This is a genomic window from Natrinema sp. 74, assembly GCF_046097095.1.
Classification (GTDB): Archaea; Halobacteriota; Halobacteria; order Halobacteriales; family Natrialbaceae; genus Natrinema.
Genome location: NZ_CP175698.1, coordinates 2,182,815 through 2,406,474, shown reverse-complemented (window position 1 = coordinate 2,406,474; position 223,660 = coordinate 2,182,815). Strand labels below are relative to the sequence as shown.

At 65.3% G+C, this 223,660-nt stretch carries 224 protein-coding genes and 1 pseudogene (2 of these 225 only partly in view); 101 read left to right on the top strand and 124 right to left on the bottom strand.

Annotation, left to right across the window (positions count from 1 at the left end):
• Positions 1–1,075 carry the 5' portion of a WD40/YVTN/BNR-like repeat-containing protein gene (locus tag ACJ70B_RS11920; RefSeq protein WP_408957210.1) on the bottom strand. It extends 146 nt beyond the left edge of the window, so only the first 1,075 of its 1,221 coding nucleotides appear in the window; the start codon lies at positions 1,073–1,075; the stop codon falls past the left edge of the window.
• A 151-nt stretch (positions 1,076–1,226) separates the two neighbouring features.
• Here ACJ70B_RS11920 and ACJ70B_RS11915 point away from each other — a divergent pair, with 151 nt between their 5' ends.
• The 4 genes from ACJ70B_RS11915 (at position 1,227) to ACJ70B_RS11900 (ending at position 4,208) form a co-directional block, all read left to right on the top strand.
• Positions 1,227–1,796 carry a GNAT family N-acetyltransferase gene (locus tag ACJ70B_RS11915; protein WP_408957209.1) on the top strand — a complete coding sequence of 190 codons (570 nt, stop codon included), beginning with the start codon at positions 1,227–1,229 and terminating at the stop codon, positions 1,794–1,796.
• A gap of 171 nt (positions 1,797–1,967) precedes the next feature.
• Positions 1,968–2,666 (top strand): CDP-alcohol phosphatidyltransferase family protein, encoded by a 699-nt coding sequence (locus ACJ70B_RS11910; protein WP_408957208.1) that lies wholly within the window; start codon positions 1,968–1,970, stop codon positions 2,664–2,666.
• Positions 2,663–3,367 (top strand): CehA/McbA family metallohydrolase, encoded by a 705-nt coding sequence (locus tag ACJ70B_RS11905; protein ID WP_408957207.1) that lies wholly within the window; start codon positions 2,663–2,665, stop codon positions 3,365–3,367. The genes ACJ70B_RS11910 and ACJ70B_RS11905 overlap by 4 nt, the downstream gene beginning before the upstream one ends.
• 181 nt (positions 3,368–3,548) lie before the next feature.
• Positions 3,549–4,208: a metal-dependent hydrolase gene (locus ACJ70B_RS11900; RefSeq protein ID WP_408957206.1), complete on the top strand. Its 660-nt coding sequence runs from the start codon at positions 3,549–3,551 to the stop codon at positions 4,206–4,208.
• A gap of 13 nt (positions 4,209–4,221) precedes the next feature.
• Here the strand turns inward: ACJ70B_RS11900 and ACJ70B_RS11895 are convergent, their stop codons facing one another.
• Complete coding sequence (locus ACJ70B_RS11895; RefSeq protein ID WP_408957205.1) at positions 4,222–4,872, bottom strand: helix-turn-helix domain-containing protein; 651 nt, start codon at positions 4,870–4,872, stop codon at positions 4,222–4,224.
• 135 nt (positions 4,873–5,007) lie between these two features.
• Between ACJ70B_RS11895 and ACJ70B_RS11890 the strand changes: the two genes are divergently transcribed.
• Complete coding sequence (locus ACJ70B_RS11890) at positions 5,008–5,595, top strand: DUF4188 domain-containing protein (RefSeq protein ID WP_408957204.1); 588 nt, start codon at positions 5,008–5,010, stop codon at positions 5,593–5,595.
• Positions 5,596–5,661: 66 nt separating this feature from the next.
• On the opposite strand, the gene carB is transcribed toward ACJ70B_RS11890, so the two are convergent.
• Positions 5,662–8,838 (bottom strand): carbamoyl-phosphate synthase large subunit, encoded by a 3,177-nt coding sequence (carB, locus tag ACJ70B_RS11885; RefSeq protein WP_408957203.1) that lies wholly within the window; start codon positions 8,836–8,838, stop codon positions 5,662–5,664.
• Positions 8,839–9,108: 270 nt separating this feature from the next.
• On the opposite strand from carB, the gene ACJ70B_RS11880 reads away from it, so the two are divergent.
• On the top strand, positions 9,109–11,427 hold the full coding sequence (locus ACJ70B_RS11880; protein ID WP_408957202.1) for a PAS domain S-box protein: 2,319 nt from the start codon (positions 9,109–9,111) through the stop codon (positions 11,425–11,427).
• An 86-nt stretch (positions 11,428–11,513) separates the two neighbouring features.
• Here the strand turns inward: ACJ70B_RS11880 and ACJ70B_RS11875 are convergent, their stop codons facing one another.
• The 3 genes from ACJ70B_RS11875 to ACJ70B_RS11865 form a co-directional block, all read right to left on the bottom strand.
• Entirely contained in the window at positions 11,514–12,050 is a 537-nt protein-coding gene (locus ACJ70B_RS11875) for a DUF5815 family protein (RefSeq protein WP_408957201.1), read from the bottom strand.
• 297 nt (positions 12,051–12,347) lie between these two features.
• On the bottom strand, positions 12,348–12,758 hold the full coding sequence (locus tag ACJ70B_RS11870; RefSeq protein WP_408957200.1) for a hypothetical protein: 411 nt from the start codon (positions 12,756–12,758) through the stop codon (positions 12,348–12,350).
• 332 nt (positions 12,759–13,090) lie between these two features.
• Positions 13,091–14,335 (bottom strand): NAD(P)/FAD-dependent oxidoreductase, encoded by a 1,245-nt coding sequence (locus ACJ70B_RS11865; protein WP_408957199.1) that lies wholly within the window; start codon positions 14,333–14,335, stop codon positions 13,091–13,093.
• Between the two features lie 290 nt (positions 14,336–14,625).
• On the opposite strand from ACJ70B_RS11865, the gene ACJ70B_RS11860 reads away from it, so the two are divergent.
• Complete coding sequence (locus ACJ70B_RS11860) at positions 14,626–15,342, top strand: DUF6149 family protein (protein ID WP_408957198.1); 717 nt, start codon at positions 14,626–14,628, stop codon at positions 15,340–15,342.
• A gap of 370 nt (positions 15,343–15,712) precedes the next feature.
• Here the strand turns inward: ACJ70B_RS11860 and ACJ70B_RS11855 are convergent, their stop codons facing one another.
• Positions 15,713–17,044 (bottom strand): ABC transporter substrate-binding protein, encoded by a 1,332-nt coding sequence (locus ACJ70B_RS11855; protein ID WP_408957197.1) that lies wholly within the window; start codon positions 17,042–17,044, stop codon positions 15,713–15,715.
• A gap of 276 nt (positions 17,045–17,320) precedes the next feature.
• On the opposite strand from ACJ70B_RS11855, the gene ACJ70B_RS11850 reads away from it, so the two are divergent.
• The 3 genes from ACJ70B_RS11850 to ACJ70B_RS11840 all read left to right on the top strand — a co-directional run bounded on the left by ACJ70B_RS11850 (position 17,321) and on the right by ACJ70B_RS11840 (position 21,646).
• Complete coding sequence (locus ACJ70B_RS11850) at positions 17,321–20,266, top strand: methyl-accepting chemotaxis protein (RefSeq protein ID WP_408957196.1); 2,946 nt, start codon at positions 17,321–17,323, stop codon at positions 20,264–20,266.
• 120 nt (positions 20,267–20,386) lie between these two features.
• Positions 20,387–21,274, top strand: coding sequence for a homoserine kinase (locus ACJ70B_RS11845; RefSeq protein ID WP_408957195.1), 888 nt, complete (start codon positions 20,387–20,389; stop codon positions 21,272–21,274).
• Between the two features lie 3 nt (positions 21,275–21,277).
• Positions 21,278–21,646 (top strand): hypothetical protein, encoded by a 369-nt coding sequence (locus tag ACJ70B_RS11840; RefSeq protein WP_408957194.1) that lies wholly within the window; start codon positions 21,278–21,280, stop codon positions 21,644–21,646.
• A 4-nt stretch (positions 21,647–21,650) separates the two neighbouring features.
• Here ACJ70B_RS11840 and ACJ70B_RS11835 read toward each other — a convergent pair whose 3' ends face one another.
• From ACJ70B_RS11835 to ACJ70B_RS11825, 3 genes are all read right to left on the bottom strand, one after another.
• Positions 21,651–22,415: a hypothetical protein gene (locus ACJ70B_RS11835; RefSeq protein WP_408957193.1), complete on the bottom strand. Its 765-nt coding sequence runs from the start codon at positions 22,413–22,415 to the stop codon at positions 21,651–21,653.
• A gap of 93 nt (positions 22,416–22,508) precedes the next feature.
• Complete coding sequence (gene pdxS, locus ACJ70B_RS11830; protein WP_408957192.1) at positions 22,509–23,423, bottom strand: pyridoxal 5'-phosphate synthase lyase subunit PdxS; 915 nt, start codon at positions 23,421–23,423, stop codon at positions 22,509–22,511.
• Positions 23,424–23,538: 115 nt separating this feature from the next.
• On the bottom strand, positions 23,539–24,315 hold the full coding sequence (locus ACJ70B_RS11825) for an acetoacetate decarboxylase family protein (protein WP_408957191.1): 777 nt from the start codon (positions 24,313–24,315) through the stop codon (positions 23,539–23,541).
• Positions 24,316–24,405: 90 nt separating this feature from the next.
• Here ACJ70B_RS11825 and ACJ70B_RS11820 point away from each other — a divergent pair, with 90 nt between their 5' ends.
• On the top strand, positions 24,406–25,110 hold the full coding sequence (locus ACJ70B_RS11820) for a DUF1405 domain-containing protein (protein WP_408957190.1): 705 nt from the start codon (positions 24,406–24,408) through the stop codon (positions 25,108–25,110).
• 34 nt (positions 25,111–25,144) lie between these two features.
• Here the strand turns inward: ACJ70B_RS11820 and ACJ70B_RS11815 are convergent, their stop codons facing one another.
• The 4 genes from ACJ70B_RS11815 to ACJ70B_RS11800 form a co-directional block, all read right to left on the bottom strand.
• A complete protein-coding gene (locus tag ACJ70B_RS11815) occupies positions 25,145–27,850 on the bottom strand; it encodes a valine--tRNA ligase (protein WP_408960107.1) in 2,706 nt (901 codons plus the stop codon).
• A 339-nt stretch (positions 27,851–28,189) separates the two neighbouring features.
• The gene (locus tag ACJ70B_RS11810) at positions 28,190–29,092 is read right to left on the bottom strand and encodes a DUF6293 family protein (RefSeq protein ID WP_408957189.1); all 903 of its coding nucleotides are present in this window, start codon (positions 29,090–29,092) and stop codon (positions 28,190–28,192) included.
• 190 nt (positions 29,093–29,282) lie between these two features.
• A complete protein-coding gene (locus tag ACJ70B_RS11805; RefSeq protein WP_408957188.1) occupies positions 29,283–30,623 on the bottom strand; it encodes an FAD-dependent oxidoreductase in 1,341 nt (446 codons plus the stop codon).
• 91 nt (positions 30,624–30,714) lie between these two features.
• A complete protein-coding gene (locus tag ACJ70B_RS11800) occupies positions 30,715–31,356 on the bottom strand; it encodes a hypothetical protein (protein ID WP_408957187.1) in 642 nt (213 codons plus the stop codon).
• 165 nt (positions 31,357–31,521) lie between these two features.
• On the opposite strand from ACJ70B_RS11800, the gene ACJ70B_RS11795 reads away from it, so the two are divergent.
• The gene (locus ACJ70B_RS11795; protein ID WP_408957186.1) at positions 31,522–32,841 is read left to right on the top strand and encodes a cation:proton antiporter; all 1,320 of its coding nucleotides are present in this window, start codon (positions 31,522–31,524) and stop codon (positions 32,839–32,841) included.
• A gap of 29 nt (positions 32,842–32,870) precedes the next feature.
• On the opposite strand, the gene ACJ70B_RS11790 is transcribed toward ACJ70B_RS11795, so the two are convergent.
• On the bottom strand, positions 32,871–34,349 hold the full coding sequence (locus tag ACJ70B_RS11790) for a sodium:solute symporter (RefSeq protein WP_408957185.1): 1,479 nt from the start codon (positions 34,347–34,349) through the stop codon (positions 32,871–32,873).
• On the bottom strand, positions 34,346–34,627 hold the full coding sequence (locus ACJ70B_RS11785) for a DUF3311 domain-containing protein (RefSeq protein WP_408957184.1): 282 nt from the start codon (positions 34,625–34,627) through the stop codon (positions 34,346–34,348). Before ACJ70B_RS11785 ends, ACJ70B_RS11790 begins: the two co-directional genes overlap by 4 nt.
• A 175-nt stretch (positions 34,628–34,802) precedes the next feature.
• Between ACJ70B_RS11785 and ACJ70B_RS11780 the strand changes: the two genes are divergently transcribed.
• From ACJ70B_RS11780 to ACJ70B_RS11770, 3 genes are all read left to right on the top strand, one after another.
• Positions 34,803–35,567, top strand: a complete 765-nt coding sequence (locus ACJ70B_RS11780) for an ArsR/SmtB family transcription factor (RefSeq protein WP_408957183.1) — start codon at positions 34,803–34,805, stop codon at positions 35,565–35,567.
• 165 nt (positions 35,568–35,732) lie between these two features.
• Positions 35,733–37,220, top strand: coding sequence for a DNA primase DnaG (gene dnaG, locus ACJ70B_RS11775; protein WP_408957182.1), 1,488 nt, complete (start codon positions 35,733–35,735; stop codon positions 37,218–37,220).
• 81 nt (positions 37,221–37,301) lie between these two features.
• A complete protein-coding gene (locus ACJ70B_RS11770; protein ID WP_408957181.1) occupies positions 37,302–37,514 on the top strand; it encodes a hypothetical protein in 213 nt (70 codons plus the stop codon).
• Between the two features lie 92 nt (positions 37,515–37,606).
• On the opposite strand, the gene ACJ70B_RS11765 is transcribed toward ACJ70B_RS11770, so the two are convergent.
• Positions 37,607–38,932, bottom strand: a complete 1,326-nt coding sequence (locus ACJ70B_RS11765) for a DUF92 domain-containing protein (protein WP_408957180.1) — start codon at positions 38,930–38,932, stop codon at positions 37,607–37,609.
• A 157-nt stretch (positions 38,933–39,089) separates the two neighbouring features.
• On the opposite strand from ACJ70B_RS11765, the gene ACJ70B_RS11760 reads away from it, so the two are divergent.
• Positions 39,090–39,695: an undecaprenyl diphosphate synthase family protein gene (locus tag ACJ70B_RS11760; RefSeq protein WP_408957179.1), complete on the top strand. Its 606-nt coding sequence runs from the start codon at positions 39,090–39,092 to the stop codon at positions 39,693–39,695.
• A gap of 9 nt (positions 39,696–39,704) precedes the next feature.
• On the opposite strand, the gene ACJ70B_RS11755 is transcribed toward ACJ70B_RS11760, so the two are convergent.
• Both ACJ70B_RS11755 and uppS read right to left on the bottom strand, forming a co-directional pair.
• The gene (locus ACJ70B_RS11755) at positions 39,705–40,082 is read right to left on the bottom strand and encodes a hypothetical protein (protein WP_408957178.1); all 378 of its coding nucleotides are present in this window, start codon (positions 40,080–40,082) and stop codon (positions 39,705–39,707) included.
• Between the two features lie 78 nt (positions 40,083–40,160).
• Positions 40,161–41,093: a polyprenyl diphosphate synthase gene (gene uppS / locus ACJ70B_RS11750; protein ID WP_408957177.1), complete on the bottom strand. Its 933-nt coding sequence runs from the start codon at positions 41,091–41,093 to the stop codon at positions 40,161–40,163.
• A gap of 175 nt (positions 41,094–41,268) precedes the next feature.
• Here uppS and ACJ70B_RS11745 point away from each other — a divergent pair, with 175 nt between their 5' ends.
• The 4 genes from ACJ70B_RS11745 (at position 41,269) to hemA (ending at position 44,887) form a co-directional block, all read left to right on the top strand.
• Positions 41,269–41,670 (top strand): DUF5778 family protein, encoded by a 402-nt coding sequence (locus tag ACJ70B_RS11745; RefSeq protein WP_408957176.1) that lies wholly within the window; start codon positions 41,269–41,271, stop codon positions 41,668–41,670.
• A gap of 63 nt (positions 41,671–41,733) precedes the next feature.
• A complete protein-coding gene (locus ACJ70B_RS11740; protein ID WP_408957175.1) occupies positions 41,734–42,858 on the top strand; it encodes an Lrp/AsnC family transcriptional regulator in 1,125 nt (374 codons plus the stop codon).
• 29 nt (positions 42,859–42,887) lie between these two features.
• Positions 42,888–43,544 (top strand): bifunctional precorrin-2 dehydrogenase/sirohydrochlorin ferrochelatase, encoded by a 657-nt coding sequence (locus tag ACJ70B_RS11735; RefSeq protein WP_408957174.1) that lies wholly within the window; start codon positions 42,888–42,890, stop codon positions 43,542–43,544.
• Entirely contained in the window at positions 43,544–44,887 is a 1,344-nt protein-coding gene (gene hemA, locus ACJ70B_RS11730) for a glutamyl-tRNA reductase (RefSeq protein WP_408960106.1), read from the top strand. Before ACJ70B_RS11735 ends, hemA begins: the two co-directional genes overlap by 1 nt.
• Before the next feature lie 119 nt (positions 44,888–45,006).
• On the opposite strand, the gene ACJ70B_RS11725 is transcribed toward hemA, so the two are convergent.
• The 8 genes from ACJ70B_RS11725 to ACJ70B_RS11690 all read right to left on the bottom strand — a co-directional run bounded on the left by ACJ70B_RS11725 (position 45,007) and on the right by ACJ70B_RS11690 (position 50,242).
• On the bottom strand, positions 45,007–45,339 hold the full coding sequence (locus ACJ70B_RS11725) for a hypothetical protein (protein WP_408957173.1): 333 nt from the start codon (positions 45,337–45,339) through the stop codon (positions 45,007–45,009).
• Between the two features lie 80 nt (positions 45,340–45,419).
• Positions 45,420–45,617, bottom strand: coding sequence for a hypothetical protein (locus ACJ70B_RS11720; RefSeq protein WP_408957172.1), 198 nt, complete (start codon positions 45,615–45,617; stop codon positions 45,420–45,422).
• A complete protein-coding gene (locus ACJ70B_RS11715) occupies positions 45,614–45,922 on the bottom strand; it encodes a HalOD1 output domain-containing protein (protein WP_408957171.1) in 309 nt (102 codons plus the stop codon). The genes ACJ70B_RS11720 and ACJ70B_RS11715 overlap by 4 nt, the downstream gene beginning before the upstream one ends.
• A gap of 139 nt (positions 45,923–46,061) precedes the next feature.
• Complete coding sequence (locus ACJ70B_RS11710) at positions 46,062–46,544, bottom strand: Lrp/AsnC family transcriptional regulator (protein WP_408957170.1); 483 nt, start codon at positions 46,542–46,544, stop codon at positions 46,062–46,064.
• A 63-nt stretch (positions 46,545–46,607) separates the two neighbouring features.
• Positions 46,608–47,243 (bottom strand): HAD family hydrolase, encoded by a 636-nt coding sequence (locus ACJ70B_RS11705; RefSeq protein ID WP_408957169.1) that lies wholly within the window; start codon positions 47,241–47,243, stop codon positions 46,608–46,610.
• A gap of 93 nt (positions 47,244–47,336) precedes the next feature.
• Positions 47,337–48,305, bottom strand: coding sequence for an ABC transporter substrate-binding protein (locus ACJ70B_RS11700; RefSeq protein WP_408957168.1), 969 nt, complete (start codon positions 48,303–48,305; stop codon positions 47,337–47,339).
• On the bottom strand, positions 48,302–49,312 hold the full coding sequence (locus ACJ70B_RS11695; protein ID WP_408957167.1) for an ABC transporter substrate-binding protein: 1,011 nt from the start codon (positions 49,310–49,312) through the stop codon (positions 48,302–48,304). The genes ACJ70B_RS11700 and ACJ70B_RS11695 overlap by 4 nt, the downstream gene beginning before the upstream one ends.
• Before the next feature lie 36 nt (positions 49,313–49,348).
• The gene (locus tag ACJ70B_RS11690; protein ID WP_408957166.1) at positions 49,349–50,242 is read right to left on the bottom strand and encodes an ABC transporter substrate-binding protein; all 894 of its coding nucleotides are present in this window, start codon (positions 50,240–50,242) and stop codon (positions 49,349–49,351) included.
• A gap of 83 nt (positions 50,243–50,325) precedes the next feature.
• Between ACJ70B_RS11690 and ACJ70B_RS11685 the strand changes: the two genes are divergently transcribed.
• Both ACJ70B_RS11685 and ACJ70B_RS11680 read left to right on the top strand, forming a co-directional pair.
• On the top strand, positions 50,326–50,694 hold the full coding sequence (locus tag ACJ70B_RS11685) for a cupin domain-containing protein (protein ID WP_408957165.1): 369 nt from the start codon (positions 50,326–50,328) through the stop codon (positions 50,692–50,694).
• Positions 50,695–50,802: 108 nt separating this feature from the next.
• Positions 50,803–51,231, top strand: coding sequence for a VOC family protein (locus tag ACJ70B_RS11680; RefSeq protein ID WP_408957164.1), 429 nt, complete (start codon positions 50,803–50,805; stop codon positions 51,229–51,231).
• A gap of 68 nt (positions 51,232–51,299) precedes the next feature.
• Here ACJ70B_RS11680 and ACJ70B_RS11675 read toward each other — a convergent pair whose 3' ends face one another.
• The 4 genes from ACJ70B_RS11675 to ACJ70B_RS11660 form a co-directional block, all read right to left on the bottom strand.
• Positions 51,300–51,854, bottom strand: a complete 555-nt coding sequence (locus tag ACJ70B_RS11675; RefSeq protein WP_408957163.1) for an HTH domain-containing protein — start codon at positions 51,852–51,854, stop codon at positions 51,300–51,302.
• Between the two features lie 233 nt (positions 51,855–52,087).
• Entirely contained in the window at positions 52,088–52,483 is a 396-nt protein-coding gene (lwrS, locus tag ACJ70B_RS11670; protein WP_408957162.1) for an LWR-salt protein, read from the bottom strand.
• Positions 52,484–52,502: 19 nt separating this feature from the next.
• The gene (locus ACJ70B_RS11665; RefSeq protein ID WP_408957161.1) at positions 52,503–52,784 is read right to left on the bottom strand and encodes a 4a-hydroxytetrahydrobiopterin dehydratase; all 282 of its coding nucleotides are present in this window, start codon (positions 52,782–52,784) and stop codon (positions 52,503–52,505) included.
• Between the two features lie 81 nt (positions 52,785–52,865).
• A complete protein-coding gene (locus tag ACJ70B_RS11660; protein WP_408957160.1) occupies positions 52,866–53,525 on the bottom strand; it encodes a helix-turn-helix domain-containing protein in 660 nt (219 codons plus the stop codon).
• A gap of 174 nt (positions 53,526–53,699) precedes the next feature.
• Between ACJ70B_RS11660 and ACJ70B_RS11655 the strand changes: the two genes are divergently transcribed.
• On the top strand, positions 53,700–54,104 hold the full coding sequence (locus tag ACJ70B_RS11655) for a hypothetical protein (RefSeq protein WP_408957159.1): 405 nt from the start codon (positions 53,700–53,702) through the stop codon (positions 54,102–54,104).
• 93 nt (positions 54,105–54,197) lie between these two features.
• On the top strand, positions 54,198–54,470 hold the full coding sequence (locus tag ACJ70B_RS11650; protein WP_408957158.1) for a hypothetical protein: 273 nt from the start codon (positions 54,198–54,200) through the stop codon (positions 54,468–54,470).
• 100 nt (positions 54,471–54,570) lie between these two features.
• Here the strand turns inward: ACJ70B_RS11650 and ACJ70B_RS11645 are convergent, their stop codons facing one another.
• The 4 genes from ACJ70B_RS11645 to ACJ70B_RS11630 all read right to left on the bottom strand — a co-directional run bounded on the left by ACJ70B_RS11645 (position 54,571) and on the right by ACJ70B_RS11630 (position 57,711).
• A complete protein-coding gene (locus ACJ70B_RS11645; protein WP_408957157.1) occupies positions 54,571–54,762 on the bottom strand; it encodes a hypothetical protein in 192 nt (63 codons plus the stop codon).
• A gap of 54 nt (positions 54,763–54,816) precedes the next feature.
• Positions 54,817–56,247 (bottom strand): MATE family efflux transporter, encoded by a 1,431-nt coding sequence (locus ACJ70B_RS11640; protein WP_408957156.1) that lies wholly within the window; start codon positions 56,245–56,247, stop codon positions 54,817–54,819.
• A gap of 90 nt (positions 56,248–56,337) precedes the next feature.
• Positions 56,338–57,429: a geranylgeranyl reductase family protein gene (locus tag ACJ70B_RS11635; protein ID WP_408957155.1), complete on the bottom strand. Its 1,092-nt coding sequence runs from the start codon at positions 57,427–57,429 to the stop codon at positions 56,338–56,340.
• A gap of 102 nt (positions 57,430–57,531) precedes the next feature.
• Entirely contained in the window at positions 57,532–57,711 is a 180-nt protein-coding gene (locus tag ACJ70B_RS11630) for a hypothetical protein (RefSeq protein ID WP_408957154.1), read from the bottom strand.
• A gap of 142 nt (positions 57,712–57,853) precedes the next feature.
• On the opposite strand from ACJ70B_RS11630, the gene ACJ70B_RS11625 reads away from it, so the two are divergent.
• Together ACJ70B_RS11625 and ACJ70B_RS11620 are read left to right on the top strand one after the other, a co-directional pair.
• Positions 57,854–58,681 carry a cyclase family protein gene (locus ACJ70B_RS11625; RefSeq protein ID WP_408957153.1) on the top strand — a complete coding sequence of 276 codons (828 nt, stop codon included), beginning with the start codon at positions 57,854–57,856 and terminating at the stop codon, positions 58,679–58,681.
• Positions 58,678–59,673, top strand: coding sequence for a fumarylacetoacetate hydrolase family protein (locus ACJ70B_RS11620; RefSeq protein WP_408957152.1), 996 nt, complete (start codon positions 58,678–58,680; stop codon positions 59,671–59,673). Before ACJ70B_RS11625 ends, ACJ70B_RS11620 begins: the two co-directional genes overlap by 4 nt.
• Before the next feature lie 21 nt (positions 59,674–59,694).
• Here ACJ70B_RS11620 and ACJ70B_RS11615 read toward each other — a convergent pair whose 3' ends face one another.
• From ACJ70B_RS11615 to ACJ70B_RS11590, 6 genes are all read right to left on the bottom strand, one after another.
• Positions 59,695–60,042, bottom strand: a complete 348-nt coding sequence (locus ACJ70B_RS11615; RefSeq protein WP_408957151.1) for a hypothetical protein — start codon at positions 60,040–60,042, stop codon at positions 59,695–59,697.
• A gap of 108 nt (positions 60,043–60,150) precedes the next feature.
• Positions 60,151–60,732, bottom strand: a complete 582-nt coding sequence (locus ACJ70B_RS11610) for a GTP-dependent dephospho-CoA kinase family protein (protein WP_408957150.1) — start codon at positions 60,730–60,732, stop codon at positions 60,151–60,153.
• 4 nt (positions 60,733–60,736) lie between these two features.
• Entirely contained in the window at positions 60,737–60,934 is a 198-nt protein-coding gene (gene spt4 / locus ACJ70B_RS11605) for a transcription elongation factor subunit Spt4 (RefSeq protein ID WP_408957149.1), read from the bottom strand.
• 2 nt (positions 60,935–60,936) lie between these two features.
• Positions 60,937–61,506, bottom strand: coding sequence for a DNA-directed RNA polymerase (locus ACJ70B_RS11600; RefSeq protein WP_408957148.1), 570 nt, complete (start codon positions 61,504–61,506; stop codon positions 60,937–60,939).
• A complete protein-coding gene (locus ACJ70B_RS11595) occupies positions 61,507–61,899 on the bottom strand; it encodes a PIN domain-containing protein (protein WP_408957147.1) in 393 nt (130 codons plus the stop codon). It lies immediately after the preceding gene.
• Position 61,900: 1 nt separating this feature from the next.
• Positions 61,901–63,133 carry a translation initiation factor IF-2 subunit gamma gene (locus ACJ70B_RS11590; protein ID WP_408957146.1) on the bottom strand — a complete coding sequence of 411 codons (1,233 nt, stop codon included), beginning with the start codon at positions 63,131–63,133 and terminating at the stop codon, positions 61,901–61,903.
• A gap of 209 nt (positions 63,134–63,342) precedes the next feature.
• Here ACJ70B_RS11590 and ACJ70B_RS11585 point away from each other — a divergent pair, with 209 nt between their 5' ends.
• Positions 63,343–64,332, top strand: a complete 990-nt coding sequence (locus ACJ70B_RS11585) for a DUF5787 family protein (protein ID WP_408957145.1) — start codon at positions 63,343–63,345, stop codon at positions 64,330–64,332.
• A gap of 35 nt (positions 64,333–64,367) precedes the next feature.
• Here the strand turns inward: ACJ70B_RS11585 and ACJ70B_RS11580 are convergent, their stop codons facing one another.
• From ACJ70B_RS11580 to ACJ70B_RS11570, 3 genes are all read right to left on the bottom strand, one after another.
• The gene (locus ACJ70B_RS11580) at positions 64,368–65,192 is read right to left on the bottom strand and encodes an MBL fold metallo-hydrolase (RefSeq protein WP_408957144.1); all 825 of its coding nucleotides are present in this window, start codon (positions 65,190–65,192) and stop codon (positions 64,368–64,370) included.
• A 63-nt stretch (positions 65,193–65,255) separates the two neighbouring features.
• A complete protein-coding gene (locus ACJ70B_RS11575; protein WP_408957143.1) occupies positions 65,256–65,585 on the bottom strand; it encodes a hypothetical protein in 330 nt (109 codons plus the stop codon).
• Positions 65,586–65,705: 120 nt separating this feature from the next.
• Entirely contained in the window at positions 65,706–67,121 is a 1,416-nt protein-coding gene (locus ACJ70B_RS11570) for an ATP-binding protein (RefSeq protein ID WP_408957142.1), read from the bottom strand.
• 184 nt (positions 67,122–67,305) lie between these two features.
• Between ACJ70B_RS11570 and ACJ70B_RS11565 the strand changes: the two genes are divergently transcribed.
• Positions 67,306–67,677, top strand: coding sequence for a universal stress protein (locus ACJ70B_RS11565; protein ID WP_408957141.1), 372 nt, complete (start codon positions 67,306–67,308; stop codon positions 67,675–67,677).
• A gap of 2 nt (positions 67,678–67,679) precedes the next feature.
• Positions 67,680–68,267, top strand: coding sequence for a GNAT family N-acetyltransferase (locus ACJ70B_RS11560; RefSeq protein WP_408957140.1), 588 nt, complete (start codon positions 67,680–67,682; stop codon positions 68,265–68,267).
• 56 nt (positions 68,268–68,323) lie between these two features.
• Here the strand turns inward: ACJ70B_RS11560 and ACJ70B_RS11555 are convergent, their stop codons facing one another.
• The gene (locus ACJ70B_RS11555) at positions 68,324–68,782 is read right to left on the bottom strand and encodes a universal stress protein (protein ID WP_408957139.1); all 459 of its coding nucleotides are present in this window, start codon (positions 68,780–68,782) and stop codon (positions 68,324–68,326) included.
• Positions 68,783–68,929: 147 nt separating this feature from the next.
• Here ACJ70B_RS11555 and ACJ70B_RS11550 point away from each other — a divergent pair, with 147 nt between their 5' ends.
• Positions 68,930–69,394, top strand: coding sequence for a universal stress protein (locus ACJ70B_RS11550; protein WP_408957138.1), 465 nt, complete (start codon positions 68,930–68,932; stop codon positions 69,392–69,394).
• Positions 69,395–69,499: 105 nt separating this feature from the next.
• The gene (locus ACJ70B_RS11545) at positions 69,500–70,768 is read left to right on the top strand and encodes a DHH family phosphoesterase (RefSeq protein WP_408957137.1); all 1,269 of its coding nucleotides are present in this window, start codon (positions 69,500–69,502) and stop codon (positions 70,766–70,768) included.
• Between the two features lie 320 nt (positions 70,769–71,088).
• Here the strand turns inward: ACJ70B_RS11545 and ACJ70B_RS11540 are convergent, their stop codons facing one another.
• The 5 genes from ACJ70B_RS11540 to ACJ70B_RS11520 all read right to left on the bottom strand — a co-directional run bounded on the left by ACJ70B_RS11540 (position 71,089) and on the right by ACJ70B_RS11520 (position 74,507).
• Entirely contained in the window at positions 71,089–71,784 is a 696-nt protein-coding gene (locus ACJ70B_RS11540) for a hypothetical protein (RefSeq protein WP_408957136.1), read from the bottom strand.
• Between the two features lie 57 nt (positions 71,785–71,841).
• A complete protein-coding gene (locus tag ACJ70B_RS11535) occupies positions 71,842–72,279 on the bottom strand; it encodes a DUF5807 family protein (RefSeq protein ID WP_408957135.1) in 438 nt (145 codons plus the stop codon).
• Positions 72,280–72,829: 550 nt separating this feature from the next.
• Positions 72,830–73,279 (bottom strand): hypothetical protein, encoded by a 450-nt coding sequence (locus ACJ70B_RS11530; RefSeq protein WP_408957134.1) that lies wholly within the window; start codon positions 73,277–73,279, stop codon positions 72,830–72,832.
• Between the two features lie 18 nt (positions 73,280–73,297).
• Positions 73,298–73,894 (bottom strand): archaellin/type IV pilin N-terminal domain-containing protein, encoded by a 597-nt coding sequence (locus ACJ70B_RS11525; RefSeq protein WP_408957133.1) that lies wholly within the window; start codon positions 73,892–73,894, stop codon positions 73,298–73,300.
• Between the two features lies 1 nt (position 73,895).
• Positions 73,896–74,507 (bottom strand): archaellin/type IV pilin N-terminal domain-containing protein, encoded by a 612-nt coding sequence (locus ACJ70B_RS11520; protein WP_408957132.1) that lies wholly within the window; start codon positions 74,505–74,507, stop codon positions 73,896–73,898.
• Positions 74,508–74,945: 438 nt separating this feature from the next.
• Between ACJ70B_RS11520 and ACJ70B_RS11515 the strand changes: the two genes are divergently transcribed.
• From ACJ70B_RS11515 to ACJ70B_RS11480, 8 genes are all read left to right on the top strand, one after another.
• The gene (locus ACJ70B_RS11515; protein WP_408957131.1) at positions 74,946–76,070 is read left to right on the top strand and encodes a FlaD/FlaE family flagellar protein; all 1,125 of its coding nucleotides are present in this window, start codon (positions 74,946–74,948) and stop codon (positions 76,068–76,070) included.
• 38 nt (positions 76,071–76,108) lie between these two features.
• Positions 76,109–76,540, top strand: coding sequence for a flagellin (locus tag ACJ70B_RS11510; protein ID WP_408957130.1), 432 nt, complete (start codon positions 76,109–76,111; stop codon positions 76,538–76,540).
• Between the two features lie 3 nt (positions 76,541–76,543).
• Positions 76,544–77,008, top strand: coding sequence for a flagellar protein G (locus ACJ70B_RS11505; protein WP_408957129.1), 465 nt, complete (start codon positions 76,544–76,546; stop codon positions 77,006–77,008).
• Positions 77,005–77,733 carry an ATPase domain-containing protein gene (locus ACJ70B_RS11500; RefSeq protein WP_408957128.1) on the top strand — a complete coding sequence of 243 codons (729 nt, stop codon included), beginning with the start codon at positions 77,005–77,007 and terminating at the stop codon, positions 77,731–77,733. Before ACJ70B_RS11505 ends, ACJ70B_RS11500 begins: the two co-directional genes overlap by 4 nt.
• On the top strand, positions 77,734–79,413 hold the full coding sequence (locus ACJ70B_RS11495; protein WP_408957127.1) for a type II/IV secretion system ATPase subunit: 1,680 nt from the start codon (positions 77,734–77,736) through the stop codon (positions 79,411–79,413).
• Between the two features lie 4 nt (positions 79,414–79,417).
• Entirely contained in the window at positions 79,418–81,151 is a 1,734-nt protein-coding gene (gene flaJ / locus ACJ70B_RS11490; RefSeq protein ID WP_408957126.1) for an archaellar assembly protein FlaJ, read from the top strand.
• Between the two features lie 217 nt (positions 81,152–81,368).
• Entirely contained in the window at positions 81,369–81,830 is a 462-nt protein-coding gene (locus tag ACJ70B_RS11485; RefSeq protein ID WP_408957125.1) for a FlaD/FlaE family flagellar protein, read from the top strand.
• 334 nt (positions 81,831–82,164) lie between these two features.
• Positions 82,165–82,665 carry a helix-turn-helix transcriptional regulator gene (locus ACJ70B_RS11480; protein ID WP_408957124.1) on the top strand — a complete coding sequence of 167 codons (501 nt, stop codon included), beginning with the start codon at positions 82,165–82,167 and terminating at the stop codon, positions 82,663–82,665.
• 149 nt (positions 82,666–82,814) lie between these two features.
• Here the strand turns inward: ACJ70B_RS11480 and ACJ70B_RS11475 are convergent, their stop codons facing one another.
• Together ACJ70B_RS11475 and ACJ70B_RS11470 are read right to left on the bottom strand one after the other, a co-directional pair.
• Positions 82,815–83,249, bottom strand: coding sequence for a hypothetical protein (locus ACJ70B_RS11475; protein ID WP_408957123.1), 435 nt, complete (start codon positions 83,247–83,249; stop codon positions 82,815–82,817).
• 29 nt (positions 83,250–83,278) lie between these two features.
• Complete coding sequence (locus ACJ70B_RS11470; protein WP_408957122.1) at positions 83,279–83,677, bottom strand: 30S ribosomal protein S6e; 399 nt, start codon at positions 83,675–83,677, stop codon at positions 83,279–83,281.
• Between the two features lie 356 nt (positions 83,678–84,033).
• On the opposite strand from ACJ70B_RS11470, the gene ACJ70B_RS11465 reads away from it, so the two are divergent.
• From ACJ70B_RS11465 to ACJ70B_RS11455, 3 genes are all read left to right on the top strand, one after another.
• The gene (locus ACJ70B_RS11465; protein ID WP_408957121.1) at positions 84,034–84,312 is read left to right on the top strand and encodes a hypothetical protein; all 279 of its coding nucleotides are present in this window, start codon (positions 84,034–84,036) and stop codon (positions 84,310–84,312) included.
• A gap of 53 nt (positions 84,313–84,365) precedes the next feature.
• Complete coding sequence (locus ACJ70B_RS11460; protein ID WP_408957120.1) at positions 84,366–84,710, top strand: hypothetical protein; 345 nt, start codon at positions 84,366–84,368, stop codon at positions 84,708–84,710.
• 104 nt (positions 84,711–84,814) lie between these two features.
• Complete coding sequence (locus tag ACJ70B_RS11455; RefSeq protein ID WP_408957119.1) at positions 84,815–85,234, top strand: SHOCT domain-containing protein; 420 nt, start codon at positions 84,815–84,817, stop codon at positions 85,232–85,234.
• A 291-nt stretch (positions 85,235–85,525) separates the two neighbouring features.
• On the opposite strand, the gene pepF is transcribed toward ACJ70B_RS11455, so the two are convergent.
• The 3 genes from pepF to truA all read right to left on the bottom strand — a co-directional run bounded on the left by pepF (position 85,526) and on the right by truA (position 89,849).
• The gene (pepF, locus tag ACJ70B_RS11450) at positions 85,526–87,319 is read right to left on the bottom strand and encodes an oligoendopeptidase F (RefSeq protein ID WP_408957118.1); all 1,794 of its coding nucleotides are present in this window, start codon (positions 87,317–87,319) and stop codon (positions 85,526–85,528) included.
• A 430-nt stretch (positions 87,320–87,749) separates the two neighbouring features.
• Positions 87,750–88,874, bottom strand: coding sequence for an NADH dehydrogenase subunit (locus tag ACJ70B_RS11445; RefSeq protein WP_408957117.1), 1,125 nt, complete (start codon positions 88,872–88,874; stop codon positions 87,750–87,752).
• Between the two features lie 129 nt (positions 88,875–89,003).
• The gene (truA, locus tag ACJ70B_RS11440; protein WP_408957116.1) at positions 89,004–89,849 is read right to left on the bottom strand and encodes a tRNA pseudouridine(38-40) synthase TruA; all 846 of its coding nucleotides are present in this window, start codon (positions 89,847–89,849) and stop codon (positions 89,004–89,006) included.
• A gap of 220 nt (positions 89,850–90,069) precedes the next feature.
• Between truA and ACJ70B_RS11435 the strand changes: the two genes are divergently transcribed.
• Positions 90,070–91,584: a family 43 glycosylhydrolase gene (locus ACJ70B_RS11435; RefSeq protein WP_408957115.1), complete on the top strand. Its 1,515-nt coding sequence runs from the start codon at positions 90,070–90,072 to the stop codon at positions 91,582–91,584.
• Positions 91,585–91,839: 255 nt separating this feature from the next.
• On the opposite strand, the gene ACJ70B_RS11430 is transcribed toward ACJ70B_RS11435, so the two are convergent.
• From ACJ70B_RS11430 to ACJ70B_RS11420, 3 genes are all read right to left on the bottom strand, one after another.
• Positions 91,840–92,361, bottom strand: a complete 522-nt coding sequence (locus ACJ70B_RS11430; RefSeq protein ID WP_408957114.1) for a hypothetical protein — start codon at positions 92,359–92,361, stop codon at positions 91,840–91,842.
• A gap of 96 nt (positions 92,362–92,457) precedes the next feature.
• Positions 92,458–93,201: an SDR family oxidoreductase gene (locus ACJ70B_RS11425; RefSeq protein ID WP_408957113.1), complete on the bottom strand. Its 744-nt coding sequence runs from the start codon at positions 93,199–93,201 to the stop codon at positions 92,458–92,460.
• Positions 93,202–93,287: 86 nt separating this feature from the next.
• Positions 93,288–94,820, bottom strand: a complete 1,533-nt coding sequence (locus ACJ70B_RS11420; RefSeq protein ID WP_408957112.1) for a carboxypeptidase M32 — start codon at positions 94,818–94,820, stop codon at positions 93,288–93,290.
• Between the two features lie 307 nt (positions 94,821–95,127).
• Between ACJ70B_RS11420 and ACJ70B_RS11415 the strand changes: the two genes are divergently transcribed.
• Entirely contained in the window at positions 95,128–95,496 is a 369-nt protein-coding gene (locus ACJ70B_RS11415) for a hypothetical protein (protein WP_408957111.1), read from the top strand.
• Positions 95,497–95,532: 36 nt separating this feature from the next.
• Here the strand turns inward: ACJ70B_RS11415 and ACJ70B_RS11410 are convergent, their stop codons facing one another.
• Positions 95,533–96,627, bottom strand: coding sequence for a M20 family metallopeptidase (locus ACJ70B_RS11410; protein ID WP_408957110.1), 1,095 nt, complete (start codon positions 96,625–96,627; stop codon positions 95,533–95,535).
• A gap of 193 nt (positions 96,628–96,820) precedes the next feature.
• Here ACJ70B_RS11410 and ACJ70B_RS11405 point away from each other — a divergent pair, with 193 nt between their 5' ends.
• Positions 96,821–98,698, top strand: a complete 1,878-nt coding sequence (locus ACJ70B_RS11405) for a PINc/VapC family ATPase (RefSeq protein ID WP_408957109.1) — start codon at positions 96,821–96,823, stop codon at positions 98,696–98,698.
• Positions 98,699–99,020: 322 nt separating this feature from the next.
• On the top strand, positions 99,021–99,938 hold the full coding sequence (locus ACJ70B_RS11400) for an NAD+ synthase (RefSeq protein WP_408957108.1): 918 nt from the start codon (positions 99,021–99,023) through the stop codon (positions 99,936–99,938).
• 44 nt (positions 99,939–99,982) lie between these two features.
• Here ACJ70B_RS11400 and ACJ70B_RS11395 read toward each other — a convergent pair whose 3' ends face one another.
• From ACJ70B_RS11395 to ACJ70B_RS11370, 6 genes are all read right to left on the bottom strand, one after another.
• Positions 99,983–100,396: a hypothetical protein gene (locus ACJ70B_RS11395; protein WP_408957107.1), complete on the bottom strand. Its 414-nt coding sequence runs from the start codon at positions 100,394–100,396 to the stop codon at positions 99,983–99,985.
• A 46-nt stretch (positions 100,397–100,442) separates the two neighbouring features.
• A complete protein-coding gene (locus ACJ70B_RS11390; RefSeq protein WP_006180348.1) occupies positions 100,443–100,736 on the bottom strand; it encodes a helix-turn-helix domain-containing protein in 294 nt (97 codons plus the stop codon).
• Positions 100,737–101,029: 293 nt separating this feature from the next.
• Positions 101,030–102,214 carry a DUF5305 domain-containing protein gene (locus tag ACJ70B_RS11385; RefSeq protein WP_408957106.1) on the bottom strand — a complete coding sequence of 395 codons (1,185 nt, stop codon included), beginning with the start codon at positions 102,212–102,214 and terminating at the stop codon, positions 101,030–101,032.
• A gap of 147 nt (positions 102,215–102,361) precedes the next feature.
• Positions 102,362–103,537 carry a signal peptidase I gene (locus tag ACJ70B_RS11380; protein WP_408957105.1) on the bottom strand — a complete coding sequence of 392 codons (1,176 nt, stop codon included), beginning with the start codon at positions 103,535–103,537 and terminating at the stop codon, positions 102,362–102,364.
• Between the two features lie 156 nt (positions 103,538–103,693).
• Positions 103,694–104,839: a CARDB domain-containing protein gene (locus tag ACJ70B_RS11375; RefSeq protein WP_408957104.1), complete on the bottom strand. Its 1,146-nt coding sequence runs from the start codon at positions 104,837–104,839 to the stop codon at positions 103,694–103,696.
• A 46-nt stretch (positions 104,840–104,885) separates the two neighbouring features.
• A complete protein-coding gene (locus ACJ70B_RS11370) occupies positions 104,886–105,239 on the bottom strand; it encodes a hypothetical protein (protein ID WP_408957103.1) in 354 nt (117 codons plus the stop codon).
• A 426-nt stretch (positions 105,240–105,665) separates the two neighbouring features.
• Here ACJ70B_RS11370 and ACJ70B_RS11365 point away from each other — a divergent pair, with 426 nt between their 5' ends.
• From ACJ70B_RS11365 to ACJ70B_RS11350, 4 genes are all read left to right on the top strand, one after another.
• Complete coding sequence (locus tag ACJ70B_RS11365) at positions 105,666–106,235, top strand: hypothetical protein (RefSeq protein ID WP_408957102.1); 570 nt, start codon at positions 105,666–105,668, stop codon at positions 106,233–106,235.
• Between the two features lie 457 nt (positions 106,236–106,692).
• Positions 106,693–107,520 carry a hypothetical protein gene (locus ACJ70B_RS11360; RefSeq protein WP_408957101.1) on the top strand — a complete coding sequence of 276 codons (828 nt, stop codon included), beginning with the start codon at positions 106,693–106,695 and terminating at the stop codon, positions 107,518–107,520.
• 110 nt (positions 107,521–107,630) lie between these two features.
• A complete protein-coding gene (locus ACJ70B_RS11355; protein WP_408957100.1) occupies positions 107,631–107,948 on the top strand; it encodes a hypothetical protein in 318 nt (105 codons plus the stop codon).
• A 1-nt stretch (position 107,949) separates the two neighbouring features.
• The gene (locus tag ACJ70B_RS11350) at positions 107,950–109,764 is read left to right on the top strand and encodes a ribosome biogenesis/translation initiation ATPase RLI (protein WP_408957099.1); all 1,815 of its coding nucleotides are present in this window, start codon (positions 107,950–107,952) and stop codon (positions 109,762–109,764) included.
• A gap of 34 nt (positions 109,765–109,798) precedes the next feature.
• On the opposite strand, the gene ACJ70B_RS11345 is transcribed toward ACJ70B_RS11350, so the two are convergent.
• The gene (locus ACJ70B_RS11345; RefSeq protein WP_408957098.1) at positions 109,799–110,320 is read right to left on the bottom strand and encodes an archaemetzincin family Zn-dependent metalloprotease; all 522 of its coding nucleotides are present in this window, start codon (positions 110,318–110,320) and stop codon (positions 109,799–109,801) included.
• A 39-nt stretch (positions 110,321–110,359) separates the two neighbouring features.
• Here ACJ70B_RS11345 and ACJ70B_RS11340 point away from each other — a divergent pair, with 39 nt between their 5' ends.
• From ACJ70B_RS11340 to ACJ70B_RS11330, 3 genes are all read left to right on the top strand, one after another.
• The gene (locus ACJ70B_RS11340; protein WP_408957097.1) at positions 110,360–110,764 is read left to right on the top strand and encodes a UPF0146 family protein; all 405 of its coding nucleotides are present in this window, start codon (positions 110,360–110,362) and stop codon (positions 110,762–110,764) included.
• An 87-nt stretch (positions 110,765–110,851) separates the two neighbouring features.
• The gene (locus ACJ70B_RS11335; protein WP_408957096.1) at positions 110,852–111,481 is read left to right on the top strand and encodes a DUF3267 domain-containing protein; all 630 of its coding nucleotides are present in this window, start codon (positions 110,852–110,854) and stop codon (positions 111,479–111,481) included.
• 65 nt (positions 111,482–111,546) lie between these two features.
• Positions 111,547–112,428 (top strand): TIGR01548 family HAD-type hydrolase, encoded by an 882-nt coding sequence (locus ACJ70B_RS11330; protein ID WP_408957095.1) that lies wholly within the window; start codon positions 111,547–111,549, stop codon positions 112,426–112,428.
• A gap of 113 nt (positions 112,429–112,541) precedes the next feature.
• Here ACJ70B_RS11330 and ACJ70B_RS11325 read toward each other — a convergent pair whose 3' ends face one another.
• Entirely contained in the window at positions 112,542–113,087 is a 546-nt protein-coding gene (locus tag ACJ70B_RS11325) for a Rieske (2Fe-2S) protein (RefSeq protein ID WP_408957094.1), read from the bottom strand.
• A 154-nt stretch (positions 113,088–113,241) separates the two neighbouring features.
• Between ACJ70B_RS11325 and ACJ70B_RS11320 the strand changes: the two genes are divergently transcribed.
• The 3 genes from ACJ70B_RS11320 to ACJ70B_RS11310 all read left to right on the top strand — a co-directional run bounded on the left by ACJ70B_RS11320 (position 113,242) and on the right by ACJ70B_RS11310 (position 116,215).
• Positions 113,242–113,496, top strand: coding sequence for a hypothetical protein (locus ACJ70B_RS11320; protein WP_408957093.1), 255 nt, complete (start codon positions 113,242–113,244; stop codon positions 113,494–113,496).
• 97 nt (positions 113,497–113,593) lie between these two features.
• The gene (locus ACJ70B_RS11315; protein ID WP_408957092.1) at positions 113,594–115,240 is read left to right on the top strand and encodes an acyl-CoA synthetase; all 1,647 of its coding nucleotides are present in this window, start codon (positions 113,594–113,596) and stop codon (positions 115,238–115,240) included.
• Positions 115,241–115,396: 156 nt separating this feature from the next.
• Entirely contained in the window at positions 115,397–116,215 is an 819-nt protein-coding gene (locus ACJ70B_RS11310) for a GNAT family N-acetyltransferase (RefSeq protein ID WP_408957091.1), read from the top strand.
• A 77-nt stretch (positions 116,216–116,292) separates the two neighbouring features.
• On the opposite strand, the gene ACJ70B_RS11305 is transcribed toward ACJ70B_RS11310, so the two are convergent.
• Together ACJ70B_RS11305 and ACJ70B_RS11300 are read right to left on the bottom strand one after the other, a co-directional pair.
• Positions 116,293–116,997 (bottom strand): type 1 glutamine amidotransferase domain-containing protein, encoded by a 705-nt coding sequence (locus ACJ70B_RS11305; protein WP_408957090.1) that lies wholly within the window; start codon positions 116,995–116,997, stop codon positions 116,293–116,295.
• A 151-nt stretch (positions 116,998–117,148) separates the two neighbouring features.
• On the bottom strand, positions 117,149–117,604 hold the full coding sequence (locus ACJ70B_RS11300; RefSeq protein WP_408957089.1) for a DUF2391 family protein: 456 nt from the start codon (positions 117,602–117,604) through the stop codon (positions 117,149–117,151).
• 178 nt (positions 117,605–117,782) lie between these two features.
• On the opposite strand from ACJ70B_RS11300, the gene ACJ70B_RS11295 reads away from it, so the two are divergent.
• The 8 genes from ACJ70B_RS11295 (at position 117,783) to ACJ70B_RS11260 (ending at position 127,631) form a co-directional block, all read left to right on the top strand.
• Positions 117,783–119,264 carry an SLC13 family permease gene (locus ACJ70B_RS11295; RefSeq protein ID WP_408957088.1) on the top strand — a complete coding sequence of 494 codons (1,482 nt, stop codon included), beginning with the start codon at positions 117,783–117,785 and terminating at the stop codon, positions 119,262–119,264.
• Between the two features lie 108 nt (positions 119,265–119,372).
• Entirely contained in the window at positions 119,373–120,023 is a 651-nt protein-coding gene (locus tag ACJ70B_RS11290) for a helix-turn-helix domain-containing protein (protein WP_408957087.1), read from the top strand.
• A gap of 122 nt (positions 120,024–120,145) precedes the next feature.
• Entirely contained in the window at positions 120,146–122,059 is a 1,914-nt protein-coding gene (locus ACJ70B_RS11285) for an ABC transporter substrate-binding protein (RefSeq protein ID WP_408957086.1), read from the top strand.
• A complete protein-coding gene (locus tag ACJ70B_RS11280) occupies positions 122,056–122,262 on the top strand; it encodes a hypothetical protein (protein ID WP_408957085.1) in 207 nt (68 codons plus the stop codon). The genes ACJ70B_RS11285 and ACJ70B_RS11280 overlap by 4 nt, the downstream gene beginning before the upstream one ends.
• Positions 122,259–123,254: an ABC transporter permease gene (locus ACJ70B_RS11275; protein WP_408957084.1), complete on the top strand. Its 996-nt coding sequence runs from the start codon at positions 122,259–122,261 to the stop codon at positions 123,252–123,254. The genes ACJ70B_RS11280 and ACJ70B_RS11275 overlap by 4 nt, the downstream gene beginning before the upstream one ends.
• Positions 123,251–124,171 carry an ABC transporter permease gene (locus ACJ70B_RS11270; RefSeq protein ID WP_408957083.1) on the top strand — a complete coding sequence of 307 codons (921 nt, stop codon included), beginning with the start codon at positions 123,251–123,253 and terminating at the stop codon, positions 124,169–124,171. The genes ACJ70B_RS11275 and ACJ70B_RS11270 overlap by 4 nt, the downstream gene beginning before the upstream one ends.
• Positions 124,168–126,273, top strand: a complete 2,106-nt coding sequence (locus tag ACJ70B_RS11265) for a dipeptide ABC transporter ATP-binding protein (RefSeq protein ID WP_408957082.1) — start codon at positions 124,168–124,170, stop codon at positions 126,271–126,273. Before ACJ70B_RS11270 ends, ACJ70B_RS11265 begins: the two co-directional genes overlap by 4 nt.
• A 5-nt stretch (positions 126,274–126,278) precedes the next feature.
• Positions 126,279–127,631 carry a hemolysin family protein gene (locus tag ACJ70B_RS11260; RefSeq protein ID WP_408957081.1) on the top strand — a complete coding sequence of 451 codons (1,353 nt, stop codon included), beginning with the start codon at positions 126,279–126,281 and terminating at the stop codon, positions 127,629–127,631.
• 18 nt (positions 127,632–127,649) lie between these two features.
• Here the strand turns inward: ACJ70B_RS11260 and ACJ70B_RS11255 are convergent.
• From ACJ70B_RS11255 to ACJ70B_RS11240, 4 genes and pseudogenes are all read right to left on the bottom strand, one after another.
• Positions 127,650–127,781 (bottom strand): annotated as a pseudogene (locus tag ACJ70B_RS11255) (universal stress protein); the annotation flags it as partial.
• 129 nt (positions 127,782–127,910) lie between these two features.
• Positions 127,911–128,651, bottom strand: a complete 741-nt coding sequence (locus ACJ70B_RS11250; protein ID WP_408957080.1) for a hypothetical protein — start codon at positions 128,649–128,651, stop codon at positions 127,911–127,913.
• A gap of 388 nt (positions 128,652–129,039) precedes the next feature.
• Positions 129,040–130,425 carry a sodium:calcium antiporter gene (locus ACJ70B_RS11245; protein ID WP_408957079.1) on the bottom strand — a complete coding sequence of 462 codons (1,386 nt, stop codon included), beginning with the start codon at positions 130,423–130,425 and terminating at the stop codon, positions 129,040–129,042.
• A 34-nt stretch (positions 130,426–130,459) separates the two neighbouring features.
• Positions 130,460–130,654 carry a hypothetical protein gene (locus ACJ70B_RS11240; protein WP_408957078.1) on the bottom strand — a complete coding sequence of 65 codons (195 nt, stop codon included), beginning with the start codon at positions 130,652–130,654 and terminating at the stop codon, positions 130,460–130,462.
• An 89-nt stretch (positions 130,655–130,743) separates the two neighbouring features.
• On the opposite strand from ACJ70B_RS11240, the gene ACJ70B_RS11235 reads away from it, so the two are divergent.
• Together ACJ70B_RS11235 and ACJ70B_RS11230 are read left to right on the top strand one after the other, a co-directional pair.
• Positions 130,744–131,757, top strand: coding sequence for an LEA type 2 family protein (locus tag ACJ70B_RS11235; RefSeq protein ID WP_408957077.1), 1,014 nt, complete (start codon positions 130,744–130,746; stop codon positions 131,755–131,757).
• 127 nt (positions 131,758–131,884) lie between these two features.
• The gene (locus ACJ70B_RS11230; RefSeq protein ID WP_408957076.1) at positions 131,885–132,349 is read left to right on the top strand and encodes a pyridoxamine 5'-phosphate oxidase family protein; all 465 of its coding nucleotides are present in this window, start codon (positions 131,885–131,887) and stop codon (positions 132,347–132,349) included.
• 36 nt (positions 132,350–132,385) lie between these two features.
• Here the strand turns inward: ACJ70B_RS11230 and ACJ70B_RS11225 are convergent, their stop codons facing one another.
• The 8 genes from ACJ70B_RS11225 to ACJ70B_RS11190 form a co-directional block, all read right to left on the bottom strand.
• Positions 132,386–132,535 (bottom strand): hypothetical protein, encoded by a 150-nt coding sequence (locus tag ACJ70B_RS11225; RefSeq protein ID WP_408957075.1) that lies wholly within the window; start codon positions 132,533–132,535, stop codon positions 132,386–132,388.
• A 137-nt stretch (positions 132,536–132,672) separates the two neighbouring features.
• Positions 132,673–134,037, bottom strand: a complete 1,365-nt coding sequence (locus ACJ70B_RS11220) for a hypothetical protein (protein ID WP_408957074.1) — start codon at positions 134,035–134,037, stop codon at positions 132,673–132,675.
• Positions 134,038–134,098: 61 nt separating this feature from the next.
• Entirely contained in the window at positions 134,099–134,938 is an 840-nt protein-coding gene (locus tag ACJ70B_RS11215) for an ion transporter (RefSeq protein ID WP_408957073.1), read from the bottom strand.
• A gap of 130 nt (positions 134,939–135,068) precedes the next feature.
• Positions 135,069–135,473, bottom strand: a complete 405-nt coding sequence (locus ACJ70B_RS11210; RefSeq protein ID WP_408957072.1) for a hypothetical protein — start codon at positions 135,471–135,473, stop codon at positions 135,069–135,071.
• A gap of 53 nt (positions 135,474–135,526) precedes the next feature.
• Positions 135,527–135,862, bottom strand: coding sequence for a HalOD1 output domain-containing protein (locus tag ACJ70B_RS11205; RefSeq protein ID WP_408957071.1), 336 nt, complete (start codon positions 135,860–135,862; stop codon positions 135,527–135,529).
• 148 nt (positions 135,863–136,010) lie between these two features.
• Positions 136,011–136,778, bottom strand: a complete 768-nt coding sequence (locus ACJ70B_RS11200; protein ID WP_408957070.1) for a helix-turn-helix transcriptional regulator — start codon at positions 136,776–136,778, stop codon at positions 136,011–136,013.
• Positions 136,779–136,790: 12 nt separating this feature from the next.
• Positions 136,791–136,949: a DUF1059 domain-containing protein gene (locus ACJ70B_RS11195; protein WP_408957069.1), complete on the bottom strand. Its 159-nt coding sequence runs from the start codon at positions 136,947–136,949 to the stop codon at positions 136,791–136,793.
• Positions 136,950–137,077: 128 nt separating this feature from the next.
• The gene (locus ACJ70B_RS11190; protein ID WP_408957068.1) at positions 137,078–137,560 is read right to left on the bottom strand and encodes a hypothetical protein; all 483 of its coding nucleotides are present in this window, start codon (positions 137,558–137,560) and stop codon (positions 137,078–137,080) included.
• Between the two features lie 205 nt (positions 137,561–137,765).
• Between ACJ70B_RS11190 and ACJ70B_RS11185 the strand changes: the two genes are divergently transcribed.
• From ACJ70B_RS11185 to ACJ70B_RS11175, 3 genes are all read left to right on the top strand, one after another.
• A complete protein-coding gene (locus ACJ70B_RS11185) occupies positions 137,766–138,116 on the top strand; it encodes a hypothetical protein (protein ID WP_408957067.1) in 351 nt (116 codons plus the stop codon).
• A 130-nt stretch (positions 138,117–138,246) separates the two neighbouring features.
• A complete protein-coding gene (locus ACJ70B_RS11180; protein WP_408957066.1) occupies positions 138,247–139,023 on the top strand; it encodes an SRPBCC family protein in 777 nt (258 codons plus the stop codon).
• Positions 139,020–140,189, top strand: a complete 1,170-nt coding sequence (locus ACJ70B_RS11175) for a zinc-dependent alcohol dehydrogenase (RefSeq protein WP_408957065.1) — start codon at positions 139,020–139,022, stop codon at positions 140,187–140,189. Before ACJ70B_RS11180 ends, ACJ70B_RS11175 begins: the two co-directional genes overlap by 4 nt.
• 184 nt (positions 140,190–140,373) lie before the next feature.
• Here ACJ70B_RS11175 and ACJ70B_RS11170 read toward each other — a convergent pair whose 3' ends face one another.
• From ACJ70B_RS11170 to ACJ70B_RS11160, 3 genes are all read right to left on the bottom strand, one after another.
• Positions 140,374–141,726: a chloride channel protein gene (locus ACJ70B_RS11170; RefSeq protein ID WP_408957064.1), complete on the bottom strand. Its 1,353-nt coding sequence runs from the start codon at positions 141,724–141,726 to the stop codon at positions 140,374–140,376.
• Between the two features lie 129 nt (positions 141,727–141,855).
• On the bottom strand, positions 141,856–142,278 hold the full coding sequence (locus ACJ70B_RS11165) for a universal stress protein (protein WP_408957063.1): 423 nt from the start codon (positions 142,276–142,278) through the stop codon (positions 141,856–141,858).
• A gap of 228 nt (positions 142,279–142,506) precedes the next feature.
• Positions 142,507–143,043: a hypothetical protein gene (locus ACJ70B_RS11160; protein WP_408957062.1), complete on the bottom strand. Its 537-nt coding sequence runs from the start codon at positions 143,041–143,043 to the stop codon at positions 142,507–142,509.
• A gap of 380 nt (positions 143,044–143,423) precedes the next feature.
• On the opposite strand from ACJ70B_RS11160, the gene ACJ70B_RS11155 reads away from it, so the two are divergent.
• Together ACJ70B_RS11155 and ACJ70B_RS11150 are read left to right on the top strand one after the other, a co-directional pair.
• Positions 143,424–144,650 (top strand): AAA family ATPase, encoded by a 1,227-nt coding sequence (locus ACJ70B_RS11155; RefSeq protein WP_408957061.1) that lies wholly within the window; start codon positions 143,424–143,426, stop codon positions 144,648–144,650.
• A 6-nt stretch (positions 144,651–144,656) separates the two neighbouring features.
• The gene (locus ACJ70B_RS11150; protein ID WP_408957060.1) at positions 144,657–146,471 is read left to right on the top strand and encodes a 5-methylcytosine restriction system specificity protein McrC; all 1,815 of its coding nucleotides are present in this window, start codon (positions 144,657–144,659) and stop codon (positions 146,469–146,471) included.
• 245 nt (positions 146,472–146,716) lie between these two features.
• Here ACJ70B_RS11150 and ACJ70B_RS11145 read toward each other — a convergent pair whose 3' ends face one another.
• Positions 146,717–146,929, bottom strand: a complete 213-nt coding sequence (locus ACJ70B_RS11145; protein ID WP_408957059.1) for a hypothetical protein — start codon at positions 146,927–146,929, stop codon at positions 146,717–146,719.
• Positions 146,930–147,208: 279 nt separating this feature from the next.
• On the opposite strand from ACJ70B_RS11145, the gene ACJ70B_RS11140 reads away from it, so the two are divergent.
• A complete protein-coding gene (locus ACJ70B_RS11140) occupies positions 147,209–147,889 on the top strand; it encodes a glycosyltransferase (protein WP_408957058.1) in 681 nt (226 codons plus the stop codon).
• 82 nt (positions 147,890–147,971) lie between these two features.
• Positions 147,972–148,358: a pyridoxamine 5'-phosphate oxidase family protein gene (locus ACJ70B_RS11135; protein ID WP_408957057.1), complete on the top strand. Its 387-nt coding sequence runs from the start codon at positions 147,972–147,974 to the stop codon at positions 148,356–148,358.
• A 41-nt stretch (positions 148,359–148,399) separates the two neighbouring features.
• On the opposite strand, the gene ACJ70B_RS11130 is transcribed toward ACJ70B_RS11135, so the two are convergent.
• The 5 genes from ACJ70B_RS11130 to ACJ70B_RS11110 form a co-directional block, all read right to left on the bottom strand.
• On the bottom strand, positions 148,400–149,539 hold the full coding sequence (locus tag ACJ70B_RS11130) for an NAD(P)/FAD-dependent oxidoreductase (protein ID WP_408957056.1): 1,140 nt from the start codon (positions 149,537–149,539) through the stop codon (positions 148,400–148,402).
• A gap of 370 nt (positions 149,540–149,909) precedes the next feature.
• Positions 149,910–150,974 carry a deoxyhypusine synthase gene (locus ACJ70B_RS11125; RefSeq protein ID WP_408957055.1) on the bottom strand — a complete coding sequence of 355 codons (1,065 nt, stop codon included), beginning with the start codon at positions 150,972–150,974 and terminating at the stop codon, positions 149,910–149,912.
• Between the two features lie 59 nt (positions 150,975–151,033).
• Positions 151,034–151,801, bottom strand: coding sequence for a Nif3-like dinuclear metal center hexameric protein (locus tag ACJ70B_RS11120; protein WP_408957054.1), 768 nt, complete (start codon positions 151,799–151,801; stop codon positions 151,034–151,036).
• A 115-nt stretch (positions 151,802–151,916) separates the two neighbouring features.
• Positions 151,917–154,391, bottom strand: a complete 2,475-nt coding sequence (locus tag ACJ70B_RS11115) for a cbb3-type cytochrome c oxidase subunit I (RefSeq protein ID WP_408957053.1) — start codon at positions 154,389–154,391, stop codon at positions 151,917–151,919.
• Positions 154,392–154,694: 303 nt separating this feature from the next.
• Positions 154,695–155,522 (bottom strand): glycerophosphodiester phosphodiesterase, encoded by an 828-nt coding sequence (locus tag ACJ70B_RS11110; RefSeq protein ID WP_408957052.1) that lies wholly within the window; start codon positions 155,520–155,522, stop codon positions 154,695–154,697.
• A 121-nt stretch (positions 155,523–155,643) separates the two neighbouring features.
• Between ACJ70B_RS11110 and ACJ70B_RS11105 the strand changes: the two genes are divergently transcribed.
• A complete protein-coding gene (locus tag ACJ70B_RS11105) occupies positions 155,644–155,901 on the top strand; it encodes a hypothetical protein (protein ID WP_408957051.1) in 258 nt (85 codons plus the stop codon).
• Positions 155,902–156,174: 273 nt separating this feature from the next.
• Positions 156,175–156,843: an NADPH-dependent F420 reductase gene (gene npdG, locus ACJ70B_RS11100; protein ID WP_408957050.1), complete on the top strand. Its 669-nt coding sequence runs from the start codon at positions 156,175–156,177 to the stop codon at positions 156,841–156,843.
• Positions 156,844–156,938: 95 nt separating this feature from the next.
• Here npdG and ACJ70B_RS11095 read toward each other — a convergent pair whose 3' ends face one another.
• Positions 156,939–157,208, bottom strand: coding sequence for a thioredoxin family protein (locus ACJ70B_RS11095; RefSeq protein WP_408957049.1), 270 nt, complete (start codon positions 157,206–157,208; stop codon positions 156,939–156,941).
• 118 nt (positions 157,209–157,326) lie between these two features.
• Between ACJ70B_RS11095 and ACJ70B_RS11090 the strand changes: the two genes are divergently transcribed.
• Complete coding sequence (locus ACJ70B_RS11090) at positions 157,327–157,488, top strand: preprotein translocase subunit Sec61beta (protein WP_408957048.1); 162 nt, start codon at positions 157,327–157,329, stop codon at positions 157,486–157,488.
• Positions 157,489–157,655: 167 nt separating this feature from the next.
• Entirely contained in the window at positions 157,656–158,270 is a 615-nt protein-coding gene (gene pdxT, locus ACJ70B_RS11085; RefSeq protein WP_408957047.1) for a pyridoxal 5'-phosphate synthase glutaminase subunit PdxT, read from the top strand.
• Positions 158,271–158,531: 261 nt separating this feature from the next.
• On the opposite strand, the gene ACJ70B_RS11080 is transcribed toward pdxT, so the two are convergent.
• Together ACJ70B_RS11080 and ACJ70B_RS11075 are read right to left on the bottom strand one after the other, a co-directional pair.
• Complete coding sequence (locus ACJ70B_RS11080; protein WP_408957046.1) at positions 158,532–160,088, bottom strand: sulfatase; 1,557 nt, start codon at positions 160,086–160,088, stop codon at positions 158,532–158,534.
• A gap of 253 nt (positions 160,089–160,341) precedes the next feature.
• Positions 160,342–161,277: a phosphatase PAP2 family protein gene (locus ACJ70B_RS11075; RefSeq protein ID WP_408957045.1), complete on the bottom strand. Its 936-nt coding sequence runs from the start codon at positions 161,275–161,277 to the stop codon at positions 160,342–160,344.
• A 161-nt stretch (positions 161,278–161,438) separates the two neighbouring features.
• Here ACJ70B_RS11075 and ACJ70B_RS11070 point away from each other — a divergent pair, with 161 nt between their 5' ends.
• Positions 161,439–163,118: an NADH-quinone oxidoreductase subunit D gene (locus ACJ70B_RS11070; protein WP_408957044.1), complete on the top strand. Its 1,680-nt coding sequence runs from the start codon at positions 161,439–161,441 to the stop codon at positions 163,116–163,118.
• Positions 163,119–163,151: 33 nt separating this feature from the next.
• On the opposite strand, the gene ACJ70B_RS11065 is transcribed toward ACJ70B_RS11070, so the two are convergent.
• Entirely contained in the window at positions 163,152–163,475 is a 324-nt protein-coding gene (locus ACJ70B_RS11065) for a hypothetical protein (protein WP_408957043.1), read from the bottom strand.
• Positions 163,476–163,653: 178 nt separating this feature from the next.
• Here ACJ70B_RS11065 and ACJ70B_RS11060 point away from each other — a divergent pair, with 178 nt between their 5' ends.
• Entirely contained in the window at positions 163,654–164,268 is a 615-nt protein-coding gene (locus tag ACJ70B_RS11060) for a trimeric intracellular cation channel family protein (RefSeq protein WP_408960105.1), read from the top strand.
• Between the two features lie 96 nt (positions 164,269–164,364).
• Complete coding sequence (gene trpB, locus ACJ70B_RS11055; protein WP_408957042.1) at positions 164,365–165,516, top strand: tryptophan synthase subunit beta; 1,152 nt, start codon at positions 164,365–164,367, stop codon at positions 165,514–165,516.
• A gap of 47 nt (positions 165,517–165,563) precedes the next feature.
• On the opposite strand, the gene ACJ70B_RS11050 is transcribed toward trpB, so the two are convergent.
• Positions 165,564–166,625, bottom strand: coding sequence for a glycosyltransferase family 4 protein (locus tag ACJ70B_RS11050; protein WP_408957041.1), 1,062 nt, complete (start codon positions 166,623–166,625; stop codon positions 165,564–165,566).
• Between the two features lie 292 nt (positions 166,626–166,917).
• Here ACJ70B_RS11050 and ACJ70B_RS11045 point away from each other — a divergent pair, with 292 nt between their 5' ends.
• From ACJ70B_RS11045 to ACJ70B_RS11035, 3 genes are all read left to right on the top strand, one after another.
• The gene (locus tag ACJ70B_RS11045; RefSeq protein ID WP_408957040.1) at positions 166,918–168,822 is read left to right on the top strand and encodes a S9 family peptidase; all 1,905 of its coding nucleotides are present in this window, start codon (positions 166,918–166,920) and stop codon (positions 168,820–168,822) included.
• Between the two features lie 74 nt (positions 168,823–168,896).
• Complete coding sequence (locus ACJ70B_RS11040; RefSeq protein ID WP_408957039.1) at positions 168,897–169,838, top strand: ABC transporter ATP-binding protein; 942 nt, start codon at positions 168,897–168,899, stop codon at positions 169,836–169,838.
• On the top strand, positions 169,835–170,656 hold the full coding sequence (locus ACJ70B_RS11035) for an ABC transporter permease (RefSeq protein WP_408957038.1): 822 nt from the start codon (positions 169,835–169,837) through the stop codon (positions 170,654–170,656). The genes ACJ70B_RS11040 and ACJ70B_RS11035 overlap by 4 nt, the downstream gene beginning before the upstream one ends.
• Before the next feature lie 14 nt (positions 170,657–170,670).
• Here the strand turns inward: ACJ70B_RS11035 and ACJ70B_RS11030 are convergent, their stop codons facing one another.
• Positions 170,671–171,732 (bottom strand): NAD(P)-dependent glycerol-1-phosphate dehydrogenase, encoded by a 1,062-nt coding sequence (locus tag ACJ70B_RS11030; protein ID WP_408957037.1) that lies wholly within the window; start codon positions 171,730–171,732, stop codon positions 170,671–170,673.
• A gap of 162 nt (positions 171,733–171,894) precedes the next feature.
• Between ACJ70B_RS11030 and ACJ70B_RS11025 the strand changes: the two genes are divergently transcribed.
• Positions 171,895–172,968 (top strand): peptidase, encoded by a 1,074-nt coding sequence (locus ACJ70B_RS11025; protein ID WP_408957036.1) that lies wholly within the window; start codon positions 171,895–171,897, stop codon positions 172,966–172,968.
• Here the strand turns inward: ACJ70B_RS11025 and ACJ70B_RS11020 are convergent, their stop codons facing one another.
• Complete coding sequence (locus ACJ70B_RS11020; RefSeq protein WP_408957035.1) at positions 172,969–173,958, bottom strand: NAD-dependent epimerase/dehydratase family protein; 990 nt, start codon at positions 173,956–173,958, stop codon at positions 172,969–172,971.
• Between the two features lie 148 nt (positions 173,959–174,106).
• Here ACJ70B_RS11020 and ACJ70B_RS11015 point away from each other — a divergent pair, with 148 nt between their 5' ends.
• The 4 genes from ACJ70B_RS11015 (at position 174,107) to ACJ70B_RS11000 (ending at position 178,912) form a co-directional block, all read left to right on the top strand.
• On the top strand, positions 174,107–175,492 hold the full coding sequence (locus ACJ70B_RS11015; RefSeq protein WP_408957034.1) for a PQQ-binding-like beta-propeller repeat protein: 1,386 nt from the start codon (positions 174,107–174,109) through the stop codon (positions 175,490–175,492).
• Between the two features lie 57 nt (positions 175,493–175,549).
• Positions 175,550–176,554 carry an RAD55 family ATPase gene (locus ACJ70B_RS11010; RefSeq protein WP_408957033.1) on the top strand — a complete coding sequence of 335 codons (1,005 nt, stop codon included), beginning with the start codon at positions 175,550–175,552 and terminating at the stop codon, positions 176,552–176,554.
• A gap of 220 nt (positions 176,555–176,774) precedes the next feature.
• A complete protein-coding gene (locus ACJ70B_RS11005) occupies positions 176,775–178,121 on the top strand; it encodes a hypothetical protein (protein WP_408957032.1) in 1,347 nt (448 codons plus the stop codon).
• Between the two features lie 179 nt (positions 178,122–178,300).
• Positions 178,301–178,912, top strand: coding sequence for a peroxidase-related enzyme (locus ACJ70B_RS11000; RefSeq protein ID WP_408957031.1), 612 nt, complete (start codon positions 178,301–178,303; stop codon positions 178,910–178,912).
• A 52-nt stretch (positions 178,913–178,964) separates the two neighbouring features.
• Here the strand turns inward: ACJ70B_RS11000 and gltB are convergent, their stop codons facing one another.
• From gltB to ACJ70B_RS10985, 3 genes are all read right to left on the bottom strand, one after another.
• Positions 178,965–183,524: a glutamate synthase large subunit gene (gene gltB, locus ACJ70B_RS10995; protein ID WP_408957030.1), complete on the bottom strand. Its 4,560-nt coding sequence runs from the start codon at positions 183,522–183,524 to the stop codon at positions 178,965–178,967.
• Between the two features lie 824 nt (positions 183,525–184,348).
• Positions 184,349–185,830, bottom strand: a complete 1,482-nt coding sequence (proS, locus tag ACJ70B_RS10990; RefSeq protein ID WP_408957029.1) for a proline--tRNA ligase — start codon at positions 185,828–185,830, stop codon at positions 184,349–184,351.
• 105 nt (positions 185,831–185,935) lie between these two features.
• Entirely contained in the window at positions 185,936–186,328 is a 393-nt protein-coding gene (locus tag ACJ70B_RS10985) for a hypothetical protein (RefSeq protein WP_408957028.1), read from the bottom strand.
• Between the two features lie 262 nt (positions 186,329–186,590).
• On the opposite strand from ACJ70B_RS10985, the gene ACJ70B_RS10980 reads away from it, so the two are divergent.
• Positions 186,591–187,565 (top strand): zinc-binding alcohol dehydrogenase family protein, encoded by a 975-nt coding sequence (locus ACJ70B_RS10980; RefSeq protein ID WP_408957027.1) that lies wholly within the window; start codon positions 186,591–186,593, stop codon positions 187,563–187,565.
• Between the two features lie 37 nt (positions 187,566–187,602).
• Here the strand turns inward: ACJ70B_RS10980 and ACJ70B_RS10975 are convergent, their stop codons facing one another.
• The 7 genes from ACJ70B_RS10975 to ACJ70B_RS10945 all read right to left on the bottom strand — a co-directional run bounded on the left by ACJ70B_RS10975 (position 187,603) and on the right by ACJ70B_RS10945 (position 193,444).
• Positions 187,603–188,121 carry an 8-oxo-dGTP diphosphatase gene (locus ACJ70B_RS10975; protein ID WP_408957026.1) on the bottom strand — a complete coding sequence of 173 codons (519 nt, stop codon included), beginning with the start codon at positions 188,119–188,121 and terminating at the stop codon, positions 187,603–187,605.
• Between the two features lie 69 nt (positions 188,122–188,190).
• On the bottom strand, positions 188,191–188,430 hold the full coding sequence (locus ACJ70B_RS10970) for a hypothetical protein (protein ID WP_408957025.1): 240 nt from the start codon (positions 188,428–188,430) through the stop codon (positions 188,191–188,193).
• Positions 188,431–188,565: 135 nt separating this feature from the next.
• Positions 188,566–189,414 (bottom strand): agmatinase, encoded by an 849-nt coding sequence (gene speB / locus ACJ70B_RS10965; RefSeq protein ID WP_408957024.1) that lies wholly within the window; start codon positions 189,412–189,414, stop codon positions 188,566–188,568.
• Positions 189,414–189,788: a translation initiation factor IF-5A gene (locus ACJ70B_RS10960; protein WP_408957023.1), complete on the bottom strand. Its 375-nt coding sequence runs from the start codon at positions 189,786–189,788 to the stop codon at positions 189,414–189,416. The genes speB and ACJ70B_RS10960 overlap by 1 nt, the downstream gene beginning before the upstream one ends.
• A gap of 314 nt (positions 189,789–190,102) precedes the next feature.
• The gene (locus tag ACJ70B_RS10955) at positions 190,103–191,191 is read right to left on the bottom strand and encodes a hypothetical protein (RefSeq protein WP_408957022.1); all 1,089 of its coding nucleotides are present in this window, start codon (positions 191,189–191,191) and stop codon (positions 190,103–190,105) included.
• A 140-nt stretch (positions 191,192–191,331) separates the two neighbouring features.
• A complete protein-coding gene (locus ACJ70B_RS10950; protein WP_408957021.1) occupies positions 191,332–193,005 on the bottom strand; it encodes an ABC1 kinase family protein in 1,674 nt (557 codons plus the stop codon).
• A gap of 76 nt (positions 193,006–193,081) precedes the next feature.
• Positions 193,082–193,444 (bottom strand): Hsp20/alpha crystallin family protein, encoded by a 363-nt coding sequence (locus tag ACJ70B_RS10945; RefSeq protein ID WP_408957020.1) that lies wholly within the window; start codon positions 193,442–193,444, stop codon positions 193,082–193,084.
• A gap of 573 nt (positions 193,445–194,017) precedes the next feature.
• On the opposite strand from ACJ70B_RS10945, the gene glp reads away from it, so the two are divergent.
• Positions 194,018–195,313, top strand: coding sequence for a gephyrin-like molybdotransferase Glp (gene glp, locus ACJ70B_RS10940; RefSeq protein WP_408957019.1), 1,296 nt, complete (start codon positions 194,018–194,020; stop codon positions 195,311–195,313).
• A 3-nt stretch (positions 195,314–195,316) separates the two neighbouring features.
• On the opposite strand, the gene ACJ70B_RS10935 is transcribed toward glp, so the two are convergent.
• The 3 genes from ACJ70B_RS10935 to ACJ70B_RS10925 form a co-directional block, all read right to left on the bottom strand.
• Positions 195,317–195,964, bottom strand: coding sequence for a DedA family protein (locus ACJ70B_RS10935; protein ID WP_408957018.1), 648 nt, complete (start codon positions 195,962–195,964; stop codon positions 195,317–195,319).
• 72 nt (positions 195,965–196,036) lie between these two features.
• Positions 196,037–197,164, bottom strand: coding sequence for a serine hydrolase domain-containing protein (locus tag ACJ70B_RS10930; protein WP_408957017.1), 1,128 nt, complete (start codon positions 197,162–197,164; stop codon positions 196,037–196,039).
• A gap of 111 nt (positions 197,165–197,275) precedes the next feature.
• Positions 197,276–198,754 (bottom strand): MATE family efflux transporter, encoded by a 1,479-nt coding sequence (locus tag ACJ70B_RS10925; protein ID WP_408957016.1) that lies wholly within the window; start codon positions 198,752–198,754, stop codon positions 197,276–197,278.
• Between the two features lie 129 nt (positions 198,755–198,883).
• On the opposite strand from ACJ70B_RS10925, the gene ACJ70B_RS10920 reads away from it, so the two are divergent.
• A complete protein-coding gene (locus tag ACJ70B_RS10920; protein ID WP_408957015.1) occupies positions 198,884–200,755 on the top strand; it encodes a molybdopterin biosynthesis protein in 1,872 nt (623 codons plus the stop codon).
• 45 nt (positions 200,756–200,800) lie between these two features.
• On the opposite strand, the gene ACJ70B_RS10915 is transcribed toward ACJ70B_RS10920, so the two are convergent.
• On the bottom strand, positions 200,801–201,520 hold the full coding sequence (locus ACJ70B_RS10915; protein WP_408957014.1) for a DUF2270 domain-containing protein: 720 nt from the start codon (positions 201,518–201,520) through the stop codon (positions 200,801–200,803).
• 121 nt (positions 201,521–201,641) lie between these two features.
• On the opposite strand from ACJ70B_RS10915, the gene ACJ70B_RS10910 reads away from it, so the two are divergent.
• Both ACJ70B_RS10910 and ACJ70B_RS10905 read left to right on the top strand, forming a co-directional pair.
• Positions 201,642–202,628, top strand: a complete 987-nt coding sequence (locus ACJ70B_RS10910; protein ID WP_408957013.1) for an ABC transporter substrate-binding protein — start codon at positions 201,642–201,644, stop codon at positions 202,626–202,628.
• Entirely contained in the window at positions 202,625–203,080 is a 456-nt protein-coding gene (locus ACJ70B_RS10905) for a desampylase (RefSeq protein WP_408957012.1), read from the top strand. The genes ACJ70B_RS10910 and ACJ70B_RS10905 overlap by 4 nt, the downstream gene beginning before the upstream one ends.
• A 97-nt stretch (positions 203,081–203,177) precedes the next feature.
• Here the strand turns inward: ACJ70B_RS10905 and ACJ70B_RS10900 are convergent, their stop codons facing one another.
• Complete coding sequence (locus ACJ70B_RS10900) at positions 203,178–203,624, bottom strand: hypothetical protein (RefSeq protein WP_408957011.1); 447 nt, start codon at positions 203,622–203,624, stop codon at positions 203,178–203,180.
• Positions 203,625–203,933: 309 nt separating this feature from the next.
• Complete coding sequence (locus tag ACJ70B_RS10895; protein WP_408957010.1) at positions 203,934–205,418, bottom strand: sulfatase-like hydrolase/transferase; 1,485 nt, start codon at positions 205,416–205,418, stop codon at positions 203,934–203,936.
• Positions 205,419–205,518: 100 nt separating this feature from the next.
• Between ACJ70B_RS10895 and ACJ70B_RS10890 the strand changes: the two genes are divergently transcribed.
• Entirely contained in the window at positions 205,519–205,773 is a 255-nt protein-coding gene (locus ACJ70B_RS10890; RefSeq protein WP_408957009.1) for a hypothetical protein, read from the top strand.
• A 50-nt stretch (positions 205,774–205,823) separates the two neighbouring features.
• On the opposite strand, the gene hisS is transcribed toward ACJ70B_RS10890, so the two are convergent.
• The gene (gene hisS / locus ACJ70B_RS10885) at positions 205,824–207,122 is read right to left on the bottom strand and encodes a histidine--tRNA ligase (RefSeq protein WP_408957008.1); all 1,299 of its coding nucleotides are present in this window, start codon (positions 207,120–207,122) and stop codon (positions 205,824–205,826) included.
• 173 nt (positions 207,123–207,295) lie between these two features.
• Here hisS and ACJ70B_RS10880 point away from each other — a divergent pair, with 173 nt between their 5' ends.
• Positions 207,296–208,342 (top strand): sensor histidine kinase, encoded by a 1,047-nt coding sequence (locus tag ACJ70B_RS10880; RefSeq protein WP_408957007.1) that lies wholly within the window; start codon positions 207,296–207,298, stop codon positions 208,340–208,342.
• Positions 208,343–208,356: 14 nt separating this feature from the next.
• Here the strand turns inward: ACJ70B_RS10880 and ACJ70B_RS10875 are convergent, their stop codons facing one another.
• The 3 genes from ACJ70B_RS10875 to ACJ70B_RS10865 all read right to left on the bottom strand — a co-directional run bounded on the left by ACJ70B_RS10875 (position 208,357) and on the right by ACJ70B_RS10865 (position 209,853).
• Positions 208,357–208,947 (bottom strand): asparagine synthase-related protein, encoded by a 591-nt coding sequence (locus ACJ70B_RS10875; protein WP_408957006.1) that lies wholly within the window; start codon positions 208,945–208,947, stop codon positions 208,357–208,359.
• The gene (locus tag ACJ70B_RS10870; protein WP_408957005.1) at positions 208,947–209,297 is read right to left on the bottom strand and encodes a DNA-binding protein; all 351 of its coding nucleotides are present in this window, start codon (positions 209,295–209,297) and stop codon (positions 208,947–208,949) included. The genes ACJ70B_RS10875 and ACJ70B_RS10870 overlap by 1 nt, the downstream gene beginning before the upstream one ends.
• 100 nt (positions 209,298–209,397) lie before the next feature.
• On the bottom strand, positions 209,398–209,853 hold the full coding sequence (locus ACJ70B_RS10865) for a 30S ribosomal protein S19e (RefSeq protein ID WP_408957004.1): 456 nt from the start codon (positions 209,851–209,853) through the stop codon (positions 209,398–209,400).
• A 98-nt stretch (positions 209,854–209,951) separates the two neighbouring features.
• Between ACJ70B_RS10865 and thiL the strand changes: the two genes are divergently transcribed.
• Positions 209,952–210,851, top strand: a complete 900-nt coding sequence (gene thiL / locus ACJ70B_RS10860) for a thiamine-phosphate kinase (protein ID WP_408957003.1) — start codon at positions 209,952–209,954, stop codon at positions 210,849–210,851.
• Between the two features lie 27 nt (positions 210,852–210,878).
• Here thiL and ACJ70B_RS10855 read toward each other — a convergent pair whose 3' ends face one another.
• The 3 genes from ACJ70B_RS10855 to ACJ70B_RS10845 all read right to left on the bottom strand — a co-directional run bounded on the left by ACJ70B_RS10855 (position 210,879) and on the right by ACJ70B_RS10845 (position 213,723).
• Positions 210,879–212,036, bottom strand: a complete 1,158-nt coding sequence (locus tag ACJ70B_RS10855; protein WP_408957002.1) for a site-2 protease family protein — start codon at positions 212,034–212,036, stop codon at positions 210,879–210,881.
• A gap of 354 nt (positions 212,037–212,390) precedes the next feature.
• Complete coding sequence (locus tag ACJ70B_RS10850) at positions 212,391–212,636, bottom strand: hypothetical protein (RefSeq protein WP_090619353.1); 246 nt, start codon at positions 212,634–212,636, stop codon at positions 212,391–212,393.
• Positions 212,637–212,886: 250 nt separating this feature from the next.
• Positions 212,887–213,723, bottom strand: a complete 837-nt coding sequence (locus tag ACJ70B_RS10845) for a molybdopterin synthase (RefSeq protein WP_408957001.1) — start codon at positions 213,721–213,723, stop codon at positions 212,887–212,889.
• A gap of 276 nt (positions 213,724–213,999) precedes the next feature.
• On the opposite strand from ACJ70B_RS10845, the gene ACJ70B_RS10840 reads away from it, so the two are divergent.
• From ACJ70B_RS10840 to ACJ70B_RS10825, 4 genes are all read left to right on the top strand, one after another.
• Entirely contained in the window at positions 214,000–215,031 is a 1,032-nt protein-coding gene (locus ACJ70B_RS10840; RefSeq protein WP_408957000.1) for a CapA family protein, read from the top strand.
• Positions 215,032–215,124: 93 nt separating this feature from the next.
• A complete protein-coding gene (gene pyrH / locus ACJ70B_RS10835; RefSeq protein ID WP_408956999.1) occupies positions 215,125–215,850 on the top strand; it encodes a UMP kinase in 726 nt (241 codons plus the stop codon).
• Positions 215,847–217,511, top strand: a complete 1,665-nt coding sequence (gene lysS / locus ACJ70B_RS10830) for a lysine--tRNA ligase (protein ID WP_408956998.1) — start codon at positions 215,847–215,849, stop codon at positions 217,509–217,511. Before pyrH ends, lysS begins: the two co-directional genes overlap by 4 nt.
• Positions 217,512–217,575: 64 nt before the next feature.
• The gene (locus tag ACJ70B_RS10825; protein ID WP_408956997.1) at positions 217,576–219,411 is read left to right on the top strand and encodes a site-2 protease family protein; all 1,836 of its coding nucleotides are present in this window, start codon (positions 217,576–217,578) and stop codon (positions 219,409–219,411) included.
• A gap of 30 nt (positions 219,412–219,441) precedes the next feature.
• On the opposite strand, the gene ACJ70B_RS10820 is transcribed toward ACJ70B_RS10825, so the two are convergent.
• Complete coding sequence (locus ACJ70B_RS10820; protein ID WP_408956996.1) at positions 219,442–219,969, bottom strand: PadR family transcriptional regulator; 528 nt, start codon at positions 219,967–219,969, stop codon at positions 219,442–219,444.
• Positions 219,970–220,141: 172 nt separating this feature from the next.
• Here ACJ70B_RS10820 and ACJ70B_RS10815 point away from each other — a divergent pair, with 172 nt between their 5' ends.
• Entirely contained in the window at positions 220,142–221,650 is a 1,509-nt protein-coding gene (locus ACJ70B_RS10815) for a heme-binding protein (protein ID WP_408956995.1), read from the top strand.
• 39 nt (positions 221,651–221,689) lie between these two features.
• Here the strand turns inward: ACJ70B_RS10815 and ACJ70B_RS10810 are convergent, their stop codons facing one another.
• The 3 genes from ACJ70B_RS10810 to ACJ70B_RS10800 form a co-directional block, all read right to left on the bottom strand.
• Positions 221,690–221,878 carry a hypothetical protein gene (locus ACJ70B_RS10810; protein WP_408956994.1) on the bottom strand — a complete coding sequence of 63 codons (189 nt, stop codon included), beginning with the start codon at positions 221,876–221,878 and terminating at the stop codon, positions 221,690–221,692.
• A gap of 473 nt (positions 221,879–222,351) precedes the next feature.
• The gene (locus tag ACJ70B_RS10805) at positions 222,352–222,738 is read right to left on the bottom strand and encodes a DUF5611 family protein (RefSeq protein ID WP_408956993.1); all 387 of its coding nucleotides are present in this window, start codon (positions 222,736–222,738) and stop codon (positions 222,352–222,354) included.
• 230 nt (positions 222,739–222,968) lie between these two features.
• Positions 222,969–223,660: the 3' portion of a hypothetical protein gene (locus tag ACJ70B_RS10800; RefSeq protein WP_408956992.1), read on the bottom strand. It continues 313 nt past the right edge of the window; the window shows 692 of its 1,005 coding nt (coding positions 314–1,005); the start codon falls outside the window, past its right edge; it ends in the stop codon at positions 222,969–222,971.

Below are 223,660 nucleotides of genomic sequence, written 5' to 3'. Positions count from 1 at the left end.
TCTCGGTCGTGTTCCCGTCGGTGGTCTCGGTCGTGTTCCCGTCGGTGGTCTCGGTCGTGTTCCCATCGGTGGTCTCGGTCGTGTTCCCATCGGCCGGCCGTTCGACGATGGTGCCTCCATCGCCGACCGCGACGTCGTACGACGTTCCCTTCGAGACGCCGCGGAGCTTCGATTTGACCACGGGCTGGTACTGTCGCCACTGGCCCGCTGACTGGCGCTCGAACAGCGTCCCACCGTCGCCGGCCGCCAGCCCGGCGGTCCCGTCGCGGTCGACGGCACGGACGGCCCGACGCTTATTGTCAACGACGTGTGGCGTCCAGCGGAAGCCGTCGTAGCGGTAGATGATTCCGGAGCCGGCGGCGACGTTGACATCTTTCGGCCCGCGGCTGGCGATGTCGAAGAACGCGCCGCCCGCGAAGTCGATTCCGATTCGCTCCCACGTGCTCCCGCCGTCGGCCGTCTTCGCGACGAACTGGCTCGTGCTACAGACGTGGCCCACCTTTCGCGAGTGAAAGTCGATACCGGGAATCGTCGAGCCACCGCCGGGCTTGATAACGTCTCTATACTTCAGCGCGCCGCTGTCTTGACGAACGCCGACTAGCAACTCGCCGGAGCCGTTGACGAAGTAGAGGCGCTCGTTCTCGCCGGCCGTGCCTCGCACGGCGCAGTCTTCCCACGTACTCGTCTTCCCCTTCGGTGCGGAGTAGTTCGTCAGCGTCTTCGTCTCGACGTTGTACTCGCCGATGACGCCGCTGCCGCCGACGAACCAGACCGCTTTACCGTCGTCGGTTGCGTCGATCCCGGTCAGTCGGCGGCTCCGGGCCTGCGGGCCGTAGGAGACGACCGTCTGCCAGCCGTCGTCTCGTCGCGCGAGAACGTTCCCGTCGGCGCCGGCCGCGAACGGCCCTGCGGCGGTGTCGACGGCGTCGTTGAGCGCCTTTCCGGTCGGCGATTCGGCCTGCTGCCACCCGCTTTCGTTCGATTGTGCGGAAACAGCCGAGCCGATCGTGAGCGCGCCGGCGGCGGTCGATGCGGTCGCGAGCCGAAGGACGTCGCGTCTGGTCTGTTCGGACATGAGTCGCGACCCGGGGTAACGCTCGAGCGCCTATAAGGACCAACAGTATTCTATATAGCTACAACGAGAACAGGTGGTTCGAACGATGAAAGCGAGTATCGATTCAGCACTGGCACTAACTATTTATTCCAGCAACGGTGAAAGACGACCGATGCCCGAACTCTGGCGGCTGACCCGAAACCGATACGGTCGCACCGCCTACGACGCGCTCGCGCAACTGGGACTCACTGCGACGGTAATGCTAGAGTACGTCGCGCCGCTCGAGGACGCTCCCGTCGACACCGAGAGCACGGGCGCGTACTCGGTGGAACGCTGCGAACCGACGCAGACGGCGGTGCTCGATGCCCCGGTCGAGGAGCTTCGCCCCGGTGAGCGAGTGATCGCTGCACTCGAGGACGGCCGGCTGCGGGGCTACTGTTTCTGCTCGATCGACGCCGCCCACGAGATCCGTCCGCTGGAGCGGACGCTCGCGTTCGACGGGGCGTACATTAGGCGCGTCTTCGTCGATCCCGATCACCGAAATCAGGGGATCGCGACGGCGATCGTCGCCGAAGCCTGCCGACAAGCGCGCGAACGCGGCGCCCGGTGCGCCACCGCTCTCGTCGCGATCGATAACGGCCCGTCCCGACGACTGTTCGAGCGTCACGGATTCGAGCCCCGTCGGCGTCGGCGCTACGTCAGGGTCGGACCGTTTTCGCACCGTTCGACTCGAGCGGTGTAGTGAGCCAGCCGTCGAGCGGCGGAAACGACTCGAACGACGCTCCGCGACTCGAGCAGATTGCCGATCGGTATCGAGGAGACCATAGACGGTGTTGGATATATAGAACAGTACTAAGTAAATAGTTCTCAGGGCAGACTTATGCCGATCCCTGTAGTCGCTCCACACGAGCGAATGACGGGTGAACTGCGAGAGGTGATCCGAGGGGCCTGGAACCGGGTCGATCCCGCCGATCGGCGGGTGACGAACACGGCCGACAGGACGAACGTGTTCGAACAGCTCACCGGCGCGGACTACATCAGTCTCAGCGCGCTGTTCGTCGGGTGGGCCAGCGCACTCCTGTTCGTTAGTGGGGAACCGAACTGGGCGCTGCTGGCCATGTTCGGCGCGTTCTGTCTCGACAAAGCCGACGGTTGGTACGCACGACGCACGGGCACGTCCTCGCCGTTCGGGCGACAGATCGACTCGTTCATCGACATCTTCGCGTATCTGGTGCCGGCGGTGCTTCTGTACCACTTCGTCCTCGCGCCGGGCGTGTTCGCCAGCCTCGTCGTCGGGTTTCTCGTCCTCGCCTTCGGCGGACTCCGACTGGTTCGACACAACAGCGAGGGCTTTGGCTCCGACGATGGTGCCAGTTTCTATCACGGCACCACCGTCGTCCACACGAACCTCGTCGTCGTCGCAAACTACTTCCTCGCCGCCTTCGTCGCCCCCTGGAATGGCTGGCTAGCAGGGCTCGTCATCTGCGTCGCCTGCCCGCTGATGGTCTCGGACTACAAGGCCTACAAGACCGACATCAGCCACGTGTTGGCCGGCCTCGCTGCGGTGGCCGCCGCCGGACTCGCGCTCGCCCTCGAGTTCGGCTCCGTATGACCGGCCGCGCCGCGAGCGGCGGCCGACCGCGAACGCTCCGCGTCGATACCCACGTCCACACCGACGCCTCCGACGACGGCGTGACGGCCCCGGAAGAACTGGTCCGACGGGCCTGCGCCGTGGGTCTCGACGGAATCGCCGTCACTGATCACGACGCGGTCGACGGCGCACGCCGGGCCGCGGCGGTCGCAGCCGATCTCGAGCTCGTCGTCATCGTCGGCTGTGAGGTCTCGACCGCCGAGGGACACCTCCTCGCGATGGGCGTCGAGTCCGCCCCCGAACCCGGACGGCCGCTCGCCGACACCGCGCGAGACGTGCGAGCGGCGGGCGGCGTCGCGGTCGTCCCCCACCCGTTCCAGCGGTCCCGACACGGCGCTCGAGCCGACGCGATTGACGCAGTCGACGGGATCGAAGTCTACAACGCCCACACGATCACGAACGTCCGCAACCGACAGGCAGCGCGGTTCGCGATGCGCGGCGACTATCCGAAATTCGGCGGCAGTGACGCCCACCGGCCCGGAAACGTCGGCCGCGCCGTCACCGAAGTGCGGCTCCCCGCGGACGCGGCCCCGACGACCGACGCCGTCCTCGAGTCGATGCGCACAGGTCGGACCGCCGCCGTCGGCCGGCGGACGACGACCTGGCAGTACCTGACGAAAATTCTGGGCAACGCGAGACGGAAGACCCCCTCGCTGCGCTGAACGTCGCCGCGGCCGCTACCGGCAGCGCACACTCGAGGAGTCTCGGGTGAGAGAAGGCTCGAAGGAGTCCGAGTGGGAGAGCCTCGAGTATTCGCGCCGGCCCACTCCCGGACCGAGGGATGCGATCACGCAAGCCTCGCTCTTTAGCAGGAGTGAGCACTACATAGCCGACAGTATCGATATGATGGCGCTCACTCACGGGTTCGCGGCCCTCGCCCTCGCCGTCGTAGCGCTGCCGGTCCTCGGCGATCACGTCGGCGGGCCGCTCCTGCTGGCGGCCGCATTCGTCGGCGGGCTCGCGCCGGACGCCGACCTGCTGGCGAGCCATCGGAAAACGCTACACTACCCAGTCGGCTTCTCGGTCGTTGCGCTCGCCCTGCTCGGCGCGGTCGCGCTAACGGGGTGGACGGCGCTCGTGGTCCCAACGGTCGTCGCGGGGGCCGCGGCCCTCCATGCCGTCTCCGACGTGCTCGGCGGCAGCGCCGAGCGCGAGCCCTGGAACCCCGTGACCGACAACGGCGTCTACAACCACGTCCTCGGCCGCTGGCACCGGCCGCGGCGGTACGTCCGCTACTCGGGCGCGCCGGAGGACTTCCTCGTTTGTCTCGCCTTCGCGGCCGTCGCGATCGGCTCCGGACTGACCGCGCCGGCCGTCGACCGCGCGCTGATCGCTCTCGTGGCGTTCGCGGGCATCTACGCGCTCTGTCGGAAACGCCTCGCGGCGATCAGCACGGTAGCCGGTAGTCTCGTCCCGACGCGACTGTGCGCAGTCCTCCCCGCAGTGCGTGTCGAGGAGTCCGAGACCGACGGGACGACCGTCGATATCCGGTTCGGACGCTGAGCCGATCGAGTCGTCACGGCTCGCGTCGGTCGGCCCGTCCCGGACCGGGGAGCGCCGATTTCACCAGTTTCGCTTCGCCTCGACGGAGGACCGTACTGGCCGTCGCTTTATCGATACCGGCCGCTTCGGCGACCGTCGCGAGCGTGCAGTCTCGCGGCACTTCGAAGTATCCCTCCCGGATCGCGATCTCGAGGAGTTCGCGCTGCCGATCGGTCAGTAACGTCTCCGTGTCCGCGGTGTGCACCAGCGACTGGAGTTCGTGGGCCAGTCCGGACGCCTCGAGCGTCGCCCGGAGCTCCTCGAGTTCCTCGCGGGTTCCAGTCAGGTCGAACGCGAACCGGCCGTTCCGGACCGTGACCGGAAACTCGATCGGCAGTGACGGCTCCTCGACGAAGTCGTAGAGCGCCGTATCGGTCGTCTCGTACTTGCCGAGGACGCCCCGCTCGGTCGATTCCAGCGGTTCGAACTCGAGGATCGAGGGGTGCGCCCGCAGCGCGTCGACGACCGCGTCGGGCGCGTCCGTCGTGACCTCCCCGAGTTCGATCGCGGTCTCCCCCGATCGGTAGCCCGACAGGAGCGCGAAGGTCGCGTCGGAAAACCGCCGTGAGAGGGTCCGCACCCAGATGCCGTCGGGAAGTTGGATGCGAAATCGGGCGCGAATCATTGGGTGTCGACGACGGTGTGAGCGCCTCGGCCGGCGGATTCGCGTCGGACGGTACCGTCGAGCGCGTCGTCACTCGGAGATCTCACTAACATGTTAGTGTAACCGGCAAGTGGGAGCGCCACGAGCATGAGTGTAATGACAATACGCGACCGTCGGGACGGCGATTCGGAGGCGAGGAGCACGGAGAGACTGCGGAGCCAAGAGGGACCGATCGAACGGCGAGTCACCGCGGAGCGCGACGGTGAACTCGTCGTCTTCCACATCGGCATGCGAATCAACTCCCTCTGGAAATTCCATCTGTGGCTTCCGATACTCCTGTTCGGTCCGCGGATGGTCCGCGAGCTCCGCGCCGACCCGGACTCCGGACTGCTCGGCAGTCGAACGGTGGTCGGACCGGGGATCCGTCACGTCGAATTCGTCCAGTACTGGGAGTCGTTCGACGCGCTGGAGGCGTACGCCCGCGACGGCGACCGCTCGCACGTCGACGGCTGGCGGACCTACCTGAAGCGCAGGGAGAACAGTGCCGTCGGGATCTGGCACGAGACCTATCGAGTGGCCGCCGGCGAGTACGAGACGGTGTACGACAACATGCCGCCCCACGGACTCGCCGCAAGCGAGGGGACGGCGATCGTTCCCGCGACCGGTCGGCGAGAGTCGGCGGCCGGTCGAATCGGAACCGAGAGCGGCGCGGACGAGACCGACGGCGAGAACGGGGCGGACTAACCCGTCGCTGCGCCCGAAAACGAAGAAAACGGCAAAACCGACCCGAGGAAGTCGCCCGTCAGTTCGTCAGTCCGAGCGGCCCCACTCGGCCGCGCCTTTCGGACGGTCGGTGACGGCGGCGACCTCGAGGTCGCCCTCGAAGCTATCGAGCGCCTCGACGTAGGCCTCGGCGCTGGCCTCCGTCGAGAGGTAGGGGATCTCCTCCTCGACGGCCATCTCCAGCGAGTCGCGGTCGCGGCTGACGATGAAGTCGACGTTCCCCTCGCGGATGGCCGCGGGCACGTCGTCGAACTCGGTGACATCGAAGTGGTTATCGAAGCCGTCGATGTCTAAGTCGACGACGGCGGTGCCCTCGCTGACGGCGTTACCGGCGGCCTGCTGGGCCTTCCAGTAGGCCGTGCCGAAGTCGCTGGCCGTGCCCATGACCTCGCCCGTGGACTTCATCTCCGGACCGAGACGCGGGTCCGAGCCCGGCAGGCGGTCAAAGGGCAGGACGACCTCCTTGATCGAGGTATGGTCGGGGACCTGCTCTTGGGCGTCGAGGCTCTCTAAGGTCTCGCCGGCCATGACCTGCGCGGCGAGTTTGGCGATCGGAACGCCCGTCGCCTTCGAGACGAACGGAACAGTGCGCGAGGAACGCGGGTTCGCCTCGAGGACGTAGACCTCGCCGTCGCGAACCGCGAGCTGGACGTTCAGCAGGCCCGTAGTCTTCAGCGCTTCGGCGATGTCCTCGGTGACCTCTCGGACGCGCTCTAGGGTCTCTTCGTCTAACGAGCGCGGCGGGATCATGCAGGCGGAGTCGCCGGAGTGGACGCCAGCGGTCTCGACGTGCTCCATGATACCGCCGAGAATGGTATTGCGGCCGTCGGAGACCGCGTCGACGTCGAGTTCGATCGCGTCGGCGAGGAAGTCGTCGACGAGAATCGGTTTCTCGGGACTGACGCGGACCGCTTCCTCGATGTAGGTCTCGAGTTCGTCGTCGTCGTAGACGACGTCCATCGCGCGGCCGCCCAACACGTAGGACGGGCGGACGAGGACGGGATAACCGATATCGTGGGCGAGATCGAGGGCCTCCTCCTTCGAGAAGGCGGTGCCGCCCTCCGGCTGAGCGATGCCGAGTTCGTCCATCAGGGCGTTGAAGCGGTCGCGGTCCTCGGCTAAGTCCATCGCCTCGACGCTCGTCCCCATGACCTCGCAGTCGAGGCCGCGGCGCTCGAGTTCGTCCTCAAGCGGTTCGCCGATGTTGACGGAGGTCTGGCCGCCGAACTGGACCATCACGCCGTCAGCGCCGGTGGCTTCGGCCACGTCGGCGACTTCCTCGGCGGTGATCGGCTCGAAGAACAGTCCGTCGGAGGTGTCGTAATCCGTCGAGACCGTTTCGGGGTTGTTGTTGACGACGTAGGCGTCGATGCCGAGTTCGCGCAGCGCACGGACCGCGTGGACCGAACAGTAGTCGAACTCGACGCCCTGCCCGATGCGGATCGGGCCGCCGCCGACGACGATCACGCTCTCGATGTCACGGTCGACCTCGAGTTCACCCGCCGCGGCGTCGCCCTTCAGCGGGCCGGCCTCGAACTCGTTCTTGCGCGAGGAGTAGTAGTACGGTGTCTCGGCTTTGAACTCGCCGGCGCAGGTGTCGACCTGCTTGTAGGTGCGCCCCGGTACTTCCGTCTCGACGGTATCGACGTCCGCGCCGGCGGCCGACGCGATCGTCGCGTTGGTATGCCCGGTGATCGCGGCCTCGGTGAAGTCGCCCTCCTGGGCCGCCAGCGTCGAGTCGGCGATATTCTTGTAGCGCTCGGTGTACCACTCGAAGATGCCCGTCAGCTCCACGACCTCCTCGACGGTGTAGCCGCGATCGAAGGCCTCGAACATCGCGTACGGGCGATCGGGCGACGGCCGCTCGAGATACTGTTCCTCGAGTTCCGCGTCGCTGACGTCTGCCCAATCGACATCCGGCTCGTACTCGGAAGAGCGCAGGGCCTTGAGCAGCGACTCTTCGAAGGTGCGGCCGATGGCCATCGCCTCGCCGGTCGACTTCATCGCCGTCGTCAGTTCGAAGTCGACGTCGTCGAACTTGTCTTTGGGCCACCGCGGAACTTTCGTAACCACGTAGTCGATTGCGGGCTCGAAGGCGGCCGTGGTCTGACCGGTGATCTCGTTTTCGATCTCGTGGAGGCGCTTGCCGAGTGCGACCTTCGCGGTCACGCGGGCGATCGGGTAGCCGGTCGCCTTCGAGGCCAGCGCGGAGGAACGAGAGACGCGCGGGTTGACCTCGACGACGCGGTACTCGCCGCCGGGAGTGCCGTCGTCGTGCCACGCGAACTGGATGTTACAGCCGCCCTGAATGCCGAGTTCGCGGATGACGTCGAGCGCGGCGGTACGCATCTCCTGGTGGCCCTCGTCGGGGACGATCTGGGAGGGCGTGACGACCGTCGACTCGCCCGTGTGGATCCCCATCGGGTCGATGTTTTCCATGTTGCAGATGATGATACACGAGTCGTCGGCGTCGCGCATCACCTCGTACTCGTACTCGACCCAGCCGGCGATGGACTCGGTAATAAGCACCTCGCTGTTGCGCGAGAGGCGCAGCCCCTTGCGGACGCGGCGCAGCAGTTCGTCCATCTCGTGGACGACGCCGGAACCGGAGCCGCCGAGCGTGTAGGTCGTTCGGGCGATGACCGGCAGGCCGCCGACCGCGTCGACGGCCTCGTGGACGCGCTCCTCGAGGTCGTCCTCGGTCAGTTCCGAGACCGACTCGTCCTCGTCGAGTTTGATCGTGGTCGACTTCGGGACCGGCTGGCCGATGTTTTCCATCCGCTGGCGGAAGAGATCACGGTCTTCGGTCGCATAGATCGTGTCCAGCGGCGTTCCCATAATCTCGACGTCGTGCTCCTCGAGCACGCCCTCCTCGGCGAGCTCTGCGGTGACGTTCAGTCCGGTCTGGCCGCCGAGGCCGGCGATGACGCCGTCGGGGTTCTCCTTGCGGATGATCTCCGCGATGGCGTCGGTCGTGATCGGCTCGATGTAGACCTCGTCAGCCATCTCGGGATCGGTCATGATCGTCGCCGGGTTCGAGTTCACGAGGACGACGCGGGCACCTTCCTCCTGAAGCGCCCGGCAGGCCTGCGCACCGGAGTAATCGAATTCGGCGGCCTGTCCGATCTGGATCGGGCCGCTCCCGATCAAGAGGATGGTGCGTCCATCCCCGGTCTCGCCGTCTGCGGCGGTATCCGTACTCATCTGTCTTGTCGAATCGGAGTTCGCACATCGTAATAAGCCCCACGATACAGTACGAATCTCGAAACGGCTTTTCGAAATTCGAACTCGAGAGCGGAGGTTCGGGGGACGCCGATTTCGCGCCGACGCGGCCGGTCTCGCCGGGGAGGGTGTAACCCACTCCCACTCGTTCGGTCGCTAGTTGCGTTCCGCGTTTGCGGTTTCTAACGGCTATAACCACCTTCGGCGGCCGTATCTCTTATACCATCACGATCCTTCCTTCGAGTCGACTAGATGGTTGCGTTCGGCACCCTCGATTTTCGCCACTCACCAATCCTCGTCTACGCCGATCCAGACCCCACGGCCCGCCAGCGGATCGCCGACAGGCTCGAGGCGAGCGCCGCTAACGTGACGGTCGAACCCGTCGCAACGGCGGCGGAACTCGAAGACGCGATCGCCGAGAGCGACGACTGCGTGGGCGTTGTCACCGAGTATCGACTCGCGGAGACGGACGCGCTGTCGCTGTACGAGCGACTCCGTGGTGACGAATGCACGGACGCTCCGTTCATCCTCTACACTGCCGACGGCGGCGAGGCGCTTGCCAGCGACGCCATCACAACCGGTCTGTCGGGATACGTCCCGAAAGACCGCGAGGACTCGATCGAGCGGTTGCTCGCCCAACTCGAGACGGTCGTCGATGCGACCGCACGGGACGCCGAACCCGCCGCCGATGGCCAATCCCGATCGAAGCGAGATCGGCGGCCCCGTCGAACCGACTGTAACCGATTCGCCGCGGTGTTCGAGCACAGCCCCGACCCGATTATCGTGGTGCGTGCCGACGACGGCAGACAGATCGTCGACGTCAACCCGGCGTTCGAGGCGACCTTCGGGTACGCGAAAGCAGATATCACCGGCGACGAGATCGACGACGTGCTCGTTCCGGACGACGACGACCCCGTGGCCATCACCGACGCGGTCGGACGCGAGGAGGTCGTCACGGCCGATGTCGAGCGACTGACGACCGACGGGCGCAGGGCGTTCCGTCTCGCGGGCTTTACGACCGAGATCGACGGCGACGTCTATGAGTACGCGATGTACACCGACATCAGCGATCGGAAGCACCGTGAACGCGAACTCGAGCGATATCGTACCCTCGTCGAGACGGTCGGCGATTCGATGTACGTTGTCGACGAGGAGGGGACCATCGAGATGGTCAACGACGCGATGGCCGACAGGCTCAACGAGTCGCGTGCGAACCTCGTCGGAGCGCACCCAACGGACTATATGCCCGCCGACGATTTCGAACGAGGGCTGGAGACGCTGTTCGAGATCCTCGACGACGACGACCGAAGCTGGGGCACCTTCGAGATGCGCGTCGAGCCCGTCGACGGCGAGCCGTATCAGGCGGAGGACAACATCGCACCGCTGGTCGACGACGGAGAGCTCGTCGGCAGCGTTGGCGTCATCAGAGATATCTCCGACCGCAAGGAACGCGAGCGTCGCATCCGTCGACTCCACGACGGGACACGCCGACTGATGGCGGCAGAAAACACCGAGGAGGTCGCCCGCGTCGCGTGTGAGGTTGCACGGGACGCCCTCGGATTGCAGATCAACGGCGTTCACCTCTACGACGAGACCGACGATGCCCTCGTCCCCGTCGCCGTCACCGAGCGAACGGCGGCGTTGCTCGGCGACGTTCCGCCCATCGAACGCAACGGAGGTCTCGCGTGGGACGCGTACGAGGCCGGCGAAGCGATCGCTCACGGCGATGTTCGCCACGACCCGAGCGTGAAAAACCCCGAGACGCCGATCCGCAGCGAGGCACACATCCCCATCGGGGATGCGGGACTGTTCATCATCAGTTCGACCGAGCCCAACGACTTCGACGAGGAGCCCCTCGCGCTCGCGAGAATCCTCGTCTCAAACGTCGAGGCCGCCCTCGAGCGCGCTCGCCGCGAGGACGAACTCGCCGCTCGAACGACCGAACTCGAGCGCCAGAACGACCGGCTTGACGCCTTCGCCAGTACCGTCTCCCACGATCTACGAAACCCATTGACCCTGGCGGCGGGCCACCTCGAGAACCTCGAGAATCACGTCGACGACGACGGCGAGCGCTACCGCGAGGAGATCGCGTGGGCGCTCGACCGGATGGACGACCTCATCGAGAGCGTCCTCGCGCTCGCTCGCAGCGGGCAGCAGTTGACCGAGACGGAACCGATCGCGCTCGACGCGGTCGTCGATCAGGCCCACCGCACTGTCGATCCGGACCTCGAGATCACCCGCGACGAGTCGTTACCGACGGTCGAGGCCGACGCGGATCGGCTGCTCGTCTTCTTCGAGAACGTCTTCCGCAACGCCCGCGAGCACGCCGGCACCGACGTGACGGTCACGGTCGAGGCCACCGACGACGGGTTCGCGATCGCCGACGACGGCCCCGGCGTCCCGCCGAGCGACCGCGACGATATCCTCGAATCGGGGTACAGTACGTCCTCGGAGGGGACCGGCTTCGGGCTGGCAATCGTCGCCGAGGTCGTCGAGGCCCACGGCTGGTCGATCGCGGTCGAGGAAAGCGCGGACGGTGGGCTTCGGCTGGCGGTTTCGACCGCCGAGTGACGGACCCTCATTCGGTCGTCGTCTCGAGTAGCCTACCGACGGACATCGTAGTGCGAACGCGCCCGACCGAACAGCGGACATCACAGCTACAGGGCCTGATCGTACTCACTCTCGAACTCGCGCTGTCGCCGGTACTGATCGACGAACTCGCTGACGTCGAACTCGAGCATCTGGGACTCGAACTCGGTGATCGCGGCGTCGTCCTCGGCGTGGCTGACTGCGTGTTCCATGAGTTCGACGACCAGTTCGACGACGACCTCGTGTAGTCGCCGGGCGTCGAAGTCTGTCACCCACAGCAGGGTGTAGCCGACGGCACCGTCGTCGCTCGCGTCGTGGACGGCCACTTTCTCGGGGAACTCCTCCAGGACGATCCCCAGCAGGTGGGGCGTGCCAAACGACTCGAACTCGTCATCGGTATCGATCGTCTCCTCGAGCACGGCGACGAGCGATTCCGGGAAGAACCGAGAGGGCGGATGCACGTCGGTCACGACGGCGTGACTCTCGCCGCAGGGACATCGGTACTCGCGCATCCCCAGGTCGATCTCGTGGGGGTCGACGGTCTCCCCGCAGGGAAGCTCGAGCCGGTCGCCGCCACTGGAACCCGGAGCGCGGGAGTCAGTCATCGGCCGGAATTCGGCCGCGACGGCCATAAGGCCGACGACTCGGGCCTGGCCCGTTCGCACGGGCCGTGAAACCGTCGGTCCTCCACTGGTTGAATGAGTCACGGAACCGACGTTCAACGTGCCGTTCGCTCACCGCGTTCGCGAAGATCTCACACGGTGTCGTTTCGCGATCCACTGTCGCTCATCGCTTGACAGCGCGCCACCGCATGGCGGTCGGCAGAACTCGCCGTGATAGTCTGTCACCGTTGCCGAGCGACACGGACCGCGATGGAGACAGTAGTCTGTGAAACGGAGACGTCAGGGCCAGTCGTCTCGGACCTGTTCTTCGTCGTCGTCTTCCTCGTCGGCGGTAGTCGCCGGAATCCAGTCGGCCGCTTCGGCAGCGTCGTCGACATCGAGATACTCCCAGTCGACCTCGTCGGCCAGTTGCTCGTCCTCGTCACTGGCACCGATGTAGACGTAGCGATCGGTATCGAACTGGTCCTTGACGCCCTCGAGACTCTCCGCTTTGCCACGGGGACCGGAGAAGAAGTCCTGCCGAATGCGGTTCTTCCGCGTGAAGTTCGTCACGACGTAGGTCGGTTTCTCGGAGACGACGCCGATGTACTCGGTCCAGCCTCTGGCGTCTTCGAACACGCGCTCGGGTGAGGCGAGTTCCTTGAGCGCCTCGAGTTCGAATGCCAGGGTCATATCGCTGTCGCCGTTCATGCGTCATCGAACGCGTGCAGCCGGGAAAACGACTTCGATACGGTCAAGCAACGGAACGGGACCGCGGCAAGCGACGCAGGCGCGTTCGATGCGGTAGTGTTCCGTGACGATGTCACGTCGCCCGACTCGAGAGAAGCGTCCTCGAGACCGGAAAAGGCACGAGCGATCGGTCGACGGTCCGGTTACTCGAAGTACCGGTCGGAGATCGCGCCGCTGTGGCTGCTCGCTCCCAAATTCGACGTTCCAGAGCAAGTAGTCCTCGAAAGCGATACGGGAAGTGAACGATGGAACCCGCAGTGATACCCCGCCTTCGCTCGGCTCGAGAAAGCGGTTTACTGGGACTGTTCCTGAGGTGGCGCAAGATTATCGAGGTCGACAGACTGCTCTAAGAGGACCTCGGCTTGGTCGGCGACCGGGCGCTGTTCGCGCATCAACTGCTTGTATTTGCTCTGGGGCGAGAGGTCGCCGATGAGGACGCCCCCGACGATCTTGCCGTCCTTGAACGCGACGCGTCGCCACTCGGTGTCGCTGTATTTCCGCTCGGCGAACTCGTCGCCAAGCGTCGGGTGGCCAAAGGAGAGGAAGGGGAAGTCAAAGTGCGTGATGGAGTACGAGGAGACCCATTCGAACGCCTCGGCCTCGTCGTCGGCGGCCATGTTGACCGCGGCGATCCGACCCTGTTCCTTTGCCGAGCCCCAGGAGCCGTTCTGGGCCTGTTCGCCGAGCAACACGTCGTAGAAACGAGTGATGTCGCCCGCGGCGTAGACGTCGTCGACGCTGGTCTGCATGTACTCGTCGACGATGATGCCGTTGTCCTCCTCGAGGCCGGCCCCGCGGAGGTACTCCGTGTTGAACGTCAGGCCGATGGCGACGCCGGCGAAGTCACAGTCGTAGCGGTCGCCGTTCGGATCGACGGCGGCGGTGACGTGATCCTCGTCGTCGGTCTCGAAGTGGTCGACACCGCTGTCGAAGACGGGCTCGACGCCGACCTCGCGCATGCCTTCGTGCATGATCTCCGCACCGTCTGCAGAGAGTGCGTAGCGCCACCAGCGGTCGCCACGCATCAGGTAGTCAGCCTCGATGCCCTGTGCGCCACAGACGGCCGCAAAGTCGATGCCGAGCAGGCCGGCACCGACGATGACGCCCCTGTCGGCTTGCTCCGCGTGCTCGCGGATCCCACGAGCATCCTGGAACGTCCAGAAGTGGTGGACCCCGTCAGCGTCGCTGTTCTCGACCGGAAGCTGGGTCGGTGTCCCGCCGGTGGCGACGAGGAGTTTGTCGTAGGGGATGTCCCCGCTCGAATGCGTGTGGACGACCTGCTCGTCGGTATCGACGCTCGTCACGTGGGTGTTCAACGAGAGATCGATATCGCGATCGTCGTACCACTCCTCGTCGTGAATCGAGATGGGGGCTTCGGGGAGCTTTCCTTTCGCGTGTTCCTTGATCAGAATTCGGTTATACAATGGCTCCCCCTCATCGGTGATGACGGTAATCTTCGCGTCCGGGTCTTCCTCCCGGAGGGTCTCGGCAGCCGAACTGCCCGAGATCCCGTCACCGATGATGACGTACTGGGTCATATCCGGAACGTTCGTAATGCGGGTTAAAGTGGGTTGCTATCTCGTCTATTTTTCCGGACGGGGTGTCATGACACAACAATCGTAAACTACGGACCGAATACGGTTACTGAACCAACTCCGATATCGGCCGGTTCGACGCACCCGCAAAAAGCAAAGTTCGCCGCCGTCTCGGACGCGAGTCACCGTATGGCAGCCGCTCGCTCGCACCGACCGAACCGATACGTCGTCCGATGAGAGGGTTAACATTGTTGTCCGAACCGTTCTTTAGTGGCTACTCCCAATATGGAAGCATGAAGCTCCGCCAGAACGCGAAACACGTCGCCTACCGCAAGGCCCTCGAGACGCCGGGGATCCGCTCGGTCGCGAACACGGGGTTGGTCAAGCTCCATACGAAAATCTTCGCCGGCAAGGCCGATCCGGCCCACGCCGAGGAACGAAAACCCCACCTCGACGGGCTCTTCGACGCGACGATGGACAGTTACCTGCGGGCGCTTCAGGACGGCTACACCGAGGCCGAGGCCCGCGAGATCACCCACGTTCAGGCCAACTTCGACTTCTACAACCACGGCTGGACCGAGATGATGGAGTTCCCAGCCGACGAACTCGAGGCACACTACGACCGCTATCGGGAGTTCTTCGACCGCTGGGACGTGACGATCGACGAGCCACTTGGCCAGTTCGCGCCGCCGGAAGGGCTCCCCGAGGCCCCGTCGACGCCCGAAAAGCTCGAGGACCCCGAGCATCCCCACGCCGAGGGCGGATTCGCCGACGATGTCTACGTCGAGACCAGCGTTGCGTCGGAGACGCAACGAGCAGACGGCGATAGCGCGGAGCTTCGCTCCGCGGACCGTTCGAGCGGGCGACGCCCGCGAGAAGAAGCCGTCGACGACGACGGCGACCTCGTCGTCGGGGGTCGTGAATCGGCAGATTCCGATTCACGGACGCAGCACGAATCTTCGATTTCTGCGGACGGACAGGCGGGCCCCGAGGACGTGGACAGTTCGTAGGGCGGCGAGCGCGAAGACGACTAAAGTAGTAACTGAAACGATTCACACATAATCGCAATGCCGTCCAGCGATCAGATGTGCAGTGACCAGTGGCTACTATAGCTCGAACTCACGCAGGAGTTCTCGCTGCCGTTCGACTGGTCGACCGCCGCACCCCGCAGCCGGAGCAGGGGACGGTGCTGATCCGACTCGACGACTCCCGCGTCGACTACACTGTGCTACTGTCGGTCCTCGAGCAGAGTCATTGGCACGCAGATTTCCGACTTTACTCTGAACACGACGCGCGAACTCGACGGGCAGGCGTATCCGACGGACACGGTCCTCAGCAGACAGCGTCGGGAAAAGCGGCTCGAGGCCGGAACCCAACGACTTAGAACCAGTTCGGATCGAGGTACTTGGCGTCGTCGGGCGCGTGCTGATCAGGCCAGATAACCTCCTGAGAGCCCCCGCCATCGTCGTTTTCCTGCCATTGGAAGTACACGGGGTGGACGTATTCCTCCCCGTAGATGACGTCGTGTGCGTACTGGTGGTCCGGCCCGTGGAACGCAATCTTACCGGTCGTCCCGGTGAAGCTCATGTCCTCGAGTTTGCCAACCAACTTCTCGGAGTCGGTCGTCTTGGTCTCATTGGCGGCGCGAGCGAACAGTTTGACCGCGTCGTAGGCGATGAAGCCGGTGTAGACCGGGCTCCGCCCGTTGTAGGTGTCCTTATAGCTTTTGACGAACGGTTGCGTCTCACTGGTGAGTTTGCTGGTCTCCGTGGCGCTGGCGTATCCTACGGCGAATCGGCACGCTCCGTCGGTCAGTCGGTAGTACGACGGGAGCTGCATCGGGACGTGAATGCCGCCGAAAGCGAACTCTCGCTCCGCCGGCCCCCAGTCTTGCAGGGCGGCGGTACCGGTGTGTGCCGTCGAGATGAACGCCGCGTCGGCCCCCGACGCTTCGACATCGTCGTAGATCGACGAGAAGTCGTCGGTCGCCGGCGGATACCGGTCCCACATCGTCACGTCAATGTCAAGATCGTCGAAGTGGCTCTGATAGAACGCCCACAGCCCCTTGGTCCAGTCGTAGTCTTCGGCGAGAACGGCGACCGAGTTCCAGCCGATATCGGCTCCCTTCTCGGACAGGAAGTCGATCTGCGCCTGCGCGAGGTTCGAACCGTTGATCGGACCGACGCGGAAGTGATACTTGTACGTCTCGTATTCCTCGTTTACCTTCTGGCTGGCCGTCGTTGTCGCGGCTCCCGCCGTGAGGTGGAGCGTCTGTTGCTCCGCGATGTCGTCCATTAGCTCCACGAGCGCCTCGCTCGTGGAAATGCCGACGGTGACGTCGGCCCCCTCCTCGAGGATGAGCCGCTGGTACTGGCGACGGGCCTCGAGCGAACTCGAGTTCGTGTCGCCGACGACCATCTCGACGTCGCGACCGTTGATACCGTCTGCCTCTCGTAATTCGCGGACGGCGATCTGCGCTCCGCGAACGATCGAGCGGCCGGTGGAATCGCTGTCCGGGTTCGGTGCGAGAACGCCGATCGTCACCGGCTCGACGTCGTTGCCGCCGACGATCGAGCCGGCCGTTCCGAGACAGCCCGCAAGCGAGAGGCCGGCCGCTCCACCGGCTGTCGTTTTGAGTACTCGACGGCGGTCGAGACCGTGCCGTCGGTCCGTGTCGGTTCCGGTTTCGTGCCCGTCATACGCGTCGTCCATATTGGGCAGTCGTTTCGACCTATGTTTCTTAACGTTTGCGAAGAATTTCACTGGAGAGTCATGAACGCGCAAGACAGTAATTCGACATAGATGATATTCAACTCCACAGCTGCAACACCCCCATACAATGGATGAAATATATAGATTTCAGGAAAATACGGTTTTATAGGACGAAGTGGACATCATTCGGACACTTCGCTTTTCCGGGTGCGATTATCAGCTCCGATAACTTCGGAACATCATTTATGTAGTGACAAAATCACGCGTGTGCTATCGATGGATATCGCTAGACGATTGGTGCCGACAGCTGTCCGACGGAGGTACGCGGTCAAGTTCGGGATCGCGTTGCTAATTCTCGGGCTATCGGTCGGCCTGATCGGATACGGGGCGACCGCAGGAATCACTAACCAGGTCGAAGACCGCGTTCAGACGGATCACGCGTCTTCGGCCAGACAGGAAGCACAGAGTCTGCAGATGTGGAACGAGCAGAACGAACACACGATCGGGACGATCGTCAGATCGGACGTCGTCGCCAGCGACGATTCAGGGGCGATCCAACGTCGGTTCCTCGACTGGCAGGAACATCTGGACACCGACACGTTCGATATCTCCTACGTCGACCTCTCCAACGAAACGGTGACGGCCAGCACCAACGGGGCCTACCGTGACGTGGCAGCAAGCAAACTGAACGTCCCGAGCGAGGCCTACTCGCAGGCGACGACGAACGTTCCCTGGGTCTCGAACGCGTACCTCGCCGAGGGCGAGTTCGACCAGAACACGACCGTTGTCACGTACGTCCAGCTCTCCGCCGCGAACGAGGACCGAGCGGTCGTCTACACGGCTGATTTCGAGGCGTACGCAAACCAACTGCAGGACAACGAGGGCGTCACGACGATGATCGTCGACGGCGATAACGAGATCATGCTCGACAACGTCGGCTACGGCTCCGAAGGCCACCACGGCGAGGGCCAGAAGATCGGCGATGGTCACGACCACGCGACGCTCGGGCTCACGTACAGCGGCAACACCAGCCTCCTCGAGACCGCCCGGACCGAGGGCGCGACCACGACGCGGACCTCGAGTTCGGCGCTGACGTTCGAGAACGGCGCGTACAACTTCGGCAGTGACGGCCACAGCGAGTACGTCACCAGCGCCGCGCGCGTGTTCGGCACCGACTGGGTCGTCGTGAGCCACCAACCCGCCAGCGAGGCGCTCGGGTTCGTCAACACCGTCAATCAGTGGGGGATTTTAACGACGATTCTCGGCGTCTTGCTGATCGGTGCGGTCGGTGCCGTCCTCGGTCGGAACACCGCCGTCTCGATCGACCGCCTCACCGACAAGGCCGGCCAGATGGAAGAGGGCAACCTCGACGTCGACCTCGAAACCAAGCGGATCGACAACATCGGTCGACTCTACAACGGCTTCGACTCGATGCGTGACGCGTTGCGCGAACAGATTCGGGAGGCCGAATCCGCGCGCGAGGACGCCGAACGCGAGCGCAAACGCGTCCAGGAGATCAACGACAACCTCGAGCAGACGGCCGACGCCTACAGCGACGTGATGGAGGCGGCCGCCGACGGCGATCTGACCGCTCGGATGGTCGCCGACGGCGACAACGAGGCGATGGCCGAGATCGCCACGGACTTCAACGACATGCTCGATGAGATCGAGCAAACCATCGCCGAGCTCAACCGGTTCGCGACCGACGTCGCGACCGCCTCCGAGCAGGTCACCGCCTCGAGCGAGGAGGTCCGCTCGGCCTCCCAGCAGGTTACTGGATCGATTCAGGAGATTTCCGACGGTGCCGACCGGCAGAACGAATCGCTGCAGTCGGTCAACCAGGAGATGAGTGCGCTGTCGACGACGACCGAAGAGATCGCCGCATCCTCGAACGAGGTCGCCGACATCGCCGAACGGACCGTCGATACCGGACAGGACGGACAGGAAGCCGCACAGGAAGCGATCGCCGCCATGGAGGAGATCGAGACCGAAGCGGGCAGCGCGGTCGACGAGATCCGGCGACTTGAGGACGAGGTCCAGCAGATCGACGAACTGATCAACACGATCTCCGAGATCGCCCGCCAGACCAACATGCTGGCGCTGAACGCCAACATCGAAGCCTCCCGATCCGCGGGCGGCAAAGACGACGAAGGATTCTCCGTCGTCGCGAAAGAGGTCAAGACCCTCTCCGAGGACGTCGCGCAGGCGGCCGACGAGGCCGAAGACCGGCTCGAGGCAATCCGAGATCGGACCGAAGAGTCCGCCGCGGAAGTCGAAGGAACGAGCGCCGATATCGAAGACGCAAGCGAACAGGTCGAGGAAGCGGTCACGGCGCTCGAGCAGATTGCCGAACTCGCCCAGGAGACCAACGTGGGCGTGCAGGAGATTTCCGCTGCAACCGAAGAGCAGGCGGCCTCGACTCAGGAGGTCGTGGCGATGGTCGACGACGCGGCGACGATTTCCGAGGAGACGACCTCCGAGGCCGAGAACGTCGCCGCTGCGGCCGAGGAACAGACGACTGCACTGACCGAAGTGACGAAGTCCGCCTCGAACCTCTCTCAGCAGGCCGCACAGCTGTCCGAAGCGCTCGACCGGTTCGACACCGAAGTCGACCGCGAGGACGTCGACCTCACGTCGACGTTCGATGTCGACGCGGAGCTCGGAACGGCCGACGCGAAGTTCGACACCGACATCGACGAGAACGGTGACGAGGAGACCGACCGGGACCGTGGGATCACGTTCGACGCCGACGACGATACCGACGGAGCCGACGCGGACACATCCGCTGAAGCCGACGACGGCGACGACGGACTCGACATCGCTACGGACGCGTCGACCGACGACGAGCTCGAGCGAGCGACGGCCGACGCCGCCGAGGGCGGTTCGAACGATGGGGCGATCGAAACCGAGCCGGCTACCGACGACGCGGTGACTCGCGAAGCGACGGACGCGCCGGCAGCCGACGATCAAGCCGATGAACTCGATGCGGACGAGATCCTCGGACTCGAGGACGACGCCGAGGCCGACGAAGTGACGAACGACGAACCAACGGACGAGCCAGCGAGCGACGGCGACAGCGCTGGCACCCCCGACGACGCGGTCGACGATGATCCGGCCGCGACCGACGAGCCCGAAAGCGATGACGACGGAGACGACGAGACGGACGACGAACCCGAAAGCGAAGACGTGTTCACCTTCGGAGCGAGCGCCGAAGACGAGTAACGAAGCGCTGGCGGCGACTCGCCGCACGGACGTGTAGGCGGTTCGAGTCGGTGACGGCGCGCCGGTTCGGCGTCGTCGTCGTTCGCTACCTTTTTGCCTGCAGTCTCGGAAGGACTCGGCATGCTCACCGTGCGGGCACCTGCGACGAGTGCGAACCTCGGGAGTGGCTTCGACGTCTTCGGCGTCGCACTCGGGACGCCCGCCGACGTGGTTCGCGTCGAACGCGCCCCGAAGACGACGATTACGGTCACCGGTGCTGGCAGCGAGTACATCCCGGAAGATCCCGAGAAGAACACCGTCGGCGCGGTCGCTGACGCGCTGGATGCGCCGGCTCGAATTCGGATCGATAAGGGCGTCCGGCCCTCTTCGGGGCTCGGCTCGTCGGCCGCCAGCGCCGCTGCAGCCGCCGTTGCGCTAAACGCCCTCTACGACCGCGGCTACACTCGGAACGAACTCGTCCCCATCGCCGCCGAGGGCGAGGCGCTCGTCTCCGGCGAGGCCCACGCGGACAACGTCGCCCCCTCACTGTTAGGCGGCTTCACCGTCGTCACCGACGACGGCGTTACGCAAGTCGACGCCACCGTTCCGGTCGTCGCCTGCCTCCCCGAAATGGCCGTCTCCACGCGCGACGCACGCGGTGTCGTCCCCCAATCGGCCGCGATGGACGACGTCGTCGACACCGTCGGCAACGCCGCCACGCTGACCGTCGGCATGACCCGAAACGACCCCGACCTCGTCGGCAAAGGCATGTGTGACGCCATCGTCACGCCCGAACGGACAAAACTCATCGACGGCTACGATCGAGTCCGCGACGCCGCGCTCGAGGCGGGCGCGACCGGTGTGACGGTAAGCGGTGCCGGGCCGGGAATTCTGGCGGCCTGCCACCGACGCGACCGGCAGGCGGTCGCCGCGGCGATGGTCGATGCCTTCGACGCCGTCGGGATCGAGAGCCGGGCCTACCAGACCGCGATCGGCGAGGGAGCGCGGCTGTACCGCGACGGCGCGTAGCGGATGGGGACGCGGACCGACGGCGCGCTCGCGGTGCTCGCGCTCGCCGCGTTTCTGGCCCTCGTCGTCCGCGTCGATGCGTCGCTTTCGGTCGGATTGTTGCTCCTCGGTGGTACCACAACGGTCGTATTCGAGATACTCGCTGCTCGAGACCCCGCGCTCGTCCGCTCGTACTGGGAGCGGTGGACCGTCCAACTCGCGTCGCTTGCAGCGGCGATCAGCGGGGCCGCCGTCGGTGCTCGAATCGCGCCGACGGCGGTGCTGTCGCTGTGCTGTGGCGCGACGGTGACCTATCTGGCGTTTCTCGCGCTTCTTCGAACGGGTATCGTCCCGCCGCTGGAGACGTGGTGGGGATCGGACTCGAGACGGTGACGACTCACTTCGGGCGGGCGGCCGTCTTCCAACGACGACCGTATATCCGCGGGAGTGCGTCGACCTTCGCCAGCCGAACGTTCGCCGGCACGGTCGAGACCCTCGTCGAGACGCCGGCCGGAAGCGGACCGCACGGTAGCGATGAAACCGCAGTCGGGTTGTTCGAGACCGGTCGTCGACCGGCGTAGCCGGGGCCGCGGCCCGCCGACTCGTACAGCGCTTCGAGCTTGGAATGGCCGTCGATAACGCCGCTACGGGCCGCCTTCGCCTTCTGTTTCGCCTCTTGTTGCAACGCCGCGTTCGTCGCGTCGGGTGTCAGATCCTCAACGAGTTCCCCGATCGTGGCCGCCGCCTCGGAGTCACCGGCCGACCCGAGTGCGCCGGGTCCGACGACGTCCTCGAGTTCGCGCCTGAGGTGGCGCAGTTCCCGTCGGAAACCGACGAGATCGACGGCGTTCCAGAGCTCTCGGCGGACGAGCGCACGTCGGATCGGGGTGAAATCGAGGGCGAGGTCCGGATCTCGTTCGCGGATGGCATCCGTAACTCGATCCGGTTCGACGAGATCCGGCAGGGCCGACGTGTCAACGGCGTCCGGTAGCTGCTCGAAATCGATCGTCTCGAGGAGGTCGTCGATCTCCCGGACGACGTCCAAGAGGTCAGCCGCTGCCTCCGATCCGTCGGCCGCGGGCTCCACGAGCAACCGGTCGATTCCCGCTGTGAGTGTGTTAGTAACCCGCTCTAGGTCGGTTTGAGGCGCCACCTGAGTCATACAACCGGTACGTCGTAGACGGAGAAAACGAGCGCGCTTGCCGATCTGTCGCCGGTTCGAATCGTCAACGGACGGAAACGGATCTCGACTCGCTCAGACGCCCCGGTCCTGCAGTTGCTCCTCTTCGGGGAGGTCGACGTTCGCGTCGCCTTTCATGCTCTTGCCGAGGTTCTTCGAAATCTCTGCGAGCGTCTCGGGATCGTCCCAGTTGTTGGTCGCCTCGACGATGGCCTCGGCCATCTCGGGCGGGTTCTCTGCGCCGAAGATACCGCTGCCGACGAAGATGCCGTCGCACTCGTGGTGCATCATGAGCGCGGCGTCGGCCGGCGTCGCGATCCCGCCAGCGGCGAAGTTGACGACCGGCAGCCGGCCCATTTCGGCGGTCTCGTGGACGAGGTCCGCGGGCGCTTCGATCTCGCGGGCGTAGGCCTCGCGTTCCTCGTGGCTCATTCCCTCAAGCTTGCGGATTGCACCCTTGATGGTTCGCTGGTGGTGGACGGCCTGATTGACGTCGCCGGTACCGGCCTCGCCTTTGGTCCGGATCATCGCCGCGCCCTCGTCGATCCGGCGCAGGGCCTCGCCGAGGTTGCGCGCGCCACAGACGAACGGTGCGGTGAAGTCGCGCTTGTCGATGTGATAGGCGTCGTCGGCGGGCGTCAGCACCTCGGACTCGTCGATCATGTCGACGCCGACAGCCTCTAAGATCTGGGCTTCCTTCGTGTGGCCGATACGGGATTTGCCCATAACCGGGATCGAGACCGACTCGACGATCTCCGCGACATCGGCGGGGTCGGCCATCCGGGCGACGCCACCGCGCTTGCGGATGTCCGCGGGGACAGCTTCCAGGGCCATCACGGCGACTGCGCCGGCTTCCTCGGCGATGCGGGCCTGTTCGGGGTCGACGACGTCCATGATGACGCCGCCCTTCTGCATCCGGGCGAACCCGCGCTTGACGAGATCGGTCCCGCGTCGCAGTTCCTCGAGATCGGTCTCGGTTTCGTCAGTCATAGTACGCAGTTGTGAGCCACTGTACTTACGCGTGTCCGTTCGAGTCCGAGTCACACGGATGACAGAATGAAGCCGGTCAGCCGGAGCGGAAACGGCGACACGAGGGACGCGCGTCTCACGCCTTACCGACCGGTTCGCCCGGATGCAACCGCGCACGCACTCGAGGCCCAGACAGTCGCGCGAGCGGCTGAGTCCAGCAGGCTAGTTGCGCTCGCAGTTCTGAATCAATCTCGAGCGTCGCACCGATTGGGGTTCCGAACGAAATGTCTCCCCAGATCTCGGCCCGCGTCCGCAGGAGGTCGTCGCCCATGGTCGTGTAGCTCCATAGCGTCCACTCGCGGTGATCGGTGCCGACTCGAGTTCGGGGCGGAGCGACCGCGAGTCGAACCCATTCCCGCCCTCGACTGTCGTCGGAATCCTCGGCGACGACGCATTGGAACCTTTGGGGCCCGTCGTCGATCTCGATGTCGGCCCGCTCCTTTGGATACCCCCAGATCTCGCGGCCGAGCGCGACCGAGGCGTCGGTCGTGACGGGGAGCCAGTGGACGTAGCCGCCGATCTCGCTGCCGACCAGTTGCGCGCCCGGCGCGTCGGTCCGCCCGTTCCGGACCGCGGGGACGATGACCGCGAACTCGTCGTAGGGCTCGAGTGCGCCGTCGTCCTCGGTATCGTCGAACCGGCCGCCGACGCGGTGGTACTGGATCCCGACGAGCGCGACGCAGCCGACGCCGGGGGCGATCGCAAGCGCAGAGAGATCGTCCGGGAGGACCGCCTCGAGCCGACTGCGACGGGCAGGGACGGTGATGCCGCCCATCGCGAAGGTCAACTCGAGCGGCAGTTCGACCTCGTGGCCGGTCGAGAGCCGTCGACGCGTCGGTTCGACTGTCGTCATAGCCGACGGTACGACGGGACACGACGTAGTGATGTATGGTCGCCCTCGAGACCGCTACTGTTTTGCGGGTTCCGGCCGTCGCGCTGGACGATGACCGCGTTGACTGGGATGGCGGACCGCGACCGCGCCGACGGCGAGTCGCTACCGGCGTATCTCACCCCCGTTCCGCGTACACTCGAGGAGCTCGGACTGCGATTCGCGTGGCTCGTCGTGGCGATCAACCTCGCGGGAACGGCCTTCGGCTTCTGGTACTACTCTAGTCAGTTCGCCGTGACCCCGGCCGCGATGTGGCCCTGGGTGCCCGACAGCCCGCTCGCGACGCTGTTTGTCGCGCTGGCGATCGCCGCCTGGAAGCTGGGCCGCGAACAGCCGTGGCTGACTGCGCTGGCGTTTTTCGGCAACATCGTACTCGGGTTGTGGACTCCGTACACGCTGCTTGCGTTCGCTGACTCCTATTCGTACCTCTCCCCGGTGATGTACAACTTCCTCTTCTGGAGTCACCTCGCGATGGTCGTCCAGGCGTTCGTCCTCTACCGAATCAGCGAGTTTCCGGTCTGGGCGGTGGCGGTCGCAGCCGTCTGGTACTGGAGCAACCTGCTCGTCGACTACTTCGTCCCGATCGTCGGCGAGCCCCACCACACGATCATTCCAGTCGCACGGGAGACCGCGATGTTCCTCGAGGCCGACGCGCTGGGCGTGATCGCCGCGGGCGAAGTGACGGCCGTCGTTCTGGCGCTGTTTCTCGCGCTCGCGATTCGAGTGAAGAAGTGTGAGTCGATCGAAAGTCGGTCGTAGCAGCCGACTCGAGCGATCTTGTTCTGTGACCGCGTTACTCGAGGATGACGACCGCCGACTCGGTCTCGATCATCTCGCCCGCACCCGAGTAGGTCCGCTCGAACTCGACGTCGAACAGGTCATCCTCGAGTTCTTCGCCCGCGACCCGAAGGAGACCCGCATCGTCATCGATTTCGTACTCACCGCTCTCGATACCGTCGTCGATTTCACCGACTTTCGACCCGAATTTGGGGCCGAGCGTCGAGTAATCGAGGTCGATCGACGCGACTTCGGTCGAGATCTCTGGCTGTTCCTCGAGCACCGTCAGCTCCTGGACGTGCATCACGTGCTGGATCGCGCCCTCGAAGCCGTCGACCGGCCCGTAGACGGCCACCGACTCGAGATTGGCGTTCAGCGGCAACTGGTTTTCGCTCTTATACCGGCGCAGCGCGGAGATGACCTCCATGGCGGTCTCACCGGCCTCGAGGTCGGCCTCGTACCCCTGCGGGGCGGGCCAGTCGCGGGTGTGAACGCTGTTGAGTTCGCCGTCGTCTCGCGGCTCGCCCCGCTCACCGCTCGACTCTTCTGAGGCGCTATGCGCCTCGCTGTCCGCATAGACGGCCTGCCAGATCTCCTCGGTGACGTGGGGCAAGAACGGGGCCCACAGCTCGAGGAACGTCCGGTGTGCGGTCCGCAGCGCGTACTGCGTCGAGGGCTCGTCCTCGCGTGTTTTGGCGATTTCGAGGTAGTCGTCACAGAAGGTGTTCCAGAAGAACGTCCGCAGGCGGTCGCGGGCCTTCGCGAACTCGTAGGCCTCGAGATGATCGGTCAAAGCGGCGACGGCGTCGTCGAGTTCCGCAAGCAGCCAGCGATCGATCGCCTCGAGTTCGGCGGGCTCGTCGGGGTCGCGCGGCGCGAGCGTATCGACAAGCTTCGAGGCGTTCCAGAGCTTGCGCAGGAGCTTCTCGCCGGCCCGGAGATCCTTCTCCTGGTAGGGGAAGTCATCGCCGACGGCGGCGCTGGCCGCCCAGAACCGGACCGCGTCGACGGGGTACTCCGCGAGCACTTCGTCGGGTTCGACGACGTTGCCCCGCGATTTAGACATCTTCTCGCGGTTCTCGTCTAACACGTGGCCGTTGATCATCGTCGCGTCGAAGGGCACCTCGCCGGTGTGCTCGTAGCACTTGACGATGGTGTGGAACAGCCAGAAGGAGATGATGTCGTGGCCCTGCGGGCGCAGATCGAACGGGTAGAGCTCGGGCTGTTCCATCGTGAACTCCTCGCTCTCTGCATCCCAGTCCCAGCCGGCGTTGATCAGCGGGGTCAGCGAGGACGTGGCCCAGGTGTCGAAGACGTCCTCCTCGGCCTCGAACTCGTCGCCCCCGCACTCGGGGCAACTGTCGACCGGCGGCTCGTCGCTCAGGGGATCGACCGGTAGGTCCTCGCGCTCGGCCATGATCTCGTGGTCGCAGTCCGCGCAGTACCAGACCGGGAACGGGATCCCCGAGTCGCGCTGACGGGAGATCAGCCAGTCCCACTCGAGGCCCTCGATCCAGTGCTTGTAGCGGCTGAACATCTTCTCGGGGTACCAGTCCATCTCCCGACCGGCCTCGAGGTACTCCTCTTTGTGGTCGAGGATCTCGACGTACCACTGCTTGGAGACGCGGTACTCGACGGTCGTGTCACACCGCTCGTGGACCTGGACCGCGTGGGTGATCTCCCAGCGGTCGCGCAGGTAGCCTGCGTCATCTAAGTCCTCGACGATGGCCTCGCGGGCCTCCTCGGTCGACATCCCCTCGTAATCGCCGGCGAGGTCGGTCATCGTCGCGGACTCGTCGATAGCGACCCGGAGCGGCAGGTCGTGGGCCTGGTACCACTCGATGTCGTTCTGGTCGCCGAAGGTACAGCACATCACGACGCCGCTGCCCTTCTCCATGTCAACGCGCTCGTCTTCGATGATCGGCACTTCGTGGCCGAACAGCGGAATCTGGGCGGTCTCACCGACGAGGTCCTGATTATCCTCGTCGTCAGGGTGGACGAAGACGGAGACGCAAGCCGGGATCAGTTCGGGACGAGTGGTGGAGATAACGAACTCATCTCGCGGCGCATCGTCTCCGACCAGTTCGAACGCGATGTCGTTGAAGTGCGAGCCGCGCTCGTCGTCTTCCATCTCGACTTGCGAAATGGCCGTCTCACACTCCGGACACCAGATCGCTGGGGCCTTTTTGCGGTACTCCCGCCCCTTTTCGTAGAGGTCGAGGAAGGACAGTTGCGAGACCCGCTGAACTCGGGGCTCGATCGTCTTGTAGGTGTTATTCCAGTCGATCGAGGTCCCGAGATTCTGCATCTTCTCCGTAAACTCGGCCTCGTATTCCGCACAGACCTCGCGGCAGAGTTCCTGAAACTCGCGGCGCTCGTACTCCTGATGGCGGATGTCGAGTTCCTTCTCGGTCAGGCGCTCGCTTGCGATCCCGTTATCGTCGTAGCCGAAGGGAAAGAGCACGTCGCCGTCGTGCATCCGCTGGAAGCGCGCGGCGAAGTCCTGCAGGGTGGAGCCGTAGAGGTGGCCCATATGTAGACTGCCGGAGACCGTCGGCGGCGGCGTGTCGATCGAATAGACCGTGTTCGGGTCCCGCTGTTCGTTGCTCTCATAAGCGTAGACGTCCGCGTCGATCCAGCGCTGCTGCCAGCGCGACTCGACCGTTTCGGGGTCGTAGCCGCCCTCGAGGCTCGGTTCGTCCTCCTGCTCCGGCGCGTCCATGCTCATGCTCTCACCGCCCGTTGTGGGCGTCGTCGCTGCGTCGTCCGTCCGTAACGTTGGCTATCGTCCATAGAGCGGTCGTTGTGCTGTGAATGCTGGTCGGCGACAATACATCCGTCGAAACGGGGTTGGGAAACGGGGCTACGGAGCCCCTACCAAAACGGTGCCGGGCGGGGCGTCGAACGAGTCGTCTCTCGCCGCGACGGACTCGGCCATACGTGCCTTTTGCCCCGGGAACGATGTTAGGTGTTTCGTCGTCGATCGCTCGAGTCACGAGAGAGGTGCCCCCTTGAGCATCGGTCGAGGCCGAAATCGAGACAGAGAACCCGCCGTCGCGCGCTACTGCAACCCGTCGTCGGAGTGGGCACGCACCCACAACTCGCCGATCCGAGACAGCCGCGTCCGGTAGGACTTGCCGTGTTCCTCGCGCTCGATGTAGCCCTTGCCGCCCGGCCCGAGGCGATCGACGTTGTAGATGACCTTCGATCGGAAGCTGTCGGTATACTCCTCGTTTAATTCGCGGGCCAGCGATTCGGCGAGCTCCGAGACGGAGTCGAACTCGCCGTCTTCCCCGAGTTTGTACAGGATGAGTTCCTCGAAGGGTTTGACGTTCGAGAAAGGAGCCACCGGCAACTCGACGATGTGCTTGCCGCCGATCTCCTTCGCACCGATCGTCGTCCCGCGCTCGTCGAACTCGTCCAAGAGGTCGCGGGCACTCTCAAGGCGGCTCTCGATTCGACCGGTTCGGACCCCCGACTCGTCCTCGCGGAGGTCCTCGAGCAGCGTAATCTGCTCGCGCAGTTCCTCGGCGAGTTCGGTCTCGAGATACTTCTCGGGGGCGGTGTAGTAGGTGTGGATCCCCTCGCGGTCTTCCTGGCGTTCGACCATCAGCGAGTGGGCGGCGGTCGCGAAGGCAAAGCTCACGGTCCGGGGCATCGCGGCGACGTTGACCCAGACCTCGTTGCCCCGGTCGAGTTCCGCGGTGATGAGATCGTAGGCCTGCTCGAAGGCCTCGTCGTAGTCGTAGACGTCCTCGAGAACGAATCGCTCCGTTTCGGCACCGAGCAAGTTCTTGAAGTCCGTCTCGAGTTTCTTCGAGAGGTGCCGAGAGTACTCGACGTTGGCCTCACTGCCGACGGCCCCCTCGAGGAGGATGACGCTGTCGACGTCGATCTGATCGCGCACGAGCGGTGCGATCAGCCGGTCGTAGTCGAAGCCGACCGGGACGATGTGGGTTTGCATGGTCGACAGTGAGGCGGGGGCGGTTACAAAACCACCGAGTCGACGGCCAGCTTGCTCGACGAACGCCACGCTAGCGCCGACCGGAAACGGCGAGGCAAAACCGGCGATCTGCGGCTCGAAAAACAGCGTGTTCTCTCACTGGAGCGAATCCCGTGGTCGCCAGTTCGAGAGACGCGGGATCGCTGGCCGGTCAGTTCGCGCGCGGGAAGTTGCCGATCGTCTCCTCGCGGAACGCGGACTCGTCGAACTCGTACTCGTCGCCGAGGAACTCGAGTAGCGTGTGCGTATCGCGCATCGCATTTTTGAGACAGGTCGAGGCACCCGGCGACGGCGTGATGTTGAAGATGATGTCGTCGCCGACGATCTTGGCCTCGCCCATGTCCAGGGACTTGTTCTTCGTGTCGACGATCTGGGGTCGGACGCCGCCGTACCCCTTCGCGCGTTCGATGTCGTCGAGTTCGACGCTCGGGACGACCTTCTGGACGTGCGGGAGGAACTGCTTTGGTCCGACTTCGGGGAGGTCGTAGACGAGGTTCCGGAGGACGTAGGGCAGCAGAATGCGGTCCGAGAGGATGTTGGCGTAGCTCAGGAACGCCGCCGCATTCAGCCCGAAGACGTCGAGGAAGTCGGTGACAGTCGAGATGCGGCCGCGCTCGAGGGCCGGGACGAGCTTTGCGGTCGGGCCGAATCGCGTGATGCTATCGTCGTGGACGTCGGCGTCGCCGTGGACGGCCGCGAAGGGCAGCTTCTTCATCTGGAGCGTGTAGACCTTCCCGTTCAGGAGGTCGTCGGCGAGGAAGAAGCTCCCGGCGACGGGGAGCAAGACCTTGTCCTGCCCGTAACCAAGTTCCTTCGCGATCTGGAGGCTGTGCGAGCCGGCGGCGACGACGGTCGCGTCGCAGTCGAACCGGCCGGCGTTCGTCTCGATCGTGTAGCCGTCCAGCGTCGGCGTAATGTCTTCGACCTTCGTCCCGGTGAAGACGTCGACGTGGGCTTCCTCGCGTGCCTCCTCGACGAACGACTTCGTCGTCTCGCCGTAGTCGACGACGTAGCCGTCGGAGGTCTGCAAGGCGAGCATGTCCTTCGAGGGATCGCGGCCCTCGACGACTTTCGGCTCGATGTCGGCGATTTCATCGCGGCCGATCGGCTGTAGCTTCGGGAAGAGGTCGCCAAAGCCTTCGTCGTCGTAGCGTTGCTCGAGCTTGGCGACCTCCTCGTCGCCGACCCCGAGGACCATCTTGCTGCGTTTCGCGTGCATCTCCCGGTCGGGATCGTGGTTCTCGAGGTAGCCGGCGAGGAGCTCCGCGCCTTCCTTGACCTCCTCGGCCTTCTCGAGGGTGTAGTTGGTCTCGATGTCCCCGAAGTGCAGCGTCTGGGAGTTGTTCGTGTGGTGGGAGTTGATCGCCGCAATCTCGGCTTCTTTCTCGATCAGTGCGATGGAGTCGATGTCGGTGAACTTCGCGGTGGTATACAGGAGAGATGCGCCGCTGATTCCGCCACCGACGATAACGAGGTCGTACTTGCCAGACATGGTAGTTCTGAAAGGGTGTCATCTGAACCGCTCGACTCCAGACAGATAACTCATCTTCTTTCACGCCGAATCCCGGTGATCGACGTACCGGCTATCGACGATCGCCGCCCGACTCGAGCGGGAGCCCCCGGAACAGGTCGACGATCCCTTCGCGGTCGCGGGCCGGATCGACGTCGAGGGCGGCCGCGAGCAGGTCCGCACCGTCGGGTGTCTCGAGCGGGAAGAGGCCGCCGGCCACGACGTACGCGTCGGCGGCCGGCCAGACGGCCGCGTGTGCTTCGGCATCGATCGTCGCCGCGTCGGTGTCAGTGCCGTCGTCGGGCGTGTTCGCCGAGTCGATCGGATACTCGGCCTCGAGCACGGAGAGGTGGCCGACGGCCCCGTCCGGTCGATCGATGTACTCGCTGGCGCGCTCTCCGCGGACCACGATCCCGTCGTTCGTGAGGGTGTCGACCACCTGTTCGCGGGCCTTCGGGGCGGCCACCTCGAGTGCGTCGGCCGAATCGAGACCGATCGTCTCGAGCGAGGGGCTGACGCGTACGTCGACGGTAAACAGCGATCGCGCCGGAACGTCGCCGTCGGCGCGGAGGCGCTCGAGTGCGTCGGCGGTCGGTCGGTGTTCGAAAACGGTCGTCTCGGCGGTGATCGTCGCCAGCGAGATGCTGCGATCGTCGGTCCGGCGTGCGACGCGACGCCAGTCGTCGGCGACCGCCGGCGGCAGGTCGATGGCCATCGGCGGCGGCTACGTGGCCGGGGCCGTTCAGCGTGGCGATCCGCAGCCCCACCGGACTGCTTTCACCGGTCCGATCGGACCGCTGCTACTGACGGTAAATTCACCGCTATGGGTTTGCGCGCAAGCAGCGGACCTTTACGTGGAATACCGATAGGAGAGACGAGAATGGCCACGGCCACGTACGCAGCGATACTGATAGTCGTCGGCCTCGCGGTTCTCGGTGCCGTCGTTCTCCCTCGGCTGGTGGCCGATAAACCGATGTCGTTCCCGATGGTGTACGTGGTCAGCGGGATGGTTCTCTTCTCGCTGCCCCTCGGCGTCGAGATTCCGAACCCGGTAACGCATCCACACCTCACGGAGCGGCTCACCGAACTCGTCGTCATTATCGCGCTGATGGGGTCCGGGTTGAAGCTCGACCGACCGTTCGACCCGCGGGCGTGGTCGATCACGTGGCGACTGCTCGGTGTCGTGATGCCGTTGACCATCGTCGTCACCGCGCTCCTCGGGTGGTGGCTCATCGGCACGCTCTCGGCCACCGCGATCCTGCTCGGCGCGGTCGTCGCGCCGACCGATCCGGTGTTGGCGTCCGACGTCGGCGCGAGCCCGCCGACCGAAGAGACGGAAACGGGAATAGATCCCAAAAAGCAGGAGGACGAAGTCCGGTTCGCGCTCACCTCAGAAGCGGGGCTCAACGACGGACTTGCGTTTCCGTTCACGAACCTCGCCATCGCCGCGGCGGCGGTCACGGGAACCGGGTCGGTCGCGTGGCTCGGCGAATGGATGCTCGTCGACGTGGGATACAAGATACTCGTCGGCACCGTCGCGGGCTACGTTAGCGGCCAAGCGATGGCCCGTCTCATTTTCGGTGCGCCTTCGACGACCGAACTCGCCGAAGTGATGCAAGGCGCGGAGGCGCTTGCGGCCACGCTGATCACCTACGGCGTCACCGAACTCGTCGGCGGCTACGGCTTCATCGCCGTCTTCGTCGCCGCACTCGAGCTCCGTCACTACGAGTGGGAACACGAGTACTACGAACACCTCCACGAGTTCACGGTCACGGTCGAGCGGTTGCTGATGGCCGTGGTGCTCGTCACGTTCGGTGGGGCCGTCGCCGGCGGCCTCCTCGCGCCGCTATCGCCGCTCGAAATCGGAGTCGGCCTCGCCATCGTCCTCGTCGTCCGCCCGGTGGCCGGACTCATCGGGCTACTCGGTGCGCCGCTACCGTGGGCAGAGCGAGCGGTTATCGCCACGTTCGGGGTTCGCGGCATCGGTTCGTTCTACTACCTCTCGTACGCGATGAACGAGGCCTCGGTCACCGAACTCGAGTTGCTAGTCGCCGAGGAGCAACTCTGGGCGATCGTCGGCTTCGTCGTTCTCGCGTCGGTGTTCGTTCACGGCGTCGTGGCTGACCCCGTGATGAACCTGCTCGAACGGACCCAGTCCGAGCGGACGTCCGCGGACGCCGCCGAACTGCCGTCAGACTGAGCGATCGGATGCCGATACCGCCCTGAACGTCAGTCCGCGCCCGGTCTCTCGAAGTAGATCGCTCGTCGCTCGGCGGCCGCTGGCGACGTAACCAGCGAGACGGTAACGGTGACGAACAGACCGAGTCCCATGCCGACGAGACCCGCCGTCCAGCCTGCGTAGGAGCTCGGAACGAAGCCGAGGAAGAGGCTGGCTCCGTAGAAGAGTTGGCTCGCGAGGATACCGACGGTGATCCCCGCTCGAGTGGTCCCCCGCCAATAGAGCGCGAGTAGCACGGGTAACGCGAGTTGTGCGAAACCGCTGAAGGCGGCCTCACCGATCGCGAACAGCGTCCCGGGTTGGAACAGACTGACGACGAACGCCGCGGTGGCGAAGGCCGCGACCCCGCCCCGGGCCAGCAGATCTTCACGGCGATCAGAGAGATCCCGCTCGACGAACGGACGGTAGAGATCGCGCGTGATGTACGACGAGCCAGACAGCAGCATCGAGTCCGAGGAGGACATCATCGCGGCCATCGCGCCGGCGATGACGAGCGCGGCGAACCAGACCGGCGTGTACTCGGCGAGGACGGCCGGGAGGATGTTTCCGCTGTCGGGCATGGCGACGCCGAGGCCGGCGGCCCACGCGCCGAGCATGAACGAGGGGACGAACAGCAGGACACAGAGGATCGGCCAGAGGGCGAGCGAGCGCTTGATGACGGTCCGCGAACCGGCAGCGAAGAAACGCTGATTGACCTGCGGGAACATCGCCACGCCGAAGCCGATCGTGATCGCCGTCGAGAGGATCCACGGGACCGTGTAGACGCCGCCGCCGAGTGAGAGGTAGCCGGCAGTGTCGGAATTGGCGGCAAGCGCGTCCGTCGCCACGCCGGGGCCGCCCACGGCCGCGAGGACCCACAGCAGCGCGACCCATGTTGTGACCAGCATGAACGCCCCCTGGAGCGTGTCGGTCCAGGCGACCCCGCGCATCCCGGCGGCGACGACGTAGAGGATCATGAACACGGTGATCAGCCCGGCTCCGGCGGCGTAGGAGATCGCGCCGTTGGTCAGCGCCTCGAGGGCGGTGCCGGCCCCGACCTGCTGGAGCATGACGTAGGGGAACAGCCACACCAGACTGACGCCGGCGACGAGGCCGCGAAGCCACCGTGAGCCGAAGCGGTCGCCGAGCATCTCACCGAGCGTGACGTAGCCGTAGCGCTGCCCCAGGAGCCACTGCTTGTATCCGATCACGTACCAGAGGACGGCGAAGATGATGCCGTCCATCAGCCCCATGACGAGGATCCACTCGGGGCCCTGCTCGTAGGCGATGGTCGGCCCCGCGAAGAAGGTAAACGCCGATAGCAGCGTCGCGAAGGTCGTAAATAGCAAGACGATGGTGCCGAGAGTCCGGCTCGCCAGATAGAAGTCCTCGGCGGTGCGGTCTGTCAGCCGGTAGGCGACCAGCCCGACCGCGAGCGCCACGAGGAGGTAGCCGACGATGATCGACAGCTGAATCGCGACCGCGTTCACTGCGAATCACCCCCGGAGTACGGTCCTCGAGCGCGGTCGGCCGACCCATCGGGTGTAGCACTCGAGTCCCCCACGGCCGGTTCGATGCCGATTCCCCACGCTCGCTGGGTGAACACCCAGAAGACGACCGACGCGACCCCCATCCAGCCGACGTGCCACCAGAGCCACACCGGCAGCCCGGCGACGACGGTCGACGACCCCCAGAGGAACCACGGCACTGCGAGCGCGGCGAGGACGACCGCCACCGCGAGCCAGAGTCCGGTCTCGTTGCGACGCATACGCGAGCGTCGGCTCCGATGTGGGTAATTCTTACTGTTCGAACACCGATATCGAAGAGAATTGTTCATCGATCGGCGACGCGGTCGCGTCCCGCGGTTTCCGGTAGCTCAAATCGCTCTTTCACCGAGGAAAAAGGGTATAGGTGTCTGACAGAGAATAGGAATCGAACCCCATATGGCCCGTCTGTTCCCCTTTCGCTCCGAGACGGCCGCCGAAGAGGGCCAGCCCCGCGTCGTCGACCTCGAGGGCGAGGACGCCGACGCGGTCTTCGCCGCCCTCTCCTCGACGACGGCCCGGCGGATCTACGCCCATCTCGACGATCAACCCGCGACGCCCAGCGACATCGCCGACGCGATCGACACCTCCATCCAGAACGTCCGCTATCACTTGGAGAACCTCGAGGACGCCGGCCTCATCGAGGTCGTCGACACGTGGTACTCCTCGCGGGGCAACGAGATGAGCGTCTACGCGACGACCGACGGGCCGCTGATCGTGGCGAGCGACGAATCGCGCGCGACGCAGTTGAAAGACGCCCTCTCGCGGTTCATCGGCGGCGTCGGCGCGCTCGCGGGCGGGAGTCTGCTGGTGCAGTACGTCCTCACGCGGTGGCTCGCGCCGACCCCAACCGGAACCACCGACGGCGGTGCGGGGTCGCCGAAATCGGACGGGGCGGCTGGCGGCGCGAGCAGCGGCGGATTCGGAATCGAGAGCGTCAACGACACCGGCGGGACAGAAACCGCCGCCAACGGAAGCGCTGGCGCGGACGGTTCGGGGCTCGACGCCGGCAACGAAGCGGCCCGGAACGCCACTGACGGAAGTGTCGAGGCTGCCGATGCGGTGTTCGGAGCCATCCCACCGGGGCTTCTCTTTTTCCTCGGTGGGCTCGTCGTCTTGCTCGTGGTGACGGTCTACTGGTACCGAACGCGACCGGCGTACTGACGACCCCTCGAGATCGACGCGGTCGAGTGCAGGCCGGGTTCGAGCGCGGTTTTGAGAGTCTCTCGAGGTCAACAGCTATTTGCCTCCCACGGACGAAATTACATATAAACCGGTCTCTGTACGCGACTCCCGCGTCACCGCGCCCCTCGCGGGGACAGATCTCCCATGGAAGACACCTCGAAATACCTCATTCACGCGGACGTTACGGCTGACGGGGTCGTCGAGCGCAGCGACGTCGTCGGCGCGATCTTCGGGCAGACCGAAGGCCTACTCGGCGACGATTTAGACCTGCGCGACCTCCGCCAGTCCGGCAAAGTCGGCCGCATCGATGTCGAAATCGCAAGTACCAGCGGCAACTCTCACGGCCAGGTGACGATCGCGACCAGCCTCGACAAGGTTGAAACAGCCACTCTCGCGGCCGCCCTCGAGACGATCACCAGGGTCGGCCCCTGTCGGGCCAACCTCGAGATCCGAGAGATCGAGGATATACGGGCGGCAAAGCGAAAGGAAGTCGTCGATCGCGCGAAGGAACTGCTTCGGACGGGATTCGACGACACGATCATGTCCTCCGACGAGATCTTAGCGGAGGTGCGCCAGCACGTCCGCGTCGAGGACATCACCGAGTACGAGGGCCTGCCCGCCGGGCCGCGCGTCACCGACAGCGACGCCATCATCATCGTCGAGGGCCGGGCCGACGTGCTCACCATGCTCAAATACGGCATCAAGAACGCCATCGCGGTCGAGGGGACGAGCATCCCCGACGCAGTCGCCGAACTCACTCACCATCGCACCGTTACCGCCTTCCTCGACGGCGACCGTGGCGGCGATCTGATTCTCGAGGAACTCGCCCAGGTCGGCGACATCGATTACGTCGCTTTCGCCCCCGCCGACGGCTCTGTCGAGGACATGGACCACCACGAACTGTTCGCTGCCCTCCGGAACAAAGTGCCTTACGAGACCGTCTCCGAACTGAACGAGCCGCGAGAAGCCGTCGCCGCGACCGATGGCAGCACGACGCCGGCACCGCCGCCGTCCGGTTCCGAATCCGCATCGCCGACGGCCGTCGACGAGGAGGCGACCGACTCCGATACAGGCTCTGAGACGGAGGCTGAATCGTCGTCCACGACCGCCGACGCGAGTGAGGGAACCACGGCGACGAAGGCCGGCGACGGATCGTCTTCGAGGGCCGAGGCCGAACGGGCGAACGGAGAGTCGCCGACCCGAACGCAGTCGACGACACAGCCGACAGGCGAACTCGAGGGGGCCGCGGCCGGGCACGGAGAGGCAGAGTCGCAAATGCGGTCTGCGCCCGACTCAGACGCCGACGAGGATCGCGGGCCGGAAACCGTCTATGGGCACGCGACAGCAATCGTGCGCGAGAATACCGACCGCGTTCGGTTCCTCGACGCCGACGCTGCTCCCATCGACGAAACCGACGCGGCCGAGGCCGACAGCGCCCTCGAGTCCGCCGAGACGGTGCCGACGACGGTCATCCTCGATGACATTCTGGGCCAGCAACTACTCGATCTCGCGGCCGACCGCGGCGTCGAGCAGATCATCGCGCGCTCGCTCGGGCAGTTCACCAAGCGGCCGACCGGCGTCCGGATTCACGCGGTCGACGAAATCGCCGAGCGGCGACCGGAAGAGACCTGAGAAGACCTGAAACGCGGTCCGTTCCCAGCGGACGAGGTCGGAACGGTCCGTTGATATGCCGCCGGGACCGAGCGACCGATAATGACGCCCCCGCCATCGGCCGCGCTCGCGCTGCTCGGCGTCTGGGTACTGTTGATGTTCTGGACGACGGCCACTACCGCGACGACGCGGACACACACCGAGAGACGCCTCGAGCCGACCGACGCCGACGACCAGTCCGATCGAGCCACTGACCGATCCGATCGAGTCGCCGACACCGCCTCGGCGAACGCCTTCTCCGCTGCCGACGACTGAGTCCGACGGCCGTCGACGCCGATCACTGCTTTGCGACGCTTGCACGCCGACTGTCGTCGGGACGGAAGCCATATCGATGCCGACCGCCGCCGTCAGCTCGGCCCAAGAAACGAGAGCACGAACAGCGCGCTGACGATCGCGCCCGACAGCGTCGCGAGGAAGTTCACGCCCTGATTGCCAAGTAGGGAGCCCTCGAGAGTCGCCCCGAGGAGGCTGTCGACGGTCATCCCGACAATCCCGGCGGCGACGATAATCGCCGCACCGATGGCCTCGACCTGCGGAAAGAGCCCGTAGGCGATAGCGGCGACGACGACCGCGCCGCCGATTCCGGCGAGTTCGCCCTGCCACGTGACGCCGCCGTCGGTGCCGGGATCGACCGGCTCAAGCGTCGTGATCAGTCGCGGCGTCTCGAAGACGCTACCGATCTCGCTCGAGAGCGTATCGCTCATCGCGGTGGCGATCGAGCCCGCGAAGGCAAAGAGAAACAGTTCGGGATCCCGCGGAAGGAAGCCGGCATCGCTGGCCGCGTAGCCGAGCACTGCGATCAGCGCGACGGCGGCGTTACCGAGCACGTTCCCGCTGCCTCGAGCCCCGTCGTTATCCTCGGCGACGCCGAGTTCCGCCTTGCGATCGTAGCGGAACTTCGTCGAGAGGCCGCCGATGGCGAAAAAGGAGATGAGGACGGCGAACCAGCCGTAGCCGCCAAGGACGATCGTCAACAGTGCGAGCAACACGCCGGTCAGCATCCCCGCGATCGACGCCGTCTCGAGGGCGTATGAGGCGTAGCCGAGCGCGACCGTGATCCCGAGCGCGATGGCGATTTCGCCCGTCCCGAGTGTCGGCTCGAGTTCAGCGAGTAGCCACAGCAAGAGCCCGACCGAGAGGACGACGATCGGATCGTCGGAGCGCAACAACACGTCGCGCAGCAACGCGGCGAGAAACGCGCCGCTGGCGGCCAAGAAGACGACGATCGGAAGCGCCGACGCGACGGCGTCGCCGGTAAGCGAGTGCGTAACGAGTTGACCGGCGATCGCGGCCGTCGTCGCGGCGAGACAGAAGCCGACGACGCGAACGACGTCCCGATCAGTCCGCAACCTCACGAGCTGTTCGCCGAGGTTGCCGTAGCCGACGAGCAGGATCGTCCCGACGAAGATGGAGACCGGCATCGACGCCGCGGTCGCCATGAGACCGAGCGCGACTCCCGCGAGGACGAACGTGATAAGGCCGTAGAGGCGGGAATCCTCGTAGTCACCCGGATATGCGAGTAGTTCGAACAGCGGCCCACCGGTGATGACGTACGCCCCGAGCAAGACGGCACCGGCGACGACCGCCCCGACCCGCGGATCGAAGAGCGGAACGACGAGCGAAAGCGTACAAAGGGCCGCAAACACACCGGCTCGCCGAACGGGTGCTGTCACGTTACCGGTCACTTTCTGTGGCGATTACTTCAAGGTTCGTGAACCCGCTCGAGTCGGCTTTCACCGGCCTCAACGGCCGAGACAGGGACCAGCTCAGCGTCCACAGTGCTCGTCGCGACCCGTAACCGGTATCTTACCGGCGACGAAAGGTATCAACGTGGGACTGTACGAACGGTACCTCGCCCTCCGGATCCGCCGCCACGTGGCCGACCCGCCCGGCCATGTCGCACTCGTGATCACCGAACGCGACCTGCTAGAGCGCGGCGCATACGACACGCTCACCGATTTCTTCGAATGGGCTGTCGAGTACGCCTCGCAGATTACCGTTTACGTGAGCGTCCTCGACGCGGCGGCGGTGCCGGCCCTGCGTCGCGAACTCGAGACGATCGAAGCACCGCGTCCGATCGCCGTTCGCGGGCCGGAAGACAAAGCGCGCGCCGATGCGCCGATCCGGATCGGAATCGGCCTCGGCGGCAAACACGAGTTTACCAGCGCAGTTCGAACCCTGGCCGAACGCGTCGAGGCGGGCGAGCTCACCTCCAGCGAGATCGCCGCCGACCACGTCGAGGACAACCTCGTCTTCCCCTCGGAACCGGATCTGGTCATCAAAACCGGTGCGGAGCGCCTCTCGGATTTCATGATCTGGCAGTCCGTATACTCCGAACTGTATTTCACGGACATCAACTGGCGGGACTTCCGCAAGCGGGACTTCCTGCGGGCGGTCCGGGAGTACTGCAACCGCTCGCGTCGGTTCGGCCGCTGATCGCTCGCGTCAGGTCGGCGATCCGTTTGGTCCCGCTCGCTCGGTGCTCTCGAGTGCGGGGACCGGGTCGTCCACGGCGACGACCGGCCGCTCGAGTCGAACGGTCCCACCGTCGCGATCGTACTCGAGGACGTCGTGGGTCTCGAGTTTCGGCAAAACGGTGTGGACGAGCGAGACGCGGACGGCGCGGGCGTCGGCGTCGTCCCGGCGGCCGACGATCCGAATCAGTTCGTCGACCGAGAGCGGCGGTTCACACGTCGAGAGGACGTGGAGAGAGCGGCGCGTCCGGGGGTTTGCAAGGAGCGCGTACGCCTCGTCGAGCGGGACGTCTGTGAGTCGAACGAACCGTTCGACGTCGACGGCGGGCGCGGTATCTGGGGGTGACATCGCAGTTACTGTTGCTCGAATGATTGGTAAAGATCTTATGGTGAACCAAACCGGTCGGCGCTCGAGCCCCGGCGCGGGTCAGTCTGCGATCCGGCTGCTCGAGTCTCCGGCCTCGAGGTCACCGGCTTCGGGTCGCTCGCTCGAGGGGAGCGAGTCGCGAAAGCGGTCGACGATCGATCGGGCCTCGGCGAGTTCGGGTTCGCTGACGGCTCCGAGCAGGGCCAGCGCACGCCGGGCGCGAGTCCGCCGCCACGACTCCTCGCGGTGTTCGTAGGTGCGGATCCCCCGCAGGAAGTCCGTCTTCGAGAACTCCGGCCAGTAAGGCGTACAGAAGAAGACGGCAGCTTCGTTGCCGTTTGCGTGCCATGGGAGAAAGTTCGAGGTCCGTTCCTCACCGGCGGGGCGAATAATGAGGTCGACGTCTCGAACCGGCTGGTCGTACAGTCGGTCCTCGATGTCTTCGACATCGATCTCTGCGGGGTCGAGCGCGCCGGTTTCGACGCCCTCGGCGACGCCGCGGGCGGCCTCGAGCAGTCGCGAGCGACCGCCGTATGCGAGCGCGATGTTGAGCACGAATCGATCGTAGTCACACGTACGGCGTTCGGCGTACTCGACGGCGTTTTGAACGCGCTCGGGGAGCAGTTCCGTCTCGCCGATGGCGCGGATACAGACCTCGTTTTCGTGGACGCGGTCGGCGTCCGCGAACTCGTGGAGTTTCTCACAGAGTAGGTCGAACAGCGCCTCGTTTTGCTCGTCGGGACGCTCGAAGTTCTCCGTCGAGAACGTATACAGCGTCAACTCCTCGACGCCGACATCCTGACACCACTCGAGGACGCGTTCGGTCGTTTCGGCACCGGCGCGGTGGCCCTCGTGGGCGTTACCGCCCCGCTTGCGGGCGTACCGCCGGTTACCGTCTTGGATCACCGCGACGTGGGTCGGCGCGCCGGAGATTTCTCTGGAGAGCAGCCGTTCGTAGGCCGCGTCGACGCGCTGACGGAGCCACCGCTTCATTGTTCGGGAAATAGTCAGCGACGACTATGTGTCTTGTGTGTGACGATCTGTCAATGCAACGATCCGTCCGGCCGACGGGTACCCGCGGAGTGTGAGTCGGTTCTCGGTATACGACCTGTCGCTCACAGCGTCGGAATCGTGACGGCTATCCGTCCCGGCCGTGAACGGCCACACAATGGCAGACGCGATCGACGATGACCTCTACCGGCGGGCGAAGGCACTACTCGAGCCGGGCGAGATCGACCTCAACGGGGCGATCGTCCACACCGACTACGACGGGCAGGAAGACGTCAAGATGATGCAGGCGACGATCGACATCGGCGATGTTATCGCCGAACACTCGGGCCACGACCCGAAAGACTGCTACGTCTATTCCGGAAACGACGATACCGACTTCTCCTCGAACCAGCACCAGGGGCTGACCCTCGAGAACGAGGAGTTCGTCTGGGAGTGCCAGCAACTGCTCCGGGAGGGGAGCTTCGACATCGTCATCTATTACCGGGCGACGGCCGACCACGAGGCGATTCTCGAGGACGTTCGCGACCTCGGGCACGACGTGACGGGCGTCGAAGGCTGAGCCGGCCGCAGCGACGAGAACCGTCCCGGTTCGCTTATACGATCGCAGTCCCGACGGTCAGCTATGACCACGGACGTCGACCTCACGGAACGCGAGCGGGCGGTCGTAAACGCCTTTCAGGGCGGGTATCCCGTCGTGGAACGGCCCTTCGAGCCCGCCGCAGCGGCCATGCGCGACCGCGGGGTCGACATCGACGCGGCAGGGTTGCTCGAGACGATTCGAGACCTCGACGAGCGGGGCGTCCTCTCCCGGTTTGGCCCGCTCGTCAACGCCCAGGAGATCGGCGGCACGGCGACGCTGGTCGCCATGCACGCCCCCGCTGATCGGTTCGACGAGATCGTCGAGACGGTCAACGGCCACCGTGAGGTGGCTCACAACTACGAGCGCGAACACCCACATCTGAACGTCTGGTTCGTCGTGAGCGTCGCGGATGGTGAGGCACAAAGCGCCTCGAGTCCGAGCGATGAAACCGCGAGCGACCGCGTCGCGGAAGTGCTGGCAGCAATCGAAGACGAGACGGGTCAAGAGACGTACAATCTGCCCAAGCAACGGGAGTTCCGCGTCGAGGCCAAGTTCTACGTCGATGGCCCGCTCGACGGCGACGGGGACAGTGTGGCGGCCGGGATCGATCTCACCGACCTCGGTCCCGACGTGACGCCGACCGACGAGTCGACGCTCTCGCCGGCCGAGCGCGATCTGATCCTCGAGATCCAAGACGGCGTTTCACTCACCGAGACGCCATATGCGGACGTGGCCGACGCGATCGGACAGAACGTCGACTGGGTGCTCGAGACGGTCAAGCGGTTCGAACGCGAGGGGAAGATCCGGCGGATCGGCGTCGTGCCGAACCACTACGCGCTGGGCTATACGGAAAACGGGATGACGGTCTGGAACGTGCCCGACGAGGTCGTCCCCGAGGTCGGCCCCGAGATCGCCGCGTTACCCTTCGTCACCCACTGTTATCAGCGCCCGCGCCACGAGGGAGTCTGGCCGTACAACTTCTTCGCGATGACCCACGGCCGCAGCGAGGACGAGAGCCGGCGACGCATCGAGCGGGTCCGCGAAACGATGGCCGAGTACTGGGACGTGACCGACGACGACTGGGACTCCCTGTTTTCGACGCAAATATTGAAGAAAACCGGAATCCGGATGGCAGAGCGCGCCGATGCAAATACCAGGGAGCAATAACGCTGGACAGCCGGGCTCTATCACCCACGATGATTCCACTCCTCCACGATTTCACTGACGCGACGGTGCTCGTCTTCGGCGGCGGTCCCGTCGGTGCCCGAAAGGCCCGGCGGTTCGCCCGCGAGGCGCGGGTACTCGTCGTCAGCCCCGAGTTCGCCGATCGGGACTTCGGCGACGCCGAGTTGATCCGCGCCACACCCGAGTCCGACGACATCGGCGGGTGGCTCGAGCGCGTCGCGCCAGCGCTGGTCGTCGCGGCGACCGACGACGCGGCAGTAAACGGAGCCGTCGCCGAGGCGGCCCGCGAGCGGGGAACACTCGTCAACCGCGCGGACCGATCCGGCGAGCGCCAGCCCGGCAGCGTCGTCGTCCCCGCGACCGTACGCGAAGACCCCGTTGTCGTCTCGATCTCGACCGGCGGCACGGCACCCGCGCTGAGCAAGCACCTCCGCCGGGAACTCGAGGAAACCCTTGACGGGGCCGACGAGATGGCCCGGGTCTGTGCGGCGCTCCGCGAGGAACTCAAAGCGCGTAACGTGCCGGCCGATCGACGCCGGCGGGTCGTCACCGACGTCGTCAATTCTCCGGACCTTTGGACAGCTTTACGTACGGGTGCTTCTAACTGTCCCCAAGTGATTGAGGACGTGCTGGGCGAACGACCGTCTACAGGGGATGATCGGCCGTGATTTCGACCGGGGTCGTCACGGCAGCGCGAGTGACACACGACAGCGGGAGCGTCGACCAACTCGCCGCCGCCAGCCCCGAGAGCCAAGCGGCCGCCGTAACGGACCTCCTGACCGTGCCCGATATCGAGGAAGCGTACGTCCTGTCGACGTGTAACCGAGTCGAGGCCTACGTCGTTGGCCCGGACCACGCCGTCGGCCGGGCCGCCCTCGAGGAGTTCTTCGCCGCGGTCGAGGACGACGCCGTCGTCACGACCGACCACGACGACAGCCTACGCCATCTGCTGCGGGTCGCCGCCGGCCTCGAGTCGGTGATTCTCGGCGAGGATCAGATCATCGGCCAGGTTCGGACGGCATACGAGGACGCCCGCGACGCCGGCGGCATCGATTCGATGCTCGAGGCCGCGGTGACGAAGGCGATCCACGTCGGCGAGCGCGCCCGCACCGAAACCGCGATCAACGAGGGCGTCGTCTCGCTGGGCTCGGCCGCAACGCGACGCGTCGCTCGAGAGATCGATCTCGAGGGAGCGACCGCGCTGGTCGTCGGGGCCGGCGAGATGGGCGGACTCGCCGCCCACAGCCTCGCGTCCGCGGGCGTCGACGAACTCGTCGTCGCCAACCGGACCGTCGCCCACGCCGACCACCTCGTCGACGATTTCGACGCCGAAATCGACGCCAGCGCCGCGCCGCTCGAGGCGCTCGAGACCGTCGCGACCAGCGCCGACGTAGTCATCGCGGCGACCGGCAGCCAAGAGCCGGTCATCGGGCCCCGACATTTCGAGGACGCTGATGACGAGACGGCCGGGACCGAACGGGTAGTCGTCGACCTCGGCCAGCCCCGCGACGTCGCTCCCTCGACCGGAGCGTTACCCGCGGTCCGGGTCTTCGACCTGGACGACCTCGAGTCGATCACTGCGGAGACCCGCGAGCAACGCGCTGACGCCGCTCGAGAGGTCGAGGCGATGATCGAGACCGAGTTCGACCTGCTCACGGAACAGTACAAGCGCGCTCGGGCTGACGAGGCCATCGCCGCGATGTACGAATCCGCCGAGCGAATCAAGGAACGGGAGGTCGAGACGGCCGTCTCGAGGCTCGGGGGCGACGATATCTCCGACGAACAGCGCGAAGTCATCGAAGCGATGGCCGACTCGCTCATCAACCAGTTGCTCGCGCCGCCGACCAAGAGCCTGCGCGAGGCGGCGGCCGAAGACGACTGGAGCACCATCCACACTGCGCTTCAACTGTTCGATCCGGAGTTCGGCGCGGATGACGGCCCGCTCACGCCGCCGTCGATGGCCGTCACCCCGAACGGCGAGCGAGGGATCGGGGCGACCGACGACGACTAACCGAGGCTCCGCGATCGCGACGCTATTGCTGCGGAAGAGTCGGGCAACAATAGAGCGCAGTTGCTCTTGCGTGCTGTGACCGGACACCCCTCTCTCGGTGTCGTCGCTCGAGCGGTGAGTTACCGACCCGGCGCGCCGTACTCGACGTGGACCGTTGGAACGCTTTCGGAGTCGGGCGCTTCGTTGCCGTTCCAGTCGACGAGTCGAACGTTGGCCATCTGGCCGGAGAACCGGAAGCGCTGGACGCCGACGTCGATCGCGCCCTCGGCGACGCCGCCGGCAACGACCGTTCCCTCAGCCATCGGATCGTCCGCGACCATCTCGAGGTCGCCGTCGACGGCGATCTCGAAGTTCGACGGGACGCCGCGGCCGACGATCGTCACGAGGTTCGGCAGTTGACTATCGTTCGCAGACGCAGCAGTTTGGTTCCGTACCGGCGTATCGCGTGCCATGCTTCGATAAGCCGAACATCCCGGCATAAGCTTTCCTGTCGAGACAATGGTAAGAGGGCGTGAATACGGTGACTCGCTAATCAGTCACTCGAGGGGACGAGATCGCGAACGAAAATTTCGCCGGCGATGTCGGGGACCGTCGGGCGGACCAGCGACTCGGTCGAGTCGATCGCGTGGCCCGTCTCGACGTGGTGCTCGATTGCCGCGCGAGAGCGGGCGCACTGGGACGGCAGGTCGGTCGAATCCGCGCTCCAGTCGCAGTCGAGGCAGTGTTTCATCGTGCGTCCGTCTCCGGCCGCACCTCCGAATTCCTTTCGGTGTCGGGGTCGTCCGCGAGGTCGATGCTCCCGTCGCTATCGACGCAGACCCGATAACCGTGAAATCGGAACGTCACGGTCCCGGTCGTTCGGTCACTGATCCGCGTCGGTTCGAACAACGCGTCCAGTGCGGCCGGATCGATCGATTCGTGTAATGGGGGCGAGACTTCGAGCGGGTCGATCCGCTCTCGAGCCGCGACGGCTTCCACCACGCGGATCGAGACCGGTTCGTGGTCCGCCGTCGAATTCGGTGACTGGAAGTCCATTGTCCGAATACGGGTCGTCAAACGTATAAGTACGATGGAATTTCCCGTTGCGTCTCGACAGTACCGAACATAGTTTCTGTCGTCCGTCCAGGAAACGAAGGAGGTAACACTGGACTAGCTCCCGTCGATAGCACGGGATTCAATCGGGGTCCGAGTCGTCCGTCCCGCCCGAACGGAAACAGTCGAAGGGGCGGCTGAACTCGGACCGGAGTAGCTCCGCCGCGTCAATCTCGAGACCGAGCTCGTCCAGTTCCGCGGTCGTGGTCTCGATATCGTCGGCGTTCATGCCAACGACTTCGACGTGGACGTTCCGCGAACCGGTCAGCAGTTCGCGCGTGTGAACGACGTTCGAGACCTCGACCGCGCGTTCACAGAGAGTCTCTCGCTCGGCGATCGGCGCGGTACAGACGAACAGGAGGTGGTGTGGTGCGCCGGCCGTCTCGTAGTCGATCACCGGCGCGAACGTCTCGAGGACGCCCGCGCTCCGAAGCCGTCGAATACGGTTGCTGACGGTGCTCGAGGAGACGCCGATCCGGTCGGCGATCTCGTCGTGCGTGGAGTCCATCTGGTTTTCCGCCTGTAACAGATAGAGAATTTCACGATCCGTGCTATCGACGTCCATACCTGAGGTCCTCGCTCGATCGGAAAGGGCGTCACCCCTTAGATAGCCGGTCGCGAGCGCCGCTCAGTACAGTTCGTCGAACGAGCGGACGCGATAGTCGCCGAGGACGCACTGGCCGCGGCGCTCGTGGCCGACGCGTTCGACGTGGATCGCGTCGAGGCCGGCGTTCCACGCCGCACCGACGTCGCAGGCCCCATCGCCGGCGAGGACTCCGCGGTGGCCGTTGTGGCCGACTCCGAGTTCCGACATCACGCGTTCGACGGGATTCGGGTCGGGCTTCCAGCCCGTTTCCTCGGTACAGCAGAGTCGGGCGTCGAACCAGTCGCGGATCCCGAGGTGGTCTAACACCGGCTCGGTGAGGAATTCCTGGCAGTGGGTGACCAGCCCGACCGGCTCCTCGAGATCGGCGACGAACGCGGCGTCGTCGTGGAGGTAGGTCTGTTCGGCGCGGATCAGCGGATCCTCCTCCTCGTGGAAGGCCGTCCAGAACGCCTCGGAATCGACGCCCCACGTCTCGAGTTGGCGGTCCCGAGAGCCGGTCAAGCCGTGCCAGAGGATCTCCGCCTGTCGGTCGGTGAACTCGCGGCCGAGTCGGTCGCCGACCCGGTCGAATACCGCTCGTGTGTAAGACCATTCGACGTCGACGAGGGTGCCGTCGAGGTCGAGCAGCCAGAAATCGTACTCGGGCTCGGTGGCCATCGGAAAGAAAAATACGTGATTCTCGAGTAAATGTCTGTCGACCGTCGTGATCCGCGCGGTAAACGGGCGGCCGGTGTGTCACCCGCCGTGCGATTAGCCTGTCGTCTGCCGAACGCGATCCGCGTAGTCGGCGATTATCGGTGCATCGGGGCGGAACTCGCCGGTCCAGACCGCGTCTGGATCGATCTCGCCCTCGAGCAGCGCCGTCTCTGAGAGGGTCTCGCCGAGGCGACGCCAGCGGGCCGGATCCTGTGCGCCCCAGCCGTGCGCTCGGACGTACGGCGTGAACTGCAGCCGACGGGCGGCGGTCTCGAACTTCAGTTGCTCGATCTCCCGGTTGCGCTCGAGCGTGGCGTTCCGGCCGACGAGGACGTCGATCGCGCGGTCGGGGTCGCGCGTCGCGGCGGCCCACCCGCGGGCGGTCGCCCGGAGGAACGAGCGGACTGTTTCGGGGTGCTCGTCCGCGAACGAGGGGCTCGTAACGAGCGTCATGCCGTAGATGTCGAGGTAGTCGCCGATCGGGAGTTCGTCGGGGGTGCGGTCGTGTTCGCGGCCGATCTCGATCCCGTTGGTGACGACGCCGACCGCCGCGTCGACCGTGCCGTCGATCACCTTGTGCTGGACGCGGTGGTGCGTGTGGGGATCGACCTCGAGCAGGTCGACCTCGTCGCGAATGCCCGCGTTCTCGAGCAGTTGGGCCGTCAGAATGCGCGTCTTCGTCGCGGAGGGCGCGACGGTCCGGCCCGCCAGTTGCTCGGGTTCGGAGAGTGTCTCGCCGAAGACATCCCGCAGCGTGTAGACCGCCGCAGGCGTCTTCTGGGTGACCGCCGCGACCGCGAGCGGGTCGACCCCCTCGCTCTGTTTCGCCAGGACGGCGCTCGCGCCGGCGAGTGCGATATCGGCGTCGCCGCGGGCAGCGCGTTCGGCCGCGTAGGGCGAGCCGTGACCCTCGACGAACTGGACTTCGAGGCCCTCGTCCTCGTAGAAGCCCGCTTCGCGGGCGAGGAAGTACGGCGACTGGAAGCCGTTTGGCTCCCAGTTGAGTTGGAACGAGACGGTCACGCTTCCACCTCGAGATCGGTTCGGAACAGCCCCTCGGGAAGTTCGTCGACGCCCAGCGCGTCCGCGCCGGCGACCGCTTGCAGGCGATCGAACAGCCGCTCCATCCCGTCGACGGTAGTCTCGTCCCAGTCGGGGACGACCATCTCACGCCACCGGTCGCGGACGGCCCGGACGACGGTGGGGTCGTCCTCGTACATGAGCTGGTCGCCGATCGCCGTCCAGAGGTCGTCGTCGCGCTGCAGGCGCGCGACGGCGTCCCGGTAGGCACCCTGAAACCCGCGGACAGCGTCGGGTTTGTCGAACAGATATCCTTCGCTCGTCAGGAACGTCGAAATCGGAACCGGCGTCTCGCCGTCGGCATCGGCCAGGCGGTCGACCAGCCGCGACATCGGGAGCACCTCCCGATAGGGACCGGTCTCGACTAGCTCCGGGATGAGCTGCCAGAACTGGAGGATGGTGTCGATCTCGCCGTCGCGCAGCAGCCGGGTGAGTTCGACCTTCGAACCGGCCTCGATCGGCGTCGCCGTCTCGTCGGGATCGAAGCCGTGGAACTCCCGGCAGGCCGCTCGGACGAGGATCCAGTTCTTGTCGAGTCGCCTGACGACGCCGATGCGGTGTCCTGAAAGGTCCTCGAGGCCTTCGATCGGGGAACCGTCAGGGACGACGAGGCCGCCGACCGTCTGCCCGTAGGGGTGGAAGGCGACGATCGGCGCACCGTCGGCGCGCTCGCGGGCCGTCGAGAGATAGTCGATGTCGATCAGATCGGCGTCGCCCGCCTGGAGTTTCGCTTCGACGGTCTCGAGGCCCGACTCGAGTTCGTCGGAGACCAGTCGGAGGTCGAGGTGAAAGCCGTGGTCGTGATCGTAGCCGAAGCGCTTGATCGTGTACAGCATGTACCGCGGGCTGCCGTTATGTTCAAACCGGGCGCGCAACACCGGTCGGTCGCCGGGGTCGCCCTGACACTCGTCGATCGCGGCCTGTTGGGAATCGATGTCGATGTCGGTCATTGGTAGCGAGGTGGAATGGTACTGATCGGGTGTCGGTCACAGCGGCGCGACGACGTCGTCGATCGTCGCGTCCTCGTCGAGCAGACCGCGGGCCTGCATCCACGCGAGGTGGTCGTCGAGTTCGTCGCGGTCGACGGGCTCCGGCACTTCGTAGCGCGGAACGTCGATCTCCTCGCGGACGGCGTCGACGTCGACCGCGTCGAACAGGTCTGGCGCGACCCCCTCCTCGGCCTCGAGTAGCTCGAGGTATGTGTCCCGGAAGGCGTCCGGATCGGCGTTGATATCGGCGACCGCGCGCTCGTAGGCGCACAGGAAGGCCTCGAGCAGGTCGCGGTCGACGTCGTCGCTGCCGACGATTCCCATGTGGTTGTCGTACTCCAGCAGTCGCCGGAAGCCGAGGTGGTCGGCCAGCGTGCTATGGGGGTCGATGAGCGTCACGGCGTCGACGCGCCCCTCGTGGAGCGCTTGCAGCCGATCAGTGGGCATGCCACAGCCGACGAGATCGACCGCGTCGGCGGGGACGTGCTCCTCTAAGGCCTTCCGGGCGGTGTACTCCTGTCCCGTCCGCAGGTTGACCCCGACCGGCACGGTTGCGAGGTCGGCCGCCGTCTCGATGTCGGACTCAGGTCGGGTGAAGACGGTGTAGGGAAGGTCGGCGAAGGTGCCGTTGGCGATGATGCGACCGTCGTCCATCTCCCACGTCCGGCGGATGCTCTCCCACTTGCAGATCGGATAGAGATCCACGTCGTAGTCGTCGGTCAGCGTCTCCTCGGCGGGAATGTACTTGACCTCGACATCGCGTCGATCCCGCTCGACCAAGTCGACCGCGAGCCCCTCCTCGCGGAAGTAGCCCCGTTCGCTCGCCACCTTCTGGGGCAGCATGAACGAGAACGGGAGGTGGAACAGCCGCACCGATTGGTGTGCTAACATAGGACAATCGACACCGAAGAGCGGCTTAAAACGTTTCCATGATACGTTTATCAGTGCCGCCGTGGGGAGTGTTGCCTGTTCCTATGCAGCAGCTATCGACGACCCGCGCGGCGTTCGACGAGGTCGCCGACGGGGTGTACCTCGCGGATCTGCCGACGGGCGAACGAGCGGGAATGGTCTACTGGCGGATCGAACCTGGGGCGACGCTGCCGGTTCACGAACACGCGAACGAACAGATCGGATTCGTCGTCGAGGGCGAACTCACCGCGCTTGTCGAGGGCGAGGAATACCCCCTCGAGGCCGGCGACGCGTATCTGTTTCGGAGCAACGAGCGACACGGCGCGGAGAACCGGACGGACGAGGACGCCGTCGGTATCGGTGTCCTGGCACCGCCGCGTAAGGACCCTGACTGGCGGCAGACGCCGTCGCCGTCGCAGGCTGACCGGGCCTGACACGCGGCGGAGCGACCGTGCCAGCGGTGGCGCGTCGACCGCGCCGGCCGCGATGCCGTCACCGCCACCCCAGACAGTATCTTTGAGCCGGCCGTGGTAGCACCGCGCATGGATGCTGTCGATCACATCAACGTCGACGTCGATGCGCTCGAGCCCTGCTACGAATTCTATCGCGACACGCTCGAACTCGAACTCGTCCGCCCGCCCGCGGATTTTCGCGGTGACCACGCAATGTTTCGAGCCGGCGAGACAGTCGTCACGCTGGCCGCGACCGGCCGCGCCGAGAACTGGGACGAACGAGGGCTCGACCACCCGCTCGACAAGGCCCATCTGGCGTTCGCGACCGACCGCGACCGCTACGAGTCACTACTGGACGAGTTAGATGGCCAGTTTCCGAACCAGGGACCGTACGACTGGGACGAGTTCGAGGGGTTCTATTTCCTCGATCCGGACGGGAACCTGCTCGAGGTCGTCACGTACGACGCGCCCGACGGCGAACGGACGCGGCCGCTGCTCACGCACGCCGATGTCGAATGAGAGTCGCGGTCAGGTTGTCAGCGCGTCTCGTCGCAGTCGACACCCGACGAGACGTTGTTGGGGTGTCGTTACTGCCGTCCCCGCAGGAACGGCGTCGGCTCGTCTGACGATGTATCGAGCGGGAGGTCGAAGGCCTGCGTTTCGGCCGCGGTCAGCCACTGCTCGACGGTGTACGTTCGGCCGTCGTCCGGCCGTGGGTGATCCGTGTATGGGACGACACCCCGGAGTCGCTCGTCGTCCTCGTAGAGCGCCAGCGCCACCAGCGGGACGCGGATCCGCTCGCCCGGTTCATCGTCGACACCAAGCGGCGACGTGGGGACCTGCTGTCGACGGAAGGCCGGTTCGAGGGAGTACCCGCGACGGTCGGCCCAGCGTTCGAACTCAGCGACGAGGTCGTCACGGGTCGGCGACGACTCGTCCGCGAACGCGTGTCGCGACGGCCACTGATCGACTCGAACGCCGGCGACGGTGTCACGGTCGTCGAGGACGCGGAGGCGCTCGACGAGCGATTCGATCCGCCGAGAGGCCGCACCCGGGAGGCCGGATCGCACGTAGCACTCGATCCGAACGTCACCCCAGAGCACCGTTTCGACGGCTGGAACGGCGGGCTCATCGGCGGACATCGCTTCCCTCCGTGCGCCAAACGGCGTTCTGCGCGGCGAGCGATATGAGTCGAGTCCGCGGAGAGTCGCCGTCGTTCGGAATCGTGGATCGATGCTTACTTGTAGTCATTACCACAGCCGGCCACGAGCGGGGACATAAAGTCATGTAGAGGCATGTGCACAAATGTCATGTAGGTCGGGAACCGCCGGCGATCAGGCCGAGTAGTCAGCGAACACAGGCGAGGGAGGACGTCTCACTCGCCCGAGTCGGTAACGCGAATACTCGAGCCAAGATACTTCGAAAGCGCCTCCGGGACGGTTTCGGCCTTGAACGGCTCGAGATCGGCGGCGATCTCGGCTTTCAGCGCGTCGATGTACGCCTCGTCGGCCTGGAGTTCGCGAAAGTCGACGGCCTCGACGGTCCGCTCGGGGACGCCGAGCCACTCCGCGGCGAGCCGGCGGGCGTACGCCTCGTCGGCCACCTCGCCGTGCCACAGTGTATCGCGGAAGAACAGCCAGCCCTCGGTTCCCGGTTCCGGGGCCTCGCGAAAGAGCGTGACCGTCGTCTCTGCACTGTCCGACCCGAGGGTGACGTATGTCCGGGCGGACTCGAGGCGGACTCGAACGCGAAAGGCGTAGCTGGCGTCCATCTCGGACGGTCGCGGTCGGTCAGGCGGATCGTTCAGACTCGATCAGTTCGGCCATCTCGAGGTCATCGTCGGTGATGCCACCTTCCTCGTGAGAGGTCAGCCGGACCTCGACCTCGGAATAGCGGATGACGATCTCGGGGTGGTGAAACTGCGCTTCGGCGATCTCGCCGACCATCTGGGCGAAGTTAACGCCGCGGAGATAGTCGTCGAACTCGTAGATGCGGCCGATCTCGTCGCCCTCGCGCGTCCAGTCGTCGGGAAGGTTCGTCTCGATCTCCTCGTCGGAAAGCAAATCAGCCATGTGCGGCCGAACGCAATCCATCTAAATAACGATTGTGCCGTGCTGGCAGCCTATCGCGGCCCGTCGACCGTCGGTCCGTCGTCAATCGAGCGGTGACGTCTCGCCCGCGGGCTGGAGTTCGGCGTCGACCAGCGTCTCGTAGGCCCGGCGGAACCGCTCGGAGAGGGCCTGATGGGAGATACCCAGCTCCGCCGCCAGCTCCTCCATCGAGATGCCACGTGGGATTTCGAAGTAGCCGTGCTCGAGGGCGGCCTCGAGCGCCTCCTGCTGTTCGGGCGTCAGTCGCGTCTCGTGGTCGTCGGCGTCGGTTACGTCGGTCACTCGCCGGAGATCGGCGTTGACACCGCGGTCGATCAGCCGGTCGTAGGCGTTACAGAGCGTGTCTCGATCGCGGTAGCGAACCGTCACCCGCCACCAGCCGTCGGTCGCTCGCGCCTCGAGCAGCGAGCCGCCGTCGGCGAGCAGGTCGTCCCAGAGGCGGTTCGTGCTCGCCCCCTCCGAAAACGTCACGTCGTACAGCAGTCGTGACTCCGTTTCGACGAGGAGTTCGGCGACCTCGACTGACGGATCCGCCGCGAACGCGTCGGCGGCGGTCTCTCGATCGACGCCGGCGACCCACAGCGAGGGCCGGGTCTTCGATACTGAGGACTCGAGCTCGAACGTGGCCGCCGGCGCGCGCTCGAAGGCGGTCGCCAACGCCGTATCCGCCGCCGGAAGCCGGAGGTCGGCTATCGTCGACATCGGGCTTCGTACACCATCACGCCGTAAAAATCGCTGTTGCGGTGAGCCTGACTGTCGGCTTCGGTGATGAGAGACGGCTCGCGCCCCGACCGCTGTGAGTGGGGTGACGGACTCGCGCCCCGACCGGAACTGGCCGGCCACACCGTGAAGACCACGGGCGGGTGACCTGCGCGTATGACCGCGCGCCTCGACGACACCGACTTCGCGGAACTGGCCGCCCGGGCGCGAACGCAATCGGCAGACGCGCCGGGCTCGGACACCGAACGAGTGACGATCCGCTCGCTCGAGGCCATAAGCGCCGACTCGCTCGCGACGTTGCACGAGGCCACCGAGAGCAACCGCGTCGAGCCGGGCGAGCCCGTCTTCGTCCTCTCGCGGGCCAACGCCGACCTGCTGCTCGAGCGCGACGCCGAGATCGACGACGTGGGCGACCTCGAGTCGGCGCTGGGACGGCCGGTCCGCGTTGAGGACGACATGCCCGACGACACCGTGCTCCTGTTGGACCCCGCGGCCGTCGAGGGTGAGGAACTGGTCGCGCCCACGGGGGTCGCGTGCGGGATCGTCGGAACCGACGAGTAGCGACCGCGAGCGTCGCTCGAGCGCTTCGAAGCTGACCCGTTCTGTGAACCCGGTCCGCAAAGGCTTATAGTGTAAAACTCTCAACTACTTCCCGTGGCCTACTCCCGAACGAAGGGACGATACGTCCCCCGATCCACGTGGTTCGCACTAAGCTGTTCGACCATGCAGTTGGTGACGACCATCGCGCTCGTTGCCCTCACGGCGTCGCTGGCCGCGGTGTCGATCGGTGCAGCCGACGACGTCATGGCCATCGCGCTCGTGACCGTCGGCGTCATCGTTCTCGGCCTCGCGCTCGTCCGGCTCTTCGTCTCTCTCGAGGTGAACGGGCTCCCGCTGCTCGAGGCCGACCACGCGTCGACCACGTAACCGGAACCGTTTTTCGCCGCCGATCCGTCAGCACTGCCCCGATCGGAAACCGAGCCGCCGAACGAACTGCCTCGAGCGGCAGTGCCGAGTCGCCGCTGTGCTATCGCCCTCCCAGTCCCGCTCCGAGGGCGATACCGATCGCAATCCCCAGTGGAAGCCACAACGCGACGTTGTCCGTCACAACGCCGATCGCGACGCCGATCCCGGTTCCGATCGCGATGCCTGCGCCGAGTCGGTTCTCAGCATCGTCGCTCCCATCCGCGGCCGTCGATTCGTCGTCTCGGTCGACCATACGTTATCGATCGCGGCCAGCGAAGATAGCTGTCGGTACTGCCCTCGATTCTCCTCAACCGGGCTCCGACGACGGCCGATACCGCCGACTCACGGCTTTCCACCGGCCGGTCCGGAACAGCCAGTAGTTGATCCCGCCCGGCACGGCCGTCTCGAGAACGAGCGCCAGATAGAGCCCGCCGACGCCAAGCGGCGTGACCAGCCCGAGCGCGGCCGCGGGGAGGGCGAACGCGTACCGGCCGAGCAGCGAGGCGACGAACGGCCAGCGGGTGTCGCCGGCACCCAGGAGCGCCCCCGCCGCTGCGCCGTCGACGCCGAAGCCGACCGAACTGACCGCGCCGACGACGACGAAGACGGCGGCCTGCGCGACCGCGCCGGGGTCGGAGACGAACAGCCCCGCGATCGGCTCTGAAACCACCACGACCAGCGCTGCCACTCCGGTATAGATCACGGTCGAGAGCCGAATGATCGCCGCCCCGTAGGCGTCGGCCTCCGCCTCCTCGGCCGCGCCCAGCCGCTGGCCGACCAGCGAACTCGAGGCCAGCGACAGCCCCCAGTTGACGCTGTTGATCAGCCCGCGTACCCGCCGGCCCACCTCGAGGGCGGTGACGACGACCGGGCCGAACGTGGCGGCGATCCACAATAGCGGGAAGACGACGAGCCCCTGGGCGAGCCGGCGGCCGATCTCGGGCGTGGCAATCTCGACCAAGTGGCGGATCATCGCCGCGTCGAACAGCGGGCTCGAGCGCGTGATCGGGACGGGACTGGGTTCCATCCCGAGCAGGCCGTATGAGCGGCCGAGCATGCCCCACGCGAGGACGACCGTCACGAAGCCGCTCGCGAACGTCGTGCCGATCGCCGCGCCGGCGACGCCCATCCCGAGCCCGAAGATGAACGCGCCGCTGAGGACGATGTTGAGAACCGCCCCGCCGGCGCGGGCCATCATCTCCGTGAACGTGTCGCCGACGCCCGTGTACGTGCGGCTGGCGACGAGATTGAGCAGTTCGAAGACCACAGCCGGCGCAACGTAGACGAGGTAGGTCGTCCCGTAGCGACGCGGGGCTGGGTCAGCGTCGAACAGATCGATCAGCGGCCCGGCGAACGCGAGGAACGCAACCATAACCGGGATCGACAGCGCGACCGCGAGCACGGCGCTCTGGGAAACGGCCAGTGACGCGCGGTCAGTCGCCTCGCCGCCGTAATTCTGCGAGACGAGCGTGACGGTACCGCCCGCGAGGCCGAGCCCCAGCATCGTCACCAGCTGCCAGTAGGCGAGCGCGAACGCCAGCCCCGCGGTGCCGGCGGTGCCGACGGCGACCCCAACCATCGCGAGGTCGGCCGTCTGCTTGGACATGATCGCAAAGCCGGTGATGATCCGTGGCCACGCGAGCTCCATCGTCGGCCAGAACCGCTCGGCGTCGATGATTCCCAGACGCTCGAGCGCGGCGACGAGGAGCGAGACGACGGCCGACTGCCGCACCTTCATCGGCCGTTCTTTCGGTACCGATGCCTTCGGTCTGTCGGCCCCGGCATGCTGGCCGGCAGTCCTCGAGCGGTCGCAGCCGCGAAAGACCGTTCAGCTCCGAAGACGGGAGAGCATCGCCTTGAGATGAGCCGGAGAGACCAGCGAGGTCGGCCGGTCCATGTGAACGCCGATCTCGCCCGACAGCGCGCCCAGGCCGAGCCGCTGGACCGGTTCCGGCAACGAATACGCCCGCCGAAGCCAGCGCCCGAGTTCCTGCTCGCGCTCGAGGTCGTCGCGCCAGGCTCGCTCGTAGGCCGCGAGCGTGGTCGGTCGGTCGGGGTCGATCTCGCGGGCGGCGTGGTCGGCGCTGGTCATGCCGTACAGAATGCCACCGCCGGTGAAGGGCTTCGTCTGGGCGGCCGCGTCGCCGATGAGGAAGGCGCGGCGCGTCGTGACGCGGTCCGGCGGGCCGATCGGGATCGCGCCCGAACAGCGATGGGAGACGTCGATCTCGTAGCCGTCGATCAGCTCCTCGAAGTGTTTGGTCACCTGGACACCCGGCGGGGCCGCTAACCCGTATTCGACGCCGGCCTCGCCGCGAGGGATGCGCCACGCGAAAAAGGTCGGCGGCGTGAGGTGGACGTCGACGAAGTCCTGGTGGTCGTCCTCCTCGGAGAACGCGAGGACGCCGTGGAGCAACTCCTCTGGCTGAGGCAACTCGAGTTGGTCGCGCACCCGCGAGCGGGGGCCGTCACAGCCGGCGAGCATCTTCGCCTCGACCTCGAGGGTCCCGTCCGGACCGTTGGCGACGACCGAAACGCGGTCGCGGTGCTCGGTCACCTCGGTGACGGTGTGGTCCTCGCGGACGTCCGCGCCGGCCTCGCGAGCCAACTCTGCAAGATGGCGGTCGAGCCCGACGCGGTCGATGACGTTCGAGGCCACCTCGCGCTTGTAGAACGGGTAAGCGTCGCTGCGCGGGCCGCCGACGTGGAACCGCGCCCCGTAGATCTCGTTTTGAAACAGCTCTTCGCGAGCGCCCTCGCCCGTGTATTCCCAGACGTCCGTGCTGACGTGGCCGGAACAGGCCAGCGGCTCGCCGATCGTTCCCTTCTCGAGGGCGAGCACGTCGTAGCCGCCTTCTGCGGCCCGACGGGCGAAGCGCGCGCCCGGCGGCCCGACCCCGACGACGACGAAATCGTACATAGCCGTCGGGTTCACGCGAGGGAGTAAATAACTTCTCGAGACGCGTTCGGGAAGGCGGCCGGCGTGACAACGTCGAGGCGGTCCGCCCTGATCCGTCGGCCCTCAGCTGGACGGGGACGGTGCAGTCCCTCGACTCATCGCGAAAATCGCTAGGAGAAGCGCCAGCCCCAGCACCGAGTACTGAACGTACCACACGGCCCCCTCGAGAAGCGCAACCCCGGCGACGGTAAGCGCCATGGCCGTCGTCAGGAGCGCGACCCAGGAATCGTCCTGCTCGTCCATAGGATCAAGTTAAACTACCAACAACTAATACATATCGGCTTCCGATTACCAGGCGACTCATCCGACGCGCGCTCGAGCGAGTGCGAACTCGTAGACGACCGGTGGAGGTACGCTTACGTGGCTTCCCCGAATCGTGACCATCATGCGCGATTTGTTGACAGCCGACGATACCACGCTGATCGATCTCAGCATCGGCCTCGAGGACGGCGTCGCGAGCGAACCCACACCGCCGACGATCGACGCCTTCGACCACGAAGCAGGCGCGGAACGGCTCGCCGAGAATCTACAGGCACAGGGGTACGACGTGGACGCGGAGGACTTCCCCGACGGCATGGGGCTGGCCTGGGAGGCCCTCGAAGTTATCCCCCACGCCGGCACCCACATGGACGCGCCCTGGCACTACGGCCCCGAGGTCGACGGCGAACCGGCAAAGACGATCGAGGAAATTCCCCTCGAGTGGTGTCGCGGGAACGCGGTCGTCCTCGACTTCCGGTGGATGGAGCCCGGCGCGGAGATCGGCGTCGGCGACCTCGAGGATGCCCTCGACGACCTGAACCACGAGCTTTCGCCCGGCGAGATCGTCCTGATCCAGACCGGGGCCGACGAGTTGTGGGGCCAGCCCGAGTACCTGACCGAATTCCCCGGCATGAGTGCCGAGGGGACGAAACACCTCGTCGAACAGGGGGTCAAGGTGATTGGAACGGATGCCTACGGCTTCGATAAGCCCTTCGCCGCGATGGGCGAGCGGTACGTCGAGTCGGGCGACGAAGACGAGCTCTGGCCGGCCCACGTCGCCGGCCGCGAGGTCGAGTACTGCCAGATCGAGAAGCTGGCGAACTTAGACGCCCTCCCACGAAAGACCGACGTACCGATCGCCGCCTTCCCCATTAAAATCGAGAACGCCAGCGGCGGCTGGGTGCGACCGGTCGCCGTTCTCGAGGCCGACAAGACGGGGGGTGAGACCGCATGAAACTCGCGACCGTCGAAGTCGACACCCCCGTCGGTCCCGTTGAACGGATCGGAGCCGTCGACGAGTCGACCGAATCGGACGACGCGCCAGCCGGCGACGCGACCCTCGTGGACCTCACCGCCGCCTACGGCGCTGCCCTCGAAGCCGAGGGCGAACCCGCGCCTGCGGACCTCGCCCGCGCGCACGTTCCGCCGGAGATGATCGCCTTCTTAGAGCGCGGCGATCGGGCGATCGACGACGCGCGCGAGGCCGTCGAGTACGCGACCGAGACCGACGCCGAGCGCGGCCCCGGCGGCGCGAAACTCCGGTACGAGCCCGGCGAGTACCGACTGCTCGCACCCTTGCCGCGGCCCAACTCGATGCGCGACTGCATGGCCATCGAAGAGCACGTCCAAAACAGCATGGACGGCGACATCGCGGATGTCTGGTACGACCTGCCGGTCTACTACAAGGGCAACGCCGACAGCGTCGTCGCGCCCGGCGAGACGATTCGGTGGCCGGACTACTCCTCGATTATGGACTACGAACTCGAGATCGCCGCCGTGATCGGAAAACGCGGCCGCGACATCCCGGCCGAGGAAGCCGAGGAACACATCGCCGGCTACACGGTCTTCAACGACTTCAGCGCTCGAGACATCCAAGGTCAGGAGATGGAGGGCCGGCTCGGTCCCGCGAAGGGCAAGGACTTCGCGAACGGGCTCGGACCGTACTTCGTCCCTCGCGAGGACATCGACGTGCTCTCCGCCCCGATGACCGCTCGAATCGACGGCGAGGTCTGGTCCGAGGGCACCGTCGACGAGATGTACCACTCCTTCGCGGCGATCGTCGAACACATCTCCCAGTCCGAGACGCTCCACCCCGGCGACGTGATCGGCAGCGGCACCGTCGGCGAGGGCTGTGGCCTCGAGCTCGGCCAGTTCCTCGAAGACGGCGACACCGTCGCACTTGAGATCGAGGGCATCGGCACCCTCGAGCACACCGTCCTCGAGTGAGCCGCGTTGGCGTCCCAGCCCCTAGGGTCGACGGTCTCTCGGCTCGTCCTCGTACGCGGCGGCCGCGGTGAGGAGGAATCCGATGACGCCGAGATAGCCGACGAAGAAGACGCCGCCGGTGCTGAAGACACCGATACCGAACACGCTCGCACCGAAGATACCGACCGCGTGCCCGATCGAGTCCGCCGTTTTCTCGAAGGTGAGCCCCTCACGGGAGAGCAGACTCGGGTTTCGAGCGACGAAATACGACCAGCCGGTGTATAGCGCACTCACGCCAGTGATGACGGTCCAGTCGGGTCGTGCCATCGTCACCACCGCCATGCCGATGCTCGCGCCGACAGCAACCGCGATGGCAAGCGCTCTATTCATAGAACTAACATGATGAAGAACGCGATTATATGTTGGGAAACGCGGTAGAAACGACTCTCGGTCGGAAGCGATTGACCCGCGGTTTCAGGGGTGTGAGACGCCCAGCGGTCAGCCCTCGTCGCTCGAGCCCTCGAGCAAGGCCCAAAAGCGCTCGGTATTGCCCTCGAAGCGCTCGAGTAACTCGCGCATCTCCGCGCGGTGCTCGTCGGTGATCTTGACGTGGACCATCCCCTCGTTGGGTTGCCCGTAGACGACGCTCGCGCCGTCGGGGGCGGCGACGATGGCCGGCAGTGCAACCAGATCCTCCTCGCCCTCGACCAGAATCGTGGTCGGGTCGTCGGTTGCGAGCGCGCGCCGGAACGCTCGAACGACTGGCGCGCCGAGTTCGGCGGGCGGGTTTTTCACGTCGATGCTCGCGCCCTCGGTGACTGCCTCGCGGATCTCCTCGGTGACGGCTTCGCGCTTGGTCCGACCGTCGACGAGCGCCACGTCGGGTCGTCGACCCGCCTGCAGGAAGTGGTAGGTGACGACGTCGCCGACGGCGATCAACGGGCCGTCGACGGTCTCGAGGAGCCGGTCGGCGTCGGTCTCGATGGGGCCGAGCGGCTCTTTGAGTTCGTGTCGGAGGTCATCGGGTAAGACCAGTAGCTGTTCGTCGTCGCTGGCGTCGTCGCGGGTGTCGCGAGTCACGGTGTCAACGGACCTTTAGGGCGTACGCGCCCGGTTCGGTGATCTGCATCTCCGTCGCGATCTGGCTGTCCTCAGGGTGGGCGATGATGACGTAGCCCGCCCAGTCTTCGGTCAGCGACGAGGAGTTGCAGGCCTCACAGGTCTCGGCGTCGGGGTCGTTGACGCGGTGACACTCGCGGCAGACGAGGCGGTCGGATGCCATGGTTATTCACCTGCGGTCGCTTCGCGCTTCTCGCGTTCTTCCTCGAGCCAATCGTGCTTGCCGAGGCCGGGCTGTTTCGCGGTGAGCCCGATCTTGGAATCGCGGGGGTTGCGCTCGTCGATGCTCTTAGTGACGATGCGGGCCCGGACGGCGTCGTCGACGCCGAGTGACCGTGCAGACTCGTTCGAGGCGAGGCGCTGGTTCTCGCCGTCGAAGGCCAAGTACTCGTCGCTGATCTGCGAGACGTGGAGCAGCCCGTCGACGGGGCCGATGCCGACGAAGGCCCCGAACTCGACGACTTCGACCACGGTGCCGTCGACGACTTCCTGCATCTGCGGATCGAAGGTGACGGCGTCGAACTCGGCCTCGTAGTAGACGCCCGGCCGGTTGGGCAACACCGTCCCCTCGCCGATGTCCTGGACCTCGGTGACGGAGACGACGCTGCCGACCTCCTCGTCCATCCGTCCCTCGAGTTTGTCCTGGAGCAGTCGCTTGACGAGATTCGGCGAGACATCGCCGAGGTCCTCCGGCGGTACTTCCACTGTATCCTTCAATCTGACCCGTTTGTACATCTATGGTTGAGTGATTGCTAACTTGTTTCTCCCGCGTAATGCAATTACCGGTATACTCGCCTCGAGTACCCGGTCGCGAAGCGGGCGGTCGTTCGTGACGACGTAGTCGACTGCGCCCTCGCGGGCGAGTTCGACGAGCGCGTCGTCAGCGTACGATGCTTCCGTGTCGACGGCGAGACAGCGTTCGGTCGCCAGGTCGTGGCCGACGTTCGCGGCCGTCCCCTCTTCACCGCCCTTCTCGGAGAGACGGCGCAGTTCCTCGAGGACAGCCTGCGGAATCGTGGGTTCGTAGTCATTTACGAGCCGCTCGAGTTCGTCGAACAGCCGTACGTCGAGTTCGACGGGCATCATGAGCGCGCTCGTGTCGAGGGCGACCCGCGTCCGCGTCGCCATGCTATTCGGTGAGCGTTCCGAGACCGATCAGTCGCCAGCGCGCGCCGATGCGGCGGTTGATCGCGATTTTCGTCCCCGGCTCGGCGGCGACGGGTCGTTTGAGGTTGACCTCGCACTCGCCTTCGCGGGCGCTGGTGACGGCTCCGACGGTCGTCGCGGTGCCGACGGTCATCATCAGCGGTTCGCCGGTGGAGATCTCGTCGACCGTCTCGCCGCTTTCGGCCCCGACGACCCGCTCGAGCAGGTCGACTTCCATGGTGAATTCGTTCCACGTCGGCGGGAGTGAGTCCGGCGGGCCGGCCATCCGCCCGGCCAGTGCGTCGCCTTTGGTAAGCGAGGGGTCGAGACCGGTGCCGACGCCGAGTAAGCCACCTGGCGTGACGGTGTCGACGGTCTCGCCGCCGGCCTGTAGCGAGCGGACGGTCGTCTCGATCGGGACGTACTCGGTCCGGCCGCCCTCCTCGACCTCGCGGCCGGGGCGGATCTCGATCTCATCGCCGACCTCGAGTTCGCCTTGAACGAGACTGCCGCCGAGGACGCCGCCGGAGAGGTCTGCTGCCTTCGTGCCGGGTTTGTTAATGTCGAAACTACGGGCGACGTGCATCCGGGGATCGGCCCCGGGATCCCGTTCGGGGGTGGGGATCTCCTCTTCGATAGCCTGAATGAGCAGATCGAGATTGACCTCCTGGCCCGCGGAGACGGGGACGATCGGGGCGTCTTCGGCGACCGTGCCGGAGACGAACTCCTTGATCTGATCGTAGTTGTTGCGAGCGGTGTCGGCGTCGACCAGATCGACCTTGTTCTGGGCGATGACGATGTTGTCGATACCGATGATATCGAGCGCCATCAGGTGCTCTTCGGTCTGGGGCTGGGGGACGGGCTCATTGGCGCTGACGACCAGCACCGCGCCGTCCATCAGCGACGCGCCGGAGAGCATCGTCGCCATCAGGGTCTCGTGCCCCGGGGCGTCGACGAACGAGACGGTCCGGAGCGGCTCGCTTTCCGAGCCGTCCGCACACTCCTCCTCGACGGTGTAACAGTCGGGCTCCTCGAGGCCCTCGCAGTAACGGAACGTCGCGTCGGCGTAGCCGAGCCTGATTGAGATCCCGCGTTTCATCTCCTCTGAGTGCTGATCAGTCCACGAGCCGCTGAGGGCTTGCACCAGCGTCGTCTTGCCGTGGTCGACGTGACCGACGAGCCCGATGTTCACCTCCGGTTGTCGATTTCCTGCCATAAGACGAGAGTAATCTTAGGTAGAGGTTCCGCTGTGCGCTTGATAAAGGTTGCGAGCTATCGCCGCTCGTCGAGCGACGGAATGTGTCCGACGGTAGCGCCGCGCACGGGACCGCCATTCGTCCGAATCGAACGACGAGCGTCCGCTTCGGATCGGGTCGTCGACGCCGAACCCGACGGCTTTTCTCGCGTCCGCCCCGTACTCCGAACGTGTCGGAATTTGCGTTCGAACTCGAGTTGTGTGCACACCTCGAGTCGCGCCGGGAGGGGATCGTTGCCCGCCAGCTCGGCGCGAGCGTCGCCGATCCCGGCGGCCGGATCCTCGACGTCGTCTGCGTCGAGCCCGGTCCCGAGTTCGACGACCGCGTCGCGCTCACGAGCGAATCGATCCCCGACGCAGCCATCGAATCCGCGGTCGGAACCGGCCGGGCGCGCTACTGGAAGGACGCGTTCGACTGTCACCCCGAGCGCGCCCGCAGCGCCGTCGAGCGGGCGCTCGAGATCGGTTTCTTCGAGCGCGATCATGGGGCGAGCGCCGACAGCGGCCGCGACTACGTCCGGCAGGTCGCCCGCTATCCGGACTGGTACGGCCGGATCGTCGGGATCGAGAACAAGCCGGATCTCGGCCGGCCGGGCGATCTCGAGGCGCAGTTGCGGACGGACGCGAGCCTCGCCGTCGTCGACGAGGCGATCCTTGCGACCGAGAGTTACGTCACGCGCGCCCACCTGAACCGCATCCCCGAGGAGATCGGCGTCTGGCGGGTCCACCGTGACGAGGGCGAGATCGACGTGATCCGCGAGCCGGTATCGCTGCCCGTCGACGAGCCGGGAATCGAGCCGCTCGCGTTCCTCCCCGGTCGGACCGAAATCGAAGTCGTCGCCCCCGGGGAGAAGGCCCGCGCCCGTCGCCGGCTCGCCGAACGGGCCTACGGCAAGGGTTGGCGAACGTACGGGTTTCCCGACTGCGCGGCCTGTCAGGCCGACGACGCGACCGGCGCGACGCTTCCCTACTGCGACTGGAAGGATCGAGTCGTCGACGCCGCGACGGAGTGTGGAGCCGCGTGTTCAGAATACGAGTCGGCCGCGGTTCCAGCCGACGACGAAGCCCTCGAGGCCGAACGCGACAGCCGAACGCCGTGGCGGGCGAATCCCGACGGAAAACGGCGACGGCAGTCCGGCCTCGATCGGTACGGTTGCTGACCGGCCGGTCGCTCGCCCGCTCGAGTCGCGGCGAGCTACAGGACGTACTGCTCGCCGTCGACGGCCAGCGGCTCTTCGAAGGCCTCCTCGGCGGGGTAGAAGTGTGCAACGTGAACCAGCCGCGTCTGCGCTGCGTTCAGGTCGTCGGCCAGCGCGAGCGCCCCCTCTCGCGTCATGTGTTTCGTTCCGAACGTTCGGGGGACGCCGTCGCCGTCCTCGTGGCGGCCGCCCAGCGGGTGGTACTCACAGAGGTCGGCGGGGACGATGCCGTCGGCCAGCAGGAGATCGGGATCGGCGAGCACCTCGCGGGACCGGTCCGGAAGTCCGTAACTCGTATCGCCCGACAGCGAGAGCTTCGCGCCGGTCTCGGGATCCTCGATCGCGAGCCCGTAACAGAGCAGCGGCGGGTGATCGACCGGCACCAGCGTCACGTCGAACCCGCAGACTCGAGTCGGCTCGAGCGGCGTTGTCGGCACCACGGAGACGGCGTCGAGGTAGTGGTAGTCGTCCTGAACCGTCCCGGCGACGCTCTTGCCGGTCTCGGGGTCGGTCTCGTCGGCCGCGTACACCGCGAGATCGTCGAGGACGCGGAAGACGTTGCCCAGCCCGTCGAGGTGGTCGAAGTGAATGTGCGTGACGACTGCCGCGTCGGGCAACGAGACCTCGTCGCGGAGGAACTGAGAGCGAAAGTCCGGGCTGAAATCGAGTAGCAGCGACTCGCCGGTCCGTTCGTTCTCGACGTGAACCGAAAAGCGCGTGCGCTCGACGCCACGCTCGCGGGCCGCGGTGCAGGTATCGCAGTCACAGCCGACGGTCGGCGTCCCGGTCGTGTCGCCGGTGCCGAGCAGGGTCACCCGCATCGGCGGCTCACCTCGCCGGAACCCGCCGGGGGTCGGAGCGCCGGCACAGCGAGGGCGGTCGCCCTACACATACGCTCGCCCATCCTCGAGCGCCGTCTGCACGAACGGATGCTCCTCGTTCTCCTCGAATCGGTCGGCCGGCAGGACGTGCAGGGAGACGACGACGCCGTGCTCGAGTCCGACGGTTTCGGCGAGGCGCTCGAGTTCTCGTTCGACCGTCGGTTCGGCGTCCTCGAGGACCAGCAGTATCTCGACCTCGGTGTGGACGCCGCGGTCGTCGCCTCGGACGGCCGCGCCGAACGCGATGAGGTGCCGGATCGACTCGTCGTGGGCCGCCCGTGCCTGCTCTGCGAACGCGTCCGCAGCGTCCCCTGCTGGCGCTTCATCGCTCATGCGTCGTGATAGACGGCCGTCGCATAAAGGGTATGCTGTTCGCCGGACGCCGTCGGACGAATTCGTCGTCAGATAGCCGCCGTCGAGCGACGCGAACACGAAGCGCCTCGAGCAGCAGAATCAGTGGTCGTGGTCGTGATCGTGCGAGTGGCCACCGTCGCTGGCGGCGTCACCGAGGTCACCGCCGGCGACGAGCGCATCGTGGTCGCCGCCGATCATGTCCATGTTCTTCAACGTGTCGCGCTCCTCGAACTCCTCGACGGCGTTGAGCAAGTCCTCCTGTGTAAGCTCGGTCCGATCCTCGGTCAGCGCCTCGAGCACCGCTTCGCGCAAAACCATCCGGAGGTCGCTGCCGGTCAGCCCTTCGGTCGCCTCGGCGATGAGATGGGGATCGAACTCGTCGATCTGCATCCGCTGGGTGATGACCGTGAGGATGTCGGCCCGCATGTCGTAGTCGGGCTTGGGGAAGTTGATGATCTCGTCGAAGCGCCGCCAGGCGGCGTCGTCTAACTGATCGGGGTGATTGGTCGCGCCGATGAGCAGGACGTCGTCCTCGATCAGCGAGACGTTGTCGATGCTCTTGAGCAGGGTGTTGACGGCGCGCTTGAGCGCGGCGTGTTCGTCGCTACGCCGGGTCTTGGCAACGAAGTCGAACTCGTCGATAAAGAGGATACACGGCGAGAGCCGCTTTGCGACCTCGAAGGTCTTGTCGACGTTTTTGGCCGTTTCGCCCAGATACTGCGAGGTGATCATCGAGAGCTTGACCTCGACGAACGGCAGGTCCATGTCCTGAGCGAGCGCTTGCGCAGTCGAGGTCTTGCCAGTCCCCGGCGGCCCGACGAACAGCAGTTTGCCGATCTCGCGTAGACCGATATCGGAGAGGTACTCACGGTGTTCGATCGCCTTCGAGATCTTGTCGAGTTCGTTCTCCTGATCTTGGGTGAGGACCAGGTCGTCGAGCGTCGTCTCGACCTCCTCGGGGGCGCGGACCTCGACGAGGTCGAGCATCTCCTCGTCTTCTTCCTCGTCGAAGTACTCGTCGAGCAGGCCGTCAATCCAGACACGATCGGCTTGAATCGGCCGGTTCCGGTCGCGAGCCTCCTCGTGGGTCGCAGCGAACTCGTAGTCGTCGTGGCGCTCGAAGTGCTTTGTCAGGGTCGGGTTCTCGAGCAGGCGCTCGGCGTCGATCCGTTCGGCAAACCACTCCTCGGCCATGGCCTGTTGGGCGAGCGTGATCGTGCCGGAGAACTCGTCGCGCTCGGTGAACATCAGATCGGCGACGGCCTCCCACGGTCGGTCGACGTCGGTCGCCTCACGTGCGGTACTGGTCGTCACCGACAGCGGGCGGCTGATCCCGGCGGGTTTCCGGTTGCCCCCGTCGTTGCCCCCGTCTCCCCCGCTCTCATCGTCGACGCCGCCGGTCCAGTAGACCCGGCGGAACGACGGCGGGAGGTCGTTCTCGTCTAGCGTCCGGTCGTCCGAATACACGCTCGTCGTGAGCAAGAACTCTACGACATCGAGCGCCGCGTCACTCATTCCGTGAACGTATTCACCACACGTTCTTAACAGCGTCGTCCCGCGCGGCACATGTGATTTCATCCCACAGTCGTGCGCCACAGACACGGCGGTCGGTCCCGCCGTGCGAGCCACAGCGGACCGCGCCATCGCGCCCCGCTCGAACGGCACAACCGTTTTCGTCCAGCGGCTCACAGTCAGGGGTATGAACGTGTTGCTGGGTCTCGGCGGCAGCGACGAGTCGGTGAAGACGCTGCGACGGACCATCGAGCGGACGCGCGAAGTCGGTGACGAACTCACCGTCGTCGTCGTCGATAAACCCGAGTCGAAGCGCTCGCAAGCGGAGATGCACCGGGAAGCGGTCGACGAACTCGAGGGGGCCGGACTCGACGATGCCACCGTCGAGACGCTCGAGGGCGATCCGGGGAGTGCGCTGGTCAACTACGCCGAACAGGGCGAGTACGATCAGCTCGTCATCGGCGGCGGTACCCTGAGCCCGATGGGGAAGATCCAGCTCGGGCCGATCACCGAGTTCGTCCTGCTGAACGCGCCAACGACGGTCAAGCTGGTGCGATAACGATGGCGGGTTCGCGTCAGTATCCCGACGAACCGTCCGGCCCCTTCCCCTCGCCGCCGACGACGGTCGAAGACCGGAAGGAACGAACGATCGAGATTCAGGCACCGGCCGAGTTCGCCGGCGAACCGCTCGACGACGTCGTCGAGATGTACACCGAGTTCGACCCGGCCGATCGAGCACAGGGGATCCCGCCGACCGGCGACGCTCGCATTCGCGACTGGCTCGAGACGATCGGCGACTACAGCGTCAACGTGGTCGCCCGCCACGACGGCGATGTCATCGCCCACGCGATGTTGGTCCCCGACACCGACGAGCCGTCCGCAATCGGGGACAACAGCGAGATCGAATGGGAGCTCGCGATCTTCGTCCTGCAGGCCTACCAGCGGGCCGGCATCGGGACGGTGTTGCTCAAGAACCTGCTGGGCCATGCGGGCGAGATCGGGATTAGCCACGTCTGGCTGACGGTCGAACGGTGGAACAATCCGGCGATTGCCCTCTACGAGCGGGTCGGCTTCGAGTCGACCGGGACCGAGAGCTTCGAACAGGAGATGGCGATCCTGCTTGAGGCCGGCGAAGGCGACGACTGCTGACCGCGTTTCCACCGCACACGACCAGCGATATCCGATTATACGACAATACGGGCAAACTACACCGACAGCACGGGCTGGCTCGCATAGGAGAGGACGTACTCGGCGGCCTTCTCGAGGACCTCCGTCTCGGTGCCGGTGACCGGTTCCCGGGGGAGGACGATAAAGTCAGCGTCGACGTCGTCGGCGGTGTCGAGGACGACGTTGCCGGGGTGGCGGGTCTTCCGAGTCCGCGAGAAGCCGTCGTCGATGGAGGTGACGAGTGACACGTCGGCCTCGTCGGCGACCTCGCCGATATCGTCGAAAAAGCCCTGGGTGTTCTCCGCCACGTCAGCTTCGTCGACGGTACCGGCGTCCAGCCCGTAGACGACGCCGCGTCCGAGGATGAACAGCGCGTGGACGGTGGCGTCGTACCGATCGGCGATGGCGACGGCGTATTCGACGGCGGTGGCTGACTCGTCGCTCCCGTCGACCGGCGCGAGGACGGTGTCGACGGTAAACGGCTCGCTGGCGTCCATACGCGGCAGTGGGCGGCCCGAAACAAAAAAGCCACCCACGTCGTCGGACCGCGAACGTCGTTGTCTCGGGCATTCACGTCCCGGTCGACGGCGTCGCTCGTAATTCGAACGGGGATATTTAAGCGATCGCGGCGGTAATCACGGCCTATGTTCGATACGGTCGTGATCGCCACCGACGGTTCCGACAGCGTGAAACGAGCCGTCGACACCGCGCTCGATCTCGCCGACCGGTTCGACGCCGAGGTCCACGCGCTCTCGGTGATCGACGCCAGCGAGGTCGATGCATCACCGCAACAGCTCCGGGACGAACTCGAGACCGCCCTCGAGACGACCGCCGACGCCGCGCTCGCCACCGTCGAAGAGCACGCGGACCGAGACGTGACGACGGCGGTTCGCGAAGGCCATCCTGCCGCCGAGATCTGCGAGTATGCCCGCGAGATTGACGCCGACGTGATCGCGACCGGAACCCGCGGCCGCCACGGCGAGAATCGACTCCTGCTTGGCAGCGTCGCCGAGCGGATCGTCCGCACCTCGCCCGTTCCCGTACTGACGGTCCGGCAACTCGATCTAGCGGGCGAGGACGACGAGACCGAGACGATTGCAGACGCCTGACCGCGGGTCGGTCGACGGCGAGAGTGGTCGAGGCGACCACTCCGCGATACGGCCCTGGCTCGCGATACCGGCGGTTACTTCCCCGCCGGTCACGCAGCAGGGAGCATGTACGACGAACTCATCGAGAGCGGTGATCTCCCTCTTGCTCGCAAATCTGTGCTCCCTGGAACCGGCTTCTTCCTTCCCGACACGCTCGAGGAGGACTTAGAGGACCAACAGACCGAAGCGGCGCTCGAGGGAGCCGACGTCGCGGTCATCGCAGACCCGGACGCCGACGGACTGGCGTGCGTCGCGCTCATCCGGGAGGCCTACGGTGACGTACAGAACGTGCCCGAGCCCGACGATAGTGGGGCCGGCGGCGACGAGGGACCGGAACCGGCCGCCGACGCGACGGACGACGCGAACGAGCCGACCGTCGTCGCCGCAGCCGGCGAGGCCGACGAGCCGCTCGAGGAACCCGAACCGACGCCGCACAACGTCGCGCTCGTCCCCGCCAGTCCCCACGACGTGGAGGACGCGCTGGCTCGCGTCGCCGAGTACGGCGACGAGGGGATCGATATTTTCGTCTGCGACCTCGCACCGGACAGGTACGAGTACGTCGAGGACGAACTCGCCGCGGCGCTCGAGACCGCCGACCGGATCGCGTGGTACGACCACCACCAGTGGGGCGACGACGTGGCGCAGGCGGTCCGCGACGCCGGCGTCGACCTCGTCGTCGGCGACTCCGACGAGGAATGCAGCGCCGACGTGGTCTATCGCTCGCTCGAGTACGACTTCGATCCGCTGTACGAGGAGCTGGCCGCCGTGACTCGGGACCACGACCTCTGGCTACGCGAGGACCCGCGCAGCGACGATCTGGCGGACTACGCCTACTGGACTGACCCCGCCGAGTACGTCGAGGTCGTCCGCGAGCACGGCGTCGACCTGCCCGAGTGGGTCGAGGACTACATCGCCGAGCGCCGCGTCGAGAAGGAAGCGCTCATCGAGCAGGCCGTCGGCCGAGCGGAACTCCGCGAAATCGGGGGGTACACGGTCGGGGTCACCTACGGCCGGTGTTCCCAAAACGAGGTCGCGGAAGCCATGCGCGAGCAGGGAGCCGACGCCTCGGTGATCGTCAAACCCGCCGGGTCGGCCTCCATCCGCGGCACCGATGACTTCGACCGCTGCCACGAGGTCGCCGGGAAAGTAAACGGCGGCGGTCATCCGAAGGCTGCTGGCTGTAAGCCCGACATCTACGACGATATGCTCGACTACGCAAACCATTGGACGACCCGCGGTGCCGTGACGAAGCAGGTCATCCTCGATGCCTTCCGCGACGTCGTCGAAGAAGCGAGCGAGGATGCCGAGAGCGACTCAGAAGCGAGCGAGGACTGAGAGCTCAATCCATTCAGATCAGTCACCCGGCATGCGGTGGCGCGCGCTGTGCCGCGGTGAGGCGAACGAGGCGCAAGCCGTGAGCGCACGACGAACCGCGGGCCAACTCTGTGCGAGGGATGCGCGAACGACCGCAGGGAGTGAGCGAATCGGTTGGGGAGGGCGTGGCGACGCCCCGTTGCCACGATAGCAGGGTACGCCCTCCGTAGCTTCCTCGGTCTCGAGCACACCGTGTGATCCAGCGAACCCAGGAGCTGCCTCGCGATCGGTTTCGGAGCAACCGCCGCGATCACGTCCGCTCGAGCACGCTCCGCGATCGATCACTGTCGCGACGCGAAATAGCGAAGCACGAGTTGCAGGACGTGGACGAAGACACCGGCAACGGCAATGTAGACGCCGATCGTCTGGAGTGCCACCGACGCGGTCCGCTGATCGCGCACCTTCCAGATTTCCCAGCCCAGCCGCAACAGGAACCCCAGGAAGATGAGCACGAAGCCGACCACTAACGCCAGCGGGACGAACGTCCCGATCAGAATTGCGACGAGGCCGCCGATGAACGCGTAGTTGGCGTACGACCCCCAGTGTTCGAACGTCGTCGACCGCGCGTAGACGTAGGCGGCGATGGCGGCGGTCAGCACGGCCACGACGACCGCCGTCACGACGAGGATCGTGAGTTGGGCCGCTCGAGGCGCGAACGCAAGCACACCAGCACCGAAGATGCCGAACGCCAGTTGCAGGATCACCATCCCGACAAACGCGATTCCCGTGTCTCCACCCTGAACGCCCCGTTCGGCGACGAGTTGCCCGGCCATGATCGCCGCGCCGTAGACGACCGCGCCGATGATCGGCACGGAAAACAGGTAGTCGTTGACTGCCGCAAGCGGCGTCACCGCGAGCGCGTACATCACGACCACGTTGATCGCCATCAGGACGCTCGCGCCGCCGATCACGCGGGCATCCCGGCTCGAGAGACCGACCCCGCCGCCGGTCTCGTACGGGGTTTCGGTCGAACTCATCGGTCTTCGCTACGTCATCGAACAGCAAAGGCCAACGGCCGACGGCTGCCGGCCGACTTACGCCTCGGTCGCGTCGGCCGCGTTCCACCGATCCGAGTAGGCCGTCCCGCAGGAACACTGCGCGTAAGCGTGGACGACGTCACCCTCGGCGTAGATGCCGCCGACCTCCTCGTTTTGCTCCTCGGCGAACGCGAAGACGAACTGCACCGCGTGCTCCTCGCCGTCGTCTGCGTCCGGACACCGCCCGTCCGTCAGCCCGTCGTCGATCTCTCCCTCGTTGCTCATCGCCGACTTGGCGAACTCCATCGCACCGGTGCCGGTCGCCGCCTGAAAGGCGCTCCGTCCGCTCTCACCATCGACGACGATTAGCATACCGTCGTCGACGCGGTCGCCAAACCGCTCTAAGCGATCGTCTGAGACGTATGAATCGGCCAGAAACAGCGCGACATCGTCGGGTCGCTCACCGGCCAGAAACTCCTCACGTGGGTTGCTCATAGCGGCGGATTAGCGCTCGAGGTGGAAAAAGGACGGTTTTTGCGTTCGATTCAGCCCGACGAGTACTGACAGATTGCCGCGGCTGTTGTACTCGGTGAATAGTTCCCTGAATAGAATGCGAACCAAGATATAATATATTTCTAACTGTTACCTACTATAGTGCATGTCGAAATGGATTGAGCCATTTGGCTTCACGAAGGAAGAAGCGGACGCGTTCTACATTGGAGGAGATACTGAAATCGTTATCCTTTTGCTGATTTTCGCACTAGATATCGTAACGCTTCCCCTTGCTGTGTTTTGGATTGCCGGGGTTAGTCGAAACGATTCGGCGTAAGCATGACTCCCCACTTGTGGGAGAGACACCGCTTCTCTCCGTTCAAATTCGCTGCGGGAAGGCGGTCGTCGACCAGGACATGGTCGTACTTCCGAGCATAACACGTCGAGAGGGAGTGTCAGAAGCTGCGGCGCTTGCGCTTCCCATCGATGTCGGGCTACTGGCGCAAAAAAATTCGAACCGCCGCGAACTCCCTGTAGTGCGTGAGGCGGGAGGTCAGACCTCGAGATCGGACGCGGCCAGCATGACCCGCAGCGCCTCGCTGGGCGACATGTCGTCGTCGAGCTGGCCAGCGTACCAGGTCAGGAGGTCCACGAACACCTCGCGAACGTCGTGAGACGTCGCCTGATGGTGTGCGAGTTTCCCGTCAGTCTTCAGTGTGATCTCGACCCCGTGCGGTTCGGGCGCGTCGGCGAGCGCGTGATCGGCGCGAGCTGTGCGTGCGTGATCATCGCCCTCGCCGCGGTCGTCTCCAGCGGGCTGCTCGCCGGCCGGAGATGCGTCCGCGGCCTCGAGGGTCGCCGGGTCCGCCGTGCGCTTCGAACCGGATCCCTCCGATCGAACGAGAAAGCGGTTCTCGCCCAGTTCGTCGACGCGGTCGTCGTCCAACCGCAACTCGTCGGGGACGAGAACGCCGTCGTCGCGCTCGAGGGGATCGGTGGTCATAGGTCGATTATGCGATCGTTAGACCTGGACGACCTTCTTATCGCCGAAGGTATTCGGCACGCTCACACCGTAGGTGAACGTCGCACCGGACTGGTCAATGATCTTGATCGTCGCATCTTCACCGGCCCGCAGACCGCCAGGCCCCTCTTCGATAGCAGTGGTGTTAATATGGATCTCCATACGCTCGTCGACGTCGAGGAGCGATTGTCCGTTATTTCCATTTATCCCCTGCGTGGTGAATTCCGTTGCGGTTGCCGTGGCTGAAGCGTTTCCTCCGAATATAAGTGGAACGCTTTCGTGATCGCTGGTGTACTGAACCGTCGCTTCCGTCACGTCGATCGCGTTCGATCCAGCCGACTTTTTGATCGTCAGATTGAGTGTCGTGATGTTCTCACCACTCCCAGTCATGCCGACGCCATGGACGACGTTTATCTGGTTCGCGACCTCTTCTTGCGTTTCGGAACCGGTGTCGGACGCCTGGCTCTGCAAGACACCCGCCGTGTTGATCAGCACTCCTGCCGCAATTGCCGCGACCAGGACCATCGCGATGAATACGATGAGCGTCCCAATCCCGACCTGTCCGCGCTCCTCTACGTTAGTTATCTTCTCAAACATATTAGACCATGACCACGTCTTTGTTACCGAACGTGCTCGGCACCTTCACACCGTACGTGTACTGTGCGCCGGACTGGTCGACGATTTTGACCGTCGCGTCAGAACCGCCAAGCAGGCCACCTTTCGTATTTTCGATAGCAGATGTGTCGATTGTCAGGATAACTCGCTGATCCATGCTGGTGAGCGACGCATGTTGAGTTCCGGAAACTGCGTTGGTAACGAAGTGAGTGCCATCTGCATTGCTCAGAGCAGACCCGTTTCGGGTTAGTGTGACCGAGTTATCGTCGCTCGTGTAGTGAACAGTTGTAGATTTGAGATCTATCGCGTTCGACCCGGCGGACTTTTTGATCGTCAGGTTGAGCCGATCAATTTCTTGAGGAGTGTCGGCATCGAGATTACTAACGTTCCCAACTGCGTGAACCACGTCGATCTGGTTCGCGACTTCTTCCTGTGTCTCGGAGCCGGTATCAGACGCCTGGCTCTGCAAGACACCCGCCGTATTGATCAATACCCCTGCTGCGATCGCCGCGACCAGGACCATCGCGATGAACACGATGAGTGTCCCGATCCCGACCTGCCCGCGTTCGTCGTTGTCAGTTATTGCTTCGAACATTATGTGTACACCCTGTATGCCGCCCTCGTCCGCGTCGTGTCAGCTGCGTCGCGACACGAGCCGCCCATGTGGACGCTTCTCGCCGGCTCGACGGGCCGAGCCCGTCGCTCCCTCCGTGGGCGTGGCGACGGGACACCGGTGGCGTCCCGTCGAAGGCCGGCGCGTGACGAGGTGCATGGCATCACAGATTCTGGGGATGTACCCCAGCCGGGACAATGGATAGTCGGACTATCAAGCTCAGTATCACTTCAGTCGGCGTATCGAACCTCGACTCACGACTCGAAACGCGGACCGATTCGGCGGACGTATTCGAGCGTACACCTTTAGGATCGCCCTCGTTACTGGAGAGTAGCATGACCGGATCGTCCGATGGGAATCACCGACTCCGCCGCTGCCGGCGGTCGGCAACGGGCCGAGTGACACGCCTGCGACACTAAGATGGAGTTCGGACTCGATTCCCTGCGCGATCTCATCGAAGACTTCCTCAGCGACAGCGGCGGCCGTCGAGGCCGCGAGCGCGAGCAGCGCCGGCAACAACAACGCGACGACGGCGACGGAACCGCCACCGCGACGGCCGGCACACAGGCCGACGAACCCACGCCAGGTGCGGCGGAGGATGTCGGTGACGACGGACTTGCCGAGTCGCCCTCCGACGATGGCAACAGCGGCGGCGGTGGCGGGCTCTTCGGCCGCGGATCGGGATCGGCCGATGCAGACGACCTCGACGACCTCTACTACCGGATCGAGGAACTCGAGGAGGAGCTCGAGGAGAAGGAGTCGACGCTGGGCACGGTTCGGGACTCCCAACAGCAGGTCGCGGATCAGGTCGAGGAGATGAACGACACCGTTCGCCAGTTGCTCGGCGTCTACGATATGGTGACCGACGACGTGAATCCATTTACTGGGGAAGGCGAGGAGCGAAAGGGGTTCGGCGTCTTCGGCGAGGACGAGTCGGCGGCCGACGGCGGCAGGCAGTCGGGGCTCGGACGCGAGGAACCGAGCCGGTCGGACGGCGATGAGACGGTGTCGTTCGACGATCTGAAGGGCGTCATCGAGGACGCGGCGGCCGCACAGACCGACGGGTCCGGTGGCGGTGAGCGGATCACGTTCGACGAGGGCGATGTCGACGGGAGCGGCGACGACACCCGTGTCGAAGTACAGGCGACCGAAAGCGTCGACGACCCGGGCGACGACACGACGACGAGCGCTTCGGGCGATACGGACGACGGATCGGACGTCACCCTCGAGAGCCTCGCGGACACGTATGCGACTGATATCATCGTCTTCGAGTGGTTGACCGAACTAGTTCGGACGGCCGGGCCGGCGGCGACGCTGCGGGCGATTTCGTACTACGACGAGATCGGCTGGATCGACGACGAGGTCAAAGGACAGCTCGAGGCAACGTTGAGCGGTCCCGATCTCGACATCCACGTCGATCCGGAGGCGACGCCGGACGAACTGACCGCCGAGGATCACGCTGACAGCTACACGTACATCATGAAGCTCCAGGAGATCCACGAGACGAAACGGGAAGCCGAACCGGACGTCGAGTCGGGGGCGTAGCCGTGACCCGAACCGACGGCGGGCGACGGTGATCGAACGTGGGATTCAGTACCAGCGGGGCGATGGCGATCATCTTCGTCGGCGTCCTCGTCGCTGCGGGGATCGTCATCCCCGTGGTTCAGACGGCCCAGGAGGAACGAACGACCGCGATGCAGGAACGCGACGATCGGGCGCTGGCGATGCGAAACACCGCGATCGAGGTCGCGTCGTGGAGCTACAACGAGAGCGGAAACGGGAACTTCACTATGGACGTGAACAACACGGGATCGACGGTGCTCTCGGTCCCCAAAACGGATCTGTTAGTCGACGGCGTCTATCAGGAGTCGTACGAGACGAGCGTCGACGGGAACGGCAACCGCGAGCTGTGGCAGCCCGGCGAGACGCTGAACGTAACGGTCTCGACATCGCGGCCGAACAGGGTGAAACTCGTGACCGAACACGGAATCGCCGAAACGGTGACGGAGGTGTGACCGATGGCCAGTGACTCCGTCTCGACGCTGATCCTGTTCATCGCCGCGATGCTGGTCGCCGCCGGCGTCGCCGGGACGCTGGTGACCAATGTCAACGAACTCAGTAACTCGATCGATACCCACAGCGCTGACGTCACCGAGAAGATCAACACCGATATCGAGATCATCAGCGATCCGGGCAGCGAGGCGGTGTACAACTCGAGCGGCGCGGAGAACGTCACGATCCTCGTGAAAAACACCGGTCAGGAGACGCTACCGGCAGACGGGACCGGCCTCGACGTGCTAGTCAACGGCTCGTACGTCTCGAGCGACGCGTACACGGTGACGGTCCGGGACGGCGGCGGCCCCTGGCGGGACGGAACGGTCGCCGAACTCGAGATCGATCGGTCGCTCGCGACGCCGGGCGAACACCGGGTCGTCGTGACCGTCAACGGTGCAGAGGAGGTGTTCGAATTCTACGCGCCATGACAGATTATTACTCGATCGGTCTGAGCGAGCGGGATCGCGTGAACAACGCCATCGGGGGCGGAATCCCCGAAGGGAGTATCGTCCTCATCGAGGGACAAGACGGTGCAGGCAAGAGCGCGCTCTCCCAGCGGTTTTCCTACGGGATGGCGACCGAAGACGCCTTCGTCACCTACGTCTCGACGGAACTCGAGTCGTGGGAGTTCGTCCAGCAGATGAACTCGCTGTCCTACGACGTGGTCGACCTCCTGCTAGGCGAACGGCTGTTGTTCCTCCACGCGAACGTCGACACGCACAACGGGGGGCGCGAACGCCAGCTGCTGGCGCGACTCGCCAGCGCGGAGACGCTCTGGAAGGCCGACGTCGTCTTCGTCGACACGCTCTCGGCGCTGTTGCGCAACGATCCGAACTACGAGGCGGTCATCGAAGACGGCGACGAGGACCATGTCATCCAGCGGCTCGTCACGTTCCTGCGACAGATGACCATGCGCGACAAGGCCGTCGTTCTGACCGTCGATCCGACGAGTGTCAGGGATGACGCGTTGCGCCCGCTGCGGAACGTCGCCGACGTCTATTTCGAGATCGAGACGAACACCGTCGGCCAGGAGATCAGACGAAAGGTTCTGGTCAGGCGGTTCCAGAACATGAAGAACCCGGTCGACGACTCCATCGGTTTCAGCGTCCAGCAGGGCCGTGGGGTCTCGATCGTCAGCAGGACGGTGGCATAAATGGCAGACTTCGGTACCGCACGACTCGAGAACGAACTGGACGCACTGGCCGCCGAATACTCACACCTCCGGGAGCACCTCGACTGGTTCTACGAGGAGTACGGCGAATACCCGAAACTCATCGACGAACCGTCGGGTGAGTGGGAGTCGGACCGGCCGAACGTTATCTACGAGGCCGAAGCGCCGATCTTCTGTCACGTCCACGGCGATCTAGGAATCGACACCACCTACTACTGCGTCGAGCCCACCCTCGAGGACGAGGACAAGGCGCTGTACAACCAGATCAGACAGCGGATTTTAGACAAAAGCGTCACGCGACCGGCTCCGGACGACAACGAGGAGTTCGAAGAGCACTTAGACGAGTTGCTCGACGAAGTCGTCGAGATTACGTCGGGGATCACCGGCCAGTCGATCGGCCGGCTCAAGTCCCTCGGTGGCAGCAAGGTCTCCCTCTCGAAAGACCAGTTCGATCGGCTGCGCTACCAGCTCCAGCGCGACATCGTCGGACTCGGACCGCTCGAGCCGGTGATGGTCGACACGGCCAACGAGGACATCCACGTGATCGGCCCGAAGCAGTGTTACCTCGATCACGGCACGTACGGCATGATCTCGGCGACGGTCGACTTCGGTACGCCCGAGGAGTTCGAACAGTGGCTGCGGAACATGGGCGAGCGGATGAACCACCCGGTCAGTGACTCCGACCCGGTGATCGACGCGACGCTGCCCGACGGGTCGCGTATCAACATCATCTACTCCGACGACGTCTCCGTCCAGGGGCCCTCACTGACCATCCGACAGGGCGAGGAGATCCCGCTGTCGGTCTTCCAGATTACGAAGTGGGGGACGCTGAGTCCAGAGCTCGCGGCCTACCTCTGGCTCTGTCTCGAGAACGAGCAGACCGTCTTCGTCGTCGGTGAGACGGCGTCGGGGAAGACGACGACGCTGAACGCGGCGCTGTCGTTTATCCCGCGGGACGCGAAGATCTACACCGCGGAGGACACCGCGGAGGTCATCCCACCCCACGACACCTGGCAGCAGTTGCTCACTCGCGAGGGATCGGGCGACGAGTCCGCCGACGTGGACATGTTCGATCTGGTCGCGGCCGCGTTGCGCTCGCGACCCGACTACATCATCGTGGGCGAGGTCCGCGGGGCGGAGGGACAGATGGCGTTTCAGGCCGCACAGACCGGCCACCCGGTCATGCTGACGTTCCACGCGAGCGACATCGTTTCGATGATCCAGCGCTTTACCGGCGCGCCGATCAACGTTCCGGAGACGTTCATGGACAACTGCGACGTGGCACTGTTCCAGAACCGCGTCAAACAGGGCGACGACGTCCTCCGTCGGGTCACCTCGGTTCAGGAGATCGAGGGCTACTCCGACTACGAGGGCGGCGTCGTCACCCGGCAGGCGTTCAAGTGGGACCCCCGCGACGACGAGGTCTCCTTTACCGGTCGGAACAACTCCTACGTCTTAGAGGAGCAGATCGCGACGCTGCTTGGCTACGAGGACACCCGGCTGATCTACGACGAACTCGACCGCCGTGCGGAGATCATCCGCCAGCTTATCGACGCCGACGTGCTGGGCTACCACGAGGTCAACAAGGCGATCGCCGACTTCCAGCGCGACGGCCTCGAGGGACTCCCGATCAGGATCAGCGGCATCGACCAGTTCGCCTAGGATCATGTCGACGGAATCCGAGTCACAGTCCGCGCCCGATATGAGCGCCCGAACGATCCTCGAGTCGCTCAATCGGGCGTACGCGAACATGGAGATGTCCGCGTCGCGGTACCTTCTGTTAATCATCTTCCCCTCCTTCGTCTTCTTCCTGGGAACGGGCGTGGCGGTGCTCGTTCTCGGGCTCTCGTTGATGCTTGCGCTCCCGGTCGTGTTGCTCGGCGCGCTGGCGATGGTCGTCGCGGTCATCTACCCCAAACTGGCACAGGACCGCAAGCGCAAGCAGGTCCGCCAGCGCTTTCACCTCTTTCTGACCCATATCACCGTCCTCTCGATGACGAACATCAACCGCGTCGAGATCTTTCGCACGCTCGCGGAAGAAGACGAGTACGACGCCTTAGCCGAGGAGATGGGGCACCTCGTCGCGCTGGTCGACACGTGGAATCAGAGCCTCGACGACGCCTGCCGGCTACGCGCCAAGCAGACGACAAGTCCGCTACTGAACGATTTCCTCGAGCGACTGGCGTACACGGTCGGCGGGGGCCAGCAGATCAGTGATTTCCTGATGGACGAACAGGGGACGATCATTCAGCAGTTCGTCACTCGGTACGAGTCGGATCTGGCGAAACTCGACGTGATGAAGGAGCTGTACATGTCGATGATGCTGTCGGTGGCGTTCGTCCTCGTGTTCGCGATCGTCCTCCCGATTCTGGTCGGGATCAGCCCGACGCTGCTGATCGCCGGCACCATCGTCATGTTCTCGATCGTACAAGCGGGGTTCGTCTACGCGATCCACGTCATCGCACCGTACGATCCCGTCTGGTACATCGAGGAGACCGAAGGGACCGGGCCGCTGACGCGGATCCCGCGAGCGCTCGCGATCGGCATCGGCTGCAGCCTCCTCCTCGCGGTCGTCATGGTACTGGCCGTCCTCGGGATCGTTCCGGGAATCGCGAGCCGCGTTCCGCTGCCGCTCATGGCCGCGATTCCGGTGACGCCACTGCTCTTACCCGGGTGGCGGATGCGCCAGGAAGAACAGAAAGTGAAGGTCCGCGACGGGGAGTTCCCGAGTTTCATCCGCGCGCTCGGGACCGTCGAGAGCGTCAAACAGACCTCGACGGGGAGCGTATTGGAGAGTCTACGACGCAAAGACTTCGGTGCATTGACCGACAACATCGACGCGCTGTATAAGCGGCTCAATATGCGGATCGACGACGTCCGCTCGTGGCGGCTGTTCGCCGCCGAGACGGGGTCGTACCTCATCCAGAAGTTCGGCGACATGTACGTCGTCGGTCGCCAGATGGGCGGCGATCCGCAGGTGCTCGGCCAGGTCATCAGCGAGAATCAAAACGAGGTGCTCAAAGTCCGCGAGAAGCGCCAACAGGCGACGATGACGCTGATCGGCGTCCTCTACGGCATCACCGCCGCGGCCGTCTTCTCGTTTTTCGTCGGCCTCGAGGTCGTCGAGATCATGATGGGAATCACCAGCGAGATGAATCTTCAGGAGCAGAGCCGCATGGCCGGTGATCTGCTCAGCACGAAGCAGTACGATATCCGGACCATCAAGTACCTGTTGTTACTGACGATCCTGATCAACGCCGCCCTGTCGGCGGTCATGATCCGGATCACCGACCGCGGCCACCTCATCAGCGGGCTCGTCCACTTCGTCTTCATGACCTGGCTCGGGGCCGTGATCGCCGTCGCCACGCAGTTCGTGGTCAACGCGGTCATCAGCGTCTGATACGGTCCGCTGGACGTCAGTTCCGGCGTCTCCGGGGCCCGTTTCCGGGGAACACCGGTATCCAATTACAGCAGACCGGATGAGGTGACGTCGGGCGCGGCTCCGTCGCACCGACCGGCCGTTCCGTTGCCGATCGCAACTCAGCGCTCGTAATGACGTGAATCTACTTGAGTGCTCGGCGGGTGAACCATCAATAGACCGGTGACGCCGGCCACCTATGTCAGACGAACAACCATACCTCGAGACGCTCGAACGATCAGCCGGGCGAACCGACGCCACCATCCAGTGGGCGCGCTTTCTCGGCGAGACTTTCGGCACGACCGGCGCGCTGAACTGCCTGCGTTACTACGAGGACCTGGGCTGGATCAGCCCGCTCGTCCGCGAGCAGATGACCTCGTACTTGCGCGGCCTCTCGATGGGCGAGATCCACAACAAGCGCTACGACGAACCAACCACCCTCGAGTATCCGCTTGAGTCGCTCAGCGGGACCCTCTTTGGCGCACACGCCCAGAGCCTCGAGTACATCGCGAAGATTCGCGGTGATGACCTCGAGGAACACGTCATGATCGCTCGGATGGCCGAACGACGAGTCGAACGACGGATCGACGATGACGAAGACGAGGCCGATGAGCCGAGCGAGATGGTAAGTGTCATTCGAGATGGGGCATCGACGTATTGATAATATATCTGTAAGAAGTCCACAACTCATATCAGTGATTTAGTGTCCCTCTAAGAAAGAAACATTCAGCCAGTATCTGTATATATAGCATTCATTCCTCCCATAACCATCCGATATATGGGATAATACTGTACGACTGAAGAATAGATAGTTATTATGTTATTCCTCGATTGTTGATTTACGCTACTTATGTACTGTTCATATCCCTGTCTCTTAATATGTGACGGTGTCAGACACTGAGTAGTCGTGGCGGATCGGCTTCGATCGACCGGCGGCAGTGCGTGGCCACCGGTCGCGAACCGATCACGTCACGAACCCCCCTAGGTGATCGTCAATGCGTGAGGACACACCCGATACCGAATCCGTGCTCGATGAACTGTCGAGGGCGGCGACTGCGGACGAGCAGTCGGAATCGTACGATATCTCGCTCGGAACGACCGAGGAGACGACCAGAGACGTCGAGCGCGAACTCGACGAACTGATGGAGCAGGTAAACGGCGCGCTCCCGACCGACGAGGTCCAGTTCGACGAGGCCATCATTAAGGAGAACTTAGACGAGATCCTCCTGATGCTCATCGCGCTTCACGAGGAGACCCACGGAAAGGAACTCCTCTCGGACCTGACCCACCTCTTTGGAGCGCAGCTCAGCCCGGGTACCGTTTATCCGAGCCTGCACGACTTAGAGGAGGAGGACGTGCTCTCGATGCACGCCAAGGTCCGTACTAAAGAGTACTCGATCGCCGACGAAGAGTACGTCCGTGCGACCGTCGAGCGGACGATGGTACAACACCTCGCCTTCGGTCTGTTGCTCTACGCCTTCCTTCCGCGGCTCTAAGGCCGTTTTCAGTTCGTTCCGTTTTCGACCCGCGACTCGAGAGCGCAGCCGTGCGGTCGGCAGTCACGGAGATCGATGCCCCGACCGAACGCCGTGAGACTGCAACGGCAGCGACTATTCGGTCGCTGATCGAACGGCCGGGATCGAACTCAATCCTCGAGGTCCTTCGCGATCTCGCTCAAGCTGTCGCTTGGCGGTTCGCGGGCGTCGTAAAAGGCCGTCTCGCCGGGCGCACGAAGCCCGTAGAGGAACTCCGGCTCGACGACGTCGATCAGGACCGATCCGCCTGCGGGAACGCCGATCTCGTCGATCCACTCGCTGAGCCGATCGGTCGCGCCGCTGGGATCTCGGGCCTGGTCCGGCGTCTCGTAGACGCCCGGCACCGCGAGCTCGTCGCCCGTCAGCGCCCGCTCGACCCGCGCGAACAGTTCCTCGCCCTCGACGACGACCCGGACGACCTCGTCGGTCGTGAACGCGTCACGATCCTCGGCCGGTACCTCGAGTTTGACGCCGGTCGCCGTTTCCGTACATGTCGACCGGACCGTCTGCACCGAGGGATGGTCGCTCGCAATTCTGTCAGCCATAGGAAAACGAATGAACGGAGTCGACGGAATTACTCTTCGTCGCCGCCTTCGCCGAGCAACTCGTCAACGTCAGTGCTGCCGCGACCGACGATCGAGGCGTTAATCTGTGCGACAGCGTCGGAGACCTCGCGGCCTCGCACCGTGATCCGGCGGCGCTCGCCGTCACGCGAGGGGTCATAGCCGGTCTGGCGTTCCTTCATCAGGACCTCTTTCAGGTTCGAGCCGGCGACCTCGCCGTTGAGCGGTCGCCCGGCGTCGTCAGAGCCGCCGGTAATCTCGAGCGTGTAGCCGTCGAGTCCGACTGCACCGCCGTCGACTTCCTCGCCGATCGACTTGCCGATAAACCGGTTTGCGTCCTGCTCCTCCGCCTCGAGCTGGTAGGACGACCCGGAGTTGGGGTCGCCGACGACGACAGTGAAACTTGCCATACCCGACGGAAGACGGCCGTCGCTCAAAAGAACATCGATCGACCTTTTGCTCTGCGCTCTGGCGCGTTCGCGACGGTGTTACCGTCGCATAACGCGCCGTCACTCGGCAAAAGGTCGATCAAAAGCACTCCTCCCTCCGTTTCGGCCCCAAAGGGTCCTCCACATCGGTCGTCGGCCCGCTCGCTCAGCCTTCGGTTTCGCTCGCGGCGAATACCGGCCACTGGGTGACAGCCTGCCCTTCCCCGAGTTGGACGGCTCTCTCGGTGCTCGAGCCGTCCGCCCGGCCAATAGAATCTGTGCCGGTTCGAGTTCCGGTCGCTCGAACAGTCAAGTACATCGACCGCGTACGCTCACGCGTGTTCATCGATCCCGGGCGGCTCGAGATACGCCTGCGCGACGAGTTCGGTGGGACGACGGGCCAGTCCCGCGTCGTCGTGCGCCAGGCCGTCGACCTCGCGGATTCCGGCCGGTACGAGGACGACGCGGGGGTGACGCTGACGAACGACCTCGTCATCGACGAGCTATCGGACGCCCCCGACGGGACCCCGCCGGAGCGGTGGAACTGGTGGATCGGATCGCTCGAGATCGCATACGGCGGTTACGGGCGGTTCGGAATCCGAGCGTATCGGAAATGACCGATGGCGAAAGAGGACAACACCGAAGAGGGGCCATGACGAAGGGGACGCCGATGAGTCGTCTGTCGCGACCAGTCTGGCCGGCCTACCTGCTGTCGGTGCTCGTCGCCGGCCTCGGCCACTGTTACCTCGGACGGTGGAAACGCGGCGGAATCTGGTTTGGCTGTTACGGCCTCGCACTCGCCTTCCTGAGCGCGCGATCGCTGTCGGGCGCGCTCGCGCCGGGCGAGCCGTTCGTCGTGACGGCCCTCCAGATCGAGTCGGTGAGCTACACCGACGTGGCCGTCCCGCTCGCGATTCTGCTCGTCTGTCTACTCGACGTCTACCTCATCGGGCTGACCGAGCGGACGGCCGCCCGAACGACCGGGACCGAAGACCACAGTTCGAACAGCACGTAAGCGAGGTCCCCTGCGAACGGCCACCGGAAACCGGATAACCGGAAGGCCGAGCGCTCGTTCGCGACCCGCGCTACGCTTTTGTGCCCGTCTCTCGAACGGTGCGTATGGGACGACTTAGCTCCGTCCTGCTACAAGCGGTCGGTGCACTCCTCCTAGTGCTTATCGCGCTGAGCGTCATCGCGACGATCGTCGGCATCGCGCTGTCCGTGGTCGCGGCTGCCCTCTCGATAGTCGTGACGCTCACCGTTCTCGGCGCGTTCGCGCTGGCACTCGTCGGCCTGGGCTCGCTGCTTCGCCGCGATTCGAGCGCCGGGAGCGAGACGAACGCAACACCCCGATCGGAGCCCCGCGACGATCCCGAAGCACGACTCCGGTCGCAATATGTCGACGGCGAACTCGACGATGCAGAGTTCGAACGGGAACTCGAGCGCGTCCTCGGCCCCGACGACCGACCCGGCCAGAGCCGGTCGAACTCCACGTCCGCTCGTGCGCCCGACGCCGACCATCGTCGATATCGAGATTAGTAAACCGTCCCGCCTTCGGGATCGTCCTCACGCGAGCACTGCTGTGCGAACTGCGACCTCAAGCAAAATGCGATCTCAAGGGTCACGTCGACGGCACGGGGATCGCGAGTACCTTCGCACTCCGACCCGCCACACTGGACGGAGGACACCGTTCGAACGACGGAGCCGACGCCCCTGCGAACGGACTGCTGATTCTGGCAGTTCATCGAGCAGATCGACCAGAACACGCATCGAGTAGCGAAATCGCACGACGGACAGACGCCGGTGGAAGTGCTACTTAGACGATGTCGATCAATCGATCAACGCTTCCATCTCCTCGAGACGCTGGCCGTAGGTGTCGAGTGCGCGCTCGATCGGCTCGGCGGAGCTCATGTCGACGCCGGCGATCCGCAAGAGCTCGAGCGGGTACTCGCGAGAGCCCCGGCGGAGGAACGAGCGGTAGTCCTCGGCGGCGGGCTGGCCGCGCTCTAACACGTCGTCGACGATGGCCAGCGCCGCGGAGATGCCGGTCGCGTACTGATAGACGTAGAAGGCCCGGTAGAAGTGGGGGATGCGCATCCATTCGCGGGCGATGCGGTCGTCGATCGCGGCTGGCTCGTAGTAGTCGTCTTTGAGCCCGCGGTAGACCTCGTCGAGTCGGTCGGCGGTCAGGGGGTCGCCGTCCTCCTCAAGCCGGTGGGTCTCGTGTTCGAACTCCGCGAAGAGGGTCTGTCGGTACAGCGTCGAGCGGACGCGCTCGAGGAATTCGTTGAGGACGTGTTTCCGGAAGTCGGGATCCTCGACGGTCTCGAGAAGGTGGTTCGTGAGCAGGGCCTCGTTGACCGTGCTGGCGACCTCGGCGACGAAAATTTCGTAATTCGAGTAGATGAAGGGCTGTTCGTCCTTCGTGAGTTCGGAGTGCATCGAGTGACCGAGTTCGTGGGCCAGCGTGTACATCGAGGAGATATCGTGCTGGTAATTCAGCAGGATAAAGGGCTGGGTGTCGTAGGTGCCGCCCGAATACGCGCCGGACTGTTTCCCCTCGTTTTCGTAGACGTCGACCCACTGGGAATCGAGGCCCTCGGCGACGCGGGACTGGTACGCCTCGCCTAACGGCGCGAGCGCGTCGACGACGTACTCGGTGGCCTGGTCGTACTCGAGGTCCGGCCCCTCGTCGCCGGTCAGGGGCATGTAGAGGTCCCACATCTGCAGTTCGTCGACGCCTAACGCCCGCTGTTTGAGTTCGGCGTGGCGGTGAAGCTTGTCGACGTTGTCGTGGACGGTGTCGACGAGCGTGTCGTAGACCTCGACGGGGACGTTCGGGCCGTCGAGGGCGGCCTCGCGCGCGGTGTCGTAATTGCGCGCTCGAGCGGTCTTGACGTCGGCTTTGACGCTGTTCTTGTAGGCCGAGGCGACCGTGTTCCGGACCGACTCCCACTCGTCGAAATAGCCCTCGTAGACGCGCTGGCGGAAGTCGCGGTCGGGCCGTTTGAGAAGGTTGGTGAAGTTGCTCTGGGTAATCTCGATCGCCTCGCCCTCCGGCTCTTCGACGGTCGGGAAGTCCATGTCGGCGTTCGAGAGCATGTTGTAGACCTCACCCGTCGCACCGGTCACCTCGCTTAGGTCCGCCAGCAGCGCCTCGACCTCGGCCGAGCGCGTGTGGGGTTTCATTCGGAGGACGTCGTCGACGTAGTGGTCGTAGGTCTCGAGGGCGGGTTCGGACTCGACCATCGACTCGAACTCCTCGCGGGTTAGTTCCTGAATCTCGGGATCGATGAAGGAGGCGGCGGACTGGGCGTCGGCGGCGAGCGACTGGGCGCGGGCGGTCAGCGCCTGATACTGCTGGTTCGTCGTGTCCTCGTCGCGGCGCATACGGGCGTAGGCCGCGACCGTCGATACCTCGCGCATGATCTCGTCGCGTAGCTCGAGGGTCTCGAGGAGGGTTTCGGCGTCGTCGGCGACCTGTCCCTCGTAGGTCTCGAGGTCCGCGACGCGTTCGGCGACGGCTTCGTAGGCGGCCTCCCAGTTGTCGTCGGTCGCGTAGACGCTCTCGAGGTCCCAGGTGTACTCCTCGTCGACCTCGGAGCGGTCGGGAACGGAACTCATACGGACGGCTTCGGAGCGGCGGGGGTAAAGCGTGTCGGACCCCTTCACGCGCCGCGGACGGCTCCGTGGCCGGACGACCGAAGGCGGCGCTCTCGGTACTGGCTCTCGACACGCTCGTTCCGGCGCGGAGAGCCCGTTGTTCGACGCTCCCGCTGTCGAGTCGGACGCCGCTGCCGAGTCCGCGCCCGTCGAATCCGGCGACGACTGAGACGGCCCACTGGACGTAGTTCCGGCGTCCTCGGGACCCGGCTTCCGGGGGATGCCGGTGCCCAGATACAACAGCCCGCCTGACTCGCACACGGCCGCGCGCTCGAGGGACGTTCGCGCCGACGCGACGACTCGAGCGGACGCGACCGTCGCTTTGGATTCGCGTCTCGGTCCGAAAACCGACGGCTGTCGGGCTGAGACGAGCTAGTCGCCGGTGGTCGTTTCAAGCGGTATCGGCGGCGATCTCGACGTGCGTCTCGGTGATGGCGATCACCTCGCCGTCGACCGAGGCATGATGCGGAATGCCGATCCCGTTCGGCGGCGGTGTCGCGACGACCGTCCCGGTCTCGACGCGATCGCCGGGTTCGACGGCGGGAACGGCGGGACTGACTGTTCCTTCGAAATCCGGGTTCGTGATGAGCGGGATGCGAACGATGTCCGGCTCGAGCGTCGCCGTCGGTTCGGTCTCCATCGGTCCGGCCGTCCAGTCAGTCGACTCGAGCACGTCGATCCGGCCGCCGCCGAGCGCGTGTTCCTCGACGGTCGATTCGTCCAGTACCAACAGCCCGTTCGTCGACTTGTCGACCGCGAACTCCTCCGGCGGCGTCTCGATCTCGAAACACCAGCCAGGGCCGCCGGACGCGAGCACCGCGTCCGACGGAAGCGCGTCCGGCGGGCGGCCCGCGGCCGACAGGAGCGCGCTCGCGGGCGTTCCGATCGGAACCTCGAGAAACCGATGCCGCGGGACGGCCCCGTCGACGTGGACGTACGTGTGCGTGACCGGCGTTTCGTCGGTCAACGCGCGATGGATGTTGGCCATCGTTTCGGTGTTTTGAACGAGCCAGCCGTGGTCGGTCGGAAGGTCGTTGCCGACCACGGTATCGGCGACGACGTTGAGGAGGACGCTCTCCATTCCATACTGGTAGCGGGCGTCGGTGTACGCGAACACGACGCCGGACGCGGCGTCGGCATCGAGCGGCAGGTCGTCCGGCGAAACCACCGTCCCGCCGGTCTCGGCCTCCAGTTCGGTCATGTATTCGTCCCGATCCGTCCACTTGGCGCTGACCACCACGGTTTCGAACGTGTCCTCGAGCAAGGCATCGAAGAGCGCCGCGAACTCGGCCGCACGCGACATCCCCAGCCACTTGTCGACGAAGAAGTTCGGCTCGCTCTCCTGGTGGTTCACCAGCAGATGATCCGTCGAAGCCACCTGCTCCCACTTCGCATAGGACGGGAACCCGGCACCGCCCGCGCCCGCGATACCGGCGTTTCGAACGCGTTCGACGCCGCTATCACGAATCGCCGGCCACTCTGACAGCCGATCGAATCTGCGTGTCCCTCGTGCCATGACGAGCATTCCTACGAATCGATGGCGCGTACGGATTCTGCCGCATGCGTGAGGCTACTTTTATACCTCCGTCCAAGTATTGTGATGACATCGCACAGGCGACAACGACCATCGGATTTTACGCGGGAATCACCGCAGTCCGTCCGCAACCTGCTCGGCCACCCGCGCGCCCGTTCGTTGGTCGATCCGCCGGCGTTCGAAGACGGCTCGAGCGCTGGCGGCCGCCTCCTCGTCGATCTCGAACGCGAGGGCCGGATACTGCACGTCGGTCAACACCAGCGGCTCCGGTGGAGCGGGCGCGATCCCCTCGTGACCGGGGAGCGGTTCGGGCGCGAGGGCGCGATCGACCTTCTCGAGGGGCGCGTCGCCGGTTCCCACGTCGCGAGCGAGTGACACCAGCCGGCGTACGAGTTCGCGGGCGAAGCCGCCGGCGCTGACGGTGAGAACGAGGTAGTCGTCGTCCCGGCGGACGGCGATCGACGGCGAGCGCTCGGTATTGCGGTCGTCCGGCGTCAGATTGTGGAAATCGTGAGTGCCAGAAAGCGCTTCGCAGGCGGCACGAAACCGATCGTCGTCGACGACAGAATCGGCGGGTTCGGAGTCGAGCGGCGCTTCCGTCGGGGCATAGAGGTGATAGGTGTAGGTGCGGCGGCTCGCGTGGTGGGTCGCGTGGAACTCCGCGGGCGCGTCGGCGGCCGCCCACGCCCGAACGTCGGCGGGGAGTTCGGCGTTGAGCGCGCGGGGCTCGAGCCAGTCGGGGGCCTCGAGCGCGATCGTCTGGGCGAGCGCGGAGACGCCCGCGTCGGTCCGGCCGGCCGCGGCGTAGCCGTCCGGTTTGTCGGCGCTTGGGTTAAGAACCTCGAGCGCGCGTAGGGCGTCGAAGATCGCGTCCTCGACGGTGGAAACGTCGGGCTGGCGCTGGAAGCCGTAGTAATTCGTCCCGTCGTAGGCGATCCGAAACGCGCGCAGTGACATCGGCACTCGAGTCGATCCAGCGCGGCCAGCGTGTTATACCGTTCGCTGTGGCGACGGACGCCGCCGCCGTCGCTCGGGATAGCGATCGGTGAGTAGTTGCACTGCCCTTGATCGAGGTGATAAACGGAGCAATCCGGACGAGATCGCGGAACCCGATATCGTTTGTTTGCCTTAATACAACTATAATTAAAATAGTGGAGAAGGTGTTGTATTCCCGAGCATGTCCAATGGTAATGGTCACGCAGAAGTGGAACGACGAAGCGTCCTAAAAGCAATCGGGGCCGGTACGCTCGCGACTGCAGGTGCAGTTGCGACGAGCGGGTCCGCAGCCGCCGATGCCAGTTCAACTCACTATCACAATCCGGTCGGTCCGATCGGGTTCGGTGACGTAAGCGCCATCCAGGCCGATGACGGCACCTATTACGCGTACGGGACCGAGACGCCAAACGACATCGTCCCGATAGCGACCTCGGACGACCTGGTGAACTGGACCTACATTGGTTCGGCGCTCGACAGCTATCCCGACTGGCGCGACAACGCCGACGCCGGCGTGTGGGCTCCCGATATCAACTACTACAACGGCCAGTACTACCTCTACTACTCCTACTCGACGTGGGGAAGTTCCAACAACCCCGGAATCGGCGTCGCGACGGCGGACTCACCGGACGGGCCGTTCGAGGATCAGGGGCCGGTATTCAGGGCCGCAGACCTCGGCATGACCAACTGCATCGATTCGGAGTTTCGCGTCGTCGACGGCACGCCGTACCTCGTATGGGGGAGCTGGTACGGAATCTACGGCGTCGAACTCACGAGCGACGGCATGGAGTACGTCCCGGGTACGACGTTCCACCTCGCCGGTGACAGCCGCGAAGGCGGAATGATCGTCCGCGAGAACGGCTACTACTACCTGTTCTACTCGACCGGCCACTGCTGTGAGGGCTACGACAGCACCTACGAGGTCGAGGTCGGCCGCTCCGAGTCGTTTGTCGGCCCCTACTACAACCAGAACGGGACCGATCTGCGCGACCTGAACGAGCACCGCAGCGGCGTGTCGGTCCTCCACGGAACGGACGAGTTCACCGGACCCGGCCACAACACCGCGATTCGGGACGACGCCGGCGACTGGTGGATGCTCTACCACGTCGAGGCCACGACCGACCAGGAAACCCGCACGATGATGATCGATCGGATCCAATGGGAAAACGACTGGCCGGTCGTCGCCTGCGACGGGACGCCGAGCACGCAGAGCCCGATGCCCGGCACTGGCAGCTACGACTGCGGCAACTCCACCAACACCACCGGCATCACCGAGGGGACCTATACGATCACGAACGTCAACAGCGGCATGCTCCTTGAGGTCGCCACGGCCGGGACGAGCGACGGCGATACCGTCCGCCAATACAGCGATACCGGACACCCCTGCCAGCAGTGGGACGTGATCGAGACGAACGGCGGCGGTACGGTCCACCTCCGAAACGTCCACAGCGGGAAACTCATGGAAGTAGCCGGTGGCGATACGAGCGGCGGTGCGAGCGTCCAGCAGTACGCCGACACCGGCCACGCGACCCAGGACTGGCGCATCGTCGACAACGGCAACGGAACCTACCGCATCGAGAACGCCAACAGCGGCAAGGTCGCCGAGGTCAGCGACGCGAGCACGGCGGCCGGGGCCGACGTGGTCCAGTGGGCGTGGCACGGTGGCTCGAACCAGCGGTGGCTGTTCGACCCAGTGTGACAGTGTAACGGCGGCTCCCTGCCGACCGGGCGTGTTGACGGCAGTTCCGACTCGTCGGTCCCCCATTCTCGCCGTCGGGGCGAGGCCTGCGATACCGAAAGGGAGTCTCTACCTGAGCTCCGATGGGACCAGCGTCTCCACTCGAGAAAGCAGCGTTTCGCTCACGGACCCAATCGCTCGCTCGAGATCGGACGACCAGCGACGAGAACGAACGAACCGACCCCCGGTCCACTTCGAGGAGACACCGCTGGCGACCTACCGTTCGTCGTCGGGGTCGAACCGGTCAGGATCTGGCTCGTGAACGTCGAATTCGTCGGTTCCCGACTCGCCGATATCGGAATCGTCGAGGTCGAAGGCGTCGGTCTCGAGCTCCGAGCCGTCGGCGCTGATGGCCCCGTCTTGGACCTCGATGGTAACGCCGTCCTCGCCGTTGCCCATGCCAAGCAGTCGGCCGGTCGCCGACTCGACTTCCTGATTGACCGACCAGACGAATCGCAGGACAGACTCGAGTTCGGTGCCGGCCTCGCGGACCCCCCGTCGGGGTGAGAGATCACCCAAACTCCGTGCGCCCTCGGGGTGGAGGTACTGGATCGGATGATCGGTCGGTACCTCACGGAGGTCGACGTCGAACGACCAAAGATATGGGAGGGCCTGGAGGGCGTAGCCCTGCGGTTTCGGCGCTCGTCGGCCGGCAGCGCTCAGCACGATCGTCTTCGCCGTCGATTCGCCGTCGGTGTCGAAGTAAACGCCGGGGACACGCGGAATGGAAACTCGCATACCCGTGGGAGGGACCGGGAACGGGTGAGTCCGCACCCGGCATTCACAGCCTCGTTTTATACGATCGCGGTCGAGCCGATCGCCGCGTCGCCGCCGTCAGTGGAACGTGTCTGCGAACTTGTCTCGGCGGTTGATGTCGAGTTCGCTGATGCTCGAGCCGCCGCGGCTTGCAGCGAAGCGGATCGCTTCGGCGACCTCCTCGGGTTCGGTGACCGACCCTTCGTCGAACCGCTCGGCGAAGGACTCGCCGTAGGTCGCCCCGAACTCCGAGCGGACCTCGGCGGGGTTGACGATCGTGATGCCGACATCGTCAGCGCCGACTTGCGCCGCGAGGCTCTTGGCGAAACCCCGGACCCACCACTTCGTGGCAGCGTAGACGGGGTTAGACGGCCGCGGGTGCCGGCCGGCGAAGCTGGCGACGAAGATCAGGTGGCCGTCGCGCTCGCGGACGTGGGGCAGCGCCGCCCGCGTCGCGTAGAAGACGCCGTCGACGTTGGTCTCTTGCATCGTCTCGTAGTCGTCGGTCGACAGCGACTCGACCTCGCCCCCGCGAGCCAGTCCCGCGTTGTTCACCAGCACGTCGATCCCGCCGAACGCCTCGACCGTCGCCTCGAGGAGCGCGTCGACCTCGTCTTCGTCGCGGATATTCGTCGGCACGACCAGCGTCTCGGCGTCGTGGGTCGTCTCGAGATCGTCCGCGATCTCGGTCAACCGGTCTTCGCTGCGGGCCGCGAGGACGACGTTCGCGCCCGCGGCCGCGAGTTCGTGGCAGGTCGCCGCGCCGATACCGGAACTTGCACCCGTGACGATCGCCGTTCCCTGCTCGAGTGTCTCAGCCATCGTCCGACGCCTCGACGGGCAGCGACCTAAAATAGCGGGTTGCAGCCGGTGAGAGAGCGAATCGCGCGAGCGAATCCGATAGCGCGTCAGTAGTCCTCGAGGTCGTACAACTCGCCGTACTTGTCGGTGACGTACTCGAGGAAGTAGTCGGCGGTCAGGTCCTCGCCGGTGGCTCGCTCGATCAGGTCGGGCGTGACGTAGCGCTTGCCGTGCTGATGGACGTTCTCGCGGAGCCAGCCGTTGAGCTCGTCGAACTCGCCCTCGCGGAGCTGCTCGTCGAACGGGCCGCGGTCCGCTGTCGCCGCCGCATACAGTTGCGCCGCCAGCACCGACCCCAGCGAGTACGTCGAGAAGTACCCGAAGTCACCGTGGGACCAGTGGATGTCCTGCAGACAGCCCTCGGCGTCGGTCTCCGGGCGCACGCCGAGGTACTCCTCGTACTTGTCGTTCCAGACCTCGGGCACCTCCGAGACCTCGAGGTCGCCCCGGATCAGATCGCGCTCGATCTCGAAGCGGATCACGATGTGGAGGTGGTAGGTGAGCTCGTCCGCCTCGACCCGGATGAGGTTGTCGTCGTGGACCTGATTGGCGGCCTCGTACGCTTCGTCTGGGCTCACGTCTGCGAGTTCGGGGAAGCGTTCGCGGGCGATCGGGAGGAAGTGCTCCCAGAAGGGACGCGAGCGGCCGACGTGGTTCTCCCAGAGCCGCGACTGTGACTCGTGGACCGAGAGGTCGCGAGCCTCGCCCAGCGGCGTGCCGTAGCCCTCGTCGGGCAGGCCGAGCGTGTAGTTGGCGTGGCCGAACTCGTGGATCGTCGAGGTGATCGAGCCGAGCAGGTCGTCCTCCTCGAACCGGGTCGTCACGCGGGCGTCGAACTGCGTCCCCGAGGAAAACGGGTGCGGCGCGGTGTCGAGCCGGCCGCGGTCCCAGTCGTAGCCCAGCGAATCCAGTACATCGCGCGCGAGGGCCTCCTGCTCGTCGTCGTCGAACTCGCCCGCGAACGCCTCGGTCTCGAGTTCCGCGTCGCTGTCCTGAACCGCCTCGATCAGCGGAACGAGCTCCTCGCGCAGGCGCTCTAAGACGCGTTCTGCCGTCTCGAGGTCGATGTACGGCTCGTAGTCGGCAAACAGCACCGCGTAGGGATCGGCGTCGGGATCGATGTGATTCGCGTACTCCCGTTTGAGGTCGACCAGTTTCTCGAGGGTCGGCGCGAACTGCTCGAAGTCGTCCTCCTCGCGGGCCTGTTTCCACGTCGGGTGGGCGTTCGACGCCGTCGCGGAGATCTCCTCGACCAGTTCCTGTGGCACGCTCGTCTCGCGGTCGTACGTCCGGCGAAGCTCGCGGACGACCGCGGCCCGCTCGTCGGCGAGGTCCTCGCCCTCTAACTGCTCGAGCAACCCGCCGGTTTCGTCGGCGGTCAACAGCTCGTGGCTGAGCGAGGACAGCGTCGAGAGCTGCTGTGCGCGGGCCGGCGTCCCCTCGTCGGGCATCACGACCTCCTGATCCCACTGGAGGATACCGGCGGCGTTACCGACGTTCGAGATTCGTTTGACGCGCCGTTCGAACTCCTCGTACGTGTCGGCCTCGCTGGCATCGCTGCCGGCTTGATCGGTCGCCATGGGCGTATCATTCGCGCGGACCCGGCATCAACGTCGTGGTTCCGGCTACCGAGTGCGCGGAACGTGTCGCGCCGCCGGCGAACGCATCCACCGACCGGCGGCCGATCAGACGCTGGCGCTCGAGCGCGACCGAGAGCCGGCCGCTCGAGCCGTAATACCGACAGACATCTCGACGTCCGAGACTGTCCCAGCGTCGTCGGAACGGCGTCGTCAGAGGCTCGCTTCGGAACGAGTGCGAACCCGTGATAGCTGGGCAGAACGTGCAAGCAACGGACTGTTGCACCGAATCGACGTAGGACGGATCGTTATGGCAGTCGCCTCACCGATCGCGTCGATCGTCGTGTTCCTCGTGAGCCTGCTGATCGGTGCGCTCGGTATCTACGCGGGTGCGCGGCTCATCGTCGGTCGGACGAGCTACGATCACGCCGTCGTCACCGCGTTGATCGGTGCGATCGTCTGGGCCGTCGTCGGCTTCCTCGTCGGCTGGATCCCCCTCGTCGGCCCCCTGCTCGTCCTCATCGCCTACATCGCGGTGATCAACTGGCGCTATCCCGGTGACTGGACCGCCGCGGCGATGATCGGGCTCGTCGCCTGGATCACCGTCCTGATCGTCCTCTACGTCCTCGCCGTGATCGGCGTCGCGAGTTTCGGCGCGATCGGCGTCCCAGGTGCCTGATCGATCGAACGGCACCGACGAGACGCGTCGACCGCGTCACCGCGCCGGCGGCCACGTCTCCGCGACCCGCCGGTAGGTCTCCCGACAGCGCTCGAGGACGGCGATCGAGACGCTCTCGTCGTCGGTGTGGGCCTCGCCCGGCTCCGAGGGGCCGGAGACGACACACGCCGTACCGGCCGCCGAGAGCCAGCCCGCGTCGGTCGCGTGCGGTTTCGTCACGAGTTCGGGCGCACCGCTCTGTGCACCGTCGGCGGCCGCGAGCACGGCCTCGGCGAAGGCCTCGTCCGAACACTCCATCGGAGGCCAGTCCTGATCGACCGTCCACTCAATTCCCTCGAGCTGCGCGACGTCCTCGAGGGCGGCGCGCTCGCCCGGCACCGTCCGCTCGTCGATCGTGAACTCGCAGCGCGCGGGGACGACGTTCCAGGCGGAGCCGCCCTCGATCTCCGTGACGGTGAGCCGACCGTTGAGGGTCTCGCCGGCCACGTCGACCGACGGGGACTCGAGGTCGCGCACGCGGTCGACGGCCGCGGTGGCCCGGTAGATGGCGTTCTCGCCGGCGTCGGCCTCGCTGGCGTGGGCCGCGGTCCCGCGAGCGGTGATCGTGCTCCCGCGCCGGCCCTTGTGGGCGACGGCCACGTCGGTCACGTCCGGGCCGGAGTAGTTCGTCGAGCCCTCGCCGACGATCGCATAGTCGGGGGCGAACCCCTCGTCGATCGCGTGCTGGGAGCCGACGCCGCCGGTCTCCTCGCCGACGAAGCTCGCGAAGACGAGCTCGCCCGCGGGGTCGGCCGCGCGGAAGGCCAGCAGAGCGGCCGCGACCGCGCCTTTCATGTCCGCCGTCCCGCGGCCGTAGAGCCGGCCGTCACGTTCTTCGACGACGTATTCGGTCGCGCCGTCGCCGTCTGCGGCGACCTGCGACTCGGCCGGTGCCACGACGTCGTGGTGGCCCACGAACGCGAGTGACTCGTCGCCCGACCCCTTTCGGGCGATCACGTTGCCGATGTCGTCTCGCGATACATCGGCGTCGGTCTCGCGGCGCAGCCACTCCGCTATGAAGTCGCCGGCGGCGGTCTCGTCCTCGTGGCTCGGGATCGAAACGAGATCGCGCGTCAGCTCGACGAGAGTCATAGCAGTTGTCTCGACGGCCGCGATGTTCAGTCCACCGAAAGGGACGATCGTCGTCCGGGAACCATTGCAGTGGCTGCTATAGCATTCCGTGTGTGTCCGACAGAAACACGCGTCGCGGCCTCACGGGTCACGAGACCGCAGCGCGTGGCGATGCTGTGAACACCCTTATAATCGTACGACGACCAGTTCACGTATGAACGTCGTGCCGGATACGAGCGTGGTCATCGACGGCCGCGTCTCGGCGACTATCGAAGACGGGCAGTTCGAGGGAGCGACGATCTGCGTGCCCGAGGCGGTCGTCGCGGAACTCGAGGCGCAGGCCAACGACGGGATCGACAGCGGCTGGGACGGCCTAGAGGAACTCCAGCGGCTGGCCGAGCTGGCCGACGACGGCACCATCGGCCTCGAGTACGTCGGCGAGCGGCCCAACGCCATCGAGCGGGGCCACGCCTCCGAGGGCGAGATCGACGCCCTGATCCGGGACCTCGCGGAGGACCTCGAGGCGACTTTCGTCACGAGCGACATCGTGCAGGCCGAGGTCGCACAGGCCAAGGGGCTCGACGTCGAGCACGTCTCGCCCGAGGTCCGGGAGGTCGGGACGCTCGCGATCGAGGACTTCTTCGACGAGCAGACGATGAGCGTCCATCTCAAGACCGACGCCGTCCCGAAGGCCAAACGTGGCGAACTCGGCGCGATGCGCTATGAATCGATCGCCGACGAGCCGATCGACGAGGCGACGATGGACGAGTACGCCCGCGAGGTCGTTGAGGGCGCAAAGGAGACGCCCGGCGGCTTCATCGAGCTCTCCGAGCCCGGGATGAAGATCGTCCAGTTCCGGGACTACCGGATCGCGATCGGCCGCCCACCGTTTTCCGACGGCATCGAGATCACGGCCGTCCGCCCGATCGCCCAGACCGACATCGAGGACTACGAGCACGCCGACGAGCTGAAAGAGCGCCTGCTCGAGCGCCAGCGCGGCGTCCTCATCTCGGGGGCACCCGGGGCCGGGAAGTCGACCTTCGCGCAGGCGGTCGCCCGCTATATCTCAGATCACGACTACTCGGTCAAGACGATGGAGAAACCGCGGGACCTGCAGGTCGGTCCCGACATCACCCAGTATACGGAGCTGGGCGGCCAGATGGAAAAGACCGCCGACGCCTTGCTGATGGTCCGGCCGGATTACACCATCTACGACGAGGTCCGCAAGACCAACGACTTCGAGGTGTTCTCCGATATGCGGCTGGCGGGCGTGGGCATGATCGGTGTCGTCCACGCGACCCGGCCGATCGACGCCCTCCAGCGGCTCGTCGGCCGCGTCGAACTCGGGATGATTCCCCAGGTCGTCGACACCGTCGTCTACATCGAGGCCGGCGAAGTCGAGACCGTCTACGACGTGCGAACGGAGGTCAAGGTGCCCGCCGGCCTCACCGAGGAGGACCTCGCCCGGCCCGTTATCCAGGTCACGAACTTCCAGACCGACGAGCCCGAGTACGAGATCTACACCTTCAACCGCCAGGTCGTCACCGTCCCACTCAAAGACGAAGAGGGCGGTCCCGGTAGCGAATCCGGCGTCGACCGCATCGCGAAACAGGAGATCGAACGCGAGATCCGCTCGGTCGCCCGCGGCTACGTCGACGTCCAACTCAAGAGCCAGGATAAGGCCGTCGTCTACGTCGAGGAAGACGACATCTCGAGCGTCATCGGCAAGGGCGGCGGCCGGATCTCCGACATCGAGAACCGCCTGGGGATCGACATCGACGTCCGGACCCACGACGAGAATCCCAATTACGGCGCGGGCGGCGCTGGCAGCGGTGCGAGCGCCAACGGCGGCGCTGGCGGCGCGTCGCAGGCCGGCCAGATGGTCCAGCCCGAAATCACCTCGAGACACATCGTCATCCCGGTCGACGGCAACCACGGCGAGACCGTCGAGGTCCAGGCCGCCGGCGACTACCTGTTTACCGCGACGGTGAGCCGCGGCGGCGAAATCCAAGTTTCGCGAGGGAGCGGGATCGCGGAGGAACTCGAGCGAGCGATCGATCGGAAGGATCCAATTACGATCGTTCCGTCGTAAGCGGTTCGTGATGTCTTCGCGAGTGAAGAGCGAAGGATCGGCGAGGGTCCGATCACGGTCGTCCCCTCCTGCGGGAATCGAATCGCGAGTGAGCAACGCGAACTGGCGGCGCTTTTGGTGACGCTCTTGCGGAGAGAAGGAGTCGTGGGTAAGCGGGCCAGGTAGCGGGGCTCCGAAGGCGACCGCTCGTCTGGGCAGTGAAACGGCCGTAGTTTGCCCGTGTGACAAGGAATCAAACTCGAACTACTAGCTGTTTAAGGAGTAGCTTCTTATGTGAAACGATTGTCCGGAGAAATAGCGTGAACCAAAGTGATCGCACCATATGAGTGTAGATAAGAATACGTTCGTCTATTCCGGAATCGAGCACACGAACGGACCGTTTTACACCGACCACCGATCGCTCGAGGTGATCCGTGAGCAGATCGTCACCGATATCGAGGCGACCGTCGCCGACGCGGGTGCCGACGGCGTCGTCGTCGCAATGAGCGGCGGCATCGACTCGACGCTGACGACGGCGCTGGCGGTCGAGGCCGTCGGAGCGGCGAACGTCCTCGGACTCGGGCTGCCCTGCACCATGACCGAGACGGCCCACGTCAGCGACGCCCGGACGATCGCGGCGGGGATGGGCATCGAGTTCGCGGAGCTCCAGCTCCGGCCGCTGCTCGCGGCTTTCGAGGACACTGTCGCAAGCGAACTCGAGGCGACAGCGGACGACGCGGACCGACCGAACGAGCGCAACCGCGAGCTCGGGAACGCGACGGCGCGGCTCCGGATGGTCACCGCTTACTACGCGGCGAACCGGCAGTCGCGTCTCGTCCTCGGGACTGCGAACCGGTCCGAGGTGTTGCTCGGATACGTCACCAAGCACGGCGACGGGGCGGCCGACGCCTATCCGATCGGCGACCTCTACAAGACGGAGGTTCGGGCGCTGGCCGAACATATCGGGCTCCCTCGCCGAATCATCAGCAAGGAGCCGACGGCCGGTTTCTGGGCCACCCAGACCGACGCCGACGAACTCGGCGCGCGGTACGACGTCATCGACCCACTGTTGTACCGACTGGTCGACGAAGGTCGTTCGCTCGAGACGGCCGTCGCCGACCTCCGGATCGACTCCGATACCGCCGACGAAATCGCGACGCTACACGCCGAAACCGCCCATAAGCGGTCGCTACCGCCGACGCCGGGGATCGCCGGTCGGAGCAACCGGGGGTCGGTCGACGGTGCGGACGGACTCGAGTGAGTCGGCGACGAGAGCCGCCGCCCGGTCGGGCGATTCGAACGGCGTCAGCGCTCGAGGCCGCCCGCGTACATCGCCGGGTTGCGCCACCAGAACAGCCCCCACGCCAGCAAGAACCCGGCAGCCATCGCGAGGATGTCAAGCAGGAAGCCGGGGAGTCCCAACTCAGCCACGGCGACGAGTGCAATCGCCGATCCCATCGCCGCCCCCGTCACGACGAACAGGATGTCGCCGACGATTTTCGCCCGCGACGCCTCCCAGTACTCCTGGCGGTCCTCGTCGTACCAGATCCCGACGTAGATCACCACCGGCGACATGGTCGCGATGACCGTGATCGCCCGGTACGTCTCCGGGAAGACGGCCGGCACGAGGACGAGCAGATTGAGGAGATTAGCGATGAGAACGGCCACAAACAGCCCAATCATCAGCCAACCCCAGCGCGGTAACCGCTCTTTGTCCATACTGTGAGACGATCACCGGGAGAAAATAACGCTACCGTTCGAACCGTTATTCAGCGCAGCAGGCGTCCTTTTTCGGGGACTCCTCGACGCCGTTGCCGTCGGCCGCGACCGGTTCCTCGAGCCGGTAGAGGCTCTGGCGAGCGTCGGCAAAGTAGATGTCCTCGTCAACGATCCCGATCTCTTCGAGTCGCTCGAGGGCATACCGCACTGTCCGAGCCGAGAGCATCGACTCCTCGACGATTTGTTTTTGGGTCAGCGGCCCGTCATACTCGAGAACCTTGAAGACGAGTTTCGCACTCGGTGGCAAGTCTTCGATCTCCTCCCCGTCGGTCTCTGCCATATTACGAATCGAAAGGCCCCAGCAGTATAAAAGTTGAGCCTTACTCCAGTGGGAATCGTTATATATCGCGATGGATGCGAACGGTAAACACCAGTCTGAGCCCTCGAGCGGCGAGATACGAACGTCGCGCCCGCTCGACCGACACGTATGGCCCGTGGTGACCGTCAGCGTACCGGACGGGTTCGGCTATGAGGGACCAAAGCGATCGGCGCGATCGCCGAGTAAACCGTGTGCCGCCGAATCGATCAGAGAAGCGAGCATGCGACGGTCACTGGGCACCGACCACAAACCGGTTAGAGTTGCTCCCAGACGTCCTCGTCGTCCTCGAAGGCGTCCTGTTCGTCGGGCGAGGCGAACGCATCACCGCCTCCGAGTTCCGAGAGATCGCCGGTGGAGAGTTCGCCGTCGGCGTCGACGACGGGCGATTGATCCTCGAGGTCCATCTCCGGCCAGGCGGTCTCCTCCCAGAGGCCGCGGTCGCTGTAGTAGTAGACGACGCCGTCATTGACGACCGCGAAGAGACCGCGTTGCTCGTCGTGGACGACGCGTTCGTTGGTATCGATGGCGACGTCGACCACGTCTTCCAACGTATCGAGCGAGACGTGGTAGTCGCCGATCCACATCGGGATCGAGCCCTGCGAGATCCACTCGGCGTAGCGCCGTTCGTGGACCGCGCGCCGAGCGGTCTCGACGTCGGTCGCCGAGCGCCGGACGACGATCGCAGCACCGGCAAGCGAGAGCGTCCCGAGCACCGATAGTCCGCCGATCAGCACCAGGCTTCGGGACTCGGTCGTCCGCTCGACGCCGCTTTGGTAGCTCTTGGTCGCCGAGTCGGACAGCGAGCCGTCCACCCAGTACGCATCACCCGCGATCTGCAGTGGCGCAGTCGTCGTCAACGTCCCCGATTGACGGCCGGTGTCGTAGGTGACGCGAAGTTCCATCGTGAGCGAGACCGAGCCGATGCCGCTGACCTCGCGCTGGAGTTGCCGCTGTCGCTGGCGGTAGTCTTCGATATCGATGGTCGCCTCCGATGTGGCGACGCCGTTTTCGACCGACGGCGACTCCCGTAACACCTCGTAGGTCTCGTTCCAGAACGTCGAGTCGTCGCGGGTCGCACTGAAGCGAAGGACGAGCTCGTGGGTCACGTTCGCATCCTCGAACGAGCCACCGCCGCTTGTCTCCCGCAGTTGCGTTTTCGGCGTGACCGTCAGCTCCGGCGAGGCGTTTACGACGTAGACCGAGTTATTGGTGAGCTGTTCGCCCTCGTTCCAGAGCGTCCCGTTCTGGGTGACGATCGCGCTGGTACCCACCTCGGTCGTGACGCGTTCCTCGCCGAACTGCGGCGTGGTCGTCGTCACCGGATTCGCGACGGCCCAACCGCTCGCGCCGATGGCGAGCACGCCGACGACAGCCAGCGCGATTACGATCGCTCGGCCGCTTCGTGCGAGCAACAGGTCGAGCCGCGGGTTATCGATCACTCGTGAGACACCTACCGAACTGCGATTGGTCCTGCCGTCCGTCCGTCCCGCGGGCCACCGGCCCAGACAGGTCGGGTTCCAGAACAATCACGGATAGGTGAAAGAAATCGATCATTATAAGCATAGTGGCTCTTCGCCAGTCAACGATCAGTCGCGAAGCCACTTCCGAAGCGTTCGTTGGAGGCGGGTCGACAATGGGACGTGATCGCCCGGCGTTCGAAACCGGATGTCGCCGCTGCCGAAGACCGCGAGGACGATCGCGACGGAGACGCCGACGACGACGCCGTTGACCGCGGCGATCGCAACGAGCGGGTGGACGCCGTGGAGCCAGACCAGTACCGATGGAGGCAACACGGCAAGATAGCGGTACTCACCGAGGTGGCGCGTGTACTCCCCGGTTTGCTCCGGAGCGGAAAGCCGCACCGTGGCCTCACCGCTGCCGCGAACGCTAACCGTCTGCCACTCCGGCACGGCCTCGATCCCGCCGCTTTCGGCCTCGTGGACGACCACTACCGGCAGATAACCGGCGTTGTCGACGGTGCGCGTGAGTTCGGCCGTCGCACCGGGCGCGACGACCTGCGGATCGTCGTTGGGCGACTCAGTACTGACGAGCTCGTACTCGTAGGTCCCCGACGGGACGACCATCGCCGCGGTCGCGAACGTGACGAACACGAGCAAGACGAGCCCAAGCGCCGTCCAGAACGCGATCACGTTCTCGCGGGAGCGCCGCCGGGTCATCTCCCGGTGTTGTGGCGCGAGGCGCTCGAGGACGATGCCGAAGCCAAGTAAGGCGACGCCGACCGCGACCAGCATCGATCCGAGGCCGTCGGCGGTAGCCGTCGTCGTCACGCCGACGATCGACGCGGCCGTGCCGTAGGCCCGCTCCGCGAGCCCCTGTACCCCCATGATAGCGGTCCCGAGGTGAGGGATCGTCACGACTGTCCCGCGAATCTGCAACGCTTCGGCCACGATCTGGCCGTCCTTGACGGGGGGTTCGCCGCCGTCCTGATCGGTAAACGGGTTCGCGTCCCCTTTCGTCACGTAGCCATCGTCGGTCTCCTCGACGACGCGATGGGTCGTCAGCCCGCCGCCGTGAAGGTCTCTGGCCTGATAGACGACGACATCACCCTCGTCGACATCGCCGGCGACGACGCTCGGGACAGCGACGAAGCCGTCACCGGCGTCTATCGTCGGTTCCATGCTGCCGGTCGCGACGTAGCCGAGGAGAATCGGTTGCCCGAGGAGTTGGCCGACCAACAGGAGAACGACAACCAGCCCGATAACGAAGCCGAACCCTCGCCTGATGAGCGCGGCGGCGGTCATGGGCGAGACACGAGGACAGTCATGATTGGCTGACGGTTCGGCTTCACTATAACTCTGCTCAGATATAAAGCCCGCGAGAGGTCCGACGATGGTGACTCGAGGTCGAGAGACGAGGAGTCGCCGTCGCACCCGATCCGGCGAACCGACCCACGAACCTTATCGAAGGATCGTCCAGCGGCGGTTCGCCGTCACCGCGAGGAACAGTAGCCCCGCCGTCGCCGGCGGTGCGAGCGCCGCCGTCATCGCCGCCGGGAGCTCCCGGTTTCGAACCGTGAACGGTCCTGGCTCCTCGACCGTCACCGCCCCCGCAGCCACCCCGCTAACTTCGATGTCGTACGTCCCCGGCTCGGCGAACGCCCGCTCGAAGGACACCGTCCGTTCGCCGTCGGCCGGAATCGAGACGGCCCGGCTCTCGACGACGATCCCGTCGACCGCCAGCTCGAGCGTGCGATCGACCGGCGCGTCCGTCGGGTTCCTGACCGTCGCTTGCACCGCCGCCGATCCCCCAGCGGTGACGGTCCCGTCGCCGACGGAGGCGTTGACCACCTCGATCGGCGGCCCCTCGACGGTCACCCGCCTGCTCCTGACTCCCTCGACGCCGACCTCGTACGTCCCCGGCCAGTACATCGTCCGCTCGAACGCGACCGATTTCGTCTCGCCGGGCCGCAACTCGAGCCTCTTCTGATCCACGACCGTCCCGTCGACCGTTAGCGACGCCGTGGTCGTCCCCGTTTCGTCGCCGTCGTTGCGGTACGTGGCGGTCGCCGTCAGCGTGTTGCCGGTCTCAAGTGCCGTCGACGAGACGGAGACGGTCGTTCCCTCGACCACCGGCTTCGGCTCGGGGTCGAATTCGTCGTCGTACTCCACCGTGACCGAAAACGTCTCCGTCCCGCTCCGAACGGTGTGGGTGTCGACCGCGACGCCGATGCGTGCAGCGTCGCCGGTCGATAGCTCGAGCGGATTCGATTTACTGACCACGTCGGTCGGATCGTCGCCTCTGTAAAACGTGAGCCCCGCGATGTCGTTCTCGATCCAGATCCGCTTGACGTCGCCGTCGGTGACCGTGATCGCGAAAACGTCGTCTGCACGAGTGATCGCGCGGTCGTTGAGTTTCTTTATATCGAGTCGGAGGGTCTGCCCGTCGATGGTCGCATATCGACTATTGGCGGTCGACGTCGGAGAGAGCTCGACGGTTCCGGTACCGGTCTCGGTCGACTCGCCATCAGTGACCAGAACTGCGCCGGTCGGAACGATAAATAGAACAACGACTCCGATCGCGATCAGGATGGATCGAAGGATCATTTTCGATAGCTTCTACGCAGAGAGAATCAGATAGCTCGCTCTGTGATTACTGTACAGAGATCGTTATGGAATCGCCGATATCACTTTGCGTAGTAGTGCCCGTGAGATCGAAGGAGATACTCGCAGTGATCGTATTCCACGAAGTGCCATCGTGTGTCAGCGTGGACGAATCCAGCGTCACCGACGGCTGCGTGCCGTTGTTGACGCTAACTGACACGGTGTAATCACTGCTGGTATCGGCGTCGCCGTTCAGCGTTATCCCGAACTGATTTCCCAGGTCCGTGACCGCGTTTTTGTTTAGGCTCGTCAACTCGAGTTTCAGTTGATTGTTCTCTGTGATCGCGTACTTTCCGGACGGGTTTAGCGTGACGAGCGCGCTGGAGTCACCGGTCGTGGACACATTGATAGTCCGGTCTGCCTGGACGCTACTGAACGCACCCGTCCCGAGCGCGGCTCCGCCACCTGCGACAATCGTTCCCAGTCCGACTAACACGTTACGTCGATTCATTCTCATTGGTATGATCACCGTCCCGCGTCCCAGCACCGGTCTGTGGCGGGTGCCGGAACGCAGTTCTTACCGATACCCACGAACGTCACCCACTTTGTATTGAGTATCCAGAACGGGCGAAAGACCGGCCATACGTCCCTTCAAGTCGGTCTTGAACTGTCTGCTGTGGTCGTCGGTCGGTGCAAGCACCGGCTGAAACGTCCCTCGTGGAAGTGCGAGCCATCGGAATTCGGGAAATCCGAACTGCGAAAGAAGCTCCGACTCGTCGGCAACAAGCGTTATGTATCAGCAGAACAGTCATTCACACTGATCAGGGGGATGGGGGCCAGCGAACGCCGATCGACGACGGCCGGGCCGACAGGGCAAAACGAGCAGTCGCGAGAAGGCGAAGTTTTCGACCTACTGAGTAATCAGCGCCGCCGGTACGCCATCCACTACTGCAAGCGTGAAGACGAGCCCGTCACGCTCGGCGACCTCGCCGAACACGTCGCCGCCTGGGAACTCGATAAGGAGATCGCGGAGATCACGTCAGCGGAGCGAAAACGCGTCTATACCTCGCTCCAGCAGACGCACCTTCCCACGCTCGAGCGAGCAGACATGATTAAGTTCGACGATCGGACGGTCGAACTCACTGATGAAGCGGCTCGGCTGGACGTTTACCTCGACATCGTCCCCGACGATTCGGTCCCGTGGGGCGTCTACTATCTCGGCTTGACGGCCGTCGGCTCGGTCGTGATGGGTGGATTGTGGCTCGGGGTCGTACCGACGGAGACGATATCGGAACTCGGCTGGGCGACGCTGGTGGTTGCGCTGTTTGGCGTCTCTGCCGTCGTTCACGTCGTCCAGAATCGGCGGATGCGACTCGGTGAGATGGACCGGCCGCCATAGCCATAACACGGATGGACGGTCATCGCGGTTCACCAATCGCTACGGGCGGAGGTATGATAGCCGGACGTTGCGTCTCGTCGCGTGTGGCCGACCGCAGCACAAACGTCACAGGACTCGAGGCGTGATCCCGAGCGGGTCGCCGATACAGACCGTCCGCTCTGTTCACACCGCTACTCGAAAACGCGGTGTTCGAACGCGCGAAATCGAGTCGAGGGTTCAGTTACCAAGAAACGGGGCCGTATCGATTCGTACGTGTCGGATCCGACGCCCACCGACCAGCAATAAACGCAGTAAACGGTTTGAAAGGTAGACTGTGCTTTTACCCAGCCAGTCCGACGGACTAAATACGCCGCAACGTGGATCTCACGGAGCAGATCCCGACAGAACGAAACGCGCGGCGCAAGGGGGAACGATGGGCCAGAACTCGATCACGAAGGCTGGAGCGATAGTAGTACTAGTGGGGACGCTCTTACTGATCGGACCGTCGTTTGGCTTCGGTTCGTTCGCGGCCGATCGCACCACGAACGCTCAGACTGCTGTGGATGCAAACGCCTATCTCGGTATCGAGAGTGCAGGCGACGTAAGCGGTACGGGACTGCGAGCCGACAGTAGCCCGCTTCGCGTTGGGACCCTTACTAACAACGTCGACGAATCGCTCGAGGTGCAAGACGTGACGGTCCAATCCATCGGCGATGGGAGCGTCGACGATGGTCTGTTAACTGTCGCAGCACCGATAACCGGCGATACGATTGCCGTCGGCGAGTCCGAACCCGTTACCGTCGAGTGTGCGGCCAAACAGAGCGTCGGCCCACAAAACGTCGTGATTCGCGTCGATGGCGTCGAGGGGACGACGATTCGCATCGCGAAGCCGACGTTCAATGCGACCGTCGACATCCAGTGTGGGCAGGGGAAATTTACCGGCGCTGCGGCGTTTAACGCGAGTGACGTTCCCGCCAGTGGGACGACGCAGACGGTCTCGTTCACTGCCGACGGCCTCGGGAGTAATGGCGTTGCGACGATTAATTTCTCCGACCCGCAGAACGCCGGTGGCATCGACTACAGCGACGTGAGGGACGGCGACATCACCCTCCGGAACGGGAAAGGGAGCGCGTCGTTCGATCCGCAATCGTCACAGCTCACGTACAACACGCAGGGCAACGAAAAAGGGACGATCACCATCGAAATTTCGAACATCGATGTTATCGGCCCGTCCGGTGAGTCCTATCAGGTGACCTACTCGGATAGCAGTAATCGTAACGACGGAGATGTATTCGAAATTACGTAATCGGACGGCCGCTCACGTACTACCTGCACGAGGAGGGACGCGAAACGCCGCGGACGACACCCGTCGGCCAATGCGAACGCCTTTTTAGCGCCGGCCCCGCAGGTTTCTCTATGTCGACTGAATCGATCAGCGACCGACGCGAACACATTCGCTCGGTCAGCGTGACTGCTTTGTCCGCGCTGCTGGGTGTCGGCGCGGCACTGGCCTCCGCAACCTGGATCGGACTGTCCGAGGCGGCGGCCCAGAACACGCAGGCGCTCGCGTTCGTACTGGGTGCGATCCTCGTCCAGTATCTGCTCATCAACGCCTCGGGAATCTACGGCGAGGACGAATTCGGGACGAAACACTACCTGTTCGTCGCGTTCATGACCTTCGCGCTCTGGTTCGTGACGTGGGGGATCCTCCTCACCGCGGAGGCGTCGGGCTAACATGGCCGACGATAGCATCGCCGTCGTAGACCTAGACCGGTGTCAGCCCGACCGGTGTAGCTACGAGTGCAAGAACTACTGCCCGCCGAATCGCACCGGCAAGGAGTGTATCACCCTCCGCGGCGAGGAGGCCGACGAGGGCCAGCCCGAGCAGATCCACATCTCCGAGGAGATCTGTCTCGGCGAGAGCTGCGGGATCTGCGTCGAGAAATGTCCGTTCGACGCCATCGAGATCATCAATCTGCCGAATGAGCTACAGGACGATCCCGCTCACCGCTACGGCGAAAACGCCTTCTCGCTGTACGGACTGCCCGCGCCACAGGAAGGGCAGGTCACCGGTATCCTCGGCCCCAACGGAATCGGGAAGACGACCGCCGTCCGCATTCTGGCGGGCGAACTCGAGCCAAACCTCGGCCGCTACGACGAATCCCCCGGCTGGGACGAGGTCCTGGAAGCGTACCGTGGGACCGAACTGCAAGATTACATCGCGGACGTCCGCGACGGCGACGTGACGATCGCCCGAAAGCCACAGTACGTCGACCAGATTCCGAACAGTTTCGACGGCAACACTCGAGAACTGCTCGAGCGAACCGACGAGCGCGGAGCCCTCGAGTCGCTGGTCGAGCGCCTCTCGCTCGAGCCGGTCATGGAGCAGTCGATCGACGATCTCTCGGGCGGGGAACTCCAGCGGGTCGCGCTGGCGGCCACGCTGGCTCGAGACACGGACTTCTACTTCCTCGACGAGATCACGCCGTATCTGGACATCGGCCAGCGCGTGACGGCGGCGCGGCTAATCCGCGAACTCGCCGAGGAGGAGGACAAGTCGATGCTGGTCATCGAACACGACCTCGCAATTTTGGACCTCCTCGCCGACACGTTGCACGTCGCCTACGGTGAGCCCGGCGCGTACGGCGTTATCACGTCGCCGAAGTCGGTCCGCAACGGGATCAACGAGTATCTCTCGGGCTATCTCGACAACGAGAACATGCGGATCCGTCCGGATCCGATCCAGTTCGAGGAACACGCGCCCCGAAGCGTGAGCCGCGCCGAGACGCTCGTCGAGTACCCCGATCTCACCAAGCGCTACGGCGACGGCGAGTTCTCCCTCGAGGTCGAGGGCGGCGAGATCCGCGAAAACGAGGTGCTCGGAGTCGTCGGCCCCAACGGGATCGGGAAGTCGACGTTTGCAAAGCTGCTGACGGGCAACCTCGAGCCGACCGAGGGCGACGCCGATCTCGACCTCGAGATCGCCTACAAGCCCCAGTACGTCACGATCGACCAACACATGCGAGTCGACGCCTTCCTCTCGTCGATCACCGACCAGTTCGGCTCCTCGTACTGGAACACCGAGATCGCCCAGCCCCTGCAGTTAGAACGGATCATGGAGCAAAACCTCGCCGACCTCTCGGGCGGGGAGCGCCAGCGGGTCGCGATCGCCGCGTGTCTCTCCGATTCGGCCGACCTCTACCTGCTCGACGAGCCCTCCGCGCATCTGGACGTCGAACAGCGGGTCCAGGCCACCAAGGCGATCCGGCGCTACGCCGAACAGCAAGACGCCACCGTGTTGGTCATCGACCACGACATCTACATGATGGACCTGCTCGCCGACCGTCTCATGGTCTTCGACGGTGAGCCCGCCGTTCACGGCCGCGCCGGCCAACCTCAGCCGATGCGTGACGGCATGAACGAGTTCCTCGCGAACCTCGAGGTGACCTTCCGCCGGGACGAGCGCACCTCGCGACCGCGGATCAACAAGCCCGAGTCCCAATTGGATCGCCAGCAGAAAAGCGACGGCGAATATTACTACGCGCCGTAAGCCGTCGATGTTCGGCGTTCGTGTCGAACGGTAATCAGCTTATCAGCCGCTGACAGCTCCCACAGAGGTTCTCCTCTTTGATGTCGACTTCGCGGACCGTCGGAGAGAAGTTCATGACACAGCGGTTGTTATCGCAGTGCTCGAGGCCGTAGGTGTGGCCGATCTCGTGGACGATTTCCTTGCGAACGCGGTCCTCGAAGATGTCGGCGGCGCTTTGATTCGAGAAGCCGCCGTCGCTCGAGGTCTGGAGGCGGTAGGTCGAGACGACGCTCCCGCTGCCGTCGAGGTAGGCGAGGCCGAAGACGTAGTTGCGGCGTCGGTAGAAGAGATCGTGGGGGGTGATGGCGATGTTCTTCTCGCCGCGGCCGACTCGTTCGGCGAGTTGGATGAACGTCTCGGCGGAGTACTGGTTCCGGTCGGAGTCGTAGGCTCCGTTTGGGACCGACTGCGAGTCGTTAATCGACACGTCGCAGTCGTAAACCGATCGCAACGCGGTGGAGGACGCCCGCTTGACCTCTGCGGGGACGTTGCCGACCGGCACGATATCGACGAGCATGGAAAGTGGTATGACCGCGGGCGGCATAAACGTCCCGCTGTGGGCCACTCTCCCAGGGATTTTGGGTCGCTGCTCGAGTGCCTCGCCGACTACGAGCGCGTCGTCGAGATCGGGATCGGCCGCCGGACCGACACCGCTCGAGCGCTGGCGGACCACGGGGTGTCGGTCACTGCGACGGACGTTCACGACCGAGCGGTTCCCGACGGTGTGACCTTCGTGCGCGACGACGTCGTCGACCCGGAGCCGTCGGTCTACGCGGGCGCGGACGCGATCTATGCACGGAACCTGCCGCCGGAACTCCACCGGCCGGCGCTCGCGGTGGCTCGAGACGCGGACGCCGAGTTTCTGTTTACGACGCTCGGCGGCGATCAGCCGGCGGTGCCGGTCGAGCGAACGCCGATCGAGACGGGGACGTTGTACGTGGCTCGGCCCCTGCCGGAGTGACAGAGCGGACGCGAGCGCTAATGGGGGCTGACACCGAGATCCAAACAGGTCGAACGGATTATTAGTCGCGGGATCGTTTCAGCGATCGTGAACGTAAGCCAGGCCGTGCAGGGAATCGGCGGGCTCGTCGCACTCGCGGTGATCGTCGTCGCCATCGGCGTCGCCGTGACCGCGGGTTGGTATCTCGTCCGCCTCGGGACGGCTCCGGGGATCGTCGTCCACGAAGCCGCGCACGTGTTGGCCTGCCGTCTCGTCGGCGTCCCGGTATACGATGTCAAGTTCTTCGGCTTCGGGGTGCCGGCCGGGTACGTCCGCCACGGCGAGCCGGCGCGCTATCGACGGCTGTTCGCGATCAGCGTCGCGCCGTTCGTCGTCAACACCGTCGCCGCGTTCGCCGCGTTTTCCTGGCTCGCGGTCCTCGTGAAGACCGGCGACGTTCGGGCCTCGAGCGGGATGCTCGTCATGGCGATCGTCTCGGGCTGGCTGGGGCTGTCGGTCGGGATGCAGGCGTTTCCGAGCACGGGCGACGCGCGGGCGCTCTGGGACAGATCTCGGAGCGAATGGCGGCGCTCGCCGGTCGTCTTGCTGGGACTACCCGTGATCGTCGTGATCTACGTCGCGAATCTCCTCTCGTGGGTGTGGGCCGACGTGTGCTACGCGCTCGGGCTGGGAATCGCGGCGTTCGCGCTCGTCGGCGTGCAACTGCCGCTCCTATAATCGGGTCGCCGGCGGCCGCGAGCGAATCCGACCGCCTTTATTCTCGCCGTCCCGTCTAGACGGGTATGAACGCAGATGCCGTCGTCTTAGACATCGACGGAGTGCTCGTCGACGTCGCCGACTCCTACCGGCGGGCGATCGTCGAGTCCGTTGCGGAAGTCCACGACCGAACGATTCGCAAGGGCGACATTCAGGAGTTCAAAGACGCGGGCGGGTTTAACAACGATTGGGAGCTGACCGACGCCGCCGCGCTCTACGTGCTGGCGACCGAGGAGGGGTACGATCGGTCGCTCGAGGCCTTCACCGACGACATCGCAGCTGCGGGTGGCGGCCTCGAGGCGGCCGAGACCGTCGTCTGTGAGGCGATCGGCGCGCGGGCGACCCAGCGCATCCGCGAGCGCTGGGATCGCGAGCGCCTGCGCGACGTCTTCCAACAGCTGTATCTCGGCGACGAACTCTATCGCGGGCTCGAGGGCGGTGAGCCCGATCTCGAGCGGGAGACGCCGGGGTTCATCCACGACGAGCCGGTGTTGCTCGAGCCAGAGGTCCGGGATCGGCTGCTCGAGGGCTACGACGTGGGAGTCCTGACCGGGCGGCCGGCGGCCGAGGCCGAGATCGCCCTCGATCGTGTGGGGCTCGACGACGCAATCCCGGTCGAGCGGCGCTTCACGATGGACGACTGGGAGGAAGGCAAGCCCCACCCGCGGGCACTGACGACGCTCGCAGCGCGGTTCGACGCCGACGCGGTCGCCTTCGTCGGCGACACGCTAGACGACGTTCGGACGGCGGTCAACGCGAGCGAGGCCGATCCGGGCCGCGAGTACCGCGGCGTCGGCGTCCTGACCGGCGGACTGACCGGCGAGGAGGGCCGCCGAAAGTACGAGGCGGCGGGCGCGTCGGCGGTGCTCGAGTCGGTCAACGCCGTACCGAACTGGCTTGAGTCGTAGGCGCAAGCGACGCAGCTACGCCGGTCGGCGGGAACGCGGACAGACGCGAGCCGGCAGTCTTCGAACCGCTCGGACGGTAACGAGAGACGTAGCTCGAATGCGATGTCGAAGCGTTACGCGGTGGCTTCGTCGAGCCGCCGGCACGAATCGAACCGGTCGTCGGTCAGGTACACGGCCCCGTCTCGAACGGCGACCGCGATCGACTCGAGTGCGTCGCCGCGACAGGGGCCGGCCGTACAGACGCCGTCGCCGCACTCGAAGCGCGCGCCGTGTTCGTGACAGACCAGTCGATCGTCGCGGACGATCGCGCCGGGACCAGGGTCGAGTCGCACCTCGGGCTCGTGCGGACAGGAGTTTCGCCACGCGGAAACCGCCTCGCCCTCGCGCCGGAGGATTAGTTCCGTCCCACGGTCGCCCGACCGGGCCTCGCATCGGAGCGTCCCGTCGGTCGGCACGTCCGCGAGCGGTGCAATGTGACGAGGAGCACCGGATTCGGTCTCGTCTGCGGGCGCGGCGTCGCCGGAGACGGTCTCCGCGCCGTCGCCGACGCTGAACCGGAAGGTTGCGTCATCGGTCGACACGTCGCCCTCGTCGCCGTAGACGGTGACTGACGTCGCGTCGTCGTTCCCCTCGAGGGTCACGCGGACGGAATCGGTCATAGCCTCCTTTTTCGGCCAGCCTAAAAATATGTTCCGGACCGGTATCGTCCCGGTTGGGACCGCTCCAGTCAGGCGGTATCGCGAGGTGGGTGGCGTGTTCGACCGCTGAAAACACGACGGTATGTCTTTAGTGGTGCCCCGAGAACGGACTGGTATGGACGACGCCGAAGTCACCGTCGACGTCGAGGTCGAAGTGGAGGTTGACTCGAACGAACTCGAGATCGAAGTCGGGGACGAACGCGAGTTCGAGGGCGAACTCGAGGCGGACGGGCTGACAATCGAAGTCGAAGCGGAAGTGGCAGTCGAAGGCGAGGCGGAAACGGCGGGAGAAGACGAAGCGGACGCGGAATCGACGAACGAGGACGGCGAAGACGACGAGACCGACGCCGACGAGACCGACGCGGAGTAATCTGACTTCCGTACGACCCGCTCGAACGCAGACGTTACGGCTCTTATTGTTTGCACGCGTCGAAAAACGCTATGTGCTGGCCCCGGTACGCCGCAGTATGAGCTGGACCGTCATGCCGACGTACGACGACTACGAGCGGGCCCGCGAGGAGTTCGCGTGGGACCTCCCCGACGAGTATAATCCGGCCGTTGACTTTCTGCGGAAACACGAGGACACGAGCCGAACGGCGCTGCGCTACGAAGACCCCGTGTCGGGCCTCGAGACCTACTCCTTCGACGACCTCGACGAGCGGTCGGACCGCCTCGCGGCCGCGCTGGCAGACCTCGGCGTCGGGGCCGGCGACCGCGTGGGCGTCGTCGTCCCGCAGAAACCACAGAACCCGTTGACCCACCTCGCGAACTGGAAACTCGGCGCGGTGTCGGTCCCCCTGACGGTGCTGTTCGGTCGCGACGCCCTACAGTACCGGCTGGCGGACAGCGAGGCGAAAGCCGTCGTCGTCGATCCGAGCGTCCGCGAGACGGTCGACGAGATCCGCGAGGAGTGCCCCGCGCTCGAGCACGTGATCGAACTCGGCGACGGCGAGTCGGTCGCGGGAGAGGCTCGCGCGTTCGACGACCTCGTGGCTGCCTACGAGCCCAGCATCGAGGTCTACGACTCGACGCCGGCGACGCCGACGGCGATCATGTATACGAGCGGGTCGACGGGGCCGCCGAAGGGGGTGCGTCACAGCCACGCGCTCTGGCTCGGTCGGGCCGCCGCGGCGTACAACTACTTCGATCAGGGGCTCGCGGCGGGCGAGGCCACCCTGTGGACGCCGGCCGACTGGGCGTGGGGCGCGGCACTAGGTGGGACGCTGTTCGCGGCGTGGCACCACGGCTGTTCCATCGTCGGCTGGCCCCGCGACGGGTTCGACCCCGCGGAGGCCTACGAGCTCATGGAGCGCCACGACGTGACCAAGGCGTTCATGCCCCCGACCGCGCTCCGGATACTGATGGGCGTCGACGATCCCGAGGACGCCTACGACCTCTCGCTCGAGACGTTCGGGTCGGCCGGCGAGCCGCTCACCTCGGAGGTCGTTGACTGGGTCGAGTCGACGTTCGAGGACGTGGCGATCAACGAGTTCTACGGCCAGACCGAGCTCAACCTCGTCGTCGGCAACGCCGAGACGTGGTTCGACACGCGGCCGGGCAGCATGGGCAAACCCTTCCCCGGCTACGAGGTCGCCGTGCTCGACCCGGACACGCACGAACGGCTCGAGCGCGGCGAGGTCGGCGAGCTCGCCGTCAAACCGGGCGATCGCCGGGTGTTTTTCGACGAGTACCACGAACTGCCGGAGAAGACGGCGAACAAGCGGACCGAGGAGGGATGGTTCCTGACCGACGACCTCGTCGAGCGTGACGAGGACGGCTACCTGTGGTTCGTCTCGCGGGCAGACGACGTGATCCTTACGAGCGGCTACCGCGTGGGGCCGATGGAGGTCGAGGACGCGATCCTCACCCACGAGGCCGCCGAGCAGGCCGGCGTCGTCGGCGTCCCCGACGACACCCGCGGCGAGGCGATCAAGGCGTTCGTCGAGCCCGCCACCGACGAGTACGACCCTGAGGCGCTTCGCGAGGAGATCCGCGAATTGGTCCGCGACCGGCTCGCCGAGTATGAGTATCCCCAGCACATCGAATTCGTAGAAACGCTGCCGACCACGACGACGGGCAAGATCCAGCGGCGGTCCCTCCGGGACGACGGGTAGGACGGCATCGGGGGAGTACCACGCAGGGCGTCGTCCTCGGCGTCGGTTGGCCGGTGGTCACCACTGGCGTGGCGGCGGGCGTGAGGAACTCGGACGACCGCCGTCGCTTGTTTCCGCCGGCAGCCATCTTATCCGATCTGATACCGAATCGTAAATATGGCAATTCGGGAACCAGACCCGGACGAGGCCGCGCGGATCCGTGAGGTCGTCGACAGTTCGATGACGACTTCGTTCAGGCTCAGCCCGGAACAGATCGACGCGGTGGCCGACGAACAGTTCGCTGACGACGCCGTCGCCGACGCGCTCGAGGACGAGACCACCGTGCTTCGCGTCGCCGAAACCGGCGAGGATATCGAGGAGGCGACCATCACCGGCGTCGTCGAAGGCCGTCTCGCGGGCGACTGGGGCGAGGTGAACTGGCTGTTCGTCGATCCGGAACACCGGGGACAGGGGATCGGGACGGAGCTGTACGACGCCGCGAACGAAGCCCTTCGGGACGAGGATGCCGAGTACGTCTGTGTTACCGTCCTCGAGGCCAACACCGAGGGCCACGGGTTCGTCGAACGGCTCGGCCTCGAGCACGACGGCGACCGACGGGTCGACATCGCCGAGGAATCGTTCGTCAAGTACGTGTACACGGATCCAGACGTCGACGCGACGCTGCCGAACGAGTCGACAACCGAGGACGCGGACGAGGAGTCGTTCCCCGAAACGGAATCGACCGACGGCAATCTGACGACGACCGACGACGGCGAGACGGTGTACGTCGCCCGCGACGAGGCGGAGTCCGGGACCGCCGCCTCGTTTTACGTCACCTACGAAGACGCCGATCTCACCGAGCAGTACGGCTTCTATTGTGCGAACTGCGGCTCGCTTGACATTTCGATGGACAACATGGATCGCCTCGAGTGTGGCGACTGCGGAAACACCCACGCGGAGCGATCCGGGGAATCGTACGACGAATCGTATCTCTAGCGTCGACTCCCTCTCACCCCCGAAGGACGGGAGTGCGCCGGTATCGTGTTACGGGCCGCGTGCGTTCCCGCGGGTGATCAGTCGCTCGCGGACGCCTCGACGCCGAGTTCCGACAGTAGCGCGTCAGCCGCAGCGCCGGAAGACAGGGGGCCACGGGCAGTGATCAGGTCGCCGTCGACGGTGACGCTCTCCTCGGCGTCTGGTTCGGCGTCCCAGTCAGCGCCGACGGCCCGCACCTCGTCCTCGACCCAGTAGGGGAGTTTACGCCCGTCGGGCAGGCGATCGTACTCGTCAACGATGTCCGCCTCCCACTCGTTGGGAAACCCGGTCACATCGCGGTCCGCGACCAGGTAATCGCCGTCGCTGTCGCGGGTGAACGCGAACAGTCCGGCGGCGTGACAGACCACCATCGCTTTGCCGTCGTCGCCCTCGACGGCGTCACGCAAGAGCGTGCGGGCGTGGACGTCGGTGTTGATGTCCCACATCGTCCCGTGGCCGCCCGGGAACGCGACCACGTCGTAGCCCGCCGCGTCGACGCTCGCGATCGGCTCGGGGTTCTCGATCCCCTCGTACCCCTCGTGGATTTCCTGTGCGAGCTCCGCGGCCTCCTCGGTGACAAAGGGACTGTCGGTGTCCAGCGACGTCTCGTCGATGACCGGTTTCGATCCCGACGGGGTCGCAACGTCAATATCGAAGTCTTCGGTTCTGAGCGCGTCGAGCGGATTCGCGCACTCTTCGCCCCAGTAGCCTTCTTCGCTGACGACGAACAGAGCAGATGCCATCGATTTCGCGTCGGGTCGTGGGTCGGAAAAGTCATCGCCTTGCGACTGTGACACGGTGCGCTGCCGGTTCTCTCGTCGCTCTTCGGGCTGGAAACCGTCGTACACGCGTTCGTGGTACCCGGACGGGGGTTCCGCCTGCGGCTGCCGGAACTCACCCGTTCTGTTTCGAGAAGATGCTATCGGCCGTCGCCGCGCCGATGACGCTGAAGACCGAGCCGACGCTCACGGCCGTGAAGGTCGTCTCGACGACAGTCCGGGTCGAGGCGGCCTCCTCGAGGAAGGTGTCGGGCGCGTCCAGTAGGAGCGCAAGCACCGTCACCGAGCCAAACGAGACGAGCATCAGCGAGATAAAGCGAAGCGGGACGCCCGCGACGTCCTGTTCGCCGTCGGCGTCGCGAGTCGTGTCCGCCGCGTACAACGCCCCGTAGCCGATTCCGAATACGACGATAACGGTCCCGAGCGTCTGAAACAGGTTCATACTCGCCGCGAGGTCCCAGACCTCCTGGGTAACCACGAACGGACCCGCAAGCAGGATGCCGCCGACGATCTGCTGGGCCGAGTCCGCGAGCCGGAACTGCTGTGGCCGACGCGGTCGTCGAAGTCTCATAGCGGAGGATTACGGCGAAACGACAAAATGGTCCCGCTCGAGCGGGGTCGCGGCCGCCGCCGAGCCTGATCGATAGGTCGAGCTTCGAACGGACCTCGTACGACTCGAGCACCGCCGAACGCTCGCTCTCGGCGCAGTGTCACCAGATTCTTGAGCGGGTGTGGCGACGGTGCGGGTAATGGGAGGCCGAGACGGCGAGCGGTCGCCGCGCGAGATACCGGTGTCACAGGAGACGATCGGACTGGTCGCGGCCGCCGCCGTCCTCGTCGTCGGAACGACGCTCGACCCGCCGCCGTCGCTGTCCGTCGAGGGGCAGCGGGCGCTGGCGGTGTTCCTCTCGGCGCTTGCCCTGTGGCTGACTCGGCCCGTGCCGTACGTCGTCTCGAGCCTGTGCAGCGTCACGTTACTGTTCGCGCTGGGGGCCGTCGACTCGTTCGACGCGGCGACGACCGGTTTCACATCGACGCTCGTGTTCTTCCTTCTGGCGCTGCTGTTGTTGGCCGACGCCACGACGAGCGTCGGGCTCGATCGGCGGCTGGCGCGTCGCCTGCTGAGCGTCGACAGCACGCCGCGTCGGGCGCTGCAGTCGGTCGCGGGAAGCGTGCTCGCGCTGGCGCTCGTGATGCCGTCGGCGATGGCGCGTGCGGTGACGTTCGTCCCGGTCGTAAAGCGGCTTGCGGGCGCGTTCGGATCGGGCGACGACGGCTTCGAGCGCGCGGCGTTTCTCGTCCTCGGCCACGTCAACCCGATCGCGTCGATGGCGCTGATGACCGGTGGCGGGATGGCGCTTGTCACCTCCGAGATCGTCGCGCGGTCGGTGCGGCCGATCACGTGGGTCGACTGGGCGGTGTTGATGATACCGCCGACGCTCGTCCTGTACGGACTGGCGGCCGTCGCCGCGGGACTCTTCGTGCGCGTCGACGGTGAGGCGACGCTCGATGCGGCCGAGGGACTCCGACCGGACGAAGCCGACGATGCGATTCCGCCGACAACGGACGACGGAAGCCGACTGGAAGCCGACGGCGACGGACCGGCCGCGCTGACCCGCGATCAGCGGCTCGTCGGCCTCGTGCTCTGCGGAGCGATCGCGGGCTGGATCGCGGGCTCGTTCGTCGGGCTGCCCACGGTGTTGCCGGCCGTCGCGGCGGTCACGGCGCTTTCGGTCCCGCCAGCCGGCGTTATCACAGCCGAGGACATCGCGGACGTAAACTGGGGCATCGTCTTTCTCATCGGAGCGATGCTGTCGATTCTGGACGCCATGGAGACCACCGGCGCAATTCGAGCCGTCATCGACGTGCTAACGCGATGGCTTCCCCTCGAGGCGCTGGCGGGCTGGCAGGTCGTCGCGGTACTGATCGCACTCGCCGTCGTGATCCGCGTGCTGTTCTCGACCGGCTCGGCGGCGATCGTCGTCGCGCTCCCGATCGTGCTCGAGCTCGCGGCCGTCTTCGAGATTAACCGGCTGTTTCTCGCGTTGACGGTGTTGCTGGTCGTCGGTTCGACGACGATCCTGCCGTTCAACACGACGGCGGTGCTGGTGTCGATGGATCGCGGGCCGCTCTCACACCGGGACGTTGCCGCGTTCGGCCTCGTGACGATGCTGCTCTCCGCCGCGGTTGCAGCCCTCTCGTGGCTCATTTACTGGCCGCTCGTGACGTGACGGCCCACCCGTGATAAGCGTGAGCTATATATGACGGGATCGGACTCTACCCTGTAGGGAGGGTCGCCAATTCTACGCGTCGAGTTCACGACTGCACCGACGGGCGTGATGGAAGAGCTCCGTCGAGAACTGGACGGCGTTCGGAGCATCGAGCTCGACAACGCGTTCTACGTGGAGGACGGCACGTGGCTCGAGTCGTTGACCGTCGCGTCGAACGGCGCGTTCGACCCCGAACCCGCCATCGAGGGAATCTCCGGCGCGTCGCTGTTCTACGACAGCGAGATTCCGACCGAGTCGGACGGGCTCGAGATCAGACGGCTTGCACTCCTCGCGAACGAGTCCTACCCGTTCATCCTGAGTCTGGTGTTGCGCCAGAAGGCGATCCCGAACCGCATCGTCCTCCAGAACGGCGTCTTCGAGGTCGTGGTGACCGCACGCGACTGGGACCAGTTTCGCGCGATGGCCGACGAGGTCCAGGAGACCCTCGGCGAGTTCGAGCTGTTGTCGGTCACCCAGGATGAGGAGCCGGGCGAACCGCTCGACAGCGGGCGGCTGACCGAAGTCCTCGTTTCGAAGCTCACCGACGACCAGTTGGCGGTCCTCGAGACGGCGTACGATCGCGGCTACTTCGACATTCCACGGGAGGCCTCGGCGACGGAGCTGGCCGACGAACTCGACATCGCACAGTCGACGGTGAGCGAGCGGCTCCGAACCGCCGAGCGAACGCTGCTGGAGCTCATCTACGGCCCTCGAGAGTAGCCGGCCGCACTCCGTCTCGACGGTTGAGAGGTGACGATCTATCACTCCTGTTTTAAAGAGCGATAGCTATCGAGGGCGATAGGGAGTAGAACGATTCTAGTTAGCCCGTAACGTGGGGGTGGATGACGCAGCAAGAAAATCATGAAGGATCGGTCGCCGGGGATCGCGGCCGGCTCACGCGGCGTAGCTACGTCGCCACGGCCGCCGCGGCGCTCGGAACGAGCGCGCTCGCGGGCTGTAGCGGTAGTCGCGGACAGAGCCTCGAGCCGGACGTGCCCGACGGCGTGCCGAAGACGGTGGAGACGCAGTACTGGCGGGAGTGGGAGACGATCGACGCCGATTCGCCGCCGCTTGGTTACAGTGCGACCGCGGGCGCGGTGCTCGACCGGTTGCCCGTCGAGTTCTCGAGCGAGGACGACCCGTGGATGCGCGAACACGCGTTGATGGTCAAGCGCGGATTGAACGATCTGGGGATCGCCGTCACGCTCAACGACCGGCCGTTAAACCAGCTTTACGCCCAGAGTTGGGCGACGAAGGGACTCGAGGCGGTGATCTCGATGAGCACGCACGGCCCCGATCCTCAGCGGGGACTCGACCCGAATCCGCTGTTGATGCGTCGAACGAAGGAGTCGCTCTCGAACTACGACAACTACTACCATCCCGAACTGCAGGAGGTTCTCACCGAGCAAGAACAGACGACCGATCGGGCCGAGCGCGAAGAACTCGTCGACCGGGCACAGGAGATTTTCGCCGAGGACGTCGGGGCGCTGATCACGCTGTTCCCGAACATCGTGACGGCGGCGAACACGGAGCGATGGTCTGGCTACGTGAAGACGCCGGGCAACGGCCCGACGAAGGACTCGTTCGTCTGGACCGAGGTCAACCTCCAGCCCGAGACGGACAACCGCACCTACGTCAAGGGCGTCTCCACGTCGATGAACTCGCTGAATCTGCCGTGGGCGGCGGGCGGCGCGGAGGCAAAGCGATTGACGTTCATCTACGACGGACTGTTCGACGCGACGCCCGACCTCAACGTGGTCCCCGCGCTCGCGACCGGCGGCGGCTTCGTCGACGAGACGACCGTCGAACTCACGCTGCGCGAGGGCGTCGAGTGGCACGACGGCGAGTCGTTCACTGCCGAGGACGTGAAATTCACCGTCGAGCTCTACCAGGAGTATTCCTCCTCGAGTCAGGTGCCGTTCTACGAGCCGATCGACTCCGTCGAGGTGCTCGGCGATCACGAGGTGCAGTTCAACCTGAAAGATCCCGACGCGGCGTTCATGACCCAGCGAGTGGTCCGCAGCGTCATCATCCCGAAACACCGGTGGGAGGACGTGGACAACCCGTCTCAACACAACCCGGATGCCCCCGTCGGCACCGGTCCCTTCGAGTTCGAAGACTGGGAGCAGGGGACCCGGTTCTCGGCCTCGCGCAACGACGGCCACTGGATGTTCGACGACGACTGGCGGGCCGACGCGCTGGGCGACCAGGCCGAGCGCGGCCCCGGTATCGAGCGGGTTATCTGGATCAACGTGAGCAACGTCGACGCGCTGATCGGCTCGCTCCAGAGCGGCTCGATCGACGCCGTCGGGACGACACTCTCGACGCTGCAGGCCGACCGCGCGGCCAACGCCGACGGGATCGAACAGCTGTCGGCCGGCAACTACGCGCCGCTCGACGGGAAACTCATGTTCTCCTGTCCGCTCATCCGCGACAAGGAGTTCCGCGTCGCGCTGGCGAAAGTGGTCGACTCGCAGGGGTTCGTCGAAGACTTCCTGCAGGGCGAAGGGACGGTGCCGGCCGGCGAAAACCCGATCTCCTCGCTCACCCAGTGGCACAACCCCGAAACGACCGGCTACAGCTACGACGTCGAGGAGGCGCGAACCATCCTCGAGCGGGCGGGGTACACCTGGGACGACAGCGACAACCTGCGGTTCCCGAACGGAGAGGCCTGGGGTGCGTTCGTCGACCGAATTCAGCCTGGGAACACCCATAAGCGCCGCTCTGAGCTCAACCAGCCCGATTTCTCACAATGAACCGTGCGACCACCCTCGTGAGAGGAACGACCCGAACGGAGGCGAATCGACACCCCGACCGAACCGGCGCTCGAGCCGAGTGTGCCGCAGCGAGCGGCCGTGCGGCGACCGTCGCGGAGACGCCGGCGAGCGACTGCACGGCGGTCGACGCGACGGCACGACCGGCGACCGAGATGGCGAGCACCGCGGAGGATGACCGATGACGAAGTTCCAGCGGTTCCTGCTCAAACGGCTCGCGATCTCCGTCCTGCTGACGCTGATCGCCGTCTCGGTGATCTTCGTCGTCTTGCGGCTCCTGCCGGGAAGCCCATTCGAGGCGCTCGTGACCTCGGGGAACTTGAATCAGGAACAAATCAGCGAAATCCGGTCGATGTACGGGCTCAACCAGCCGCTGTGGAAGCAGTACATCAGCTACCTCGGGAGCCTGCTGACCTTCCAGTTTGGCTACTCCATCCTGCGGAGTCAGCCGGTCTGGGCGGTCCTCGAGCCGCGCCTGATCAACTCGCTGATTCTGCTCGTGCCCGCGCTGGTGACGACCGCGATCCTGAGCTCGCTGCTTGGCATGTACGCCGGCTGGAACCGAGGCAGTCGCCTCGAGAAGGTCAGCATCGTCTCGACGACGCTGCTGCGCTCGACGCCGGTGTTCATCACCGCGATCGGCTTCATCATCGTCTTCGCGTACAACTTAGAACTCGTCCCCGCACTCGGAATGCGATCGATCCGGGCGACGCCCGAGGGCTACCTCGAGACGTTCGTCTCGCTCGACTTCCTGCACCACTATCTCCTCCCCTTTACGGTCGCCGTCCTCTACTACAGCGGCGACTTCCTGTTGCTCGCTCGCAACGGCGTCGTCGAGAAACGGGGCTCGGAGTTCCTCAAACTCCACCGCGCGAAGGGGCTGACGGAGATGCAGCAACTGGCCCGCGCGGGCCGAAACTCGATGCTGCCGATCCTGACGTACTTCACGCTGCGACTGGGGATGATCTTCCAGGGACTGATCCTGCTCGAGGTCGTCTTTAGCTGGCCCGGAATCGGCCGCGAACTCGTGTTGGCCATCCAGCAACAGGACTATCCGCTGGTGCAGGCCGCCGTCTTCATCATGGCGTTGGCCGTGATCATCGCGAACCTCGCCGCCGACGTCCTCTATGCGTACTTCGATCCGACGGTCTCGACGAACGGAGGTGGGGCGGCATGAGCACGGAAACGAAACCGAAAGGGGAACTGTACGAGCGCATCGATTCGCTGTTGACGACCGTTCGCGATCAGTTCGCGTTCTTGCGACAGGACCCGCTGGCGTTCGGCGGGATGATCGTCGTCGCGGCGTTCGTGTTCCTCGGGCTGTTCGGGCCGTTGCTCGCCCCGCACGACCCGATCGAGTACACCGTCCGCGGCGACGGCGGCTCCGTCCTTCGGCTCTCGGCCCCGAGCGCCGAGGCGTTCTTCGGGACGACATCGTACGGCAAGGACGTGCTGAGCCAGTTCCTCGCCGGTGCCCGGCCGACGCTCATCGTCGGGCTGTTCGGCGGACTCGGAACGGGCGCGCTCGGCTTTACCGTCGGCGTCGTCAGCGGCTACTACGGCGGCTGGGTCGACGAACTCCTGATGCGCCTGACCGACCTGACGTTCTCCTTGCCGTTCATGCCCATGGCGTTGCTGCTGCTGACGTTCATGACGCCGAATATCTGGCTGATCACGGCGATCATCGCCGCCTTCCTCTGGAAGATGCCGGCGCGGGTCGTCCGCTCGGAGGTGCTATCGGTCCGCGAGCGGACGTTCGTCAAGTCCGCTCGAGCCAGCGGCGCGAGCGACCTGCGGACGATGCTGTACCACGTCGCGCCGAACGTGTTGCCGATCGGCTTTCTCTACACCGCCTACGGCGTCGCCTGGGCGATTGCCGCACAGGCGAGCCTGGCGTTCCTCGGCTTTGGCGACCCGACGATGACCAGTTGGGGCCGGATGCTCCGGCAGGTGTTCGCGTCGGGTAACATGCGCGTCGCGTGGTGGTGGGTGCTTCCGCCCGCCGTCGGTATCGCCGCGATAACCACCTCGGTGTTCCTCATCGGCCGCGCCTACGAGGAAGTCATCAACCCCGAAATCCAGACCAACCAATGAGTCTACTCGAAGTCGACGATCTCAAAGTCACGTATAGCACGCATCCCGAGGAGGACGGGAACGTCCACGCCGTCAACGACGTTTCCTTTACCATCGACGAGGGCGTCAACTACGGCCTCGCCGGCGAGTCCGGCTCTGGGAAGTCCACCGTCGCGGAGGCGCTGCTCGGACTGCTCCCTGGCAACGGCACCGTCGAGCGCGGGACGATCGAATTCAACGGCACGGACCTCACCGACCTCTCCGAGGCCGAGCGCCGGGACATCCTCTGGGAGGACATCGCCTACATCCCCCAGAGTGCGATGGACTCGCTCGATCCCGTGATGTCGACCGGCGACCAGATCGCACAGGCCATCCACACTCACCGAAACGTCTCCGACGCGAAGGCCCGCGACCGCGTCCGCGAGCTGTTCGAGATGGTCGGCCTCGATCCCGACCGGATCGACGACTACCCCCACGAGTTCTCCGGCGGGATGCGCCAGCGGGTTACCATCGCGATGGCGCTGGCCCTCGAGCCGGACCTCATCATCGCCGACGAGCCGACAACCGGGTTAGACGTCATCGTCCAGGACAAGATCATCGACAAGATTCTCGAAATTCAAGAGCGGATGGACAGCTCGCTGTTGCTGATCACCCACGAGATCGGCGTCATCGCCGAGACCTGCGACGAGCTGTCGATCCTCTACGGCGGGAAGGTCATGGAACAGGGCAGCGTCGACAACGTGCTGGTCAATCCCACGAACCCATACACGATGGGGCTGAAGAACTCCTTCCCGGAGATCGACGAAGAGGACAAGGATCCCGTCGCGATCCCCGGCTCGCCGCCGAACCTGAACGCGGAGCCGACGGCCTGCGTGTTTCAGGACCGGTGTCCGTTCGCCACCGACGAGTGCGGGGAGTCCCACCCCGAGCCGGTCGAGCTTCCCAACCGAAACCACCGGTCGGCCTGTCACCGCGTCAAGGAGGCCGCACAAATGCGACAGGCGGCCGACGAGCCAGAGACCTGGGACATCCCCGACGACGCCGACGGCGGCTCCGACCGCGGCGAGGTCATCCTCGAGACCGATGGCCTCGAGAAACACTACGAGCAAAGTCAGCCGCTGCTGGACAAGATCCGCGGCGAGGATCCCGACTCCGTGAAGGCCGTCGACGGCGTCTCGCTGTCGGTCCGCCGATCGGAGGTGCTCGGCGTCGCCGGCGAGTCCGGCTGTGGGAAGTCGACGCTGGGCGAGACGATGGCCCTGCTCGAGGATCCGACCGGCGGCGAATTGACCTTCGACGGCGAACCCTACGAGTACTATCAAAACGGCAACTTACAGGAGTTCCGGCGGAAGGTCCAGATCGTCTTCCAGGACCCGTTCGACTCGCTGAACCCGCGCCAGACCGTCCGCAAACTCGTCGGCGAGCCGCTTTCGATCCACGATTACCGCACCGACGAGAAAGAGCGGGCGATCGTCGAGACGTTAGAGAAAGTGGGGCTAACCCCTGCCGAGACGTTCCTCGATAAGTACCCCCACGAGCTCTCCGGCGGCCAGCGCCAGCGCGTGGCGGTCGCCAAGGCGCTGGTGCTCGATCCGGACTTCCTGATCTGTGACGAGCCGGCGTCGATGCTGGACGTCTCGCTGAAGGTCAACCTGCTGAACCTGCTGCGGGGGCTGGCCGATACCGAAGACATCGGCATCGTCTACATCTCCCACGACCTCGCGAGTCTGGTCCAGGTCTCGGATCGGCTGGCCATCATGTACCTCGGCCGCGTCATCGAGGAGGGCGAGGTGGATCAGGTCGCGACCCGGCCCAGCCATCCCTACACCGCGTCGCTGCTATCCGCTGCGCCCGAGAAGGACCCGACGGTCGACCGGACGCGCGTCTTGCTCGAGGGCGAGCCGCCGGACCCGGTCGATCTCCCCTCCGGCTGTGCGTTCGCTCCGCGGTGTCCGAAAGCGCAGGACTCGTGCTGGGAGGCCGAGCCGGCCATCGACGAGACCGGCGACGAGCGCCACCGAGCGGCGTGTTACTACCCGGAGGGGGCCAGCGAAGACGGACCATCCACGGACAATGGCAACAAATTTCAGCCATCAGTGAATGCTGATTCAACAGGTGACTGAGTAGGATGTTCGGGCTCGAGGCGGTCACGGCGGGAACCCTCGTCGCCGGTATCGACCCTCCGACGAACCTCGTCGTCGCGGCTGGCGTCGGGACGCTCAGCGTGTTGCTGGTCCTGTCGGGATTTTTCTCCTCGTCAGAGACGGCGATGTTCTCGTTGGCCCAGCACCGCATCGAGGCGCTGGCCGAGGAGGGAGCACCCGGCGCGGAGACCGTCCGGTCCTTGCAGTCCGACCCCCACCGGTTGCTGGTGACCATCCTCGTCGGGAACAACCTCGTCAACATCGCAATGTCGTCGATCGCAACGGGGTTGCTTGGGATGTACCTCGCCCAGGGGCAGGCCGTCCTCGCGGCGACGTTCGGCGTGACGGCGGTCGTTTTGCTGTTCGGCGAGAGTGCGCCCAAATCGTACGCCATCGAGAACACAGAGTCGTGGGCGCTCACCGTCGCCCGTCCGCTTCGACTCTCGGAGTACGTCCTCTATCCGCTGGTGGTCACCTTCGACGGACTGACCCGCCTTATCAACGGTCTGGTCGGCGGCACCGCCGTCGAATCGTCGTACGTGACCCGCGACGAGATCCGCGAGTTGATCCGAACCGGCGAAAGCGAGGGGATCATCGAGGCCGACGAGCGCGAGATGCTCCAGCGCGTGTTCCGGTTCAACGACACCATCACCAAGGAAGTGATGACCCCGCGGTTGGACGTGACCGCCGTCGCCCGATCGGCGACGGTCGACGACGCCGTCGCGAAGTGCGTCGAGAGCGGCCACACTCGCCTCCCGGTCTACGAGGGCGGACTCGACAACGTCGTCGGCGTGGTCGAACTCGGTACCCTCGTTCGCGACTACAAGCACGGTGAGTCGACCGAGGGCGAGTCGCTCGAAGCCTATCTCGAGGAGACGCCCCACGTTCCGGAGAGCAAACAGATCGACGACCTGTTCCGCGAGATGCGCGCCGAGCGCGTCGAGCAGGTCGTCGTCATCGACGAGTTCGGCACCACGGAAGGGATCGTCACGACCGAGGACATCGTCGAAGCGGTCGTCGGCGAGATCCTCGACACGCAGGAAGAAGAGCCGATCGAGACCGTCGACGAGCGGACCGTCCGGGTCGACGGCGACGTGAACATCGAGGACGTCAACGACGCCATCGGCGTCGAATTCCCCGAAGGCGAGGAGTTCGAAACCATCGCCGGCTTCGTGTTCAACCGCGCCGGCCGACTGGTCGAGCCCGGCGAGACGTTCGCCTACGATGGTGTCGAACTGACCGTCGAACGAGTCGATAACACGCGCATCAAGCGCGTGCGCATCGTCGAACCCGATCCGTCGGTGGCCGACGAACCCGGCGTCGCCGCCTCGAGCTAACGACTGCCCTGGGTGTCCGTCGGCCGACATGACCGTCACGACCGGGCGGTCGGCCGCGAGCAGGACCGACTGCGTCGTAATGCCGAACAGCGCCTTCCCCGTCGGGGATCAGTTCCGGCCGCCGATGACGACGTACTCGGCGTCGATCTCGTCGCGTCGACCGCTGCGAGTATCGACAGACACGACTGTCTACCTGGAATAGGTGGAGAGATATGATTGTAATGCATACCTTTTCCAACAGCGCAGACATACACGAATGACTGGCAACAGTTGGCTACATCACACGGCTAGCAACAGCGCTGCGTACCCCGAGCCACCGAGCGCGAACGCCCAGAACCGACTCTCGCGATCGGAGGGCAGTTCCTCTTTGATCACGTTGAGGATGACGCCGCCGGCCAGAAACGGCAAGAAGACGGCGACCAGCAGCTCGGTTCCCTCGAGCGCGTATCCCGCTCCGAAGCCGACGAGCACCGCCGCCGACAGCAGCCACCGGCCTCGGCGGTGGTACACCCGCCCGTGGTGTTCGCGGAGACCGTCGTCCGTGACGACGAAGTGCAACGCCATGGCGACGACGAAGAGGGCGAGGTTACCGAGTTCGCGATCCCAGAGCAGCGAGCCGATGATGGCATTGTAGACCGCGAACGCGCCGAGGTGGAGCCAGAAGACGCCGGCCGCGACAGTGTCCCCGTCCCGATCGGTACCGGTGGTTGACCGGCGAGCGAGGTGCTCGAGGCCGTAAAAGGTGATGAACCCGACGAGGGCCAGCAGGTAGCCGTACTGTTCGACGAGCGGCACGGAGAGCCCGTGACGGTCGATCGTCGCGGCGGCCTCATGGATCTCGGGCAGGAGGTGGACGAACACGTACGCAACCGAGACGCCGCCGGCGATCGACAGCCATCGGCTCCGCGGGAGCCGCCCACTGATACCGAGTCGGCCGGCGAAGAGGTGAACCAGTGCGAGGACGATCGCGTACGTGAAGAGAACTGCGGTGGCGGGACCCGCCGACTCACTCGGAGACATCGCCAACGGGTATGCGAGAGACGACCAAATGGATTAGCCGGCGACTCAGTGACGGCGATGTACCGAAAATCGATTCTCGAGGCGAAAGCGCCGACCCGTAGCTGAAAAACGTATTTACCCCAGGACTCGCCGTATGAGTCTGCTTTCAACGTCGCCCGTCAGGCCCACAAGGAGTACCACGCCGACCCGCAGAAGGAGATAACAACTGAACGCCCTCGGACCGCCGAATCTGGACCCGCGTACTCGTGCCACTCGCTATAGAATCTCAAGGTCGAGGAGGAGCCAGCTTCGCGTATACCGTATTGTGAGTTGACGTTCCACTGGCGAGTGTGATCGTGGAGAGCGGCGGAGCCGGACGGAACGGCGGCCGAACGGGTCGGTCTGCGATTCAGTCGTCGACGCTGTGGGTCCGATCACCACCGCCCGGCATCGCGGCACCGACCGTCCCGGCGGTTCGCCGAAGGAGCCGACGGAACGACTGCCAGCGGCGGACGAACAGCGCGACCCCAAGGACGACGTAGATGGCAGTGTAGAGCAACAACAGTTCGGTGCTCTCGACCGGGAGTCCAAAGTACTCCTGGATGATGGCGAACTCCAGAACGACCTGCGAGAGGAAGAGGACGAGCAGCGTGAGCGCCTCCCTGACGGACATCTCGAAGTTCAACAGGAGGGCGATGGCGAAAAAGGACTGGGCAGCGGTCAGCCAGATTTCCGCGGACTGTTTATAGTCGAAGGCGAGGACGCCGTACTCGCCGAGCGCGAGGGAGTGGACGACGACGAGGGTGCCGATGAGCAGCGTCCACTGGTTGAGCTTCGAGGAGATGAGCGCGTTGAAGCCGGCCGTCGAGCGGGCCTTATTGACGAGGTAGACGACGACGATGAGCTCCGGCGATTCGGAGGCCAGCGGCGCGATCCACTGGATCATGAAGAACGACGGGACGCCCACCTCCTGGCCGAGGTGCTCGAGGCCGTGGGCGAACGGTTCAACGGCCGTGAAGATCATCACGCCGGCATAGCCGAACAGGAGCAGGACGGTCAGGACGCGGCGGCCCCGCGAAAACTGCTGGAGGTATGCCGGCACCCCGACGTGTTCGGTCTCGGGTTCGGCCTCGCCGCGGAGGATGACCGCAATGTAGAGCACGTAGAGGCCGACGAGAAACAGCATGTCGAAGATGTCGATACCGCCGTTGAGGGGAACGAGAAAGGCCCAGGCGGTCGCGACGAGCAGGAAAACGACCTCGAGGCCGATATCTCGGTCGAGGACGACGACGTCGGAGAGGAACCCGGAACGGGACTCGACCGAGGGATCGGTCGACGATCCCCGGCGGAAGATCGTAAAGAGGGCGACGCCGGCCCAGCCGATGCCGATCAGGATCCGGTTCGCACCGGTCATGTTGGCGACCGCGAGATTTCCCGCCTGGACGCCGCGTTCGGTCCCCGCGAACACGCCCGCGTTCCAGGCGTAGAGGGCGTCGACGGCGTACTCGGGCGCGACGGCCAGCACCGCGAGCACCGCGATCGCGAACGCTCGCGGCACGTCCTTCTCGGCGGTTTCGGCCGCCCACGCGAGCAGGAACGAGGCCCCGAGGACGGCAAGACCGGTCACGAGCACCGTTCCGAGCGTCGACAGCGTCTCGAGTAGCGCCGGCGCTTCGTATGCGATTCCTGTGGTAGCCGCGAACCAAGGGAGGACTTCGGTCGCTCCCCAGACGGCGACCCAGGGGAGAGTCAATGCGAGTGCGGCCGAAATCGCGCCGAGCGCTTGTCGTTTCATAAGGGTCGTGACTGGAACGCGTACAGGTGGAATATCATAAGTGATGCGTTGCGGAGGCAGTGATGCCTGCTACTGCTACGGTGGGGTCCTCGACCGGCCGGCCGATAACGAAGCCGTTCGACCCCGGACACTCGAGTCGGTAGGTTTCGTCGGGGACTGGCCGCTCACGTTCGAGGGCAAGGTCCGTCTTCGGTCCGAGGACGCCGACGGGGTGCTCGCAGGCGGCCACACCACAGCCGATTCGCGGGTCGCCCGGACTTCAACGCCCTGAACGTGTAACGCGACGGCCGAACTTCCGTCGTGTGGGACCTCCGGTAGATGGTTCGTCGCAGAACGTGGCTGGTGACGGTCGTCGCACTCGTCCTGATCGTCGCGACGGTGACCTACGGCGTCCTCGCGGTGGATCGACCGCGGGTCGAGTCGGTCGAGAACGACTGGGGGACCGTCACGTCCGATCGGACCGAGATCGAGACGGAAGTGACCGTCGACAACCCGTTTTTGCTCCGCCTGGGCGACGCCGCGGCGGACGTGTCGTATACGGTCTCGTTAAACGACGTCGAGGTCGCGACGGAGCAGGAAAACCGCGTACACCTCGGCGGCGGCGAGAGCACCGTCAGCGTCTCGACGTGGATCGACAACGACGAGATCCCGGCGTGGTGGGCCTCCCACGTCAATCACAACGAAACGACGACGGTGCACGTCGAACCGGACATCGTCGTCGAATACGCCGGAATCCGGGTCCCGGCGGAGGCGTTGACGCGGACTCGAACCGTTCACACGAACCTGCTCGAGCCACTCGAGACGAACGAGAGCCGGCAGTTCCAGATCTCGAATCAGACGGTGTTCGTCGTCAACGAGACGAACGCAAGGTGGGGCAACGCCACCGTCAACCGAACGCCGATCGAGGCGTCGGCGACGGTGACGAACTCGCTGTCGGTTCCGGTTCCGATCACGCAGCTCGGGTATACGGTGCAACTGAACGGACTCGTCGTCGGTCAGGGCACCGCCGCCGAACAGACCGTACTCGAGCCGAACAGTACGCAGACGCTCGAGGCCAGTGCGGTGATCGACAACGCCAAACTCGACGAGTGGTGGGTCACACACCGTCGGCAGGGCGGCGTCTCGAACCTGACGGTCGACTTCAACGCCACCGTCGCGTACGGCGGCGTCGAGCGGACCCTCCCGCTCGAGTTCATTTCGTACCAGCGGCAGTTCCGGACGGACCTGTTCGCCGCATCGAACGCGACGGGAAGCGCGAGCGCGAACGCGTCGGCCGGTAGTGGAAACGGCGGGGAAGGTGGAGGACGGGAAGCGGCCGAGAACGGAACGTAGTTCGGCGAGAACGACGGCGCGTCTCGCTCTCGCGTAAATCGGGCCGCCTCCTTTCGTCTCGCGACACGGACCGCGAACCGACCGTACTGACTCGAGCTATTTCTCCCTCCGCCGCGAACGACCGGGTATGACCGACTTCCGCGGCGTCTGGTCCGAGAGCGAGGTCGAGACCTTCCTGCAGGAGGCGACGATCCCGATCCGCATCGCCACGCATCGACCCGACGGCTCGCTGTGGCTCGTCGCGCTGTGGTTCCGGTATCGAGATGGCGTCCTCGAGTGTGCAACCGGGGCGAACGCGACGCTCGTGCGCTTCCTGCGACACGATCCCGAGATCGCGTTCGATATCTCGACGAACGACGTCCCCTACCGGGGACTCAGGGGGAATGGGACCACGGAGATCGCAGCCGATAGCGAGAAGGCAGTCCTGCGCGACCTACTCGAGCGCTATCTGGGCGGCACCGACTCCGCGCTCGCCCGGTGGCTGCTCGCCGGCGACCGCGAAGAGGTCCGGATCGAGATCGAGCCGCGGGAGGTCTACAGTTGGGATTATTCGGGGCGGATGGGGGCGGACCCGAGCGACGGCGACGGATAGTCGAACGAACGACCCGCAGTCGGGATCTGCCGCCGACTAATACTGCGGCTCGAAACTGAGTTCGTGGTGGTCGTACGTGTAGCGCTCGATACCGGCCTCGTCACACCGTTCGAGAAGGTCCGCCGGCGGAACGTACGGGTCCTCGCCGAACTCCGTCTCGAGGTGGTTGCAGAACGCGATCGCCACGTCGCGGTCGGCTGTGTCTTCGACGTCGACGACTGTGAGTCGACGCCTGCGTCCCGCCGAGAGACGATAGTCGTGGTATCGATCTTGCTGGCGATCGCCGTGCCACCCGATCTCAGACGGCGGCCGAACGGTCCCGGCTACCGGTACGCGGCCAGGGGCGACTCGAACTGCGCCCCCGCTTCGGCCCGGCGCTCGAGTTCTCGGAGCAATCCGCGTTCCATGACGAAGTGAACGGGCTCCCAGCAGAGGTAGTTTAGCGCCTCGTGGCGGGTCGGAACCGGAACGCGAGAGTCGCTCGAGGCCCGCCGCAGGTCCGACCGCGTCCGGGCGAGCAACCGCGTCGTCTCGCGGTCGACCGGCTCGAGGACGAACGCCCACGTCCACGGCGGCGACTCGCCCCGCGGCTCGAGGACGAGCGCGTGTCCGGGCTCGAACAGGGCGATCTCCGGCGACTCGGCCGGCGAGAGCGGCGAGTCGTCGGCCACGTCGACGGTATCGCCGGCCTCGAGGTCCGAGCCCGCCGGCACAAACTGGGACGCATCGCTGCCGGTACCGTCGACGGCGGTCTCGAGGGGGTCGTCGCCGTCGAGGCCGTCTCGCCCGCCGGCGAGTCGGACGAGCCACGGCCAGACCACTTCGGCGGGCGCGTCGATCTCGATTGCGCGGGTGACCTGATCCGTCGCCTCGGGCAGCAGCTCGTCGCCCGGAAGCGAAGCCTGCGCTTCCCGCTCGGTGGCCCCCCAGCGGCGGTGCCGGGGCCGGATCGCGAAGTGGTACACGCCGGCCGCCGCGAGCGTGACCGCACCGAGGAGCCGTCGAGCGGTCAGCATCGATCCGCCTCGGGCGTCATCGTGGTCGCGCTCCGCCCGCGATGTCCGGCGCGCGAGCGCCGCCGCGTCGGCTCCGATGCGCTCGAGCGCTTTCGACATGAGATAGCCCGCGAACGGGCCGATGAGCCGCCAGTACCGGCGGAAGTTCCGGCGGGCGCGCTCGTCGGTCGTCGCCGTGCGCGCCTCGTAGGTTAGCAGCGTCCGGCCGTCGCCGTACGGTCGGACGGAGAGGCCGACGGCGAGTTTGGCGTAGCCGGGGTCGTCGAACGCCGCGAACGCCTCGGGATCGACCCGCCGCCATTCGATGGCCGGTCGCCAGAACGTTCCGACCGCGCCGAAGACGAACTCTTCGCCCGGTTCGTCGGCGAGTGTCGTCCACTCGTCGGTCTCCGGAATGTCCGCGAGTCGCAACTCCTCGAGCGGCCGGTCGCGCGACGTACCGCCGATCCAGTGAGCGACGGCCGTCGGCGCGTCCCGCAGCCGTCCCAGCGCGCGCACGATCGGCCCGGTGTCGGTCAGATCGGCCGTGAGCATCGCCTCGTAGGTCGTCTCGGGGTCGGCGTCGACGACCGTGTGCCGAACCGTCGTGACGTCGTACTCGGGCAGGTATCGGTCGATACGCATCGACGGATCGGCCGCGTCCGCGCCCGGCGTTGCGAACGGATTTTGCATGCTATTTTCTATCACGACATCGGTGATAAACGAACGGTCGCGGTTCGCAGTGGGGCGAGGCTCACTCGCTCGAGTCGAACTCCTGGTAGATAACGTGTCCGCAGGCCTTGCAGTGGGAGGCGTCCCGATCGTGCGACGAGAGCCCGCAGTTGGGGCAGGTGACGTTGACCTTCCCCGTTCGAGCCCACTCGCGGGCGATCTTGCTCGCCTGCCAGGGGAGGACGATGATGGCGGCCAGGATCGCCGCCACGGTGACCCACCGGCCCGCGGTCGTCACCGGGACGATATCGCCGAAGCCGACGGTCGACAGCGCCACCACGACATAGTAGAAGGCGTCACCGAACGTGTCGACGGCGGGATTGCGGCCGTGTTCCGCACTGTAAAATAGACCGGCGGAGACGAACAGCAAGACGAGCACCGTCAACAGCAGTTTCAGCGCGCGCAGGGCGTTGTCCGAGATCGTCCCAAAGAAAAACTCCGCGTCCTGCGTGAACCGATAAAAGCGGAGTACGCGGATGACCCGGATCACGCGGAGGAAGCCGACGCTGGCGACCGTCGCCGCCCCCGGCCAGCCCACGACGAGCAGCGTCGGCAAGATCGCGAGCAGATCGACCAGCGTGTAGACGTTGAAGAACTCCTGTAAGCGATCTGCCGCGCCGTAGAGTCGCAAGACGTACTCCACCAGAAACACGACCGCGATGGCGACCTCGGCGTTCCAGAGAAGGGTATCAACGGCCGGCGAAAGCGGGTACGTCTCCGCGACGAAAATGGCGACGAACGCGAGGTTCAGCGCCAGCAAGGCGATGTCGATGGCCTGCCCCGGTCGCGTCCGGTGGTCCAGCAAGTAAAACCGCACGACCTCGCGAAGATCACGGTGTCGTGTCTTCGATTCGGTCGGCATTCGACGGGAACTCCGAGACGGATCTACGTAGACTCTGGGATCCGCCGGCACGCGGTCAGCCTCGAGCGGCCAGTGACGACGCGAATCGGCTCTCGGCGACGCCGCCGTCGTCCCCGGACGGGTCGGCGACTCACGAGGAAGCGGCGGCCTCGGCGGCGTCTAACAGTCGCGCGATCGTGGGATCGTCCTCGAGCAAGACGATGGCACCCTCGCTGTATTCGACGAGTCCGTGTGCGCGCAACGACGGGAGCGTGAGGTGGTGCAGTTCGGTTTCGGCCTGCTCGAGCGTCTCGTCCGAGACCTCGTTCGGATCACACTTGCGTTTGCGGGCGGCGACGTGTCGGGCGAGTTCCGTCCTGTCGACGGGCGAGCGCGCTCGTCGCAGATAGCTGAGCGCGTGGCGTCGCGTGGAGTCCGCGAGGACCGTAAACGCGTCGTCGACCGAGAGCGACGAGCCGCCGTCGGTACGGATCCGGGCCGAGGTGCCGCGAGTCCGACGCGTTGGCCGGTCGTGTACACGATATCGCGTCGTCATACACCTCTCACGACGGGACAGCCACTAAGAGACGCGGCTTGCGTCCGCTACCACTACGACCCCGCTCGAGGACGAAACTCCGACGGTGGATCGATGACGATTCGGCCGCCGCCGATAGTGACGTCATGTTCGTGAATGCTGACCGTGACGCCGACGGTTGCATCGTCGGTCGCCGTGGCCGCCTCGACCGCGTCGACGAGGACATCGGCATCGATACTGTCACCAACCGGCTCCATCTCGGTCGTCGGAACGCCGGCGATGTCTGCCACGGACCGGATCGCGCTGACGACTATGTCCGCGCCGTCAGCGGCATCGTAGTGCTGTTCGTACGTCCCGGTTCGTGCGTCGAACGTCGGACCGTCAGCCGGTCGATGAGTGTGTTCTGACATGGGTATGAGGCGTCGGATACGGGTGTGTGCTATCCGTTCTACGAACCCGGGCGTGTTAAATTTGGCCCTTGGAGGCCTCGAGAGCCGATATTTTCCCACGAGTGAGATCGTTCCCACGAGTGAAAACGAGCTCGGCTGGGGAGACCCCTCAGAACAGAGTCACGTATTCCGAGCGATCGCGATACCGCTCGTACATCGATTCCGCCCACTGGAACACGTCGGGGTCGTCGGACTCGACGAAGAGCCGAAGGAATCCATCATCGTCGTGGGCGGCGATCCCGACCGTCGCATCACAGAGGAAGAGTTCGAACGGACAGCGATCATAGACCAGTATCTCGAAATGGCCGGTTTGAGCCGCCTCACGGGCGTGGCTCCCGTATTCGGAAAAGAGGATTTCGACGACTCGCCGGTCGAAGATCGCGACGACCTCCGTCCCGCGCTGGACCTGCTCGTATGCCATCTCGAGATAGAGCGGCGAAATGACCCCCGCGAAGAGACGAATCCGCTCGGCGTCCGCCAGCAAATCGGTGATCCGTCTGGTCGCGACGTGTGCGTGTGCCTGCTGTGGATACGTGACCTCGGCGTCCGCGAGGTGTTCGATCGGAACCGTCACGGGCGTCGTAGCGACCGTCTCGAGCAGTGGGCGGAGCCGGTCGGCGGTCGCGATCGCCGTTCGGCAGCCGGTAATCTCGTCCGCGACGACGCGACCGAATCCAGTGAGTTCGAACCCGCCGTCGGTGTCGGCGAGGATGCGCTGATCGGCGAGCGATTCGATCGCGCGGTGGACGGTCGACCGGGACAGCGACGTATCGCCCTCGAGTTCGTTCGGCGTCTTCGGCCCGTCACGTAGCACGGCGAGGAGTTCGCTGCGACGCATCAACTCCACCGGATCTGGCTCGGTCTCGTCTCCGGACATCGCGACCACCGGCTATACGCGTTCGATCTCCGCTTCGATGGCGTCGCGCTCGATGTCGAGGTCGTGTGCGTACGCGGCGTGTTCCGCGACGAGGTGGACGATCTCGTCGCTGCTGTCGGCACGCACGAGGAATGGACAGCCCTCCTGAAAACACTCGAATTTGAATGCCATGAGAAGTCAGCGCAAGTAACGGTCGGCGGGCGTGTAAAGCCGCCCCCAGCGATCGCAGCCCGTTCGGCGCGCTCGAGCGTAGCCCCGAGTTCGAAACCGCACGCCACACCGAAAGCCGACCAGCGGATCTACGACCGGTCACTCCGTCGACGGCGTTCGTCGCGAAGTCGAGTCACGATGTGTCGCACCGTCCGCGTGACGATCGACTCGCGGGTGTACTCGACGTCCCACGCCTCGAGCACTCCCCGCATCGTCGCGACGCCGTCCGATCGCCGAATCGCTTCCTGTTTGGCGTGTTTCAACGGATGGCTGAGCCAACTATACTCGGTGTGTGCGTAGACATCAGTCCGATCGCGGCTCCGCTCGAAGAGGACGACGTGGAGTTGCCGGTCGGCAAGCCGCGACGATCGGTACGCCCAACTCCCGTCCGATCCGTTCCCGACCAGCGTGTAATGGTACAGGCTCAACGGATCCCAGGAGAACCCTTCGTCGTTCAGTTTTTCCTCTACTTCCGCGATCGGTAGCGAGACCGTCGCGACGTATCCCTTCGGCCAGACGCGATATTCCGGCTGGCCGAGTCCCTTCGCAACACGATCGATCACGGGCCCCATCTGCCGGCGGAATCGACGGGGTACTGTTGGTCGAACGTCGCTACCGAACATCGATGTGAACTAGTCGACGCAAGGGAAAAGGAACTACGCCGTCAGTTGCACCCATCACGGGATATCCCCATCGGAACGTCAGTGTAGCAGCCCAAATCGGGAGCGCCACCATACGACAGTACGTCGGACGGAGGCCATTGCTCGAGCGCTGCTCGTGTTGCCGCCGCTGCGCTACGACGTGACGGGCGGCGTGACCGTCGAGGGCGTCGGCGATGCTGCCGTCCTCCGCGAGGTGCTGGCGAGCGTTCTCGACGGAATCGACGTCTCGGTCGAGCGAGTCGGGGAGTACGACGCGGCGCGGGAACCGGTCGACGCCGCGCTTACGTCGCGCCAGCGCGACGCGATCGCGATCCGGCAGATTGCTCCACCGTGTCTCGTCGTGGCCGTTCGGCGTCGAAGCCGCCATCGAGATCGCATCGACATCGGCGTGCGTTCGGCGGCCGTGCCTGCGCTTGCGGGTGTTACTGACAAACGACCGCTCGGTGGAGGTCGCGACGAGACGTAATGATTCGATACGCTCTCGCACGGAATCAGCCGCCATGTCCGGTCGGGTTGCGGGACCGACGGTCGACGCTGCGTCACCGGTACCGGCGTCGAAAAACCATTCAGGCGTTCGTCACGGAGGTGAGCACCCTATGTCGACCGAACGACAGGACGTAACGGGTATAGAGCCGTCGCACGCCCCGGAGCGGGAGCCGTCGGAACGGTCGTTCGGACCGGGCGGCCGGCTCGCCGCTGCAACCGTCGGCGGAACGCTCCTGGTACTGGGGCTCAGACGACGGTCGCTCGGGGGCGCGGCGGCAGCGCTCACCGGCGGCTGGCTGGTCTATCGAGGCCTCGTCGGCGGCCAGCAGCGCGCCGAGACGGTCGACAGCGGCCCGGCGAGCGAAGCCGGTCGAGCAGCCGAAATGGACGCGTCTGGCGCGGTAGCGACGACCCGTTCGGTCACGATCGGGCAACCGGCGGACGAGGTCTACGAGCGCTGGCGTGATCCGGAAGCGATGACGCGCATCTACCGCGACCTCGTCGACGTGACGGCCGAGAGCGAGGATCGCTGGCACTGGACGGCAAGCGGCCCGCTCGGCGCGAGCGTGTCGTGGACGACACACGTCATCGAAGACCGGCCCGGCGAGGTCCTCCGCTGGGAATCACTCGAGGACGCGCCCGTCGCGAGCGAGGGGGCAGTCCGCTTCCGGGAGGCACCGGCCGACCGAGGAACGGAGGTGACGTTACACTTCCGCTTCGAGCCGCCGGGCGGCCCCGTCGGCACCGCGGTGACGAAGCGCCTCGAGGTCGTGCCCGACGCGCTCGCGGCCGTCGCACTGGATCGCTTCAAGAGCCTCGTCGAGACGGGGGAGATCCCGACGCTCGAGCGGAATCCGTCCGCGCGCGGCGCGGGTGATACCCTATGAGGGCGCTGTGCTGGCACGGCGAAGAGGACGTCCGAGTCGACGAGGTGCCCAATCCCGAACTCGTCAACCCCCACGACGCGATCATCGAGGTCACCGCCACGGCCATCTGCGGCTCTGATCTCCACCTCTACGACGGCTTCGTCCCGACGATGCGGGAGGGCGACGTGCTCGGCCACGAGCCGATGGGCGAGGTCGTCGAAGTGGGCAGCGACGTCGAGACGCTCGAGGAAGGGGATCGCGTGGTCGTGCCCTTTACGATCAGCTGTGGCTCGTGTTGGTTCTGCGAACAGGGGCTGTACTCGCTGTGTGATAACTCGAACCCGAACGCGGAGATGGCCCGGAAGGTGATGGGCCAGTCGCCGGCCGGGCTATTCGGCTATTCGCACATGCTCGGGGGCTACGCCGGTGGACAGGCGGAATATCTGCGAGTGCCGTTCGCCGACGTCGGCCCGATCAAAGTCGACTCCGACCTGTCCGACGAGCAGGTGCTGTTCCTGTCGGACATCTTCCCGACAGGGTACATGGCCGCCGAAAACGCCGAGATCGAAGACGACGACACGGTCGCCGTCTGGGGCTGTGGCCCGGTCGGCCAGTTCGCCATCCAGAGCGCCTGGATGTTCGACGCCGGCCGCGTCATCGCGATCGACCGCGTGCCCGAACGGTTGCAGATGGCTCGCGAGCACGGAGATGCCGAGACGATCCACTTCGAAGAGGAGGACGTCTACGACCGGCTGATGGCCATGACCGGCGGTCGCGGCCCGGACCGGTGTATCGACGCGGTCGGCACCGAGGCCCACGGCACCGGCCTCATGGGCCTCTCTGATAGGGCAAAACAGCGAGCGAACCTCGAGGCCGACCGGCCACACGTGCTCCGGCAGGCGATCAAGTGCTGTCGGAAGGGGGGAACGCTCTCCGTCCCCGGCGTCTACGTCGGCCACGCGGATAACGTCCCGCTCGGCCCACTGATGAACAAAGCGCTGACCGTCAACACCGGCCAGACCCACGTCCAGCGGTATCTGGACCCGCTGCTCGAGACGATCGAGGACGGCGACATCGACCCGTCGTTCGTCATCACGCACGAAGAGCCCCTCGAGCGCGGTCCCGAACTGTACGAGACGTTCCGCGACAAAGCGGACGGCTGCGTCAAGGTCGTGCTGACCCCCTGACTGACCGGGTCAGCGCTCCGGTGAGCACCGCGAGAGTGACTGTTCGGCCGTGGAGAGCCAGGTGCTACCGCCCGTGGTCTGCGGAGGGTGCCGTCGGCGCTCCTGTACTGCGTTCTCAGAAGGCTTCGTACTGCGTCCGTCGAACGCTTCACGGTCCGATGTGCGAACGAGAGCGAAGCGCTCGTTACCGCTCCTCGGTCGCTTCGCTCCCCGCACCGTCGTCCGACACTCCTCGCGGTTCGGGATCGCGAGAGAGTGACGCGCTCGAACGGCTCCGTGAGGGGGTCTCTGCTTCGCGCTCGAGGTGAAACGCCGGTGCTTCGGAACGCGGCGCTGCTTCAGTGAGGAACCCAATCGACGGGCTCGCTCCGAAGGCGACGAGCGAGGCCAAAAATACGGGGGTGATGCTCGCCCCGTCGGTCAGTGCGATCGCGATCAGGGCCGACGATAACGGTGTTCCGGTCACGACGGAATTAAACGCGGCCATTCCAGTTAGCACCGCTACCATCGGCGGTAACCCGGGGACAACCAACGCCGTGGCTTGGCCGACCAGCGCTCCCATGAACATATGCGGAATGATGAGCCCGCCGATCCAGTTGCCATGAATCGTGACGCCGGCCGCGATCATGACCGCACCGAGGGTCACCACGAGCGTCGGTAACGCAACACCCCCGTCCAACAGGACGCTCATCTTCGATCCGCCGTAGAAGTACGACAGCGGCACGAGCCACCCGAGGACACCGATAACGGTCCCCGCGAGCGTCGTACGCACATAGATCGCAAGCGATGACGCTCGAAAGAGCCGGCCGATCAGCGAGAACGTGCGCGAATAGATCAGCCCGAACGGAATGCAGACCAGACCCAGCCCGATCGCCCAGCCGAGTTTCCCGGGTGTTGCTGGGACGAGCGACGGCATCTGCCACACCGGGAAGAGATCCATCCCCCCGATCGTGACCTCCGTCAAATAGCCCGCAAAGGAGGCGACAAACGTCGGGATGATCGCCTCATAGTACTCCAAGCCGCGCTTGTGGGGCAGTTCCAACCAGAGTAAGGCACCACCGATTGGCGCACCCAGAATCGTACCGAACCCGGCACCCATTCCGGCCAACGTCAGTAATTTCGTCGAGTTTTCGAACTCGAACAGCTCCGAAGCGTGCGTCCCGAACGACCCACCGACGACGGACATCACACCTTCCGGACCGGCATTCTGGCCGGCAACCAACCCGATCAACCCGACAGGAAGGATCGGCACGTTCTCCTCGAGGTCGACACGTCCCTCGCTGTGGAACTGCTGAACGAGCGCCGAGAGCGCACCGGGATAGAACGTCGAATACAGGATCGTTCCGATGAGGATACCCGCGCCGATACTGACCGGAACGCGCCAATACGTCGCGGAGAGCACCGTCCAGAGGTGGTGTTTGACGACTAGCCAGACCATGCGAAAGCCGGTGGCCACGAGTCCGATGCTGACGCCCAAGAGAGCGGCAACCAGCAGCATATGGTCGAACCGCTGCTCGGTCAAACGAAGCGATTCCATTACTCGGCAGTAGGTAAGGGAACGGGGCGTGATTTGGGTTCTCGACTGCTCGGTTCCGACGGTCCTCGAAGCCCGTCGTATAGCGGTTCAGAGCGGAGTCCACACCAGAATGTCCGCAGTATGGAGACGTTATCGCTGGATAGCGAGCACGGGAATCTCCCCGTTGCGGATAACCCGTTCTGTAACGCTTCCCAGCAGAAACCGCCCAACTCCCGAACGGCCATGCGTGCTCATGACGATCATATCGACGCTATGGCTATCGGCGTACTCGAGAATCGTTCGGTCCGGATTCCCGACTTCGACAGCGCCGACCGCGTCGACATCGCGGGAGAACGCTTCCGTAACGATCTTCTGTGTCGCCTCCGTGCCGTGTTCCCGAAGTGATTCGAGTTTTGCGTCGCCCTGGCCAACGATAGCGGCGCTTTCACTCTGTTCGACGACGGCCAAGACGTGGACTGTTGCGTCGTAGCGCTCCCCCAGACTGAAGCCGTGTTTGGCCGCGTCCAGCGCGGCCTCGCTTCCATCGGTCGGGACGAGAAGCGTGTCGTACATGGTACTCGCTGGAACGGCGATGACCTAATAGGCTGGGCGGTCCGTCCGCCGACGGAGAACCGCTCGAACCGAAACGCTACCACTGCGGCTCTCGGTCGTGGTGTGTGGCGTACTGGACAACCGGGTGCGGAAAGAGATTGAGAGCGGATTGTATGTTATGGCTGGGAAGGACCAGGTTGAGTACGAACCCGGCTGGGGTTGGAAGTTGACCACTGAGAACGGGGAAGACTAGCGTTCAGGGAGTTGGTCTTTGTGGACGAAAACTGGATCTTTCTCCTCCTCTGCTCCACGGAGTGTCTTGAGCAGCGAAACTGCGTCAACGTACTCGTCTGGTAGTGTAAATGTATCTTCATCGTTATCTGCTCTGGTTTCACAGCTCGCGAGGAAACCTCTGAGGCGGAAGGTAACGCTGGCGGGTAGGAAAATCACGTCGTGTTCTCCGGAGTGGGTTTCCTGCCACGCTGCGATGAGGTTCTCTGCACGGGATCGTGTTTCCTCGATACTCTCTTCCAATGTTTCGTCACCAGGCGTCGTCTTTTCCCAGGTGTCTTTGAGAGCATTTTTGACGAGATCTGCGCCGGGACCGTCAAGATGCGGTGTTTCCCGTTCAGCGTCGATCACGGATTGAAATGCATCAAGCTGTGACTGACGGACTGACATGGGATATGCAACAGTGTATTCGTCTTCCGGGAGGTCGATCGTTGGTTCTGAATCCGGTTCTCGTTGCGGCGTAGGCGTTCCGAGGATTGATTGAAGAAAATCCATGCTGATGAGACTGTTCGGAAACCCTATCAATTTTCTGCAGCAACTACTGGATGGCAGTAGTGTCGCGCCGCCTGTCAGGGGCGCTCTGAATTACAGAAAAATATCAACGAAATATTCATAAACCTGAATTATATTATATCTCAAATGGAGAGGCGGCATCTACGGGATCTGGGTCAAACCTGCTCCCAGCACCATAGCTTCAAGGCAGAGGGGCATGCCGTCTCCCTTGGGCTCTGTCCGACAGTGTGGTAATCCCCTCGTCGGGCTGGCCTGAACGGTACCGTTCCTAAACTGAAGTTAGTGGAAAGCCACCAGCTTCTCTCTGTTAGAGAGTATTACTAGAACAAACCTTATTGTTGTACAGTGACTATTTCGTGGTAATGGGTTCCTCGGAGCAGGAGTATTCTCTCGATCGGGTTCAAGGATTGACTGATACGATCAAGGATGATGCTGAGTTCGCCCAACGTGTCATCGAAAAGGCTGCAGAACCAGAGGTTCTTGACTACCTTGTAGACGATCTTTCCATCGATGTTCATCACGAAGGGGAGCAGGGGTTAGGGGAAGTCCGTCAGGCTATTCTCGGCTCTGACCACGCATCATTTGATTTGAAGAAGCGCGTCGCAACACGAGGAGACTATACTACTGACCTTGATGTGCTCGTTCCAGAGTCAGTCAAAAAGTCGGCATTAGGTGCTCTGGAAGCTGGAAAACCAGTCGTACTCTATGGCCCGACTGGTACTGGGAAAACGACGTTCGCGAAACAATTAGCCCTGGAGACCTGCGTAGGATATACACTCGATACCGCCTCTCCATCGTGGACTAGCCAAGATATTGTTGGACGTGTTGCTCCAGACTACTCCAAAGATTCGATCAGTTACCAGAAAGAACTAGGCTGCGTCTCGAAAGCTGTTGTACGAGCCCGCGAATATGGCGAAAAGTACGCAGTGATCATCGACGAACTTACTCGAGCAGATATTTCGCAAATCTTCGGTCAACTCTACACGGCAATCGAAAACCCTCATCAGACTATTTTCCGGACTGACGACGACGAGACTATCGAACTCATTCCAGAGGTGAACATCATCTGTACGATGAACATGTCTGACCGAACAGTCAACCAGCTAGATAACGCAATTACACGGCGGTTTGCGATGATCAAGGTCAGTGACTATGATAACGACAGCCTCGATAACTTGTTCTCTCGCTGGACCACTGACCATCTTGCTGATTCAGCAGTCAACGGCGGGACGCTGAAAGACCTCTTTCAAGAAGACTATCGCCGGCTCAACTCAGGGGAAGATGCAGACGAGAGTGGTATCATGGAGTTCGGACCGATGCACTACCGAGACGTTTCCGTCTTCCTTGAGTCGACAACGTCACCAGAAGGTGTGTATCATGATGAGGCCGGTCAAGCTGTCGGAGAGGCGTTCCGCACCTACATTCTCCCACGCTTGTTGAATTCAGCCACATATTCGCAAATGGATGAACTCGTCAATCACTACACTGAACTTGATGAAATATATGGGGAGTTCGACTTATCGCCCGCAATTGAGCTAGCGGAAAGCGAGAAGTGGGCACAGCAACAGCGCATGGGAATGCAGAACTAATCGGCGATGAGTACGGCCCAGCTCCCGACTGAAGTATCCATCACGGAGCGCGAAGAGCGTGTCATCCAATGTCCGCAGGGCATTGAAGAGCAACTGAAGCAGGCGGCATTCGAGCAAGTAGATACCAACGTCTTCGTTAAACGACGACGATCATGGGATGGAGAGAGCGAATATAAAGTTGTAGAGGCACGCCTTGACGGCGATGAACTCACGATCTCTGCTGAGGATATTGTAGGTATTGTTGATCTCACTCCGACTTCCCGACTTCAGATCAGACCGAGAATCGGGTGGAGCGAGATTCTGGATATGTTTTTGACCGTCAGCCGTTACAACCGATCTCTCGACTACCAAGGGATCCCAATCCGGGATTTTCTCTCTGAAGATGTTCAGATAGAGGACGTTTTTATCGTAATTGCGGTCAATTTTCTGAATAGCTTAGATCCGCTTCATCGAAATGGGTTCATCCGCCAGTTTGAGACACAGCGAACTGATGCCGTTGATGCTCGGGGCCGAATTGATGTTGAACGTAGCTTGTTGAACCTTGAAACAGGTATTCCAAAGCAACACTACGTTCAGAAGGTAGTAGATTATAATACACCGATCAACGCCCTGATCCACCGGGCCGGAAAGAGTCTCCTCCAGCTATTTCAGAAGAGTGCCCGTCGGCACAACCGCGAGGAATACTTCCGAATCTTCTCTGACCTCAACAATGCTGTCCATGAACTTGAGTCGATGGGAATCAATGGAGACGGATATAACCTGTCTAAATATCAGCAGATAACGAGCGGACAGCTACCACGGCATCGTGGATATTATAAACGAGCAATTGAGGTATCGAAGATGATTCTCTCCTCGACGACTGGTCAGTCGCTTGAATCCGGGGATGAAGAATTGACAATGGACTATCTGTTTAATATGGCGAATCTGTTTGAGGAGTTCTCGCAGATTGTCCTGGAGGAGGAACTAAGCAAACTCGAATCGAATCCGCTCTATGACGGATTTGACGATGCACGGGTTGAAGGGGAACCACAGCTGCGACCGTATGTAAATACAAATCAGGCGTGGCATCAACCAGATCATGTTCTCTACAAGGGAGACGAGCCGGTTGCTGTGTTAGATAGCAAATATTACCCAGAAACCCGTGATCCGAGTATGATTCGGCCCGACCGGGAGCAAATATTCAGTTATGCATATCTGCTTGACGTAGATCGGCTTGGGTTCCTTTGTCCGGAAGGAAATGGTCGACGTGATCTTCGATCTCGTGAGGGGGAAGTAGCGATTATCGGGAGCCGTCAAAATTTCACGACTGAAAGCTATCGAGACGCCATCCGCTCATATCTACTTACAGTGCTTGAGGACGAGGTCGACGAGTCACAGCTCATTGCAGACTTCCGCAATCACACTGTATGTCATCCAGACGCAAAGGAGATTTCTGTGGAAGAGGCTCTTACTCAGGAGGTATTTGAGTTAGAAGATATTGTTTCTCTTTCACGGAGTATTTTTGAGGGTGCAATTTCAGAATCGGATGAGGTCCGTGTTAGACGGGATCTTTCCAAAGATATACAGTTTAGCCTGCGTCGATCTCTGAAAAAAGCGATTACCGATCATGTAGAGTATGACCAGTGTATCCCGGTGTTCATGGATACGGCAACGACTATTGATGAGAACGAGGAAAGCGGCGAAGAAGACCATCAGTGGGTTGGTGAATCACTCCGCCTGCACTTTGTAAAGGTAACCGACTCAGGCGATGTAGCGGAGTTGGAAATTATCGATAGTTTTCCTCTTGACTGGGAGAAAGATCGAGATGACCCACCTTATTGAGTAGAGTTGGGAGACCACTCAACCCCAAAGAAGTTTGGATGTCTGGGGGTTTTACAGCGTGTTCTGTCCAAATCGGTGTTTCTTACGAAATACCCAAGGCTAAGTACGTGGCCTCGGCACTCATAGGGCTCGTCACGGCCGGGTGCCGAGTCCGGCTCGGAGCGGGTGCGTCGTCATCGGCCACGCGACCCTATACGCGTCGCTCCAAAGACGGTTTGGATTCGGCGAACTCGAGCGAGCGACCGTTAGGTTGCGTCGTCGCCGGCTGCGTCCGCGAAGGCGGTGTTCCACTCGTCGATCAAGTTCTGGAGTCGCGCCTCGTTCCGGTGGGAGAACGTCCGGGGGGCGCGGTCGGTGGCCGGTCGCGGCTCAGCGACGGCGCGCTGAGGAGCGGGCTGGGTTCGTGTTCGATCGGTCGTCGGTTCGGCGTCGGGTCGTGGCAGGCGTTGGGTGCTCATGTCGGTCGGGTATGGGTGTGTCGTCGAAAATCGGTACTCGTCGTCGGCAACGAAATCAGGCTGCTACGTGTACGACCGACATTACTACTCCCTCGTAGCGGCCCCATGATTATAAAAGTTCATGATAGATAGTGCGCTGCGAGCGCCCCGTCCGAAACCACTCCCCACGGATCGACTTGACACGGGCGACACCGTCCCCGAAAGCGGCCGGGTCAGCATGCACCGCTCGCGACACTCCGATAGCTTGAGAACCCGCGCTCGCGACCGCTCAAGTAATAGATGGCGAGCGACGATCCGGACGGCGACGCTGACGTCAGCTTCGTAATCCCGGCGAAAAACGAGGCCGACTACCTCCGTGGGACGCTGGCGAGTCTCACGGCGTTGGATACCGACTACGACTACGAGGTGATCGTCGTCGACGGCGACTCGAGTGACGCGACTCGCGAAATCGCCCGCGAGTACGACGCCGCCGTCGTCCGCGAAGGCGGAGAAAGCATCGCCGCCGCTCGAAACCTCGGCGCTGAGCGGGCGAGCGGCGAGTGGCTGGCGTTTCTCGATGCCGATACGCGGGTGCGGGCGAATTACCTGACGGAACTGCTCGGCTTCGTGGAGGCAGAGGGGCTCGCGGCGGCGAGTTCGTACTGTCGGATCACCGGCCCCCGACGCGCGAAACTCATGGAAGTCACGATCAATCACCTCTTCTCGCGGCTCGAGCACCCCATTCTGCCGGGATTTAACTGCGTCGTCCATCGGCGTGCCTTCGAAGAAATCGGCGGGTTTCCGGCGGTCTCGAACGAGGACACGGCGTTCAGCCGGACGCTCTCGAAGCGCTTCCCGACGGCCTACTGCCCGACCGTGTTAGTCGAGAGTTCGGGCCGACGGATCGCCGAACTGGGGCTGACGGGGACGCTGTGGCACTACGCGCGACTGGACGTGGAGCGGCTTCGCGCAGACTACTGACCCGTTCGTCCCACTCGCACAGCCGAACTCACCGGCACCGCCAAGGCGACCGCTTTTGTCGTTTCTCGACGGCGATACGTGCGTGTCGACCGTTCCATCGGAAGCGGAGCGCCTGCTCGAGAGCGAGCCGCTGATGGCCCATCTCGGAACCTGCGTCGACGGGCGGCCCCACGTCGCGCCGGTCTGGTACCGGTACGCCGACGGGATCGTCGAGATTGTCACGACCGGCCGGAAGCTGGCGAACGTCAGGCGGAACCCGCGCGTCTCCCTCTCGGTTCAGAAGGATGATGCGGGACGGGCTCGCTGGATGGTGTCGCTGCTCGGAACGGCGACGGTGATCGACGCCGAGGCCGAGACGGCCGCGGCCCGTCGCCGGATCAACGACAAGTATGGCGCGGAGCCAGATGCCTACGACGAGAACACGCTAGTCCGGATCGAGATCGGCTCGGCGACCTACCAGACATACTAACGGGCGAGCGACGAACGGCCGGGCCACTGCGTCGTGGACGCTTACTCGCGATCGGGCGACGGTCCGCGAAGTCCGGGGTGTGTCTCCGCGTCTCGCACCCGCCGCATCCGGGCGCGGAGGTCGGACGGAGTCGCAGGCACCGACGCCGCAAGGCGCGAGTCCGTCTCGTCCTCGCCGTCGCCGTCCTCGAGTTCGGCGACCGACTTCGGGAACGTCCGGAGGTCCTTGTGGATCGCCAGCCCGGCATAGGCCCCATCGCCGACGGCGATCGTCGTCTGGTTCTGGCCGTGGGTCACGTCGCCGACGGCGTAGACGCCCTCGACGCTGGTTTCGCGGTGCTCGTCGACGTCGATCGCGCCGTCGTCGCCCAGTTCGCAGCCCAGATCGGCCGCGAGCCCGGCGTTATACGCGGAGCCGTACATCGCGAAACCGCCCAGATAGTCGCGCTCGGTCCCGTCGGCGAAGCTGAGCCCGCCGAGCCACGGCGGCTCGTCGTCGGGGAGGCTCTCGTCTTCGTCGGCCGAGACGACGGCCGTGTCGACGATATCGACCGGATGGGGCTCGAGTTGCGCGGCGGTCTCGTCACCCCACTCCGGCTCGCGGTCGTCGAGCAGGAGGTCGACGTCGGGGGTGAAGTTGAGCATCGTCATCGCGACGTGGGCCGCGCTCTCGGTGTGGCCCAGCACGAAGACCGGCCCGTCGCCCAGCGTGTACGCGTCGCAGTGCAGACAGTAGTGGAGCCCGCGGCCGGTAAAGCGCTCGAGTTCCGGCACGTCCGGACTCCGGTCGCGAAAGCCGGTCGCGAAGACGACCCGGTGGGCGTCGACGGTCGCGCGCGCCGCCTCGAGTCGAAACCGGGGGCCGGCGTCAGTCGCGGTGTCGCCGTCCGTCTCGGCGTCGCCCTCACCGCCGTCCAGTCGCGTCACCGACTCGACGGCGTCCGGGTAGAAGTCGCCGCCGTAGTGGTCGAGTTGGTCGACGGCATGGGTCGCCAGCTCGTGGCCGGAGACGTTCTCGGAGACGCCCAGCATGTTGTGAACGTGATTGACCGCCGCGTGGCGGCCGCCTTCCTTCTCGAAGACCGCCGTGCGGTGGCCGAGTCTCGTCGTGTACAGCGCCGTCGTCAGGCCCGCGGGCCCGCCGCCCACGACGGCGACCTCGTACTCGAGGGGATCGTTCATCGTGCCCACTCGCGTCCCCAGCGGGTTGAGGGTGGGCCGTGCATATGCGGCGAGGTGGCGGTGTTCGCAGCGGGAACGGATGGGGATTCGAGTTGGCAGACCGAGAGGATGGGAAGGCGTCTACTCACGGAACAGACAACTGCTGAACGAGGTGGAGGTCCTGCCTACGTGGGCACGGGGAATTTCCACGACCTCCCTAGTCGATTCATTCGCTTTCGAGGCCACACTCTGTTCGACCTCGCGCAGGCTCGAGCCGCAGTTCGCTAGTCGCTCACTGCGGTCCAGCGCGCGCCACCGCATCTCCCCGTCAGCTCGGACCGATGAGGCACTCGTCGACGGGAGAGAGCAAGATTCCTCGAGCGCCGCAGACTCAGTTTTCGAGCCGTTCCCGCGCGGCGGCGACCACCAGCGGGAGCGTGATCGTCGCGTCGGCGTAGACCGAGGCGTTCTCGGCGTCTTTCTCGAGTTTGCCCCACGAGCGGGCTTCGTCTAAGGTCGCACCAGAGAGACCGCCGGTCTGTTTGGGGTCCATCGTCAGCTGGACGGCGTAGTCGTACGCGCCGGGGGTGACGAGCATCGTCTGGAGGGTGAAGTTCTTCGGGACGCCGCCGCCGACGACGAACGCGCCGGCCTCGTCGGCGTCGAAGGCGATGTCCGTAAGCGGCGTCATATCCGCCAGCGCGTCCAGCGTGAACGGGCCGGTCTGAGAGTACATCCAGGCCTGCAGGCCGAGGACGGAGTCCTGGACGGCGGGACAGTAGATCGGCACGTCGTTCTCGTAGGCCGCGGCGGCGATGCCGGGCCCCTCGTCGACGTCGTCGCGCTCGTTGATTTCGGCGTTGGCCCGTCCCAACTCCTCGGTGAGCCGCTGGATCGAGACCGCGCCCTCCTCTTCGCACGCTTCCTCGAGAACGGGGAAGACCTCCTCGCGGAGGTGGCTCTCGAAGTCGGCGAAGAACTCCTGGGGGAGGTAAACGTTGTAGATGCGGTCGACGCCCTCGTCGCGCAGCGTCTCGTCGTGTTCGCGCTCGGTCTTGCCCTCGGCGTGGACTGCGCCGTGGTGGTGTTTACCGCCGATGGCCTCGATGGCGTCGTGGGTCAGATTCGCCCCCGTCGTGACCAGCACGTCGATGTAGCCCTCCCGGATCAGGTCGGCGACGATCGCCCGCATTCCCGTCGGGACCATCGCGCCCGCGAGACTGAAGAAGACGGTCACGTCGTCGTCGAACATCGCTTCGGTCACGTCAACGGCCTCGTGGAGATCCGCTGCGCCGACGCCGGCGTTGCCGTACTCGTCTGCGAGTTCGCCCACCGTCATCCCCGCGCGGGCTTCGGCGTGCCCGATCGGATCGTGCGAGAAGGTGTGGCGCTCGGGCTCGTGGTGGCCGTCCGCCTCGTCGCCGCCGTCGCTCTCATGATCGTGCTCGTCGCTCATGTCCTCGAGTGGGCGAGCGAACGGTTTGAACGTCGCGGTCTCATCGAAGATCGCCGACGCTACAGCCCCGTCGGCACGTCGAGGAACGTCGTCTCGAGCCCCCACTCCTCGACTACCTCCTGTAGCGACCGGACGCCGAAGGTCTCGGTCGCGTAGTGGCCGGCGAGGAAGACGTGGATGCCGGCTTCCTGTGCCTCGTGGTAGACCTTTCCTTTCCCCTCGCCGGTCACCAGCGCGTCCGCGCCGGCGTCGACGGCCTCATCGAGCCAGTCGGCCCCGCTGCCAGTGACGATCGTGACGTCTTCGATCTCGTCGGGACCGAAGTCGAACAGTTGGACCGGCCGGCCGCCGGTGTCGAGGTGCGCCTCGAGGCGGTCGCGCAGTTCGTCGGGCGTGTACGGATCGGCCGCGGTCCCGCGCTGGCCGATGTACTCAGGGCCGAGTTCGCCGAACGGGGCGCGCTCTTCGAGCTCGAGCAGGTCGGCGACGCCGGCGGCGTTGCCCAGTTCCTGATGGCCGTCCAGCGGGAGGTGAGAGACGTACAGCGCGAGGTCGGCCTCGATCAGCGGCGCGATCCGGTCGTAGGTCCGACCTGTGAGGCGGTCGAAGCCGCCCCATGCCATGCCGTGGTGGACGACCAGCAGGTCCGCGTCGGCCTCGCTCGCGCGGTCGACCGTCTCGCGGACGCCGTCGACGGCGACGGCGACGCGCTCTACCTCGGCCTCGCTCGGGCCGACCTGGAGGCCGTTCGCGCTGGCGTCGAGGTCGGCGTAGTCGGCGGTTCGTAGCTCTTCGTCGAGTCGATCAACGACGCTCGAGAGTTTCATACCTGCTCGTTCTGGAGCGATCGCCTTGTATCCGGCTGCTTTCGGTGCCCGTGGGGCAGAACCGTCGGCCTGGAATCGGTCGCAAAACCGGAAAACCGACGCGCGGCCGACCGCGCTACATCAGGTAGAACAGCGGGAAGAGGAACACCCAGACGATGTCGACGAAGTGCCAATAGAGCCCGAAATACTCCACCGGACGGTCGTCCTCGAGGTAGGCGTCGACGGCTACGATTCGGTAGGTCATGAACCCGGCGATGAGCAGCCCGAGGATGACGTGGAGCGCGTGCAGGCCGGTCGTCACGAAGTACATCGAGTACTGGAGGTCGGTGAACCAGTAGATGTGGTGGGCGAACTCCTGGCTCCACTCGTAGCCCTTGATCGTGAGGAACGTCAGGCCGAGCAGCAGGGTGGCCCCCATCGAGCCGAGCAGTCCGCGCTTGTTCCCGCGTTCGGCCATCACCAGCGCGACGACGACGGTGAAACTCGAGGTCAGCAGGACGTAGGTGTTGATCAGCCCGATGACCTCCGAGGGCGGAACGGTCCCGATTTCCTGCCAGCCGGTGTGGATCCGCATGAAGATGTACGCGCCGATGACGGCACCGAAGACGACCACGTCCGAGGCCAGGAAAATCCAGACGCCGGTCTTGGTCGTCCCCACGCCCTCGAACGGCCAGCGCTCGGCGATGGCCATCTCGGGCGCGTTGAACTCCTCGCGGCCGTACTGGAAGAGCGAACCCAGGAGGATACCCGCACCGACGACCGAGAGCACGGGATAGAGGATGTTGGCGTTGCCGGCCGTCTGCCCGGCGAGTTCCGCCCCATGGTTAGTGGCGAACGTCGCGACGTACGGCGTCAGCCCCGACAGCCCGAAGAACGTGACGAACATGCCGATACCGATGGCGAACGGCCAGATGCTCGCGTGATCCTCGTGATCCGCTTCGAGCGGCTCGGCCTGCGTCCGCTCGTGGGCGACCGAACCGCCGTCGGTCGCGGTCGACGAGCGGTCGTCGACGAACTCGAGCTTTCCGCTGGCGTAGCTGGGTCGGTCCGGCCAGTTCTCGAGTGGCGGCGGCGACGTCGTCGCCCACTCGGCCGTCCGCGAGTACGCCCACGGGTTATCGGGCGCGTCAGGTCCGGAGACGAAGCTCTTTGCGAGCGTGACGAGCACGAGCAGGACCGATAGACCGAGCATGAACGCGCCGACAGTCGCGAGCTGGTGGAAAAACTCCGTCCCCGGTGGGTAGTCGAAGACCCGCCGCGGGGTCTCCCAGGCGAGGAACATCGGGAAGTACAGCAGGTTGAAGCCGAGGAAATACACGACGAAGCTGAGCTTCCCGAGGCGCTCGTCGAACATCTTCCCCGAGATCTTGGGCCACCAGTAGTAGAGACCGCCGATCAGGGCCGTGACGCCCGAAACCATCACGTAGTGGAAGTGTGCGACGACCCAGTAGGTGCCACGGAACTCGTAGTCCAGCACGACCGCTCCGAGGAAGACCCCCGTAATCCCGCCGATAATGAACAACACGAGGGCACCGAGTGCGAACAGGAACGGCGTCGTAAATCGGACGCGACCCTTGACCATCGTGTAAATCAGCGAGAACACCATCAGGTCGAACGGCAGCGAGATCCCGATCGTCGTCGCCATGAACAGCGTCTTGATCTCGAGATTGATGGTCGTCAGGAACATGTGGTGCATCCAGACGAGGAACGACTGGACGGCCACGAGGACCATCGCGATGATGACCCACTTCCGGCCGACCAGCCGCCGCCCGGTAAAGGTCTGGAAGGTCTCGAACATGATCCCCAGCGAGGGGAAGAAGACGATGTACACCTCTGGATGCCCGAAGAACCAGAACAGGTGTCCCCACAGGAGACTCGAGCCCTGTTGGGTCGAGGAGTAGTACTGGGTAAGCAGAAGGCGGTCGCTGAGCATCAAGATCAGTGCGGCCAGCAGCGCCGCGAAGGCGAACAGCATCATCCAGACCGTCAGCAGGATACCCCACGTGAACAGCGGCATGTTCCAGGTTCCCATCCCCTCGGCGCGACAGCGATGAATCGTCGTCAGGAAGTTCACCGAGCCGAGGGTGACCGACATGACGAACAGGGTCAACGCGAGGATCGTCGTGTTCCCCCCCATCGTCAGGGTGTAGCCGGGGTTGTAGATCGGGACGTTCAGCGGCGCGTACATGTACCAGCCGTTGGCCCACGTCACGCCCTGAAAGAACGAGACCAGGACGAGGAGCCCCGAGAACAGGTAGAACCAGTAACTCAGAGCGTTCAACCGCGGGAACGCGAGGTCTTTCGCTCCGATCTGTAAGGGGACGACGTAGTTCGCAAAGCCGAAGCCGAAGGGCGAAATGAACCAGAACACCATCAACAGGCCGTGGATCGAGACCGCCTGGTTGTACTCGGTGTTCGTGAGGAAGCCGGTCCCGCCGGCCTCCCACAGCTGAACGCGGAACAACAGCGCGAGCAAACCGGCGGCGAGGAGGAAGAACAGCGCCGTCCCCAGATAGAGGACGCCGACATCCTTGTGATTGGTTGTCACCAGCCACCGTTTGATTGTCGTCCGCGGTGGGAAGTCACTCACCGAGCCCCACCTCTCGACCGGACCGATCCCTCGAATTGGCGTCGTCACGGGCTGAAACTCGGTCGGAGAGAACTACGAGACGCCGACCGAGACGATGACGGTGACGGGCAACGGAATCCATAGTCACCACATCTTCGCACGATTTGCTGTATCAGCATGTTCGGTGCACTTGCAGGTAGTATTTGAAGCGAACGCAGGACGGTGCGCCGAAACACGGAGACGCGAACGCAGTGGCGCTCGAGGCACGAATACGAGGATCATCGCGGACGAAGCGACCGGGCAAGTGGCGCTACAGCGTCGTCGTTACTGCGACCGCGACCGATCGCCGAGTCCGGGATAGTCGGCCACGATCCCGTCGACGCCGGCCGCCGCGAGCGCGTCGAACTGGAGCCAGTTCGTCACCGTCCAGACGTTGACAGCGCGGCCCTCATCGTGGGCGGCCGCGAGCACGTCGACCGACGGCTCGCCGGATTGTCCAGCGGGCGCGGTTTCGGTCGGGTCCGATCCGACGATCGCGTTCCGCGGCGGGTGGATCGCCTCGCAGTCGTAGCGACGCGCGATCTCGAGGCCCGCCTCGAGGTCGTCCCGGACCAACGGCGCGGCGGCCTCGTCGGCGACCTCGCGTACGGCCGCGATCGCACCCTCGCAGAAGGACGAAAAGAGGAGGTCGCCGCCGAAGTCCTCGCAGTCGGCCACGACGCGCTCGACGAACGGCTGCCAGGCCTCACGTCGCCGCTCGCCATCGGCCGGCGGGAGCGACTCGCCAACCTGCAGGTCCGATCGGCCGGGACTCTTCAGTTCGACGTTGACGCCGACCGTCTCGGGGACGGCCGCGAGGAGGTCGGCCAGCGTCGGAATCGTCTCCGCAGTCCCCAGCACGTGCGCTTTCCGAATGTCAGCCAGCGGCGTCTCTCGAACGAGCCCCCTCGCGTCGGTCAGCGGCCGTCCTTCTCGGGTCCCCTCGAGGCGCTCGTCGTGGATGACCACCGGCGTCCCGTCGGCTGCCGGTCGGACGTCGATCTCGAGCATCGCAGTCTCGTCGCGAGCGACCGCGCGCTCGACGGCGGCGATGGTGTTCTCGGGCGCGACGCCGGCGTAGCCGCGGTGTGCGATGACGGCAGGACGAGTCATACCGGGAGCGACGAACGGCGCGGTATTGAAACTCCGGTCGCGCCGACGCGCGGTCAAACCGGGCCGGCGACGTGGCGACTCCCGGCCGGCCTTTGATGCGTCTCCCCCGCGACGATCCGCTATGCCCGAGACCACGCTCGCGGACGTCGAACGCGCACTCGACCGCGCCGCCGACCTCGAGACCGAGGAAGCCGTCTCCGTGTTACGGACGGCCCGGCAAGACCTGCGGGATCTCGGAAACGACGCCGACGTAGACGAGGGACGACGGCGCGAACTCGAGGCCGACCTCGAGCAGCGAATCCGCGAAGTGAAGGAGCGAGACGCCTACGACAGCGGACTGGGCGCGGCGATGAACCCGGCCGAGGACGACGCACCGTAGGACCCGGCTCTCGCAGTGGAACCGACGGTCGGACGGTCTCCTCGACGGTCGACCGTCCGCGTGCCTAGCCCGAGTTCACGCTCTGAGAAGAGAATCACATATCAGCCAAAACATCGTCTCTATGGGACGCTTCGGTAACTGTGCTACTCGGTATCGAACGAGCGTCGCCTTCGGACACCTCGAGACGACCCGCATTATCGCCTCTGTCAGAGAACTCGGCGAGATCGACCGACCTCCGGCCCTTTTATTCGGATGCCCTCCCGAGAGGTACGTATGCGAATCGCACTACTCGGCGGCACCGGCGACATCGGCGAAGGACTGGCGCTGCGCTTCGCCCGCGACACGAGCCACGAGATCCTCATCGGCTCGAGAGATCCCGAGAAGGCCCGCGACGCGGTCGCAGACTACGAGGAGGTACTCGAGGAACACACCGACGTGGTCGACATCAAGGGCTTTGGCAACGAAATGGCGGCCGATCGCGCTGACGTGGTCGTCCTCAGCGTCCCGCCGTACTACGTCGGCGACACCGTCGAGGCGGTCGCGGAGAACCTCGATTCGGACACCGTCCTCGTCACCCCTGCGGTCGGCATGCAAGGCGACGAGGACGGCCTGCACTACCACCCACCGAGCGCGGGCAGCGTCACCGAACTCGTCGCACAGCGAGCGCCCGACGAGGTCCCCGTCGTCGGCGCGTTCCACAACCTTGCGGCCGACGCCCTGTCAACCCTCGAGAACGAACTCGACCTCGATACGCTCGTCGTCGCCGACGACGACGCGGCGAGAGACACCGTCCTCGACCTCGCCAACGAACTCGAGGGACTGCGCGCGCTCGCGGCCGGCCCGCTGGCCAACGCGGCCGAAGCCGAGAGCGTCACGCCGCTGGTCATCAACATCGCGAAGTACAACGAGGACATGCACGACGTCGGCGTGAAGTGGATTTAGACGGCGATTCGTCTCCGGGCGATTCGTCGTCGCGAACGAGACGAGCGGGATGCACCGCTCAGACGTCTCGAGAACCGGAAAACGCTGTGTCTCGTCTATGCGCCGGCGGACTCGAGGGCGTCTTCGATATCGTCGCGCTGTGTGACGCCGACGAACCGCTCGACGATGCCGTCGTCGTTCTCGATGATGAGCGTCGGCAGCGATCGCACCTGGTACTCGTTGGCGATATCTTGCTGTTCGTCGACGTTGACTTTCTCGACTTCGAATCGGCCCTCCCAGTCGTCCTCGAGGTCCTCGAGGATCGGATCCTGAGTCTTGCAGGGGCCACACCAGTCCGCGTAGAAGTCCTTGAGCGTGACGGTCATACGGTCATCGCTACTTGCTCCGCGTCGCGCATAAGGGTTTCCCACGGCAACTACGTTGCCGTGATCGCCGACGCGGGACGGTCGAAAGATTTAGTTCACGGGAGCCGAAGAAACGGATATGGACAAAGGACAGAACACCGGAGGGCTGATGTCCAGCGCCGGTCTCGTCCGGTATTTCGATTCCGAGGACTCGAACGCGATTCGTATCGACCCCAAGACGGTCATCGCGTTCGGTGCCATGCTGGGCGTGCTGGTCCAGCTGCTGACGTTCCTCTCGTAACAACCTCGTTTTTCCGACACCGCGAGCGGTGCCGGCATCGTTCGCTGGTGTAACACCGTCGGCTACGACCCGCCGCTTCGAGACGTGTCTCCTCGAGTACAGCGACCACTCCGCCCGTCGAACGCCGTGGCGCGACCTTTTTGAGCGCACCGTTCATACCGGTGTCCATGTCACTGACTGCGGGCGTCGTCGCGGTCCAGGGCGACGTGTCCGAACACGCGGCGGCGATCGAACGCGCCGCGCGGACCCACGGCCACGAGGTCACCGTCCGCGAGATCCGCGAGTCGGGGATCGCCCCCGACTGCGACCTGCTGGCGATGCCGGGCGGCGAGTCGACGACCATCTCACGACTGATCCACGGCGAGGGGATCGCTCCCGAGATTCGAGAGCACGTCGCCGACGGCAAACCCCTGCTCGCGACCTGCGCCGGCCTGATCGTCGCCTCGAGCGACGCCGCTGACGACCGCGTCGACGAACTCGGCGTATTCGACGCGAGTGTCGAACGCAACGCCTTCGGCCGACAGAAAGACAGCTTCGAAGCGCCCCTCGAGGTCGCGGGCCTCGACGATCCCTATCCGGCAGTGTTCATTCGCGCACCTGCGATCGACGCGGTCGGCACGGCGGACGTGCTGGCGACCTGGGACGATCGCCCGGTCGCGGTCCGCGACGGCCCGGTCATCGGGACCGCGTTCCATCCCGAACTGACGGCCGACAGCCGGATCCACGGGCTGGCCTTCTTCGACAACGACGCGGCGAAACCGCCGCTCGAGGACGCGCAGTAGGTCGAGTTCACCAGCGTCGAAGCGAGCAGGAATTGTTGGAATTAGCTCCTGTTGAGGTCGATCGTCGTTGATATCGCGTAGACGAGACCCGAAACCGCTCTCGAGCCGAGCTGAACCCCCGCGTTCCGTCGGCGCTACGCCTGGTGCCATCGAACGACGAGAGTGGCGCTGTCCCCGCAGACGCCGTTTTCCCCTCGTCACGGTATGTGGTCCGGGTTCGCGAAGGGGATGGGGAGGTACCGCTACACGATCGGAGGGCCGTTAGAGATACCCCAAATCCGCGAGTCGTTCTTTCGTCCCCGCACGCATCTCGACGTCTCCCGACGCATCAGCCGCCTCGAAGGGGTCGAATCGGTCCTCGAGCCGCCGGCGAAGTGCGCGTACCCGTTGGGGTTCCTCGTCGCTGCTGTCGGTTTGCTCGAGCGGATCGGTCCGAATGTGGTGAAGTCGCTCGAAGCCGTCGTCACCGCAGACGTACTTGTATTCGGCCGTCCGAACCGCTCGGAGCCGTCGGTCGAACGCGTGGACCCGGTCGGGAATCTCGCCGAAGCGCGCCTCGAGGCGGTCGATCGAGGGCTGCGGAGCGACGTACTCGGCGAAGACGGCGTCACGTGACTCGGCCGCAGAATCGGGGTGGAGCGATCGGCTCGACCATTGATCCTGAAATTTGGGGTCGTCGATCCCGGCTGTCTCGAGCAACGTCACGGGGAGATCGAGTAGCTGGACGAGATCGTGGCGTCGTCCGCCGCCGGTGAAGGGGCCGCCGTGGAACACGAGGGGAACGTTCAGCAGCGTGTCATAGAGGTTGTACTGATGGCCGAAGAAGCCGTGTTCGCCGATGTGTTCGCCGTGGTCGCCACAGACCACGAACAGGGTGTCCTCCCACTCACCCGCGGCCTCGAGTGCGGTCCGGAGTCGGCCGACGTGGTGATCAACGTAAGCGAGTTCTGCCCGATAGAGGCCACGCAGCATGGCGAACTCGTGATCTGAGAGGTCGTAGTCTTCACAGTCGTACGCACGGGGGTCCTGTCTGATCGCGGTCGCGTCCTCGTAGCTGGCCCCCGCCGGGAGGAACCGCTCGGCGTACTCCTTCGGCGGGTCGTACTCGACGTGGGGTTCGATGAAATTACAGAACAGGAAGAATGGGCGGTCATCGTCGCGGTCGGCGAGCCAGTCGGCGATCCAGTCCGTCGACCGATCGGCTCCGTCGTCGCCGGCCGGCTGAAAGAACTCGCTATAGAGGATGTTGGCCGCGTTGACGACTGGATTGCCGTCGAAAAGGTGGGTTCGAGTCGCCTCGAGCTTCTCTCGGACATCCTCGCCACGGACTACCGCGCCCATGTCGGCGTCGGACTGAACGTACTGCCACCCCTTACGAAGTTCGTCGAACCCGCGGTCGAAGCCGAACTCCTCGGTGATCCACGTGTTGTTCGAGACACCGATCGTCCGGACGCCAGCGTCGGCGAAGGCCTCCGGGAGCGTCCGGAGGTCGTCGTCGAGATAGGTGTGACCGCCGTGGGTGCCGTGTTCGGAGGGGTAGGTACCGGTGAAAAATGACGCATGAGAGGGCAGCGTCCACGGGGCGGTCGCGAATGCGTTCTCGAACGCGGTCCCTTCGTCGGCGAGTCGCGCCAGCGCCGGCGTCGGATTCGCGTTCGCGGCGTCGACGCCCGAAGCGGCTCGGCCGTCGATATGCTCCGAGTTGCCGGCAGTCCGTCGTAGGCCGACACTTTTTGCCCGGGCCGTATCGAGAACGACGAAAACGACATTCCGCACAGTACTATGTGACTCGTCGTCACGTCCGTTGGAACCCGACATGATACGGTACTTCTACGCCACACGGGGAAGGTCACAAGCCCGGAGTATGCAGGTTCGTGATCGCAGATACCGCCCGCACCTCGGGCGATCACATCGACTCTTCGTCCGAACGACGACGCGGAGCCGGCAGCCGACGCGACAAGAACGCCTGGTACCGCGGCGACCTTCGAGCGCCGACGCGTGGTGCCACGGGAGACGCGGCGCTCGAGAACGAGAGGGGGAGAACAGGAGAACAGGAGAACGGGAGAGCGGCCTATTGTGAACTTGAGGGCGATCCGCTCGCGGTTCGGTGGACGTGTTCGCGACGGTAGAGGACGGGGGCAATGACGAACGCGGCGGTAACGATGCCGAGCGCACCGCTGCCGCCGATCAGCGAGAGCGGGCCGTAGGAGGCCGCGGTGACGGCGAGCGACGTGATCAGAAGCGTCACGACGGCGGCTCTGGCGGTGAGAAGACGATTCGCGCGGATCGGACCGCGGCCAGCGCCCAGCCGGCGAGCGATGGTGGCGACCTGCCAGCCGGCGAACGCACCGAGGGACGTGCCGAATAGGAGCACCGCGTCGGGCGTTAGCTCGGAGACGACGAGTGCGGCGGCTGCCAGGACGACCGCGAGGGCGAACCCGAGCGTACCGCGGTAGTGTAGATACCGGTTCAGGAGCGCGGACGCGAGGAGCAAAAACGCCAGTCCGGCGACGACGCCGGCGACGACGTCGGCCAGATAGTGGACGCCGAGGGCGACGCGGGAGAAACAGACGACCGTCACCGTCGCCGCGGCACCGACATACCGCCGTCGGGCCGTGCTGACCGACCAGTACTCGGCCAGGCTCACGTAGACGACCGTCGACATCAGCGCGTGCCCGCTGGGAAACCCGTAGCCGGTCGCCGTCGTGGTCGCCTCGTACAGCGGCCGCGCGAGTGTCGGCAGCGCGCCGATCTCCACGAGCAGGCGCTCCGGCCGCGGGAGCGCAAAGAAGGCCTTCAACCCCGTAATCAGCGAGAGCCCCGAAAGGGCGAGGGCGAGTATCGCGGCGGCCTCGTCGCGATCCGACGTATCCGTCCAGTAGACGGTGCCGACGAGCAAGCCGAGAAACCAGACGTCGCCGAGCTGGGTGACGAGTCCGAACAGGATCACGCTCCACTCGGGCGCGACCTCTCGGAAGGCGTCGAACCAGCCGATTCCGCGAGACATATACTACGGTACGGGCGACGGGACACATAAACGGTTGCGCTGTCGGAACGTCCCCACGTTTCGCCGCGAGGGAGAGTCACCGCGAAGCGGGAAAACCCTCATTTTCGCGTCACCTGTACGCTCTCGAGAGGCACCACGCGACGGCGTGCCAGGGGAGTTCAATGAGCGAGACACCACTATCCGAGGGGATCGACCCGGAGTACGACCACCGCCGCGAGGAGGGCGTCGACGAGACCGCACTCGAGGCCCTGCTCGCCGAGTACGCGATCGGCCGGGACGACCACGAGAACGCGCCCGCGTTCGTCATCCGGCCTGACGACGTCCAGGAGGTGGTCCGCCTGCTGCGCGACGAGGCGGGGTTCGACCACCTCACCTGTCTCACGCCCCAGCAGTACCCGGACCGCTACGAGTCGCTCATCCACCTGACGAAGTACGACGAACGGACCCACGAGGTGACGCTGGTCGTCCAACTGCCGACCGACGAGCCGGTCTGTGAGTCAGCCGAACCGGTCTTTCGGACCGCCGACTGGCACGAGCGCGAGGCCTACGACCTCGTCGGCATCGAGTACGAGGGCCACCCCGACCTGCGGCGCATCCTACTGCCGGAGTCGTGGCAGGGCCATCCACTGGCACTCGAGTACGATCAGGACAAACCGCAGGTCGTCCGATACGCCAAACACGCCAACCCGCTCCAAGAGGACCACAGCGTCCCAGAGTCGGAGACGATGTTCCTGAACATCGGCCCCCACCATCCGGCGACCCACGGCGTCCTCCACCTCGAGACGGTGCTCGACGGCGAGACAGTCGCCAACGTGCGGCCCGACATCGGCTACCTGCACCGCTGTGAGGAGCAGATGTGCCAGCAGGGAACCTATCGCCACCAGATCATCCCCTACTCGAACCGATGGGACTACACGGCCAATCTTCCCAACGAGTGGGCGGTCGCCCGCGCGATCGAGGACATCGCCGACATTGAGGTGCCTGCCTACGCGCAGGTTCTGCGGACGATGGCCACCGAGTTCGGCCGAATGCTCGGTCACTTCCTCGCCTTCGGCACCTTCGCGCTGGACGTCTACGGCGACTTCACCGCCATCTTCCAGTACGCGATGCGTGACCGCGAGGTCGTTCAGGACATCTTGGAGGACCTGACCGGCCAGCGGATGATGTTCTACTTCTTCCGGCTGGGCGGCGTCTGCTGGGATCTCCCCGAGCCCCGCGCGGAGTTCATCGAGAAATGTCGGGACTTCCTCGACGAACTGCCCGCCAAGATCGACGAGTACCACAGTCTGCTGACCGGCAACGAAATCTTCCAGCGCCGGACGATCAAGACGGGCGTGCTCGAGCCCGAGGTTGCCAAGGACTACGGCTGTACCGGCCCGGTCGCCCGCGGCTCGGGCGTCGACTACGATATCCGGCGGGACGATCCCTACGGCTATTACGAACACCTCGAGTGGGACGTGGTCACCGAGGACACCTGCGACAACCACGCGCGCGTTCTCGTCCGGATGCGGGAAGTCGAGGAGTCAGCGAAGATCATCGCACAGTGTCTCGATCTCATCGAAGACTGGCCCGAAGACGAACGGACGGTCCAGAGCAACGTCCCGCGGACGCTGAAACCGGACGCCGGAACTGAGACCTACCGCGCCGTCGAGAGCGCGAAGGGCGAACTCGGGATCTACATCCGGGCGGATGGTTCGAACACACCGGCCCGGTTCAAGATCCGCAGCCCGTGTTTCCACAACCTCGCTGCGCTGCCCGAGATGTCCGAAGGTGAGTACGTGCCGGACCTGATCGCGTCGCTTGGCAGCCTCGACATCGTCCTCGGTAGCGTCGATCGCTGAGCACCGGAAACGGCTCACACCGCGACCGGCGCGTCATCCGTCGCTCGGTCGCTCGCCGCCGCCTTCCTCGAGGTACTCGAGGCAGTGGTTCCGCGCATCGAGAACGTAGTCGGTCGTCTCGCCCGAGGCCTCGTCGGCCAGTCCGTCGAGTTTGTCTGCGAGTTCGGCGATTCGATCGGCCTTCGGTCCCGGCTCGGGCTGGGTCAGGTGCCCCTCCTGCTCTTCGAACACCCCCGCGGTGATCGAGTTCAACTGCGATTTGACCGTCCGGTCCGCGCTGTCGGTCGCCAGCTGGAGGTGCTCGCGCACCCGCTTCAGGTGTTCGTCGGGGTCGTGGTCGCGCTGTTCGTTCGCCATACCGGCCCTCGCGTACCGGCGCGGGTCAGTGTCGGGCCTGCCGATGACGGTCCGAGGTCGCCCTCGAGTCGCCGTCGTCCGACCGCACGATTCGCAGTACTCAAGGCCTTCGCTTCCATCGCTGACGGTAGTGGTTCGAGACGGTATCGGTGTGTTGCTCGAGGATCCGTTCGCCGTGATGAACACGATCGGACTGGTCGCGTTCGCGCTGGTCGGCGCGACGAAGGCGATCCGCGAGGAGTTCGATCTGTTCGGGGTCGCCGTCGTCGGACTCACGACGGCCTTCGCCGGCGGGGCGACGAGAGATATCCTTATGGGGCGCGTCCCCCTGGCGCTCCGGTCGACGGGTGAAGTGACCCTTGGCGTACTCGGCGTCTGCCTGGCGATCGGGTTGAACGTCGCGCTGGCTCGGCCCGACGAGCATCCGATTACGCAACTCTCCGACGCCGTCGGACTCGCCGCGTTCACCACCGCGGGGGCCATCGTCGCGACCGCCACCGGCACGTCGGGCTTTGGCGTCGTCGCGGTCGCCACGATCAACGCGGTCGGGGGCGGCGCGTTCGCGGACATCCTGTTAAACCGATCGCCGTTCATCCTGCTCGAGGACTTCTACGCCAGCTGTGCGGTCCTAGGCGGGAGCACCTACTGGCTGGCGACCACCGTCGGTGCAACGGGGAGTATCGCCGCCGCGGCGTGTGCCCTCGTGACGATCGGGACCCGACTGGCCGCCGTGACGTACGGGTGGCGGCTACCGACGGCACACCTGCGCGGACCGGCGCGCGACGGGACGTGACGCCGGTGCTACGCGGCACCCGCCGATCTGAACGGCGAGCCACTCGCGGCCAGCGCACAGAACATATTTGGCGGTGAGTGCGCAATCCACCGGCGTATGTCCAACGGAGAGTTCGAAGGATACGGTGGGAGACACGTTCCGGAGCCGCTTCGGGACCCGCTCGAGCAACTGGCGGCCGCGTACGACGACGTCGCAAGCACCGAGGAGTTCCAATCGGAGTTGCGCGGCTTACTCGAGGAGTTTGCGGGCCGACCGAGCCCGCTGTACTACGCGCGCAACCTGAGCGAGCGCTACGGCGCGGAGATCTACCTCAAGCGCGAGGACCTGCTCCACGGCGGCGCACACAAGATCAACAACGCGCTCGGGCAGGCCCTCCTGGCCAAGCGGGCCGGCCGCGAGCGGCTGATCGCCGAGACCGGTGCCGGACAGCACGGCACGGCAACCGCGATGGTCGGCGCGTTGCTCGGCCTCGACACGGAGATCTACATGGGGAAAAAGGATGTCGAGCGCCAGGAGATGAACGTCTTCCGCATGCGGCTGATGGGCGCGGAGGTCAACGAGGTCACCCGCGGTGACGAGGGACTGGCCGACGCCGTCGACGCCGCGCTCGAGGACTTCGCCGAGAACGTCGAGAACACGCATTACCTCGTAGGCAGCGTCGTCGGCCCCGACCCCTTCCCCCGGATGGTCCGGGACTTCCAGAGCGTCATCGGCCGCGAGGCCCGCGAACAGATTCGAGAGCGGACGGGCGGCCTGCCCGACGCCGCGGTCGCCTGCGTCGGCGGCGGCTCGAACGCGATCGGGCTCTTTCACGCCTTCCGCGACGATCCCGTCGACTTCTACGGTGCCGAGGGCGGCGGCGAGGGGGCCGACTCGAGCCGCCACGCCGCCCCGCTCGCGACGGGGACCGACGACGTGATTCACGGGATGAAAACGCGGGTCATCGACGAGGACGTGGAGGTCCACTCCGTCTCCGCGGGGCTCGACTACCCCGGCGTCGGCCCCGAGCACGCCATGTACCGGGCCGTCGGCCGCTGTGAGTACACCGGCGTCACCGACGACGAGGCGCTCGCGGCCTTCCGCGAACTGAGCGAGACGGAGGGGATCATCCCGGCGCTCGAGTCCAGCCACGCGGTCGCCCGCGCGATCGAACTCGCGGAGGCAGGCGAACACGACACCATCCTCGTGAACCTCTCGGGACGGGGCGACAAGGACATGGAAACGGCGGCCGCGAAGTTCGACCTCTAGCGGTCGGTCCCGCACGCTGCCGGAAGCGAGCCGCGGTCGTTCCCGGGCTACAGCAGCCCCTGTTCTTTCTGGACCGTTCGATAGACGTCCAGATACCGATCGGCCACCGACGAGCGGTCGTAGTCGTCGAACCGGTCGTCGTACTCGCGGTGCTCTAAGTCGCCCGCGGCGAGGATGGCCTCGGCTAAGTCGTCCTCGCTGGTGGTCCGGAACCCGCGATCCCAGCCCTCCACGAGTTCGTGGGCGCTTGCGTTCGCGTGGTACTCGACGATGCCGACACAGCCGGCGGCCAGCGCCCACAGCATCTCCGTCGGAAAGACGCAGTGTGCGGCCGTCTGGGCGAAGACGTGTGCTCCGCGGTAGGCCGCGATCCGCTCCTCGAGCGGGAGGCTGCCGGCGAACGTCACTCGGTCCTCGATCCGGAGGTCACGCGCCAGTTGCTCGTATCTGTCCCGTTCGGGACCGTCGCCGACGACCGTCGCGGACCAGTCGCGGTCCCGGAGCTCCGCGAGCGCGAGCAGCAGGCTCTCGAGGTTCGCGCCCTCGTCGAGTCGCCGGGCGTAGATCACGTCGACGTCTTCGCCGGGCTCGACGTCTCGAATCCGGTCGCAGTCGATCGGGTTCGGAACGGTCTCGACGATATCGCCGTCGGCCCCGCGCTCTCGAACCCACGTTCCGACGAGTTCCGAGGGGGCAACGATCCGGTCCGGCCGTCCCGTTGCGAGGCGCGTCCATCGCGTGTCGTCGACGCCGCCGTCGCCGTACCACTCGGCGACCAGCGGCGCACGGGCGAGTGCCGCACCCAAACGCGCGGCCGGAACCTGCTCTGGCGGCCGCGCGTTGGCGTGAATCACGTCCGGGCTCGCGGTCGCGAGGAGAAACGGCAGCCGCAGAAGAAACGAACTCCGGGCTTCGAGACCGCTCGAGACCGCGTGGTACGTGATTCCGTCTCGTTCGACCGTCGTTTCTTCGCCGGCCCAGAAGTCGGCGCAGTAACAGTGCACGTCGTGGCCGCGTTCGGCGAAGAGTTCGAGGATGGTCTGAAACCGCTGGTTCGTCTCGGTATCGCGGTGGTGTGCCGTTTCGAACGAGACGAACGCAACCTGCATCTGCTCGGGAACTGTGAGCGAACGGGTTAAAACCCTACCTGTTTCCGTCGGGTGTGCGTGCCGACCACCGGCGGCGACTCCGTCGCTTCCGCGCCGTCGGCCGTTCCGCCGCTGGCGTCGTCACCGCCGGCAATGCGTTCGGTGTCGGCGCGCTCGTCGATAACGGTCGTGGCCCCGCCATCGCTCGTTGGCCCTCGTTTCCATTATCCTTCCCGTGGCGGCGCGTTCGGCCGTGTTAGCAGCCGATCGGCCGACCGAAACGCCTACCCTCTCGAGCCCGTACGGCTGAGCCATGAGCGGCTACGACATCGAGCGCTATCTCAACGTCCGCAGCGCCTACGGCGCGTCGTTCGGTCCCGACGGCGAACGGCTCTCGTTTCTGATGGACACCACCGGCACCTCGCAGGTCTGGACCCTCGAGGAGCCCCGCGGCTGGCCCGAACAGCGGACCTTCTACGAGGAACGGGTGACCTTCGCCTCGTGGTCGCCCGAGCGCCCGGAGCTGATCTTCGGGATGGATGAGGGTGGCAACGAGCGCGCCCAACTGTTCCGCCTCGACGCTGAGACCGGCGAGATCGAGAACCTGACCGCGATGCCCGACGCGAAACACCGGTGGGGCGGCTGGAGCCACGACGGCGAGCGCTTTGCGTTTACCTCGAACCGCCGCGACGAGTCGGTCTTCGACGTCTACGTGCAGGGTCGCGACGAGACCGGAGACGATGCGGCGCTCGTCTACGAGGGCGACGGCTGGCTTTCCCTCTCTGGCTGGAGCCCCGATGACTCCCGGCTGCTCGTCTCGCAGGCCTACTCCAACTTCGACCAGGACCTGTACGTGCTCGATCTCGAGGCCGACGAGCCGGCCCTCGAGCACCTCACGCCCCACGAGGGCGACGTGCGCTATCAGAGCGCCAGCTGGGCCCCCGACGGCGACGGACTCTATCTCGTCACCGACGAGGGCGACGCCGACACGCTCTACTTGGCGTATTTAGACCTCGAGGGCGGGGCGCGAAGCGCCCCGGAAACTCGAGCGGGGAGCAAAGCGACCCGCGAGAGCGAGCAACTCGAGCCCGTCATCGACGGAGACGGCTGGAACGTCGACGGCGTCGCGGTGGACGACGAGACCGGCCGGTTCGTCTGCTCGCGGAACGTCGAGGGGTACACCGAGTTGACCGTCGGCGAGTTTGACGCCGACGAGCCGACGGCCTACGAGACCTTCCCCGAACCCGATCTGCCGGGCGGGATCTCCGGTGGCGTGAGTTTCGGTCCCGACGCCGAGCGGTTCGCCATCTCGACCAGCGGCGATACGGTCAACACGAACGTCTTCATCGTCGACGTGGAGACGGGCGAAGCCGAGCGATGGACCAGCGCACCGACCGCCGGCATTCCCCCGGAGACGTTCGACGGCTCGGAGCTGGTGAGCGTCGAGAGCTTCGATGAACTCGAGGTTCCCGGCTTTCTGACCCTCCCCGACGACCGCGAGACGGGCGACGACGGAGCCGACGTGGACGGCGGCGACGGCGTCCCGGTCATCGTCGACATCCATGGCGGCCCCGAGAGCCAGCGCCGGCCCTCCTTCTCGAGTGTCAAGCAGTACTTCCTCGATCGAGGCTACGCGTACTTCGAGCCGAACGTCCGGGGCTCGTCGGGCTACGGTGCCGACTACGCAGCACTCGACGATGTGGAAAAGCGGCTGGACTCCGTCGCGGACATCGAGGCCTGCGTCGAGTGGTTGCGGGATCACCCCGCGATCGATCCAGACCGAATCGCGGCCAAGGGCGGCTCCTACGGCGGCTTCATGGTACTGGCCGCGCTGACCGAGTACCCCGACCTCTGGGCGGCCGGCGTCGACGTCGTCGGCATCGCCAACTTCGTCACCTTTCTCGAGAACACCGGCGACTGGCGGCGCGAACTCCGCGAGGCCGAGTACGGCAGTCTCGCCGAGGACCGCGAGTTCTTGGCGGAGATCTCGCCGATCAACAACGTCGAGCGGATTGACGCGCCGCTGTTCGTCCTCCACGGCGAAAACGACCCCCGCGTCCCGGTCGGCGAGGCCGAACAGATCGCCGAGAAGGCCGCCGAACAGGGCGTCCCCGTTCGGAAACTGATCTTCGAGGACGAGGGCCACGGCTTCTCGAAGCTCGAGAACCGCATCGAGGCCTACTCCGCGATCGCGGACTTCCTCGACGAACACGTCTGATCGATCGCGTTCACCGCGGTACGGCCACGAGATTTTACAAAAACTATACATAATAGCGCCATCGAGGACCAAACATGTCTGCTATCCGAACATCTGCTCTCACCAAGCGATACGGTGGGACCGTCCTCGCCGTCGATGACCTCGATTTCACCGTCGAGGACGGCGAGGTGTTCGGCTTCCTCGGCCCGAACGGGGCGGGGAAGTCGACGACGATCAACATGTTACTCGATTTCGTCCGGCCGACGGACGGCACTGCCACGGTCCTCGGACTCGACGCCCAGAGTGACACCGACGAGATCCGCCACCGGATCGGCGTCCTCCCCGAAGGGGCCAGCGTCTACGACCGGCTCACCGCCCGCGAGCACCTCGAGTGGGTCATCGACACGAAGGGGACCGATGACGACCCCGATGACATCCTCGAGCAGGTCGGGCTCACCGGCGACGGCGACCGCCCCGCCAGCGGCTACTCCAAGGGGATGACCCAGCGGCTGGGGTTCGGGATGGCCTTGGTCGGCGATCCGGAGCTGTTGATTCTGGACGAGCCGTCCTCGGGACTCGACCCCACGGGGATGCAGGAGATGCGAGATATCATCCGTGAGGAAGCGGAAAACGGAACAACCGTCTTTTTCTCGAGTCACATCTTAGGCGAGGTCGAGGCCGTCTGCGACCGCATCGGAATCATGAACGAGGGCCGACTCGTCGCGACCGGCACGCCCGACGAGCTACAGGGGGACCTCGATCTTGGCGCACCGATCACGCTCGAGGTCGAGACCGTTCCCGACTCGCTCGGACTCGAGAGCCTCGCGGACGTCCGCTCGGTCACCGTCGAGGGAACGGAGATCACGGCCACCTGCGCCGACCCCTCGGCCAAGGTCGATGTCGTCCGCCACGTCGCCGACGCGACGGCCGTCCGCGACATCGTCTCGGAAGACGTCTCGCTCGAGCAACTGTTCAACACGTACACGAACGGCGGGCGAGCAGACGAGGAGGCGGAGCAGACGGAGGTAGCAGGATGAGCATGCTCGCCGTCGCCAAGAAGGACTTCCTCGACGTCCGGCGGGCCAAGATCGTCTGGTTCGTCGGTGCGTTGTACGCCGCTTTCATGGCGTTGTTGTTCTACTTCGGTCAGAACGGGAGTTCGAATACGAGCGTATTGAACGCGCTCTGGCCACTGACGATCGTCGGCGCGATGTTCATCCCCCTGATCGCGCTGGTGACGGCCTACCTCGCGGTCGCTGGCGAACGCGAATCCGGCGGCATCAAGTATATGCTCTCGATTCCGAACACGCGCCGAGATGTCGTCCTCGGCAAATTCCTCACGCGAACTGCCATCGTCAGCGTGTCGATCGCCGTCGCTTTCCTCCTCAGCGGGGTGCTCGTGCTGCTCTGGTACTCCTCGCCGGAGATGGACACACTCGCGATCATGGCCGTACTGACGGCGCTCTACGCGCTGACCTACGTCGCCGTCGCAATCGGTATCTCCGCCGCGACCGCGTCTCGGTCGCGAGCGATGGGTGGATCCATCGCATTCTTCTTCATTACGAGCGTGTTGAACGTGGTCGGACTGCTTCAGCCCGCTATCGACTACCTCGTCAATGATCTCGCGGGGCTCGACGTGTCCATGTATCAGATCGCGTTCGTCCAGTCGCTGATCAGTCCGACGGCGGCGTACGTCAACTCCACCGGGCTGGCGTTTCCCGACGGCTTCAGGACGATCCCGTCGGACCTCCCGTGGTTCCTCCAGGGCAAGACGATGGTCGTCATTATGCTCGTCTGGCTCGTCGTCCCGCTGGCGCTGGGGATCTGGCAGTTCGAACGCGCCGATCTCGGCTGACGATCCGCTCGAAGTCAGTCGATAACGCCCGTTTTCGTCGCCACGTCTCGAGCCGCCCGCTCGTTCATGCCGTCGCCCAGGATCGTGTAGCGATCGCGGATCTCGTGGCAGGTCGTCAGCGCCTCGATTACCGTCTCGTCATCGATACCGAGTTCGCCGGCGGTCGTCGGCGCGTCGATACTCGCGAGCGCGTCGCGGATGTCCCGCCAGATGCCGTCCTCGCCCTGGTGGAGGTAGGCGGTCATGATCGAACCGACGCCGACCTGATGGCCGTGAAGGGCCGCGCCGGGTGCCAGCCGGTCGAGTTGATGCGAAAAGAGGTGCTCAGCACCGCTGGCCGGCCGCGAAGACCCGGCGATGCTCATCGCAACGCCCGAGGACATCAACGCCTTAGTGACGACCCAGGCCGACTCCTCGAGCCCCGGGCGGATGAGATCCGCGTTGCCCACGAGGATTTCGGCGGTCATCTCCGAGAGCGCGGCGGCGTACTCAGAGTACTCGACGTCTTTGAGCCGCTTGGCGAGTCGCCAGTCCATGACGGCGGTGTAGTTCGAGATGATGTCCGCACAGCCGGCGGTCGTCAGCTCCCACGGTGCCTCGGCGAGGATGCCCGTATCGGCGACGACCGCCAGCGGCGGCTCGGCCGCGACGCTGTGGCGGGAATCCCCGTCCGGGACGGAGCCCCGATTGCTGACGATCCCGTCGTGGCTCGCCGCCGTGGGAACGGAACAAAAGCCCATCTCGAGGTGGTAGCTGGCGAGTTTCGCGATGTCGATGGCCTTGCCACCGCCGATACCGACGAGGTAGGCGACGTTTTCGGCCTCAGCGATCTCGATGACGCGCTCGACGGCGTCGAACGTCGCCTTCTCGACGGTGACGGTCGCGGGCTCGATCCCGGCGGCCTCGAAGTCGGCCGCGATCGGGTCCGCGGCGACCTCGCGGGGCGTCGGGCTCGTGACGAACAGCGGCCGCCCCTGCAGGTGGAGATCGTCGATCACGTCGCGGACCTCGCTGCGAACGCCGTGGCCAACGACGACGTTTCGCGGGAGACGGATCCACGTCGACTTCTCGAACATACTCGGCCTGACACACCCCCGGGACATGTGTTTTTCCTCGTCGGCGCGACAGTCGAGGGGATCGACGATGCGGTCCGAAACGAGAACCGGTCTCGAGGGGCGACGAGTCCAGCTCGATCGGCGGTATTATAATATTTCCAACTGCACCATCCAGATATGATGATGGTGGTCACGCTCTGGCTTGGACTACTTGGCGTGGGCTATGTCGCCGGCCGGCTGTACGGACGATACACGCTTCGGCGGGCCGGAGACGACGCCGGTCGCTCTCGCGGTACGTATCGGCTGCTCGCCGTCGTCGGACTCGCGACGTTCGCCGTCCTCGCGTTCGCAGGTCTCATCGACGCGACCGAGAGCGCCCTCTCGTCCGTCCATCCGGCACTCGCAGGCAGGCTCGCCGCGCCGCTCGTCTGGCTCCCGACGGCGGTCGGAACGATCGTCGCCGTTCTCGTCGCGTATCTCGGCGTCTTTCCGTACGCCCGCAAACGGCACGGTCTCGAGATCAGCGCCGCGACGGCGGTCGGCCGGCTCGCACGGTATCTCACGGCAAGTGCGCTGTTCGTTCTAGGCATCGTCGGCCTCTATACGGCACTCCTCGAGGCTTCGGATCCGAGTCCGGCGTTGATCCCGGTCGTATTCCTCAGTCTCACTACCGGTATCTACGGCTGGATGACGTACCGAATTCGTCTCTCACAGGACATCGAGCCGCTGACGGCCGAGAAGCGACGCCGACTTGAGGGGGCAGCCGACCGTGCCGACCTGACGGCGACGGTCGCCGGCGTGATTCCGGGCCGCGAAACCGAAGTCGCCGGCCTCTACCTTGAGGGGCCGTTCTGGAACCGGCGGATGTACGCTACCGATTACGCGTTCGACGCGTTCGACGATGACGAGCTTTCGGCAGCGTGTGCGCGTGCGAGCGCCGCCGACGAGGGTCGACTGCTGGAACGACAGGCGCTTGTGACGAGTGCACTCTTCGGCCTCCTCGTCACGTGCTACGTCTGGCGGTCGTTCGCGCTCGCGCTGGTCGCCGTCGTGCTAGGCTGGCCACTCGCGGTTCGGTACCTCCAGCGACGAGAATTCGCCGCCGATCGGTGCGCCGCTCACGCCGTCGGAGCGGAAGCGCTCGCCTCGGCCATCGAGACGGGGGCCGATCTGTCCGACGACCGAAGCCGGCTGCAGGAGAGGCTCACGTCGCGGCCGTCGCGGGCGCGCCGCCTCGAGCGGCTTCGAAACCGCTGATCAGAGCGTGTCCAAAATAGCCAACACGCGTTCTTCGGCCGCCCGATCCGGTCCGTTCTCGATGCCGTCGTGGTCGTTCTCTCTGTGGGCCGCGACCGTCCGATCCATCGCCTCGGCGAGTGGCGTCGATTCCCACCCCAGCGCGGCGAGGTTCGCCGTCGAGAGGACGCTCGGATACGTCCGATATAGGGGGAAGTCGTCGAGCGCGAGGTCGCCGGCGGCGAGTTCGCGGGTGCCGGCATGGACGGCCTCGACGGCGGTATCTGCGGAGTCGGCGATCAGGTCGACCAGTTCCTCGAGCGTGGTGAGCCGGCGATCGGCGGCGTTGTAGGCCTCGCCGGCGTCGCCGCGTTCGGCGACGATCCGCAGCGCGCTGGCGACGTCCTCGACGTAGGCGCGGTGGCGGAGGTTCGTCCCATCGCCGGGGATCACGACGCGATCGAAGCGATTCACGCGGTCGATCCACCAGTCCATCCGTTCCGTGTAGTCGTGGGGACCGTAGACGATCGGCGGGCGGACAGCCATCGCGCGGACGCCGTCCTCGGCCGCCGCGACGACGGCGCGGTCGCCCTCGGCCTTCCGGTTGCCGTAGGTCTCGAAGCTATCGTCGGTCGCCTGCTCGGCCGTGCAAGACTCGAGGGGTGTTTCCGCCTCTCGTTTGGGAATCTCCTCGCGGCGATACGCCGCGCTGCTCGAGACGTAGACGTAGGCCTCGCAGTCAGCGAAGATCCGAGTCGCGGCGCGAACGTCCTTCGGGTGGTAGGCGACGCAGTCGAAGACGGCGTCGGGGTCGACCGTCGTCGCGGCCGCCTCGAGGGCCGTGTCGTTCGTCCGATCCCCCTCGACGTGGTCGACGCGGTCGTCGGCCGCGAACGGGTTCTCGCGGTTCCCGCGGGTAAACAGGGTTACGTCGTAGCCGTGCTCGAGCAAGTCGTCGACCAGATGGCGGCCGATAAAGCGCGTCCCGCCGATAACGAGTGCGTTGTCCATAGATGGCCGTCACTGCTCGCAGAGAAAACTGTGGCGGACGGGTACCGCTTCCCCGAGGGCAGTCAGTTTCAGCACCCGGAATAGTTACAATTTCAACAAGAGTGCTAGGAGGCGGATAATAGTACCTCGAGTTGGCGTCATCGTCGGTATGCCAAACTGGCATCGCCGTTCGATACTGGCGACAGGTATAGCGCTTTCGACCAGCGGCGCGTTCACGTCGACCAGCGCGACGACCGAAGAGCGCACAGACGACGTCCCGTTGTCGGTCTCGACCGGCGACCCCGACGGCTGGTCGTCGGAATGGGGTAACGCCGGGAACACCAATTACTACCCACTCGACGACGAGTTCCCAGAGCCCGGCACCGTCGCATGGCGGTACGATCTCCCGAGTTTCGGCACGTGGCATGACGGGACGGTCGCCGTCGTCGATGGTCGGATCTACCTCCTGACCAGCGCCAAGCGGACCGATGCGGGCGTTGCTTACCAAAGCGAACTCCACGCGCTCGATGCCGACGACGGCGAACTCGACTGGAAAACCGAGGTCGAGGCGACCGGTCGGCCGGCGGTCGTAAACGGCTCGGTCTACGTCACTAACAGGGGTCACGTCATAGCGTTCGACACCGAAGACGGCTCGGTTCGGTGGGAGCGGGAGCTGACTACCGGCGAATGGGTCACGAACCCGACGCCGGCCGCCGGAGCGCTCTACGTCGTCGCTGGGGACACGCTCTACGCACTCGACGGTGACGACGGGTCGATACGATGGCAACGCGAAGCAGTCGCGGTGAGAGGGGCAACCGCCGAACCGAGCGATTCCGTGTCGACGTCGTTCGATTCGCAGACGGTCGCCGTCGCGGGCGGGACCGTCTATGCGATAACGGCACCGTGCGACGAGGACAGTTCGGACCCCGTCGCGGGGGAGGGTGGCATCGCCGCCTTAAACGCCATGACGGGCGAAACCGAGTGGGCGATCGTGCCCGAGGGCGGCGTTACAGGCTCTCTCATGGCGACCGAAGCGTTCGTCCTCGCACGGAAACAGATCGACGATACTGAAGAGATCATTCTCGACCCCGATACGGGCGACGTCGTGCAGAGAGACGCAGTAAACACCGTCGCCGCGACGTCTGAGGCTCGAGTCACCCACGATACGTGGTATCCGGGCGATGGACCCCTCAGCGTGCGTCCGTACGGCAGTGGAGCGGCCTGGACCGTTTCCGACGTGCGGTTTCCGGCTCCACTCCTCGTCGGAAAGACCCTGATAGCCTTCCACGACAGTGCAGTTACCGGGTTCGACCTCGAGACCGGGTCAGTGACATGGCGATGGGAGGGCGATCCCCTTCCTCGAGCGTTCGTCGCCGTCGACGAGAACACGCTCTACGCCGGGCACGAGGGGGAACTCGTCGCGTTGCGTCCGGCAGACGACGAGGAAGACGGGCTGGACGAGCAACGCCAATCCGACACCAAGGAGGAGAACAGGGACGACACCGAAGCGGACTGCCCGCGCGAGAGTGCCGAATCCCCTCGAGCAGACCAGTAAGCCCGGTGACGATCAGGGACGGGTTCTATTTAGTCGTCCGTGGAAGGGCGTCTCAGTATGACGGAACAGCTTAATACGGATCACGCGCCCGAGTATCCGCTCGAGTGCGACCACTGTCACTATCCAATTCCCGGCGAGGCCGAGGAGAGCGACGAGGGCCGGTACTGTTCGGTCGCCTGTCGCGAGGCCGCCGCCGACGGCTCGACGATGACCGACCCCCACGCCTACAAGCGGATTGCAACGGGCGTCGAACCGCTCGATTCGCTCGTCCCGAACGGCGTCCCCGCGGACTCGCTCCTGTTGCTCTCGGGCGAGGAGGGGACCCGCCGCACCGAACTCGGCGTCGAACTCGTCTGGCGCGCCCTCGAGCGGGGCGAACCCGCCGTCGTCATCTCCGTTATGAACCCGCCGACCGCGACGCTCGAGCGCTTCTATCAGAACGGCTGGAACGTCCTGCCGGCGCTGGAAAACGACCGTCTGCGAGTCATCGACTGTTTCACCTCGCGGCTCGACGACCGCGACGAGTTCAGAGCGCAGCGAAACGAGTGGACCGAATTCGTCGGCGAAGCCGCCGAAGACGCGGTCGTCGAGGTCCGCGATCCGACCGACCGTCGCGAGATGACACACAGTCTGCGGGGCGCACTCGACGACCTCGAGATGACCGAGACCGGCCTCGTGACGATCGATTCGCTGGACGAACTCGAGTCGTTGCTCCAGCGACAGACGGCCCGCGACCTCCTTACGGACCTGCGAGCGACGGTCTGCAAGGCGCGATTCGTTCCGATCATCGCCGGCACAGCGTCGACCGGCGAGGACGACGCGCCCGCCGCCGAATACGTCTTCGACGGGATAATCGATCTGCGGCTGACGGATCGGCTCGCGCCGGACGCACGGCTCAAACGGCTCGCCGTTCGTAAGTTGGTCGGTGCGCAGTTCCTCCCGCAGTGGGTGACCTACGAGTACGAACCCGCTCGCGGGCTGTTCGCGTTCGGTCCGGACACTGACGTGCGACAGCGCTACGAGGTCGGAAACGGACCGCTCCAGCCGAATCGGAACCGGTAACGGAGCGCGACCGTGGTCCAGTTCGGTGGCCCGCCGGACGCGAGCGTCTTGACGCGAGCCGTCACCGGCTGCCGAATATGCACGCGCACTCACGCTCGGGTTTTATTCTACTGTTCGGTCTACGATCCCCCGCAGTACAGCGACCGCGAGCGGCCAGCGCGTCAATCGGGGCGAGTCAGCGATCGGCGACCGACCATCCAGCAGCCACACTATCACAGCCATGAACGACCGATACGACAGCGACCGACGGACGGACGAACGGTACACAGACCGCTCGAGCGACACCGGACGCCGGGGCCGAGACGAAAGCGACCAAAACCGAGAGGGCGGCGACCGCGGCTGGCTCCACGGCATGTTCAGCCGCGGCGGCAGTGAAGACGTCGGCTCACAGGGACCGGACCGGCGGGGCGACGAGCGAGGCCGACCCGAACGACAGCAAGGCGGCTCCACCGGCGACATCGGCCAGGGACGAAGTACCGGTTCAAGCAACCAAGACCGACGACGCGGTCAGACCGGACGGGACCGTGAAGAATATTCGCAGCGCGGACGGTCCTACCGAAGCAGCGAGCACCAGCAGGGCCGTGAGCCCGAGCGGTCGGGCGAGTCCGGACAGCAGTTCGGTCAGCAAGGCGAGCGCTCTCAGCAACAGGGTACGCAACGCCACCAGCAACACCAACAGGGCGGCCACCAGCAACGCGGCGGTCAACAGCAGTATCAGCCGGGCGAGCCCGGCCAGCGGTTCAGCCAGCAAGGCGAGAGGTCCCCCCAGCAGGGCTCACAGCGCCAGCAGGGCGACCGCCAGCAACGCGGCCAGCAACACAGCGGCTTCGAAACGAACGCCAGAGAGCAGAGCAACCTCGAGTACGGGGGTGAAGCCCGGCGCGAGGAACAACACGGCGAGCAACGCGGCCAGCAGCGCCAGTTTGGCCAGCAAGAGCAGCGCGGTCAGCGGGGAGAGCAGCAGTACCAACAACGTCAGCAGGGTGGCATGCAGGGCCAATACGACCAAGGCACCCGAGAGCGAGGGAGCGAGCAGTATCAGAGCGGGCAGCGAGAGAGCCAACGCGGGAGCAATCAGCAAGACCGACAGGGGGTCCAGTCCGGAGGCAACCGGCAGCGCCACCGTGAGAGCCGACAGCAGGGCGGAAGCGAGCAACACGGCAGCCAGTACCAGCAGGGGCAGCCTGAGTACGGCCGTCACCAGCGCAGCGAGGGGTATCAGTCCAGCACCCAGCGCGATCGCAGCGACCAGTACGGCCAGCAGACGGGAAGCGACTACGGCGACACCCAGCAGTTCGACCGGAACCGAAGTGAGACCGATCGCTCCGGCGGCCGCATGAACCGAGCACAGTCGAACAGCGGCCTCCAGTATCGCCAGCAGGGACGGCGCTCCGAACAGGGAGACCAGACGGAACGCCGCGAGTCGAACCAGGGGACTCGCTCGAGCAGGGAGAGTGACAGAAATCAGCAGTTAGACGACGAGGAGATGAGCAACCGCCGCCACGTCCACGAGCGGGATCCGACCGCCGACGAAGATCGGAGCCGCAACGAGGACTGGTCGCGCTAACGTCACCGGCCGGGAGCCGCCCCAACGCGAGCCGAACTCACGCTTGTTTTCGCCGTCGCGCACTCGAGCCAGAGACAACCGGCACGGATGTCCCTCTCGGGCGAGCCGGCAGCCGGGTTCGACTGGCGTTCTCGAGAACGCGGACTGGAGTTATGGCGCTCCCCTGTGAATTGGTACCTATGAGCGATACCGGCTCCGATTCCGATGACGCCGTCGAACCGGAACTCCGCGACGACGCCATGGGTAGGTTCCCCGTGCCGGCGTTCGACGACCTCCCCGAGGACCTACGGACTCGAATCGCAGAAGCGACCGAGCGCGCCGGCTTCACGCCGAACGTGTTCTCCGCGTTCGCGTACAAGCCCTCTCACTTCCGGGCCTTCTTCGATTACCACGACGCGCTCGTCGAGGACACCGCCTTAGAGCGCGAGGAGATCGAGCTGATCGTCGTCGCTGTCTCCGGCGTCAACCACTGCTACTACTGCAACGTCGCCCACGGCGCGCTCGTGCGCATCTACGCCGACGATCCGACGCTGGCCGATCAACTGATCGCCAACTACCGGACCGCGGATATCAACGAGACTCACCGGACGATGCTCGACGTGGCGGTCAAACTCACCGAGCGCCCGGACGCAATCGAACCCGTCGACCTCGAGAGACTGCGCGAGGCCGGGTTCAGCGAGGAGGCGATCTGGGATATCGGTGCCGTCACCGCCTACTACAATATGAGCAACCGGATGGCGGCGTTCGCCGAAATGCGACCCAACGACGAGTTCCACACGCTCGGCCGGTAACGGTCCGAACAACGATAAAAAGGCTCGATGGTGGACGACCGCGGCGTCGCGATCAGTCGTCGCTCGCAGCGAAGTTGGCCGATTCGGCCTCGGTGGCCACGTCGGGCGCGCCGGGGAGTTCCTCGCGTACGTCGTCGCTCCCCTGCTCGGTGATCGCCTCGTGGTAGGCCTCGGGCATGACCTTCACGAAGGACTCGAGGGCTTGCTCCCAGTTCTCGAGCAGCGATTGACCGCGCTCGGAGCCGGTGTAGGCGACGTGATTCTCGACGAGTCGACGGAGCATCTGCTCGTCTTTCTCCTCGAGTTCGTCGTGCAGCGAGACCATACCGGTGTTGGCCTTGGCGGTGAACTCCTCGTCGGGGTCGTAGACGTAGGCGACGCCGCCGGACATGCCGGCCGCGAAGTTCTTCCCGGTCTCGCCCAGCACGGCGACGACGCCGCCGGTCATGTACTCACACCCGTGGTCGCCGACGCCTTCGACGACGGCCTTGGCACCGGAGTTGCGGACGGCAAAGCGCTCGCCAGCGACGCCGTTGACGTAGCACTGGCCGTCGGTCGCGCCGTAGAGCGCGACGTTGCCGATCGCGACGTTCTCGGTCGGCTCGTAGGCGGCGGTCTCGGGGGTCCGGACCGTTAGCTTGCCGCCCGAGAGTCCCTTGCCGACGTAGTCGTTGGCGCTGCCGTCTAGGTGCATCGAGACGCCGCTGGCCAGGAACGCGCCGAAGCTCTGGCCGGCGGTCCCCTCGAGGTCGACCGTGATCGTGTCCTCGGGGAGGCCGGGCTCGCCGTAGCGGCTCGTGATCTGATTCGAAAGCATCGCGCCGACGGTGCGGTCGACGTTCGTAACCTCGGTCTCGAGGCTGACGGGCTCTTGATTCTCGATCGCGTCGGCCGCGGCCTCGATGAGGTCGCGGTCGAGTTGCTCCTCGAGTTCGTGGTCTTGCTCGCGAACTTTACGGCGGACCTCGCTGCCGGGGTCCGCAAGGACCTCGGAGAGGTCGACGTTGCGGGCCTTCGGGTGGTCGATGTCGTCGCGCTGCGATAAGACGTCGACCTGTCCGATCATCTCGTCGACCGTCTCGAAGCCGAGTTCGGCCATGAGCTCGCGTAGCTCCTGGGCGATGAACGTCATGTAGTTGATGACGTGCTCGGGCTCGCCGGGGAAGCGCTTGCGCAGGTCCTCGCGCTGGGTGGCGACGCCGACCGGGCAGGTGTTCTTGTGACACTGCCGGGCCATCACGCAGCCGCCGGTGACCAGCGACGCAGTGCCGAAGACGTACTCTTCGGCTCCGAGCAGGGCGGCGACGGCCACGTCGCGGCCGGTCTTCATGCCGCCGTCGGTCGAGACGCGAATGCGGTCTCGCAGCCCGGTCGCACAGAGCATCTGGTTGGCCTCGGCGAGGCCGAGCTCCCATGGGAGGCCGGCGTTCTTGATCGAGGTGCGCGGCGAGGCACCCGTCCCGCCGGAGTGACCCGAAATGTGGACTACGTCGGCGTTGGCCTTCGCGACGCCGGCGGCGACCGTGCCGATGCCGGCCTCGGAAACGAGTTTGACGTTGATGTCGGCCGCCTCGTTCGCCGCTTTGAGATCGAAGATCAGCTGTTTGAGGTCCTCGATGGAGTAGATGTCGTGTAGCGGCGGCGGCGAGATGAGGCCGACGCCGGGCGTGGACTTGCGGACGTGGGCGATCATCTCGTTGACCTTCGAGCCGGGGAGGTGGCCGCCTTCGCCTGGCTTCGATCCCTGGGCCATCTTGATCTGGAGCTCGTCGGCAGACGAGAGGTACGTCGATGTCACCCCGAAGCGGCCCGAGGCCACCTGCTTGACGTTACACTCGCGTTCGGTGTCGAACCGCTCCGGCGGCTCGCCGCCTTCGCCGGAGTTTGACTTGCCGCCCAGCCGGTTCATCGCGATGGAATTGTTCTCGTGGGCCTCCGGCGAGAGCGAGCCGAGGCTCATCGCGGCCGTCGAGAACCGCTGGACGATGTCCTTGATTGGCTCGACGTCCTCGATCGGAACCGGATCGCGGTCCGAATCGAACGCGAGCAGCCCGCGGAGCGTCTGGAGGTTCTGCTGCTGGTCGTTGATTAGCTCGGCGAAGTCCTGGTAGCGCTCGTAGTCGTTCGAGCGGACGGCCTGCTGGAGCGCGCCGACGGTCTCCGGATTCCACTGGTGGTAGATCCCATCCGACCGGTGTTCGTACTCGCCGTGGCGGTCGAGGTCGGGCTCCTCTTCGTCGCTGCCGAAACCGGTCTCGTGACGCTCGCGGACGTCCTCCTCGATCTCGGCGAGGCCGATCCCTTCGGTCCGGTTCTCCGTGCCGGAGAAGTAGTCCGCGACGAGATCTGAGTCGAGGCCAACGGCTTCGAAGATCTGGGCTCCCTGATAGCTCTCGACCGTCGAGATGCCCATCTTGGCCATGATCTTCAGGAGGCCATCCTCGACCGCGCCGACGTAGGCGTCGATCGCGACATCGGTGTCAGCGCCGTCGGGGCCGGCGGTGATGTCCTCGATCGTCTGGTAGGCCAGGTACGGGTTGACCGCGCCCGCGCCGTAGCCGACCAGCGTCGCGAAGTGATGAACCGTACGCGGGTCGGCGGACTCGACGACGAGGCCGACGTGATTGCGCAGCCCGTTGCGCACGAGGTGATGGTGGACGGCACCCGTCGCCAGCAGGCTCGGGATCGCGACCCGGTCCTCGTCGACGCCGCGATCCGAGAGAACGATCACGTCGTGGTCACCCGTTTCGATCGCGTCGACGACAGCGTCGCGGACCCGTTCGATCGCCGCCTCGAGGTCGACGCCGAGTTCGTCGCTCGTGGGTTCGTAGGTGATGTCGATCGTGGCGGCGGTGATACCGTTTGCCGAACAGTCGCGGATCGACTCGAGTTCGGCGTCGGTCAGGATCGGCGAGTCGAGTACGAGTTGGCGGGCGTGTTCTGGCGACTCGTCGAGTAAGTTGCGCTGGAAGCCGAGCCGGGACTCCATCGACGTGACGAGTTCTTCGCGGATGTAGTCAAGCGGCGGGTTGGTGACCTGCGCGAACAGCTGCTTGAAGTAGGAGAACAGCGGCCGATTGAACTCGGTTAGCACCGACAGCGGCGTGTCGTCGCCCATCGAGCCAACCGGGTCTTTCCCTGTCTGCATCATCGGCTCGATCATGTTCTCGAGTTCGTCGTGCGTGTAGCCGAAGGCAGTCTGGTAGTCGCGCAGGCCGTCGACCGCGTCCCGGGGCGTGCGGTCGTTCGTGGACCGGATGTCGTCTACGTGGACCTGCTCTTCGGCGACCCACTCGCCGTAGCGGTCGTCGGTGAGGTCCTCGAAGACCTCCTCGTCCGGGATGACACGGCCCTCGTTAGGATCGGCGAGGAACAGCTGGCCGGGCTGGAGGCGACCTCGTTCCTCGATCTCTTCGGGGTCGGTCTCGAGCGCGCCGGCCTCGCTGGCCATGATCAGGCGGTTGTCGGTGGTCACGTCGTACCGGCAGGGCCGGAGCCCGTTGCGGTCGAGGACGGCACCGATGCGTTCGCCGTCGGTCGCCGCCACGAGCGCGGGGCCGTCCCAGGGCTCGACCAGCGAGGCGTGGAAGTCATACCAGTCCTTGCGGTCTTCGTCCATCGCATCGTCGCCGCGCCAGGCCTCGGGGACGAGCATGCGGAGTGCGTGTTCGAGGTCCCGGCCGTCCTGCATCAGCAGTTCGAGCGCGTTGTCGACGCTCGCGGTGTCGGATTGGTCGGGGTCGTCGATGATCGGCTTGACCGCCTCGAGATCGGAGAGCACGTCGCTCTCGATGTCGGTCTCACGGGCGCGCATCCAGTTGATGTTGCCCTGAATGGTGTTGAACTCGCCGTTGTGGATGATGTTCCGGTAGGGGTGTGCGAGGTGCCAGGCACCGAGCGTGTTCGTCGAGAACCGCTCGTGGACCATGGCGAACGTCGACTCCATCCGCTCGTCGGTGAGATCGGGGTAGTAGCCAGGGACCTGTACGCCTTTCAGCAGGCCCTTGTAGACGATCGTCTTCGAGTCGAGCGAGCAGACGTAGAAGCGCTCCGTGCCGTCTCGGTCCGTCTCCTCGACGGCGTTCTCGAGGGCGCGTCGAGCGACGTAGAGGCGGCGGTCGAAGTCGTCGCCAGAGATGTCGTCTTCAGGTGCGACAGCGACCTGCCAGACGTCGGGTTCGGAGTCGACGGCCGTCTCGCCGAGGTCGTCGTTGTCCGTCGGGACATCGCGCCACTCGAGGACGTCGAGGTCGTAGGTATCGAAAGTCTCCTCGACGAGCGAGATGAGTCCGTCGCGGGCGGCGGTGTCCTGCGGGAGAAAGAGCGAACCGACGGCGTAGGTGTCCGGCAGTTCAGCTTCGAGAACGTCCCGAAAGAACGAATCGGGCGTCTGGAGCATGATGCCGGCCCCGTCGCCGGTGTTTTTCTCCGCCCCGGTCGTCCCGCGGTGCTCGAGATTAACGAGAAGGTCGAGTCCGTCGGCGACGACGTCGTGTCCCCCGTTCCCGTCGAGGTCCATAACGACGCCGACGCCGCAGTTCGACCGTTCGTCCTCGGGGTCGGCGAGCCCCCGGGAACGCTCGGTGGATGACGCTATATGTGGCTGTGACATACACCCTCGTAGCGGAAACGACTATAAGAGGCTAACCCATTATGGCTAAGCGTATTATAAACACATATTTACATGTATAAGGTGTAGTGTAAAGCCTTAATTGCCGCTGTCGCGTCGCTACCGGATCAGCTGGCAGTCGGTCAGAGAAGACTCGTCGGTCGTCCCCCACTCGGCCGAACCCCCCTCCGGAAAGGGGCGGCTTTCCGGCAGCGGGGAATGTCAGAGGCACGTAGTGTTCACCCACCAGAGTGAACACCACGAACGGTTAGTGTTCTCCCTCGAATAAGCAACCTCGGGTTAAAGAGTTAGGTGCGGTTGAGACGGTCACGCATCGACAGCGCCGGCATCGGTTGGATCGACCGCAAAGCACCGATGAGAACGCAAGCAGACGACCGGGTGTTCTAAATACGTCATTAAAATAGAAGTATATTACTATATTCATACGTCCTTCATTTGTATGGATGCCCGGTGGCGGCCAACGCACCGAGCCATTCGCTTGACCGTGTCCGGATTGCTCGTATTCGACATCCTGAATCCCGCCGTACTGTACGGTGGCTACGTCCTCGTCGGTGGAAAAAGCATGGCTCCGGCGATTCTGGCCGGCTGTCGCATCGCCCGTGCCCACTCCTGGGACGGCACGTCCTCGTCGTCAAAGGGGACAATCGGAACCAGATTGACAGCGAGCTCGTCCCGGCAGAGAACGTCCGCGGTGTGATCGGCACGAAGGGGCACGTCACGCTGATGGATATGGATACGTGGCCGTGCAGCATCGTCGCGTCGTAGCCAGCGAGACCGCCGACGGACGCAGAGGCGGTGCCGTCTCGCTAGTACGACTTCGCGAAGTACGCGATCTCGTCTGCCGGGTCGCCACAGACGCCACACTCGTCTTCCTCGGGTTCGGGGACCTCCCCGGCCGTCGTCCCGCCTTCGTCGGTCAGCGGCTGCATGACGATTTCGGCGGCGATCTTCTCTTTGATGGCCTCCTCGCAGGCCTCGTCACCGCACCACGCAGTCTTCACGTAGCCGCCGTGTTTACCGATCGTTCCGAGGATCTCCTCGGGACTGTGAGCCTCGCGGACGTTGTTCTCGAGGGTCTCCTCGGCCGCCTCGTAGAGTTTGTCGTAGATCGTCTCGAGGTGCTCGTCGACGGCGTCGACGATGTCGTCGCGGTCCGCGACGGACTCCTCGTTGTCCGGCCGGTGGACCAGCGTGGCCTCCCCGTCTTCGACCTCGTGCGGGCCGATCTCCAGTCGGAGGGGAACGCCGTTGAGCTCGTGTTCGTTGAACTTGAAGCCGGGATTGCGCTCGTCGCGATCGTCAAGTTCGACGCGGAAACCGGCCGCCTCGAGGTCATCGGCGATTGCCTGCGAGTACTCGAGAACGTCGTCTTTCGTGTCCTCCTGCCAGATGGGGACGATGACGACCTGGGTGGGCGCGATGGTCGGCGGGAGCACGAGCCCCTGATCGTCAGAGTGGGTCATGATGAGCGCCCCGAGGGCACGCCAGGAGAGTCCCCAGGAGGTGGTGTAGGCCGTCTGTTCGTCCTCGTTTTCGTCGGCGAAAGTGATGTCGAACGCCTCGGCGAAGCTCTGGCCGAGGTTGTGGCTGGTCGCGCCCTGGACGGACTTGCCGTCGGGCATCAGCGCCTCGACGGTCGTCGTCGTGTCCGCGCCGGGGAACTTGTCGTGTTCGGGCTTTTTCCCGCGCAACACCGGAATCGCCAGCACGTCCTCGTAGACGCGCTCGTACTGGTCGAGTCGAGTCCAGACCTCCTCCCACGCGCCCTCGTCACTCGCGTGGGCGGTGTGGCCTTCCTGCCACATGAACTCCTTCGTCCGGAAGAACGGCTTGGTCTCCGTGGCCTCCCAGCGCACGACCGAACACCACTGGTTGAGCCGCAACGGCAGGTCGCGGTGGCTGCGCGTCCAGTCGGCCATAAACGGCGCGATGATCGACTCACTCGTGGGACGCACCGCGAGGCGCTCCTCGAGTTCGTCGTGGCCGCCCTGGGTCACCCACGCGACCTCGGGGTCGAAGCCTTCGACGATGTCTTTCTCCCGCTCGAGAAAGCTCTCGGGGATGAACATCGGGAAATAGACGTTGTCGACGCCGGTCTCTTTGAACCAGCCGTCGAGGGCATCCTGAATGCCCTCCCAGAGCGCGTAACCGCGTGGTTTCGTGACGATGAATCCGCCCATCGGCGCGTAGTCGGCGAGGCCGGCCTTCTGGACGACCTCGGCGTACCACTCGCCGGGCTTGTGCGATTTCGACTCGGTGATCCCGAGTTCCTGACTCTCGTCGCTCATTGGTTCGACTCTCAGGCAGCGCGGGCTTAAACCATGCGAAGGCCGGACGCCGATCCGCGACTCGCCGCGGATCGACGGCGACGACGCGTTCGGAACGGCCGGCGGTCAGCTCCCCGTCCGGTCGAGCCGCTCGCCGCGGGTGTACTGCCCGTGGAACGCGAGCATGTCGACGCCCATCGCCGCCAGCGAGAGCCCGCCAACGCCGGCCAGTAGAAGGAAAAAGAGGCCGCCGCTCTCGGCGAATCCGAGTGGGAGTGACAGCCCGAGCAGGACGTTTCCGGCACCGCTCCACCGGTACCACGCCCAGCGGTCGGTCAGTTGCGTCTCGGTCGCTGCCACGATGTCGAACACGCCGGCAAGCCCCATCAACGCCAGCTGGGCGAGCAACAGCGGCGCGTCGAGGGCATCGGTTCCGAGCAGAACGAGTCCTCCACCGGCGACGAGGAGCAGAACCACACCGACGACGGCGCCGAGTCGACGATTCCGGCGTTCGTTCATGGGTCTGCAGGACTCGAGCTTGTTCGTTTATTCAGTTCGTTGGCTGACATACGTACGCCGTCGCACTCCTGCTACTTAATCGGCAGTCATGAGGTCCCAGAAGTCCGAATCGGTACGGTACATCCGAGAGGAGCGGCCGATGCCGTTCGAGAGTGAGTCGACTCCCGCGCAGCGTTACGTATCCGAATGAACGATGAATTCCGCGTAGGTTTTGTCCGGTTCTCACAGCTTTATGCAAGTGACTGACCTACGTAATGTCGGTATGAAGACAATCGAAGTCGAGACGTACGGCGACAGCAGCGAACTCTCGGTCGTCGACGTAGCGACGCCGGAGCCCGAGGCGGACGAGGTCCGAATCGATATCGAGGCGGCGGGGATCAACTTCGCGGACGTCATGCAACGACGCGGCCACTACCCGGGCGGCCCCGAGCCGCCGTACGTCCCCGGCATGGAAGCCGCGGGCATCGTCGACGCGGTCGGCGAGGGTGTCGACGACCTGAGCGAGGGCGACCGCGTCGTCGGCATGATCGACACCGGCGGCTACGCGGAGTACGTCACCGCCGACGCGCAGTCGCTATTCCCGGTCCCCGAGGCGATGAGCTTCGCGGAGGCCGCCGGCTTCCCAGTCCAGTTCCTCACCGCCCACGCCTGTCTGTTCGAGTGGGGAGGGTTGGCTGAGGGCGAATCCGTCCTGATCCAGGCCGCCGCGGGCGGAGTCGGCACGGCCGCCGTCCAGTTGGCGTCGAACGCCGGCGCGGAGGTCTTCGGCACCGCGAGCACACAAGAGAAGATCGATCTCGCCGCGGAACTCGGCTGTGACCACCCGATCAACTACACTGAGACGGACTTCCGCGAAGTCATCGACGACGAGACCGACGGCGAGGGCGTTGACCTCGTCTTAGAGAGCGTCGGCGACGACGTCTTCGATCGCAGCCTCGACGCGATGACTCACTTCGGGCGGATGGTCACCTACGGCGTCGCCAGCGGCGTCCCCGCGGAAGTCAGCAACCAGCGCCTGCTCTTCGAGAACAAGACCGTCAAAGGCTTCCACCTCGGGCAGGCCGCCATGCACGATCCGGATCGCGTGATGAAAGCCGTCCCCGAACTCACCGAGGGGCTCGCGAGCGGCGACCTCGAGATCATCCTCGGCGAATCCTTCGCACTCGAGGACGCCGCCGAGGCCCACCAGTACCTCGAAGATCAGAAGAGCTCCGGAAAGATCGTGCTGGAGCCCTGATTCCGGGGGCGCCGGAACCCAGTGACAGCGACCCGTCTCAGAAGGAAACGTCCCACTCGAGGTCGTGCTCGACGAACTCGGCCTCATCCAGCGGTTCGCCGCCCACGAAGCGAAACTCAGCGCTGACCGTTCGGCCCTCGAGTACGCCGGGCAGCCACAGGTGGTCGTCGTCCCACATCTGGTCGTAGGGCACGTCGTCGACCGGGACCCACTCCGGACGGGCTTCCGTGGAGGGGGTCGGTTCTCCGTCGAACGACGTCGTGCGATAGACGTGACAGACGGTGTGGTCCGCGCCGTCGAGTAAGAACGTGAGTTCGCCGGCCTTCTCGAGGTCGCGGACCGCGAGGCCGACCTCCTCGCGGGTTTCGCGGATCGCACACTCCTGCGGGGTCTCGCCGGGTTCGCACTTGCCGCCGGGGCCGTTGTGCCAGCCCTCGCCGAGGCCGCGGCGCTTCTCGATGAGGAGGACATCGCGGTCGGCGTTGGTGGTGGCGCTGGCAGGGTCGCCGTCGCCCTCGGCCTCGCGGAGCGGGAAACACAGCGTCGTCTCGAGCATACGCGGGAGTTCGATCGGAGCGGCAAAAGGGTGTCTCGATTGCTCGAGTGCAGCGACCGCTGCCGGGAGTTATCGCGGCCCGCCCGGTCCGACCTCGTCGCGCACGACGACGTAGAGGAGCCAGACGACGAACACTCCGAAGAACGAGCCGAGCCCCCACGCGAGGGCGTGGCGACTGTTCCTCCCTTTCGCGTCCCTGTAGATGAAGTACGAGGCGACGAGCGGGACGATAATCAAGCAAACGAACAGGAAGAGGAGGAGGACAATTCCGATCCCACTGACGGCAAACTGGAGGACGGGCGTGGACATGGTCTCTTCTTTTCATTTCCCCGTGAAAATATCTTCTATTGTCATTATCGCCCTCGGTCGTCGCGACGAGGGTCCGCCACCGGTCGAATCGATCGCGGCCTCTGATCGCCGAGTACCGACGACGAGACGATCGGTTCAACCGTCGGCGTGTGAGAAGACGAACTCTCGGACGAGTTTCGCGGCCAGCGCGGCGGCCTGTCCGTCGTCGCGGTCGTTGACTTCGACCACGTCGACGCCGCCGGCGTCGGGAGCGACCGCGCGGACGACGTCGCGGAGTTCGCGGGGCTCGAGGCCGAACGGCTCCATCGTTCCGGTACCGGGCGCGTAGCCGGGGTCGACGGCGTCGATGTCGACGCTCAGGTAGACCTCGCGGTCCGCGAGTCGGTCGCTGGGCTCCCAGTCCGCCACGTCCTCGGGCGGAACGACAGTCACGTCGGCCGCGGCCGCCCGGTCCCACTCCGTCTCACTGCCGGTTCGAACGCCGAGTAGGATCGCCTCCTCGACGGACTCGACGTCCTCGAGGATCCGCCGGGTGACGGCGGCGTGGGAGAGAGGATTGCCGTCGTAGGCGTCGTACAGGTCGAGGTGGGCGTCGAGACAAACGAACACGTCGGGCTCTACTGCACGTGCGCCCGCAAGGGAAACAGTGTGTTCGCCACCCAACACGATCGGGACGGCGTCGTTCCAGACGGCTTCGCGGAGCGTGCTCGTCAGGTACTCGAGGTACTCCTCGGTGTCGTCCCACGCGCGAACGTCGCCGCGGTCGACGACGCCGAGGTCGGAAAAGTACCGGTCCGTCCGGCGGTCGTAGTCATCGAACGGCTCGGCAACGGATCGGATCCGCCGAGGACCGAACCGGGTCCCCGGCTGAAAGGTCGTCGTGGCGTCCAAGGGCGCACCGACGACCACGAAGTTCGCGTCGTCACGGTCGACAGCTGCCGCCGCGTCGGTCACCTCGCGCTCGTTGGCCGCCCCGGGGAACATTAGACGATCTTTCGCTGGTCTTCCATCTCGAGGTACTCGATGTTCTCGTCGGGGGAGACGTCTACGTCCTCGGGGATGCGCATCGTGATCGTCTCGTAGGTCTCTAAGTCCATGACCTGCATGTCGTCGCCGTCGACGGAGACGACCTGTCCGTTTTTGCGCTCGATGATCGGGACCCAGATCTTCGCGTCGACGGGCTGGGAGAGCGAGCGTTTCTTGCCGTCGAAGACGCCCTCTGCCTCGACGCGGGCCTTGGCGCTGCCGTGTTTGCCCGGCTTGGCCGTCGAATAGCCGTTGATCTTACACGGCGTATCGTCGATCATGACGTAGCTGCCTTCCTGAAGATCGCGAACTTCGGTCTGCTGTTTCGCCATATCCCGGCGTAATCAACCGACGTGCATAAACCGTTTGGAATGGGCGCTCGAGCGCGTTCGCTGTGGTAACGGGCCCGATTCGGGGCTCGAAGACGACGGCGGCATCACTCGGTCTGCACCGCTGGCCGAATCCCGTATGTTTTCATAGGTGTATCCGAAACCCAGAACCGTCCGGGTAAAAACTCACATCCAGGCTGGACCGCACCCCTCTCAATTGTCCAGTCCAACCCGGACATCTTCGGTACGTGATACCGTTTCAAAGAAGTACTGGCCGACGGCAGAACCCGACGGGCGACTACACTGTTTTGCTACCGTTAGGTACTCGTGTCCCACCGAAAGCCGGCAGGGTCGGCCGGCGGCTCGAGCGGGCTCGCCGGCAGCCCGTCGCCGACCGCGGGATCGTTGTACGCCCGCGGTGCGACATCGTTCGGGCCGTCGGGATAGCAAAGCGAGGCGAGCGTCTGTATCTGTCCGCGGCCGACGCCGAGTTCGAACTGGCCGCCGCCGTAGCACCGAACCCCGCGCTCCTCGCAGTACGCGATCGTCTCAAACAGTGACTCGAGCGAGCCGAACCGCGACGGTTTGATGTTCAACCAGTCGGGCTCCCACGGTAGCGCCTCGACGTCGTCGAGGCTGTGAATCGGCGCGTCCCAGGAAGCGCGAGTGCGAACGGCCGGTGTCTCAAACAGCGGCCGCGTCTCGTCGGTCAGCGCCGGATCCTCGAGGACGGCGTTCGGGACCGACTCGAGGACGAGTTCGTACAGCTCCGGGTCCGCGGGAACGTCGACATCGGTGCCTTCGTACTGCCCTTTGAGGTCGAGGATGCGGACCGCGTCCGCCCCGACCGTTTCGTCGATGGCCGCGACGAGGTCGGCGTCCCAGTCCGGGGTCGGGTCCAGCTTCAATTCGAGGTCGGGCACCCGCTCGCGGAGCGCCTCGAGCCGATCTGTCGTCGGTGGATCGCCCAGCCGGGTGCTGGCGACGAACCGGACGGGCTCGAGCGAGCGGTCGAGTGCGCTTGCGAGGTCCGTCTCCGCCTGCCGAAGCGCGAGATCCAGCGCGGCGCTCTCTACCCCCCAGCGCCGATAGTTCCGGAAGACCTCGCGGTCGGGTTCGCCGCCCGGAAAGAGATCCAGGTCTGCGAGCCGCTCGGAAAACGAGTCGACGGTGTACTCGCCGGTCAGGTCCGGGAGTCCCGTCTCCGCCAGTTGATCGTGGTCTTCGGTCTCGTACGTGACGTCCTCGCCGCGTCCGGTGACCGACCTGTCGCCCGTCGGAGCCGGCCCCGAGAGCGCGATTTCGGTCGTCACACGAGTGAACTCGCTCGAGGTCTCGCGCTCGAGGCGGTCGAGCGCGACCGACTCGACCGTCAGCGACAGGTCGGCGATGGCGTCGTACTCCATACCGGCTCTTCGCGCCCGGTACGGAAAGAGATGCGTCGTTAGTCCGCCGCTATCACACCACACCGGTTCGGCGTCAACCACAGCGCACGCACGCTCGAGGGGTCGACACACCCCGTCTATGCGGTGCCGGCTCGATCCCGTCACTCCTCGCCGCGGCGCTGGCGTAGGTTCTGGCGGGTGAACTGGGGGCGTGCGCCGATCGATTTCGGCGTGCGAAACGACCGGTAGAGCTGAATCGTCACGATCACCGAGAAGGCCGCCGCGACGACCGAGCCGCGAGGAGCCTCGAGCGCGTACAGCACGCCGGTCGAGAACAGCGACATCGTCAGCAACATGCCGTACACGAGTCGCTTTGCGAGCGTATCGAAGATCCGCTCTTCGTCCTCGAGACCGATACGGACGTAGAGGTCGTCACGATCGAGTCGGTCGAGCGCGCGCTCGGCCTTGGGCGCGATCCGGGTCAGGGACTCGCCCGATCGACGGAGTTGTCGTCCGGTTTCGTCGAGGTACTGCCGAATCGATTCCTCGCGGTAGCCGTGTTCGGTGAGGTAGTCGGTCGCGACCGAGATGAAGTCGAAATCCTCGTCTAGGGTGACACAGACCCCCTCAACGACGGTCGCAACGCGGAGGACGAGCGCGAGGTTCTTCGGTAGGCGGAAGGGGAAGACGTAGATCGAGTCCTCGATTTGGCCGACGATCTGATTGACGCGGTACTGCTCGACGTCCTCGCCGCGAGCGTCCTGGATCGCGATCTCCATCACTTCGGCCATCACGCCGCGGTCGGCGTCGGGCGATAGCGTCCCGATTTCGATCAGAGCGTCCAAGATGCCGTCGATATCCTGATTCGCGACGGCCACGTAGAAGTCGACAATCTTGTCCTGAACGAACGGGTCGACGCGCCCCGACATGCCGAAGTCGTAGAAGACGATCCGCCCGTCGTCGGTCACCGCGAGGTTCCCCGGGTGGGGATCGGCGTGGAAGACACCGTCTTCGATGATCATCTGCAGGTACGACCGCTCTAAGTTCTCCGCGACCGTCGTCCGGTCGATCCCCTTGCGCTCGAGTGCCTCGAGATCATTGATCTTCGTCCCCTCGATGTACTCCATCGTCAGTACGCGCGGTCCGGAGTGACTCTCGATCACGTCGGGAATGAGAAAGCGATCGTCGCCGGCGAAGTTCTCGCGGATCTCGGTGAGCATCTCGGCTTCGCGCTCGTAGTCCATCTCCTCGCGGATCGTCTTGGAGAACTCCTCGGCGAGGTTTTCCAGCGAGAACGCACGGGCGTCGTCGACGAAATAGAGGAGGATCGGCAGCGACCACTCGATGACTCGCAAGTCGGCCCGAACGAGGGTCTCGATGTTCGGTCGGCGGACCTTCACCGCGACCTCGCGGCCGCCCTCGCCGTCGGCGCGGGCCGGCGTCGCCGTGTTCTCCCCGCCTCGGTCCGTCTCGTCGGCCCCGCGCTCGAGGCGGGCCCGGTATACCTGCCCGAGGCTCGCGCCGCTGATCGGCTCGCTGTCGAACGACGCGAATCGCTCGTCGACAGGGCCGAGTTCCTCCTTGAGTACGGCCTTCGCCTTGGACCACTCCGCCGGCGGCACCTCATCTTGGAGCGCCGAGAGGACGTCGATGTACGCCGGCGGAAGCACGTCCGGGCGGGTCGACAGCAGCTGGCCGAGTTTGATGAATGTCGGTCCGAGGGTCAGCAGCGACTCGAGCAACACCTCGGCCCGGTGGCGATGCGTTTCGGTGTCGACCTGCCGGCGGCGACCGAACAGGAGGAAGCGCCGCCGGTCGCGGGCGTAGGCGACCAACAGCGGGAGGAACTGCCACGCGACGAGAACGAACCGTTTGTACGCGCGGAGTGAGGCCAGCCTCGGTCACCCCGTGTTAGTCGTCCTCATCGACAATGTCGATCGTCGTCTCGCCGCTGGCTCCGCGTTTCGGCAGCGTAAGCTCGAGGACGCCGCGATCGATCGTCGCCGCCGCGTTGGCGTCGGAGGCGTTGTCGGGCAGCGGGAGGTCGACGTCGAGAAAGAGCGACCGGTTCTCCTCGAGATACCGGTACTCGCCGGCGGGGGACTTCTCCCGGCGGGCGTCGATGGAGATTCGGCCGTCCTCGACCGCGATATCGAGCGACTCGGCGGCGACCCCCGGCACGTCGAGGACGAGCAGGTAGGCGTCCTCGCTCTCGAGCAGATCGAAGAAGACGTCCTCGGAGAGATCCTGCAACGCGTCGCGGAGCGCTGACATGGATACAGGTTCGAACGCCGATACGAAAAACCCCGCGGTCGCGGCGAGTCGTCGATCGATCGGTTCGGTCCTCGAGACCGCGGATCGGACTGTTGTTCTCTGAAATCGAATGTTACCCGTTTTTATCGGTGCATGACAGGTTACCGCGGATGGATCGTAGTGTTCATCGTCGGCTCGATGTCCTCATCGCCCTCGTGATCTCGCTTTTCGTTGCGGTGTTCATCGGCGTCTCGGTGCTGTGGTATGCGGAGGGATGAGGTGCGCCGTTTCGGAGACGTGGAAAACGGTACGCTTGGCAGTGGTGAAGAAAGCACCCTACTACCGTGGCAACGGGGTGTCGCCACGCCCTCCCCAGCCGATTCGCTCACGCCTTTGGCGTTCGCTCATCCCTCGCACGATGTTTGTGGCCGGCCTCGCTGGCGCTCGGCCGACCACCAGCGCGCACCACCACACGGCGGTTGATCGGTCCCGGAGGAACACGGCCGCAGCGGTGACAGCCCAGTCGTCCAGCGAGTCGACCGCTCGAGTCGCGGGTCCCCCACGCTTTTGGCGTCACGCGACCCGGTTCAGGGTATGGAAGGAGCCGACCGCGAGCGCACGGAGGCCGGGTTCAAGGTGCGGACGCCGGTCGACGAGGCGCGCCAGATTCTGCGGGACGCAGTCGAAGGGAGCGGGGAGGCCGATGCGGCCGTCCCGTGCGGGACCGAAACCGTCGACGTCGACCGGGCGGACGGCCGCGTGCTGGCCGCAGCAGTCGACTCGGCCTGCGACGTGCCCCACTACCGGCGGGCGGCGATGGACGGCTACGCCGTCCGGGCCGCGGACACGTTCGGTGCCAGCGATCGGTCGCCGGAGGTACTGCGGATCGTCGAGGGAACCGGCGCGGACGCCAGCGTCGGCCCCGACGCGGCCGCGCGAGTCCACACCGGCAGCGCGCTCCCGGAGGGGGCCGACGCCGTGGTCATGATCGAGCGGGTCACCGAACTCGAGTCGGCCGGCGAACTCGAGGTCGAAGACGCGGTCGCGGAAGGGGAAAACGTCGCGCCCGTGGGCGAGGACGTCGAGGAGGGCCAACACCTCTACGACGCCGGCCACCGGCTTCGGCCGTCAGATCTGGGCCTACTGCGGTCGGCGGGCTACGGTCGCGTCGCGGTCGCCAAACGGCCGACCGTCGGCGTCGTCCCGACGGGCGAGGAACTCGTCGCGGGCGATCCCGGCCCCGGCGAGGTGATCGAGACCAACGGTCTCACCGTTTCGCGGCTGGCCCAGCGCTGGGGCGCTCGAGCCACCTACCGTGACGTGGTCACGGACGACCCCGAGTCGCTGCGCGTGGCGATCCAGCGGGACCTGACGAAGGACGTGGTCGTCACGACCGGCGGCTCCTCGGTCGGCGAGCGCGACCTGCTGCCGGAGGTGATCGACGATCTCGGCGAGGTGCTGGTCCACGGCGTCGGCCTCAAACCCGGCCACCCCGTCTGCCTCGGGATCGTCGAGGACACCCCCGTGCTCGCGCTGCCCGGCTACCCCGTCGCCTGCATCGTCAACGCCGTCCAGTTCCTCCGGCCGACCCTGCGCTGGCTCGAGGGGACGACGCCCGACCCCCACCCGACCACGCGGGCAGTCCTCGAGCGCAAGATTCCGAGCGAACCCGGAACGCGGACGTTCGCGCGGGTTCGGCTCGAGGAACGCGACGAGGAAAGAGCGGACCGGGACGAGCCGACCTATACGGCGATCCCGACGCGGGCGAGCGGGTCGGGCGTCCTCTCGAGCGTCGCGCTGGCCGACGGCTGGGTAGTCGTTGACGACGACCGCGAGGGAATTCCGGCGGGTGAGACGGTCAGCGTGGCGGACTGGGAGCCGAACGCCTGAGTTCTAGTAGCGTTCTTCACCCTGCCGCGAGCGCTGAACGACCCACAGGCCGACCGTAACCGCGGCGAGTACGATCACGGCGGTGACGAGCGGCTGATCGACGGCGGCGGTCCAGACCGCCGCGAAGAGGGACCGCTGCCGGCCGTAGTAGACGAGCGCGCCGACGGCCGCGTAGAACAGGACCGTGCCGGCCGCCGTGTAGACGCCGAACCGAAGGCGGGTCATGCCGGCGAGTGCCGCCGGAATGGAGACGACGGAGCGAAGCGCCGGCAGGAATCGGCCCCAGAAGACCGACGACGCTCCCCAGCGATGGAACCACCGTCGGCCGCGATCGATGGTGTCCTCGGAGACGTTGATCCGATCGCGCAGTCTGCCGAGCCCGCGCGAGCCGGGGCCGCGAAAGGCGTAGTAGGGGACGAACGCCCCGACGGTCCCGCCGACGGTCGCCGCGGCGACGAAGACGACAAACGAGAGGGGATCGCTGATCAGCAACGCGGCCGCGGCCGGAACGACGACTTCGCTCGGAAAGAACGGAAAGAGCATCGACGTCTCGAGAAAGACGAATAGCAGGAGCGCGAGCGGGCCGTAGAGCCGAATGAATCGCAGCATGGTCGACCCGAAGTCGATCCCGATGATTCCGACCTCCACCATGGACGGAGTAGAGCGAGACGACGTATCACTGTTCGGCCGGAACGGGTCGGCGACGGTCGCGCCGTCGACCGATCACCGGAGGGCCTGCCGGACCGCGTCCGCCAGTGCGTTGACGCGGGCGACGTGCTCGTAGGAGCCGTCGCGAACGCCGTTGGTCACGTATGAAAAGCCGATGTTCTCCTTGGGATCCGCCCAGCCGACGCTGCTTCCCAGCCCGGCGTGGCCGAAGACGTGTTCGGGCGAGAGCGAGCCGTAGGGCGCGACCGTGGTGCCGCCCTTCCAGAAGCCGAGCGCGAACCGCCCCTCGCGGCCGATCGTCCCGTCGGCATCCGTCTCGGCCTGTACCTCCGCCATCCGCTCGACGGTCTCGGGCTCGAGAATGCGCGTTCCCTCGAGTTCGCCGTCGTTAGCCAGACAGGCGTAGAATCGGGCCATGTCGCTCGCGGTGCCGATGCCGTTTGCGGCGGGGATCACGGCGCGGTGGATCTCCTCCGAATTGAAAGGGGCCGCGACCTCGGTGTGGTCGCCCAGCCCCTCGCCGGGGTCGCGACAGCGGTCGAACTCCTCGAACCCGACGAGCGTCGCCACGTCGTCGTCCTCGTCGTCTCGGAGGCCGATGCCCGTGTCGTCCATCCCGAGCGGATCGAAGAGTCGCTCCTCGGCCGCCTCCTCGATCGGCGTCCCTGACACCCGCCGGACGAGTTCACCGACGAGCCAGCCGAACGTGAGCGCGTGGTAGGCGGGCGTCTCCCCCGGTGTAAAGTTCGGCTCCATCCCCTCTAGCTTCTCGACGACGGCGTCCCAGTCACCCCAGAGGTCTGGCCGGTCGTCGATCTCGCCGCGGTTCAGCCCCGACGTGTGGCTAAGCACCTGCCGAACCGTTATCTCGGCCTTTTCGGTGCCCTCGTCGGCGAACTCAGGCCAGTGCTCGATCACGCGGTCGTCGTAGTCGAGTGCCCCCTCCTCGACGAGAGAGTGCAACGTTACTGCGGCGTACGGTTTCGTGCTCGAGAAGAGAACGTGGCGCGTCTCGCGGGTCTCATCGGGGCCGTCCGGCGCGTCGACGCCGCCGGCGAGGTCGAGTACCGGTTCGCTGTCGACGAAGACCGCCAACTGTGCGCCGTGGTGGAGCCCCGCCTCAAGGTGGCGGTCGAAGAGGTCGGCGATGCGCTCGCGATCGGATTGGGTAAGCCGTGGCATATCACACCCATCCAGCGACGGGATTGTAATCGTTCCCCCGCCCCACCCCCGAACCAAAGGCGACGACTGGTTCGCAGGCGGATCGACCGCGACCGCACTCGTCGACAGCGCTTAATCGCCGGAGGCGGAGTCGGGCCGATACGATCGACTGATGGCCTTCCAGTGGCCGGCCGTGAACCGATAGTACGTAACGACAGCCGGAACGAGCGTCTCGAGGATCAACGCGACGTAGAGGGCACCGATTCCCAGCGGCGCTATGGCCTCGAGGAACGGGAGTGGGACCGACATCGCGCCGAGGGCGGCGACCGGGAGCGCGAAGACGTACAGACCGAGCACCTGGCCGTAGAACGGCCAGCGCGTATCGCCGCTGGCTCGAAGCGGTCCGGTCGCGCCGCTGCTCACACCCCGGAAGACGACGCTAACGCAGGCGACCGCGATGAACGCGGTCACGAGTGGCAGGATCGAGGGATCGTCGACGAAGAGTCGACCGACTTGCTCGGCGAAGATGAGGACGATCGCCCCGCTAACGACGTAGACGACGGTTCCGAACCAGAGAATCTCGCGACCGTACGTATCGGCGTCGCGTTCGTCGCCGGCACCTAGCTCCTGACCGACCAGACTGCTAGACGCAAGCGAGAACCCCCAGCCGGGCGTGTCCATCAGATCCCGAACGCGGCGGGCGACGACGTAGGCGGCCAGTACGTTCGGGCCGAAGAGCGCGACGATCGCGAGCAGCGGAAACTGGGCGGCCCGCCGGGCACCGTTCGTACACACCAGCGGCGTTCCGATCGCGAGCACGTCATGTACGTCCTCGGCGGTCGCGAACGGTCGTGAAACGTCGAGCGTGACGGGGAACGCGCCGATCAGCGGGAGTCGGCCGACGGTAAATCCCGTGACGAACGCGGTCAACACGAGGACGTTCGCGACGACGGTCCCGATGGCCGCACCGACGACGCCCGTCTCGAGGACGAACAGTAACACCGCGTTGATGCCGACGTTGACGATCGCACCGCCTGCTCGGAGCACCATCGGCGTCCACGCGTCGTCGGCGCCGACGAGCGTCCGGCTGGCGATGAGGTTCAACCCCGCGAAGGGCACGCCGAGCGCGACAACGCGGAGGTAGTCTGCGCCGTAGGCGATCGCCGCGTCGTCGCTCCCGACGAGCGCGATCAACCGCTCCGGAGCGGCCCCATACAGGATGGCGAGCGGAACCAGACCCGCGATGACGACGAGGCCGCTGGTCGTGACCGCACGCGAGAGCGACGCCGCGGTCCCGCCGCTGTAGCGCTGGGAAACCAGGCTAATGGTCGCACCTGCAACGCCGCCGCCGATACCGAACGCCACTCCCCAGTACGGCGTTGCGAGTCCGACGCCGGCGATCGCCGCGGGTCCGATCGCGATCCCGACCATCGCGACGTCCGCCGCGGATTTCGACATCCGTGCGAGTCCCGTGACAATTCGCGGCCAGGCCAAATCAGTCGTCTGCTCGACACGTCGCGGATCGATGACCCGGAACCGGGCGAGCAGATAGCCGACCGCAAGCAACAGCCATCGAAACGGGTTCGGGACGGTTCGCCAACGAAAAGCCACGACCGGCAATTCGCACTCGGAGGGTAAAACTCTTCAGATTCCGACATTTATCATTAAAAATCAGTCCTCTTTTGCGGTACCGCCGCTCGTTCGACCGACGTTTTTACTCACGGCGCGCGAAGGGCCGCTATGAACCGCAAGGAGTTTCGCGATCTCGCCTCCCCCACAGCGGCTCGCGAAGCGATCGACTCGCTAGCCCTCGAGGGCGGCATCGAACGCGTGTCGCTCGAGGAGGCGCGCGGACGAGTGCTCGTGGCGCGACTCGACGCCGAACTCGACGTGCCGGGGTTCGACCGGGCGACGCTCGACGGCTACGCGCTGCGGGCGCGGGACACGTTCGGCGCGGACGAGGCTGATCCCGCCCGGCTCGAGCTGGTCGGCGAGGTCCACGCCGGCGAGGAACCCGACGTGACGCTCAAGGAGGGACAGGCCGTCGAGATCTCGACCGGCGCGGTGATGCCCGACGGCGCGGACGCGATGGTCCCGGTGGAGCGAACTGACGCGAGTTCAGGAGACAAAGAGGTGCTGGTCCGGACCTCTGTTGCGCCCGGCGACAACGTCATGTTCGCCGGCGCGGACGTCGCCGCTGGCGAGCGCGCGCTCGGCTCCGGGACCCAGATTACGCCCCGCGACATCGGCCTGCTGTCGGCGCTGGGGATCGACGAGGTGCCGGTCCGGGCGAAACCACGCGTCGGCATCGTCTCGACGGGCGACGAACTCGTGCGGCCGGGCGACGACCTCGAGAGCGAGCGCGGCGAGATCTACGACGTGAACAGCTACACCATCGCCGCGGGCGTCGAGGACGCCGGCGGCGAGGCGGTGTTGTACCCCCACGCCGGCGACGAACAGGACGAGATGGAAGAGATCCTGCGGACCGCGGCCGACGAATGTGACCTCGTGCTCTCCTCGGGATCGACCAGCGCGAGCGCGGTCGACGTCATCTACCGCGTCATCGAGGAACAGGGCGAACTGCTGCTCCACGGTGTGAGCGTCAAACCAGGGAAACCGATGCTGATCGGCCGGTTGGACGACTCTGCATACGTCGGCCTCCCGGGCTACCCCGTCTCCGCGATGATGGTCTTTCGGACCTTCGTCGCGCCGGCGATCCGCGAGGCGGCCGGCGTCCCGGAGCCCGCATCCGCGACCGTCACCGGCCGGCTGGCCCGACAGGAGCGCTACGAGGAGGGCCGCCATCGGCTCATGCCGGTCGGTCTGGTCACCGACGGCGACGGCGACGGCGAGATGCTCGTCTACCCCGTCGACAAGGGCAGCGGCGCGACGACCAGCCTCGCCGACGCCGACGGCGTCGTGGAGGTCGGCCCCGAGACTGACTACCTCGAGGCAGGCGAACCCGTCACGGTCACCCTCTTTTCGCCGGACGTTCGGCCCCCCACGCTGTTCGGCGTCGGCGAAGACGATCCGACGCTCTCGCGAGTCCTCGACGGCCTCGAGCGCCCGCGCTACCTCTCGGTCGGCTCCCGACCCGGCCTGCGGCGGCTCCGCGAGGGCGTGCCGGACGTAGCCGTGGCCGCGGGACCGCTTGAACGAGACATCGACGCCGTCGACCTCGGCGGCTGGGAGCGCGAGTGGGGGCTGGTCGTCCGGCCCGGCAACCCCGACGAGATCGAGGGATTGGCTGACCTGATCGATCGCGACCTACGGTTCGTCAACCGGACGACCGACTCGGGACTGCGCTCGAGTCTGGGCGCGGCGATCGCCGACCTCGCCGAGGAACGAGGAACGGAGCGCCACGACCTCGTGGACGCGATCGACGGCTTCGACCTCGGGCTGCGTGCCCACGAGAGCCCCGCACGGAAGGTCATCGCCGGCGACGCCGACGCCGGCCTCGGCCTGCGCGAGACCGCCGATCGGCTCGATCTCGGCTTCGTCCCCGTCGGCGAACAGCCGGTTCGGGTGCTGGCGAACCCCGACCGAACGGAGAAAGAGGGGGTTCGGGAGTTGGAGGATGCCCTCGAGGGTGCGGTCCCGGTGCAGCGATAGCAGTCAACGGACGGGCGCCGGCAACCGTCCTTCACGGGGTCGGCGTCATCGATCCCCCTCTTTCCACGTGTCGGGATCTCCCTCGCGGAATTCACCCTTCGCAGCGCGCTCGCGCGGCCAGAGCGCGATGCCCAGTAGCGCGGCATAACAGAGGGCGACGGCGACGATCACGATCGTGCCGGGGATCCGGGCGACACCTGCGGTCGTGATCCAGTCCCGACGCGGCGAGAACGCCGTGATCCTGACGATCCATGCGACGAGTAGGATCCCGAGGAGGGCGAGATACACCCGTCGGAGTCGGTTCGCGAGCGCTTCTTGCATCGAAACCTTCAGCGTCGGCGTCCGGTAGTCCCTGCTCAGTTCCACCCGCCAGTCCGCGTGTTCGACGCCTTGCGAGGGATCGAGCGCGTTCGCGAACAGGTTCTCCTGCACCAAGCGAACCCGGGAGCGAAAGACGTCGTAGTCCCGGTACCGCCGCGCCTCGATCCCGAGGAAGACGGCGACGACCACGATCCCGATCAACAGGATGTAGTGAGGATTATCCGCGCTCGAGAACGCCCAGGTCAGGATCGCCGCCATCACCGTCACCGCCCACGTCGTCGTCTGGTCGAGTCGCTGTCGCCAGGTGTCGACCCGACCGGCCTCCCCGCGGTAGGCGTGGGCCATCACCGATCCCAACCCCGTGCTCTGGTCGACCATTTCCCGGCCGATTTCCCGGTTTTCTGCCGCCGTCGGGTCGAATTCGTCGCGGTTCGAATCGGACATGCGGTCTCCACACCTCCGCGATCAATAAGCGCCCGCGTCGGCGGGTGGCGCGCGAAGCGACGGTGGTCCGGAACTCGCCGATCGGACTGGCTTTTTGATCGGCGGTGCCCTACGGCCACCCATGCGAATCGTCACGACGCTCCCATCGGCGACCGAGACCGTCGCCGCGCTGGGCCTCGAGCCGGTCGGCGTCTCCCACGAGTGCGACTATCCGCCGAGCGCGGCCTCGGCTCCCGCCGTCACCCGCTCGAGAATCGAGGCCGACGAGTCGGCTTCGAGCGCCGAGATCGACCGGCAGGTGCTCGAGACCGCAGAGACCGAGGCCGGCGTCTACGAGATCGACGTCGAGACCCTCGACGACCTCGAGCCGGACGCGATCGTCACCCAGGGGATGTGCGACGTCTGCGCGGTCGACGAGGCCGTCGTCGCGGACGCCGTCGACCGGATCTCGGCCGATCCCGAGATCGTCCCGACCGATCCGCACAGCGTCGGCGACGTGCTTGACGATCTCGAGCGGATTGGTCGGATAGCGGACCGCGAAGAACGCGCGCGCGAGGTTCGGAGGGGACTCGAGTCGCGACTCGAGGCGATCAGAGATCGAACCGCCGGCTTCTCGCCGGAAGACCGCCCGCGTGTGGCGATTTTCGACTGGACCGACCCCATCATGATCGCGGGCCACTGGACGGCCGACCTCGTCGACTGGGCCGGCGGCACGTACGGGCTTGCCGACGCCGGCGAGCGCTCGCGGCCGCGCGAGTGGGACGAAATTCGCGCCTACGACCCCGAAGTCGTGATCGCCGCGCCCTGTGGCTTCGGCCTCGAGCAGATCGCGCGAAACGGCGCGGACCTCACCGAGCGCGACGGCTGGGACGACCTCACTGCGGTTCGAGAGGGCCGCGTCTGGGCGCTGGACGGCGACCACTACCTCAACCGGCCCGGCCCGCGGCTGGTCGACACGCTCGAGGCGCTGGCACCGATCGTCCAGCCGGCGCTGTTCGACGGCCCTCCCGCAGACATCGCGACTCCGTTCGACGAACTCGACGGGCTCGAAGCCGAGACCGCCGGAACCGACTCCCAATCCCGACCCGAGGCCGACCCGAGCCCGTGATCGTCCTGCCGACCGCCATCCGCGAAGCGATCCTCGAGCGCGCTCAAGAAGGGAGTCCCGAGGAAATTTGTGGCGTTCTCGGCGGCGAGTACCGGCCCGACGGACGCAGCCGTGTACGCTCGCAGTACCCGGCCGAAAACGTCGCCGACGCGCTGCGAACGCGCTACGAGATCGACCCCGAACGGCAACTCGAGGTCTTCGAGCGCCTCGAGGACCGCGGCGAAGACATCGTCGGCTTCTATCACTCCCATCCCCGCGGCCCGCCGCGGCCGAGCGCGACCGACGCCGCGCAGGCAACGTGGCCCGACCGCTCGTATCTGATCGTCTCGCTCGAGCCCCTCGAGCTCGGGTCGTGGCGCTGGCGGACGGATACCGGGTCTGCTACTGAGAGCGACGGCGGGGGCGACGGCGGACCGGACGAGCGATTCGAGCGAGAACGAGTGCTCGAGTGATCGGTGCTCGGTCTCAGACGGGCTGCTGTACCTGAATACCGGCGTCCCCCGGAAAGCGGGTCCCGGAGACGCCGGAACCGACGTCCGGTGGACCGCCTCAGTCGTCCGACTCGTCCTCAAGTTCGTCGGCCTGTTGCCGGGCCTCCGCTGCCTGCTCGCGGAACTCCTCGATCCGCTGGACCAGCTTCTTCCCCGCGGTGTATCGGAACTCGTCGGGCATCATCCCGTACTCGATATCGAGGGTGATCATCGTGTCACAGCCCTCGACGATCTCGGGTGCCCAACTGCCCTGGGCCAGCTTCGACTCGTCGGTGACGACCGCCTCGCCGTCCTCGACGTCGATGAACGCGCTCACGATGTTCCAGATGTCCGGGTTGCTCGAGCTGACTTCGTCGAACAGCCCCTCGAGCCGGGACTCTTTGAGGTCCGCATTGCGCAGCTCCTCGAGGAGGTCCTCGAGAGCGTCGGCGATAGTTTCGTACTCGGCGGCCTCCTCGCGGAGTTCGGTCGGCCGATCGGGCTCGTCGTTTCGGTAGTTCGTCATCGCTCACCCTCCCGTTCGTCGGTGTCGACGTTCATACGCGGTGATAGCGGCTTCGAGACCGTAAACGTACGCTTCCTTCTACAGCAGCGTCTCGGGACGACGACTATCGTCTCGGCGAGGATGCGGCGACAGACGACGCGGCGACGAGCGACCTGCTCGCGTGGGGACGAGGGATTTCCACGTCCTCCCCAGCCGATTCGCTCGCTCCTTTCATCGCTCGCTCATCCCTCGCGCAGGGTTACGCCGCGCCTCGCGGTTCGCTCGGCACGGCACAGCGCGCGCCACCGCATATTCGGTGATCGAGGACCGTCACGACGCCGCTTCGAGCACGTCCGTCACCCAGACGCGGTTTGGATCGTCCGTCTCCTCCATCCAGTCGGTCAGTCGGTCTCGCATCTCCCGTCGCACGTCGGCGTACTCGGGGTGGTCGATCAGGTTCTGTAGCTCCGCCGGATCAGCCTCGAGGTCGTACAGCTCGTCGATATCCGGGCCGTTGTAGACGTACTTGTACCGGTCAGTGCGGACCATCCGCTGGCTGTAGAGGCCGAACTCGTCGCCGTGGTACTGGGCGAACGTCGAGTCCCGCCAGTCGAGGTCCGCGGGCGGATCGCCGCCGTTCTCGAGGATGGGCACGAGGCTCCGCGCGTCGAAGCCGTCGGGCACCGGCACGTCGGCGAGCTCGAGGAACGTCGACGCCAGATCGTGCAGGTGGACGGGGGCCTCGCTGGTCGTCCCCGGATCGACCACGCCCGGCCAGCGGACTTGGAGCGGGATGCGGTAGGTGTCGTCGTACATCAGCGGCCCCTTGTTGAACTGGCGGTGACTCCCGGCGAAGTCGCCGTGATCCGAGGCGTGGACGACAACCGTGTCCTCGGCCAGTCCGTGTTCCTCGAGTGCGTCTATGATCCGCTCGAGTTGGTGGTCGATCATCGTGATGAACCCCCAGTACTTCGCGATGGCTTCGGCCAAGAGGTCCCAGTCGAAGTCCGCCACGCCGCGATAGAAGAGGTAGTTCTCGTGGACTCGGGGTTTCCCGTCGTAGGTCTCGGCGTAGCTTTCGGGCGGTTCGATCTCGGCGGAGTCGTACATCGAGGCGTACGGTTCCGGGACGACGTAGGGGTGGTGTGGCCCGTAGAAGTCCGTTCGGTGGAAGAAGGGGCCGCTCCGGACGCCGTCGGCGTGGGCTTCGATCGCGTCGATCGTCAGTTCGGCGAGGAAGTACGCCCGCGTCTCCTCGACGTCGACGGGCGTCTTCGCGGCGACGAACGTCCCCTCATCGCCGTCTCGCGGCTCGTCGCCGGTGTAGATCTCCTCGGAGAGGTCGACCTCGTCAACGGGAACGCCGCGGTCCGCGCGGTACTCGACGAACGCCTCGTCGATGCCGTCGTGGTGTGTGTCGCTGCCGCCCAGATACGAGAAGCCGAAATCGCCGGGCGTCTGGTCGCGGCCGGCGTGCCACTTCCCGGTGTAGGTCAGGTCGTAGCCGGCCGCGTCGAGTTCCTCCGAGAACGTCGGTAACTCGGCGGGTACGTTCCGCCGAATCGCGTCCGGCTCGTGGCAGTTGTTCAACATCCCGTGATTGTGGGGGAATAACCCGGTCAGCAGCGACGCGCGAGCGCTCGAGCAGATGCTGATCGGCGTGAACGCGTGCTCGAAGCGGACGCCCTCGCTCGAGAGCCGATCCAACGCCGTCGTCTCGACCGGCGGTCCGTCGGGGGCACTGGCATCGTATCGCTCCTGATCAGTCAAAACGAGCAGGACGTTCGGACGGCCGTCTGCGTCGGCGTCTACCATCGACCGTGGTACGTCAGCGTCGTAGTTAAGGGTGAGACTTGCGCGTGGATTGCCCGCGACGCCGGCGGCTCGCGAACCGCGGCGTGTGAGCCCCACGTTCATGAGCCCACCGTTCGAGGCTTCACGCGTGCCGAGCGCGTACTGCGGTGAGTGTGGGTGGCAGTACAGGGCCGACGGGGACGACGATGGCGAGCTCAGCCGGGCGATGATCGAGCACTTCGTCGAGACTGGTCACTCGCCGGTCGAGCAGGCCGATGCCGACGAGCGCCTCGAGAAACGCGGCGACGACGAACCGGGAGGGGCCTCGAGCGACGGAGATGACTCGAAGCCGGGGCCAAACCCGCGTCGCGGGTGACGCGACCCGACGAACGGGTCGAGTCGAGCGACCGACGCGAGTCCGTCACCTCACGCGAAGTCCTCGAGCGTCGGCCGCTCGAGATCGCCCGGGAATTCGTCGACAGGGACCTGTACCTGGTCGCCCGAGTCCATGTCCTTGATCGTCACCTCGTCGTTCGCCAGGTCCTGCTCGCCGGCGATGACGACCGTCTCGGCGTTGATCGAGTCGGCGTAGTTCAGTTGCGCGCCGAACGAGCGGCCGGCGATGTCGGTCTCGACGACGTGGCCGCGCTCGCGCAGATTGCGCGAAATGCGGGCCGCCTCGGTGCGCGTGTCGCCGATCTGCAGGACGTAGTAGTCCGTGGAGACTTCCTCGTCGGGCCAGACGCCGGCACGCTGTAACAACAGCGGCAGCGTCGCGTGGCCCGGCGCGACGCCGACCGCGGGCGTCGGTTGGCCGCCAAAGCCCTCGATGAGGTCGTCGTAGCGACCACCGCCGAAGATCGACCGCGACACCTCACCGGCCGAGTCGAAGCACTCGAAGACGACGCCCGTGTAGTAGTCCAGCCCGCGGGCCGTCTCGAGCGAGATCGTACAGTACTCGCGAGCGCCGAAGTCCTCGGCGGCGGCAAGCACGTTCTGGAGGTTCTCGACGGCCGCGTCCACGCGTTCGGTGTCGGCGAACGATTTGACTTCTTCGAGGTCGCCGCCCGCGATGAGATCGTCGAACTCGGCGGCTTGATCCGCCGAGAGCCCGGCACCGACTAACAGATCGTGGTACTCGGTCCGCGAGATCTTGTCAGATTTATCGACCGCACGGATCGCCGCCTCGGTGTCGATCTCGGCGTCGTAGCTCTCGAGGACACCCCCGAGGATGTCGCGGTGGGAAATCCGAAATTCGAAGTGGTCGCCGGTCAGTCCCAGCCCGGTCAGGGCGTCGGCGGCCCACGCGAGGATCTCGGCGTCGGCTTCGGGTTCCGCGGAGCCGAAGATATCGACGTTGGTCTGGTAGAACTCGCGCTGGCGGCCCTGCTGGACCTGCTCGTAGCGCCAGAACGGCCGCGTCGAGAACCACTTGATCGGCTTCGACAGTTCCTGTTGCTTGGCGACGACCATCCGGGCCACCGTCGGCGTTAGCTCGGGCGTCAGCGTCACGTGGCGGCCACCCTGATCCTCGAACGAGTAGAGTTCGTCGACGATGTCGTCGCCGCTCTTATCGGTCCACATCTCGGCGCGCTCGACGGCCGGCGTCCCGATCTCGCGGAAGCCGTACTCGCGGGCGGTGTCCTCCAAGACGTCGATGGTCGCCCGCCTGGCGGCCATCTCGCCGGGGTAGAAGTCGCGAAAGCCCTTGATTCGGTCGTACATGAACACGGGTTCGGCCACGTCGAACTTCTATCCTTTCGTTCCTCGACGGCGGGCCGTCGCCACAACTGTCGGCCCGCGGAACGTTTGGTTCAGTGCTTCCGTCCGTTAGTTCGATTGAATCGAATTCGAGACCGTCCCGTAGGTTGATACCGGCCTGCTTCGACAGTGCGACCGTGCAACGCGTGGCCAACGACGACTGGGTCGCGGAGATCGGCGAGCAACTGCCCGTCTCGCCGCTGTCGGTGCTCGGACTGTTTCTCGCCGCGATCATCGGGACGCGCCTCGCGCTCGAACGCGTCTCGACCCGGGCGCTGCTCGAGAGCGTCTTTCCGCTGTTGGCCGCGACCGCGGTCGTCCTCGCCGATCGGTGGCTGATCGCCCGGGACGTCTCGGCGCGTGATCGCCTCACCGTCTTCGGCTACGGCCTCGGCGGCTTTCTCGCGGCGGCCCTCGTGACGTCGCTGCACCTCTTCGTGCTCTATCTCGAGGGGACCGGCGCGCTGGCACCGCTATACCTGCTCCTGATGGGCGGAACCGTCGGCGTCGGCGCGGGCACCGTCGCCGGCATCTACGAAATTCAACAGCGGGCCGCGGTTCGGGAGGCCGAACGCCAGAGCGACCGACTCGAGCAGTTCGCGAGCATCGTCAGCCACGATCTGCGGAACCCGCTGAGCGTCGCCCAGGGGCGGCTCCGAGCCGCGGTTACCACCGGTGAGGCAGAACACCTCCAGGAGGTCGACGCGGCGCTGACTCGAATGGACGAACTCATCGAGGAGACGCTGTCGGTCGCCCGCAGCGGTTCTCAGGTCGAAGACCCCCACGAGGTACCGCTGGTGGAACTCGCGAACGAGGCCTGGACCGCCGTCGAGACGGGCGGGGCAACGTACGACGCGGTCGGCGATCGGACGCTTCGGGTCGACCCCGCACGTGCGAGACAACTCTTCGAAAACCTCTACCGAAATGCGATCGAGCACGGGCGCGAGGACGTCCACGTCCGCGTCGGCCCCTGCGACGGCGGCTTCTTCGTCTCGGACGACGGCCCCGGCATCCCCGAAGACGAGCGCGACGAGGTCTTAGAGCAGGGATACTCGACCTCGGAAGAGGGCTCGGGGCTGGGGCTGGCGATCGTTCAGGCCATCGCGGACGCCCACGGCTGGCAGGTCACAGTCACCGAAAGCGAAGGCGGGGGCGCGCGGTTCGAATTTACGCGCGGCGGATAGAAACGCGAGCGCACTCAGCGGACGTTCGTCACGTACGTCTGATCGTGATCCGGGAAATACGCTGCGACGGCTTCCGGACCCTCTTCGTCCACGATGGTCGCGCGAAGCTCCGCCTCGTAGTCGGCCCGATCGATCTCCTCGCTCGGCCCGACGATCACCTCGAGTCGGTCCTCGACGAGCCGGTCGACGGCCGACCGGCCAAAGCCCGACAGCGGTGCGATGTAGTCGACATCGTGGCGGTCCTCGAGGCTCTGGGCCTGCGCCCGCGAGACCGTCGGGACGCGGTCGTCGCGGCGCGTCCCGTCGGCGACCGCGTCGAACCCCCGCGCTGCCAACTGCTCTAGGGCGTGCTGGTGGACCTGCTGGATCCCGTTGCGGGGAAACCCGTCCTCGCGGATCCGCTCGACGGCCTCCCGGGCGACCTCGGGGTCGCACTCGAGGCGCTCGAAGGCGAACCCGGCTCGCTCGGCCGTCTCCCGGGCGTGTTTCCAGTCGTCGCTGATCCCGAAGTGGGCCGTCAGCAGCGTCACGTCGTAAAACTCCTCGAGCAAGAGCGCGGCCAGCGTCGAATCCTTGCCGCCGCTGTAGAGCAGTCCGAGTTCCATCAGCGCCGCTGGATGTCGAAGCTCTGTGAATCGGGCTTGAGTTCTTTGAGGAGCTGTTTCATCTTCTCATCGTCGACCTTTCCCTGAATGCGCCCGCTCCGGGCAAGGCTGACGACCTGGCGCTCGACCTGCTCGCCGAACTGGGGTTTGCTCATCTTGACCGTGTTGAGTCGCTTGCGGGCGTCGTCGGTCAGATGCTGTCGCAACACGGCCTTCTTCTGTGCCTCGGCCTGTTGCTGGGCCGCCTCCTGGCTCGCCTCGTCACCCTGGGACTCGGCGCGATCTTGTAGCTGCTCCATTTTCTTCTGTCGGAGCTCCTCGAGCCGTTCGTCGTCTGGTGAGCCGCTCATAGCTGTCTCTGTTGTTACTTCTTCCGCGGGCGGGAAAACCATTACGGACGCGTAGCGACGGCTCTCCGCGGTGAAACCGACGCGAAAACGGTGTCAGCGATTACGCGTAGCGCTCGAGTTCCGGACGGTCGAGATCTTCGAGGACGGCCCCGGCGGTGTCGTCGAGCAGGCTCTGTCCCTCGGCGGTGATACGGCGGCCTTCTCCTTCGGCGGTCTCGACGAGGTCCTCCTCCTCGAGTTGCTGGAGGATCGTCCGAATGAGGTTCTTCGAACCGTCGGTGCGGTGGTCGGGCGCGACCTGATAGCGGTTCGAACCGCCCTTCGCGCCGCCGTACTCCGTCGAGAGGCGCTCGACGCCGATCGGGCCACGGTCGGCGACCTTGCGCAGGAGACTCGCCGCGCGAGTTGCCCAGAAGTCCTCCTGTTCGGGGGGCAGTTCTCGGTCGGCACCGGTCTTGGCGAACGCGCCCCACTCCGGTTCCTCGAGTCGATCCGCGAGATCGTCGGCGAGCGCCTCGATGAGGTCGTCCGCCGGAACGTCGTACATCGTAGCCATTGGCGTGTGGTTTCCGTCGCCGGCATTTAAGAGCATCGTCTCTTCGCGGCCGGCCGGCGGCCCGGACCGTTTTTCGCCCTCGAGGCGAAACGGGTGGTATGGACGAACGCGCCGCCCTGCGACTGCTGTCGGGCGAACTCGAGGCGGCCGGCGACGACGCAGCCGTCGTCGACGGGCTAGTCGTGACGACGGACATGCTCCACGAGCGGACGGACTTCCCACCGGGAACGACCCGCTATACGGCCGGCTGGCGCGCCGTCGGCGCGTCGCTGTCGGACGTGGCCGCGATGGGTGCCGAGGCCACGGCCGCCGTCGCCGCCTACGCCGCCCCCGCGTTCGACCGCGACGACCTGCTCGCCTTCGTCCGCGGCGCGAGCGACGTCTGTGAGCGCGTCGGAACCGAGTACGTCGGCGGCGATCTGGACGGCCACGACGAGTTCACCGTGTCGACGACCGCGATCGGACGCACCGACGACCCCGTCCGCCGACGCGGCGCGCGGCCCGGCGACCTCATCTGCGTGACCGGTACGCTCGGCCGGAGTGCAGCCGCCCTCGAGTATTTCGACCGGGGCACGAGCGACGGCGATGACCGCCTTCGCGAGCGCGCGAACGATCTCTTTCGGTTCGTCCCTCGAATCGCGGCCGGCCGGGCGCTGGCTCCACACGCGACCGCGATGATGGACTCGAGCGACGGGCTCGCCCGCTCGCTACACCAGCTCGCCGAGGCCAGTGGCTATGGCTTTGCGATCGAGTCCGAGCGGCTCCCGATCGACGACGCCGTCCGCGAGATCGCCGACAGCGATGACGGGGCGCTCGAGCGCGCGACCACCTTCGGCGAGGACTTCGAACTCGTCGCGACGCTCCCCGAGGACGCTGCTCCGGTCGTTCGAAACGAGATCGACGTTCCGCTCTCGGTGATCGGGTCGGTACTCGAATCAGCCGAGGAGATCACGATGGACGGCGAGCCGCTCGCGGATCGCGGTTACACGCACGGCTGAGGACGAGCGGCGGGGCCCGAAACTCGATCAGCCGACGATCTCGACCGGCACCGGCATGAAACAGAGCAGACCGATCCCGAAGGTGGCCACCCCGAGGACGAACCGTCCCCGTCCCAGCGATTCGTCTCGAATCGGCGTCGCCGGCCCCATCGACGCGACCAGCGTCGTCAGTACCCCCCAGAGGATCCAGATCAATACCGTGTTCAGGCTGTAGTCCTGCAGGTAGTAGAGATAGCCGGCGAGCGCGAACAACACGCCCGGAACGACCGCGGCAATGGTCTCTTGGAGTTCGCCGGCCATCGCCCGAAGGATGTGGCCGCCGTCGAGTTGGCCGACCGGGATCAGGTTGAGGAACGTGACGAGCATCCCGACCCACGCGCCGATGACGACCGGATTCACGCCCTTCGCGGGATCGTTCCGGTACAGCGGCTGGTCGAAGCCGGCCGCGAGCAACTCGAGCAGCGGGGGATAGCCGAGTCTGATCTCGATCGCGTTGGGATTCTGCAACACCGCCTCGGGAACGGTCACGGGTGGTAAGTGAAGCCCGATCACCGTCACGACGACCGTCGCGACGAAGCCGGCCAGCGGACCGGCGACGCCGATGTCGAACAGCGCCTTTCGGTCCGGCATCCGCCCCTTCATTCTGATGACCGCTCCCATCGTCCCGATAAGCGTTGGCACCGGGATAAAATACGGCAGCGAGGCGTCAACCTGATGGTAGCGGCTCATCACGTAGTGTCCCATCTCGTGAACGCCGAGGACGCCGAGGATCGCAGCCGTGAACGGCCAGGCATGCCAGATCGCGGTCGGGTCGGCGAACGGATCGAGCTGATACCACATCGAACCGGCGAACAACGTCGACCCGATCGTCAACAGAAACAAAACGATGTTCGTCCACGGAATTCCATCGATGCCGATGTCCGTCGGTTCGGCGACGAGCATGTACTCGCCGCGACGCTGCTCGAGAGTGGCGTCGTAGCCGCGCTCGCGAAACGCCGGCCAGAGTTCGCCCATCACCCGTTCCGGGTGAGCGAGCGGATCGCCGTAATATACGAGCCGGTCGTCCTCTTGCCGGACATCATAGACCGTAAACACCGATTCGATCCGATCGATCGGTGGCCCGTCCTCGAGGGAACGACCGCCGCGTCCCGCGGTGCCGAATCCGGACCGATCGATGTCTTCCATCACCAGCGTTTCACGATCTGGCGGTATAAATCGACTGCCGTCGGCAGGCGAGGCCGTTTTCCCGGGGTAAACCGCTCGATGTCGTTTGGCACTTCTGGCGGCGAGCGCGCTTGACGTGCCGGAGTAGACTGTGACAGCGTGACGACCGAAAGACAGTGTCTGTGGGTGTGAGGAATGAGGGTGATCGTGCCGGGGTAGGCAGTGACGCGCCGGCACGGGTGCGTGAGAGGAGTGCCGCACGGACGTGCAACAGGGGTGCTTGAGGGTGCCACACGAGCGTGCGACAGGGGTGCGTGAGGTGAACGCGGGGACGTTCGTCGGGCGGTTCGAAGCCGTCGAGCGACGGATCGACGATCAGGCGGGTGCGACACGCCAGGTGGTCGCGCTCGTGTAGGACCACTTCTCGATCTCGAGGTCGCTGACCGAGTCCGAGAGCTTGACCATCAGTGCGCCGATCTCTTTGGGGGACATCCCGACGTCGTCTGCGATGAACTTGCCTTTGAAATACAGTTCGCCGTCTTCGGCGCGTTCGCGCAGGTAGCGTTTCAGGCGGCGTTCCTTGCTTTCCGTGGAGGGTTGGGCTGTCGTGCTCATCGACATCCCACCCTTCCGACGGCGATCTGTTATAAAGGAGGGATGGTTAGCCGCGTTTCGATTGCATTCAGCTATCAGGGGGGTAAGAATCCTTTTACAGGCGCTTATTATATCGCTAACTGCCGGTTTAGAGCCATCTAGACGTTTTAAAACAGCTGCTAACTTATTATCTCTGGTGAAACAATCATGGTGAATAGACTATCGTTCTCGACGATCATTTCGATATTTTAGAACCATTGTGGATCGAACGTAACGGTCAGGGACGATCGTGTACCCAGAACTCGTCCTCGGCCGTCACCTCTTTCTTGAACAACGGGACCTCATCTTTCAGCCGATCGATCCCATCTTCGACGGTTCGAAACGCCTCTGCGCGGTGGCCTGCGAGGACGACGACGAAGACGATATCCTCGCCGTCCGCGACGACGCCCGTTCGGTGATAGAGTTCGACCTCGAGAACGCCGTCGCGCGCCTCGAGGTCCGCCTCAAGGGCCGCCATCCGCTCGTCGGCGACGCCCTCGTACTTTTCGAACTCGAGGTGCTCGGTGCGCGCATCGTCGTCGCTATCTTTCGCGCGGACGCGGCCGGTGAACGTCGCAATCGCGCCCGCGCGGTCGGCGCTGGGCGATCGCTTGACGCGGGCGACCAGCGACTGCAGGCTCTCGTGGGGTTCGGCTGCCTCAAGTCGCGCGATGAGGTCGTCGAACTCGAGGTCGGCGGGGCCGTCGATGGTCGCGAGAACCGGCCCCTCGGTTATCCGATCGTCCACGGCCTCTCCCACGACGATCGACGGATGACGGAGCGACCGCACGCCGACGACGACCGCGTACTTGCAGTCGGTCGACAGGCTGTCGAGCGCGTCGCCGACTGACATTCCCGTGCCGGACGCTGCCCAGTCGCCGTCGACGCCGAGGTCGTAGGTGACGTCGCCGCCGAACGTGAGCGACTCGCCGGCGTGCGTTCCGTCGGCGATCGTCGCGTCGTACCTGACGACACCCACGCGCCCCCGTTCGGAGAGTCGATCGACGACTCGGTCGACGACGCGCTCGAGCGCGTCGCCGCCGGCTCCCCCGTCGCGAACACCGAGTACGTGCATGTTCGAACGAAAGACGGGTCCGGCTTTGTAGCTGTCGGCAAGAAAGCCCCGATCTGCCGGGCTCGAGAGCCCGGCAGATCGCCCCTTTCAGTCCTACCCCGCACCGAAACCCAGGCAGTATCGGTCCCACCCCGCCACAATCCGGGCAGTCCCACCCCGCATCGCAGCCTGGGCGTCCTCCCTTGCACCTCGAGAGCCGCCCCGGCCATCGCACGGTGACGAATCGGGTTCGTGGCGACGGCTCGAGACTTTGCACCTGCGGAACGAACGTCCGATATGTCCCTTCGCATCGGGTTCACGGGCGACGTCATGCTCGGTCGACTCGTCGATGACCGCCAGCGCGATCGCTCCGTCGACGCGGTCTGGGGGAACACGCTCGAGCGCCTGCGCGGGCTCGACGGGTTGGTGATCAACCTCGAGTGCGTGCTCTCGACGCGCGGGCGAAAGTGGACGCGGACGCGCCGGCCATTTCATTTCCGGGCCGACCCCGACTGGGCCGTCCCCGCACTCGAGCGGGCCGGCGTCGACGCCTGCGCGCTGGCGAACAACCACGTGCTTGACTACGAGGAGGTCGCGCTGCGAGACACCCTCGCGGCGCTGGACGAGGCCGGCATCGCGCGATCGGGTGCCGGCGAGACGATCGACGAGGCGCTCGAGCCGGCGGCGTTCTCGGTCGGTGATTCGAACGGCGGTCTCGACGTGGCTGTCGTCTCGTTTACCGACAACACGCCGGAGTACGCCGCCGACGAGGAGTCCCCGGGGACGGCTCGAGTCGAGTTCGATGTCGACGACACGACAATGCGCCGGCGCGTGAGAAAAGCGTTCGAGCGCGCACGCGAAACAGAACCCGACCTGCTGGTTGCCTCGCTACACTGGGGGCCGAACATGGTGACGGAACCGCCGGCGTCGTTCCGCGCAGTCGGCCGCTGGCTCGCCGAGGAAGGCGTCGATATCGTCCACGGCCACAGCGCCCACGTCTTTCAGGGGATCGAGGTTCACGACGGAACACCGATCATCTACGATGCAGGCGACTTCGTCGACGACTACGCCGTCGACGATGAGCGCCGGAACGACCGGAGCTTTCTGTTCGTACTCGCCGTGGGTCCCGACGGGCGGCCGACGGACCTCAGACTCCACCCGACCGAGATCGACGGCTGTGCGGTCCACGTAGCGAGTCCGGACGCGGCAGCGTGGGCGCGCGATCGCATGCGCGACCTGTCGGAACCGTTCGGCACCGCGTTCGATCGAGATGGGGAGGCGCTCGTGCTGTCACTCGGCGACGACGAATCTAACGACGGTGAGATCTGAGCGTGTGCTCGGACTCCGCTCGAGCGGTGTGTCACCACGCCGTCCGGGTAGTTGGCAACCCTTAAGAGAGCAACTCCGCTACACCGGGGTAGTATGAAAGTGGTCGTCTCTATCGGCGGGAGCGTCCTCGTACCCGAGCCCGGCGGGGATCGGGTCGCCGAACACGCTGCCGTCATCGAAGACCTCGCGGCGGACGGCTGTCGGATCGGTGCCGTCGTCGGGGGTGGCGGCGTCGCCCGTGACTATATCTCGGCCGCCCGGGACCTCGGGGCCAACGAGATCGAACTCGATCAACTGGGAATCGATGTCACGCGACTGAACGCTCGGCTGCTCATCGCCGCGCTCGGCGAAGGAGCTGTGACCGCACCCGCGACGGATTACGAAGAGGCCAGCGAGGCGCTGCGCCGCGACGACATCTGCGTCATGGGCGGGGTCGCGCCGGCTCAGACGACCGACGCCGTCGGGGCCGCCCTCGCGGAGTACATCGACGCCGATCTCCTCGTCTACGCCACGAGCGTCCCCGGCGTCTACAGCGCCGATCCCAACGAGGACGCCGACGCGATCAAGTACGACGACCTCTCCGCGGCGGAACTGGTCGACGCTATCGCCGGCCTCGAGATGAACGCCGGGGCCTCCGCACCCGTCGATCTGCTGGCGGCGAAGATCATCGAGCGCTCGGGGATGCGCACGATTGTCCTCGACGGCACCGATCCCGATCGGATCGCGCGGGCGGTCCGCCACGGCGACCACGAGGGGACCGACATCGTCCCCGACGGCGCCGGCGCGGAACCGACCTACTGGGCGAGCGACGAGCGATGAGCGACGAGAGCCCCTATACCCTCCAGCGCGAGGACGGCGAGGACGCGCGCCACGCCTTCTGGGCCGATACGGTCGCAGACCGAGTAGAAGCGCGTGATCCCGACGAGCCGATCGTCGTCAAGGGCGGCATCTCGCCGTCTGGCGTTCCCCATCTTGGCAACGTCAACGAGATCATGCGCGGCTACTTCGTCGCCGAAGTGCTTCGCGACCGGGGCCACGAGGTCCGGCAGGTGTTCACCGCCGACGACCGCGACCCGCTTCGCAAACTGCCGCGAACCCTCTGTGACCTCGAGGGGAACCTCGTCGATTTAGGCGAGGTCGACGCCGGCGCGCTCGGCCGGAACCTCGGCGCGCCCTACACCGACATCCCGGACCCCTTCGGCTGCTGTGACTCCTACGGCGACCACTTCGCGACCATTATCCAGGACAGTGCCGACGCCGTCGACGTTCCGATCGACCTCGTCTCGAACACGGAGCTCTACGAGTCCGGCGAGTTTGAAGACGTGACGCGGTTCGTGCTCGAGCATCGAGAGCGCGCACGCGAAGTCCTCTCGGAGTACCAGGACAAAGTCGACGCGAACGGCGACTACGTCCCGTTCAATCCGATCTGCGAGGAGTGTGGGAAGATCACCGAGACGGTGACGAGCGTCGACCTCGAGAGCGAGCCGCCGACTGTCGACTACCGCTGTACCGACATGGACGCCGGCGACCAGACGATCGACGGCTGCGGCCACGAGGGAACGGCGACGCTGCGCGAGGGCAAACTCCCCTGGCGCTTCGAATGGCCGGCCCAGTGGCAGCTGCTGGGCGTCGACTTCGAGCCCTTCGGCAAGGACCACGCCGAAGGATCGTGGCCCAGCGGCCAGGACGTCGCCCGCAACGTCCTCGAGACCGAGCCGCCGGTCCCGATGGTCTACGAGTGGTTCACCCTCGAGGGCGAGCCGTTCTCCTCCTCGGAGGGGAACGTGATCCTGGTCTCGGACGTACTCGAACTGCTCGAGCCCGAGGTGCTTCGGTACTTCTTCGCGAAAGATCCCTCGAAGGCGCGAGATTTCAGCATCGAACGGCTGGACCAGCTGGTCGACGAGTTCGACCGGCTCGAGGCGATCTACTTCGGCGAGATCGAGGGCAGCGAGGACGAGGAGGCGTTCGCCGAGCGCGTCTATCCGTTCATCGTCGATGAGCCCCGAGAGGACCGCATTCGGTTTCCCTACACGTTCGCCGCGGTGCTGGGGATGACCGACGATCCCGAGTTGCGCGAGGAGATCGCCCGGCGCGAAGGACATATTCCCGAAGACGCGCCCGAGTGGGCCGTCGAGGGGGCGCTCGCACGCGTCGAGCGGGCGCGAAACTGGGCCCGCCGGACCGGCAACGAGTTCGATTACGAGCTCAAACGGACCGAGATCCCGGACCACGAGTTCGACGCGGCCACCGAGGAGGCACTCGCGGAACTGGCCGACTTCATCGAAGAGGGCCACGAACCCGACGAGATACAGGGCGAGATCTACGAGACCGCGAAGCGCCACGACGTCGACGTCGGCGACTTCTTCGGTGCTGGCTACCGACTCTTCTTCGACGAGGAGCAGGGCCCGAAGCTCGGTCCGTTCCTCGCGAAGGTCGATCGGGAATTTGTCGTCGATCGACTCCGGCGAGAGCGATGACGCCGCCCGGCGGACGAGTCGATAGACAAAAGCCATTTGAGAACTCCCCGCGGAAGTAGTATCGATGGACTACGGTTCCTCCGCCTTCGTCTCGCCCCCCGCGATTTACGGCTCGGAACTCCTCACCTGGGTCCTGATCGGACTCGCGCTGTACTGGGGGGCAGTCATCGCGTTGCAGAACACGGGTCGGCTACCCGACTATATCGGTACGCAGGGACCGATACTCACGTTCCACACCAAGCGCGGACGGGTGCTTCTCGACCGCCTCGCCCGCCCGAAACGGTTCTGGCGGGCGTGGTCAAACCTCGGCGTCGGCATCGCGCTGGTTGTGATGGTGGGTATGTTCCTGTTTCTCCTGCGGGCGGCCATGATCGCGCTCACCGGGCCACAGCCGACGACCTCGGCCGTTCGACAGCCGCGCAACGTCCTCGTCATTCCCGGCGTCAACGACTTCCTCCCGCTGGCGGCCACGCCCGGGATCGTCTTCGGGCTGCTCGTCGGGCTCGTCGTTCACGAGGGCGGCCACGGGCTGCTCTGTCGCGTCGAGGACATCGACATCGACTCGATGGGAGTCGCGATGCTTGCGATCCTCCCCGTCGGCGCGTTCGTCGAACCCGATCAGGAGAGCAGCAACGCCGCCTCCCGCGGCGGACAGACGCGAATGTTCGCCGCCGGCGTCACGAACAACTTCGCGGTGACAATCCTCGCCTTCGCCCTGCTGTTCGGGCCGATTGTCGGCTCAATCGGCGTCGCGTCCGGTGCCGCCGTCGGCGGCGTCGCACCCGACTCACCCGCCGCCGAGGCCGGCATCCAACCTAACGACCGCATCACGGCGATCAACGGCACTCCGGTCGAGAGCAACGACGAACTCGCGAACCGACTCGAGTCGACGACGGGCGAGCAGGTGAGCGTCGAACTCAACGGCGAGGAGACAGTGCCCGTCGACCGAGCATTGGTCGTGACCGCGGCGATGGACGACGGGCCGACGGGGCTCTCCGCCGGCGATAGAATCCGTGCGGTCGACGGCCGGACCGTCGCGACCGAGCACGGGTTCATCGACGCCGTCGGCGACGACGAGCGGGTCACGCTGACGATCGAATCCGAAGACGGCGAGCGCGTCGAACGCGAAGTGACGATCGGGGCCGCAGTCTCGATCGTCGAGAACGAACCGCTCGAGGGCCAGACCGGACCGACGGACGAGACGTTCGTGATCACCCAGTTCAACGGCGAGCGGATACACGACTACGCGGACCTCGCGGCGTTGCTCGAGGATACCAAGCCCGGTCAACAGGTGTCCGTCGCCGGCTACTTCGGCGACGAGCGCCGGACGTACACCGTTACGCTCGACGACCATCCACGATCCGACAGCGGGTTCATCGGGATCCAGCCCCACCGAGGAACGTCCGGCGTCACGGTGAACGACATCGGCGTCCAACTCTATCCCGCCGGCGACTATCTGGCGCTGCTCGGTGGCGGCGAGTCGCCGTTCGGACCGATCACGGACACCTTCCTCGGTAAAGTGGGGATGGCAGTGTTGTTACCGATCATCGGCGTCACCGGCGCGCTGCCGTTCAATTTCGCCGGCTTCACCGGCGGGATTCAGAACTTCTATACGGTGCACGGCCCGCTCAGCGTCTTCGGTGATGGTGCCGTCTTCCTCGCCGCGAACCTGTTGTTCTGGACCGGCTGGATTAACATCCAGCTTGGCTTTTTCAACTGTATCCCGGCGTTCCCCCTCGATGGCGGGCACATCCTCCGGACCAGCACCGAGGCGGTCGTCTCTCGCCTCCCGATCGACGCGACGCGTGGCATGGTCCGCGTGGTGACGACCACGGTCGGCGTGACGATGCTCGTGAGCTTCCTCCTGTTGCTGTTTGGCCCGCAGCTATTCGGCGGCTAAGCGGCCGGCCTCGAGCATCAAGCGGACCGACTATGATCCGTCGGGATCGATGCCGTGGCGCTCGTAAAACTCCTCCGTGGTCTCCTCGAGGCGCTCGAACTCGGTGTCGAAGTAGTGTTCGTGGTGGCGAACGACCTGTTCGACGACCCAGCGGCTGAACTCCTCGTCGAACCGCCACTCCCCCTCCGTTTCGGGAATCTCGAAGCGGTCGTCCGTCGAGAACGCCGCGTAGACGTGGTAGTAGCCGAGGATGACGTCGACGAAGTCGCTGGCCTTCTCGCAGCCGCTCTCGCGGCGCTCCTCGAGTTCCGCGTGGCCGGCGTCGGTGAGTTCGAAGTACTTTCGATCGGGTTCGTCTGCGCGCTCGATGCGCTCGGCCCAGCCTTTCTCTTCGAACTTATAGAGAATCGGATAGACCGAACCGTACGACGGTTCCCAGTGACCGCCGCTGATATCGCGGATCTCTTTCAAGATCTCGTAGCCGTACCGCGGTTTCTCCTCGAGCAACTCGAGGACGAGGTAGGCGATGAGTCCCTTGGGCGGCCCACTTTTCCGCATGTACGTCGTGGATTTAACGGACGGACGTAAAGGGTTTCGGTCAGACCCGGACACGGTCGATCGACGGCCGGTCGCGAGGGCGCGCTCCGACGGGTCATACGGCGGAGCGGTGGCAGGGAACGACGGGGCGAAACCCCGGCCCTTCTTAGCCTCGCCGTACGAATCGCCGCGCATGGAACGACGGCGACCGCCACAGACCGAGGAGGGTTGGTACGTCCTGCACGATTTCCGGTCGATCGACTGGGACGCCTGGCGAGACGCGCCCGAGCGTCGGCGCTCGCAGGCGATCGAGGAGGGTGTCGACTATCTCGCGTCCTGCGAGGCCGTCGACGACGCCGGCGAGGGCGAGTCCGCGACGTTCGCGGTGCTCGGCCACAAAGCCGACCTGCTCGTGCTCCACCTGCGGCCGACGCTCGGCGACATCGACGCCCTCGAGCGGCGGTTCGAACACACCGCCCTCGCCGAGTTCACCGAGCGGGCCGACTCCTACCTCTCGGTGACCGAGGTCTCGGGTTACATGTCCCAGGACTACTTCGACGAGGACGCGGAGGTCGAAGACGCCGGCCTCGAGCGCTACATCGAGTCGCGGCTCAAGCCCGAAATCCCCGACAGCGAGTTCCTGAGCTTCTATCCGATGAGCAAGCGCCGCGGCCCCGAGGACAACTGGTACGACCTGCCCTTCGAGGAGCGCGCGGAGCATCTCTCCTCTCACGGGGACATCGGCCGGGACTACGCCGGCCGTGTCACGCAGATCATCTCCGGCAGCGTCGGCCTCGACGACTTCGAGTGGGGCGTCACGCTGTTCGGCGACGATCCGACCGACGTGAAGGAACTGCTCTCCGAGATGCGCTTCGATCCCTCGAGTTCCCGATTCGCCGAGTTCGGCCGGTTCCTCTCGGCGCGTCGATTCCCGCCCGAAGACCTCGGTGCGTTCCTCGCGGGCGAGCAAGTCCCGCAGGAGGGCGACGGCGGCGACCATCCCCACGCCCACAGCGGCGGCGAGTCCGCAGACCACCATCACGGCTCCGGGGGCCACCACGGAGACGACTCGAGTTCGGGCGGCCATCCCCACGGCGACGACGAAGACGACGAAGACGTGCGCAGCGAACTCGAGGAGATGGGCGTCTACGCGGGCCAGCCCCACGGCGAGGACGTCCACGCGGTCGTCCTCTATTCGGCGGCCGATCCCGACGAACTCTTCGAGGAGGTCGACGGGCTACGGGAGAACTTCGACCACTACGACACGCACGTGAAGACGGCCGTCTACGAATCTCGAGCGGAGGACGCGGAGACGGCGATCGTCAGCCTCTGGGACACCGATCGCGCCGCGAACACGGCCGCCGGATTCCTCGCGGACCTCCCCGAGATCGTTCGACAGGCGGGAGACGACGAGGACGACTCGTGGGGGACGATGGGGATGTTCTACACCGTCAAGCCCGAACACCGCAGCGACTTCACCGGCACGTTCGAGGACGCCGCCGACCTGCTCGCGGAGATGGACGGCCACCGGAAGACCGACCTGCTGGTCAACCGCGAAGACGAAAACGACATGTTCATCGCCAGCCGCTGGGATTCCCGCGAGGACGCGATGCAGTTCTTCCGCTCTGATGCCTTCTCGGAGGCCGTCGAGTTCGGCCGCGATGTGCTCGCCGACCGGCCGCGACACGTCTTCCTCGCCTGAGCCCGCCCAAATTTTCGCCCCGCTCGAGGAACCCCCCGATCAGCTCCCACCGGGTCCCGACGATTCGTCGTAGAAGAAGTAGGCGGCGATCCCGGCCAGTCCGAACGCCAGCGTCAGGAACGGCCATTTGCCGGCGTCGCGATCGGTCGCGAAGGCGTGGACGGTGACGAAACTCGCGAACCCGAGGTGAGCGATGAACGTTGCAACGAGAAACGACTGTGCGTCCATTAGCCGAGCATTCGACGGGGCGAGCAAAGCCGTTACGAACCCGACGGACGGAGCTACGGATGAGGTCGGTGCTGTGGCCGGGAGAGCGGCTCACCGCACTCGCGGTGAGTCGCTCGACCCGGGGGAGGGCAGGCGGTCACCCGATTTCGACCGCGAGCGAAGCCGTGCGCGGTGCTATGCGCCGCGAGAAGTCGAATAGCGCGGGACCGAAGGTCCCGCCATGCGAACGGGCGAAGCCCGTGAGCAGACGGCCGAAGGCTGTGAGACTGGTTGAGCGAGCGGGCCGACGACTGATGTGAGCGAGCGCAACGAGCGAACGGAGGGAGGAGTGCTTTTGATCGACCGTTTACCGAGGCACATCGCGAGTGGGGCGCTACGCGCCTCACTCGCGATAGACCGTGGGTTCGAAATGCCTCTGGCGGTTCGTCATCACGAGAGCGCTCCGCTCTCTCGAACGACAGTGTAAAAAGTCGTTAGTCGAAGTCGTGATCCGGGTCGTCCTCGACTTTTCGCTTCATCGAGTCGCGGCGGGATTTGGCGTCGCGGCCGGTCGCCTCGAGAAGGAAATCGTTTTTCGCGTCGACGGCCTCACCGGCGGCCTCGAGTTCGTCGGGGCCGAGTTCGGTGGGGTCGCGCTCGTGGAACTCGACGGCGAGTTTGTCCTTCTTGCCGGAGTACTCGACGGCTCCGACGACGATTTTCTCGAAGACCGGGTTGTCGGGCTCTTCGATGAAATAGAGGTCGCTGCCCTTGTACTCTTGGGTGTCGGTGATGGGACCGAAGTAGTCCTCGACGGTCGCCTCCATGTCGGGGATTCGTTCCTCGAGATATTCACCGCGACGCATCTTGTACTCCTTCATGGCTCGAAGAAGCACGGGGGAGTGTTTACCTCTTTTCATAGTCGACGTTTCGGGTGTCTGATTGGTTCGCGGGGCCGAAAACCGGCGGCTGTGGGGAGACGGGCCGATGACGGTCATCCCCGGCAGACGGGACCTAACGCGGCGGATCGTCCGGAAGCGGCCAAAAAGGGAGACGAAAGGCGAACCGAAATCGGACACCGATCTCCGGCCACCGATCCGTCAAAGACGCGCTACTGCCGTTCGCGCTCGCTGAGATAGCCCTTCCGACAATCGGGACAGATGTCGCCGGCGCGGAGCGAACTGCGGTCGCCAGCGGCGACGAAGTCACACCGCGGACAGTGGAACTCGGTCGGAACGTCATCGTCGGACTGATCGCTGCTCTCGGCCGGAGACGGGGCCGACCCGGCGCGTTCGATGCCGGTCCCCGAATCGGACGCTGCGTTTCGATCGGTGTCGGCGGTGTCTGTAGCGGAGGCGTCGGCCGTCACCGACCGTGCGTCGGCCCCGGCCGCGCCGTCGGCAGCGCTCGCACCGCCGAGGCCGTCCGAGGGCGCATCGTTCTCGAGAAGGACGGCGTCGTCGTCGATCTCGTCCGGATCGATGCCGCCGGGGTCGTCGGCGACTGCCGACTCGGTGTCGGATTCGTCGTCCGGCCACGCGGTCGGTTCGGACTCCGCGCCGACCGGCGGCCCGACGTCGTCCGAGTCGGGCCACTCGCCGCGGTCTCGGTCCCGATCAGGTTCGGACCCGTCGTCCTCTAAAATCTCGCCGTCATCGGTGACGGGGTCGCCGTTTTCGTCCGTCGGAATCTCGATGTCGTCGGCACCGTCGTCGGCCGCCGGGGCCGCGGACGGTTCCGGTTCGGACGCGTCTGCCTCGCGAACGTCGACACCGTCGGCGGCGAACTCGTCGGCGGCCGCCG

Coding starts and splice junctions, on each gene's coding strand:
- ACJ70B_RS11915 (WP_408957209.1), top strand. CDS start 1,227: ATGCCCGAACTCTGGCGGCTGACCCGAAACCGATACGGTCGCACCGCC.
- ACJ70B_RS11910 (WP_408957208.1), top strand. CDS start 1,968: ATGACGGGTGAACTGCGAGAGGTGATCCGAGGGGCCTGGAACCGGGTC.
- ACJ70B_RS11905 (WP_408957207.1), top strand. CDS start 2,663: ATGACCGGCCGCGCCGCGAGCGGCGGCCGACCGCGAACGCTCCGCGTC.
- ACJ70B_RS11900 (WP_408957206.1), top strand. CDS start 3,549: ATGATGGCGCTCACTCACGGGTTCGCGGCCCTCGCCCTCGCCGTCGTA.
- ACJ70B_RS11895 (WP_408957205.1), bottom strand. CDS start 4,872: ATGATTCGCGCCCGATTTCGCATCCAACTTCCCGACGGCATCTGGGTG.
- ACJ70B_RS11890 (WP_408957204.1), top strand. CDS start 5,008: ATGACAATACGCGACCGTCGGGACGGCGATTCGGAGGCGAGGAGCACG.
- carB (WP_408957203.1), bottom strand. CDS start 8,838: ATGAGTACGGATACCGCCGCAGACGGCGAGACCGGGGATGGACGCACC.
- ACJ70B_RS11880 (WP_408957202.1), top strand. CDS start 9,109: ATGGTTGCGTTCGGCACCCTCGATTTTCGCCACTCACCAATCCTCGTC.
- ACJ70B_RS11875 (WP_408957201.1), bottom strand. CDS start 12,050: ATGACTGACTCCCGCGCTCCGGGTTCCAGTGGCGGCGACCGGCTCGAG.
- ACJ70B_RS11870 (WP_408957200.1), bottom strand. CDS start 12,758: ATGAACGGCGACAGCGATATGACCCTGGCATTCGAACTCGAGGCGCTC.
- ACJ70B_RS11865 (WP_408957199.1), bottom strand. CDS start 14,335: ATGACCCAGTACGTCATCATCGGTGACGGGATCTCGGGCAGTTCGGCT.
- ACJ70B_RS11860 (WP_408957198.1), top strand. CDS start 14,626: ATGAAGCTCCGCCAGAACGCGAAACACGTCGCCTACCGCAAGGCCCTC.
- ACJ70B_RS11855 (WP_408957197.1), bottom strand. CDS start 17,044: ATGGACGACGCGTATGACGGGCACGAAACCGGAACCGACACGGACCGA.
- ACJ70B_RS11850 (WP_408957196.1), top strand. CDS start 17,321: ATGGATATCGCTAGACGATTGGTGCCGACAGCTGTCCGACGGAGGTAC.
- ACJ70B_RS11845 (WP_408957195.1), top strand. CDS start 20,387: ATGCTCACCGTGCGGGCACCTGCGACGAGTGCGAACCTCGGGAGTGGC.
- ACJ70B_RS11840 (WP_408957194.1), top strand. CDS start 21,278: ATGGGGACGCGGACCGACGGCGCGCTCGCGGTGCTCGCGCTCGCCGCG.
- ACJ70B_RS11835 (WP_408957193.1), bottom strand. CDS start 22,415: ATGACTCAGGTGGCGCCTCAAACCGACCTAGAGCGGGTTACTAACACA.
- pdxS (WP_408957192.1), bottom strand. CDS start 23,423: ATGACTGACGAAACCGAGACCGATCTCGAGGAACTGCGACGCGGGACC.
- ACJ70B_RS11825 (WP_408957191.1), bottom strand. CDS start 24,315: ATGACGACAGTCGAACCGACGCGTCGACGGCTCTCGACCGGCCACGAG.
- ACJ70B_RS11820 (WP_408957190.1), top strand. CDS start 24,406: ATGACCGCGTTGACTGGGATGGCGGACCGCGACCGCGCCGACGGCGAG.
- ACJ70B_RS11815 (WP_408960107.1), bottom strand. CDS start 27,850: ATGGACGCGCCGGAGCAGGAGGACGAACCGAGCCTCGAGGGCGGCTAC.
- ACJ70B_RS11810 (WP_408957189.1), bottom strand. CDS start 29,092: ATGCAAACCCACATCGTCCCGGTCGGCTTCGACTACGACCGGCTGATC.
- ACJ70B_RS11805 (WP_408957188.1), bottom strand. CDS start 30,623: ATGTCTGGCAAGTACGACCTCGTTATCGTCGGTGGCGGAATCAGCGGC.
- ACJ70B_RS11800 (WP_408957187.1), bottom strand. CDS start 31,356: ATGGCCATCGACCTGCCGCCGGCGGTCGCCGACGACTGGCGTCGCGTC.
- ACJ70B_RS11795 (WP_408957186.1), top strand. CDS start 31,522: ATGGCCACGGCCACGTACGCAGCGATACTGATAGTCGTCGGCCTCGCG.
- ACJ70B_RS11785 (WP_408957184.1), bottom strand. CDS start 34,627: ATGCGTCGCAACGAGACCGGACTCTGGCTCGCGGTGGCGGTCGTCCTC.
- ACJ70B_RS11780 (WP_408957183.1), top strand. CDS start 34,803: ATGGCCCGTCTGTTCCCCTTTCGCTCCGAGACGGCCGCCGAAGAGGGC.
- dnaG (WP_408957182.1), top strand. CDS start 35,733: ATGGAAGACACCTCGAAATACCTCATTCACGCGGACGTTACGGCTGAC.
- ACJ70B_RS11770 (WP_408957181.1), top strand. CDS start 37,302: ATGACGCCCCCGCCATCGGCCGCGCTCGCGCTGCTCGGCGTCTGGGTA.
- ACJ70B_RS11755 (WP_408957178.1), bottom strand. CDS start 40,082: ATGTCACCCCCAGATACCGCGCCCGCCGTCGACGTCGAACGGTTCGTT.
- uppS (WP_408957177.1), bottom strand. CDS start 41,093: ATGAAGCGGTGGCTCCGTCAGCGCGTCGACGCGGCCTACGAACGGCTG.
- ACJ70B_RS11745 (WP_408957176.1), top strand. CDS start 41,269: ATGGCAGACGCGATCGACGATGACCTCTACCGGCGGGCGAAGGCACTA.
- ACJ70B_RS11740 (WP_408957175.1), top strand. CDS start 41,734: ATGACCACGGACGTCGACCTCACGGAACGCGAGCGGGCGGTCGTAAAC.
- ACJ70B_RS11735 (WP_408957174.1), top strand. CDS start 42,888: ATGATTCCACTCCTCCACGATTTCACTGACGCGACGGTGCTCGTCTTC.
- ACJ70B_RS11725 (WP_408957173.1), bottom strand. CDS start 45,339: ATGGCACGCGATACGCCGGTACGGAACCAAACTGCTGCGTCTGCGAAC.
- ACJ70B_RS11720 (WP_408957172.1), bottom strand. CDS start 45,617: ATGAAACACTGCCTCGACTGCGACTGGAGCGCGGATTCGACCGACCTG.
- ACJ70B_RS11715 (WP_408957171.1), bottom strand. CDS start 45,922: ATGGACTTCCAGTCACCGAATTCGACGGCGGACCACGAACCGGTCTCG.
- ACJ70B_RS11710 (WP_408957170.1), bottom strand. CDS start 46,544: ATGGACGTCGATAGCACGGATCGTGAAATTCTCTATCTGTTACAGGCG.
- ACJ70B_RS11705 (WP_408957169.1), bottom strand. CDS start 47,243: ATGGCCACCGAGCCCGAGTACGATTTCTGGCTGCTCGACCTCGACGGC.
- ACJ70B_RS11695 (WP_408957167.1), bottom strand. CDS start 49,312: ATGACCGACATCGACATCGATTCCCAACAGGCCGCGATCGACGAGTGT.
- ACJ70B_RS11690 (WP_408957166.1), bottom strand. CDS start 50,242: ATGTTAGCACACCAATCGGTGCGGCTGTTCCACCTCCCGTTCTCGTTC.
- ACJ70B_RS11685 (WP_408957165.1), top strand. CDS start 50,326: ATGCAGCAGCTATCGACGACCCGCGCGGCGTTCGACGAGGTCGCCGAC.
- ACJ70B_RS11680 (WP_408957164.1), top strand. CDS start 50,803: ATGGATGCTGTCGATCACATCAACGTCGACGTCGATGCGCTCGAGCCC.
- ACJ70B_RS11675 (WP_408957163.1), bottom strand. CDS start 51,854: ATGTCCGCCGATGAGCCCGCCGTTCCAGCCGTCGAAACGGTGCTCTGG.
- lwrS (WP_408957162.1), bottom strand. CDS start 52,483: ATGGACGCCAGCTACGCCTTTCGCGTTCGAGTCCGCCTCGAGTCCGCC.
- ACJ70B_RS11665 (WP_408957161.1), bottom strand. CDS start 52,784: ATGGCTGATTTGCTTTCCGACGAGGAGATCGAGACGAACCTTCCCGAC.
- ACJ70B_RS11660 (WP_408957160.1), bottom strand. CDS start 53,525: ATGTCGACGATAGCCGACCTCCGGCTTCCGGCGGCGGATACGGCGTTG.
- ACJ70B_RS11655 (WP_408957159.1), top strand. CDS start 53,700: ATGACCGCGCGCCTCGACGACACCGACTTCGCGGAACTGGCCGCCCGG.
- ACJ70B_RS11645 (WP_408957157.1), bottom strand. CDS start 54,762: ATGGTCGACCGAGACGACGAATCGACGGCCGCGGATGGGAGCGACGAT.
- ACJ70B_RS11640 (WP_408957156.1), bottom strand. CDS start 56,247: ATGAAGGTGCGGCAGTCGGCCGTCGTCTCGCTCCTCGTCGCCGCGCTC.
- ACJ70B_RS11635 (WP_408957155.1), bottom strand. CDS start 57,429: ATGTACGATTTCGTCGTCGTCGGGGTCGGGCCGCCGGGCGCGCGCTTC.
- ACJ70B_RS11630 (WP_408957154.1), bottom strand. CDS start 57,711: ATGGACGAGCAGGACGATTCCTGGGTCGCGCTCCTGACGACGGCCATG.
- ACJ70B_RS11625 (WP_408957153.1), top strand. CDS start 57,854: ATGCGCGATTTGTTGACAGCCGACGATACCACGCTGATCGATCTCAGC.
- ACJ70B_RS11620 (WP_408957152.1), top strand. CDS start 58,678: ATGAAACTCGCGACCGTCGAAGTCGACACCCCCGTCGGTCCCGTTGAA.
- ACJ70B_RS11615 (WP_408957151.1), bottom strand. CDS start 60,042: ATGAATAGAGCGCTTGCCATCGCGGTTGCTGTCGGCGCGAGCATCGGC.
- spt4 (WP_408957149.1), bottom strand. CDS start 60,934: ATGGCATCCGACCGCCTCGTCTGCCGCGAGTGTCACCGCGTCAACGAC.
- ACJ70B_RS11600 (WP_408957148.1), bottom strand. CDS start 61,506: ATGTACAAACGGGTCAGATTGAAGGATACAGTGGAAGTACCGCCGGAG.
- ACJ70B_RS11595 (WP_408957147.1), bottom strand. CDS start 61,899: ATGGCGACGCGGACGCGGGTCGCCCTCGACACGAGCGCGCTCATGATG.
- ACJ70B_RS11590 (WP_408957146.1), bottom strand. CDS start 63,133: ATGGCAGGAAATCGACAACCGGAGGTGAACATCGGGCTCGTCGGTCAC.
- ACJ70B_RS11580 (WP_408957144.1), bottom strand. CDS start 65,192: ATGCGGGTGACCCTGCTCGGCACCGGCGACACGACCGGGACGCCGACC.
- ACJ70B_RS11575 (WP_408957143.1), bottom strand. CDS start 65,585: ATGAGCGATGAAGCGCCAGCAGGGGACGCTGCGGACGCGTTCGCAGAG.
- ACJ70B_RS11570 (WP_408957142.1), bottom strand. CDS start 67,121: ATGAGTGACGCGGCGCTCGATGTCGTAGAGTTCTTGCTCACGACGAGC.
- ACJ70B_RS11565 (WP_408957141.1), top strand. CDS start 67,306: ATGAACGTGTTGCTGGGTCTCGGCGGCAGCGACGAGTCGGTGAAGACG.
- ACJ70B_RS11560 (WP_408957140.1), top strand. CDS start 67,680: ATGGCGGGTTCGCGTCAGTATCCCGACGAACCGTCCGGCCCCTTCCCC.
- ACJ70B_RS11555 (WP_408957139.1), bottom strand. CDS start 68,782: ATGGACGCCAGCGAGCCGTTTACCGTCGACACCGTCCTCGCGCCGGTC.
- ACJ70B_RS11550 (WP_408957138.1), top strand. CDS start 68,930: ATGTTCGATACGGTCGTGATCGCCACCGACGGTTCCGACAGCGTGAAA.
- ACJ70B_RS11545 (WP_408957137.1), top strand. CDS start 69,500: ATGTACGACGAACTCATCGAGAGCGGTGATCTCCCTCTTGCTCGCAAA.
- ACJ70B_RS11540 (WP_408957136.1), bottom strand. CDS start 71,784: ATGAGTTCGACCGAAACCCCGTACGAGACCGGCGGCGGGGTCGGTCTC.
- ACJ70B_RS11535 (WP_408957135.1), bottom strand. CDS start 72,279: ATGAGCAACCCACGTGAGGAGTTTCTGGCCGGTGAGCGACCCGACGAT.
- ACJ70B_RS11530 (WP_408957134.1), bottom strand. CDS start 73,279: ATGACCACCGATCCCCTCGAGCGCGACGACGGCGTTCTCGTCCCCGAC.
- ACJ70B_RS11525 (WP_408957133.1), bottom strand. CDS start 73,894: ATGTTTGAGAAGATAACTAACGTAGAGGAGCGCGGACAGGTCGGGATT.
- ACJ70B_RS11520 (WP_408957132.1), bottom strand. CDS start 74,507: ATGTTCGAAGCAATAACTGACAACGACGAACGCGGGCAGGTCGGGATC.
- ACJ70B_RS11515 (WP_408957131.1), top strand. CDS start 74,946: ATGGAGTTCGGACTCGATTCCCTGCGCGATCTCATCGAAGACTTCCTC.
- ACJ70B_RS11505 (WP_408957129.1), top strand. CDS start 76,544: ATGGCCAGTGACTCCGTCTCGACGCTGATCCTGTTCATCGCCGCGATG.
- ACJ70B_RS11500 (WP_408957128.1), top strand. CDS start 77,005: ATGACAGATTATTACTCGATCGGTCTGAGCGAGCGGGATCGCGTGAAC.
- ACJ70B_RS11495 (WP_408957127.1), top strand. CDS start 77,734: ATGGCAGACTTCGGTACCGCACGACTCGAGAACGAACTGGACGCACTG.
- flaJ (WP_408957126.1), top strand. CDS start 79,418: ATGTCGACGGAATCCGAGTCACAGTCCGCGCCCGATATGAGCGCCCGA.
- ACJ70B_RS11485 (WP_408957125.1), top strand. CDS start 81,369: ATGTCAGACGAACAACCATACCTCGAGACGCTCGAACGATCAGCCGGG.
- ACJ70B_RS11480 (WP_408957124.1), top strand. CDS start 82,165: ATGCGTGAGGACACACCCGATACCGAATCCGTGCTCGATGAACTGTCG.
- ACJ70B_RS11475 (WP_408957123.1), bottom strand. CDS start 83,249: ATGGCTGACAGAATTGCGAGCGACCATCCCTCGGTGCAGACGGTCCGG.
- ACJ70B_RS11470 (WP_408957122.1), bottom strand. CDS start 83,677: ATGGCAAGTTTCACTGTCGTCGTCGGCGACCCCAACTCCGGGTCGTCC.
- ACJ70B_RS11460 (WP_408957120.1), top strand. CDS start 84,366: ATGAGTCGTCTGTCGCGACCAGTCTGGCCGGCCTACCTGCTGTCGGTG.
- ACJ70B_RS11455 (WP_408957119.1), top strand. CDS start 84,815: ATGGGACGACTTAGCTCCGTCCTGCTACAAGCGGTCGGTGCACTCCTC.
- pepF (WP_408957118.1), bottom strand. CDS start 87,319: ATGAGTTCCGTTCCCGACCGCTCCGAGGTCGACGAGGAGTACACCTGG.
- ACJ70B_RS11445 (WP_408957117.1), bottom strand. CDS start 88,874: ATGGCACGAGGGACACGCAGATTCGATCGGCTGTCAGAGTGGCCGGCG.
- truA (WP_408957116.1), bottom strand. CDS start 89,849: ATGTCACTGCGCGCGTTTCGGATCGCCTACGACGGGACGAATTACTAC.
- ACJ70B_RS11435 (WP_408957115.1), top strand. CDS start 90,070: ATGTCCAATGGTAATGGTCACGCAGAAGTGGAACGACGAAGCGTCCTA.
- ACJ70B_RS11430 (WP_408957114.1), bottom strand. CDS start 92,361: ATGCGAGTTTCCATTCCGCGTGTCCCCGGCGTTTACTTCGACACCGAC.
- ACJ70B_RS11425 (WP_408957113.1), bottom strand. CDS start 93,201: ATGGCTGAGACACTCGAGCAGGGAACGGCGATCGTCACGGGTGCAAGT.
- ACJ70B_RS11420 (WP_408957112.1), bottom strand. CDS start 94,820: ATGGCGACCGATCAAGCCGGCAGCGATGCCAGCGAGGCCGACACGTAC.
- ACJ70B_RS11415 (WP_408957111.1), top strand. CDS start 95,128: ATGGCAGTCGCCTCACCGATCGCGTCGATCGTCGTGTTCCTCGTGAGC.
- ACJ70B_RS11410 (WP_408957110.1), bottom strand. CDS start 96,627: ATGACTCTCGTCGAGCTGACGCGCGATCTCGTTTCGATCCCGAGCCAC.
- ACJ70B_RS11405 (WP_408957109.1), top strand. CDS start 96,821: ATGAACGTCGTGCCGGATACGAGCGTGGTCATCGACGGCCGCGTCTCG.
- ACJ70B_RS11400 (WP_408957108.1), top strand. CDS start 99,021: ATGAGTGTAGATAAGAATACGTTCGTCTATTCCGGAATCGAGCACACG.
- ACJ70B_RS11395 (WP_408957107.1), bottom strand. CDS start 100,396: ATGGACAAAGAGCGGTTACCGCGCTGGGGTTGGCTGATGATTGGGCTG.
- ACJ70B_RS11390 (WP_006180348.1), bottom strand. CDS start 100,736: ATGGCAGAGACCGACGGGGAGGAGATCGAAGACTTGCCACCGAGTGCG.
- ACJ70B_RS11380 (WP_408957105.1), bottom strand. CDS start 103,537: ATGACCGCCGCCGCGCTCATCAGGCGAGGGTTCGGCTTCGTTATCGGG.
- ACJ70B_RS11375 (WP_408957104.1), bottom strand. CDS start 104,839: ATGATCCTTCGATCCATCCTGATCGCGATCGGAGTCGTTGTTCTATTT.
- ACJ70B_RS11365 (WP_408957102.1), top strand. CDS start 105,666: ATGGGGGCCAGCGAACGCCGATCGACGACGGCCGGGCCGACAGGGCAA.
- ACJ70B_RS11355 (WP_408957100.1), top strand. CDS start 107,631: ATGTCGACTGAATCGATCAGCGACCGACGCGAACACATTCGCTCGGTC.
- ACJ70B_RS11350 (WP_408957099.1), top strand. CDS start 107,950: ATGGCCGACGATAGCATCGCCGTCGTAGACCTAGACCGGTGTCAGCCC.
- ACJ70B_RS11345 (WP_408957098.1), bottom strand. CDS start 110,320: ATGCTCGTCGATATCGTGCCGGTCGGCAACGTCCCCGCAGAGGTCAAG.
- ACJ70B_RS11330 (WP_408957095.1), top strand. CDS start 111,547: ATGAACGCAGATGCCGTCGTCTTAGACATCGACGGAGTGCTCGTCGAC.
- ACJ70B_RS11325 (WP_408957094.1), bottom strand. CDS start 113,087: ATGACCGATTCCGTCCGCGTGACCCTCGAGGGGAACGACGACGCGACG.
- ACJ70B_RS11320 (WP_408957093.1), top strand. CDS start 113,242: ATGGACGACGCCGAAGTCACCGTCGACGTCGAGGTCGAAGTGGAGGTT.
- ACJ70B_RS11315 (WP_408957092.1), top strand. CDS start 113,594: ATGAGCTGGACCGTCATGCCGACGTACGACGACTACGAGCGGGCCCGC.
- ACJ70B_RS11310 (WP_408957091.1), top strand. CDS start 115,397: ATGGCAATTCGGGAACCAGACCCGGACGAGGCCGCGCGGATCCGTGAG.
- ACJ70B_RS11305 (WP_408957090.1), bottom strand. CDS start 116,997: ATGGCATCTGCTCTGTTCGTCGTCAGCGAAGAAGGCTACTGGGGCGAA.
- ACJ70B_RS11300 (WP_408957089.1), bottom strand. CDS start 117,604: ATGAGACTTCGACGACCGCGTCGGCCACAGCAGTTCCGGCTCGCGGAC.
- ACJ70B_RS11295 (WP_408957088.1), top strand. CDS start 117,783: ATGGGAGGCCGAGACGGCGAGCGGTCGCCGCGCGAGATACCGGTGTCA.
- ACJ70B_RS11290 (WP_408957087.1), top strand. CDS start 119,373: ATGGAAGAGCTCCGTCGAGAACTGGACGGCGTTCGGAGCATCGAGCTC.
- ACJ70B_RS11285 (WP_408957086.1), top strand. CDS start 120,146: ATGACGCAGCAAGAAAATCATGAAGGATCGGTCGCCGGGGATCGCGGC.
- ACJ70B_RS11280 (WP_408957085.1), top strand. CDS start 122,056: ATGAACCGTGCGACCACCCTCGTGAGAGGAACGACCCGAACGGAGGCG.
- ACJ70B_RS11275 (WP_408957084.1), top strand. CDS start 122,259: ATGACGAAGTTCCAGCGGTTCCTGCTCAAACGGCTCGCGATCTCCGTC.
- ACJ70B_RS11270 (WP_408957083.1), top strand. CDS start 123,251: ATGAGCACGGAAACGAAACCGAAAGGGGAACTGTACGAGCGCATCGAT.
- ACJ70B_RS11265 (WP_408957082.1), top strand. CDS start 124,168: ATGAGTCTACTCGAAGTCGACGATCTCAAAGTCACGTATAGCACGCAT.
- ACJ70B_RS11260 (WP_408957081.1), top strand. CDS start 126,279: ATGTTCGGGCTCGAGGCGGTCACGGCGGGAACCCTCGTCGCCGGTATC.
- ACJ70B_RS11250 (WP_408957080.1), bottom strand. CDS start 128,651: ATGTCTCCGAGTGAGTCGGCGGGTCCCGCCACCGCAGTTCTCTTCACG.
- ACJ70B_RS11245 (WP_408957079.1), bottom strand. CDS start 130,425: ATGAAACGACAAGCGCTCGGCGCGATTTCGGCCGCACTCGCATTGACT.
- ACJ70B_RS11235 (WP_408957077.1), top strand. CDS start 130,744: ATGGTTCGTCGCAGAACGTGGCTGGTGACGGTCGTCGCACTCGTCCTG.
- ACJ70B_RS11230 (WP_408957076.1), top strand. CDS start 131,885: ATGACCGACTTCCGCGGCGTCTGGTCCGAGAGCGAGGTCGAGACCTTC.
- ACJ70B_RS11220 (WP_408957074.1), bottom strand. CDS start 134,037: ATGCAAAATCCGTTCGCAACGCCGGGCGCGGACGCGGCCGATCCGTCG.
- ACJ70B_RS11215 (WP_408957073.1), bottom strand. CDS start 134,938: ATGCCGACCGAATCGAAGACACGACACCGTGATCTTCGCGAGGTCGTG.
- ACJ70B_RS11210 (WP_408957072.1), bottom strand. CDS start 135,473: ATGACGACGCGATATCGTGTACACGACCGGCCAACGCGTCGGACTCGC.
- ACJ70B_RS11205 (WP_408957071.1), bottom strand. CDS start 135,862: ATGTCAGAACACACTCATCGACCGGCTGACGGTCCGACGTTCGACGCA.
- ACJ70B_RS11200 (WP_408957070.1), bottom strand. CDS start 136,778: ATGTCCGGAGACGAGACCGAGCCAGATCCGGTGGAGTTGATGCGTCGC.
- ACJ70B_RS11195 (WP_408957069.1), bottom strand. CDS start 136,949: ATGGCATTCAAATTCGAGTGTTTTCAGGAGGGCTGTCCATTCCTCGTG.
- ACJ70B_RS11190 (WP_408957068.1), bottom strand. CDS start 137,560: ATGGGGCCCGTGATCGATCGTGTTGCGAAGGGACTCGGCCAGCCGGAA.
- ACJ70B_RS11180 (WP_408957066.1), top strand. CDS start 138,247: ATGTCGACCGAACGACAGGACGTAACGGGTATAGAGCCGTCGCACGCC.
- ACJ70B_RS11175 (WP_408957065.1), top strand. CDS start 139,020: ATGAGGGCGCTGTGCTGGCACGGCGAAGAGGACGTCCGAGTCGACGAG.
- ACJ70B_RS11170 (WP_408957064.1), bottom strand. CDS start 141,726: ATGGAATCGCTTCGTTTGACCGAGCAGCGGTTCGACCATATGCTGCTG.
- ACJ70B_RS11165 (WP_408957063.1), bottom strand. CDS start 142,278: ATGTACGACACGCTTCTCGTCCCGACCGATGGAAGCGAGGCCGCGCTG.
- ACJ70B_RS11160 (WP_408957062.1), bottom strand. CDS start 143,043: ATGGATTTTCTTCAATCAATCCTCGGAACGCCTACGCCGCAACGAGAA.
- ACJ70B_RS11155 (WP_408957061.1), top strand. CDS start 143,424: ATGGGTTCCTCGGAGCAGGAGTATTCTCTCGATCGGGTTCAAGGATTG.
- ACJ70B_RS11150 (WP_408957060.1), top strand. CDS start 144,657: ATGAGTACGGCCCAGCTCCCGACTGAAGTATCCATCACGGAGCGCGAA.
- ACJ70B_RS11145 (WP_408957059.1), bottom strand. CDS start 146,929: ATGAGCACCCAACGCCTGCCACGACCCGACGCCGAACCGACGACCGAT.
- ACJ70B_RS11140 (WP_408957058.1), top strand. CDS start 147,209: ATGGCGAGCGACGATCCGGACGGCGACGCTGACGTCAGCTTCGTAATC.
- ACJ70B_RS11130 (WP_408957056.1), bottom strand. CDS start 149,539: ATGAACGATCCCCTCGAGTACGAGGTCGCCGTCGTGGGCGGCGGGCCC.
- ACJ70B_RS11125 (WP_408957055.1), bottom strand. CDS start 150,974: ATGAGCGACGAGCACGATCATGAGAGCGACGGCGGCGACGAGGCGGAC.
- ACJ70B_RS11120 (WP_408957054.1), bottom strand. CDS start 151,801: ATGAAACTCTCGAGCGTCGTTGATCGACTCGACGAAGAGCTACGAACC.
- ACJ70B_RS11110 (WP_408957052.1), bottom strand. CDS start 155,522: ATGACTCGTCCTGCCGTCATCGCACACCGCGGCTACGCCGGCGTCGCG.
- ACJ70B_RS11105 (WP_408957051.1), top strand. CDS start 155,644: ATGCCCGAGACCACGCTCGCGGACGTCGAACGCGCACTCGACCGCGCC.
- npdG (WP_408957050.1), top strand. CDS start 156,175: ATGCGAATCGCACTACTCGGCGGCACCGGCGACATCGGCGAAGGACTG.
- ACJ70B_RS11095 (WP_408957049.1), bottom strand. CDS start 157,208: ATGACCGTCACGCTCAAGGACTTCTACGCGGACTGGTGTGGCCCCTGC.
- ACJ70B_RS11090 (WP_408957048.1), top strand. CDS start 157,327: ATGGACAAAGGACAGAACACCGGAGGGCTGATGTCCAGCGCCGGTCTC.
- pdxT (WP_408957047.1), top strand. CDS start 157,656: ATGTCACTGACTGCGGGCGTCGTCGCGGTCCAGGGCGACGTGTCCGAA.
- ACJ70B_RS11080 (WP_408957046.1), bottom strand. CDS start 160,088: ATGTCGGGTTCCAACGGACGTGACGACGAGTCACATAGTACTGTGCGG.
- ACJ70B_RS11075 (WP_408957045.1), bottom strand. CDS start 161,277: ATGTCTCGCGGAATCGGCTGGTTCGACGCCTTCCGAGAGGTCGCGCCC.
- ACJ70B_RS11070 (WP_408957044.1), top strand. CDS start 161,439: ATGAGCGAGACACCACTATCCGAGGGGATCGACCCGGAGTACGACCAC.
- ACJ70B_RS11065 (WP_408957043.1), bottom strand. CDS start 163,475: ATGGCGAACGAACAGCGCGACCACGACCCCGACGAACACCTGAAGCGG.
- ACJ70B_RS11060 (WP_408960105.1), top strand. CDS start 163,654: ATGAACACGATCGGACTGGTCGCGTTCGCGCTGGTCGGCGCGACGAAG.
- trpB (WP_408957042.1), top strand. CDS start 164,365: ATGTCCAACGGAGAGTTCGAAGGATACGGTGGGAGACACGTTCCGGAG.
- ACJ70B_RS11050 (WP_408957041.1), bottom strand. CDS start 166,625: ATGCAGGTTGCGTTCGTCTCGTTCGAAACGGCACACCACCGCGATACC.
- ACJ70B_RS11045 (WP_408957040.1), top strand. CDS start 166,918: ATGAGCGGCTACGACATCGAGCGCTATCTCAACGTCCGCAGCGCCTAC.
- ACJ70B_RS11040 (WP_408957039.1), top strand. CDS start 168,897: ATGTCTGCTATCCGAACATCTGCTCTCACCAAGCGATACGGTGGGACC.
- ACJ70B_RS11035 (WP_408957038.1), top strand. CDS start 169,835: ATGAGCATGCTCGCCGTCGCCAAGAAGGACTTCCTCGACGTCCGGCGG.
- ACJ70B_RS11030 (WP_408957037.1), bottom strand. CDS start 171,732: ATGTTCGAGAAGTCGACGTGGATCCGTCTCCCGCGAAACGTCGTCGTT.
- ACJ70B_RS11025 (WP_408957036.1), top strand. CDS start 171,895: ATGGTGGTCACGCTCTGGCTTGGACTACTTGGCGTGGGCTATGTCGCC.
- ACJ70B_RS11020 (WP_408957035.1), bottom strand. CDS start 173,958: ATGGACAACGCACTCGTTATCGGCGGGACGCGCTTTATCGGCCGCCAT.
- ACJ70B_RS11015 (WP_408957034.1), top strand. CDS start 174,107: ATGCCAAACTGGCATCGCCGTTCGATACTGGCGACAGGTATAGCGCTT.
- ACJ70B_RS11010 (WP_408957033.1), top strand. CDS start 175,550: ATGACGGAACAGCTTAATACGGATCACGCGCCCGAGTATCCGCTCGAG.
- ACJ70B_RS11005 (WP_408957032.1), top strand. CDS start 176,775: ATGAACGACCGATACGACAGCGACCGACGGACGGACGAACGGTACACA.
- ACJ70B_RS11000 (WP_408957031.1), top strand. CDS start 178,301: ATGAGCGATACCGGCTCCGATTCCGATGACGCCGTCGAACCGGAACTC.
- gltB (WP_408957030.1), bottom strand. CDS start 183,524: ATGTCACAGCCACATATAGCGTCATCCACCGAGCGTTCCCGGGGGCTC.
- proS (WP_408957029.1), bottom strand. CDS start 185,830: ATGAGCGACGAGAGTCAGGAACTCGGGATCACCGAGTCGAAATCGCAC.
- ACJ70B_RS10985 (WP_408957028.1), bottom strand. CDS start 186,328: ATGAACGAACGCCGGAATCGTCGACTCGGCGCCGTCGTCGGTGTGGTT.
- ACJ70B_RS10980 (WP_408957027.1), top strand. CDS start 186,591: ATGAAGACAATCGAAGTCGAGACGTACGGCGACAGCAGCGAACTCTCG.
- ACJ70B_RS10975 (WP_408957026.1), bottom strand. CDS start 188,121: ATGCTCGAGACGACGCTGTGTTTCCCGCTCCGCGAGGCCGAGGGCGAC.
- ACJ70B_RS10970 (WP_408957025.1), bottom strand. CDS start 188,430: ATGTCCACGCCCGTCCTCCAGTTTGCCGTCAGTGGGATCGGAATTGTC.
- speB (WP_408957024.1), bottom strand. CDS start 189,414: ATGTTCCCCGGGGCGGCCAACGAGCGCGAGGTGACCGACGCGGCGGCA.
- ACJ70B_RS10960 (WP_408957023.1), bottom strand. CDS start 189,788: ATGGCGAAACAGCAGACCGAAGTTCGCGATCTTCAGGAAGGCAGCTAC.
- ACJ70B_RS10955 (WP_408957022.1), bottom strand. CDS start 191,191: ATGGAGTACGACGCCATCGCCGACCTGTCGCTGACGGTCGAGTCGGTC.
- ACJ70B_RS10945 (WP_408957020.1), bottom strand. CDS start 193,444: ATGTCAGCGCTCCGCGACGCGTTGCAGGATCTCTCCGAGGACGTCTTC.
- glp (WP_408957019.1), top strand. CDS start 194,018: ATGGAAGGAGCCGACCGCGAGCGCACGGAGGCCGGGTTCAAGGTGCGG.
- ACJ70B_RS10935 (WP_408957018.1), bottom strand. CDS start 195,964: ATGGTGGAGGTCGGAATCATCGGGATCGACTTCGGGTCGACCATGCTG.
- ACJ70B_RS10930 (WP_408957017.1), bottom strand. CDS start 197,164: ATGCCACGGCTTACCCAATCCGATCGCGAGCGCATCGCCGACCTCTTC.
- ACJ70B_RS10920 (WP_408957015.1), top strand. CDS start 198,884: ATGAACCGCAAGGAGTTTCGCGATCTCGCCTCCCCCACAGCGGCTCGC.
- ACJ70B_RS10915 (WP_408957014.1), bottom strand. CDS start 201,520: ATGTCCGATTCGAACCGCGACGAATTCGACCCGACGGCGGCAGAAAAC.
- ACJ70B_RS10910 (WP_408957013.1), top strand. CDS start 201,642: ATGCGAATCGTCACGACGCTCCCATCGGCGACCGAGACCGTCGCCGCG.
- ACJ70B_RS10900 (WP_408957011.1), bottom strand. CDS start 203,624: ATGACGAACTACCGAAACGACGAGCCCGATCGGCCGACCGAACTCCGC.
- ACJ70B_RS10895 (WP_408957010.1), bottom strand. CDS start 205,418: ATGGTAGACGCCGACGCAGACGGCCGTCCGAACGTCCTGCTCGTTTTG.
- ACJ70B_RS10890 (WP_408957009.1), top strand. CDS start 205,519: ATGAGCCCACCGTTCGAGGCTTCACGCGTGCCGAGCGCGTACTGCGGT.
- hisS (WP_408957008.1), bottom strand. CDS start 207,122: ATGTACGACCGAATCAAGGGCTTTCGCGACTTCTACCCCGGCGAGATG.
- ACJ70B_RS10875 (WP_408957006.1), bottom strand. CDS start 208,947: ATGGAACTCGGACTGCTCTACAGCGGCGGCAAGGATTCGACGCTGGCC.
- ACJ70B_RS10870 (WP_408957005.1), bottom strand. CDS start 209,297: ATGAGCGGCTCACCAGACGACGAACGGCTCGAGGAGCTCCGACAGAAG.
- ACJ70B_RS10865 (WP_408957004.1), bottom strand. CDS start 209,853: ATGGCTACGATGTACGACGTTCCGGCGGACGACCTCATCGAGGCGCTC.
- thiL (WP_408957003.1), top strand. CDS start 209,952: ATGGACGAACGCGCCGCCCTGCGACTGCTGTCGGGCGAACTCGAGGCG.
- ACJ70B_RS10855 (WP_408957002.1), bottom strand. CDS start 212,036: ATGGAAGACATCGATCGGTCCGGATTCGGCACCGCGGGACGCGGCGGT.
- ACJ70B_RS10850 (WP_090619353.1), bottom strand. CDS start 212,636: ATGTCGATGAGCACGACAGCCCAACCCTCCACGGAAAGCAAGGAACGC.
- ACJ70B_RS10845 (WP_408957001.1), bottom strand. CDS start 213,723: ATGCACGTACTCGGTGTTCGCGACGGGGGAGCCGGCGGCGACGCGCTC.
- ACJ70B_RS10840 (WP_408957000.1), top strand. CDS start 214,000: ATGTCCCTTCGCATCGGGTTCACGGGCGACGTCATGCTCGGTCGACTC.
- pyrH (WP_408956999.1), top strand. CDS start 215,125: ATGAAAGTGGTCGTCTCTATCGGCGGGAGCGTCCTCGTACCCGAGCCC.
- lysS (WP_408956998.1), top strand. CDS start 215,847: ATGAGCGACGAGAGCCCCTATACCCTCCAGCGCGAGGACGGCGAGGAC.
- ACJ70B_RS10825 (WP_408956997.1), top strand. CDS start 217,576: ATGGACTACGGTTCCTCCGCCTTCGTCTCGCCCCCCGCGATTTACGGC.
- ACJ70B_RS10820 (WP_408956996.1), bottom strand. CDS start 219,969: ATGCGGAAAAGTGGGCCGCCCAAGGGACTCATCGCCTACCTCGTCCTC.
- ACJ70B_RS10815 (WP_408956995.1), top strand. CDS start 220,142: ATGGAACGACGGCGACCGCCACAGACCGAGGAGGGTTGGTACGTCCTG.
- ACJ70B_RS10810 (WP_408956994.1), bottom strand. CDS start 221,878: ATGGACGCACAGTCGTTTCTCGTTGCAACGTTCATCGCTCACCTCGGG.
- ACJ70B_RS10805 (WP_408956993.1), bottom strand. CDS start 222,738: ATGAAGGAGTACAAGATGCGTCGCGGTGAATATCTCGAGGAACGAATC.